The organism is Stenotrophomonas sp. STEN147 (assembly GCF_056757995.1).
In genome coordinates, this window is the sequence record NZ_JBRRCG010000001.1 from 1 (window position 1) to 224,456 (window position 224,456).

Consider the following 224,456-nt stretch of genomic DNA (forward strand, 5'->3'; position numbering starts at 1 on the left):
GTTGCGGGAGTGTCCGCGGCATGGATGCCGCGGCCAAGCCCCCAGGGACGGGTTTACGGCGTCTCCCGCAACCGGACCCACCCCGTCTTGCCTCGGCAAGCCCGCTTCGGCTGTGGCTGTGGCTGCTGCTGATACCGTGTTCCCGCTCGTAACGGGTGCAGGGCGCAGCCCTGCCGCACACCTACCCCCCGGCCATTGCCCGCCACCACTGCGACAGCAGCTCCGGCCTGCGCAGGCGCTCGCGCCACCAGCGCAATGCCGCGCCATCCTCACCGGTCCGCCAGGCCAACCAGAAGGTCTCCTCCGGCTTGTGTTCCTCGACCTCACGGATCACCAGTTCGCCTCGCGCCACGGCCGCGCGCGCGCACGGCTCGGGCAGAAAGCCGAAGCCCACGCCCTCGCATTGCAGTTTCAGCTTGCTGGCCATGTCGGGCACTGTCAGCATCTCCTGCCCCATCAGCAGGCCAACCGTCCGCGGCAGCAGTCGCCGCGCCGAATCGGACACCGCGATCGCACAGTGCTCGACCAGCTGCTCACGTCCCAGCACGCCCGGCACTGCCGCCAAGGGATGATCCGGGGCAACCGCGAACACGAACTCGACCGTACCCAACGGCTCGACCACGTAGCCACCGCCGCTCGGCCCCTCGCCCGGCGCGCCCACCAGCAGATCGGCACGCCGGTCCAGCAGCGCCTCCCAGGTGCCGGACAGCGCCTCGCCGATCAAGCGCAGGCGGGTCGGCGCGTCAGCGCCGCGAAATGCGGCGATGTCCGGGCCCAGCAGCCAGGTGGGAAACACCGAATCCACTGCCAGGGTCAGTTCGGTTTCCCAGCCGGAGGCCACCCGGCGCACCCGCAGTTCCAGTTCGCGGGCCGCACGGAGCAGATGCCGGCCCTCATCCAGCAGCGCGCGACCGGCCTCGGTCGGCTCCGCACGCGGGCCCACCCGGTCGAACAGCTGCACGCCAAGATCCTCTTCCAGCTTGGCCACGGTGTAGGAAATGGTGGACGGCACCTTGTGCAGGGCCTTGCCGGCGCCCGCAAAGGAACCGCGGCGATCGATGGCGTCCAGGATCTGCAGGGCTTCGAGGCTGAGCTTGAGCATTCGAATTTTTCGATGATGGCTTTCAAAACTATCCGTTTTTCAAAGCAGCGGCGCAAGCGGATACTTCTCTCCAACAGGGAAACACGGCAATCAAAGCCCTGCCCCGCCCGATCGAAAACATCGAACAAGGAGATATCCCATGCTGCAGATCCGCAAGAGTGCTACCCGTGGCCTGGCCGAACATGGCTGGCTGTCCTCGCGCCACACCTTCTCGTTCGCCAACTACTACGATCCCCGCTACGTCAGCTTCGGTCCGCTGCGGGTGATCAACGAGGACAAGGTGATCGGCGGCCAGGGCTTCGGCACCCACAGCCACAGCAACATGGAGATCGTCTCCTACGTGCTGGGCGGCGCACTGGAACACAAGGACTCGATGGGCACCGGTTCGGTACTGCGCTACGGCGATGTGCAGCGCATGAGCGCCGGCAGCGGCGTCAGCCACAGTGAGTTCAACCACTCGGCCACCGAACCCGTGCATTTCCTGCAGATCTGGATCTTCCCGGACACGGAGAACATCACCCCGTCGTATGAGGAAACCCACTTCACGCCGGACAGCAAGCGCAACCAGCTGCGCCTGATCGCCTCGCCCGACGGTGCCGATGGTTCCCTGCGCATCCACCAGGATGCCCGCATCTTCGCCACCGTGCTCGACGGCAGCCACAAGCTGCACCACGCCCTGGGCAGCGGACGCGGTGCCTATGTGCAGGTCGCCCGTGGCCAGCTGCAGGTCAACGGCATCACCCTGGAAGCCGGTGATGCGCTGCAGATCAGCGACGAAGCGCAGCTGACGCTGGAGAACGGCAACGACGCCGAAGTGCTGGTGTTCGACCTGCCGCTGTGAAGTCACGCCCGCGGTGCCGACCGGTACCGCGGGCGACCTCTGGCCTCAACCGCCGACGGCGGCGCAGGCCTCCAGAATCAACGCAGTCACCTCGGCCGGTTTCGACGCCAGCGAGGCATGGCTCGCATCCAGTTGCAGAAGACGCCGGGGCTGGATCCGATCGGCCATCATCTACGGGTTCTGAACAGAAGCTCTCGTGGGGTCTGTTCATACGCGGCCACAGATCACCGTCGCGGTGCGGGGCAGGGTTCGATGCCGCCTCGTCCTTGGCGCGCTGCAATCGTATGCATGTCGGCCCCTCTCCAGTGGCACTTGCCGAATGCCCATGAAATCGCTTCCATGACGGTTCACTGGAGCTTCCTACCGCGCATGACGCCTTCTTCCCCGCGTGCCCAGCAGCACGCCACCCGCGCCGCCTTCTTCATTCCCGGCTTCGCCACCGCCGCGTGGGCACCGATGGTGCCCTTCGCCAAGGCCCAGGCAGGACTGTCCGACGCCGGTCTGGGCGCCGTACTGCTGTGCCTGGGACTGGGCTCGCTGCTGGCCATGCCGCTGGCCGGTGCGCTGACCGGTCGCTTCGGCTGCCGTCGGCTGCTGGTGGTCACCTGTGCACTCGTGCTGCTGGCACTGCCACTGCTGGCGGTGCCGCCTTCGCCCGTAGTGCTCGGTGCGGCCCTGTTCGTGTTCGGCGCCGGCGTGGGTGCGATGGACTGCACGATGAATATGCAGGCAGTGGCCGTCGAACGCGAAGCCGGCCGGGTGATGATGTCCGGCTTCCACGCCTTCTACAGCATCGGGGGCTTTGTCGGCGCCGGCTGCATGACCGGTCTGCTGATCCTGGGCACACCGCTCTGGTTGGCCGCACTGCTCGCGGCGGTGGCACTGCTGCTGGTAGCCGTGCTGTCGGCACCGCACTGGCGTCCGCAGCGGATCCTGCACGAAGGCCCCTTGCTGGCCCTGCCGCATGGGGTGGTGCTGTTCATCGGCGTGCTGGCATTCGTGGTGTTTCTCGCCGAAGGCTCGATGCTGGACTGGAGCGCCGTGTTCCTGGCCGAGGTACGGCAGGTACCTCGCGACCAGGCCGGCGCGGGCTTCGCGGTGTTCACTCTGGCGATGACAGCCATGCGCCTGTTCGGCGATGGCATCGTCGAGCGTCTCGGCCGCACCCGCACCCTTGTCATCGGCGGCATCACCGCCGCGGCCGGCTTTGCCGTGGCCACCCTGGTGCCATCGTTGCCGGTTGCCCTTGCGGGCCATGCGCTGGTCGGCCTGGGCTGCGCCAACATCGTGCCGGCACTGTTCTCGATGGCTGGACAGCAGCGCGCGATGCCCGAGAACATCGCCATCACGGCTGTCACCACACTCGGCTATGCCGGCATTCTCGCCGGCCCGGCCGCGATCGGCGCACTGGCCCATGCCAGCAGCCTGGGCTTCGCGTTCCTCTGCGTGGCGGCACTGCTGGTCGGTGTCGCGCTGTCGGCGCCCGCACTGGCGCGCCGGCTGTCCTGACGATGCATCAACCGCGTGCCGGCTCCGCTGCCGGCACATCGTGCACCAGCCACTCGGCCTGTGCCGGCAGCTGCGGCGCCGGGCAGGTGGACGGGGGGTGCCGTTCGTCGCGCGCCATCCAGTCGTCCACCACACCGGCCAACAGATCCAGCCGCAGCGGCAGGGTGATATGGTCCTCGCCGCGCATCTCGATGTAGTGCGCCCGCGGGTTGGCCTGCGCGAGTTCGCGCCCCTGGCTCACAGGAATGTGCTGGTCGCCCTGCCCGTGCAGCAGCAGCGCGCAGGCACGCGTGTCGGCCAGCGCGCGGGCCACATCCACATGGTCAAGATCGACATCGATGCGGCGGCTGGCCGCAGCAATCACCTGGTCGATGTCCTGTCCGCCATAGCGCCACCGCGCAAACGAGGCCACGGCCTGTGCCTTCCACCCTTCCGGCTGCAGCGCCATCAGGTGCGGAATCATCGTGCGGATGGCTACGCCGGCATTGGCGAACGACTCCATCGCGACGACGCCGGCAACCTGGTCACCGAGCTTTTCAGCGGTGAACACCGCCGTCGCCGCGCCATAGGACACGCCGAACAGATACAGGGGCCCGGTGACTTCGCCGCGTGCGCGCAGCTCAGCGATCACATCGACCACGTCGTCCGATTCGTAGGTGCCATAGCCGGAGGGTCCAGCCCCGGACTGACCGTGGTTGCGCAGGTCGAGCGTGACCACGCGATAGCCCGATCCGGCCAGCTGCAATGACCACGGCAGCATCGAATCGCCATTCATCATCCAGCCGTGCAGGAGCACCACGGTGCCACGCGGCGCCTGTGCCCGGAACGGCTGCGGCACCGACAGGCTGAGCCCGGTGTCCAGCGGCAGGCCATTCTCATGCCGCTGCGGCAGATAGCGATAGCGGGCGCCGTAGTCGCCCGGATCGAACACGCGCCAGAAGATCGGCACGCCATCACGGCCCGACGCGAAACCATGGCGATTGGGAATCCCGGCAATGGCCGCAGCGATGCGCGGCTGGTCAAGCAGCGTCGACACGCCGCCCGGCGCGACCAGGCGGTCGGCGAGCGAGGTGGATGCGGCATTCATCGAGGAAGAGCATGCAGCCAGCCACAGGCCGGCGCACGCCAGCAACACCAGCAGCGGGCGCTTCATGGGCGATCAAGGAAGAAATGCGACAGCGTGGCAGCCTAGCGGGCACCGCGCCTGCCATCTATCGCGGTTCGATGACGGCTTGATGACAGCGCAGCATCGATTCAGCTTGGTGCAGGGCGCCTCCCGCGCCGCGAGTGCAATGAAGGCTGCATCTGCACGTCACCGTCACGTCACTGCCGCTGCCGACACTCCCGGGCTTCCCTCACTCGTGAAGGTCTGGTTTCGATGCCACCGCATGCGCGTATTCCCCGTATCTCGTTGCTTGCCCTGCTGATCGCGCCCACACTGGACGCCCTCGCCGAAGCACCGCAGGGAGAGGGTGACACGACACGTCGCAGCGACGCCCGCACGCTGGACCAGGTCCAGGTGATCGGCCAGGCAACCAGTTACGCCAAGACTGCGGTGCGCGCGGAAACACTCAATCGGCAGCTGGTGATGAGCAGCGTCAACGACGCGCTCAACGAAGTGCCCGGCGTGGTCGTCAGCGAGGCCGATGCCACCGGTTCGTCGGTGTGGGGCACGCAGATCAGCATGCGCGGGTTCGTCACCAACCGCGATACGCAGCAGATCGGCACCACCATCGATGGCCTGCCCAATGGTGGCTCGGGCTACGGCGGTGGCTCCCTGGCCAATCGCTACATCGACACCCTGGACCTGGAAACGGTGGAGGTCAGCCAGGGCACGGCTGACATCTCCTCGCGCTCGAACGAGGCGCTGGGCGGCACCCTGAACTTCCTCACCGGCGATCCGCTGCAGGACAGCCGGCTGCGCTTCGTCGTCGGTGCCGGTGACAATGAAGCGCGCAAGTACTACGTGCGCTATGACACCGGCGTGCTTGGCGGCCACACCCGTGCCTGGGTCAGTGCATCCTCGGCGCGCGTGCACGATTGGATCGACGGCAGCGGCCGCACCCGCAACGACCATATCGCCGGCAAGTTCGTCACCGAACTGGACCGCTGGACACTCACCGGCTATCTGTCCTACAACGATGCCGACGAACCGGAGTACACCAGCGTCTCGCCTCAGGGCTTCGCCACCAATCCGGACCGCGACAACCTGGTCGGCACCCTGACCGGCATTCCCTATCTGGATCAGAATTTCCGTTCCGGTTCCCGTGCCCTGCGCGAGAACACCTTCGGTTACCTGCGCGCCGCCTTCGACGGTGGCAACGGCTTCAAGGCCTCGATGGCGGCCTACGGTCATCGCATGCAGGGTCGCGGCGACTGGCTGCCGCCGTACCTGGCGCAGGTCAGCGACGATGGCAGCGGTCGCCCCGAGTCGGAGTACACCGGCGGCAGCACCGTGTACGGCGGCAGCAACCGGGGCCAGATCTACTTCGTCAATCCGGATGGCAGCGCCGCCCAGCGTCTGGCCACCTGCACGCCGCGGCTGGGCTTCACGGCCGAGTATGATCCGGGCTGCTACGCCGGAAATGTGCTCGGCGCCCAGTCCTACCGCCACACCCACTACGACAACGACCGCATGGGCGTCACTGCCGACGTCGAGTGGCGGCAGACCTTCGGCAGCATCGACAACACGGTGCGCGGTGGCCTGTGGGTGGAAAAGCTGGACCGCTCCGCACGCCGCGACTGGCACCGGCTGCTCAACGTCGGCCAGGACATCGCCTTCGATCACCAGCCGTACTGGGTCCAGTTCGAAGACCGGTACAAGGTCGATGAGCAGATGTACTACATCGAGGACGTGGCCCGCTTCGGCCCCTTCAGCGCGCGCCTGGGCGTGAAGCAGTTCTTCGTGGACCAGTCCCGCCGGCGTGTGATCGGCGCCGCGGAGAACGTCACGTCCGATTCAAAGTCCGATCCGCTGCTGTCCACCGGCTTCACCTGGGCACCCGGTGTTCAGGGCATGGAACTGTTCGCAGGCTTCTCGCAGAACTTCGCGGCCATCCCCTCAGGCGTCCTGGGCGAGACCGATCCGCAGCGCTTCCGCAACGTCGAGCCGGAGACCGCCGACAACATCGAACTCGGCATGCGCATCAGCCGCTGGCCGTTGACCGCTTCGGTCACCCTGTACAACATCAAGTTCGACAACCGCATCGTCTACCTGCCTGCCGGTTTCGTCAGCGGCATCGACTACCTCGGCGAAACCGACGGCGTCTACGAGAACTTCGGGGGCGTGGAGAGCAATGGCCTGGAAGCGGCGCTCGGATACGGCTGGGACAACGGCTGGCGGATCAACGCGGCCTACACCTACAACCGCTCGAAGTACCTCGGCAGCGGCGATTCCGCGCGTGACGCCCAGCTGGGCATCGTCGATGGTGCCAAGGTGATCGGCCAGCCCGAGCAGATCCTGGTGGTCTCGGCTGACTGGCAGGGCGAGAACTGGAACTTCGGCCTGTCAGGTCGCTACCTGGGAACGCGCTACCTCGATGCCGCCAACGCCAGCAGCCTCCCCTCGGCCACGGTGTTCAATGCCAACATCGGCTTTGATCTGCAGGGCCTGTCGCCACGCCTGAAGGGCATGGGTGCGAACCTGGTGGTGAGCAATCTCACCGACAAGCGGTATCTTGCAGGTGTCGACGGCCGCGACAGCGCCTTCATCGGCGCTCCGCGCACCGTCGGCATCTCCTTCCGCGTGGACCTGTGAGTGAACCCGTGACCGATATCGGCCGTCGCCGACTGTTGCAGGCCGGCCTTGCCGCCGGCCTTTCACCGCTGCTGCCGAGCATCGCCCGGGCCGCCGCGATCGCCCCCGATGCGCGCACCCGCAGCCTGCAGGACCTGCAGCACATCGTGGTGTTCATGCAGGAGAACCGCTCGTTCGATCACTACTTCGGCACCCTGCCGGGCGTGCGCGGATTCGGTGATCGTTTCGTGGCCCCGGCCGCCCCCCTGGCGGGCGGTGGCGCGGCGCGCACCCTGTGGCTGCAACCCGATGCCAGCGGCAGCCGGGCGATCGCACCGTTTCCGCTGGATACCGCCGCGCACTTCGGCTACATGCGCGTCGAAGGCACGCCGCACACCTGGCCCGACGCGCAGCGTGCCTGGGACCATGGGCGCATGGGGCAGTGGCCCAAAGCCAAGCAGAATCACTCCATGGGCTACTTCCAGCGCAGCGACCTGCCCTTCCAGTTCGCACTCGCCGATGCCTTCACCGTCTGCGATGCCTATCACTGCGCGATCCAGGCCGGCACCAACCCGAACCGGGTGTTCCTGTGGACCGGCCACAACGATCCCTTTGCCCGCGCTGGCGGCCCGGTGATCGCCAACTCCCACGACAACTTCCCGGAGCACGGCGGCCATCCGGCGTCCTACCAGTGGACCAGCTACGTCGAGCAGCTGCAGCAGGCAGGGGTGTCCTGGCAGATCTACCAGGACATGGCCGACAACTTCACCGATAACCCGCTGGCCGGATTCGAGACCTTCCGGCAGGCGTACCGCGCTGCGCCGGGCCACGATCCACAGCTCCGCGCCCGCGGGGTCAGCACGCGCGGGCTGGCACAGCTGCGCCAGGATGTGGTCGACGGGCAGTTACCACAGGTCAGCTTCATCATCGCCGACGCTGCCGGCAGCGAACATCCGGGCCCCTCCAGCCCGGCGCAGGGCGCGGCCTACACCGCGCGCGTGCTCGACGCGCTGACCGCCGACCCGGAGGTCTGGAGTCGTACCGCCCTGCTGTTGATGTTCGACGAGAACGACGGCTTCTTCGACCACGTGCCGCCGCCCGCCCCGCCCTCGCCACTGGCGGATGGTTGGGCTGGCGCATCGTCGGTCGGCACCGAAGGCGAATACCATCGGCATCCTGCGCCAGGCGACGAGAAGTACGACGCCGCCGAGCTGCGTGGCCGCCCTTATGGACTGGGCCCGCGCGTACCGTTGTACGTGATCTCGCCCTGGAGCCGGGGCGGCTGGGTCGATTCGCAGGTGTATGACCACACCTCGGTCCTGCGCCTGATCGAACGCCGCTTCGGTGTGCCCGCACCGGGCATCTCGCCGTGGCGGCGCGCGGTCTGTGGCGATCTGACCCACGCGTTCGATTTCGCCCAGCGCGATACCCGCCCCTTCGTGCAGGCGTTGCCTGACGTCGATGCGGTGGCCGCGCGCGCGGCGGCCCTGCCGGGCCGGACCGTGCCTGCACTGCCGGAGGGGTTGCACCCTGCACGCCAGGAAGCCGGGGTAAGACCGGCACGCGCCCTGCCCTATCGTCCGCAGGCCCGGATCACCGCATTGGCCGCCGGAAGCATCGATCTGCAGCTGGGCTGCGAAGGAGCGGCAGCGGTACTGCATGTCTACGACCGGCTGCGCCTGGATGCGATTCCGAGGCGCTACACGCTGGTGCCGGGCTTGCCCGTGCAGGCGCGCTGGCCGCTTGCTGCCGATGGCCGCTTCGACCTGTGGCTGCTGGGCCCCAATGGATTCCATCGCCACTTCCGCGGCGATGCCACCTCTCCGATGTTGCTGGCGGACGTGGAGAGCGCCGATGGCCAGCTTCGCCTGCGTCTGCGTAATCCGGGCGATGAACCCTGCCAGGTCCGCGTGCAGGGAGGCGCCTATGCCGGGCACATGCCCGACCAGACGCTGGACATCGCCGCGCACTCGGAAACATCACTGGCCTGGGATGCAACCCCCACCGCAGGGTGGTACGACCTGCATGTCAGCGCAGGAAGCGGTGCGCTGCGCCTGGCAGGGCGCGTCGAGGATGGCCGCCCCGGCACCAGCGATCCGGCGATGGGCAGTGAACCCTTACGGTTCCAGCACGATTGAGGTCGAGGACGAAGCCCGGCAGGCCGCGTCCTGCCCCATTGAAACCGATGGAATCGGGACTGCGCGTCATTGACCTACGATGCAGCACTCCGCGTACACCTGCATCGCCCGCTCGCGCGCAGCCTCGCGCTGTGCAGGGCTCAACTTCGCCTGCAACTCCTGCAGGCTCCTCGCCGGCATATGTGCCGGATTTACCTTGGCAGCGGCCAAGGCATATGCATAGGCATTCACGCCATCGTAGGCGGTGATTCTTCCGTTGTCGTACGCGCTGGACAGGTGACTGACCGCATCGAGGCTTCCCGTTGCCGCAGCATCATGGAGATGGCGCATCGCACTCTCCCGCCATCTGACCAGGGATTCCGGATTCGCAAGCCACTCCGACGGAGGGCCGATGACAGTCTCGGGATCGGCCGCGTAAAGCAGCTTGGCTTCGATTGAACCCTGCGAGGCGGCCCTGGCAAGCCAGGCTCCATGATAGAAGGCAGGCGCAGCTACCAGGGACGCACACTCGCCCAGACGACGCTCATCATTGACCAACGAGGCAGGATCCGGCGTCATGCCTGCATTACGAAGGAAATCGAATGACGCGACCGGATCATGCTTGATCAGGTTCCTGCACTCGCGCACCGTCAACTCCATCAGATAGCTCGCATCCGCATCACCGGCGTCGGAACGCTGCTTCATCACCCTCATGTACTCAAGCGCATCGCCCGGCGGCCGCCGCTCGCGGTTGCCGGCAATCTCGTATGCCTTCGGACCTACCCGGCGGAAGACCTGGGGATTCGGCGGCTGCGGACCCGTTCGCGCAGCGGCACGATGCTGCTTTGAGGGCACGGGTGCGACGTCAGTGCGGCCTTGCGTGTGAGGCGCGTGCGCCGCAATCGCCTGCGGCATGGAATCCGCGCGGCCCCACAGGACATAACCGCCGGTCAACACGACAACTGCCACGCCGCCCACGATCAGAGCGCGCTTCAAGGAAATCTGCATCCGCACTTCCCGTCCCATCGATCGCCGATCCGTCGGCGTACCGGCTCAGCACATCAGAACCTGCAATCCAAGTCCAGCAATCAGCGCAGACTCGATTCCTGCAGGTGATGGGCAACGTGCTGCACGGGAGAATTCCGGCCACAAAAAAGCCCCTGTCTCCAGGGGCTTTTCTGAGTATCTGGCGGAGTGAGAGGGATTCGAACCCTCGATAGAGCTTTTGACCCTATACTCCCTTAGCAGGGGAGCCCCTTCGGCCACTCGGGCATCACTCCGGGGATTTCACCGCGGGGGTGCGTCGCACCTCAGCGGGGCGTGAATCATAACGTTAATCACGCGCGAAGGTAAAGCCTTATTCCGCAGAATTTTCACCACCGGCGCTGCCGGCTTCGTCACCACGCTGGATGCGCTGGTAGATCTCTTCGCGATGCACAGCGACGTCCTTCGGCGCAGTGATGCCGATACGTACCTGGTTACCCTTGACGCCGAGCACGGTGACGCTCACCGAGTCACCGATCATCAAGGTTTCGCCGACGCGGCGAGTCAGGATCAACATTTTTGTAAGTCTCCATGGAACCGTGTGGAAGGGTATCCCCCACCGGCTTGACGCTTCGTCAAGAAGCGCTACCACGACAAAGGGAAAAGATTCGCAATGGTACCGTCAGCCGTCCCGCTCCTACAAGAAGGGGGACGGCAGGCTTCATCACAGGCGGGGGCTGACCCATTCGACGACGGCAGCCAGTGCAGTGGCAAGGGCGGGCCCGTCCTCGCCACCACCCTGGGCGAGGTCCGGGCGTCCGCCGCCCTTGCCCCCGATCTGACCGGCGATATGCGACAACAGTTCCCCGGCCTTGACCCGGCCCGTTGCACTGCCGTTCACGCCCGCGACCAGGGCGGCCTTGCCGTCCTGGGCACCTGCCAGCACGATCACCGCGTCTCCCAGCTGCTGCTTCAGGCGGTCCACGGCATCGCGCAGCGCCTTGGCGTCGAAGCCCTCCAGGCGGGCCGCCAGCACCTTCACGCCCGCGACCTCGACCGCCTGGCTGGAAAGGTCGGCGGTCGCACCCGCGGCAACCTTGGCCTTCACCGCTTCCAGTTCACGTTCCAGCTGCTTCTGGCGCTGGCCAAGCGCCCGGATCTTCTCGACCACATCGGCAGCACTGCCACCCAGCAGTTCGGCCGCCTCGGCCAACCGGGCCTCTTCGGCATCGACGTGATCCAGCGCGCTCTGACCGGTGACCGCTTCGATGCGACGCACGCCCGCGGAGACACCGCCTTCCGAGGTGATCTTGAACAGGCCGATATCACCGGTGCGCTTGACGTGGGTGCCACCACACAGTTCGGTGGAATAGTCGCCCATTTTCAGTACCCGGACCTGTTCACCGTACTTCTCTCCGAACAGTGCCATGGCGCCGAAATCGAGTGCTTCCTGCATGCCCATGGAGTGCACTTCGGCAACATTGTTGGCACGCACCTGCTGATTGACCTTGCGCTCGATCACGGCCAGTTCTTCGGCACTGATCGGCTGGAAATGCGAGAAATCGAAACGCAGGCGGTCCGGCGCCACCAGCGAGCCCTTCTGCTGCACGTGCGTGCCCAGCACCTCGCGCAGGGCCGCATGCAGCAGGTGGGTGGCCGAGTGGTTGAGGATGGTGGCGCCGCGGCGCTCAGCGTCGACCTCGCCAGCCAGCACATCGCCCACCTTCAGGTCGCCTTCGGTCAGGGTACCGACATGGCCGTGGAACTGGCCCGCGAACTTCTGGGTGTCTTCCACCGCCAGGCGCACGCCGTTGCCGGTCATTACGCCGGTATCGCCGACCTGGCCGCCGGACTCGGCATAGAACGGCGTCTGGTTGGTGATGACGATGACGGCATCGCCGGCACTGGCCGACTGCACCGGACGCCCCTCCTTGAGCAGCGCCAGCACGGTCAGGTCGCCGGCCTGCAGGCGGTCGTAGCCCAGGAACACGGTCGGGGTCAGCGTCGCCACCAGCTCGGCCGGCAGGGTCACGCCGCCGCCGAACTTGCCCGCGGCACGCGCGGTCTCGCGCTGCTGCTCCATCGCCGCATCGAACCCGGCGATATCGACCGTCAGGTCACGCTCGCGGGCAATGTCCTGGGTCAGGTCCAGGGGGAAGCCATAGGTGTCGTAAAGGCGGAAGGCGTCACCTCCCGGGATCACGCCATTGCCGGCCCTTGCCGCAACGTCTTCGAAGATTTTCATGCCGGCGTCGAGCGTCTCGGCGAACCGCTCCTCCTCAGCCTGCAGCGCGCGGGTCACGGTGTCCGCTGCCGCCGGCAGCTCCGGATAGGCCTCGCCCATCTGTGCAACCAGCGTCGGCACCAGCTTGCTGAAGAACGGCTGGCGCACACCCAGCATCCAACCATGGCGCAGGGCGCGGCGGATGATACGGCGCAGCACATAGCCCCGTCCTTCGTTGGAAGGCAGGACGCCATCGACGATCAGGAACGAGCAGGCGCGGATGTGGTCGGCAATCACGCGCAGCGACTTGTTCTCCAGGTCGGAGGTACCGGTCAGCTCGGCGGCCTTGCGGATCAGAGCCTGGAACAGGTCGATCTCGTAATTCGTGTGGACATGCTGCAGGATCGCCGCAAGACGTTCCAGACCCATGCCGGTATCCACGCACGGCGCCGGCAACGGCACCAGAGTGCCGTCCGGCTGGCGGTCGAACTGCATGAACACCAAATTCCAGATCTCGATGAAGCGGTCGCCATCCTCATCCGGCGACCCCGGAGGACCGCCGGCAATGTGGTCGCCGTGGTCGTAGAAAATCTCGGTGCACGGACCACACGGGCCGGTGTCGGCCATCTGCCAGAAGTTGTCCGAAGCGAACGGCGCGCCCTTGTTGTCGCCGATCCGCACGATGCGCTCTTCCGGCACCCCCACCATGTCGCGCCACAGTTCGTAGGCTTCGTCGTCGGTCTGGTAGACGGTCACCAGCAGGCGCTCGGCCGGCAGCTTCCAGACCTGGGTCAGCAGCTCCCACGCCCACGCGATCGCGTCCTTCTTGAAGTAGTCACCAAACGACCAGTTGCCCAGCATTTCAAAGAAGGTGTGATGGCGGGCGGTGTAGCCGACCTGGTCAAGATCGTTGTGCTTGCCACCCGCGCGCAGGCAGCGCTGGACATCGGCCGCGCGCACGTAGCTGCGCTTCTCGGCACCGAGGAACACGTCCTTGAACTGCACCATGCCGGAGTTGGTGAACAGCAGGGTCGGATCGTTGCCAGGCACCAGCGGTGCCGACGGCACGATGGTATGGCCTTTGCCCTTGAAGAATTCAAGGAAATCGCTGCGGATCTGGGAGGTCGTGAATTTGGCGGGTGCGTTCATTGGGGGCTGGCAGTCTGCGGGCCGGCGGACCCGGACCACCGGCCGCGTGGGCCAGGGTCGCGACGGACCGCCGAAAACCTAAAGGGTATCAGGCCCGGCGCCGCCAGTCTCAATCGTCAGGGTCGTAGCGGGTCGCACGGCGGATGCTGTCACCGTCGAAGCCCCGCCGCGCCAGCAGATCCGCCGCTTTGCGGCGCTGCGCCAGGTCCTGTGGGCCGGCCTCCCCAAAGCGGCGGCGGACCAGATCACGGGCGTTCTCCTGCCAGTCGCCCTCGTAGCTGTCCATCGCTGCGGCAATCGCGGCACTGTCCAGCCCGTGGGTCCCCAGTTCGGCACGCACATGGATGGGGCCGTAACCGGTGTTGGCCCGCATGCGTACCAGGTTCTCGGCAAACCGGGTGTCGTCCTGCCACCCCGCCTCGGTCAGCTTGGCGACCGCTGCCTGCGCGGCTTCGTCTTCGATACCCCGCGCAGTCAGTTTGCGGGTCAATTCCTTGCGTGAATGCTCCCGGCGGACCAGCAGGCCCAGCGCCCGCTGCACCGGCGTCTGCTCGCGAGGCCGGCGCTTTCGGCCTGTCGAGGTACGTTCGTCGCTGTCGGACATCAATCCCTCCAGGGGTGGCGCCGTCCCTGGCACCCTGCCCATCCTGGGCGGTTCGAACCTGCGGGGTAGAGCGACGTCACTGACGGCGTCACCCTACCCCACAGCAAGACTTACTCGTCGTCGCCTTCGTCGTCGCCTTCCTCACGGACGGCCTCGGACGGCTGGAATTTCTCGCGCAGCTCGGCTTCAAGCTTGGCGGCGACGGTCGGGTTGTCACGCAGATAACCGCGGGCGTTGTCCTTGCCCTGGCCGATGCGCTCTTCGCCATAGCTGTACCAGGCACCGGCCTTCTCGACCAGCTTGGCATCCACGCCCATGTCGATCAGTTCACCTTCACGGCTGATGCCTTCGCCATACAGGATCTCGGTGATTACCTGCTTGAACGGCGGGGCCAGCTTGTTTTTGACGACCTTGATCTTGGTCTGGTTACCGATGATCTCATCGCCTTTCTTAATCGCACCGATGCGGCGGATGTCCAAGCGGACCGAGGCATAGAACTTCAGCGCATTGCCACCCGTGGTGGTCTCCGGGCTCTGGCCCGGCATCATCACGCCGATCTTCATGCGCAGCTGGTTGATGAAGATCACCAGCGTGTTCGAGCGCTTGATGTTGCCGGTCAGCTTACGCAGCGCCTGGCTCATCAGGCGGGCCTGCAGACCCGGCAACTGGTCGCCCATCTCGCCTTCGATTTCGGCCTTCGGGGTCAATGCCGCGACCGAGTCGATCACCAGGATGTCCACCGAGCCGGAACGGACCAGCATGTCGGCGATTTCCAATGCCTGTTCACCGGTATCGGGCTGCGACAGCAGCAGGTCGTCCACGTTCACGCCAAGCTTGGCGGCATAGATCGGGTCGAGAGCGTGCTCGGCATCGATGAAGGCAGCGGTGCCTCCCATCTTCTGGCACTCGGCGATGGCCTGCAGCGTCAGCGTGGTCTTGCCCGAGGACTCCGGTCCATAGATTTCCACCACGCGGCCCTTCGGCAGACCCCCGATGCCCAATGCGATGTCGAGCATCAGCGAACCGGTCGGGATGGCTTCGACGGGCTCGACCACACGGTCGCCCATGCGCATCACCGAGCCCTTGCCGAACTGCTTTTCGATCTGGCCCAGAGCAGCAGCCAATGCGCGCTTCTTGTTCTCGTCCATCGTATTGGTCCTTGCAGAGGTCATTTCGTTGGGGGTGCTGTCTTTGGGGGTCTTCTTTGCCATGGGTTCACTTTAAGGCGGACGTATCGCACAGGCTGAGATTCTGCCCGGCGCTCTGAAAAGAATTATCGGACATCCGTACCAACCTCGGTGGAACCAGAGAATCGCCACAAAAGACCGCGGGGTAACGCACCTTCGAACGCTTCAACGATTCGGCCGCAACAGGCCGCAGTACAGGCCTTCGATCGAGAAGTCCTGGTCGGGAAGCACTTCGATCGGCTTGTAATCGGGGTTCCGGGGCAACAGTCGGATACGGTCCTTCGCGATCTTCAGCAGCTTGACGGTGATCTCATCATCGATGCGCGCCACCACGATCTGCCCCGAATGGGCGTCTCGGGTGCGGTGCACGCCGATCAGGTCACCATCGAAGATGCCTTCGTCGATCATCGAGTCACCCTGCACCTTCAGCAGGTAATCCGGCGCGGGCGAAAAGAACACCCGGTCCAGCACCACGAAATCGTCCGAGCCGATATCCGCACCGATAGGGAGGCCGGCGGCGACCCGCCCGAGTACCGGCAGCCGCAGCACGCTGTCGGGCAGCCCGGGCTCGGCCAGGGTCTCCACGGGGGGAGCCTGCACCAGGCGGATGCCCCGGGCCTGGCCGGGAATGCGGCGGATCGCTCCCGCCTGCTCCAGCGCCTCCAGGTGGTACTGGGCCGCTCGTACGCCCTTGAAGCCGAACGCACGTGCGATTTCAGTCTGCGACGGCGGCGCGCCTTCGCTCTCGATACGCTCGGCGATCAACTGCAGGATCGCCTGCTGGGTGTCGGTCAGGTCCATGGTTAGTAGTATTACTACTAACTGCGGGAACTGCAAGTGCCGGACACGACAGGGCGAAGCGTGCCGGGCGATGCCGCAGCGAACGACACTCAGTCGTGCCTGCCACTTCTCCAGATGGAGAACAGGATCCAGACGCCGCAGATACCGGCCCCGACGAATCCGGAAACCCCGAGCGCCAGCAGCCAGCGGCTGGAGACCCCACCGACGCTGTGCATGACGATCGATGAGCCGATGATCAGCGCTGCAGTCACGATGCCCATCACCATGCGATTGGCCGCACGGTTCACCTGCTCGCCAAAGCCCTGCAGCGCACTGGTCTCGACCTTCAGCTGCAGGCGCCCGCGGCGCGCCGCCTGCACCAGCTTGCGCAGATCGCGCGGCAGATCGCCGGCGAAGTCGATCATTCCCAACAGGCTGCGCCGGCCGCGTTTGAGCAGTGCCCGCGGGGCATAGCGCTGCAGTACCACCCGCTCCAGGAAGGGGCGTGCGGCACTGGCCATGTCGAAGTCCGGGTCGAGCTGCCGGCCCATGCCTTCCAGGGTGAGGAACGCCTTGATCATCAGTGCGAGGTCGGCCGGCAGGGTCAGGCTGTAGCTGCGCAGCAACTGGGTGATGTCGCCCAGCATCAGGCCGATGCGCAGATCCTTCAGCGGCACGCCACGGTACTGGTCGACGAACTGGCTGATGTCGTGCTGCAGCCGGTTCTCATCCACCTCCACGCCCCCGGCCCAGTCCAGCAGGACGTCGGCCACCCCCTGCGGGTCCTGTTCGACCAGCCCGTGCAGCAGTTGCGCAACCTGGAAGCGACGCACTTCGGACAGTGCCCCGACCATGCCGAAGTCGATCACGCCGATGCGGCCGTCACGCAGATAGATGATGTTGCCCGGGTGTGGATCGGCGTGGAAGCTGCCGTCCTCGAGCACCATCTTCAATACGATGTTGGCACCGCGCCGCGCCAGTTCGCGACGGTCCAGCCCTGCTGCGTCCACGCCGGCAAGATCGCGGCCCGGGATGCCGTCCACGAAGTCCTGCACGTTCAGGCTTTCGCAGGTCCACTGCCAATGCACGCCGGGAACAAGGATGTCGTCGCGACCTTCAAAGTTGCGTGCGATGCGCTCCGCGTTGCGGCATTCGGCCGCGAAATCGAGTTCGCGCCGCAGCGATACGGTGAACTGCTGCACCACCTCTGCCGGCCGGTAACGGCGCAGATCCGGAAGACGCGCCTCGACGATTTCAGCCAGCCGCGCCAGCAGGCGCAGGTCGGCTTCGACCACGTCACGGATGCCGGGACGACGCACCTTCAGCACCACTTCGCGGCCGTCCAGCAGGCGCGCGCGATGGGCCTGCGCCAGCGAAGCCGCCGCCATGGGAGTTTCGTCGAGGAAGGCGAACACCTGCTGCGGAGGCGCGCCCAGATCGGCCTCCAGCTGCGCGCGGATCTGCGCATACGGCAGGGCCGGTACCGCATTCTGGAGTTCGGAAAGCTCGGCGATCCACTCCGGCGGCAGCAGATCGACACGGGTCGCCAGCACCTGTCCGAGTTTGACGAACGTCGGACCGAGGTCCTGCAGGGCGCTGCGCACCCGCACCGGCGCGGTCATCCGCAGCAGATGCTGGCGGTCCTCGTTCCAGTGCAGCAGGCGCCCGGCACGCTCCAGCACCGTGGCCAGGCCGATCCGGCGCACCACGTCGCCGAAGCCATAACGGATCAGGACCGCTGCAATTTCCTGCAGCCTCCCCAGGTCACGGACGGTGCCCAGCGTTTCCCACATCATGCGTGCTCCGGACGATTACCGCAGCAGCATGTCACAGCTGGGCGTCGATACCGTGCAATGCCGCAGCGACGGTTTGCCTGCGGATGGCTTCGCGGTCGCCATCGAACTGGAACAGTTCTGCCCGGGCGTATCCGCCGCGGCGCTTCCAGCCGATCCAGACGCTGCCGACCGGCTTGTCCGGGCTGCCGCCACCAGGACCGGCAATGCCGGTAACCGCCACCGCGATGCCGGCACCGGAGTTGATCAGGGCGCCGGACACCATCTCCAGCACCGTTTCGCGGCTCACCGCACCGAACTGCTCCAGCGTCTGCGCGCGTACCCCCAGCAGGCGCTGCTTGGCTTCGTAGCTGTAGACCACCATGCCGCAGTCGAAGAACGCCGAGGAACCGGCGATGTCGGTCATGGTCTTGGCGATCCAGCCGCCACTGCAGCTTTCAGCCGTCACAAGCTGCAGCGAGGCCTGCTGCAGGCGCTGCCCGAGTGCGGCAGCCTGGGCGTTGAGGTCGGCGTCGGTAGGGATGGACATCGAGATGACAGTGGGGTGAAGAACCCGCCTGTTGTACCGCAGATCGCAGACGCGTGTCGCGTCCCGGCCGGCACGCGCCCGACTGCGCAGCGGCGCGCACCGGGATTGTGCGGCGCTATCTCACCATTCCGGCAGCTTTTCCGGCAGCAGGGCACGGATCGGCCCGCCATCAATACCTGCCGCGAGTTTTTCGGCTTCGGCAATCGGAAGATCGACCTGCAGCAGCCAGCCCTCCTCGTCTGCCTGCTCGCTGCGGATCACTTCCAGCTGATGCAGGCGCGCGCGCAGGCGGCCCGCATCCGGCGGCAGGCGAAGCTCCCCGGTCACATGCTGCAACCCCAGGCGCTTGCCCAGCACCGCCTGCAACAGCTCCAGGCCCTGCCCGTCACGCGCGGAGATCCAGACCCGCTCCCGGCGCGACTCGTCCGGCACGCCATCCTGACCATCGTGGCGCACTTCGGCGCCCTCGATGCGGTCGATCTTGTTGAACACCAGCAGCTGCGGCAGATCACCCGCACCGACCGCAGCCAGCACCTCGTCGACCTGGGCGATGCGCTCCTCGCGGTGCGGATCGGCCGCATCGACCACGTGCAGCAGGAAATCGGCCTCGCGGGCCTCGGACAGGGTCGAGCGGAACGCGGCCACCAGGTCGTGCGGCAGGTCGCGGACGAAGCCGACGGTGTCGGCCAGCACGACGTTGCCACCCGGCACAGCGATGCGGCGCACCGTCGGGTCCAGGGTTGCGAACAGCTGATCGGCCGCATAGGCCTCGGCGCCGGTCATCGCGTTGAACAGGGTCGACTTGCCAGCGTTGGTGTAACCCACCAGGGCCACACGTGGCAGTTCGCTGCGCACGCGCGCACGGCGCATCTGGGTGCGCTGGACTTCGACCTTCTCCAGTCGCTTCTGCAACTGCTCCACCCGCTTCTGCAGCAGACGGCGGTCGGTCTCCAGCTGGGTTTCACCCGGTCCGCGCAGGCCGATCGAACCACCGCGCTGGCGCTCCAGGTGGGTCCAGCCGCGCACCAGCCGCGTCGCAAGGTGACGCAACTGCGCCAGCTCGACCTGCAGCTTGCCTTCGTGGCTGTGAGCGCGCTGCGCGAAGATGTCCAGGATCAAGCCGGTACGGTCGATCACCCGGCGCTCCAGGAAGCGTTCCAGGTTGCGTTCCTGGCCGGGGCTCAGCGCATGGTTGACCAGCACCAGATCGGCGCCGGTGGCGTCAGCCGCTGCCTTGATCTCATCCAGCTTGCCGCTGCCGATCAGGGTCGAGGGATTGGGACGGTCCAGGCGCGCGGTGATCGTGGCAGCGATGCTGGCCCCTGCCGAGCGGGCCAGATCACCGAACTCTTCCAGCACGTCGTCTTCCAGCTTGCCGAAGTGCGGCTGGATCAGCAGGGCATGTTCACCCTTTTTCGAGCGGTCAAACATTCACCGCTCCGGTCTTACTCGTCTGCTTCATCACCTGCCTGACCACCTTCACCCGACTGCACATAACCACCGCCCGGCCCAACCTTCACATTGCGTGCCGGCACCACGGTGGAGATCGCATGCTTGTAGACCATCTGGCTGACCGTATTGCGCAGCAGGACCACGAACTGATCGAACGACTCGATCGTGCCCTGCAGCTTGATGCCGTTGACCAGGTACACCGAAACCGGCACGCGCTCGCGCCGCAGTGCATTCAAGAAAGGATCCTGCAGCGATTGCCCCTTGGACATTGCTCACTCCTGATTATTGTTCTTATTGGGTTGCCGGCGGCCGCCGCGGCCCCCGAGCCGCCCGCCGGACAGTGATGTTACACGGCTGGCGGCGGTTCAGCGTGCGACGAAGGTCGACACCGCGTCGGCCAGCCGCTCGTGGTCGATATGGGGGTCGAACCAGCGCGCGTCAAGCTCACCCCGCAGCCAGGTCAGCTGCCGCTTGGCCAGCTGGCGGGTGGCGAAGATCGCCTTGTCGCGGAAGCCGCCGGCATCGATCCGGCCGTCCAGATGCTCCCAAGCCTGGCGGTATCCGACCGCACGCACCGCCGGCAGGTCCAGCGGTGCCGCGACAGCGGCCATTTCCGGCATCACGCGCAGATCGCGTACTTCGTCGAGGAAGCCCTGGGCCAGCATGGCATCGAAGCGGGCCTCGATCCGCCGGTGCAGGATTGCCCGGTCGTGCGGCGCCAGGACCAGCTTCAGGGTGCGTACCGGCAGCGGCGCCACGCCGGGCCGGCGCTGCCACTCGCTGATCGGCGTTCCCGTCAGCCGATAGACCTCCAGCGCCCGCTGGATCCGCTGTGGGTCTGTCGCATGGATGCGGGCAGCCGCGGCGGGGTCCACCTTCGCCAGTTCGGCATGCAACGCGGCCCAACCGCGCTCGGCGGCCTCGGCTGCCAGCGTGGCGCGCAGGGCCGGGTCGGCCTCCGGCATGGGCGACAGTCCCTGCAGCAGGGCGCGGAAGTACAAGCCGGTGCCCCCGGCCAGGATCGGCATCCGTCCACGCGCAACGATGTCGGCGACGACGCGGCCGGCGTCGGCGGCGAACTCCGCCGCTGAGTAGGTCTGCCACGGATCACGCAGGTCCAGCAGGTGATGCGGCACCTGTGCGCGCTCTAAAGCGTCGGGCTTGGCCGAACCGATATCCAGATGGCGATAGACCAGCGCCGAGTCAACGCTGACGATCTCGCCATCCAGCTGCCGGGCCAGGGCGATCGCGGTGGCCGTCTTGCCACTGGCGGTCGGCCCCATCACGGCAATCGCCAGCGGCCGCCGGTCAACGCCCATCAGTCTTCGTCCGGCCAGCTGATCGTCGGCCGGGTGTCATCGCGTGGCGCCGGCACGGCGTCCACCGCCTGCCAGATCTTCAGTGCATCGACGGTGGCGGCGACGTCATGCACACGCACGATACGCGCACCGCGCTGCACGGCAATCAGGTGCGCGGCCACCGACGCCGCCACCCGCTCGGCCGGCGCGTCACGCCCGGTCAGCTCGCCAAGGCTGCGCTTGCGCGACAGGCCCGCCAGCATCGGCACGCCCAGTTCCAGAAAACGCTCCGAACGCGCCAACAGGGTCATGTTGTGCGCGGTGTTCTTGCCGAAGCCGAAACCCGGATCGATGACCAGATGCTTCTTCGCGATGCCGGCCATCTCGGCGGCGAACAGGCGCTGCACGAGAAACCCGTGGACCTCGGCAACGACGTCGTCGTAGTGCGGATCGGCCTGCATGTTGCCCGGCTCGCCCTGCATGTGCATCAGCACCACCGGCACGTTGGCCGCAGCGGCCGCTTCCAGCGCGCCGTCCTGACGCAGGCCGAAGATGTCGTTGATCATGCCGGCGCCGGCGGCCACCGCCGCGCGCATCACCTCAGGCTTGAAGGTATCGATGCTGATCGGCACGGCGGTACGCGCCGCAAGCTGCTCGATGACCGGAACGATGCGGCGGAGCTCTTCCTCCACCGATACCGGTACAGCGCCGGGACGGGTCGATTCACCCCCGATGTCGAGCAGGTCGGCGCCCTCTTCCACCAGCTTCAGGCCATGCGCGACTGCGGCCTCTGTGGTGTCATGGTGCCCCCCGTCAGAGAACGAATCCGGGGTGACGTTGACGATGCCCATGACCCGGGCACGGTCCAGGCGCAGGATGCGACCGGCGCAGTCGAGCTGGGGCGAGGTATCGAACATGGGCAATCCTGCAGGGACAACGGCGGGTAGTTTAGTTCGGCAGGGCTGCGCCCTGCACCCGCAGAGGCCAGGGCGACAACAACAGCCAGAGCAACAGCTGGTTTGCTGATGAAAGGCGGGGCCGGTCCGGTTGCAGGGGGTCAGCTCTGCCGAAACCCCTCAACGGCGGCGGCGCTTGCGGTCCACGTACAGGGTCCTGGCAATGCTCAGCACGATGCCGACCGCAATACCCACCACGCAGCCCAGCAGCAGATTGTCGGCCCCCAGGCCCACACCCACACCGACCACGGTGGCGATGACCATCTCGACGGTGTGGGAAATCGGTTCGGGCTTCGGGGCGGACATGCGGGCTCCAGCGTCAGATCGGTTCTTCGGGGTGGGCCGAGGGCCCGGAAACGACGAAGCCGGGTTGCCCCGGCCTCGTCTGATGTCACGTGCAGCGGGCCGTCAGTGCGATTCGGCCGGACCGGCGATCGGCGGCAGCGGGCGGGCATCACCGCCCTTGTCGTTGCTGCCACCGTCCTTGTTCGACTTGTTCCAGCCTGCCGGCGGCGGCGGCTCGCGACCTTCCATGATGGCGTCGATCTGCGGCGCGTCGATGGTCTCGTACTGCAGCAGCAGCTGCGACATCGTGTGCAGCTTGTCGATGTTGTCGGTCAGCAGCTGCGTGGTGCGGGCGTAGGCCTTGTCGAGGATGTTGCGCACTTCCTCGTCAATGCGGCGCGCGGTGTCGTTGGACACGCTCTTGTGCTGCGTCACCGAGCGGCCCAGGAAGACTTCGTCGTCCTCCTCGCCATAGGCGATCGGACCGAGTTCTTCGGACAGGCCCCACTTGGTGACCATGTTGCGGGCCATCTTGGTGGCGCGCTCGATGTCGTTGGACGCACCCGTGGTGACCTTGTCGGTGCCGAAGATCAGCTCTTCGGCGACCCGGCCGCCGTACAGCGAGCACAGCTGCGACTGGATCGCCACGCGGTTCATCGAGTACTTGTCGCCCTCAGGCAGGTACATGGTCACACCCAGGGCGCGGCCGCGCGGAATGATCGTGACCTTGTAGACCGGGTCGTGCTCGGGCACCAGGCGGCCGACAATGGCATGGCCGGCTTCGTGGTAGGCGGTGAGGGTCTTCTCCTCCTCGCTCATGGCCATCGAACGGCGCTCGGCACCCATCAGGATCTTGTCACGGGCACGGTCGAAGTGGTCCATGCGGACTTCCTTCTCGTTGCCACGCGCGGCAAACAGGGCTGCCTCGTTGCAGAGGTTGGCCAGGTCCGCGCCGGAGAAGCCCGGGGTACCGCGTGCGATCACCAGCGGCTCGACGTCGTCGGCCAGCGGCAGCTTGCGCATGTGCACCTTCAGGATGTGCTCGCGGCCCTTCACGTCGGGCAGACCGACCACCACCTGGCGATCGAAGCGACCCGGGCGCAGCAGTGCCGGGTCCAGCACGTCCGGGCGGTTGGTCGCGGCGATCACGATCACGCCTTCGCCACCCTCGAAGCCATCCATCTCGACCAGCAGCTGGTTCAGGGTCTGCTCGCGCTCGTCGTGGCCGCCGCCCAGGCCGGCACCACGGTGGCGGCCGACGGCATCGATCTCGTCGATGAAGATGATGCACGGGGCGTGCTTCTTGGCCTGCTCGAACATGTCACGCACGCGGCTGGCGCCGACGCCGACGAACATTTCCACGAAGTCCGAACCGGAGATCGAGAAGAACGGCACCTTCGCCTCACCGGCGATGGCCTTGGCCAGCAGCGTCTTGCCGGTACCCGGCGGGCCGACCATCAGCACGCCACGCGGAATCTTGCCGCCCAGCTTGGTGAACTTGGACGGGTCGCGCAGGAAGTCGACCAGTTCGCCCACTTCCTCCTTGGCCTCGTCGCAGCCGGCGACATCGGCGAAGGTGACCTTGATCTGGTCCTCGCCCTGCAGCTTGGCGCGCGATTTGCCGAAGGACATCGCGCCCTTGGCGCCGCCGCCACCGCCCTGCATCTGGCGCATGATGAACAGCCAGAAGCCGATGATCAGGATGACCGGCAGGAAATTCATCAGGATCGCGCCCAGGGAGATGCCGCTGGAGGGTTCCTCCTGCACGATCTCGACGTTCTTGGTGCGCAGCACGTTGATCAGGTCACGATCGAACGGCGCGGTGATGGTGGACGACTGTCCACCCCGGGTGGTGTAGGTGATCTGGCTGGTGCCGCCGCGCATGTCGCCGCCGAAGGCGACCTTCTGCACGTTGCCGCTGTCCACCTGGTCCAGGAACTGCGAATAGGACGCACCCTGCGCACCGGCCCCGGAGGACTTGGGCGAGAAGCTCTGGAAGACCACCATCAGCACGACGGCGACGACCACCCATAGCAGGAGGTTCTTGGTCAAGTCGTTCATCCTCATTGGCTCCGGTGTTCCTCTCAGTGCGGGCGTTGCGTTGGGGTTGAAACTTACGTTGCGAGCTTACTTCATGTGGGCGCGTTTGCCCTGACCCAAGGCGTACACCTCGGGAGAGCGTTTGCGCGACGCTTCCGGCTTGCGGATGGAGACCTTGTCGTAGCGACGGCGCATTTCACGCACGTAGTCGTCAAAGCCCACACCCTGGAACAGCTTGATCAGGAACGCCCCGCCGGTCTTCAGGTGGTTGTCGGCGAAGTCCAGCGCCAGCTCCGCCAGATGCATCATCCGCGGCTGGTCGACCGCGTCCATGCCACTTTTATTGGGGGCCATGTCCGACAGCACAAGGTCCACCGGCTCGTCCCCGAGCATGGCTTCGAACTGAGATAGGACGGCTTCTTCCCTGAAGTCACCGTGAAGGAACTCCACGCCCGCCAGTGGCGGCATGTCCAGGATGTCCAGCGCCAGCACGCGGCCGGTATCGCCCATCTGTCTCCGAACCTGCTGAGACCATCCCCCAGGCGCGGCACCGAGGTCCACCACGACCATGTTCCGCTTCAGCAGGCGGTCACGTTCAAGCAACTCTTCAAGCTTGTAGGCCGCCCGAGAGCGCATGCCTTCGGCCTGCGCCTTCTTCACGAAGGGGTCGGAGAAGTGTTCCTTGAGCCAGCGCTGGCTGCTTTTGCTGCGGGTTGCCATTGGAAATAGGGGCTGATGGGGCCGTCATGATACCCTGATCCCCCCATTCAACCGTCTTTTCCTGCATGTCCATCGCCCTGACCGCCTCCCAGACCCGTTTCCTGCGCGGCCAAGCCCACGACCTGAAGGCCCTGCTGCAGACCGGCGGCAAGGGAGTGACCCCGGCCTTCATCGCGGAGCTGAACGAAGTGCTGGAGCGCCACGAACTGGTCAAGGTCAAGGTCGCAGCCGAGGACCGCGAGGCCCGGGACGCGATGATCGGCGAGATCGTCGAAGCCACCGACAGTGCGCTGGTGCAGCGCATCGGTCACGTTGCCGTGCTGTATCGCCCGAGCAGGGAACAGCGCCAGATCGTGCTGCCGCGCGGCTGATCGCGCCACCGCCATGCAGCTGAACCACGAGCCGCCCGATTACGCCTTCAGCCTGCGCGCTGCCGATGGCCGCTCAGCCAAGGTCAACGACACGGTGCTGGCCCGCAGCTTTCTGCTGACGCCGGACCAGCTGGTCGAGCATTGGCCTGTCGCCGATGCGGCGGCGCTGACGGTGGCCGACCTGGAACCGGTGCTGGCACTGAATCCTGCATTGATCGTGCTGGGAACCGGCGAGCGGCAGGTGTTTCCGTCGGCTGCGGTGATGGCCGCCTGCCTGTCGCGCGGGATCGGCCTGGAAGTGATGAACAACCCTGCCGCGGCGCGCACCTTCAACATCCTTGCCGGCGAAGGCCGCAAGGTGGCGGCCGCGTTCATCCTGGAAGGTTGAGGACCACCGCCGGGCATGGCCCGGCGCTACCTTGGTGCACGTACGCCGGGCATGGCCCGGCGCTACCGTACCTGCCTGCGCTAGCGCGCTGGCAGGTACTGCTGCGGATCGACCGGCTTGCCGTTGTAGCGGATCTCAAAGTGCAGCATGTCGCGATTCGCGCCGGTGCGCCCCATCTCGGCAATCTGCTCACCCGCCTTCACGCTCTGCCCCTCATTGACCAGGCGCTTGCGGTTGTGGCCGTAGGCCGACAGCCACTGGTCGCTGTGCTTGATGATGATCAGCTCGCCATAACCGACCAGTCCGGCACCCGAGTACACCACCACACCGTTGGCGGTGGCCTTGACGGCCTGCCCGCTGGTACCGGCGATGTCGACGCCCTGCTTGGTTGCGTCGCCGGCCACGTAGCGGCCCACGATCGCGCCATCGGCCGGCCAGCGCCAGGCGATGTTGCTCTTCACCGGACCGGCCGGTGCCGTGGCCGGTGCCGTGCTGCCGCCGCTGCGCGGCGCGGTGACCACGGTGGTCGGTGCGCGGCCGCTGCTGGCCCCCGGCGGATACAGGCGGATGACCTGCCCCGGATAGATCGTCGACGGGTTGTCCAGGCTGTTCCACGCGATCAGATCGGCCGGGGTGATGTCGTGGATGCGGGCCAGCGCGTAGATCGTGTCGCCCTTGCGCACGACCACGGTCTGCCCCGGCTTGGCCACCGAAGTCTTGGGCGTAGTGACCGCCGCCCCGCCACCACTGCCATTGGGCCGCACCACCGTGGCAGTGCCACAGGCAGCCAGGCCGGAAACCAGCAGCACCAGCGCGCCGACGCGCACTCCCTTGCTCAGACGATCAGCACTCATGCGAACTTCGACCTCCATACAAGCCAGGCGATCAGCACCACCACCAACGCGGTGGCGATCCAGCCCAGCGGTTCAATCCAGCGACGCAGCGCCGCTTCGGCGCGCGCTCCACCGATGCGGATCACGGCAGCGAGCACATACACGCGCTTGCCGCGTCCGATCAGCATGCTCAGCAGGTACTGCGGCATCGGTACGCCGACGATACCCGATGCCCACGTGAAGACCTTCATCGGGATCGGCATGAAGCCGCCCAGGACCAGGAACGTGAACACCGCCCACGGCGATTCGGCCATCTTCTCCTGCACGGTGGTGATGCCATGTTCGATTGCCGGCAACATGCCCAGCACTTCGAACAACGGCTTGATCGCCTCGAATGCGAAGTGACCCAGCGCATAGCCGACCACGGCACCGACCATCGAACCGGCCAGGCTGAGGGTCGCGAACCACCAGCCGCGCCGGGGTTGAGCCACGCACATCGGCGCCAGCATCACTTCCGGCATCACCGGAAAGATGATCGCCTCGAAAAAACTCAGCACCGTCAGGTAGGTCGGTGCGCGTTCGTGCGCCGCCCACTTCATCGCCCGCTCGTACAGCGGTCCGAAAATCTTCATGCAACCCTGCTCCGTGGATTCAGTCCAGCATGCCAGACAGCAGCGGCACGAAGGTGACCGGTGCCAGCACGCGCTGTTCGACGCTGCCGTCGGCCCTGCGGTCCAGCTGCACCAGCGACTGTGCACTGGCACCGCCGACCGGCGCCACCAGCCGGCCACCTTCGGCCAGCTGCTCGATCAGTGCGTCGACCAGCGCCGGGGCCGCAGCTGTGACGACGATGGCATCGAACGGGCCGTGCTCGGCCCAGCCGACACGGCCGTCATCGTGCTTGGTGCGGATGTTCATGCCGAGTGCGCGGAACCGCTTGCGGGCCTGCCGCAGCAGGTCGCCGATGCGCTCCACGGTGTAGACCTCCAGGCCCAGTGCACCGAGCACGGCGGCCTGGTAGCCGGACCCCGTCCCCACCTCCAGCACCCGCTTGGGCGCCACCTGCACGACCGCTTCGGTCATCCGCGCCACTACCCAGGGTTGCGAGATGGTCTGGCCGTGGCCGATCGGCAGCGCGGTGTCTTCATAGGCCCGCGAGGCCAGGGCCTCGTCGATGAACAGATGGCGGGGCACCACCCGGATCGCGTTCAGCGTGGATTCGTCGACGATGCCGGCTTCGCGCAGGCGATCGACCAGACGATCGCGGACGCGCTGTGACGTCATGCCGATGCCGACGGCTTCCGGTTGCAGGCGCAGGCGTGGGCTCATGCCGGCTGGTCCAGCGCGGCGCTGAGACCGCCGACCCAGCTGGCCACTTTCTCAAGCGCCTGATAGCGGGTCAGATCCACCTGGATCGGGGTGATCGAGATATGCCCGGTGCGCACCGCGTGGAAGTCGGTGCCGGGGCCGGAGTCCTGCTCGCGGCCAGCCGGGCCGATCCAGTACACCTCGTTGCCGCGTGGATCCTTCTGCGGGATGCAGCCTTCGGCACGATGGCGATTGCCCAGCCGGGTGACTTCAAAACCCTTCACCTCGGCCCACGGCAGGTCGGGCACGTTGACGTTGAGGATGGTGTCCGCCGGCAGCGGATCGGCCTTGAGGCGGGCGACGATTTCCACGGCGGCACGCGCCGCGGTCTCGAAGTGACGGGGATCGTGATTGCGGGTCACCAGGGACACCGCCACCGCGGGCAGGCCGAGGAAGCGCCCCTCCATCGCCGCCGAGACGGTTCCGGAATAGATCACGTCGTCACCCAGGTTGGCGGCGTTGTTGATGCCCGACACGACAATGTCGGGTTCGAACTCCAGCAGGCCGGTCAGCGCCAGATGCACGCAGTCGGTGGGCGTGCCGGCCACCGACACGGTGTAGTGATCGATGCGCTTGAGCCGGATGGGCAGGTCCAGGGTCAGTGAATTGCTGGCGCCTGAGCGATCGCGGTCGGGTGCGACCACCGTCACTTCGTGGCCGGCGTCACGCAGTACCGAGGCAAGCATCCGGATACCTGCGGCGTCGACGCCATCGTCGTTACTGACCAGAATTCGCATCTTCGATTTAACCGCTTGATTTTCCAAGAATTCGATTCCGTCACCGTGCGGTGTTGGCGGGACCGTCGTGCTTCCCTGCGGAAGCCGACGACCCTGCAGGGGCATCGTCTATTGTGCCGCATGCGAGCCGCAGGTCCTACCCTGCCGGCGGTCACGACTGGCCTCGCACTGCGATAGGCAGGCCCGCGTCACCGGTTTACCCTGTGCGCATGTCGCATCCAGAAGACGAAGACCCTGCCGCGCTCTTCCGCGCAGCCATCGGCGAAGTGACGCCGCTGCGCAAAGAGGCCGAACCCGCGCCGGCCGCTGCCCGGCCGAAGCCGCGCGCGCGCATGGCCGAACGCGACGAGGCCGAGGCCGCCGGCGAGTTTGCCAGGCTGTTGCGCGACAGCGCACCACTGGAAGCCGGGGACGTGGCCAGCTATCGGCGCGACGCCCTTCCACCGCGGCTGTTCCAGCGTCTCAAGCGCGGCCAGTACTCGGTGCAGGACGAGCTGGATCTGCATGGCGCGACCGCAGCGCAGGCCGAGGCCATGCTGCGCCAGTTCCTGCTGGAGGCGCACGCACACGAGTATGGCTGCGTGCGCATCATCCACGGCAAGGGACTGCAGTCGGACGGTGGTGCGCCGGTCCTGAAGAATCTGGTCGACCGGCTGCTGCGCCTGCGCAACGATGTGCTTGCCTTCCATTCGGCGCCGACCAGCCAGGGCGGAACCGGCGCCGTGCTGGTGCTGCTGTCCCGGCGCTGATGCAATCCGCTCAGGACTGCGCGGCGTCCTCGACCGGCCCGAGCTCATGCAGGACCGCGGTGGCGTAGCAGCCCGGCGGCAGCGCGAACGACAGCTCAAGCACATCTTCCGCCAGCCACTGGTGCTGCAGCAGCGCAGGACGCAGGCGCAACGCGCGGCGCTCCTGCTTCAGCCGTGCCTCTTCCAGTCCGGCACGCAGCGCCTTCGATTCCTCGTCGTCGAGCGCGCGCAGTTCGAGCTCGCGGGCGGCGCCGGTACTGCGCAGCTCGCCCTCCCCCCACAACGGTGCGCTGGGATGGATATCGAACCCGGCCAGCCGCGCTGCCAGTGCATCGGTATAAGGCTCCGGACCAAACACGCTGCGGCTGCCATCCAGCATCCACACCTCACCGTCCAGCGGCTGGTCCCAGACACCCTGCTCCACGCGTGCGGCAAGCACGCGATTGAACAGTGCCGAACGCGCAGCCGACAGCAGCAGCGAGCGCTGGTCCTTGCGCATGCGGCGGCCACCGAACATCGCCAGCGCTGCCGGAACGTTGCCGCCATCGCGGCCGAAACGCTGCTCGCCGAACCAGTTCGGCAAACCACGCTCGGCAATCTGCTGCAGGCGTTCGCTGATTGCGACCGCATCGCCGTGTACCTGGCGCAGCACCAGCCTGAAACGATTGCCGGCCAGCGCGCCACGCTGCAGCTTGCGGTTGTGCCAGGTTGCATCGAGCACTTCGATATCATCGCCGGCCAGCAGCGCCAGATCCGGCGCGACGCGCTTGGGCAGATGCACACTGAAGCGCTGGGTGGTGACCGCGTGGCGATCCTTCATCCCGGCATAGCTGACCGCCATCTCCGGCAGGCCGGCCCACTTGGCCAGCACCTTGGCCACATGCACGGTGTTGGCACCGCGCTTGCGGACATGCAGCAGCAGATGCTCGCCCTCGCCCGTGGCCTCAAAGGCCGGCAGCTCGTCGACCTGGAAATCCTCCGGCGTGGTGCGGATGCGCGCCTGCAGCAGCGGCGCACCGAACGCGAGCGGCAGCGGAATCATGCCGCCACCAGCAGGACCACAGCCTGTGCCGCGATGCCTTCACCGCGACCGGTGAAGCCAAGCTTCTCCGACGTGGTGGCCTTCACGCTGACCGCATCCAGTGGCAGCTGCAACAGTGCCGCGATGCGTTCACGCATTGCCAGCGCATGCGGCCCGACCTTCGGTCGTTCACAGATCACGGTGACATCGGTGTTGCCGACGCACCAGCCACGCTCGCGCAGGAGAGCGTCGCAGTGGCGGACGAAGTCGCTGCTGTCGGCCCCCTTCCAGCGATCATCGCTGGGCGGAAAGTGCTGGCCGATGTCGCCCAGCGCCAGCGCGCCGAGCATCGCGTCACACAGCGCGTGCAGGATCACGTCGCCATCGCTGTGCGCGAGCACACCGTGGCTGTGCGGCACGCGCACGCCTCCCAGCATGATGTGGTCACCCTCACCAAAGGCGTGGACGTCGTAGCCCTGGCCGATGCGGACGGGCGGGAACGGAGCAGTGCTCATGGATGCAACCCTTGCAGCAGGGCCGCGCGGGCGTTCAGCCGGCGCGGCGGGAAAGTACGAATTCGAAGCGGTCCAGGTCGGCCGGCGTGGTGACCTTGAAGTTGTCCTCGCTGCCTTCAACCAGCAGCGGGCGCTGGCCCTGGCGTTCCATGGCCATGGCTTCGTCGGTGACGTCCACGCCGGACGCAGCGGCGTCGGTCAGCGCGCGGATCAACTGATGGCGGCGGAACAGCTGCGGGGTCAGCGCGCGCCACAGGCGCTCGCGCGGCTCGGTGCCGTCGATGCCACCATCGTCACCGGCCCGCTTCAGGGTGTCGCGTACCGGTGCGGCAAGAATGGCCCCGACCGGATCGGTACGGCCAACCTCCAGCAGGCGGCCCAGGTCGGCCAGCGACAGATTGGGCCGCGCGGCATCGTGCACCAGCACGAACTCGTCGGCGCGGACGCTCTCCGGCAGCGCGAGCAGGCCAGCCAGCACGGAGGCAGCGCGGGTCGCCCCACCCGTGCACGTCAGGACGGGCTTGCCGGCCCATTCGCTCCAGCCCGGCCAATCCGCGTCATTCTCGCCGATCACCACCATCGCGCCGGCAACGGCCGGATGGGCCAGCAGTGCCTGCAAGGTGTGGGCCAACAGCATCTGCCCGCCGGCCTGCAGATACTGCTTGGGCAGTGGCGCACCGAAGCGGGCACCACGACCGGCAGCGGGAACCACCACCCAGATCGCCGCGCTCATGGCACGTCCGCCGGGTGGTCGCCCGCCTGTTCGGGCATCGCCACCGGCGGCTGCGCCGGACGAACCGGCGCGTCGTCGACCACCCGGTAGAACTTCTCGCCGGGCTTGATCATGCCCAGCTCACTGCGTGCGCGCTCTTCGATGGCGGACTGGCCTTCCTTGAGGTCCTTCACTTCGGCAGCCAGCGCATCATTGCGCTGCTGCAGACCTTCGTTGTCCCGTTCCTGGCCGGCAACCTGGGCTTCGAGCATCATTACTTCCCCCGAATTGCCCGGGCCGAACCAGAAACGGTACTGCAGCCATGCCAGCAGCAGGGCCAGCACCAGCAGCAGCCAGCGCCAATCGCGCATGGCCTCAGCGCTTCAGCGAAACGAACGCGTCACGACCGGCGTAACGCGCGCCGGCACCGAGGGCTTCCTCGATGCGCAGCAGCTGGTTGTACTTGGCCACGCGATCGCTGCGGCACAGCGAGCCGGTCTTGATCTGGGTGGCAGTGGTCGCCACGGCGATGTCGGCGATGGTGGTGTCTTCGGTTTCACCCGAACGGTGCGACACCACAGCGGCATAACCGGCACGGTCAGCCATGGCAATCGCTTCCAGGGTTTCACTCAGGGTGCCGATCTGGTTGACCTTGATCAGGATGGCATTGGCAGTACCGGAGTCGATGCCCTCCTGGAAGATCTTCGGATTGGTCACGAACAGGTCATCGCCCACCAGCTGCACCTTCTTGCCGATGCGATCGGTCAGCAGCTTCCAGCCCGCCCAGTCGTTCTCGGCCAGGCCGTCCTCGATGGTGATGATCGGGTACTGCGCGGCCCAGTCGGCAAGGAAGTCGACGAACTGCTCGGAGGTCAGGCGCTTGTTCTCGCCGACCAGGTTGTACTTGCCGTTCTCGAAGAACTCGCTGGAGGCCACGTCCAGACCCAGCAGCACGTCCTCGCCCGCGGTGTAGCCGGCCTTGCCGATCGCTTCGAGAATGGTGTCCAGCGCCTCGACGTTGCTGCGGAAGTCCGGTGCGAAGCCGCCTTCGTCACCGACCGCGGTGCTCAGGCCATGCCCCTTCAGCACCGACTTCAGCGAGTGGAAGATCTCGGTGCCGGCGCGCAGCGCTTCGGAGAACGAGGTGAAGCCGACCGGCAGCACCATGAATTCCTGGAAGTCGACGTTGTTGTCGGCATGCGCGCCGCCGTTGATGATGTTCATCATCGGCACCGGCAGCGACGGGGTCACGCCGGTCCTGCCGGCCAGGTACTGCCACAGCGCCTGCTTGCTGGATGCTGCGGCGGCGTGCGCGGCCGCCATCGAGACACCGAGCAGCGCGTTTGCGCCCAGACGGCCCTTGTTCTCGGTGCCATCAAGGTCGATCAGGCGGCGGTCCAGGCCGGCCTGGTCGGTGGCCTCGAAGCCCTTCAGCGCGGCAGCGATGGTCGTGTTGACGTTGTCGACGGCCTTGCGCACGCCCTTGCCCAGGTAGCGGGTCTTGTCGCCGTCACGCAGCTCGACCGCCTCCTTGGTGCCGGTCGAGGCGCCGGAGGGAACCGCGGCACGACCGAACGAACCGTCCTCCAGGGTGACTTCGGCTTCCAGCGTGGGGTTGCCACGGCTGTCGAGGATTTCACGGGCGTGGATGCTGCGGATCGTACTCATGGTCGGGCCGGTTACCTGTATGGAGAGGGGGCGACAAAACGAATGCCGCGTGATTATCCCCGGCTGCCCGCCCGTTGCCAAATGGCATTGCTGGCCAGCAGCGGATCGCGGACGGATGCCAGCACCGGCAGGCTGATCACCAGCCCCAGCAGAGCGAGCAGCAGCGCCGCCATTGCCGCCATTCCCCGGCCTCGCTGCAGTCGCCAGGCCAGCACCGAAGCCACGCCGCTGCCCAGGCCGGACAGGGCCAGCATGCCGATCGCCAACAACAGCGCAGGCTGTGCCGCACGCAGAGTCTGGTCCCCATCACCAGGGGATCCGGAGGCCGACAGAAACACCAGCAGGCCAACCGCCATCCCGCCCCAGGCAAGCACGGCCAATACCAGCGAGATCGCCCCCAGGGGCCATCGGTGCCAGTGCGGAGGCCTGTTCATCGCAGCACCTTCGAGCACACGTGCCTCGAGTTGCAGCCCGCCTTGGGTCCCGCGCAGCCCGCGCGGGACCCTGCTCCCGCCCAGGTCAGGCGCGCGCTTCCTGCAACAGCTGGCCACCGGCCTTGCGCTCGCGTGCGGCGCGGATGAAGCCGATGAACAGCGGGTGGCCGTCACGCGGCGTGGACAGGAACTCCGGATGCGCCTGGCAGGCCAGGAACCAGGGATGCGCATCGCGCGGCAGCTCGACCACTTCCACCAGGGTGTCATCCATCGACTTGCCGGCGATCACCAGGCCGGCGTCCTCCAGCTGGGTGCGGTAACGGTTGTTGAACTCATACCGGTGGCGGTGGCGCTCGGCCACCACGTCCTTGCCATACAGCTCACGCGCCAGCGTGCCCGGCTTCAGGCGCTGCTCCTGCAGGCCCAGACGCATGGTGCCGCCCAGGTCACTCTTGTCGTCGCGCTTCTCGACGTCACCGGCGGCGGTGCGCCACTCGGTGATCAGGCCGATCACCGGATTCGGCGACTGGCGATCATTCTCGGTGCTGTTTGCACCTTCGAGGCCGACCACGTTGCGCGCGTAATCGACCACGGCCGCCTGCATGCCGTAGCAGATGCCGAAGTACGGCACCTGGTTCTCGCGGGCAAACTTGGACGTCAGCACCTTGCCTTCGAAACCACGGTCACCGAAACCGCCCGGCACCAGGATGCCATCGACATCGGCCAGCGCGGCCATGTCTGTGCCCTCGAGGTCCTGCGCTTCCAGCCACTTCAGATTGACCCGGGTGCGCTGGCGCAGGCCACCGTGCTTGAGTGCTTCGCCGACCGACTTGTACGCATCCTGGTGGTCGACGTACTTGCCGACCACGGCGATGGTCACCTCGTCGAGCGGATGCAGCGTGGCGTCGACCGCGTCCTCCCACACCGACAGATCGACAGGACCGGCCTTGTCGGCCAGCTTCAGCTGGTTGACGACGATCTCATCCAGACCCTGCGCATGCAGTCCCGAAGGGATGCGATACAGCACATCCACGTCCGGCACGCTGATCACGGCGCGTTCGGAAACGTTGGTGAACTGGGCGATCTTGCGACGCTCTGAATCGGGCACGGCCTGCTCCGAACGGCACAACAGCACATCCGGCTGGATGCCGATCGAACGCAGCTCCTTCACCGAGTGCTGGGTCGGCTTGGTCTTCAGTTCGCCGGCCGCGCCGATGTACGGCACCAGGGTGAGGTGCATGAACAGCGCCTTCTCCGGGCCACGCTCGGTACGCACCTGGCGAATCGCCTCCAGGAACGGCAGCGATTCGATGTCGCCGACGGTGCCGCCGATCTCGACCAGGGCGACGTCATAGCCTTCGGTGGCTTCGTCGATGCAACGACGGATCTCGTCGGTAATGTGCGGAATGACCTGCACGGTCGCGCCGAGGTAATCGCCGCGACGCTCCTTGCGGATCACGTTCTCGTAGATGCGACCGGTGGTGACCGAATTCTTGCGGCTCAGGCGCGTCCGCACGAACCGCTCGTAGTGGCCCAGATCGAGATCGGTCTCGGCACCGTCGTCGGTGACATAGACCTCGCCGTGCTGGAACGGGCTCATGGTGCCCGGATCAACGTTGATGTAGGGGTCGAGCTTCATCATCGTGACCTTCAGGCCACGGGCTTCGAGAATGGCGGCCAGCGACGCAGCGGCAATGCCTTTGCCGAGCGAGGACACCACGCCGCCGGTTACGAAAATCAAGGGAGTCATGGCTGCAAGCATCCTGTCTGGAAATGGAAAACGACAGCGCCACGCACGCCCTGGGGGCGGACATGGCGCTTGAAGGGGGTTTTCCGGTTCGCTGGGGCAGCGAGGGAGGTGCCGATCCGTGCGGCGGCTGGCGCCAGACGGTAACCATCGCGCGAGGTCGGGGCAACCGCGCCGGTCACATCGACCGTCACCTGCGACCCGCATCGCTGGAGGCCACGCATGGCCGTGCCAGCCCATTCGCAAATGGTGGACACGCACTACTCCCGGAAAGCCATAGTTTACAGATAGATGGCCGCCAACCCAAGAGGCTTGTGCAGGCCGACCGAACGAAAAACGCCCCCTTGCGGGGGCGTGGCGTCGCCAGAAGTCCTCTTCTACAGGGCTTCCGTGGGAAAGGGAGGGCGCGTGCGCTCAGCGCTTCTTGCGCGCCTCTTCTTCTTCTTCCTGCTGCGGAACCGGCTGGCCCTTGGCCTTCAGCTCCGCATTGGCCTGCGCGCGGCGCTTGGCCTTGGCGTCGGCTTCGGCCTGTGCCTTGTCGGCCTGGTCACCCTGCTGCGGGGCCGACTGGCCGGCGTTCTGCGCCATCACCAGCGGCACCGCAACGGCGGCAGCGGCCAGGATCGCAATGGTCAGCAACTTCTTCATGGAGTCCTCCTCGCGGTATGGCTGGGACATGGGGACGCTGGCGTCCGGATTCCAGCGGCTGCCATTTTACCCCCTCCCGGGTGGCGAGGCTGAACCGCAGGCGTGCAAATTCGCCGCCCAGACCGCACACTTGCGCGTCGCTCCGCGCTTTAGAACATAGATGAACGCCCGCTATAACGCCGCCGATATTGAAGTCCTGTCCGGCCTTGACCCGGTCAAGCGCCGTCCCGGCATGTATACCGACACCGCGCGCCCCAACCACCTGGCGCAGGAAGTGATCGACAACTCGGTGGACGAGGCCCTCGCCGGCCACGCCCGCTCGATCGAGATCACCCTGTACAAGGACGGCAGCGTGGAGGTCAGCGATGACGGCCGTGGCATGCCGGTGGACATCCATCCGGAAGAGAAGATCCCGGGTGTCGAGCTGATCCTGACCCGCCTGCACGCGGGCGGCAAGTTCAGCAACAACAACTACACCTTCTCCGGCGGCCTGCACGGCGTCGGCGTCAGCGTGGTCAACGCGCTGTCGACCCTGGTGGAGGTGCACATCAAGCGTGAAGGTGCCGAACACCGCATCACCTTCCGTAACGGTGACCGCGCCACGCCGCTGGAAGTGGTGGGCACGGTCGGCAAGAAGAACACGGGCACCCGCGTGCGCTTCTGGCCGGACCCGAAGTACTTCGATACACCGAAGTTCGCGGTGCGCGCGCTCAAGCATCTGCTGCGCGCCAAGGCGGTGTTGTGCCCGGGCCTGACCGTGAAGCTGACCGACGAAGCCACCGGCGAAGTCGACACCTGGTACTACGAGGACGGCCTGCGCGACTACCTGAAGCTGGAGCTGGGCGAGCGCGAAATGCTGCCGGCCGACCTGTTCGTCGGCAACCTGAAGAAGGACACCGAAGTGGTGGACTGGGCCGTGGCCTGGCTGCCGGAAGGCGAGCTGGTCCAGGAAAGCTACGTCAACCTGATCCCGACCGCCCAGCACGGTACCCACGTCAACGGCCTGCGCACCGGCCTGACCGAGGCGCTCCGCGAGTTCTGCGACTTCCGCAACCTGCTGCCGCGTGGCGTGAAGCTGGCGCCGGAAGACGTGTGGGACCGCGTGTCGTTCGTGCTTTCGCTGAAAATGACCGATCCGCAGTTCAGCGGGCAGACCAAGGAACGCCTGTCCTCGCGGCAGGCCGCCGGTTTCGTGGAAGGTGCCGCGCACGATGCATTCAGCCTGCTGCTGAACCAGAACGTGGAACTGGGCGAGAAGATCGCGCAGATCGCCATCGAGCGCGCCAGCGCGCGCCTGAAGACCGAAAAGCTGGTGGTCCGCAAGAAGGTCACCCAGGGCCCTGCCCTGCCGGGCAAGCTGGCCGACTGCATCAGCCAGGACCTGTCGCGTACCGAACTGTTCCTGGTGGAAGGTGATTCGGCAGGCGGCAGCGCCAAGCAGGCACGCGACAAGGATTTCCAGGCGATCATGCCGCTGCGCGGCAAGATCCTGAACACCTGGGAAGTCTCCTCCAACAGCGTGCTGGCCTCGGAAGAAGTGCACAACCTGGCCATCGCCATCGGCTGCGATCCGGGCAAGGATGACATCAGCGGCCTGCGCTACGGCAAGGTGGTGATCCTGGCCGACGCCGACTCGGACGGCCTGCACATCGCCACCCTGTTGACGGCGCTGTTCCTGAAGCACTTCCCGGCGCTGGTCGACGCTGGCCACGTGTTCGTGGCAATGCCGCCACTGTTCCGCATCGACGTGGGCAAGCAGGTCTTCTACGCACTGGACGAGGAAGAAAAGCGCTCCATGCTGGACAAGATCGAGCGCGAGAAGATCAAGGGCGCGGTCAACGTGACCCGGTTCAAGGGCCTGGGCGAAATGAACCCGTCGCAGCTGCGTGAGTCCACCATCCACCCGGACACCCGTCGCCTGGTGCAGCTGACCGTGGACGATCGCGAGCAGACCCGTTCGCTGATGGACATGCTGCTGGCCAAGAAGCGGGCGTCTGACCGCAAGGGCTGGCTGGAGACCAAGGGCGATCTGGCGTCGCTGGAAGTCTGATCCCAGCGCGGGCCGGGGCCGTTTCCTGTCGGGAAACGGCTCTGCCTGCATTGCCTGGCAGTACCGGTTCAGGCCGCCCACCGGGGCATTACACCCCCATCGGCAAACCCTGCGGGTCCATAATGCGCGCTCATCCGCGTGGACCACCGCATTGCCCAGCCACTCGCTGCTGTTCCCCGGCCTGCCGCTGCACAGCACGCGGCTGGTCCTGAGCCCGATCCGTCGTGATGACGCTGCTGCGTTGTTCACGCTGCAATCCAACCCGGCGGTGATGCGCTGGTGGAACCATCCTGCCTGGACACGGCCGGGCGAAGCCCGCGAACAGATCGACGACGACCTCGCCGCACACGCCATCGGCACCCAGCTCAAGCTGGCCGTGCGCGAATCGCTGGAAGGCCCATTGCTGGGCATCTGCGTGGTGTTTGCCGTCGATCGCGCTGCTGCGCGTGCCGAGATCGGCTACCTGCTGGCACCTGAGGTCCAGGGCCGGGGCTACATGCATGAGGCGTTGCAGCAGGTGCTGGCCTACCTGTTCCGGACGCTGCGCCTGCATCGCGTCGAAGCCGAGATCGATCCGCGCAATGCGGCCTCCGCGCACGTGCTTGAACGCCTCGGCTTCCATCGCGAGGGCCTCCTGCGCCAGCGCTGGCGCATCCAGGGCGAGTTGGCCGACTCGGCTGTATACGGGCTGCTGGCCGATGATGAAGCCGCGACCGCCCTGCCCACTTGACCCAATCTGGCCGCAACCGACGACAACGCCCGGCCATGGCTTTGGACACATACGGCGCGGCACCTTGGAGGCCTAGCATCGGAACCCCCTTCCGCTGCCGATCCGGTGCCATGAAGTCCCTGCTGCACACTGCCGCGCTCTGCGTCGGCCTGCTCATTGCTCCTGCCAGCGTGCTGGCCGCGCCCGCCGCCGAATCCAAGCCCGATGCCGCGGACGACAGGACCGAAGCACCTGCGCTGCCGGCCGACGCCTCCACCCGCCAGAGCATCCGCCTGGCAGGCCGCACGCTCGACTACACCGCCACCGTGGGGACGCTGCCGGTACGTGACGAGAAGGGCAAGGTGATCGCCGATGTGGTGTTCACCGCCTACACGATGCCCGGCAAGGACCGGCCGGTGACCTTCGCGCTCAACGGCGGGCCCGGCGCGTCCTCGGTGTATCTCAATCTGGGCGCCATCGGCCCGAAGGTCGTGACCTTCGGCTCGGAGGGCGACAGCGCGTCGGCGCCGGCCACGCTGCACGACAATCCGGGAACGTGGCTGGACTTCACCGATCTGGTCTTCATCGACCCGGTCGGCACCGGCTTCAGCCGTGCCCGCATCGGCGATGACGAAGCGAAGAAGGCGCTGTACAACCCCAGCGCCGACATCGAGTACCTGTCGCGATCGATCTACGACTGGTTGCTGCGCAACCAGCGCATGGCGTCGCGCAAGTACCTCACCGGTGAGAGCTACGGCGGCTACCGCGGCCCACGCATCACCCACTACCTGCAGACACGGCTGGGCGTCGCGATGAACGGCCTGGTGCTGGTCTCGCCGTACCTGAGCCCGACCCTGGAAGACAACGCCGACGTCTCGCCGATGGCGTGGATGCAGACGCTGCCGTCGATCGCAGCGGCGCACCTGGAGCGCCAGGGCCGCCTGACCGACGCGGCGATGCGTGAGGTGGTCGAGTACACCCGCGGCGATTACGCCACCGCCCTGATGAAGGGCCGCAGCGATCCGCAGGCCACCGAGGCGATGCTGCGCCGGGTCACCGAGCTGACCGGGCTGGACCCGCAGTTCGTGCGTCGTGCCGGCGGCCGCCTGGAAACCCAGGCCTACCTGCGCGAAGTGTTCCGCGACAAGGGCACGCTGGGCAGCCGCTACGACTCGAACGTGACGGCGTTTGACCCGTTCCCGAACGATCCGGAACAGCGCGCCAACGATCCCCTGCTCGACAGCATCATCGCGCCGACCACCACCGCGATGGTCGACTTCGTCACCCGCGTGGTGGGCTGGAAGGTCGATGCGCGCTACCAGGCATTGAACTATGAGGTGAACCGGCTGTGGGACCGCAACGGCGATCTGCGCCAGGGCGCGGTGACCCAGCTGCGCCAGGCGGTGGCGATCGATCCGAATCTGCAGGTGCTGATCGCGCACGGCTGGAATGATCTGTCGTGCCCGTTCATGGGCTCGATCCTGACCGTGGACCAGATGCCGGCGATGGGCAGCAACCCGGACCGCGTGCAGGTGCGCAGCTACCCGGGCGGGCACATGTTCTACAGCCGTTCGGACAGCCAGGCGGCATTCCGCAAGGATGTGCAGGCACTGTTCCAGCGCAACTGAGGGGTTCGGCCGGGCTTTCGGCCCGGCGCCCGCTGACGGCAACGGCAACGGCAACGGCAACGGCAACGGCAAAAGCCGGGTTTCCGTGGGCTGGCGAGGTTCCTGCTGCTGTTGGTGGGTGTCGACCTTGGTCGAGACGCTGGATACGGAAAAACGATCTGCCCATGAAAAAAGCCCGCCGGAATCCGGCGGGCTTTTTCATTTCCGGGGGCAGATCCCTATCTGCAGGGAAAGGGCTCTGACCCCAGGGTTGCTGGCATCAGGTCCAGCCGAACAGCTCGAACAGCTTCAGGATCAGGTACGCGCAGCCGCCTGCCGCCGGGATGGTCAGGATCCAGGCCCAGACGATGCGCTCGATCACGCCGAACTTCAGCGAACGCGGATTCTTGGCAAAGCCCACGCCCATGATCGCGGTGGAGATGCTGTGCGTGGTCGAGACCGGCATGCCGAAATGCGCAGCCAGGGTCAGGATGGTGGCCGAGCTGGTCTCCGCGGCGAAGCCGTGGATCGGATGCAGCTTGACCATCTTGTGGCCCAGCGTCTTGATGATCTTCCAGCCACCCGAAGCCGTACCGGCGGCCATCACCACCGCACAGGTCAGCACGATCCACATCGCGATGCCGTCACCGGCCTGCGCATCCGGATGCATGAAGGCCAGCCAGGACGGCAGGTTGTCCAGTGCACCGGTGGCTTCGGCACCGATCAGGGTCATGGCGATGATGCCCATGGTCTTCTGTGCGTCGTTGTGCCCGTGGGCGAAGCCCATGTAGGCGGCCGAGACGATCTGTGCCTTGCCGAAGAAGGCATTGACCCAGCGCGGACGGGCCAGGCGACCAATCGCACCGCCGATCCTGGCCAGACCGGCAATCAGGCCCCACAGCAGCACCATCACCACGATGCCCAGCAGGAAGCCGGCAATCGGCGAGGTGATCATCGGCACGAACACCTTCCACAGCAGGCCCTTGTTCTGCGCCCAGCTGCCGAGCCGTTCGGACCAGATCAGCGCATCCCAGTTGTTGTGGGCGGCCGCCAGCCCGGCGCCGCACAGGCCACCGATCAGCGCGTGCGAGGACGAGGACGGCAGCCCCTTCCACCAGGTGATCAGGTTCCAGATGATGCCGCCCAGAAGGGCGCACAGGATCACCTGCGGAGTGACATCGACCACGTTGGTGTTGAGCAGGCCCGACGCAATGGTCAGCGCGACCGCGGTACCGGTCAGCGCACCGATCAGGTTCATGAAGGCGGCGAGCATCACCGCCCAGCCGGGCGAGAGCACCTTGGTCGCCACCACCGTGGCGATGGAGTTGGCGGTGTCGTGGAAGCCGTTGATGAACTCGAAGACGAGCGCAGCCAGGATCACCACCAGGACGAGGGTCAACATGCGGCGGCGTCCGTCAGCTGTTCTTCAGCACGATCTGGTACGCCACCACGCCGGCCTCGCGGCAGCGATCGATGGCTTTTTCCAGGATCTCGAAGAATTCCTTGAGCAGGAACATCTGCAGGTTGTCCAGGCGCCCGGAATAGATATCGCGGTACAGCTCCAGCATGAGCCGGTCGGCCTCGTTCTCCAGCGAGCGCAGCTTCTCGTTGAGGGCGGTCATCCGGTCCAGGTTCATGTGGCGCAGGTCGGCCACCATCTCCACCACCACGCCGGCGGCCTGCTCCAGCATCGCCGCGCGCGGCGCGAAGTCGATGTGCTCCAGGTGGGTCGTGGCCAGCGAATAGCGATCGGCGAACTTCTCGATCTGCTTGGGGATCTTGTACAGCGCCGACCCCAGCGCTTCGATGTCTTCACGCTCGATCGGCGTCATGAAGCTGTCCACCAGCGCCTGGCTGATCTTGTCCGACGCCGCGCGCTCGCGCAGGCGGGCCAGCTTGAAGGCGTCCAGCGCGGGCTGGCGGTCGGCCTCGCGCAGCATGGAATGCAGCGCCTTGGCGGCGTCGGAGGCCGCGACGGCAGCCTCATCGAGCAGGGTGTAGAACTGTTTGCCGGAACCGAAAATGGTCTGCAGAGAGAACATTGAGAAACCTGTCAGCCGTCGCGGGAAGGACGGCACCGGACGGAATTATGACGGCTAGATGACCATCTCGGGTATCCCCGCCGCCTTTCCGGGGGTGGAACCCGCCAACCTGAACAGGCAGTTGCCACCTTGCCACGGCCCTTTGCTAAGATGCCAGCGCGCCCTCGGGCGCACCTTATGGACGACGACCCTTATCCCCCAGCGCCGCGCCGGACTCTGCTCCTGAGCGCCTGCCGCCATCGCAAGCACCCGCCCTCCCTGCCACCAACCGGGGACGACGCCCGTGTTTGAAATGATCCTGATTGTCTTCGCGCTGGTTCTGTTGAATGGCTTCTTCGCCATGTCCGAAATGTCGGTCATGACCTCGCGCAAGAGCCGTCTCAAGCAGATGGCCGGCAGCTCCAAGCGCGCCGCAAAGGCCCTGGAGCTGTCCGAAAAGCCCGAGAGCTTCCTGTCCACGGTCCAGATCGGCATCACCGTCATCGGCGTGCTGACCGGCTACCTGGGGGGTGACGCCATCGGCGACGCCATTGCCGGCTGGCTGCAGGGCCTGATGCCCGGCTTCGCCTACGCCTCCCAGGTCGGCACCACGCTGGCCGTGACCCTCATCACCTTCGTCACCCTGATCTTTGGCGAGCTGGTGCCCAAGCGGCTGGCCCTGACCCGCTCCGAGGCCATTGCCAGCCTGGTGGCCATGCCGATGAGCTGGCTGGCCAAACTGGCCCTGCCCTTCGTCTGGCTGCTGTCCAGGACGACCCAGCTGGTGCTGAAGGCACTTGGCCTGGGCAAGGACGAAGCCGCCTCGGTGACCGAAGAGGAGATCCGCATGCTGGTGGCCGAAAGCCACGAGGCAGGTGTGATCGACACCCATGAGCGCGACATGATGAACCGCGTCATGCGGCTGGGCGATCGCACCGCCGACAGCCTGATGACGCCGCGCAACCGGATCGCCTGGCTGGACACGCAGGCCGGCCTGGACCGCAACCTGGAGATCATGGCCGAGCATGAGTTCTCGCGCTATCCGGTCTATCGCGACAACGACATGGATGTGGTCGGTGTGCTTGAACTGAAATCGCTGGCGACCCGCATGGCACGCGGCGACAACGCGCTGTTCCAGACCCTGCGCGAGCCGTTGTACGTTTCCGAGTCCACCCATGCAATGAAGCTGCTGGAGATCTTCCGGGAAGAACAGCAGTCGATGGCGCTGGTTGTCGACGAATACGGCGAGATCCAGGGACTGGTCACCATCAGCGACCTGATGGGCGCAGTGGTCGGCCGGCTGCAGGCGGTGGAGAATGCCGACGAGGACGCACTGGTGGTGACCCGTGAGGACGGCTCGCTGCTGGTGGACGGCTCGCTGCCGGTGGACGACCTCCGCGAGCTGATCGGCAGCAACGAGCTTCCCGACGCCGAAGAGGGCGATTACTACACCCTGGCCGGCATGTGCATCCACTACTTCGGCCGCATCCCGCACGCGGGCGAGTACTTCGACTGGGCCGGCTGGCGCTTCGAGATCGTCGACCTGGACGGTGCACGTGTGGACAAGCTGCTGCTGCGCACGCTGTCGGACGAGCAGGCCGATGAGCTCACCGCCTGAGTCCGGCCCGCGCGAGGCAGCCCCTGCCTATCGCAATGAAGGCATCCGCACGCTGCTGGAAATGTTCGCCTGGGGTGACCCGGCCCAGCACATGAAGCTGGGCCAGATCCTGCAGGATCTGCAGCAGAGCGCCTTCGGCGTTTTCCTGTTCGTGGCGATCCTGCCATCGTTCATCCCGATTCCGGGGCTGGGCGGTGCGGTCAGTGGCCCCCTGGTGATCCTGATCGGTCTGCAGATGCTGTGCTGCATGCGGCGCCCTTGGCTGCCGGGCTTCATTGCCCGCCGCGGGCCGAAGCGCGGCACCATGCACCGGTTCCTGGACCGCATCGACCGCCCGCTGCGGCGCCTGGACCGCATGCTCAAGCCACGCCTGCCGCAGCTGCTCAAGCCGCTGCCGGCTCACGCGTTCACCGGCGCACTGCTGGTCCTGCTGGGCATCCTGCTGTCGCTGCCGATCCCGTTCACCAACTATCTGTTCGGCTTCCAGCTGCTGTTGTTCTCGCTGGCCCTGCTCGAGCGCGACGGCGCGCTGATGCTGGTCAACTGGATCGGAGCATTGGCGGCAATCGCGTTCTTTGGTTTCAGTTCCGGCCAACTGGTGAGCTACACCGTCGAACTGTTCCAGCGCTGGTTCTGAACCGGGCCCATCAGCGCAGGTCGACGAAACCGTTGTCGGCAAGCTGGCCTGGCTCATCCTGTACCGCAGACAGCACGAACGTCAGCGCCCTGCCCAGCAGCGTGCCCGGTCCATCCCAGTACTCGGCCGATTCGGCCTGCACGTGGATGAGCCGAAGGTTCGGATCGTCCTTGCCGCCGGGGAAGAACAGCTTCATCGCTGGCGACCACAGCGCTTCCACCTTGGCCCGATCGTCGACGATGCGCGCATTGCCCGCCACCGACACATAGGTGTTCTTCGACGTCGAGGCGTAGGCTACGTTGACCCGCGGATTGAGCGCGATTTCCGCCACTTTCGGGCTGTCGGCTGCGGTAGCGAACCAGAGGTCACCATCGAAGGCGACCTGCTGGGTGCCGAGCGGACGGCTGTACAGGCGACCATCCACACCGACCGTGGTGAACATCGCCACCTCCACATCCTTGATCAGTTCGGCCAGCTGGGCGATGTGTTCTGCGCGGGAATCCGACATGGGGAGCTCCAGGGGTAGGGAGCCCCCATCAGACGCGGAAGGTCTGCAATGCGCCGTGATGCAATCGTTCAGCGCGCGTGGCGATCGTGCCACGCCCGCATGGTCAGCTCGAACGAGCGCAGCCTCGCGCGATGGTCATACAGATTGGCGGTGAGCATCAGTTCGTCAGGGCGATGGCGATCGACGAACGCGGCGATACCCTCGGCCACCTGCTGCGGATCACCCAGCACGGTGCACGCCAATGCCCGCTCGACACCCAGTTTCTCGTGTGGCTCCCAGAACGATTCGATGTCGTCGATCGGTGCCGGGATCTTGCCGGGGCGCCCCCGGCGCAGATTGACGAAGCTCTGCTGCTGGCTGGTGAACAGGCGGCGCGATTCGGCTTCGCTGTCGCTGGCCACCACGTTCAATGCCAGCATCGCGTGCGGTTGCTTCAACGTGGCCGAAGGACGGAATTCGCGGCGGTAGACTGCCAGCGCCTCATCCATCGCGTCCGGGGCGAAGTGCGAGGCGAAGGCGTACGGCAGCCCCATCGATGCCGCCATGCGCGCACCGAACAGGCTGGAACCCAGGATCCACGTCGGCACCCGCAGGCCGCCGCCAGGCACGGCCTGCACCGCCTGACCGGGCTGGACCGGTTCGAAGTAATGCAGCAGCTCACGCACGTCCTGCGGGAACTGGTCGGCGCTGTCGAAATAGCGCCGCAGCGCGCGGGCGGTCGGCTGGTCGGTGCCGGGCGCCCGCCCCAGCCCCAGATCGATGCGGTCCGGATAGAGCGAGGCCAGCGTGCCGAACTGCTCGGCCACCTGCAGCGGCGCATGGTTGGGCAGCATGATGCCGCCTGCACCGACACGGATGCGCTGCGTGCCACCGGCAACGTGCCCGATCAGCACGGCGGTGGCCGCGCTGGCGATACCGGGCATGTTGTGGTGTTCGGCCAGCCAGTAGCGGCGGTAGCCCAGCGCATCGGCATGCTGGGCCAGTTCCAGCATGTTGGAGAAGGCGGCGGTGGTATCGCTGCCCTCGCAGACCGGGGCCAGGTCGAGGATCGACAACGGGATCATCAGGCGGTTTCCGTCAAAAGATCCCCTCTGCATGGGGTCGGCCCGGCACGGCGGCCAGTGCCGGTGGCGGGACGCTGATTCCTGCCGGGCGGGTCAGCTCCCCAGGTGGACCAGACCGCTGTGCACGACCGGCGCCCGGGACAGCCGCTCAGAAGGCGCTGGGACGTGGTTCCGGCAGCGGCTCATCCACCAGCGGCCTGAGCTCCGCATCCAGCGCCACCCGTTCGTCGAACACGAAACAGCGCCCGTCGTAGCCCTCGCCGCCCACCTCTTCGAAGTAGCCGAGAATGCCGCCGTCGAGCTGCAGCACGTTGTCCATGCCGTCATTGAGCATCCACAGTGCGGCCTTCTCGCAGCGGATGCCCCCCGTGCAGAAGCTGACCACGGTGCTGTCCTTCAATGCGTCGCGATGCGGCGCCAGGGCCTCCGGCAGATCGGTGAACTTGTGGATCGGCAGCACCAGCGCGTCCTTGAACGTGCCGTACTCCACCTCCTGCAGATTGCGGGTATCGAGCATCACCACCGGCTTTCCCGCATCGTCGTGGCCCTGCCGCAGCCAACGCTGCACGGTGGCCGGATCGACCGCCGGCGCGCGTGGATAGGCCAGCGGCTGGCCGTCATCGCGGCGGAAACTGATGATCTCCGGCTTCACTCTGGCCTTGAGCCGTGCGAAGGGCTGGTGCTCGCTGAAACTGGTCTTGACCCGCATTCCGGCCAGACGCGGATCCTCACGCAGCGCCGCGTAGAAGCCCTCGATGGCGGCCGGGGCGCCCGCCAGGAACAGATTCAGGCCCTCGCCCGCCACCAGGATCGTGCCGCGCAGCCCAGCCGCTTCGGCACGCGCCAGCAGTTGGTCGCACAGAACCTCGGGGGCATCGATGGCGGTGAAATGATAGGCGGCGGTATTGGCGATCATTCGCCCATTTTAGCGCCTGGCCGCCACCGGGTCAGGACCCGGCGTCGATGATCGGCGGCTGGAGCGCCCTACCCCCGCAGCAGCATGAACGGCAGCAGCACCAGGGCAGCAGCGCCCAGCATCGCCAGCAGTACCAGCACGACATACAGCGGCCGGCGCCGCAGCAGGCTGCCGAAGGTCTCGGCCGTGCCATCGCGCAGGGCCTGCTCACGCTCGGCACGGATGCGTGGCGCGCGCTCGGCCTGGTACTCGGCCATCAATGCCTTGGCGCGCGCATGATCACCATCCTCGCGCAGCCACAACCCGCCATTGGAAATGCCCCAGGGACTGGGTTCGGTGCGGTACCAGGCGATGCCGTGGCGATCCAGGAGCGTGCAGACGTCGGCGTATTCGTCATCGCCGACATTGCGCAGATTGAGCAGGAGTTTGGCCATGGCGCCATGATACCCGGCGCCGATGCGCTACCCTTGCCGCCCTCGCCCTGCGCCCGACGGAGATGCCCGATGCGCCGACTGCTGCTTCCCCTGTTGCTGTCCCTTGCTGCTGCCGGCTGCTCGATGGAGCCGTCCGGCCCACCGCCGGGAGGCACGCTGACCACCTTCGAGCGCATCGACACCCAGCCCGGTACCGGGGCCGAAGCGGTGGCGGGCCGGAAGGTCACCGTGCACTACACCGGCTGGATCTACGACGACCGCACCGAGAGCAAGCATGGCAAGACATTCGACAGCTCGGTCGGACGCGGCCAGCCGTTCACCTTCGTGCTCGGTGCCGGGCAGGTCATCCGCGGCTGGGATGAAGGCGTGGCCGGCATGAAGGTCGGCGGCAAGCGCACCCTGATGATCCCCCCGGACCTAGGCTACGGCAGCCGTCGCGCCGGCCCGATCCCGCCGGGTTCCTCGCTGGTGTTCGATGTCGAGCTGCTCGATGTCCAACCCTGATCCACATGCACCGCGCCGCGTGGCCGTCGTCGGTGGCGGCCCGGCGGGGCTGTTCGCTGCCGAACGCCTGCGCGCCGCCGGCCTGGAGGTGGATCTCTATGAAGCCAAGGGTTCCCCCGGTCGCAAGTTCCTGATCGCCGGCAAGGGCGGGCTCAACCTGACCCACTCCGATGAGCGCCCGCTGTTCGACAGCCGCTACCGCGAGCAGGCCGGTGAAGTCGGCCGCTGGCTGGACGGGTTCGACGCGCAGGCACTGCGCGACTGGGCCGCCGATCTCGGCGTAGAGACCTATGTCGGCAGTTCCGGCCGCGTGTTCCCGGTCGATCGCAAGGCTGCGCCCCTGCTGCGCGGCTGGGTGCGCCGCTTGAAGGAGCAGGGCGTACGCCTGCACGTGAATCACCGCTGGTGCGGATGGACCAGCGACGGCACGCTGCGCTTCAACACCGAAGACGGCGACCTCGAGGTGCGCGCTGACGCCACCGTGCTGGCGCTGGGCGGCGGCAGTTGGCCGCATCTCGGCAGCGACGGTGCCTGGGTGGCACCGCTGCAGGCGCGCGGCGTGGACATCGCGCCGTTACAGGCCGCCAACTGCGGGTTCGACGTCGACTGGACGCCCCTGTTCGCCCAGCGCAATGCCGGTGCCCCTTTGAAACCAGTGGTAGCGCATTGGATCGACCTGACAGGCCAACCACGGTCACTGCAGGGCGAATGCGTCGCCAGCGACTATGGCATCGAAGGCAGCCTGATCTACGCGCTGTCGGCCGACCTGCGCGAAACCATCAACCGCGAGGGTTGTGCGCCATTGTGGCTGGACCTGGCACCTGGCCGCGATGAAGCACGCCTGCTGGCCGATCTGTCGCGTCCACGCAAGGGCCGCAGCTTCGGTGAACACCTGCGCCGCCAGGCCGGGGTGGACGCAGTGAAAGCGGCACTCGTGTTCGAGCACCTCGGCAAGGATGCGGGCCACGATCTTGCTGCGGTCGCAGCGACGCTAAAGCGCCTGCCGCTGAAACTGCTGCGCCCGCGGCCGATGGCCGAGGTGATCAGCACGGCCGGAGGGGTAAGGCTGGACGCGCTCGACGCAGGGCTGATGCTGCGTGCCCTGCCCGGCGTGTTCTGCGCCGGTGAAATGCTGGACTGGGAAGCGCCGACCGGCGGCTACCTGCTGACGGCCTGCTATGCCAGTGGCCTGCGCGCTGCCGAAGGCGTGATCCAGTGGTTGGCCACACGCTGAATCGACTGCGGTAGCACCGGGCGTGCGGCTCGGCGCTACCGGAAACAGCGTTTCACCACGGCCTTCGCATGCGTACCGAGGCGAGTGGTACCCCGCTTGGATGGGGATAGATTTCCTCGCGTTCGCGGATGAAACCCTGCCGCTGATAGAAGGACACGGCATTGAGCGAGGCCGACAGCACCACCTCGCGCCCCGGATCGGCCAGCGCCAGCAGACGCTGCATCAGCGCCTGGCCGATACCCTGTCCGCCACGATCCGGATCGACGAACAGCGCATCCACCTCATTGCCATCGATATCCAGCACGCCAAAGCCGAGCAGCTCGCCCTGCCCGCCTTCGGCCACCACGCAGCCGCCCTGCGACAGCAGCCGCGGATACTGCGCCGGCGGCGGCGACGCCGCCCAGGGGGCGATCACCTCCGGCGGATAGTGACTGCTGCAGGTCTCGCGCACGCACCGCGTGCGCAGGGCCCACAGCGGCGTGACATCGTCGATCGTCCCGGTCCTGAACTGCATGCAACCTCCGTGTGGAACGCCATCACCGCGACTTGCTGGCTCTCAGCGCCTGGATCCGCGCCGGCGGCTGGAATGAATCACTGCGCGCATCTGCCCAGAACGCATGGAATACCGCGTGATCCGGCACCCGCCGCAGCAGTTCTCCCGGCTCCAGATAGCGGTACAGCGTCGCCAGCGAGCGGATCTCCACCGGCGACACGCGGCGCAGGATGTGCTCCGGCCCCAGTTCGGCCGGATCGTTCAGGCCTGCGGCGCACAACAGCTCCTTCAGGGCATGCAGCGTGTGCTCGTGGTAGCTGTGCACGCGCGTGGCCTTGTCAGGCGCGTCGAGGTGCTTCCAACGCGCCGGGTCCTGGGTGGCGATGCCGGTCGGGCACTTGTCGGTGTGGCAGCTCAACGACTGGATGCACCCCAGTGCGAACATGAAGCCACGACCGGCATTGCACCAGTCCGCGCCGAGCGCGATGGTCCGGGCAATGTCGAATGCGCTGGTGATCTTGCCGGCCGCACCGATGCGGATGCGCTCGCGCAGGTCCAGCCCGACCAGGGTGTTGTGGACCAGCAGCAGCGCCTCGTGCATCGGCACGCCGACATGATCGACAAACTCGGCCGGTGCCGCGCCCGTGCCGCCCTCGGCGCCATCGACAACGATGAAGTCCGGCAACAGGCCGGTCTCCTGCATCGCCTTGGCGATACCGAACCACTCCCAGGGATGGCCGATGGCCAGCTTGAAGCCGACCGGTTTGCCACCGGACAGTTCACGCAGGCGGGCGACGAACTGCAGCAGTTCGACCGGCGTGGAAAACGCCGAGTGCCGCGACGGAGATACACAGTCCACCCCCATCGGCACGCCCCGGGTCACGGAGATCTCGGCCGTCACCTTCGGCGCGGGCAATACGCCGCCATGACCGGGCTTGGCCCCCTGGGACAGCTTGATCTCAATCATCTTCACCTGGTCATGGGTGGCGTTGGCGACGAACCGCTCTTCGCTGAAACCGCCCTTCTCGTCGCGGCAACCGAAGTAGCCCGAACCGATTTCCCAGACCAGATCGCCGCCCATCTCACGGTGGTAGGGCGAGATCGAGCCTTCGCCCGTATCGTGATAGAAGCCGCCACGCCGTGCGCCTTCGTTGAGCGCGCGGATCGCGTTGGCCGACAGCGAGCCGAAGCTCATCGCCGAGATGTTGAACACACTGGCCGAATAGGGCTTGGCGCAGCCTGCGCCGATCAGCACACGGAAATCGTGCCGGGCGATGGTGGTCGGTGCCAGCGAATGGTTGATCCATTCGTAGTCCACCGCATATGCACTACGCAGCGTGCCGAACGGCACCGTATCCATCTCGTTCTTGGCACGCTGGTAGATCAGTGCGCGCTGCTGACGCGAGAAGGGCACGTCTTCCAGATCACTCTGCACGAAATACTGGCGGATCTCCGGGCCGATCGATTCCAGCCCGTATCTGAAGTGCGCCATGACCGGATAGTTGCGGCGCAGGGTGCTGCGCTTCTGCAGCAGATCCCAGGTCCCCAGCGCCACCATCGCGGCGGTCAGACCGACGCCCCAGTACCAGGCAGGCCATATCGTGGCCAGCCACAGGCAGACGGGGAACATCAGGATGGCGAGCAGGTAGACGATATACCGGTGCATGGCGTTCCTTGGTTGCAACTGCAGCCGAGTCTACCGCGCCCGCCATCATCGACGCCTACAGGCGATCGTCGACCACGCTGCGCGGCCAGGACGATTTCACGTCATACACCAGGCCGCCGGGCGCCAGCAGGCCGCGGATGCGGGCTTCATCCATCGCCTTGAAACTGGCATGCGCCACTGCCAGTACGACCGCGTCGTAACAGCCGGCCTTCGGCTCGGCCAGCCACCGCACACCGGCATCGGCCAAGGCCGCCGGGCCCACCCATGGATCGCTGACATCGACCTGGGCGCCTGCGCCTGCCAGGCGCTGCGCCAGCTCCAGCGCACGACTGTTGCGCAGATCGGGGCAGTCTTCCTTGAAGGTGACGCCCAGCACCAGCACGCGCGCCTGGGCCGCGGTCCGCCCGCGCTCGGCCAACATGGCCAGGACGCGCGTGGCCACGTGCTCGCCGACGCGATTGTTGACCTGCCGCGCGGTGTGGATGAGGTCCGGGTGGTAACCCACGCTTTCCGACTTGTGCAGCAGGTAGTAGGGATCCACGCCGATGCAGTGGCCACCGACCAGACCGGGACGGAACGGCAGGAAATTCCACTTGCTGCCCGCGGCGTCCAGCACGTCCTGGGTGTCGATGCCGAGACGGTCGAAAATCAGCGCCAGCTCGTTGACCAGAGCGATGTTGACGTCGCGCTGGATGTTCTCGACCACCTTGGCCGCTTCGGCCACGCGCATCGATGGCGCCGGGAAGGTGCCTGCGTCGATGATGCGGCGGTACAGCGCATCGACCACCGACGCCACCTCCGGTGTCGAACCCGAGGTGATCTTGCGGATGTCCGCCAGACGGCGCTGGCGGTCCCCCGGGCTGACCCGCTCGGGACTGTAGCCGCAGTAGAAATCTTCATTGAATCGCAGGCCCGAACCCTGCTCCAGCAAGGGCACGCAGACTTCCTCGGTCGTGCCGGGATAGACCGTGGACTCGTAGATCACCAGATCGCCGGCGCGCAGATGGCTGGCGATCAACCGCGTCGCCGAGCGCAGGGGTTCCAGATCGGGCTGCTCGTAGGCATCGATGGGCGTCGGCACGGTGACGATGTACACGTTGCACTCGTCCAGCCGCGCAGGGTCGCTGCTGTACTCCAGCTGGCGTGCAGCGGCGAGTTCGCCGGCCTCCACCTCCAGCGTGTGGTCCTGGCCCGCGCGCAGCTCGGCGATGCGTGCGGGGTCGATGTCGAAGCCGAGCGTCGGCTGTTCACGGCCGAATGCCACGGCCAGTGGCAGGCCCACGTAACCCAGACCGATCACCGCGAACCGGGGCGCTTCCGCCGCCGACACCGGCACGCTCATCAATGTACCCGCCATGCCGGCAGCGGCGGATCGCCCACTGCCGCCGCTTCGGCCATCACGCTCATTCGCTGCCCACTCCGGGAAGTCTTCGCAAGAGTGCTACAGCGTAACGGTGTCAGGACCTTGTCGCCAAGGTCAGGAGCCCAGTGCGACCGCGGCAGGCTCCAGCTCGCCATCGGCCCCTGTCCAGGCCTGCAGCAGGTGCTCGAACCCCACGCTGCCCAGCGTCAACCCCGGCCACGCCTCACCGACGATCTGTGCCAGCAGCTCCGCCTCGATGCGTCGCGTCCCCATGTTCCAGCGGGGGAACGCCCGCTGCGGCACGGGCGCCCGGCACAGCACCTTCAGCTGGGTATGGCTGCGGGCATTGAGGATGCGCGGGAACACCGAATCGATACCATCCTGCGGACCTTCGAGATACTGCAGGAAGCGTGCACCGTCGAACATCAGCACCCCGGTGACGCCAGCCACGCGATTGAACCCCGTGGCATCGGCCAGCAGGCGGTCAAGATCGGATGTCCGCAGATCGGCGCGGGCATCGCTGACGTAGGCGATCGCGTAGAGCGACATCAGGTGGCTCCCCCCCTGGGAACGATGGTCGGGACTATGGCATGAATAGGCGATACAGTTAAGCACGCCGTGCAACGCGCGGCCGCCGATGCTGGGGCTCCCGCTGGGCTACAATCGGCGCCGCACTGCAGGCCCGGATGGCGAAACTGGTAGACGCATCGGACTTAAAATCCGCCGACCGAAAGGTCATGCCGGTTCGATTCCGGCTCCGGGCACCAGGGCATTCGGGCAAAATGCGACACGCATTGCCGTGAACCTCCCGACCGCTCAGATCGCGCGCGAATAGCGCGGCTGCTCGTGCGCTGCACGCAGATGGGGGTCGAAGCACATCGCCAGCAGGCGCAGCAGCGGCCGGCCCCGTTCGCTGGCACGGACCACGCCATCGCGATACTCGACCAGGCCATCGTCCTGCAGCCGTTGTACGGCGCACAGGTCCTCGGCGAAGTAGTCGTCGAACACGATGCCGTGGCGATCGCCGAGCGCGCGTCCATCGACCTCTCCCTGGCACATCAGCTGCTGGATCAGGTCTGCGCGCAGCTGATCGTCGGCGCTGAGCGCCACGCCACGCCAGACCGGCAGCTGGCCCTGATCGACCGCACTCTCCCAGGACGGCAGGTCGCGTGGGTTCTGGCTGTAGGTCGCGCCGATATGACTGATCGCGCTGACGCCGAGGCCCAGCAGGTCGGTATCGGCATGGGTGGTGTAGCCCATGAAGTTGCGATGCAGCTGGCCAGCGCGCTGGGCGCGCGAAAGATCCTCTTCCGGCAGCGCGAAATGATCCATGCCGATGTACTGATAGCCCGCTGCCGACAGCTGCTGCACGGCAAGTCCCAGCAGCGCAAGCTTGTCCTCCGGGGAAGGCAGCGCGCGCTCGTCGATCTGCCGCTGCGCGCGGAACAGATGCGGAAGGTGCGCGTAGCCATACACCGCCAATCGGTCCGGCCGCAGCGCCAGCACCTGCTCGAGGGTGCGGCCGAATCCTTCCTGGCTTTGTCCCGGCAGCCCGTAGATGAGATCCACGTTGACCGAGCGCATGCCGCTGTCACGACAGGCACGCAGGATGTCCAGGGTCTGCTGCACGCCCTGCACGCGGTTGATCGACGCCTGGACCGAGGGATCGAAGTCCTGCACGCCCAGGCTGGCGCGATTGAAGCCCAGCCGTGCCAGCATCGCCACGTCACGCGTTTCGATGAAGCGTGGATCAAGCTCGATCGAGAAATCGCGCTCGGCCGAGCAGCTGAAGTCAAAACGCCGGCGAAGGCCGTCGATCAGCGTGGTCATTGCCTCGGCATCCAGGAAATTCGGTGTTCCGCCCCCCAGGTGCAGCTGGATCACCTCACGGCCCTTCTGGAACTGCGGCGCCAGCAGATCGGCCTCGGCCAGGACCCGTGAGACATAGCTGTGGCCACGGCTTCGATCACGGGTGATCACCCGGTTGCAGCCGCAGTAGAAGCACGGGCTGGAGCAGAACGGGACATGCACGTACAGCGACAGCGCGCGTGCCAGCACGTCGCTGTCCGCGATCGCCTGGCGCAGTGCGGGCGCGCCGAAACCATCGTGGAAGTGCGGAGCGGTCGGATACGAGGTGTAGCGCGGTCCGGGCCGGTCATGCCGGCGCAGCAGATCGGGGTCGAAGGTCCAGGCCAGGCCGCCGGCAGCGGGAGAGAACGTGTCCATGCCGCCAGCATCGCGCCGGACAGTCAGTGCCGCCTTGACCCAGATCAATCCCGCGCAGGAACGCCCAGCACCGGCAGCGCCACCTGCGGCCAGCGCAGCATCTGGTACCGGCGCCAGAACGTTTCCGCAATGCGCGCGGCCACATCATCGGCCAGCGCCTGCATCGGTGGATTGCCGCATTCGGCGGTGGTGCGCCGGAACAGCGCGAGCCAGCGGTCGAACAGGTCCTTGTCCAGGGCGATGGCCATGTGCTTGGACATGGGCGATCCCTTGAAGCGACGCGTTCCCCTGAGCATCGCGGACCAGAAATCCACCAGTTGCGCCAGATGCCCGGGCCAATCGTGCACATGCGCGTCGAACACGGGGCCCAGACGCTCCTCCTCACGCACGCGTGCATAGAAGTCGTGGACCAGACGGGTCACGTCCTCTTCGGTACACAGCGCGGGCGAGGCGACAGGCGGGACGAGCGATGGCGTTGCGTTCATCAGAGGCACCAGGCGATTGCCGGCAGAGTGCGCCAACCGGCCGGCACCGCCGTTGATCCAGATCAATGTCGGCGCGCGTGGGCGCGCCTAGGCTGACATGCCTGCAGGAAACATGCCCTGCGGATGCTGCGCCAGCCATGGCGGAGTATACGCGCCGCCCCCTTCCCGACCCGCGACCGCATGAATACACCCACTTCGTCCCCGCGTCAGCGCCTGATCCAGCATTGGGGCGCCATCCTCTGGCCCAGTTTCATCGCCGCCGGGCTGGCCAGCGTGGTGTTCTTCGCTTTCGTCGACCCGTTGCGCCTTCAGGCCATCAGTTTTCCGGGCACGGCGATCAGTCGCGAACTCGGCTACACGGTCGGCTTCTTCATGTTCTGGGCGGTGACGGCGCTGTCCAGCGCGATCACCGGATATCTGCTGCGGCCGATGCCGGCAGACGCAGATGATGAGCTGCCTCTGGGATGAACGCACTACGGCCCCCTTCCCCACCGTGGCGATGGCGTGGCGCACTGCGGCTCGGTGTGCTGGTTGGCTTCCTTGGGCTGCCCTGGTTGCGCTGGGACGGCCGCCAGGCGCTGCTGCTGGACCTGGACGCACGTCGCTTCGACCTGTTCGGCTGGACCCTGTGGCCCGACGACGTTGGCCTGCTGCTGGGCCTGCTGCTGGCGCTGGCGATGGCACTGGCGCTGTTGACCCACCTCGCCGGCCGCATCTGGTGTGGCCATGCCTGCCCGCAGACAGTGTGGAGCTACGCGTTCAGCCTGATCGACAGCTTTCTTGCCCAACGCCTGCCACGCGCCCTGGCGCGTCCTGCCACGCAGGCCGCATGGTTACTGCTGTCGCTATGGACCGGCATCACCTTCGTGGGATTGTTCACCCCGATCACCGGCCTCGTCACCGCCAGTGTCCAGGGCGGCTGGAGTGGCTGGGAAACCTTCTGGGTGCTGTTCTACGCGGCAGCCACATGGGGCAACGCCGGTTTCCTGCGGGAGCAGGTCTGCCGTTCGCTGTGCCCCTTCGCGCGCGCACAGCCGTTGCTGGTCGACCCCCAGACCCCCCGGATGCTGTATGACGCGCGCCGCGGCGAACCCCGCGGGCCCCGGCCCGCTGGCCTTGGCGGGGTGATCGGCCGCGGTCGCGGCCTGCTCGATCCGACCTCCGCGCAGGACTACGTGTTCCGCGCCGCGCACCCATGGCTGGCCGGCCCCATGCCCACCTTCAGCGCCGACCGCCTCGGCGACTGCACCGATTGCGCGGCCTGCCTCCACGCCTGCCCGATGCAGCTCGACATCCGCCAGGGCCCGCAGGCCGACTGCCTGGCCTGCGGCGCCTGCCTGGATGCCTGCGAACGGCAGCAGTCCCGGGCCGGCTTCGGCCCGGGACTGATCCGCTACTGCAGCCCGCAGACCATGGCAGGGCAGCCGCGGCGCGGGTGGCGACCGCGAACCGTGGTCCTGGCATCGTTGCTGCTGGTGCTGCTGAGCGCTGGCGCCTGGCACCTGCTCTGAATCAGCGCGACCCGTTGGCGTGCGGAGGCACCAGCTGGGCACGCCGTACGATTCCGAGCTGCTCGATGATCAGCGCCATTTCATTGGTCACTTCCGTGCGCTCGGTCCCCTGCGGGACCAGGCGGTCCAGCACCTGCTGGTACGTGTCCCAGAAGGCAGGGCCGCATCCGTGTTTGTGATAGCTGGCTTCCAGTTCGCGGCGTACCCGTTCAGCCAAGCCATGCATGCCGTATTCCATACGACCTCCGTTGGACTTGTCCTGCATCGTTGACGGTCTACCGACTCACTTGCGTGCTGAAAGACTCCCGGGCTTCACGACCGGTTGACCTCAATTAGTCACAGATTTCACGACAGGTCAATTACATGCGGCGACTTTTTCGATTGAAATTATTAATCGTTCACATAACGGTCTGTGATCGGCACAGGCAAAAGAAGGGGCCGATCCCGACGCCGTGGTGCCTCCGTCGCCAAGGCAGCTTCGTGGCGCGATCAATCGCAACGCGGGTTTCGATCAATTTTCCCTATATTGATAAGCATGCTTAACACATACCGCAAAGCGTGCTAAATACGACATTTGCAGACGCAACCTAGCTTGATTCGTCTTCAGAGGCCTCAGCCCAAGGGAACAGGTCGGGATGGCGCTGGTGGAGGATGAACTGTCGCAATGGAGGAATGGGCGCTTCCTGGGGCCATTGCGACACGGCGGATCGCGTTATGCCAAAGAGCTGCGCCAGCTCGGCGTCGGTCTGGAATCCCAGGCGCGTGCGCACCTGCCGTTTGCTCCAGAAGTCGGTCATGGTCGGTCCTGTCGTTAACCAGACTTATTCTTGCGGCAAGGATTCTTTCGCTTCCACGCGTTAAGCTGGCTTGCATAGATGAATACTCTCGGCCAACGACTCGCCATTGCCATGAAGAAAGCCGGGCACCCACGCCCGGCCGATCTGGCCCGCGCCGCCGCTTCAACGACGGCGACCATCAGCAACTGGCTCAACGACCACGTCAGCCCCTCACATGTGAAGGCCGAACAGCTGTTCCGGATCGCCGACGCAGCCAAGCTGGATGCACGCGAACTGCTGTACGGCATCCATGGGCGGGGCGTCGGCGAACGCACCAGCTATTACATGCCCAGCGAAGCGCACCTGGATGTCTGGCAGGATGCCTATGAACTGGTGAGCGTGCTGGTCGCCGAGAAGGGCCTGGAGATCGACCACCGGCGCCACGCGGCACTGGATCTGCTGGCATTCGAACTGTTGATGGATGGCGTCAGCCGCAGCAGGGTGGCCCGCGTGGTGATGACCTCCCTGCCCTGACCGGGTCGGCGCTGGTAGCATGGTGACCGATGGGGATGGGGCTCCCCCGATAACCGCCAGGCATGGCTGATGGCTCCTGCTGTGACGAACCGGGCGTTCGTCGATGGCAGGCCGTGCCCGCCATCGCGTTCGCCTCCGCATCTGCGAACACGTACTCGAGGCCCGCCATGCAAGCACTGAACAACTACGTCCTGGTCTTCGTGGGAGGCGGCGCCGGCGCCTGCCTGCGCCATGCCTGCAACCTGATCGGCACGCGGGTCGCCGTCGGCAGTCCATGGCCCTGGTCCACCTTCCTGGTCAACATCAGCGGCGCCCTGCTGATGGGGGCGGTCGTCGAGGCCTTCGCCCTGCGCAACGGCGCATCGCCGCAGCTGCGGCTGCTGCTGACCACGGGCATCCTGGGCGGCTACACCACCTTCTCCACCTATTCGCTGGAGATCGGCCTGCTGCTGCAACGGGGGCAGCACGGACTGGCCGCGCTGTATGCAGGGGGATCGATCGCACTGGGACTGGCCGGCCTGTTCGTGGGCATGAAGCTGGCCCGCCTGGCGCTGGGCTGAACGCTCAGGCTGCCGAGGTCCGCACCTGCCCCCGCCACTGCCGGGGCGATTGCCCGGTGTGCGCCTTGAACGCACGCGAAAGCGCCGCTTCACTGCCGTAGCCCACCTCGTCGGCAATCCGTTTCAGCGGTCGGCCCTGTCGCAGGGCCTGCTGCGCCAGGCCTACGCGCCAGCCCTGCAGGTACTGGCCGGGGGTGGTGCCCATCGCCTCACGGAAGCTCGCCGCGAATACGCTGCGCGACATTCCTGCGACGTCGGCGAGGTCTTCCAGCGTCCATGCCTGCGACGGCGCCTCGTGCATCGCGACCAATGCCAGACGCAGGCGCGGATGACCGAGGCCAGCAAACAGACCGCCGCGCATCTCACCGCCTTCCATCAGCTGCCGCAGCACCTGGATCATCACCACCTCGAACAGACGATTGACCATTGCCGCACGGCCACAACGCTGCTCGAACGCCTCCTCGAACAGCATTTCCAGCACCGCATCGCTGCCGTGCAGGTCCGCCAGTGGCAGGCAGATGAAATCAGGCAATGCGGCACTGATCGGATTGAGCCGGCCGCCTTCGAAATGCAGGTTGGCGCAGGCCATGTCGGCGCCGAGGTGCGGGTCGGTCTGGAAACGGTGGGGCATCGGCCTCGGATACAGCAGCAAGCTGGGCACCTCGACCTGCACGGTCTGTTGTCCATGGCTGACCTGCACCGGTCCACGCCGTACCAGATGCAGCTGGCCGGCTTCGTCCTCCCCTTCCAGGCTGTTGATGCCGCACAGTGCACCGGCGTGGAAGACCGACGCAGTGACCGCGAAACGCTCAAGCAGGACGGCGAGGCGATCCACCATGTCGGACTCCAGGGCAAGCAGAAGGGGGAGGAACCTGCAGATCGTATCGAATTCGGCGTCATTGTGTGCGGCGCTGGCCGCCGGCGCTGCGCGGCGCTATACAGGGGCCACCGTCCCGCGCATGGAGCCCACGATGTCGAACCGGATCGCCCGCGCCGTGCTGCCTCTGCTGCTTTTCGCCGCCCATGCGCACGCCGCTGCAACCGCAGACATTGAACAGCTCGGCTGGCTCTCCGGCTGCTGGCAGCTGGACGGGCAGCCACCTGGAGCCGGTGAGCAGTGGTCCACCGTGGCCGGCGGAACGATGTTCGGCAGCAGCCGCAGCCTGCGCGACGGGCGCACCGTGGGTTTCGAGTTCATGCAGCTGCGCCAGCACGACGATGGGCGGCTGGTGTTCACGGCGCTGCCCTCCGGGCGCAACGCTACTGATTTCAGTGCCGTCCGGGTGGAGGCCGATGAGGTCGTCTTCGAGAATCCGGCCAATGACTTCCCGCAACGGATCACCTATCGCCGCATCACTGGGCAGCGCCTGCACGCACGTATCGAGATCGCACAGGACGATCCGGCACAGGCCATGGATTTTCCGATGCACCGCGTCGCCTGCGGCGGGCCGGTGATGCCCCCCTGACCTGACGCATTGCAGCGGGCACGGCACCGCGGCCGGTTCTATGCTCGGCGTATCACCTGCCCGGATGAACACGATGCGTGCCCTTCTCCGACTGACCCTGGCACTGGCCCTGGCGTTGCCTTCCGTTCCGCTGCTGGCGGCGCCGCCCGCCCCGCCACGCATGCTCAATGGCGAGCTGCAGGGTGCGCCGTGGCGCCTGGACATCCCTGCGGACTGGAACGGCGATCTGGTGATGCTGGCGCACGGTTACGAGCCGGTGGGCACGCCACGCGAATCGCCGATGGCCGCCAACGAGGCAACCGCACCTCTGCTGGCGGCCGGCTACGCGGTCGCACAGAGCGCCTACGCGAGCCAGGGGTGGGCGGTGGCCGATGCCATCAACGATGTGGAACGCCTGCGTCAGCACACGCTGGCCGGTTTGAAGGGCGTGCGCAATACCTGGCTGCTCGGTTTTTCGATGGGCGGTGCGGTGACCGTAGCCAGTCTCGAACGGCATCCGGCCCACTACGCCGGTGGTGTTTCGCTATGCGGCGCCAACCTGTCAGGCGAGCAGCTGGCCGGCGACCTGCTCACCACCGTGGTCGCGTTCGACTACTTCTTCCCGCATGCCGAAGGACTGCCTGCTGCTGGCCTGGCATCCAGCGAAGCCGCTTCGGTACCACAGGGCGAGCTGTACCAAGGCATCGCCAACGCCCTGCAACGCGCGCCGCACTCCGCTGCGCTGCTGGCCACACAGTTGCAGGTCGCGTCCGATGCGCTGCCCGGAACGATCAGCCTGCACGCCCTGGTCCTGCACGAACTGGCCACGCGCAGCGGCGGCATGCCAGTCGGCAACATCGGCGTCGTCTATCGTGGATTCGGCGATGACGTCGCGTTCAATGCAGGGGTGCAGCGCATCGCCGCCGTTCCCGCAGCACAGGCGCGTGTGCGCGAAACACTCGGATTGACCGGCGCGCTGAAGCGGCCGTTGGTGATTCAGTTCAACAATGACGATCCCACCATCGCACCGCGCATGCAGGAACGCTATCCGCAACTGGCCGCGCACGCGGGTGCGACGCCGTTGCCGCGCGTACTGCCCGCAGCAGGCACGGGCCACTGTGGCTTCTCCGGAGAACAGGTGGTCACGGCCCTGAAGGCTGCCGCGATGCGCTAGCCGCCCAGCGTGCCCATGGTGAAGGTGTAGCCGCTGCTCATCAGGAACTCACGCATGCGCATCTCGGCACGACGCGGCGATGCCAGGTTGGCAGGCCCGTACAGCGCGTAGACCACACCTGCCCCCTCGATGGCCTCGCGCCGGACCCCGCAGTGGCGGGTTTCCGAAGCAGTGCTCCAGCCGTCGCGCAGGCGCTCCGGGCCGATCGATTGTCCGTTCATCAGCCGGAATGTCAGCCAGCGTACTTCCGTTGCGGGTTTGCTCATCGCCGATCCGCCGCCTGTCTGCCACTCGCCATAGTGTCGCTGCCTGCCATTGCCGCTCCCGAAGGCCTCTGCACTGACCATACCCCCTTCGCATGTCGTAGGCCGCTGAGACTGGATGTCAGGCACGCTTGGCGGCGCGCGGTGACGGCGCAAAAAAAGCCCTGACCGGCACCGGTCATTTGACGAAATCAGCAATTCCCGCGAATTTCAGGGTCCAGCCTGACTCGCCCCTGGCGTTCGCGCCCCCGGGTCGAGCTGCCATCGGTCCCGGATCCGGCAACACCAGATATCCACCTACCCCGTTCGGCGACATCGGGCGGTCTCACGCGATGGGGTTGGCCAGTACCTGCGCGTCCAGTGTGTGCCGCAGAACGGGCACTGCTTCGCAGATGGGGGCTGCGGCAGGGCGGCGCCCGGACCAAGAGGTTCGGCGCGGAGTCGCTTAAGAAATGAACAAATATTGAACCAACCCTTGAATGGCCGGGGGTGATAGACCCACTGCACCGTTCTTGCTTGAGTGCTGCAGATCAGACTAGCCCTCCGCCTCGCCGAATCATCGCCCACACGTTGATCCTGTCGCTTTCGTTAGAAGGAGCTACCCATGTCAAAGGACGGAATCCGCCCCCTGTCGTCAGAAGAACTGGCTTTGATCTCGGGCGGTGCGCAGGTAGACACGACCGATCTGCCACCGATTGATGTCCGGCCACCTGGAGACGACGGTTGGCCGGACATCGGTCCACCAGACTTTACAGATCCTTACGACCCCTTCCCCAATCCCGGCGATAGAGATGGCGGAGGCGGCGGTTCGTCGCTGACCCCATATGAGGAAATTGACGGGGCGGTCGATACGGTGGCTCGAAGCGTGGAAGCGTTGATCAAGGCCGATCCCGGCTATCTGAACCAAGAGATTGGCGCCGTGCTTTATCGAGATCCGGCGACGGGTGAGATCAAGGCGACGGCTTTGACATATGGAGCGGTTAATGCACCGGATCAGTTGAGCCTCCCGCTGGGAGATGCGGGAATCAAGGCCAGCGACGTGGTTGGCATCATCCACTCACATCCGGCAAACGCATTCGACCCCGAGGAACTCGAGGTCAACAAATATCCTTCCGACAACCGGGTTGTCGACGGCGTACCATACGGTGGCGGGGACTGGGCCGCGGCCGACCTGTTGCGCGACAATGGCATGAATCCAGAGACTTTCCGTCACTACATCATCGGCCCAGACGGGGTAACACGCGAGTACGACTTCAATGATCGTGACGCGGAGACGTTGGGGAGCAATCTATGAGAGCCAAGGCGCCATGGACCATTCTGATTTTTGCGATGGGTAGCGCGGCAGGTTGGGCTCACGCTGCAGCGCAGGGACCTGACCTTAGAGAGATCCGGCTCGAGGACGGGGGTTCGGCCTCCAGCTATACATCTCAACATCGCCTGAAATGCGGAACTTCAACTTTTGAGTTGACGATTGAATCACCTCGGCCAGCTCGCCTCACCGAGTTGAAGATCGACGGAAAGTCCGTTTCCTCGGTTCAGCTCAACGCCGTCAACGCGTTGATACCTGAGCTTTCTTCGTTCAATAGGATTACGTCTTCCTGCACATCAACGGCGCAGTTCCTGACTCTTCGGATTTCAACACCTTCTGGCGAACTGAAAATTCCGCTGTCATTCGAGCAAGGAGTTCTGAAACCTGTTGCGGGTGAGCTTCCTACAAAAACTCCCTAGCTCACGGAGGTCGGATCGCCTGCATCAGTAAACGTCGTGATGTTCAACCGCAAGGACCTGCTCCAGCCGATTGCTTGATGCCTACAGCAGGGTACATCTTGCTACCGAAGACGAGCTTCTGCAGGTAATGAATGCGCACCGCGCGCCGAATGTCGGTCGAGGTGGTGACCCACTCGGTCGCCCAGGCGGAGGTCAGCTGCGGCAAGCAGTCGGTTATCTGGCTGCGCAGATCCCACGCCGCCTTGGTGGCACCACCAAACATCAGACAAAAAAAAACCCTGACCGGAGTCAGGGCTTTTCAATTGGAGGCCTCAAGCGGAATCGAACCGCTGTAAACGGATTTGCAATCCTACAACACCATAATTCTATCAATAGCTTACGGAATTCGACACCCAAGCCGCCACCCGCTCAACTCTGTACAGGCGGTGCGACAAGCTGGATCGACTCGTCCTCCAATCGACGAATGGCAGCGCCGATGACATTGTGGGCCTCTTGGGCCATCGGGATGATGCCCTCCCAATAAGCAACGCTCTCCGTCGGATGGGGCTGTTGAACCGCCTGCAGTCCGCCGAGTGTAAGCCTACCTAACAGCACTGCAATCTCACGATCGTGCAGCCTCGCACGTATGGACATCATGGCGGCTGACTGAAGACGCATCGCCTCGCGCTGGTCTTCAAACTCGGCGCCAACTAAATCGCCCTGATCCGTTACATGTCTCGGCGCACGTGAGCAGTACGCTCCAGCCAACATGAAATCAGTAACCATTGGCTGTAGTGCCAAAAGGTTCGCCCGTTCGGCCTCTATGCGCCGGCTGCGCAATGCGTCAAATCGTTGCTCGCGTCTAGCCTCTGCCGCTTCTCGCCGACGCCGATGCTCCATGAACACATCGGTGGCCGTCTTCAGGATCCAGCCAATTACGATGCCGAGTAGCGCACCCCACGCCACCCCCCCCGGTGGGACTGCCGCGCCTCCAGGACTTCCTGCCGTCCCTATGAGCATCACCCAGTCCATTGATCGCCCCTAGTCCATACCATGATCGACAGATGCTACACCTCGCGCGGCAAGGCGCGCCCTGCCCTTACCAACGCCTTCGTCTCGTCTTTGCCCTTGGCTTGGTCACAGCTGGTGGCTTGCGTGGCTCCAGCGCCTCCTTGACCCGCTCCAGCTCCTTCACCTCCGCCTCAGCCAACCGCCGGGCCTGCTGGAGCTGTTCTGGCGTCGGCGGCAGGCCGGGCAGCGGCGGCTCGGGCTGGATCGGGGTGCTGTCGGTCAGCCGGGCAACCGCCTGGCGCAGGGGCAGATCGGGATAGAGCCTGGCCGCACACCAGCGCTCGGCGTACCGCTAACTTTTTCCCTCTCCCCTGCCCGCCCCCGATGGACCCCCATACGCGGCAAGCTTAGCCAGCAGTACCGAAGTCATGGGTACCTGACGCTTGCTACCGTTCTTGGTCTTGTCCAGGAAGATCGTGCGCCGCGCCACATCGAGCTGGCTGCGTTCTAGCGTGTAGATCTCGCGCATGCGCATGGCCGTTTCAAGCGCCATGTCGAACATCAGTATCAGCGCCTCCCGCTGCGGCAGGTCGAGCGGCCGCTGCCGCCCGGGCGGCTTTGCGCCGGCAAGGATCTCGCGGATGCGTTCTTCCTCACCAGGCTCTAGACGGCGATCACGCTCCTGGTCGGTCTTCGCGTGCCCTTCGATTTTCGCCACGGCCACCTTGTCGTCAGGCGTGTACGTCGAATAGCCACGCGGCAGAAGACGCAGGGGATTCATGGGCAGCGCACCGTGAGCAGCCAGCCAATCGAGAGCCCGCGACAACGCCCCGACGTAATGCCGGATGGTGGAAGGCGCGAGGTTCTGCTCGCGCTTCATCGTGGTGACCCATTCGGTCGCCCAGGTAAAGGTGAGCTGCGGAAGCGTGATGCCGATGGGCAGTCGAGACAGCAGCACCGGCAGCAGCTGCTCATCATCCACAGAGATGTGCTGCGCGCCCCGATACTCACTCACCTGGCTACGAAGATCCTTTGCCGCCGCCTTGGTGTTGGTTAACTCTTCCGGCACGATGCCACGGTCGAGAATCGCCTCCAGGCGTCTGACGTATTCGTCGCCCTCTGCCTCCGAGGAGAAGCTCAGATACACAGGCTGAGGCAGCAGGCCCGCACGCTTGATCGTGTACTGCCAGGAGAGGCCCCGTTGTCTCTTAGTTGCCATTCGTACCCAAAACCCCCTAATCCCACATTTCAGTATTGAAAGAATTTCAACCTACTTTCAGCACACTCTTCAATTCAAGCCATCGACAGATGGGCAACGGCGACAGACGTCGACTTTTAATGCTCTTTTAGAACACCACAGTATGGATCGCCCAGATGATGGCGATGGGTGACTCTCAACGGCGAACCACCTATGGCGGGACTAATTCTTTTTGCGACGCAGTTGCTTCCCAAGAGATCTGACGAGTGCGGCATACTTCTCGGCCTCCGCTCGATTTTTCCTTTCATAGTAGTCCTTGGATGCGGGTGCGCGCAGAGAAATATTTATGAATCCAGCGGCTTCATCCAGCAGAGCTAATGAATGAGGATTAGTTGAATCACTGCGTACAAAATGATATCTAGCTATAGCTTTACGCAACAGACATAGATTGACTGACTTTCCGTACTTGTGCGCGTTTTCTATCGCTTGATCGCCTTCGTTTAAATCACCAAGCTTGTAACGCACTAGCGCCAATGTAAGCCAGGCATCATTACTCTCGGGGGCGAGTTGCGTTGCCTTGATCGCCGGCTCCAATGCTAAGCTCGCCTTTCCCAGGCTTCGAAGCAGAAACGAGGCATATCGTTCATGCAACGCTGCGTTCAGGGGCTCATCAAGCAGGGCGAGCTCGAAGGAATCGTTCGCAGCGTTATAGTCCCGCCTCATAAAGGCAACCTTCGCCGCCTTTGCATAATCACTCTGAAATGCATCTACAACTCGATCTTGCCGATAATTCTTCTCTATCTCAAACCTCTCATTGGCCGCTTTATCGACCTTAAAGGCGATCCCCTCTAGACGACTCGAGGTTTCGCTAGAAATATCCATCTTCTTTTTAAGGAAAAACTTTTTGGCCAGCTCTACGATCTCAAGATCGTAAGTATCACCATGGTCAACGATTCCGGCAAAATAAGTCTGCTCCAAACTCACAAGAAACTCAGAATGAAGCACCTCCGTTTCGCGGCACACATCGCTCACGGACTTGCTATCTAGCGGCGTCGCCAGGAGAACGAGAACCATGAAAGCATTCTTGGATCCCGAATCCATTCTTTCCCAAGCATCCTCATACAGAAACTCTAACAACTGATCGCTTGTCCGCCCTAGAATATGATTCAGACCGTCATCGATACCTGAGCCGGACCTTGCGATATACCTAACCAGCGTGTCGATTAACAAAGGCTTATGCATCATTTGCACACAAGCCTGACGAAGACGCGGCTCTCCAGCCTGGATGATCGCGCGTGCCCCCAACTCACTTCCAAGCTGACGAATCAACAGAAGCGAATCAGCATCCGAGAGTTGACTGACCTGAATCGGCACAGCGGCCATTAGCTCTCGGCGTCGTGAGGTAATTACGACCCTTCCGACAGTCTTTGCAACGCTCGCAAGAAAATCGGCAAGATCCTGCGCCTCGCTCGCAGATGTAGCAAGCGTTTCAGTATTATCAATGATTAAAACAACATCATCTCGAGCGAAAGTCTGGGCTCTAAGCTCTGTGGTTACCCTATTTATGAGCGGTTGCCCAGAGAGCGTGAACCAGTCGCGAGTTAGAGCCGAGTGAAAGGCGTACATAAGCTCACGCAACCCATCCTCCATCGCAGAAGATATTCCGCGAAAATGGACAAGTCCCTCTTCAGTCCACTTCGTCCTTTTGGCCGTGTAGAAACTAATCAAACTAGGGAGCGCCGCATCCTCCGCAGCGTTCCCGTCCAATAGTCCATTGAAGAATTCGAGCGCAAGCGTCGTCTTACCGAACCCACCGTCGCCATAAATCAAACAAGTATTCCACTGCCCAGTCTCACGAATCCATTCTGAGAGCTTATCCAACTCCTTTTGCCGCCCCACAAAATTTGCAGTCTGCCGAACAGGGATGTTATTGAGGACGAGCTTGTTACCATCTCGCCGCCGAACCTCCTTCCATTTAAACCGCTCAGCAATGCGATCTTCCTGGGCGAAAATCGTAGACGGCGGCAAATCAACGACCGATTCTCTTGCCAGTAACCAAGAAAGCAATTGTAACTTAAGGCGCCAGATGCCCTTACGCGCTACTACTCCACGCACAACCACGGCATGACCATCTATCAGCAGCGGAGTGGTTACCGGAAAAATACTGTCTCCAACATTTACGACTAATCCGGAGGCGCTTGTAGCCGGGAGAGACTGCTCAGCGCAGTCGATTAGGCGTTCAATAAGAGTCGCGGTTCTTTCTGCCCAGTCGGATGTCATGGATGCATCGAGAACGCCATGCCCGGGCCTACCGTTACGAAACTCAACCCATTCTCGCAGTGAGTTGACAAGGGGAGCTTCATTTGCACCATTCCGCTCGAACCAGCCACTCATAAAAGTCCGAGAGACGCCGGCTCGAATGATTGGTACAACGTAATCAAGGACCTCTACCGGCAGTCCATCAGACGGGTTCGCGAACCTATCCACAAACCGTTTGATATCTAGCTCGCCGTTGACAACTGGGGTGGCCTGACGGGAGACCTCAAGCGCACTGATTGCGATCACCTGCAACAAAGATCGCAGAATTGATGTCAAATAATTCAACGACTCTGCGTCAGATGCGAGACCCCTAGCCACAGCAAGTTCATTTCTATAGATCTCTTCCATCACTGCCCCCCCCTCCTTTTTCGCAGAGTGTAGCGAATTTCGAGAACCGGCTATCCCATACGCATGGAAAGCCTGCTCAGGGGTGCAGGACCCTACACAGCCCACCACTCGACACGAGGAGTGGACGCCCGTGGCGCTGGTCGCAAAGATTCGCGAGGTTCGTAAGGCGGGATGGTGTTGCGACTGTCGCGCATTCAAGCCCCCCTTCCCCTTCGCCTAGCTTGATCCTGCGATCCAACTGCCATCAGGAGCTAAGCGACCACTCCAGCAACATCTCGTGTAAACGCACTACACACATGTTAACGCGAGTTTGCCACCCGAAAACCGGTGGCAGAGCGATGATTTCAGGCCCAAATCAGGGGATTTCGCAGCCCCTCGCCAAACGCGAGGCAAAGAAAAACCCCTGACGAATCAGGGGCTTATTTGGAGGCCTCAAGCGGAATCGAACCGCTGTAAACGGATTTGCAATCCGGTGCATAGCCACTCTGCCATGAGGCCAACGTACTGCGCGCCAGGAATGGAGCCCCTGACATGACAAAACCCCGCGATGGGGCCTGTCGGAACATGGAGCGGGAAACGAGACTCGAACTCGCGACCTCAACCTTGGCAAGGTTGCGCTCTACCAACTGAGCTATTCCCGCGTATGCTGTCATGATACCGGAAGCCCGGAACTCACACCAGCGATTTCACACTTGATTTCACTTTTCTGACTGCGCGAGAAGCCTTGTGGCTCAACGGGCCCCGCCTTGCCAAGTGCGGGAGAAAAACAAGGCCCCAACCGGGGCCCTGTAGAATCTGGAGCGGGAAACGAGACTCGAACTCGCGACCTCAACCTTGGCAAGGTTGCGCTCTACCAACTGAGCTATTCCCGCAGATTCTTCGACCTGCGTCGAAGGAGCGCTATTGTGTCGAAGTTCCTTCACGCCGTCAACCGTCTTCCGATGGCGTGCGACGCGCGGCTGGATCGGCCGGGGCCCGCTGCCAGATTGCATACAGCGTCCCGACGATCTCCATTCCCTGCTCGAATGCCGAGAATCTGGCCTGCACCTTGCGGGGCCGGCGGCGCAGGTCGTTGTTGGCCATCAGCTCGCCAGACCGGTCTGCAGGTGCCGCCTGGGCCTTCTGCAGGTACTGCTTCTCGAGGTACTTCTCGATCCCGGGAAGGTTCGACAACAGATGGGCCCCGTTGTGCCAGGGCATCAGTACCGCAACCAGGTCGTTGCGTTCTGCGATCTGGATGGCGATGTCCAGGAAGGACTCCACGATGGACCGGAGACAATGCGTCGCAAGCATGTCTTCCATGGGATTGATCGCGCGGATGATGAGGCAGCTGCCGGAAGCGTGCAGGGACGGCACGACCTCGATGTTCACCATGGCCATGCCCGCCAATCGTCGCTGCCTCGGATCGAACACGACCAGGTGGGCGTGACGCGCCTCCTGCCACATCGCAGCGCGATCGCGTGAGCATAGATTGGCGGCATGCTTGGCGAAGTACGCCGCCGGGTGCTTGGTCAACATCGCCTGCAGATGCGTGCACGATCCGGATGGGTCCGGGCGGCCATACCTGCCCTTCTCGCGCTTCACCCAGCGCAGGCAGACATCCAGAACGTGCTTGCGCATCTGCGCGAAGGCCTGATCCAGTGACATGACCGGTACCGCAGTGTGAGCGGACGGCGATGGCGGCAGCAGCCGCTGCAGCAGCCGCGCGGCGTCATCGGGAGCGAGGCTATGCAGAAAACGCTGCGCATGTTCGTCGAGGGCATCCGGCAATGCGCTGTTGAACAACCGATCCAGCTGCTCCAGGTACTCGCTGGTCTGCGCACCGTCCTCCGGCATGCTGGCGACTTCGCTGAAGGCGCTGCGCCGCCACTGGAGGATCTCTGGATCATTGCCTGCGGCAGCCAGCAGCAGGCCGAGATGGGCGGAGACCGACCACGGATCCCGCGCGGGATCCCGCAGCCGTTTTGATCGCAGGTCACGGAACGTTCGCGGCCCCTCATCCGCGCCGTGCTGGAACCGCGTTGCATGTTCGCTGGCACGTTTCAGCGCCAGCAGGCTGCTGCGCTCCAGCACGCCTGTGCGTTTTCTGATCGAGCGTTGCCAGGCCATCGGATGGAACGGCTCCAGCCTCCATCCATCCAGGTGCGACTGGAATCCGCGTGCCGCCGCCCAACTGCCACGGACAACATCCACGGACGTGCGGTAGACCATCGAAATGAGCTCCGCATCCACCTCGTCCAGCTCGACTGACGTTGTTCCCTGCCCGGCCAGCAACTGATCGACCGCGGGCTGCAACTGGCCCAGCCTGTCCTGCAGTGCTGTCGTCGAGATTGCGCCTGCGCGAAGGACCGATGCGAGCAGAAGTCCGCCGGTTCCCTCCAGCATCGCGGGCAACTGCGGCAGGAGGCGCGCCATCTCTTCGCGACGCTGCGTGGCCAGCGCATCGTAGTAGCGCGCCATGGCATCTGTGTCGACGGTTCTCTGCGGGCGCGGAATCACCTGGTGCGCCCGTCGTTCGACCACCTCCAGGACGCATCGATGGTTCTGCATCATGAAGCCGAAGTTGTGGCGCTGGAAGGCGTCATCCGCCAGCAGCCGACACAGTTCGGGATCGCTGCCGCCCCACCAGGTCACCCCGTGCAGGCCCCGGGTAGCGAAGTACCAGTCGCGCAGCGCTTTTACCGAATCCAGGCCTTTGTCTTCAACCAGGTAACGCAGCAGTCCCGGACCGAGGGACGCCAGCACTTCCAGCTTCCGCAGCTCTGCAAAATCAGCAGGCGCAATGGCCGAATGCAGGTACTGGAATGCGTCCAGGCTCCCCTGTGCAAGCATTCGACCCACCCATTCGACCAGGACATCGACGTCCATGCCCGCTGTGCGCCCCGCAATGAGGGTCAACCACGCGTCCAGGCGATCGGCGTCACCGACGCGATAGCAGGCCTGGAACGCAACAACGTGGCCCGCTGCACCGAGATCATGGCGAAGCAGCACCTGCAGGAATCGATCCAGCCGGTCGGGCCGTCGCAGATACTGGCCGCAGGCGCCCAACTGCGTGAAGTCGAGGCAATGAGGTGCTGCCAGGAGAAGGTCGATGGCGGCCTCCACATCTTCGGCCGGGGCATCATCGCTCAGCTCGGCCAGCAACCGACAGCAAGTGGCAAGTGCATCAAGGCCTGCACCACGTGCGATCAGATGATGGGCGATCCAGTCAGGGGGTGGAGCATGAAACCCCAGGTAGCCGCGCAGCGTGTGGATATCTGCCGGTGTGCATGCGCCGGCTGCCCCCAGTACCCAGGCCCACGTCTTCGTCGGCGTGCGCCACAACAGATCACGTGCAGAATCGAATACCTCGTGCACCGGCGCAATGCCGGCACCGGCCAGCAGTGTCAGATTCGCGGCCAGACGCGCCGCATCAGATTCTTCCAGGTCGACATCATGAAGGCGCGCCAGGTGCGGCCGCGCAACGCCCGCAAGCATCAGCTGGCGCACAACGGAACGCACCGGCTCGCGCTGCGTTCGCCGCGGCCGCCAGCCGACGCTCCATGCCCTGTGCGCGGTGTGCGCGGACTGCAGCCACTGCAGCTCTTCCTTGTGCTGGATGATGCCTTCATCCACCATCCACCGCGCAAACCATCCAGGCGCTTCAGACCGTCCAGCACACCGGTCGAGGTCCGTCAGCCGACGGAGGCCCAGGCGATGGGCAGCGATGAGCCAGCCGGCATCCCGCAGCTGCAGCGCCCGCAGTTCTTCCCACGACGTGGCTTCGAAGCGGCGCAGGGCGATGTCCAGGCTGCGGCTGTACATGCGTGCTTCCGCATGCAGGAACAGCCGTGCGTGGAACTGGCAGTACACGTACTGGCGGCCCTCGAACGTCCGGATCCGCGACAGCGCGTGTCGCACGTACCTGAGCACCCACGGGAACGGCATGAACACCTGCACCAGAAGCGGCCACCCGCGGCCCTTGCCAGGATGCAGCGCGATGTCCGCCGGAATGCCCAGCGCACGGCGCGCCATGTCTTCCTCGGTGACCACAGTCGGGTCCTGCCCGCGCAGCGCATCGGCCACTGCGATGCGGAAGCCACGGATGCGGTTGCGCGGTGCTTCGGGCCGGTCATCCGTCCGCTCATCGTCGATGTCGTCGTGGAACGCACCCGCGGATCGTCCCCGGCAACGCTCCAGCATCCGATCACGGTACGCCCGGTAGGCGGTCTGCCCACCGTGCTGCCTGGTTTCGTGCACAGCCTCCATCTGCCAGCCCTTGCCCCGCTCCCTGCGTCACCCCGACGACTACAGCGGATGATATCCATTCGGCCCGGTCCGCAATGGCGGGCAGGAGCGTCCGGCCTGACCCGAAACGAAAAACGCCCCCTTGCGGGAGCGTTCTTTCTTGAATCTGGAGCGGGAAACGAGACTCGAACTCGCGACCTCAACCTTGGCAAGGTTGCGCTCTACCAACTGAGCTATTCCCGCAGATTCCGTTCGACCTGCGTCGAAGGAGCGCTATTGTGTCGAGATTGCAGCAATGCGTCAACAGAAATCTTGTCGGCGATTCCCGTTTTCCGTTCAGGTTCGGATGAGCGGAAAGCCTGGCAATCCAGGGCCGGCACGACATAAAAAAAGAGAGGCCAGAGGCCTCTCTTTCAGAATCTGGAGCGGGAAACGAGACTCGAACTCGCGACCTCAACCTTGGCAAGGTTGCGCTCTACCAACTGAGCTATTCCCGCTTGGGAGGCGAAATTCTACCCATTCTGGAAGGGGCGTCAAGGCCTTTTTTCAACCGCGCGCATCCAGCAACCAGCGCGCTTCGCACCCGGATGGGCATCCGGTCTGCCGCGGGTCAACCGTTGCCCAGCTTCTTCTGTCGTGAGCGCTCGCGTGCGGCACGCTCGTCCTCGCGCAGGCTCGGCCAGGCCGCGTGCAGATACTGCAGGCCGGACCACAGCGTCAGCACCGCCGCGATGGCCAGCGTCCAGTCACCGATGTGGAAGATCGGCCAGCCCATCCAGATGTCCTCGACCGCCACGCTGGGCGCCACGGAGTACAGCAGGCACAGCAGCGCGACCATCTGCGCCGTTGTCTTCACCTTGCCGATCATCGCCACCCGCACTTTGGCACGCTGGCCAAGCTCGGCCATCCATTCGCGCAATGCCGAGACCGCGATTTCGCGGCCAACGATGACGGCGGCCCAGAACGCCATCCACGGCGTCGGATGCCCCTGCACGATCAGGAACAGCGCCACCGCCACCATCAACTTGTCCGCCACCGGGTCGAGAAAGGCGCCGAACGCCGATTCCAGCTGATAGCGGCGGGCGATCCAGCCATCGAGCCAATCGGTGATCGCGGCCAAGCCGAAGATCGCCGCCGAAGCGAAGTTGGTCCAGGTGTAGGGCAGGTAGAACACCAGCACCAGCACCGGGATCATCACGATCCGCAACAGCGTCAGCCAGGTGGGCAGGGTCAACTTCATGCTTGCGCGCTTCTCTCTCTAATCGGCCGCATCGGGCGTGGCCAACCCGTGCAGGTTAGCGTAGATACGGGCCGCGAGGGCATCATTGATGCCTTCCACCTTGGCGATCTCCGCTTCACCGGCTGCCTTCAGGCCGACCAGCCCACCGAAATGCTTCAGCAGGCTGGCGCGACGACGCGGGCCGATGCCCGGAATGTCTTCCAGCCGGCTGGTCATGCGCGCCTTCTGCCGGCGGCCGCGGTGACCGGTGATGGCGAAGCGGTGCGCCTCGTCGCGCACCTGCTGGATGAACTGCAGAGCGGGGTTGGCGGCACCGGGGCGCAGCTCGCGGCCGTCGGGCATGACCAGCGCCTCATGACCGGCGCGGCGCTCCACGCCCTTGGCCACGCCCACCAGCAATACGCCCTCCACGCCCAGGTCGGCCAGCGCAGCCTGCGCCTGCGCCAGCTGGCCGGCGCCACCGTCGATCAGCAGCACGTCGGGCAGTACGCCCTGCTCTTCCACGGCACGGCGGAAGCGGCGATCGATGGCCTGACGCATGGCGGCATAGTCGTCGCCCGGCTCGATGCCGCTGATGTTGTAGCGGCGATATTGGGCACGCACCGGACCGGCCGCATCGAAAACCACGCAGGACGCCACGGTCGCCTCACCCAGCGTGTGGCTGATGTCGAAGCACTCCACGCGCTTGACCGGCTCGGCCAGGCCCAGCATCTCGCGCAGGGCTTCGCTGCGCACGTGCTGCGCGTTGCGGCTGTTGAGCTCGGTGGCCAGCGTCAGCTGCGCGTTGCGGCTGGCCAGCTCCACATAACCGGCGCGCTCGCCACGCACGCTCCACTTCAGCTGCACCTTGCGCTCGGCCGAAGCAGACAGCGCGGCCATCAGCAGATCGGCATCCGGAATCTCGCGATCCAGCAGGATCTCGCGCGGTGGCTCGAACTCGATGTAGTACTGGGAGACGAACGCCGCCAGCACTTCCTGCGGGCTGTCCTCGCCATTGGTGCGGGGGAAGAACGGGCGGGTGCCCAGGTTGCGCCCATCGCGGAATGCCAGCAGCAGCACGCAGGCCTGCGATCCCTGCATGGCCACGGCCAGCACGTCCAGGTCGGCGGCGCGGCCATCGACGTACTGGCGGGTCTGCATGCTGCGCAGCGACGAAATCAGATCACGCAGGCGCGCGGCCTGCTCGAACTCCAGTGCTTCACTGGCAGCCTGCATCTGCTCACCCAGTTCCCGGGTCAGCTCATCGCTCTTGCCTTCCAGGAACAGCGCCGCGCGGCGCACCGACTCGGCATACTCGCCTGCCGGTACCAGCTCGACGCAGGGGGCACTGCAGCGGCCGATCTGGTACTGCAGGCACGGCCGTGAGCGGTTGCGGAACACGCTGTCCTCGCAGCTGCGCAGCTTGAACAGCTTGTGCATCAGGTTCAGCGTCTCGCGCACCGCGGTGACACCCGGATACGGCCCGAAATAGCGGCCGGGGATCGCACGCGGCCCCCGGTGCAGGGCGATGCGTGGCCATTCCTCGCGGGTCAGCAGCACGTGCGGGTAGGTCTTGTCGTCACGCAGGGAGACGTTGTAACGCGGTGCCAGCGACTTGATCAGCTGGTTTTCCAGCAGCAGCGCCTCGGCCTCCGAGCGCGTGACAGTCACATCCATCCGCGTGATCTGCGAGATCATCGACATGATCCGCGCGTTCTTCGGGCTGCCATTGAAATAGCTGCCCACCCGGTTGCGAAGCGCGCGTGCCTTGCCGACGTACAGCAGGGTGTCGTCGGCGGCGTACATGCGGTACACCCCGGGGGCGGTACTGAGTTGGGCCGCGAAGGCCTTGCCGTCGAAGGCCGGGACGGGAACGTCGGTCATTCGCTGATCGGTACTTCGCTGAGTACGCCACTGTCAGGGTCGAAACGCAGCACGGCGTGCGCGTCGGTCTCGGCGATCCACACCGCGCCCGCGCCCACGGCCAGGCCGGCCGGGCCATGCAGGCGCCGTGGCAACGGTTGTGTGGTCAGTTCGCCGCCGCCCAGGCGCAGCGTGCGCAGGCGACCGTTGCCGGTATCGGCAATCCACAGCAGCGGTGCGCCCGGACTCAGCGCAATCGCCTGCGGGAACTGCAGGCTGGCGTGGGCACGCGGGCCGTCGGCTTCACCGAAGCGCCATGTGCCCTGCCCGAGCAGCGTCTGCACCAGATCCCCACGCAGCTGCAGCGCGCGGATCGAAGACCCCAGCGCATCGGCCACGTACAGGACCTGCTGTACGACGGCAAGCGCGGTGGGTTGCGCGAAGGCAGCCAGATGCCCACTGCCGTCGCGCTCGTCGATCGCGCCACTGCCTGCGCGCCAGTGCAGGCTGCGCTGGCCGAGGTGGTAGCTCCAGATACGGTTGTCACCCGCCATGGCGATATGCAGCTGGTTGTCGGCGATGGCGAGGCCGACCGGATGATCCAGCGGCACCTGCCGCGGCTGGGCGACAGGCCCTTCCACCGGCGCGCCCGGGCGCCCGTTGCCGCACAGGGTGTCGACCAGACCGGTCAACAGGTTGATCCGGCGGATGGCGTGGTTGCCGGTGTCGGCGACGTACAGGGCGTCGCGCTCGAGCACCAGTGCCTGCGGCCTGTGGAAGGCGGCCTCGGCCAGATTGCCATCCATGAAGTCCGCGGTCCCCAGCCCGAACTGGCGAAGCACGCGGCCGCCATGGCTGCATTCGAGAATGCGGTGATGGCCGCTGTCAGCGATGTACAGGCGCTCGGTGCTGACCGCCAGGCCCAGCGGAAAGCGCAACGCATGCCGCGGCTCGGGGTGCAGCTCGTTGCCACCGCGCGGCGGGGCCGAGGGTGCACCCTCGCACAGTGCGTTCAGCGCGCGCTCGAGCTCGCCCGCAGCGCCCTGCCCGACCAGCCGCTGCCGCTCGCGCCCCTGCGCATCGAGAAGGATCAGGGTCGGCCACGCGGTGACGCCGAAACGGCGCCAGCCGTCCCAATCCGCATCCAGCAGTACCGGGGCGGTCAGGCCCTGGCGGCGCAGCAGTTTCAACGCGGCATCGGCGTCGCGCTCGAAGTCGAAGCGCGGCACCTGCAATACCAGCGGCTGCAGCTTGCCCGGATGGCGCGACAGCCATTGGCCGAACTCGGCCAGGCGTTGTGCGCTCCAGGCAGAGGCAGCGTTGACGAACAGCAGCGCGACCGGCCGGCCGCGCAGTTCCGCCAGGGTGCAGGGGGTGGCATTGAGCCAGGTGGCGAACTCGGGCAGGTCCGGGACAGGCTGGGCGTTCATGCCCTGATTATGCCGGAGTCGACGTCATGCAACAGTCGTGCCACCGCACGTTCTGCCGCTTGGTCAACCAGGGTCCAGACCTGCTCGAAATGATCGCTGCCACCGGTATACGGATCCGGAATGGCGGCCGCGCCCTGCCCGCCTGACCATGGCAGGTACAGGGCCAGGCGCTGGCGCTCCTGCGCGGTGGCCAAGCGCCCGGCATCGCGCAGGTTGGCCTCATCGGCGCAGAGAATCCAGTCGAAGCGCTGGAAATCATCGGCGCGCAGCTGGCGGGCACGCAGCCCGCTGATGTCAACGCCATGGCCGGCTGCGCAGGCGATCGCCCGCCGGTCCGGCGGCTCGCCCACGTGCCAGTCGCCGGTGCCGGCCGAATCAACCTGCACACGGCCAGCCAACGGGGATGCCTCCAGGCGCGCGCGCAATGCCCCCTCGGCCATCGGCGAGCGGCAGATGTTGCCCAGGCAGACGACCAGCAGCTTCATTGCGGGGTCATGGCCCGCAGCACCGCCTCGGCCCGCTCCAGGTCCTCCGGGGTGTCGATGCCAGGCGGAAACGCTTCAGGCGAGATGGCGACGCTGATCGGGAAGCCGGCTTCCAGCACACGCAGCTGCTCCAGCGCTTCGATCTGCTCCAGCCGGCCCGGCGGCATCGCCGCGACCTGCTGCAGGAAGCCGGCGCGGTAACCGTAGATGCCGATGTGACGAAGCCACTGGTGGCCTTCGGGCAGGGCCTCGCGGCTGCGCGCGAAACCGTCCCGGTGCCAGGCGATCGGGGCGCGGCTGAAGTACAGCGCCTCGTTGCGCACATTGCGCACCAGCTTGACCACGTTCGGATCGAACAAGGTCTCGGCGTCCTCGACCGTCGTAGCCAGGGTCGACATCGGCGCCGCGCCATCGACCAGCGCCTCGGCCACGGCGCGGATGCCGGCCGCCGGCGCGAACGGCTCATCGCCCTGCAGGTTCACCACCACGGTGTCGTCGTCCCAGCCGGCGATGCGCGCGCACTCGGCCAGGCGATCCGTGCCGGATGCATGCGATGCGGCGGTCATCGCCACCTTCACTTCGCCCAGGTCCGCCAGTGCGTCGGTGATCCGCTGATCGTCGGTGGCCACCCATACCTCGCGCGCGCCAGCCAGCAACGCACGGCGCGCCACGTGCAGCACCAGCGGATCGCCGCCGAGCAGGCGCAGCGGCTTGCCCGGCAGCCGCGAGGCGGCATAGCGGGCGGGGATGGCAACGACGAATTCAGTCATGCGGGCGGTACTCGGCAGGCTCGTTACAACGGGAATGTGGCCAGCGGCGCCTGATTGCAAGCGTCGCCCGGCCGCTCAGTTCGGTCGCAGCTTGTCCAGGCGATCGGTCAGCGCCACCCAGAACGCGGCAGGCAGTTCAGCGCGCAACGGCACAGCGTAATGCCAGTCGTTGCCGAACGCGCGGCACTTCACGGCGTCCTTCTCGGTCATCAACACCGGCAGCTGGCTGCCAAAGGACAGTTCCTGCGGCTGGTAGGCATGGTGATCGGCGAAGGCATGCGGCACCACGCCGATGCCACGCGCACGCAGCATGTCGAAGAAGCGCTGTGGATGGGCGATGCCCGCCACGGCATGCACGCGCTGGCCCTTGAAGTAGCCCAGCGGGCGCGCACGCCCCCCCGCGAGAGGCTGTGCGGTGTCGATATGCAGGGCCATCGGCCATTGACCGAATCCGCAGGCCTGCGCCGCGCCGTCCTCATCCGTCTGGCCCAGGTTGACCACGCGGAAATCGCACTCGGCAGCGCGGCTGACCGGCTCGCGCAACGGGCCGGCCGGGATCATCCGGCCGTTGCCGTAGCGGCGCTGCGCATCCACCACTTCGATTTCGATGTCACGCGCCAGCCGGTAGTGCTGCAGGCCGTCGTCGCAGACGATCACATCGCAACCGGCCTCGATCAGCGCACGGCCCGCCGCCACCCGGTCGCGATCGACGCGCACTGGTACGCCGGTCTTCCAGGCAATCAGCACCGGCTCATCGCCGCCGGTTGCAACCGGCGTATCGGCCTTTACCCACTGCGCCTTGTCGGCGTTCTCGCGGCCATAACCACGGCTCGCCACGCCCGGCGTCCAGCCGGCCGCGCGCAGCCGCTCGACCAGGGCGATGGTTAACGGCGTTTTGCCGGTGCCGCCAGCGGTGATGTTGCCGACCACGATGACTGGCACCGGCAACGTGTAGCGCTTGCGCCAGCCGCGGTGGTACAGGCGCCGTCGCAGCGCGGTGACGCCGGCATACAGCGGGGCCAGCAGGCGCATGGGCCATGGAACCGAACTGCCGTCATACCAGTACGGCGGGGTCTGGGTACCCTTGCCTGCCATCAGTCCTGCCTTTCGCGGAACTGCATGCTGTGCAGGTGCTGGTACAGGCCACCCATGGCAAGCAGCTCATGATGGGTGCCACGTTCGACGATGCGGCCGTGATCCATCACCAGCACCTGGTCGGCGTGCTCGATGGTGGACAGGCGGTGGGCGATCACCAGCGTGGTGCGCTCGGGCATCAGTCGCTGCAGCGCGTCCTGCACCAGCCGTTCGGATTCATTGTCCAGTGCCGCAGTGGCTTCATCCAGGATCAGGATCGGCGCATCACGCAGGATCGCGCGGGCGATCGCCAGGCGCTGGCGCTGGCCACCGGACAGCAGCGCACCGTTCTCGCCCACCGGCGTCTGCAGCTGCTGTGGCATGCGTGCGATGAATTCCCAGGCATTGGCCGCTTCGGCCGCGGCACGGATCTGCTCGTCGGTCGCATCCATGCCATAGGCGATGTTGGCAGCGATGGTGTCGTCGAACAGCATGACCTTCTGCCCGACGATCGCCACCTGCCGGCGCAGGTCAGCCAGCGGATAGTCATCCAGGGGTACGCCATCCAGCCGGATGACGCCGCCATTGGGTTCGTAGAACCGTGGCACCAGCCGGATCAGGCTGGTCTTGCCGCTGCCGGAGCGACCGACGATGGCGGTGACCGTTCCGGGCCTGGCAACGAAACTGATGTCATCCAGGGCGATGCCGCTGTCTTCGCGATAACGCAGCATGACGTGCTCGAACGACAGTTCACCGCGTACGCGCTGCACGACATGCGTGCCGTCGTCGCGCTCGACCGGCATGTCGATGATGCCGAACAGGCGCTCGGCGGCCGCGACGCCACGCGAGATCGAGGTCTGCACGCTGGTCAGGCGCCGCAGCGAAGGGATGATCGCCATCATCGAGGTCATCAGGCCCATGAACTGGCCCGCATTGAGCTTGCCGGCCAGCGCTTCGCGGGTGGATACCCAGACGATCACCGCCAGGGCCAGCGCAGCGAGGAACTGGACCACGCTGGACGCGGCGGCACGCGTCACTTCGACTTTCATGTTCAACGCCAGCATGCGGTTGGCCAGGCGCGAGTAACGGGCGATCTCATGCGCCTGCGTACCATGCACCTTCACTTCCTGCTGCGCGGCGAGCGACTGTTCCGCCGTCTGCGCCATCGTGCCCATGCCGTCCTGGATGCCGCGGCTGATGCGGCGGTAGCGCTTGCCGACATAGGACACGATGCCGCCGATCAGCGGCACCACCAGCAGCATCGCCAGGGTCACCTTCACGCTCATCTGCAGCATCACCACCAGCATGGCGATGATGGTCAGGGTGTCGGCGACCACCGTCTTCAGTGCGTCGGCGCTGGCCTGGGTGACCTGCTCGGTGTCGAAGTTGAGGCGGCTGACCATCACCGGCGTCGCCTCGTTGTCGAAGTGCGAAGACGGCAGGTGCAGGTACTTCTGCAGAACCTGCTCGCGCAGGTCGCGGACCACGCTGCGCCCGGTCTTGGCCAGCGTGTAGTCGCTGACCCAGGTGGCCAGGCTGCGCATCAGGAACAGGCCCAGGATGGTCAGCGGAAGGATCACCGCCATGCGCGGCTCCGGGTTGACGAAGCCCCGGTTGACCAGCGGCTCCATCAGCTTGGTGAAGTGATAGCCGGCCAGTGCTTCGACCACCATCGCGATGACCGCGGCCACCATGAACACCCAATAGGCCCGGGTATAGCCCAGCAGGCGTTTGTAGATCGGCCACACCGGCGCGTGTTTGGAACTCATGGACGCACCTCTGGCGCAGTGGCGATTGCAATACGGCGGAAACCGAGCTGACCAAGCGCATCCTGCGCGGTCACGACGGCCTGGTAGGGAGTGCGCGCGTCGGCACGCAGCAGCACGGTCTGTTCGCGATCACTGCCCGCCACAGCGGCAATGGTCTGCTTGACCGACTCGACGTCGCTGCGCAGCACTTCCTGGTCATTGATGAAATAGCGGCCATCGGCATTGATCAGCACGCTCAACGAACGCGGTGGTTCATCGGTGTGCTGCTGGCTGGCCGTGGGCAGCTGCACCTGCAGCGTCGAACGCGCATCGAAGGTGGTAGTGACCACGAAGAAGATGATCAGCACCAGGATGACATCGATCAGCGGTACCAGATCGATATGCGGCTCATCCTGGGATCGGTCGTTGCCGATACGCATCGATCAGGCCTTCGCCGGGGCGGGCGCAGCGGCACGTGCAGCCGATGCCGGTGCGGGCGCCATCACGCCGGGACGGCCATCGAGCGTATCCAGCAACGCGCTGGCTTCCTGTTCCATCTCCACCACGTAGCCGTGGATCCGGCCCTTGAAATAGCGATGGAACATCAGCGCAGGAATTGCCACGATCATGCCGGTGGCGGTGCAGACCAGGGCCTTGCCGATGCCACCGGCCAACTGGTTCACATCGCCCACGCCGTGGTCGAGGATGCCCAGGAACATCTGGATCATGCCGATCACCGTGCCGAGCAGGCCCAGCAGCGGGCCGGCCGAGGCAATGGTGCCGAGCGCGTTGAGGAACCGCTCCATGCGGTGTACCAGGTGGCGGCCGGTGTCCTCGATGCGCTCGCGGATCTGGTCGCGCGGACGATTGCGTGCTTCCAGCGCGGCGGCCAGCAGCGCTCCCAGTGGCGAGTTGGCACGCAGCGTCTGCAGATGGGCAGGGTCGAGCTTGCCGCGCGCAGCCCAGTTGCGCACTTCCTGGCCCAGCCCCGGTGGCAGCACTTCAGCGCGCCGCAGGGACCAGAAGCGCTCCAGGACGATTGCCAAAGCCAGTACGCCCAACAGCAGCAGCGGCACCATCGGCCAGCCACCGGCCTTGACCAGTTCCCACACGTTTCAACCCTCCGGCCCAGCGGCCGCCTGTTCGATCGGCGATAGGATAGCAGCCGACCGCGCCCGCCCAGCGGCATCCCACCACCGGGCCGCGTGGATGCGCTGTTCACGCAGCTGCAGGCCTTGTGCGCCAAGCCATATGCGGATCGCGCCGGATTCGGCCGTAGCCAGCACTTCGGCGCCCACGGCGCGCCAGCGCTGCACCACGTCACGTTTCGGGTGGCCAAAACGGTTCTGGTGCCCGGCCGAGACCACGGCCAGCCGGGGAGCCACCGCTGCCACCCAGGCCGGATCCGAACTGCCCCCGCTGCCATGATGCGGCACCAGGACCACGTCCGCGCGCAGCTCGCCGGGCGCCCGCTCCACCAGGCGCCGTTCGGTCGCCGCGCCGATGTCGCCGGCCAGCAGGATCACGCCATGTGCGCTGGCGATGCGCAGCACGCAGCTGTCCTCGTTGCCGGCCGTCGGCACGTCGGGCCCGGGATGCAGCACCTCGAAGTCCACCCCGTCCCACCGCCAGCGAACGCCGCGATGGCAGCTGCCGGCACCGTCGAGGCTGCTGCCGGGGGGTGCCAGCAGCTCCAGGTGAGGCAGCTGCCGGCGCAGCCGCGGCAGTGCGCCGGTGTGATCCAGATGGTCATGACTGAGCACCACGCGACCGAGCGGCACCTGACCCAGCGCACGTACGGCCGGCAGCAGGACCCGTTCGTCGCCATCGCCACCGATCGCAGGGCCGACGTCGTACCACAACGCATGCCGTGCCGTGCGCACCAGCACCGCCGTGCCCTGCCCGACGTCATGCACCAGCAGCTGCACCTCCCCGGCAGCCGGTATGTCACGTGACGGCCATGACAGCGGCAGGCACAGCAGCGCACCGGCCAGCACGCCGCCGGCCCCGCGCGGCAGCAACCACCAGAACAGGCCCGCCAGCGCCGCTGGCACGGTCCACGCCGGAGCCTCGGCCAGCCACCACATCGCCTGCGGGTGGTCTGCCAGCGGCTGCAGGGCCTGCCAGCTGAGGTCGAACAGCCAGGACGCTGCGCGCCAGGGCCATCGTCCCGCCCCGCTGTACAGGGCATCCAGGGCGGTGCCAAGCAGTGCCAGAGGGACCACCAGCAGGCTCCACCACGGGATGACCGGCAGATTGACCAGAGGCCCCAGGCGCGCGGCGCCTCCGAACAGGGCCACGCACAGCGGCAGGAGGCCGAGACTGGCCACCCCCTGGGCCGCGAAGAAGGCCTGCAGGCGGCTCCCCACACTGTCGGCGCTTGCCGTCGGCAGGCACCACAGCAGCCAGAGCACGCCACCGAAGCTGAGCCAGAAGCCGGCCGACAGCACGGACAGCGGTGCTGGCAACAGCAGCACCAGGGCCGCCAGTGACACGGCCTGGACCACGTCGGGAGGTCGCCGCCCCCCGCGTGCCAGGGCGATCAGCCCGATCATCAACGCCGTGCGTACGGTCGGCAGTTCCGCGCCGGCCACCAGAGCATAGCCGGCCGCTGCCAGCGCGGCGGCACACGCGGCGGCCTGCGGACGCGGCCAATGACGGGCCAGCGACGGCAACAGCCACCACACCGCGGTGCACAGCAGTGCCGCGCAGCCGCCCACCAGGCCCACGTGGAAACCCGAGATGGCGATCAGGTGGGTCAGCCCAAGCGCGCGCAACTGCCTCCAGTCGGTGTCGGACAGCCATCGGGTATCGCCCAGCGCGAGCGCGCGGATGAAGCGCGAGGCCGGGCCGGGAACCTGTACTGCAATCGCATCGCTGCTGCGCTCGCGCCAGGCCAGCAGCCCGTCCGGCGCCTGCAGTTCACGCGCACCGCCCGCTGCACGCACCGTGCCGTGACCGGCAATGCCGGCCAGCACGGCATGACGTTCGGCGTCGAAGCCGCCAGGATTGATCCGCGAGCGTGGCGCCCGAAGCCGCAACGGCAACCGCCACTGCGCCCCCCCCGCACGGACCTGATGACGGCCCCCACCCTCAACGCGCGTGCGGGTTCCGGGCCATGGGTCGCTCCAGGTGATCTGCAGGCGCTTGCCCGCCAGTGCGGGATGCCCCGGTGCATGGCCGACCTCCAGGACGAAACGGGTATGGCCGCCCGCCGTTACCGGCAGATCGACGACGCGCCCGCTGACCACGGCATCGCGGACCGGCATGGCCGGCGGCAGTTGCTGCTGCAGCGTCCATTGACCATGCAGGGCCGCCCACGCTGCACCGAACAGCAGCGCGGCAACCGCGCGGCCGCGCCACGGCAGCGCCCACCCCAGGCCGGCCACGGTGCTGGCCAGCGCGCAGCTCCAGAGCGGTGGCAACGCGGGCAGCAGCACGCACGCCAGAGCGCCGCTGACGAACGCGGCAGTGCAGACCCCGCCAACGGGAGCGGGCAACGGAGTATCGGCGGCCATCGCATCAGCCTGCCGCGTGCTGCCCCTGTCCTCCTATCAGGCAACGACCCGCACAGCGGTCAGCGCCGCACGCTGCCGCGATGGAAATTGACCCGGAAGCTGGCGCCGCCGCCGACGGCTTCCCCCACACTGACCGAGCCACCGTGATGCTGGACGATCTCCTTGACCAGGTGCAGGCCCAACCCGCTGCCACTGCCCGCCGCACGCAGTCGATGGAAGGGCTCGAAGATCGCCTCGCGGTCGCCGACCGGCACGCCCGCGCCCTGGTCGCTGACTTCCAGCAGACCGGTCCGGTCAAGACGTACGCAGATCGTGCCACGCCCGCCGCCATGGACGATGGCGTTGTGCACCAGATTGGCGATGACCCGCCCCAGCGCCAGGCTGTCGCCGTGGATCCACACCGGCGTCTCTGGTGCGTCCACCTCGAATCCGTAGCCGGCGCCCACCACCAACGGCGCCAGTTCGGCCGCCGCTTCGCGCACCACCAGGGCCAGATCCAACCGTTGCATCGCACTGGTGTTGCGATCCAGCCGCTGCAGATCCAGCAGGTGCTCGGCCACGTTGCCCAGGCGAGCAATGTCGGTCAGCAACTGCGATTTCAACTCCCCCTGCGGCAGCTGCGACAGGCGCGCCTGCACCACGGCAATCGGCACGCGCAGCTCATGCGCGGCATCAGCAAGAAACTTGTCACGCGCCGCATAGCCCTGCTGCACCTTGTCGATGGCATCGTTGAACGCCTCCACCAGCGGTGCGACCTCGGTCGAGACCAGCTGCGCGTCCAGCCGCGCGCCCGGCTGGCCGATGTCCAGTTCCTTGGCCTGCTGCGCGGAGCGTCGGACACCACGCATCGCGCGGTGGATCACGGTCGGCATCACCAGCAGGGTGACCACGATCAGCGGCAGGAAGAACCACAGGCCAATCAGGCGCAGCACCATCAGCGCGCCATCCAGCAGTCCGCCCTTCGGTGCGCCCCCCACCATCACCGTGATGCGCCGCCCGTCCTCGTTGCGGATCATCACCCGCGCCACGTCCAGATAGGGCGGCACCAGTGAACCCAGTTCGGTGGCGCCCAGCGTCGGCAGCCGCGCCAGCAGCGGCGCGTGGATCGTCGGTACCTTGCCACGCTCGAGCCAGGCTCCCCGGTCATCGACGGCGGCGAACCAGAGGTTGCCACCGGCGCGCGCATCCAGCTTCTGCCAACGCGCCTCGTCCAGCGCCAGGCCCCCATCCTGGCTGTGCACGGCCTTGGCCACCGCCTCGGCGGTGAACATGTCCATGCCCCAGGAGTCCTTGTCACCCCAGGTGAGGATCAGTGCGACCACGGCGAACAGCACGGTGAACGCCTGCGCCAGGAACAACCGCCAGGCCAGGCCGAGGGTGATCGATCGGATCGGTCGCGCCATGTCAGGCCTCCGCCAGCAGGTAGCCAACGCCGCGGATGACATGGATCTCCACGCCAGCGCCCGCCTGCTGCAGCGCCTTGCGCAGTTTGGAGATGTGCGCATCCAGCGCGTTGGACTGGATCTCGTCATCGAAACCGTAGACCGCCGCCTCCAATGCGCTGCGCGTGACCGTGCGCCCTTGCCGCATCGCCAGCGCCTGCAGCACCAGCACCTGGCGGCGCGGCAGTGCCAGCGTCTGGCCCTGCACCTGCGCCTGCAGCGATTCGAAGTCGAATTCCAGCTGCCCGAGCCGCAGGCTGGGGGTGACCATCGCCGATGGCCGACGCGATACCGCGCGGATGCGTGCCATCAGTTCTTCGATCGCCACCGGCTTGACCAGATAGTCATCGGCACCGACATCCAGGCCCTCGACCTTGTCCGACAGCGTGCCCTTGGCGGTCAGCATGATCACCGCCAGATTCGGCCGCAACGTGCGTGCGGTGGCGACGAAGGTGGCACCATCGCCGTCCGGCAGCTGGCGGTCGAGCAGCATCAGCTGGTGCACCGGTTCGCGCAGCGCGAGGGCGGCTTCGGCGAGGCTGCCGACCACGTCGGCGACCACACCCTGCCGCTCCAGCCCGGACTGCAGGGCCCGCGAGAGGTCGGGATCATCTTCGACCAGAAGAATGCGCATGGAGGTCTCTGCTGCGGGAAACGGTTCGGATCATTGTGCCAGCCAGGGCCCCGTCGCGCTCCGCCTGCATCGACGCAATGTTGCGACAATGTTGACACCGCAGCATGCAGCCTCATCCCCTGCAAAGCTGTCGATCGATGCCCTTGTCGCCCTCTGCCCTGCTGCGCCCGATGTTGTTCTCCGCCGTGCTTTCGATGCCGCTGCTGGCCCAGGCGGCGGAACAGACACCCGGAGTGAAGGCCGGGATCACGGTCGGCGCGACATCGGGCGCCTACGCGCACTACGACGTCAAGCCATTGGTCGTGCCCGCCCTCTCCTGGCAGGGCGAGCGCTTCTTCGCCAGCCCCGGCTCGCTGGGCATGTACCTGTACAAGGGCCAGGGCCTGCGCCTGTCGGCAGCGCTCACGCCCTACACGCTGCGCTTCAAGACCGATGACGTGAACGATCCACAGCTGCGCCGCCTGCACAGCCGGCAGATGTCGGCGATGGGAGGCATCAATGCCGAATACAGCGCCGACTGGGGCATCGTCGAAGCCAGTGTGATGCGCGAGATCAGCGGCCATGGTGGCGGCCTGGAATCAAGCCTGTACTACAGCTATCCGCTGCAGGCCGGTCGTTTCACCTGGGTGCCGAGGGCCGGAGTGGTGCATTCCAGTGCGCGCCTGCTCGATTACTACTACGGCATCAGCGACGAGGAAGCACTGCGTTCGGGCCTGGCCGCCTACAGCCCCGGCAGCGCCACCTCGCCGAGCGTGCAGATCGCGGTCAGCACGCCACTGGGCAGCAGATGGCGCGCAACCGGCGTGGTGGCCAACCAATGGTTCGGCGATGCGGTCAAGGACAGCCCGATGGCGCGCCGTGGCAGCCAGACATCCGCCTTCATTTCCCTGATGCGTTCGTTCTGACCGAGCGCTCCCCGGAAGAGGAATCCCCATGGCCTCCCCCAGCCCCGCAACCGATGCGCACGCGATCCTGCGCGCCCCCGATCTGGACAGCGCCGAACGCGCGTATCTCGGCCTTCTGCCGGACCTGGACCACGTCGATGCGCTGACCCGTCGTACAGTGGGCCTGTCGAAGGTAGCCGACGCGGCACGCGGCTACGCCCTGTCGATGACCCTGATCGGCCTTCGCCTGCAGGAACTGGAGATGGGTGAGCCCTGCGCGACGGAGCACCGCCAGGCAACACTGCGCAGCCTGCGCCAGGCCTTCAGCGCCTGACCTCCACCCAGAACGGAACCCGTACGCAACCGATGCGGGCCACTCGTGTTCCAGTGCGCGGCACGCCGGCACGCAGGTGCGCCATCAGCGGCAGGTCGTCCAGGCCAGCACGGCACACAGGATGGCCACCCAGACCACGGCCTTGAACGTGCCCGCCAGCATGTTGCCGCCGAACAACAGTTCGAGCAGCGGGTTGGGCCTGGAAACGGGAACGTGATCGCTCATCGCAGCTGCTCCTTGTGATGGCCGCGATTGCGCGGTCGCCGCAATTCTACGCCTGCCCGGTGCGGATTCATCGGCGCCTGGCTGCGTTTGGCGGCTCGATCCTGGTGTTCGTCGCAGGCCGGCTGTGGTCCCGGCGGCGAAGTGCCAGTCTGCCTGCACTTTCCCGCTGGAGCACCGTGCCATGCCGATGCTTGCCCTGTTGCTGCTGTGCGCTGGCGCGTTCGGTCACGCCACCAGTGCCGACGAGCCCGTGCTGGTCGATCTGCCCCTGCCGTCCGGATCATCGACGAGGGAGGCGCAGCCCGCCACGCAGCGCGAACTGGAGCCTGCCAGCCTGCGGCTCTTCCACCTGCGGCAGGATCGACTGCTGCGGGTGGGACAACAGTGCCTGTCGCAGGAACAGGCCGATGGCCATCGCGAAATCGTCGGCAAGGCACGCATCATCCAGCTCTGGGAGCGTATCGATGGGCAGTGGCGGATACGGCGGACGCTCGTCGTTGACCACCGGGCCACGCGGACGTGACATCACGCGGCCATTGCGTGCGCCCAAGAAAAAAGCCGGCGATGGCCGGCTTTTCGTATTACCACCGCTGCACCGGCAGGGCCGGGAGCCAGGTGGTGGGCGGTACAGGGTTCGAACCTGTGACCCCTACCATGTCAAGGTAGTGCTCTACCGCTGAGCTAACCGCCCATCGTGTTACTGCGGCCCGCCAGCGGGCCTCTTTACGTAAAAACCCGGCGCCAGGGCCGGGCTTTCAATTCACGACCGCCCTCTTTCGAGAACGTCGTGGTGGGCGGTACAGGGTTCGAACCTGTGACCCCTACCATGTCAAGGTAGTGCTCTACCGCTGAGCTAACCGCCCGTTTGGGGTCTGAACGTCCGCGAATGCGTCGGTGCAGGCCGCGTATATTACGGATGCCGGCCCGGAAGCGCAACACTTTTGTGAAGACGTGCGGCACTGTCGCGTTCAGCCCAGGCTGGCCTCCTTCAGCTGTCGGATCTGGTCGCGGACGCGGGCCGCGTCCTCGAATTCCAGGTCCTTGGCGTGCTGGTACATCTGCTGCTCCAGAGCCTTGAGACGCGCCGCCAGCTGCGCCGGCCCGAGCGCGCGGTAGTCGGCCACATCCTCGGCCACTCCAGGCTTGCCCTTGCCTTTTCCTTTGCGCGACTCCTTCTCGGCCGCTTCGGATCGGGCACCTTCCAGTACGTCGGTGATAGGACGCGCCACCGAGCGCGGAATGATGCCGTGCTCTTCGTTGTACTCGACCTGCTTGGCGCGTCGGCGGTCGGTCTCGTCGATCGCGGCCTGCATCGAACGAGTCACCTTGTCGGCATACAGGATGGCCTTGCCGCGCACATTACGGGCCGCACGGCCGATGGTCTGGATCAGCGAACCGGTGGAGCGCAGGAATCCCTCCTTGTCCGCGTCCAGGATCGCCACCAGCGACACCTCGGGCATGTCCAAGCCCTCGCGCAGCAGGTTGATGCCGACCAGCACGTCGAACTTGCCCAGGCGCAGGTCACGGATGATCTCCACGCGCTCGACGGTGTCCACGTCCGAATGCAGGTAGCGCACGCGGATGCCATGCTCGGTGAGGTACTCGGTCAGGTTCTCGGCCATGCGCTTGGTCAGCGTGGTGACCAGCACGCGGTCACCGGCCTTGATGCGCTCGTTGGCCTCGCTCATCAGATCGTCGACCTGGGTGGCGACCGGGCGGATCTCCACCATCGGGTCGATCAGGCCGGTCGGCCGCACCACCAGCTCGGTCACTTCGTCGCCCGATTCACGCATTTCATACGGGCCCGGCGTGGCCGACACGTAGATGCTGCGCGGCGAGCGCGCTTCCCACTCCTCGAAACGCAGCGGGCGGTTGTCCAGCGCCGAGGGCAGGCGGAAGCCGAATTCGACCAGGGTTTCCTTGCGCGACCGGTCACCCTTGAACATCGCGCCGATCTGCGGAATGGTCACGTGCGATTCGTCGATCACCAGCAGCGCGTCGGCCGGCAGGTAATCGAACAGGGTCGGCGGTGGCTCGCCCGGGCCCTTGCCGGTGAGATGCCGCGAGTAGTTCTCGATGCCGTTGCAGTAGCCGACCTCGGCCATCATCTCCAGGTCGAACTGGGTGCGCTGGGCAAGACGCTGCGCCTCGACCAGCTTGTTCTGTGCGTAGAGCTGCTCAAGCCGCTCCTTCAGTTCCACCTTGATGGTCTCGATCGCCGCGAGCACGCGTTCGCGGGTCGTCGCATAGTGGGTCTTCGGGTAGACGGTGAAGCGCATCAGGTTGCGCAGGGTCTCGCCGGTGAGCGGATCGAACATCGTGATCTTCTCGACCTCGCCATCGAACAGCTCGATGCGCAGCGCCTCGCTGTCCGACTCCGCCGGGAACACATCGATCACTTCGCCGCGCACGCGGAAGGTGCCGCGCTGCAGTTCGTATTCGTTGCGGGTGTACTGCAGCTGCGTCAGATGATTGATCAAGTCGCGCTGGTCGATGCGCTCGCCCTTGGACAGGATCAGGCGCAGTGACAGGTAATCCTCAGGCGCGCCCAGGCCGTAGATCGCCGACACGGTGGCCACCACGATCGCATCGGGCCTCGACAGCAGCGTCTTGGTCGCCGCCAGCCGCATCTGCTCGATGTGCTCGTTGATCGAACTGTCCTTCTCGATGAAGGTGTCCGACGACGGCACATAGGCCTCCGGCTGGTAGTAGTCGTAGTAGCTGACGAAATACTCCACCGCGTTGTGCGGGAAGAACGCCTTGAATTCACCGTACAGCTGTGCGGCCAGCGTCTTGTTCGGCGCCATGATCAGCGTCGGCTTCTGGATCTGCTGGATGACATTGGCGATGGTGTAGGTCTTGCCCGAGCCGGTCACACCCAGCAGCGTCTGCTTGGCGATGCCGGACTCGAAATTGCTGGTCAGCTTCGCGATGGCGTTCGGCTGGTCGCCCGCCGGTGAATACGGCGAGACGAGTTCAAAACTGTCGCTCATGATGTTGCCAGATCCCGGGAACGGCCAGTATACGGGGCATCCGGTGACGGCCGGCTGAGGGGAAGCAGGACACCCCGACGCGCCAACCTCCAATGGAGACCGGCCGGCGGGGCCGGCAGGCTGGGGGCATGCTCCAGACCCTCTGCAAACACCCCGCGCGCAAGGCCCGGGGGCTCCACCTGCCTGAAATGCTGGTGGTCCTGATGATCCTGTGCGTACTGCTGGCTGTGGCCTGGCGCCCCTGGCAGCGCGCGGTGCGCCAACTGCAGGCCGAATCCCTGCGTGCCCAGCTGGTCGGCAGCCTGTCGCTGGCACGCAGCACCGCCATCACCGAGGGACGCCCGGTCACCGTGTGCGGCTCCGGCAAAGGCAGCCGCTGCGACAACCGCTGGAGCCAGGGCTGGCGCGTTCAGGTTGAGCCGCGGGTGGCCAGCGGGGGAATGACCACGCTGCTGCACACCCTGGAGAACCGCCATCGCCATGTGGAACTGCGGGCGAGCGACCATCGCGCCCACATCCGATTCCGCGCTGACGGGCGCAACGCCGGCACCAACCAGTCCATCGTGCTGTGCGTGCAGGGCCTGGAACACAGCCGCGTGATCATCAACATCCCCGGACGGATCCGCAGCCTGCGCCCACGCGTGCCGACGCCCTGCTGATCCGGCGCGGCCTGCCCCAACGAAAAAAGCCGCGATTGCTCGCGGCTTTCTCGAAACTGGCGCCCGAAGTTGGACTCGAACCAACGACCCCCTGATTAACAGTCAAGTGCTCTAACCGGCTGAGCTATTCGGGCGGGGTGCGCATTCTAGCCAATTCCAGAAGTGGGGTGCAAGCCCCTTCCACAATCGCCGCTGCCGTCTACCAGCACTCCGGGTTGGTCTTGCTGTCCGGCGTCTTGCGGCCCGCCTGATCGAGTTTCAGCGTGCCGCACGCGTCCTTGTCCTGGCCGGTTTCCGGAACCGCCTGCAGGGTATAGGTCCCGGCGGTCGCCTTGCCGTCGAACGATATGGCGTAGCGGGCCGAGCCCTGCCGCGGCGACTGGCTGAACGGCAGCGAGAATCCGTCGTAGCTGTTCTGCACGGTGTGATGCCGCTCGAGCAGCTGCGCGATCTCGACCAGGTCAGCCTTGGCCATCGCGCGGTGCGTCTTCAGCACATGTCGCTGGTAGGAAGGCAACGCCACAGCCGCAAGTACCGCGATGACAGCAACGGTGATCATCAGTTCGATCAGGGTGAAGCCCGTTACCTGCTGTTGTCTGCTGGATGTGCGCATGGCAGCTCCCGTATTCCTGGTAGTCATCGGATCTGGCGCCACGACTGGCGACCACAGGCACGCTGGCCATACGCAGTATCCGCGCCCGGCGTGTTCAGGGCCACGATGCAGCGGTCCAGCGATCCATCGACCGTGCACTTCGGATCGCTGGGATCGCAGCCCTTCAAGGTGGTGCTGTTGACATTGGTGGACAGCACGGGGGCACCGGTTGCGATGTCTCCGCCGCGGGTCAGCGCACCGGCACCGCAGTTGGCGCCGCACAGCGCGTTTCCGCCGACCTCGTCGGTCAAGCCGCTCATCGCCGGCTGGCCGGTCAGCATGTTCAGGCGATAGCGCCAGTTGGTGCCGCCGCCGGTGCCGCAGACCGCCTGCCCGGGCACATAGGTGGTGAACATCACCGCGCCGCCCTGCAGCGTCGGATAGCCGAAGAAGCGCTCACCCTCCACGTCGGAACCCACGATCAGGTCGACGTACCAGCCGCGCTTGCTCGCGTAGTCCACGCCGTTGCCCGACACGTCACGGAAGCCGGCGCCGTTGGCACTGACGGTCTGCCCCACCAGCGAATCACGGCTGGAAATGGCAGTGGAGAGGTTGTCCCAGAGACCATACAGGGTCTGCACCGGCGAATTACGGGTCACGGCATTGTCGTCAGCGGTGAAGTAGCGACCGGTACCGAAGAACAGGCTGACGCCACCGCCCGGCCCTGCCGAGACTTCGATCGCACCGGTGATCGGCTGGGCGACAGCGCTGCGCACTGCGGTGAACAGCGGCGTGCCGTTGAGGGCCACATTCCAGGCGCTGGGATCACCGCCACGCAGGTCGAATCGCCACATGTTGCCCTGCATGTCGCCGCCATAGACGGTGTCGGCCAGGCCACTGCTGTTGTGCAGCGCTACCGCGGTGACATGGTTGAGGCCATTGGCGACTGCGTACTTGCCCGCCGTGGGGTACACGCGCTTGAGGATCTCGCCGGTGCGGATGTCGACCACATAGAGTACCGGTCGGCCGGTGCTGGAATTGACGCCATTGCCGAACAGGGCGACGAACCGGGGCGGACTGTCCGCATTAGGGCCGGCGACGGGCACCACGACCGGCTTGCCCATGACGAAGCCCAGGTCCGATTCGGTCTTGCCGGAAATCTCCCACAGCACGTTGCTGGCGGTGAATCCGGTCGGATTGCTGATATCCAGTGCGAACACCGAACCGTTGCCCACTGCCGTGGCCGACGGCCCGCGCGACGCGCCGCCGCCGCCGGTCGAACCGACCAGTACCGTGCGCCAGGCATCGCCGTAGTAGACGTCCGACGAGGTCAGTCCGCCGTCCACGTAGTAGCGATGTCCATAGGTGGGGTTGGCCAGCTCCGCCATGTGCTGCAGCGAAGCCGATGGAATGAAGGCGAACTGCTCGCTGCCCGCCGAGGTGCCGGTGCTGGCATTGAAGCCATGCAGCATGCCGTCGTTCGCACCGACGTAGACCATCGACGGTGGGCCACCGCTTGCCACCTTGGTCGCCAGGTAAGCCCGATAGCTCAAACCGAGCGTGGTCTTCCAGCTCACTCCCCCCTGCGCCTGCCACGAGGTGAAGCCGTAGTCGTCCTTGTTGGACACAATCTCCACGCTGGAATTGACGATATCGCCGAGCAGTGAGCTGCGCGGGCGGAAACCGCTCACCGGTGAGCCGCGCAGGTAACTGACCAGATCCGCCACGGTGTGCGAACCGAACCAGTTCGGCACCGTGTTGAGCCCCATGTTGCCGAGCTTTTCGGCGCGATCCCGCCCGGGAACGTTGTCGGCGGTGAAATCAGCCGCTGCCACCGGCACCAGCTGGTTGGACGTGTTCACATAGGTGGGGGCGGTCGACATCACGATGGTCCGCCCGGAGGCGCTCATCTTGGTCGACGCACGCCACAGTTCAGCGCCCGCGCCTCCGGTGCTCGTGGTCTGGCTGGCAATGACATCACCGGTCCAGTCGTTCGAGCCCGACGGCACCGTGTAGTGCGCGGACACGGTGAAGGAGCCGGCGTTGACACGGGCCCCGGTGCCGCTGCCACCCACCGGGGCCTCGCCAGCCGCAGCACTGTCGAAGATCGATTCCAGCGCGGACTTCAGCTTGGCCGGATTGCGTGCCAGGAAGTAGTTGTCCGGTACACCGGGCACCTTGCTGTCCCACTTCTTGCCTTCCGGCACGCCATACTTGGCGGCGTACCACAGCGGGCTTTCCAGCTGCCCGGCCTGACCGCTGCCCAGCTTGTAGCGCGTCACGACCGCACCGGTCCAGCTGCTCGGAGGATCGGCGGTGGTGCTCAGTACCGAGCCATTGCGATTGCCGGGGCGCAACACCAGCCGCTGCACGTTGTCAGCGGCATTGGAGCCCACGATCGTGTAGCCGGTCAGCATCGCGTTGCCCGCATACGCAGACAGATTCTCGATGCGCACCAGAACCTCATCCGCGCCCACCTTGTTGCGCACCGCATTGTTGCGGCACTCGGCGCTGGTCGAGCGCCAGCAGATGTTGCGGAACGGTGTTGCGCTGCCTTCGTCGCAGGTGTCGCCTACGCAGTAGCTGAGCATGGAGACCACGTCGTTGTCGTGGTCGTTGCCCCACAGCGAATCTTCCCAGACCAGCGAGAAACTGCCGGCCTTGCCGTCTGCGCGATAGTTACGGCCATACACGTACTTGGGGTCAACGGACGAGGCCTTGGTGCCGACGCCGACCGAGCCGAGGAAACAGCTGCGCCAGCCGCTGCTGTTGATGCCCGCAGCTTCGGTGTTGTTGGCCTGGCACAGGGGGGCCAGGGTGATCTTGCCATTGCCCACCGGAATCTCGAACTTCGGCAGGCTCTCGGCCATGGCCACTGTGTAGGTGGTGGCGGTCAGCTTGTAGGTGTTGGGTTTGCTCTGCACACCCGGACGCAGATCGGTCTCGGCAGCGGCCTTGGCCAGCCCCGAGATCAGGTAGCTGCCTTCCGTGGACGGCACGTCCGGGCAGATGCCGCGCACGAGCGAAAGGCCTGTCACCTTGACCGCACGGCAGATGTCCTCATGGGTGTTGATCGAGGCATAGCGATTGGTCAGGCCAACACGGCCTGCCATGTAGTTGCCACCGGTGATGTTCTCCTGGTTGCCGATCACATCGGTCGCCGCGGCTGCCGTGGTCAGTCCAGTGACCGTACCGATGTTGTCGCTGTCGAAGGACGGCAGGCCCGAGGACATCACCAGGATGTTGCAGGTAGCGCAGTAGGAGTTGCCGCCGTCGTTCGGCGACCGGTACGGATCCTTCCAGGCCACCGAATTGGGCAGGCCGCTGAGATCACCGCTGGCGCTGTAGATTCCCTTCGTTTCTCCCTTGATGTAGCGCAGCGCTTCGGCATACATCTCCGCCAGCGGATTGCCCCAGGCGCTGCACTTCTTGGACGCGTTGCCCGGGTCGGTCAGGTTGCCCCGGCCGTCGAAGCCCTGGCGATTCAGGATGCTGTAGTCGTCACAGTCAGTCCATTTGTCCTTCCAGTTCCACTGGTCGATGCGGAAGTTGGAGATCGTATTGATGATGCCCTCGGCCCCGCCCGCCAGCGTGTTGCAGAACTGGCCATTGGACAGGTTGATCTCGTCGCCGGCTGCGCAGAACGTCGTGCCATTGCCTGCGATCTTGCCGATGTTGCGACGGACCACGCCACCATCGCGAGGATTGACATAGGTGCCGGTGACCAGACCAAACCGCAGACGGCCACTTTCACCATAGGACTGCAGCAGGCCCGCCGGTTTCAGGTAGTCCCGGGTACCGTCGTTGTACTTGCGGCAGAACGCTTCCTGGAAGGTTCCAGAACCGGTGGCGCAGACTTCAACCCGGACATTCAGGTCGGCCGCGACCGATCGGGGGGAGTCATCCTTGCCCTCGTCACTGCGCCCCACGATGCACTGGTAACCGGCAGTCGAGGCCCATTCCCCGAAGCTGCCGGTCGCCACGCGCATCAACGGCGCACCGGTCGCGCTGATGGTCGCGTTGCAGAACGACATGGTCGTCTTGTACGGGGTGAAGTTGTTGATGTCCGTACCGCTGTAGACCTTGACCCATGCATGCAGGTCGTTGGGAATCTGCGCCCGCTCCAGCACCGTCTTGCTGGCGGTATCGGTGATGCGATGGCCGCCGTACAGCACGTAGCGCATCACATCCAGGCGGCTCATGGTCGCCCAGTTGAGGAAGTTGCCCGACCAGGTACCCGAGCAGGTGTGCCTCTGCGTGCCGGTCGCCTGGGCCGTGGCCTTGAACTGGCTGCTGCTGTACGTGTAGCAGAGATTGGAGTCGAAGTACCCGGAGTAGTCGAATTTGTCCTGGTAAGTGGTGTCGAGCGTGCCGTCCTCATCCAGATCGCTGTAGTCGCTGTAGGCCTTGTTGAACAGCTGCTCGTCGCGCGACATCACCATCATCATCAGCGGCGGCTGGGTCTTCTTGCTGTAGAGCGGCTCCTGCGCGATGTCATAGTCGCCAAGCGCGGCGAACAGCGGATAGACCAGTGCGCCCACGCCCACCAGCACGGCAGCGGCGGTGCCTGCACGCAGCCACGGGGAGGAGACAAGGCGGGAGAATCGGCGCGGAGTATTCATGGAATGAAGATCGTGTCGATGACGGCGCTGGAAGAAGGATTGGCCGGATCGTCACTGGCCAACACGGTGATCTGGTAGATGTTCTCGGTCTCTTCGTTCTTGCGCCGCCCCAGGCCCAGTGGCCCGACCGGCACGCATTTGTCCAGGCGGCGGGTATTGATCGCCGTTGCCGTGGTCTTGCCATCGGCCCAGGTTGCCGGGTCGAACACCGGGCTGCACTCTTCCTGGTTGGCCTCGAAGATCTTGCCGCTGTCGATGACTGCCTGGATCGCCGCCTCCTGCGAACGCACGTCGGCCTCGGCGTTCTGGAACGCCTGGTTCGAGCGCAGGTAGTTGGCGGCCATGCGTTCCTGCATGCCGGTCACCTGCATGCCGGCGATGCCGATCAGGGCCAACAGGATCAACATGATCAGAGCGACATACAGCACCGCGCCGCGCTGCTGGCGGTGCGATGCGAAGGAGGGGGTGCGCGGGCGCGGATGCATGGTGGCCTCAGTTGCCGAAGAGGCGATTGCGGAGGGCAATGGTGGTCTGGTAGACGGCGCGCATGCGGCCGTCCTCGGGCGCGGTGAACGTCACACCCATCGAGGTCAGGACCGCACTCTGGTCGGCCTGAGGGGCTGCCGAGGGATCGGGACTGGCCATCACCAGGCCCATCTGCACAGCGCCCACGCGCCGCCAGGCATTGATGTTGGGATTGGCCGATGCCTGCACGGTAGCGGCGGTACCCTGGCGATCAATGAAGCCGGTCGGGTAGGCACTGGTCAGGCGACGATCCTGGCCGTACAGCAGCTGCATGTTCTCCACACCCTCCACCAGGGCCTCCGGCGCGCCGGCGACCAGCGCACCGTTGGGCGTGGCGTTGAAACGCACACGGTACAGTGAGGAACGTGCACTGGCAGCGTCGTAGCCCACGTAGTACACAGCGCTTTCCGCACGGTGCAGCATCGCCTGGCCTGCGGTCACCGGACGGATGAAGTTGCTCGCATTGTTCGGTGCATCGCCGAAGGTGATCGTGCCCCCTGCCTTGTCGATGCTGCGCGCCTGGAAAACGGTGGCGCTGGCGCAGTCGGCAGCGCCGTACAGCCCGGAATCGGCAACGCCACTCTGCAGCACGGCGAGTCGAGCCTTGTCGAAACTGAAGACCGGCTGCGCGACGGTACCACCGGAAGCCGTGACCGGCACGCCGTCCGGCATCAGGTATCGCAGGGCGACGATGTCGCTGCCGTTGACGCGGTTGGGCAGCGCCGCAGCGAATTCATCGGGCAATGCGGGCGTGTACGCGGTGCCGCCCGTCGCCGGAGTGGCCGGCAGCGTCACCGCATCGCCGGGTGCCGTATCGGTCGCCTCGTAGCCCTGGATGGATCGCTGGAAGTCCAGCGCCGGATGAGGCGTGGCCGCGAACGTCGTAAACAGCGAGACGCCATCCGGCGACTGCCGGGCCTGATCGTTGACGCAGCCGAAATGACCTGCCATGCGCAGTTCGCGCTGCAGGGTATCCATGGCGAAGCGACTGTTCTCCTGCACGCGCGCCAGGCCATCGGACAGCTGATAGGCAGCACGCGAGGCCGCGAACACCTGGACGACACCAAGCATGACGATCACGCCGATGGTCAGCGCGATCATCAGTTCGACCATGGACAGGCCGGCCATGCGACGGGCCGGGGAATACACACGCATCACAGGCGGCTCCCGGCACTGAAGGTGGTATCGCTGGCGTCCGCGTTCCATCGCTCGTCACCCCACGTCACGCTGACCGTGTACTGGGTACCGGCACGTGCGACCTTGGCCGTGGCCCCGTCCCCCAGCGCCTTGCCGAGACGACAGGTCCAGTCCAGGGTGAACGCGTCCTTGCCGATGTCGTTGCCGACCGGTGGCAGGCAGTTCTTGGCCGCGGTGGTCGCGGTGTAGTCGCCCACGTAGGACGGTGCCATCGAGCGGTTCATCCGCAGCTGATCAAGCATTTCGTAGGTCAGGTTGGTCGCCTGGGTGCGATAGTTGGCGCTCTGCACGAAGCGCACGTTCATCGTCTGCAGCAGTGCGAAACCCAGCAAACCGACCCCCAGCACCAGGATCGCGATCAATACCTCGATCAGGCTGAAGCCGCCCTGTGCGTTGCGCGGCGAACGGAAACGGGGCGTTCTCACTTGCAGTCCTCCTTCAACAGACGCACCTGCCCGGTCGGGGACAGGCGCAGCGTGCGCTGCAGCGGCTGCTTGCCGCAGTTGTCCGGGCGCAGCGTCAGGTCGAGCGTGGCATTGGCGCGATTGCGGCCCCGCGGGTCGAAACTCACCGACAGGTCGGGCGTACCGACGGCGACCAGCGCCGAACGTCCGGGGCTGTAGCGCAGGACGGTTTCGCCGGCGCTGAGCGCGCCATCGCCGTTGCTGTCGGCCCAGACCAGCCAGCCATCGGTCCAGCTGTCGCCATCACAGGACGTGCCTCCGGCAGAGGCACACACGCCCCCGCCCCCGCGGTTCTTGACCGCTTCACTGCGGGCCAGCGCCATCGACGCGATGAGGTCATTGCTGGTGGTGGCGATGCGGTTGGAGCGGATGGTGCTCTGGAAGCTCGGAAACGCGATCGTCGCCAGCACGCCCAGCACGACCACCGCGATCATCAACTCAACCAGCGTGAAGCCGTTCTGCCGGCGCAAAGACATGTGGACGCTCCCCAGCGTATTGATCGCCACCATGGGCCATCGCCCTGCCGCCAGCAAGCGGCGGCAGGATGAACGGTCAATCCGGGGCGACGGGCGTCAAACGCTTGACGAACCGCCCTTCCCCACCTCTGCCGGCGCGATCCCCATCCCGCCGGCACGGTCTCAGGCCAGCACCTGGTAACAGGGCTGGTACTCGCCGGAGATCTTCATCCGGCGCTGCTCGACGAAGGCGCGCAGCAGCGCGTCCAGGGCCTGCATCATGTCCGGGTCACCGTGGATCTGGAACGGCCCGAACTGCTCGATGCGGCGCATGCCATCCTCCTTCACATTGCCGGCAACGATGCCGGAGAAGGCGCGACGCAGGTCCGCCGCGAGGGCGTGTGGCGCACGCCCATGGTGCAGATCCAGTGCCGCCATGGCCTCATGGGTCGGCACGAAGGGCTGCTGGTACTCCCACGGAATCTCGATGGACCAGTTGAAGAAGAACGAATCCTTCTGCGCCAGGCGATGCTCGCGCACGCGCTTGATGCCGGCGGACATCTTCCTGGCCACGGCAACCGGGTCGCCGATGATGATCTCGTAACGCTCGGCGGCGGCATCGCCCAGAGTCAGCCGGATGAAGCGGTCGATCTGTTCGAAATACGGCGCAGCTACGGTCGGGCCGGTCAGGATCAGCGGGAACGGCAGGTCCTTGTTCTCGTCGCGCAGCAGGATACCGAGCAGGTACAGGATCTCCTCGGCGGTGCCGACACCACCGGCAAACACGATGATGCCGTGACCGATGCGGACGAACGCCTCCAGGCGCTTCTCGATGTCCGGCATGATCACCAGGTGGTTGACGATCGGGTTGGGCGATTCCGCGGCGATGATGCCCGGCTCGGTCAGGCCGATGTAGCGCGTCACCGTCTTGCGCTGCTTGGCGTGGGCGATCGTGGCCCCCTTCATCGGGCCCTTCATCGCACCCGGTCCGCAGCCGGTGCAGATGTCCAGGCCGCGCAGGCCCAGCTCGTAGCCCACCTGCTTGGTGTACAGGTATTCATCGCGCGAGATCGAGTGACCGCCCCAGCAGACCACCAGGTTCGGGTCGCCGGGGTTGAGGATGCGCGCGTTGCGCAGCAGGCCGAACACCGCGTTGGTGATGCCTTCGGAGGACTCCAGTTCGGCCGCGTAGGCCGGGCCCATTTCGATGGCCATGTAGGCGAGGTCGCGGACCACGGCAAACAGCAGCTCGGCCACGCCGCGGATGATTTCGCCATCGACGAAGGCCATCGCCGGCGCATTGACCAGGTCGATGCGCACACCGCGATCCTGCTGCGCGACCTGGATGTCGAAGTCGGGATAGAGATCGCGCGCCGCGCGCGGATCATCCGATGCGCTGCCGCTGGTCAGCACGGCCAGCGCGCAGCGGCGCAGCAGCTCGTGCATGCCGCCGCCGGAGGCGTCGCGCAGGCGCGCCACTTCTGCCCGCGACAGCACATCCAGCCCACCGCGCGGGTAGATCCGCGCGTCCTGTACCGGCAGCGCACGGGCTGCCTTTTCGTTCGTGGTCATATCCAACGTTTCGCTTCCTTCAAGGTTTCCGACTGTACTGCCGCCCCCTTAAAAAGCAAAACGGCCGGGAATCCCGACCGTTGGATGTGTGCTGACCGCGTTCGCCATTCCGGGACCGCATCTGCGGCATCGGCGCCGCGCACGAAACCGGATGCTACGCCGATGTCGTGACCACTGCAAGAACTTTCACCCGAACGGGAAACGGCCGGGTTGCCCCGGCCGTTTCCGTCTACTACGTGATGTTCCGACGGATCAGAACTTGTACTTCAGGGTCAGCTGCATCGACCAGCGCGACACGGCAGTGTTGCCCTTGTCGTTGTTGTTTTCCTGGATCGCCGGGTTGTCGGTGGAACCGGTGAACGAGTACACGTACTTGCCGGTCGCCGGGTCGATACCCGCGTAGTTGGCGACGCGACGGGTAGCGTAGAAGCCGTAGTCGTCGATCAGGCCCCACTTCTTGTTCAGCAGGTTGCCGACATTCATGATGTCCAGCGCGATCTCACCCTTGTGGCTCTTCACGAAGCCCGGGAACTCCTGGCTGATGCGGACGTCGAAGGTGTTGATCCACTTGGCACGGTGCGAGTTGGCCGGGACCACGCTGCCACGGTAGGCATCGAGCTCCGGATTCTGCGCCAGCCAGTTGAAGAAGTCCTGCTCCATCTGCGCGCTCTGCACGAAGCGACCGCCGACCACCGTACCGAACAGCACGTCGCCCGGGCCGCTCGGCACATAGAACAGGTCGTTGGTGGTAGCACCGTCGCCGTTGGCATCGTTGTAGAAGATGTAGCTGTACGGACGGCCCGAACGACCTTCGTAGAACAGGCCGACGCGGGTGGCGTTGTCACCGAAGAAGTTGTGCTTCCACTCCAGGGTGCCGGTGATGCGGTCCTTGATCGCATAACGCGAGTCGTAGGCCACGTCTTCGTTGGCATTGAAGATCAGCGTGTTGTTCCAGTTCGAGGTGTTCTGCGAGCTGGTCAGCGGGCTGACTTCCTTGGACTTGGTATAGGTGTAACCCAGCGACCAGCCCCAGTTCTCGGTCAGCGGCTTGGCCAGCGAGAAGGTGGCCTGCGTACCACGACCCTTGTCGGTGTTGCGCATGACCAGCACGTCGCCGATGTCGCTCGGACGGTTGGCACGGTCGGTGGCACGGTTGGTGCCGGTGGTCATGCCGAAGTTGGTGCCACCCGACATGCGGCTGTTCGCCGGATTACGGCCATTCGCATCCCAGTAGATCGCACGACCGTCCTGGCCGTAAGCGGTCGGCGCCGAAACGTCGAGACGGTCGAAGTAGATACCGTCCTTGACCTTGGTCATCAGCACTTCGGCCGACGCCACGATGCCGTACCACGGCAGCTCATGGTCGAACGCCAGGTTGGCCTTCCACACCGACGGCAGGCGGGTGCCCGGGGCGATGATGTCGACGTTCTGGCGCGCAGCTGCGGGGCCACCAGCCGGAATGTAGGGATTGTTGCCGTCCGGGGTGAAGCCGCTGGTCAGGTTGCGTTCGTCGTACTCGATGTAGTTCAGGCCGGTGTTCTGGTAGGCACCCGCCAGCCACACGTTCGGGGCAGCGCCACCGAACAGGCCCACGCCACCACGCAGCTGGGTCGGGCGCTCGCTGTCGAAGGTGTAGTTGAAGCCGACGCGCGGCTGCACCAGGTTCTTGTCGACCAGCTGGGTGTTGTTGAAGCCGTACAGCTGCTCGATGCGCGGGTTGTACAGGCGCTGGCTGCTGAAGTCAGGCATGTCGACGCGGACACCGAACATCAGGCTCAGGTTGTAGTTGATCGCCCAGGTATCCTGGACGAACACACCGGTGTTCTTCAGGGTGAAGTCTGCCGGGATATCACTGCGGCTGCCGCCGGCGCGCGGGGCACGCAGCTGGTAGCGCGCGATGCGGCCGTTCAGGAAGTCCTCGACGCTGTTGAACTCGTAGACGCCGTTGAGGTTGCGGCCGTAGAAGTTCATCAGGTCGTTCTTCGAGTAGTCGAAGCCGAACTTGACGGTGTGATCGCCGATGTACCAGGTACCGGCACCGAAGGCGCTCAGTTCCTTCGATTCCACGATGTTGACGTGCGTGTTCTGCTCGGTACCGACGTACAGCGAGTCGTTACCCGAACGGATGCGGATCTGCGGCATGTCGACCAGCGGAACGCGGTTGGCCGAGTAATCCTTGTGCGAGACCTTGAACTCGGTCGAGAAGTTCTCGGACCAGTCGCTGAACAGTTCGCCCATCCAGGTTTCGTATTCGGTCGGCTGCTGGTACCAGAAGTTGCTCAGCGAGATCGCACTGGTGCTGACCTGCGGGAAGCGGACGACGTTCTGCTCCATCTTGTTGTAGCGCAGGGCCGCACGGTGGTTTTCATTGATGTTCCAGTCCAGCTTGACCGCGTACTCTTCGATCTCGGTCTTGCTGTTCGGTGCGCTCAGGCTGCCCGGGTCATAGCCGAGTCCACCCAGGAAATTCTGGACGTCGGTGATCTGCTGCTGGGTGATGGTGCCCTTGCCGATCGGGGTGTCGCTCAGGCTGATGCCAGCGGCCGAACGCTCGTACTTCTCGTAGTTGCTGAAGAAGAACAGCTTGTCCTTGACGATCGGGCCGCCGAAGGTCATGCCGTAGGTCTTCTCGTCCTCGAAGCCGTTGAACTTCTCGCCACGCAGTTCCTCGCGGACCATGTCCTTGTCACGGTAGGAACCGTAGACAGTGCCGTGGAACTCGTTGGTACCCGACTTGGTCACGGCATTGATCACCGCACCGGTACCACCGGCGATGGTGGTGTCGTAGTTCGCGAGGTCGATGTTGATTTCCTGGATGGCATCCATCGACACCGGCTGACGCTCGGTCGGCAGGTTGTTGGAGCCCAGGCCGAACGGATCGGAGGCACTGATGCCATCGATACGGATCGCGTTGTAGCGGGTGTTCTGACCGCCAGCCGAGATCGCGCCGTCAGCCTTGCTGACCTGCGAGATGCGCGGGTCCAGGCGGATGTAGTCCTGGATGTTGCGGTTGGCCGACGGCAGCGCGTCCATCGTTTCGCGGGTCACGTTCGAGCCGGTACCCATCTTGGTGGCGCTGAAGATGTCCAGGCCGCCCGCGGTGGCGACAACGTTCACGGCGTCCAGGTTGGTGGCCGCCACGTCGCCGGTCAGGTTGGCATTGACGGTGTTGACCTGGTTCAGGTTCAGGTAGACACCCTCTTCGGTCTTGGTGCCTTCACCCGGCTTGGTGATGGTGATGGTGTACGGACCACCCACGCGCAGGCCGCGCGCGTTGTAACGACCCGACGCATCGGTCGTGGCGCGCGAAACGGTGCCCGACTCGGTGTGGGTGATGGTGACTTCAGCACCGGCGACAGGCTGGCCAGCGGCGGACACGACCTGGCCGCCGACACCTGCAGAGGTGCTCTGGGCGAAGGCGGGAGCGGCAGCAAGTGCGGCCACGAGACCAAGGGTGAGCTTGGACATCCGGAGTGGGTGGGTCATCTAGGGTAGCCTCGATACGAGTTGGCGATGGCGGAAAAAAAAGGCGCATCCAAGCGGCCTTGCGGGTGGCCGACTGGACAGTGATCTGGGGTTCCCGACCGTGTTGGCTGAAGGCAGCCATAACGGTTAACACTAGATTAACACGCTACGCCATCAATGTGACGGTTGTGCGACAAACGGCACCGGATCGCAACGCAATCATGACGGGATCTTCATCCCGCCTTACATCGCCCTTCACCCTGCCGGGCGTGCGCTGCCTGCATCCAGGATCTGCCCCCGCCAGGCCGAGCCGGCGCTGGACAGCAGGGTCACGGCCGCGGCGGCGGCGGCCTCCGGCCCCTGCGCAGCCGGGTCCTGGTCGATCGAGTAGGCACGGGCGCGCAGGGCCGTGCGCAGGGGCCCCGGGTACAGGCCGCTGACCCGGACCGGACTGCGGCCCAGCTCATCATGCAGGCTGGCGATCAGGCCGCGCAGGCCATGCTGGGCGGCACCATAGCCCCCCCAGTAGGCCTGCCCCACCCGTTCCGGGGCATCGACCGTGAACACCAGCGCCGCATCCTCGCGCTCGCGCAGCAGCGGCAGGCAGGCCTGCGCCAGCCAGGCGGGTGCGGTCAGGGTGACGTGGACGGCGCGGGCGAAACTCGCCGGGTCGGCCAGTTCGAACGGGGTCAAGCCCGGGAAATGGGCGGCGCAGACAAGTAGCCCGTCCAGTCGCCCCAGCTCCGTCTGCAGCGCCTGGGCAAGGTCGGCGTAGTCATCTGGACCGGCCCCTTCCAGATCCAGCGGATACAGCAGGGGCTCGGGACCGGCTGCCTGCACCTGGGCATAGACCCGGTCCAACCGGCGCGGCTTCCGCCCCAGCAGGACCACGGTCGCGCCTGCGCTGGCGGCGGCCACCGCGGCGGCACTTCCGAGGCCACCACCGGCACCGGCCACCAGCACCACGCGGTCCTGCAACGGGCGGCCATCGAGCGCCCCGCTGGTCGGTGACGTCGATGGCTGCGCACTCATCCCAGGGTCGCCTCTTCGACGATGCGCTTGAGCTCGCCGGATTCGAACAGCTCCATGATGATGTCGCAGCCGCCGATCAGCTCCCCGTTGATGAACAGCTGCGGAAACGTCGGCAGGTTGGAAAAACGCGGCAGGTTCGCGCGGATTTCCGGCTCCTCCAGCACGTTGACGGTGCGCAGGGAGACGGCGCCGGCAGCCATCAGCGCCTGTACGGCGCGGCTGGAGAAGCCGCACGTCGGGTATTGCGGGGTGCCCTTCATGAACAGCACGAGCGGGTAACGATCGACCTCGGCCTGGATTTGCTGCATTACCGCCACAACCACACTCCTTGCTTCGCCGGACAAACCGACCGCGATGGTCGGCTAGACTGCCCAAGGTAGCCGCCATTGTAAGCGGATGGAACCGGCTGCCGCCGCCCCTCTGGCCACGAACCTGTCCATGCCCGTCGAACTGCCTGCCCTGCCCTACCTGTCCGGCTCCCTGCAGCCCCATCTTTCCGCGCAGACCGTGGAACTGCATCACGGCGGGCACCACCGTGCCTACGTCGATACGGTCAATGCAGGCATCCTTGGTACCGAATGGGAAGAGGCCTCGCTGGAGGAGATCGTCCGCCATGCCCAGGGCGCTCTGTTCGACGCCGCGGCCCAGGCCTGGAACCACGGGTTCTATTGGCAGTGCCTGCGCCCGCGCGGCGGCGGTGAGCCGCAGGGACGGCTGGGCGAGCTGGTCAAGCGCCAGTTTGGCGACGTGCAGCGCCTGCGCGAGGAGTTCAACCGCACCGCGCTGGGCCTGTTCGGCTCCGGCTGGGTGTGGCTGGTGCAGCATCCGGGCGGCCAGCTTGGCATCCAGGCCACCCGCAACGCCGGCACCCCGCTGACCGGCGACAGCACGCCGCTGCTGTGCTGCGACGTGTGGGAACACGCGTACTACACCGACTACCAGAACGACCGTGCACGCTACCTGGAGGCATTCTGGCAGCTGGCCAACTGGGAATTCGCCGAGAGCCGGCTGCGCTGAGAGCATCCGCCGGGCGTGGCCCGGCAGCACCGGGCCATGCCTGGCGACACGGCGGGCATCAGGCGCTCTCGTGCGCCGCCACCGCATCCATGACCCGGGCCGAGTACACCAGTGCCGCTCCCGCGTTGAGCGAAACCGCCACCCCGAGCGCCTCGGCGATCTCCTCGCGGCTGGCGCCCTGCTTGAGCGCGGCATCGACGTGCACCGTGATGCAGCCATCGCAACGGGTGGTCACGGCGACCGCCAGCGCGATCAGCTCGCGGGTTTTTGCATCGAGATGGTGGGTCTGGGCACCGGCATTGGCCAGCGTGGCGTAGCCCTTGATGGTATCCGGCGAGAGCTTGCCGATCTCGCCGATACGGCCCTTCAGTTCCTTGCGGTATGCGTTCCAGTCGAGCATGACGATGACTCCGGGGAAAGGAGCCTCACGCTATCACCCTGGATGATGCGCCGATGCGTGCATCGGCGCGCCACAGCGTTGCGCTTCCGCGTCGCGGTCAACCGCGCAGCGACCGCACGGCCGGTTCGACCTGCAGCTGGCGCCCCAGTGCCTCGCCCACCTGTTCCAGCGCCGTGGCCAGTGCGCCGGCCTGGTCGTCACGCAGCGTGGCGTGACCCACCTTGCGGCCGTCGCGGGGCTGCTTTCCATAGTCGTGCCAGTGGCCGCCGGCCTGGGCCAGCACTGGCGCCGGGTCCGGCATCTCGCCCAGCCAGTTGAGCATGCAGGCGTGGCCGAGCATGCGGGTACTGCCCAGCGGCAGGCCCAGCACGGCGCGAAGATGATTCTCGAACTGCGAGGTCTCGCTGCCTTCGATGGTCCAATGGCCGGAGTTGTGCACGCGCGGCGCCATCTCGTTGGCCAGCAGTTCGCCGTCGCGGCAGAACAGCTCCAGGGCGAACACGCCCACGTACTGCAGATGCTCGGCAAGGCGACGGGCATAGCCGATGGCGGCATCCTGTTCGGCAGCCGACAGCACGGCAGGCGCCACACTGGCCGAAAGCACGCCATCCACATGCCAGTTGCCGGTCACCGGCCAGGCCTGGAAACCGCCGTCACGACCGCGCACGGCCACCACGCTGACCTCGCGCTGGAAAGCCACGAAGCCCTCCAGGATCAGGCCGGTATGCTCGACCTGGGCGCCCAGGGCTTGCCAGGCAGCGTCGATGTCGGCTTCGCTGCGCAACCGGAACTGGCCCTTGCCGTCATAGCCGAGGCGACGGGTCTTGAGGATGCACGGCAGGCCGAACGCGGCCGTCTTCGCGGCGAGCTCCTCGCGGCTGCGGATATCGGCGAACGGCGGCAGCGGAATGCCCAGCTGCTGGAACAGCGTCTTCTCGCTCAGGCGGTCCTGCGCTACAGCCAGCGCTGCGGGCGGCGGATACACCGGCACCCGCTCGGCCAGCCACTGCGCACTGTCCGCGGGCACATTCTCGAAGTCGAACGTCACTACATCGACCTTGGCGGCGAAGTCCGCCAGCGCCTGGCGGTCATCGAAGGCACCGACGGTGAGCGGTGCCAGCGGCCCGCTGCAGGCGTCCGCCGCCGGATCGTACAGTTCGAAGCGCAGTCCCAGCGGCGCACCGGCCAGGACCATCATGCGGGCCAGCTGGCCGCCGCCGAGGATGCCGACAGTCAGGTTCATTGGCGCGGGTCGTCGTGGGCCATCACATCTTCGGTCTGGCGCGTGCGGAAGGCATCCAGCGCCTGGCCGATGGCCGGCTGGTCGCTGGCCAGCATCGCGGCGGCGAACAGCGCGGCGTTGGAGGCACCCGCATTGCCGATGGCGAAGGTAGCCACCGGAATGCCGGCCGGCATCTGCACGATCGACAGCAGCGAGTCCATGCCATTGAGCGCCTTGGACTGCACCGGCACACCCAGAACCGGAACCGCGGTCTTGGCCGCGATCATGCCCGGCAGATGCGCGGCACCGCCGGCGCCGGCGATGATCGCGCGCAGGCCACGTCCGCCCGCCTGTTCGGCATAGCTGAACAACACATCCGGCGTCCGATGGGCGGACACCACCTTCACTTCAAACGGAACACCCAGGGCCTCAAGCTTCTGGGCGGCGTGCTGCATGGTTTCCCAGTCGGAGCGGGAACCCATGACGATGCCGACGAGCGGCGCGTTCGGATTGGGGGTCATTGGCCGTCACCTGCCTTAAAGACGTATTCTAGCCGTCTTCCACGCAAGACGAAGAACCATGGATCGCAAGCTGCTCGACCTGCTGGTGTCGCCGGACACCCGCCAGCCCTTGTCCCTGCTGGATGGCAAGGGCCTGGAAGCCCTCAACAAGGCGATTTCCGCCGGCGCGGTGAACAAGGCCGACGGCAACCCGCTGGCACAGCCGCTGCGCGAGGCCCTGGTCACCCGTGACCGCAAGCAGGTGTTCCGGGTCGACGACGGCATCCCGGTGCTGCTGGCCGAGGAGGCCATTCCAACCGCGCAGATCGCTGACTTCCCGGCCGCATGAGCATGCTGCCGACGCCGGATGCGGCCGTCGTCGCCGCCGATGTCGCCCGCGCACTGGCGGAGGATCTGGGCAGCGGCGACGTCACCGCCGCCCTGCTGCCCGACCAGACTGACAGCGCCTACCTGCTGTGCAAACAGGATGCGGTGATTGCCGGCCGGCCGTGGTTCGATGCCACCCACCGCGCGCTCGACCCGGACGTGCGCATCGAATGGCGCATCGCCGAAGGCGAGTCCGTCACTGCCGGTACGGTACTTGCGCTGCTGCACGGCCGCAGCCGCAGCCTGGTCAGCGCCGAGCGCACGTCGCTGAACTTCCTGCAGACCCTGTCCGGCACCGCTACCACCACGGCGCGCTACGTGGCCGCCGTGGCCGGCACCGGCACGCGCATTCTCGACACCCGCAAGACCCTGCCCGGCCTGCGCCTTGCACAGAAATACGCAGTGCGCTGCGGAGGCGGGGAAAACCATCGTTTCGGCCTGTACGACATGGTGATGCTGAAAGAAAACCATATCCGTGCCGCCGGTTCGCTGGCCGCTGCGGTGGCGGCCGCGCGTCGGCAATGGCCACGGTTGCCGCTGGTGGTCGAGGTCGAAGACCTGACCCAGCTGCGCCAGGCGCTGGAGTGCGGCTGCGAGCGCATCCTGCTGGATGATTTCAGCCCCGACCTGCGCCGTGAAGCCGTACGCATCACCGCCGGCCGCATTCCGCTGGAGGTGTCCGGCAGCGTCGGCCTTGGCGGCCTGCGCTCGATCGCGGAGGACGGCGTGGACTGCATCTCCATCGGCGGCCTGACCAAGCATGTACAGGCCATCGATCTGTCACTGAAGCTGGGCCCACCGCCGGGTTGAGGCCCGGTAACGCCTGACGCAACCGCGTTGCCCGCCGGGCGTGGCCCGGCGCTACCGGAGGCGTCATGCACTGGGGAGCGCCGGGCCATGCCCGGCCGACATTGACGGATCCACCCGGCGTTCACGACGGCGCTGCGACGCTGCGCGCATCCCCCACTGGAGCCGCGCATGCGCCGGATGCTGTTGCCTGCCTGTCTGCTGCTCGCGTCAATGCCCTTGTCCGCCGCAGCGGCCGAGGCCTGCGATGTCCCGCCGCGCTTCGGCCTGAGCCCCTTGGCCATTGCCATCCGCAACGCGGCGTGCAACGAGCATCGGCTGTGGTTCCGCCCCTTCATCGACCGCGATGGCCGCGCCGCCAGCCTCAGCGTCACGGAAGCCGAGAACGAGCATCTGGCCGACAACGGCCTGATTGCTTGGCAGCGTGTCTCCCACTACTGGCGTGACAGCGGCACGCTCAACGCCATGGGCAGCATCGCCGGTGCCAGCAGTTGTGCCGCGCCACTGGGCTCGCGCTATACCGACAGCGACTGCCGTGCCTTCCTGATCGACAATCCCTGGTCGGCTGCCTTCATTTCCTGGGTGATGGTGCGTGCCGGTGTCCCCGGCTTCAACACCTCGCCGCGCCACATCGACTACATCCGTGCTGCCTATCAGGGTGGCCCTTCCGGCGTGCCTTACCGGCTGGCCGATCCAGCCGCGGCAAAGCCGGCCCCCGGTGATCTTCTGTGCTTCCTGCGCGACCGCAGCACCACGCTCAGCTACAGCGGACTGGTTCAGGCGCTTGGCAACGGCTCGGTCGGCCATTGGAAGTCGCACTGCGAAGTGGTGGTTGCGGCCAATCTCGGCGGTGACCAGACCCTGTACCTGGTAGGCGGCAACGTCATGAACACCGTGGCGATGCGGCTGCTGCCGCTGGATCGGACCGGACTGATCCAGTTGCCTGCGGCCCGCGAACGCGACAGCACCGGTATCGAGCCCAGCTGCACGCCGGGGCGCGAGGACGAATGCAGTTTCAACCGCCAGGATTGGGCCGCACTGCTGCAGCTGACCGCGACCGCGCCGTTGATCGCACCGGCACCGGCAACGCCACCGATGACCACAGCGCCTGCAGTGCAGCCGGCTTCCGGTGATCCGCAGCGGATGAACTGAATCTTCTGCTTGATCCAGCAGGCATTCGCCGCCATCTTTGCCGCATCGACACCTGACGCCCTGGAACCATGCCCACCCTGCTGCTGTTGCTGATTGCCGGCGCCATCGTCTACTTCTTCTGGAACGCTGCCCGCTCCGCCGCCGAGCGTGCGGTCGAGCTGGGACGCAACGCCTGCCGCGCCGCCAATGTGCAGTGGCTGGACCAGGCGGTGCATGCCACCGGCCTGCGCCTGTCGCGCGGCGAGGATGGCCGGCTCGGTTTCGAGCGCACCTTCAAGTTCGAGTATTCCTACGATGGCATCGATCGCCATGTGGGCCGGATGGTGCTGCGCGGCGATCAGCTGGTGTCGTTCACCGGCCCGGGCGCGGCGCGGATCAGCCAGATCCGGCCGGATGTGGACGATGCCGAGGATGTCTGATCCCGGACATCCACGCGTGGCGTGGATCCTCCTGATCCGGGATCGGTAGCGCCGGGCCATGCCCGGCGACCAGGTCTGTAGAACGGCAAGGCGCAAAGCTGCGCTGGACGCTCCTGTTACTTGACCACGCGCAGGTTCGGCCGACCCTTCGGCGGCGGTCCTGCCGGCGGCGTATCCTCCGGCGGCGTGTCGTCGTCATGCAGCACTTCGTCGCCGGCCGACGCCGGTTCACTGCCCGGAATGTCATCCGGCAGTGCCATGCCCTGCCCGGTCTCGCGGGCGTAGACGGCCAGCACGGCGCTGATCGGCACCTGCACCGGGTAGCTGGTACCGGAGAAGCGCGCCGAGAAGCTCACCATCTCGTTGTCGATCATCAAGCGCACTACCGCGCGTTCGGCGATGTTGAGCACCACTCTGCCATCCTTGACCGCCGAAGGCGGCACCTGTACGCCGGGGACGCCGGCGTCGACCAGGATGTGCGGGGTCAGCTGGTTGTCATTGATCCATTCCACCAGTGCCCGCAGCAGGTACGGGCGGTGGCTGGTCATGTGGAAGAAGTCTTCGGTCATGCGTGAAGTGTACGCGCCCGACGCCCCGACCGGGGCGGATCGCCTGCACGCCGGTCGGCGTGCAGACGGGAAAGCAGTGGTCTGCTCAGACGGGCAGGTCGCGCAGCTTCTTTTCCTGCTCGGTCAGGCTGCGCACGAACCCCGGGTGGCGGAAGATGCGGTTGCCGTAATCCTCGATGGCCTTGCCGTCCTTCGGCAGCGGCACATCCAATGACTGCAGGCGCCAGATGATCGGCGCCATCGCGCAGTCGGCCAGGCTCATTTCCGGGTTCAGGAAGAACTTGCTGGCCTTGAACAGCGGCAGCGACGCGGTCAGCAACTCCTTCAAGCGCTTGCGCCCGGCCTCGGCCTGGGTCTTGTTGCCCAGCTGGATGGCCTGCACCTGCGGCACCCAGTCGTGCTCGATGCGCAGCATCGCCAGGCGGATGCGTGCACGTGACAGCGGATCGACCGGCATCAGCGGCGGATGCGGATAGCGCTCGTCAAGGTACTCGCTCACCACCGAAGCGGCGTACAGCACCAGTTCGCGCTCGACCAGGGTCGGCACCGAATGGTACGGATTGAGGTCGATCAGGTCTTCGGGCGGATTCTGCGGATCGACCGCAACGAAATCGAACGTCACACCCTTGGCCGCAAGGACCAGGCGCACACGGTGGCACAGTACATCGTCGTTTGAGGAAAACAGCGTCAGTGTATTGCGCATGCGTACGCTCGCCGCCATCAAAGGCTCTCCTACGACAGGAGACCGCCTGCCGCATCGGCGCCGCCAGCACCGTGCCGGCGGTCGACTTCTCCCCGAGTGTGCAACCGACCATCACAAAAGCCAATAGGCCCAGCCAACGGCCGGCGGCAGAATCAGTGAACGTCCTTCCAGTATTCCTTCTTCAGCAGGTACACCAAGAAGGTCAACAGGGCCAGGAACAGGATCACCCACACGCCCAGCTGCTGCCGCTTGAGCGCGGCCGGTTCGCCGGCGTATTCGAGGAAGTTGGTGATGTCCCGCACGGCCTGGTCGTACTGGCTGGCATCAACCGAGCCGGGACTGTCGATGCGCAGCCCGGTCACCGGGGGGTCCATGCCTGGCCCTTCGGCCTTGCCGTGCACGGCATGCTGCAGGCCCTGCATTTCCCAGAGCGGGTTGGGCATGGAGGCGTTGGCGAACAACGCGTTGTTCCAGCCCAGCGGGCGGCTGCTGTCGAGATAGAACGACTTGAGGTAGGTGTAGACCCAGTCGCTGCCCCGCACACGCGAGATCAGGCTCAGGTCCGGCGGCATCTTGCCGAACCACTTCTCGGCCTGCTCCTTGGGCATCGCCACCGGCACCGGATCGCCGATTGCCGCACCGGTGAAGTTGAGGTTGTTCATCACCTCTTCCTCGGTCAGCCCCAGGTCCTGCGCCATCCGCGAGTAGCGCAGGTACTTCAGCGCGTGGCAGCTGGAGCAGTAGTTCATGTACAGCTGCGAGCCGCGCTGCAGCGATGCGCGGTCACCTAGGTCGTTGCCGGCCTGCAGCAGCTTGGTGCCGCCTTCGGCAGCGGTGGCCAGGAAACTGCCCAGCATCAGGGCGGCCGCGAGGGCCAGCCGGACCATCCAGCGCTCAGTCATGCGTGGTCACCCTCTCCGGTACCGGCTTGGTCTTGTCCAGCCTTGTCCATAGCGGCATGGTGATGAAGAACGCGAAGTACAGGAAGGTCAGCACCCGCCCGATGTAGGTCTCGTGCACGTCGGTACCCGGACCGGAGCCGATCACGCCCAGCCACACGAAGCACACGGCCAGCATGCCCAGCATCACCTTCGAGATCCAGCCGCGGTAGCGCACCGACTTCACCCGCGCCTTGTCCAGCCAGGGCACCAGGAACAGGATGGCGATCGCCGAGAACATCACCAGCACGCCACCGAGCTTGTTCGGCACCACGCGCAGCATCGCGTAGTACGGGGTGTAGTACCACACCGGTTTGATGTGTTCCGGGGTCACCAGCCGGTTGGCCTCGGTGAAGTTGTCGTGCTCCAGGAACAGGCCACCAAAGCCGGGGGCGAAGAAGATGATGAAGGCGGCGATGATCAGCAGGAAGCCGGCGCCGACGCCATCCTTGAGCGTGTAGTAAGGATGGAAGGGAATGCCATCGGCCGGTGCATTGGGCGACCAGCGGTTGCCCTTGGGCCCCTTCTTGATCTCCACACCATCCGGGTTGTTGGACCCCACTTCATGCAGCGCGCCCAGGTGCAGCACCACCAGCAGCAGCAGCACCAGAGGCAGTGCGATCACGTGCAGCGCGAAGAAGCGGTTGAGCGTGGCATCGCTGGGCAGGTAATCGCCCATGATCCACTCGGTCAGGCCATTGCCGATCACCGGAATCGCGCCGAACAGCGAGATGATCACCTTGGCGCCCCAGAACGACATCTGGCCCCACGGCAGCACGTAGCCCATGAAGGCCTCGGCCATCAGCACCAGGTAGATCAGCATGCCCAGGATCCACACCAGCTCGCGCGGTTTCTGGTAACTGCCATACAGCAGCCCACGGAACATGTGCAGGTAGACCACGATGAAGAACAGCGATGCACCGGTGGAGTGCATGTAACGGATCAGCCAGCCCCACTCGACATCACGCATGATGTATTCGATGGAGCCGAAGGCCTCCGCCGCGCTGGTCTTGTAGTGCATCGTCAGGAAGATGCCGGTGACGATCTGGTTGACCAGCACCAGCAGCGCCAGTGAACCGAAGTAGTACCAGATGTTGAAGTTCTTCGGCGCGTAGTACTCGCTGACGTGCTTGCGGTAGATCGGCATCAGCCCCGGCGCGCGGGCGTTGACCCAGTCGGCGACGCCTGTCGCGGTACGGCTCAGGATATTGGCCATCAGGCTGCCCCCTCCGGATCGACACCGATGATGAGCGTGTTGTCGTCCTGGTAGTGGTGCGGTGGCACCAGCAGGTTGATCGGCGCCGGCACGTCCTTGAAGACGCGGCCGGACATGTCGAAGCGCGACTTGTGGCAGGGGCAGAAGTAGCCGCCCTTCCACTGCGGGTCATACGGTTCGGGGCGGATCTCGGCCACCATCTCCGGCGAGCAGCCCAGATGCGTGCACAGGCCGACCAGCACCGACACATCGGGCTTGATCGAGCGCAGCTCGGGATTCTGCTTGAGCACGTAGGCGGGCTGCTGGTCCTTCTCGCCGGACTCCGGGTCCTTGAGGCGGTCGTCGAGCCCATGCAGCGCGTCGAGGATCGCCTTGGACCGTTTGACGATCCAGATCGGCTGGCCACGCCATTCCACGATCAGGCGCTGGCCTTCCTGCAGGGCACTGATATCGGCCACCACCGGTGCTCCCGCGAGCTTCGCGCGGGCACTGGGGTTCCACGATTTGATGAAAGGAACTGCGGTGAATCCGACGCCGACGGCGCCAACCACGGCTGTGGTGGCAGTAAGAAAACGCCGACGTCCGGTATTGACTGGATCGTGTACCCCATCGTTGGCCATCCGGCACTCCGATATTGATTAGGTAGCTTTAAGGCTGCCAGCGGTCTGGTGGGGGCCAGAGCCGCATTGAATCATGGGCGAGTGTAGCGGAACCGTTACGCGCCACACAACGCATTGCAACAACTCTTTGCAACGTGTGCCGACCGGCAGCCGGCGATGGGCCGTCAGTCGGCACCGGCACCGGCCGGACTACTGGTGACTCAAGGCACTGCGGTAACGCTCGGCCAGCTGGCCCACCCGACGCACGTAGTACTGGGTTTCGCTGTAAGGGGGCACGCCACCGTGGCGGTCGACCGCACCTTCCCCGGCGTTGTAACCGGCGGCGGCCAGGGTGAGGTTGCCGTTGAATCGCTTCAGCAGCCACGACAGGTACTGCACCCCGCCACGGATGTTCTGGCCCGCATCGTAGGAATCACTGACCCCGAAGCGCGCGGCAGTCGGTGGCATCAACTGCATCAGGCCCTGCGCACCGGCGCGGCTGAGCGCAGTCGGATTGTAGGCCGACTCGGCATGGATGATCGCCCGGACCACCGCCTCCTCCACGCCGAACTCGCGCGCGGCCGAAGCGATCTCGGTCTGGAAGGCCGTCGTGTTCAGACGCACGGTGCCGAAGTCCACGCGCGGGTTGGCCCCACAGGCGTAGCAGCGCTCCATGAAGCTGTAGCGGATGGTGCGCACCGGCCCCAGGTGGGCAACCTGGCTGGGCCGCGCACTGGTGTAGTGGCGCACCCCATCCTTCATATAGGAATAGACCTGGCCACTGACCATGCGCCCGGTGCGGGACGTGCCGGCAGCAACCGCCGGAGTCGAAGCAGGCGCCGGTGCAGCCGGCACGGGCACGGCGGCACTGGCGGCCACCGCCACCGGATTACGCTCGATGCTGGCCACGGTGGCCGGCACCGGCCTGGCAACAGTTGCTGCCGGGCGGGCCGGGCGGGCGGCCTCCCGGCTGTAGCTGATGGTGCTGCATTGGGCACCGGCCACACGCTTGCTCACATAGCTGGTGACCCCGTCTGCCCCCTGGCACTTGTACAGGGTGCCGGCGCTGGCCGGCGCAGCGGTCAGCGCAGCGATGATGATCGCCGTTGTCCCCAGTCTCCCCTTCATGGCCGCGAGTGTCCCAGCTTCGCCCCGCGTTGCCAAGCCGTGCGGCTCAGCCTGTGACGTCAGGCACAGCCAGCAGCTGCGCCAGCCCGCCCAGGCGCTGCGCCAGTTCCTGGCGCAGCGCAGGCGGCGTGGTCCACAGCTCCAGCGGCACCCGGTCGAGGCTGAGAATCTGCGCCAGCATCATGCCGCGGCTTTCCGCGCCCATGCGCAGCAGGCAGTGATCGGCACCATCGGCTTCGAGCACGCCACACCAGGGGGGAATGCGACCTTCCAGCTCGGTGTGGCTGCCGGCCAGGCGCAGCACCGCCTGCAGTGCGAACGGCGCCTGGCTGACCGCCTGCCGCACCATCACATCGGGCGGTGCGGGCGTGCGCCGATGCAGGCCGGGCTCGGCCAGCGCGCGCACCGCGCCCATCCGGTCCACCCGCAACGTGCGCCAGTCCTGGCGGCCCAGATCCCAGGCCAGCAGGTACCAGCGACGTCCGTAGTTGACCAGATGCTGGGCCTCGACCTCGCGCTGGGTCACCGCGTCCTGCGCGCTGCGGTACTCGAAGGCCAGCCGGGTTGCCTGGCGGCAATGCTGGGCCAGGCGCCCCAGCAGACGTGCATCGGTGGAAGGCAGATCCGACAGCGTCGCGGTGGCGGCGTGCACCTCGCCAGCCTGCTGGCGGCGGCGGGTCGGCACCAGTGGGTCGAGCTTGGACAGCAGACCGCGCGCGGTTTCGTCGATGCCGGCCACCGTGGCCGAGGCCGCGCGCAGGGCGATGGCCAGGGTCGTCGCCTCCTCTTCGTCCAGCAGCATCGGGAGTACGGGCGCGCCCGCTCCCAGCTGATAGCCGCCCCCTACCCCGGCCGACGCCCTGACCGGATAGCCCAGCTCGCGAAGGCGCTCGATGTCGCGGCGGATGCTGCGCCGATCCACCCCCATGCGCTCGGCCAATTCAGCCCCCGACCACTGTCGGCGGGCCTGCAGCAGGGCGATCAGGCGGAGCAGGCGATGGGCGGTGTGGCGCATGAGGGATCGAGGACAGAAGTCGTCCGCAATAGTGCCCCAGCATGGGCCCCAGTTCACCCCTCTGCTGCAAGGAGCACTGCCATGACGTCCCGCCAGATCACCCTCTATCACGCTGCCCGTTCACGCTCGAGCGGCGCCGTGGCCCTGCTTGAAGCCCTGGGTGCCGACTACCGCCTGCATGTGCTGGACCTGAAAGCCGGCGCCAACCTGGCCCCGGCCTACCTGGCCATCAACCCGATGGGCAAAGTGCCGGCGATCATCCATGAGGGCGCACTGGTGACCGAGCAGGTGGCGATCTACCTGTACCTGGCCGATCTCTACCCCGAAGCCGGCCTGGCGCCGCCGATCGGCTCGCCGCTGCGCGGCCCCTACCTGCGCTGGATGGCCTTCTACGGCGCCTGCTTCGAGCCGGCGATGATCGACCGCGCGATGCGCCGCGACCCGCCTCCGCAGTCGATGTCGCCCTACAACGACGCGGAAACCGTCCTGCAGGTGATCGAGGCGCAGCTGGCGCAGGGACCTTACCTGCTGGGTGAGGAGATGAGCGCCGCCGACGTGCTGTGGGGCAATGCCCTGAAATGGACCACCGACTTCGGGCTGGTGCAACCCGCCCCCGCCACGGCGGACTACATCGCCCGGATGGGCGCATTGACGGCCTTCGACCGCTCGCGGCAGATCGACGCGGAGCTGATCGCGGCGTAAGGGCGCCCGCCGGGCACGGCGGGAGGCGGTCGCGCGGGGCCATGCCCCGCGAGCGCTTAGTGCTCAGCGCGGCAGGCGGCAGGCGGCGGGCGGCGGGCGGCGGGCGGCACAGGATGCGGGTAGAATTGCCCGCTTTCCCGCCACCCGAATGGATTAAGCGCCATGACCGGGACGCCAGACGTCTTTCCGCCCGCCACGCCGGGCGGCACCCCGCTCGTTGCCCTGCCCTCCGCTCCGCGCACGCCGGAGCAGATCAAGGGCAAGCTGTACATCAAGACCCACGGTTGCCAGATGAACGAGTACGACTCGGCCAAGATGGCCGACGTGCTCGCCGCCAGCGACGGCCTGGTGCTGACCGACACCCCGGAGGATGCCGACGTCATCCTGGTCAACACCTGTTCCATCCGCGAGAAGGCGCAGGAGAAGGTGTTCAGCCAGCTCGGCGTCTGGAAGGGGCTGAAGAACCAGGGCCGCGAGGTCATCATCGGCGTCGGTGGCTGCGTCGCTTCGCAGGAGGGCGAGGCCATCATCAAGCGCGCGCCGTTCGTGGACCTGGTGTTCGGCCCGCAGACCCTGCACCGGTTGCCGGAGCTGATCCGTGCGCGTCGCGAGCAGAAGCGACCGCAGGTGGACATCAGCTTTCCGGAAATCGAGAAGTTCGACCGCCTGCCGGAACCGCGCGCTGAAGGCGCGTCGGCGTTCGTGTCGATCATGGAAGGCTGCTCGAAGTACTGCTCGTTCTGCGTGGTGCCCTACACCCGCGGCACCGAAGTCAGCCGTCCATTCGAGGACGTGGTGGTGGAAGTGGCACAGCTGGCCGCGCAGGGCGTACGCGAGATCAACCTGCTCGGCCAGAACGTCAATGCCTACCGTGGCCCGTATGGCGATGGCGAGTTCGCCGATCTGGGCCTGTTGATCCGCACCATCGCCGAGATCGATGGCGTCGGCCGCATCCGCTTCACCACCTCTCACCCGCTGGAGTTCAGCGACTCGCTGGTGGACGCGTTCCGCGATGTGCCGCAGCTGGCCAACTTCCTGCATCTGCCGGTGCAGGCCGGCAGCGACCGCGTCCTGTCGGCGATGAAGCGCGGCTACACCGCGCTGGAGTTCAAGTCGAAGATCCGCAAGCTGCGCGCGGTGCGCCCGGACATCTCGATCAGTTCGGACTTCATCGTCGGCTTCCCTGGCGAGACCGAGGCGGACTTCGAGAAGACCATGAAGCTGATCGAGGACATCGGCTTCGACCACAGCTTCTCCTTCATCTATTCGCGACGCCCGGGCACTCCGGCCGCCGACCTGGAAGACACGCTCAGCGATGCCGAGAAGCACGCGCGGCTGTCGCGCCTGCAGGAGCGCATCAACGCGCACGCCGCCGGCATTTCCGCAAAGATGGTCGGCACCGTGCAGACGGTGCTGGTGGAAGGCCCGTCGCGGAAGAACCCGAACGAGCTGACCGGCAAGACCGAGAACATGCGCTCGGTGAACTTCCCGGCGCCGGCACGCCTGATCGGTCAGTTCGTGGATGTGGTGATCACCGAGGCATTGACCAATTCGCTGCGCGGGCGGGTGGTAACGGAAGGCTGATCGCCGGGGTGGGGGAAGCCATGTATGGCTTGCCCCCACGCAGCAGGCGTGGTGATTTTCTCACCACGCCACGCAGACCCTCTGTGCAGAAGGCTCTGCGTCACCTATCCACAGGTTGATTGCGCGTCGTTCCACAGTGATTGTGGAAAAGCGGTGGGTCTCAGGGGCGAGCCCGCCGGGCCTCGTTGCTGGCCGCAACCTCCGCTTAGCGGGTCTGCTCTGAGCCTCAGAAGGACGCACCGCGCTACTCGCTCAGGAATCCCAGCTTCGTCGTCCCGAATCCGTACCGGGTCTCCATCAGCTTCTTCGCCGGTCCCATACCCTCTACGATTACCTTGCCATCAGGCGTGCCACAGCGGGCTGCCAGCTGTGTCCTGCCGTATTGCAGTTCGGCTTCACGACTGCGCTTGGGACGGGGATCGGGCTCCCACCAGGGGAAATGGGCATACGGCTTGTTGGTCGAGACTTCATGGCGCCAGCACACGAACGAGAGCGTCTCGTTGCCTGCTGCGTCATAGTCGTAGACGCGGTAGGAGCTGTAGCCGCTGGTCAGCGGCGTGAGCTTCAACACACCCTTCTCTACGTATGCGCGCAGGTTCTCGGTGTAGCCACCATCATCGGGAGCCGGGCCGAACAGGATCACCCGCGTGAGCCTGCCGTTTGCGTCGTAGTTCTCCTGGCGGTTCAGATCCAGCGTGCGCCACTGGCGTTCGTGGGGCTGCTTGGCACCCGGTCCGAATACCTCGAAGATCCGTTGATGCGAGCGATGGTAGTACTCCCGGACGCGGGTGTAGTCGGTGATGCCCTCGAACAACCCCTTGGCGATTTCTGCTGGCACAGGTTCGCCGGGGAACCTGTATTTCAGCTTATTGGTGTGCTCTTTGCTACGTTGTGCGAAGACAGCCGTGGCGTCCGATGGCGCTATGGAGAAGGAAGCACTTTCAACGCCACGAAGCCCACGCTTTTCACTGCCATGGAAGCGAATACCCACGACCCGCTTCAACTCAGCATCGTCGACATTGATGAAGCCACTCACAGTCCATGCACCATCGGCGGCCTCGGTTCCAAAGCCGGTGTCCTCGCGATTGGGATCCTCACCTGGCTTACGCGTGGCTTCCTTGACTACGTCGGAAGCTCGCGATCCATCCGGTCGATAAGTGAAGTATCGAGTTGAAGTGCGGGATGGCATATCGCGGAGCTGCGCACACTGAAAATCTGGCTTATCCGAGACAATCAACCCAGAGCTCTCATTCGCTACTTCTATGCGACCATCACCATCATAGAGCGCACAGAAGGTTGTTGCCCTATGCCCTTTCGCGTCAGTTGCATGAATCGACGTCAATTGACCTGACCCGTCATAGTCAAGCTCCTGCGTCTTGTAAAGCTCGAAATATGGATACACGGGCCTCACCGCAGGATGCAGGCCCTCAGGAGGTGCTTCGCCAATCAACTTGGATTCTCGCCTTTTCCACTCTTCAACGCGGCATATTCGCTGCCCTTGCGCGTCCTTTTCCAAGTAGTAGACCGCACCACCATTCAAGTCGAATGGCTCATTGTGCAGCTCAGCAAGTTTAGGATAGAGATTGATCCGCACATAGGGCGCAACTTCGTTCGCACGACTAAGACTTGCGCTCAGCACTCCTTTGGGGCTTGGTCTGAACTTGATCACCAGCCCCCCCTGAGAAGTATGCGACTTCCCGATTGGTGAACTGCAGCCTGCCAACGCAGTGTGCGCAGTGAAAAAGGCACCCAACGCCATCAACCATCTCAAAACAATATGCTCTTTCATGCCTGTTCTCCGGATTCCCCTGGAGTACCTCCATTCGAATATCCAAATTCGATTGACCTACTCCTTTCGACAGGCACGGCAGCGATAATCTCGTTCGGCATCATGGCAGCAGGGTCGTCCATGCCGCTCCCCCACAGAAGTGGCATCGTCACCCAGAACCCCTGAACACCGTAGTCCCCCAATGCCGTGTCTCGAAGGAAGTCCGTCGCCTTACGCACATCGTGCCGACCCACCGCACCGGTCACGTAGTTGCTTACAACGCTTGGCTCCAGCATGAACTCTGGTTGCAGGTCCGCCGGCTGCGCGTACAGGATGCGTTTGACGTGCCCTTTGTCACTCAGACCTTCGGCGGGGAATCCATGCAGCACGGAGTCGTAGCGAGGGAACGAGTCACGGGGGACATTGGTGAATACACGTTCATAAGCGGCGGAATTTGAATCGGCAAGATTTCTGATGCTTCTCCACGTCTCGGCACTTGCTGGCCTGTCCACCGTCAAGGTTGGCACGCTCTTGTTGAACCACGGGTAGTAGCCCTCGGTCAACTCAGAGAACACGAAGTGCTGATTCCCCTTCTCCGGCAGCTCTTGAATCTCCTGCCCCAGAAACTTCTTCCATAACTTCAACCGCAGCTCCCGCGCAAACGTTCGGGTTATTACCTGCACGCCATTGCCCAGATCCATCCGCTTCGCCTCGCCATCAACGATCACCGCGGCGATCTCGGTATCTCCCGTCCCCAGCAGGCTGCGGTCATTGCAGTTCGCGCTGCCGATGATCGCCACCGCGTCATCAACGATCAGCAGCTTGGAATGCACATAGCACTGCTCGGTCACCACATACAGGGAGGGGCCATGCTCGGAGCCGATCGTGTGCGGCGGCAGATGATCTTTTCTGCGCGTTTCGGCCAGCACGCCGTAGCTGCGCAGATTCATCACCGACAGGTATTCCTTCCAGCGCCCGGCCTTCACCTCCGCCTGCAGGTCGGCCTCTTCCACGCTGGCCTCGCGGATGTCCTTGTCGCGTGCAATCAATGATCGGCAGATGCGCCGGATCAGGCTGTCGTCACCACGCAGCAGGGTCTGCTGCACCCAGTACTGCTGCTTCACCACGGCTCCGTCCGCCAGGCTGCCCTCCGGGTGCACCGGCAGGGTGATGTACACATGGAAGCCTTGCCGGGCCAGGATCGCGCGGCGGATGCGCGCGGCGATGGCGGCCACCAGCGGGTTGCTGGCCGCCGACTTCACTCCCTGCCTGCGTTCCACCACATCCTGCACGATGCCGGCCCTGCCGACCGGGCCGCTCATCCCCACGCCGCGCCCCACGTGACCAAGCTTCGCCTTTTCGGCATCCGTCGCATCCCGCCGCTCCCCGCCCTTCACTGCGGTTTCCACCACGCTGCCCGGATCCGCGTCGGACCAGCCGCAGTCGGAAATGAGGAACTGCGTTTCCAGATAGATGTAGGCGCGGGCCGATGCGATGCAGTTGACCATTGCGTCGAGAATGGAGTGCATCGGCTGTTCACGCTCCCAGTACGGCTGCAGGCAGCTGGCGTCGTCCAGGTTCAGGCCGAGTTCCCTGCACCCCTTCTTCTCCAGCGCATGCAGGGCGGTGCCCGAGGAACGCACGATCTGCACGCTGACCTTGCCCGCCGTGCCCGGCACCGTCAGATCACCGAACACCGCCTGCATGCCGCCCATGGACTGCAGCCACTGATCGCTCAATGGCGTCAGTTCCATGCCACGCGCCAGGGTGGTCTGCTCGGGCAGCGCTGTGTCGAGCCATTCATTGGTCTTGCGAAGGCCCGTGTTCATCCCCTTGCGCAGCAGCGAGCCGACGGTCCGGTCACCGCGCTGGTTCTGCCAGACCATGGCATTCCAGCGATGCATGAAGTTGCTGCAGATATCGAATACGGCCGGGCCCGCGATCTGCGCGTGCACGTCCTGCCAGGGCATGCGTGGCTGGCGGCCACTGTCGAGCAGCCGCTGGGTGCGATCAACCGGCGTATTGATCCACTGCACCAGCGATTCCCAGTCTTTCTTCGCCTTGTCGATCTTTGCTTCTATTTCGCTGAGTCGGCCTTCGATGTCCGCGCGCAGGCTGCGCGGATCGAGCAGGTAGCCCGCCGCTTTCTCTGCAGTCTGGAAGGGCCGCAGCGCTGCCGCCCGGATGTCGTTCTTCTGCTGGTCGAGCCAGCTGCCGAACTTCTTCGCCTGGATGGCGCTGAAGCCTGCCACCGCACGCCCTGCTGCGGCAGCCGCCTGGACCGGATTCAGTTTGATGGCTTCGTCGGCGGCACGGTTCGACGCGGCAATGACATCTGCATATTCCTTGCCGATCTCCTCCAGCGTCGTCTGGATGGCCAGGAACGTGCGCGCGACGGTGCGCTTGACCGCCATCCCCTCTTCCATGCCGGGGATGATCCACTCGGCGATCTTCCTGAGGCCTTCGCGCTCAAGCGCGTCGGGTACGCCCAGCTTGTCTGCATAGTCCTGCAGCTCCGCCAACGCGGCACCGGCATCCCACTGCGACTTCATCTGGTCCAGTGCGATGGCCATGCCGGGCACATACGCCTGTGCGAAGCCGGGACGAACGCGGCCTGCCGCATCCGGGCTGGTATCGGGCTTGTCCAGCGTGAGCTTCGTCTCATCCTCCGTCATGCTCCGATACTTGCTCAGGCAGTTGTTGTAATGGTCATTGATCACGTGCAGCGTCGGGTCGCAGACCACGTCGAAGTTGCCGTCGTCCCAACGGCCATGGGCGACGTCCAGGCCGCCGATGAAGCCGATGTTTCCGTCCACCACCAGGATCTTCTGGTGGTGCGAGAAGGCGATGTTGAAGGCATCGGTGCGGCCGGTCGCCGGGTTGTGCAGGCCCACCTGCACCTGCCCGGGCGTCTTGTCATCCTGCATCTTGTACAGCGCCGTGCGTACCTCGTTCTCGTGGGTGTAGGCGGCCGCCTCCACGCTGTCGTAGAGCAGTACCCGCACATCCACGCCGCGCTGGTTGATCGCGTCGAACAGCAGCTCGCTCAGCCGCGCGGAGTGCGCGTCACCGCGCGCGTCCATCTCGGTATCGAAGTTCATCTGCCAGTCGGCGATGAAGATGAACTTCTGCGCGCCGCGGATGGCATCGGCCATCGCCTTCATCGCCGAGCGACCGTCGGTGAACGCGTCGACGCGGTTCCCATGCCGCACCGGCGCGAACTGACGGTCCGGTGGTGCGTAGTAGTCGCCGCTGGTCGTGCCCTTCTGGCCATCCCTGCAGATGAGGGAGGCGCGTTCGACCCTGCCCCATGCGTTGGCGTCTGCCATGATCAGATCTCCTTGCGCCGGGCCGGACTGGCGTCGATGTGGGACTGGAACTCGTACTCGGCGCGCTGCCGGTAGGCATGCAGCGCGGCATCGTCGGGCAGATCGGCCAGGCTCTTGCCATAGTTGATCGCCTCCAGCGTATCCAGGGTTGCCCGCACCCCCGGGGAGCTGCTGTATGGCCGGGGCCGCTGCAGCGGGATCACGTCGATGCCGTGTACCAGGAACAGGCAGCCGGGATGGCGGCCTACGTCACTCCAGATCCTTGCGCACAGCGCATCGTCCAGGCTGACATCGCCCTGTGCGTCGGCCTCACCTTCGGCCAGGGTCTCGGCCCAACGTTCCGGCAGCAGGGCGCTGTCACGCTGCTCATCGTCCAGGGCGCGGTGCGTGCGCACGATCCTCCAGGGCTGCCCGCCCAGCGGCGCACCCTGTGGGCCCGGGATGTCCTGCAGCCTGAAAGCAAGCTTCGGAACCTGCCCGTCCGGCGCGCTGGACGGCATGTCCGGCAGGGGACGGGTCAGCTGCGTCGGGCCGACGAAGGTGCGCTGCCCGGCCTGCACGGTCACCGTGCCGGGGCAGACCAGCACCAGGTTGCCATCTTCCAGCGTAACGCTGGCGCCACCGGCGGTGGCGATGTGCAGGGTGCGCGGTGCGGCAAGCTCCACAGCCCCCTGCCCGCTCGCTGCACGCACGGTGCTGCGCGCCTGCAGGTGGATCGTTTCGGACTGGGCACGAATGTCCAGTGCCTCCTGCCCGGCGACGATGGTCAATGCCGCATCACCGGCAAAGCTGCGGCCACTGGCCGCCAGCATGCCCACCGCCTGCGCCGCGTGCAGGCGCGCACCGCCGGCCACGTTGGCATCGGTGTGCCCGCCACTGGACAGTGCCACATTCCGGGCACCGCCCCAGTGCAGTGCCTGCCCGGCCACCATCATCAGACCGGCCTGCCCATGCAGGCCCAGCGTTGGCTGGCCGGTATGCGGAACATCGCCGGGCGCGGGGCGGCCCTCCTCATCGGCGCTGGCCTGCGCATAGGAAAGTCCGGTCACACTGGCCCGGGCAACCCGTTGCAGACCTGCCAGGCCGGTACTGTCCTCCCGTACTGCGTGGCTGTCCAAGCCAGCCGTGCCGTGCATCGTGGCCACGCCATGGCTGGACGCGGCCAGAAGGGCGGCCTGCTGCAGCAGCGCGCCGGCCGCAGCCACCTCGCCTGCGGGTGACAGCGCAGCGTGGCCACGCGCGGTCAACCAGACGCCCCGTTCGGCACGCAGCGCGCCCCACGCGTCAGTGCGCAGTTCCGCGCCTTCTCCGCGCAGGGAACCACGATGGTTGTCAGCCATGTGCAGCAGATGGCCAAGATTCAGCTCGCTGCTGGCGTGGCTGCTGGCCAGCTGCACGCGCAGCTGTGCGTCGGAATCATCGAAGGCCAGCCGGTTGTAACCCGTTCCGGCCCATTCCCGTGACTGGATGCCCCATACCGCCCCGGCATGCCGGTGCTGGTCCTGCCCCGGTGCCATCGCGTGCCAGACAGGCGCATGGCCGCCGGCCGCATTGCCCTGTGCGCTCGGGCGGGAATCGGTGGCATGCCCGAACAGGCCGCCGCTTTCGTCTGCGGCCGCTGCTCCGGCCGGGGTGCGCGCAACGCCCGCCTCGCCACGACCGTTGTACAGCGCGCCCAGCACCAGGGGTTGGTCAATGTTCCCGTCCAGAAAGCCGATCACCACCTCCTGACCGACACGCGGCAGGAACTGTGCACCGACGCCCGGCCCAGCGTAGCGCTGCGCGACCCGCAGCCAACAGGTCGTACCGGCATCTGTGGCGTCCTGAAGATGCAGACGTACCCGTACCCGGCCCAGGTGATCGGCGTACAGAGCGGCATCATCACGGCCATCGCCAGCGATCACCGTAGCGGTCTGATGGCCTGGCGCGAGCGGCCGCGGGTGGATGCGTTCGCCGGTGCCATCGGCCAGCACGGGCCGCCACGGTCGATTCCGATCGACGGCGCGGAAGCGATTGGTATAACCCAGGGGCGCGTTTGTCTCCAGCGCCACGCCGGGCATGGCTGAACCGGCCTCAAGCCAGCCGGCCGGTGCCGCAGCGCGTGGTTGCTCCGCCCCCTGTGTGATCGGCGGCGGATTGCACCCGTAATGCAGCAGTTCGGTCGGCAGCAGGCTCGGCGTCGAACCAGCGCCCGCGGCCAGAACGCGGATGAAGCGACCGACCTGCAGGCTGCGTACGCTGCCTGCCGCCAGCCAGCCTGCACTGCCGGCCTCGTGCGCTTCAGCTGCTCGCCGCGCGCGACGATACCCCTCATCGGCGCCAGCCAGGGCGTGGGTGCCCACCGGCTCATAGACCTCGCGCGGGCTGTGCCCGGCGTCCTGCAGTGGCATCTGCACATGTCGGACGGTGGCCGCAGGGCCATCGTCGGTGACGAGCGAGAGCCGGCTGCTGCCCAGCCGACGCCACCTGCCCAGCTGCTGCAGGGCATCTGCGCGCTCGGTGGCGTCGTCACGGTGGAAACGGATACCGCCGTCTCGGGCCGATTGCGGATTCTCAGGTTGCACGCTGCTGTCGGCGAACAGCACGAGCGTCAATCCGCCGCTGCTGTCGCTCTCGAACGTGCCCGCAATGCCTTCATCGGCCAACAGCCGCTGCACGAACTCAAGGTCCGGCTCCCGATACTGGATGCAGCAGTCGCGCACGGGTGCGGCGGCCAGAGCGGCCAGGGCGTCGTCGCTCCAGCGCCAGCGGGCCAGGGCGCTGTGCGTGCCGAACACGTCCTCGACGATGTCCCGCACGGTCCGCTGCTGATGGACACGGCTGCGCCGCGCATGCCGCAGGAACCACGTCCATGGCACGAGATGCAGCCGGTAGCGCGCCAGACCGCCGTCTGCGCCAAGGAGGTGAGCGGCGGCGATGTAGCCGCAGCGATGGTGGTCCTGGCCATCATCGAGGCAGGTGACCAGCGCGGCGCTCAGTCCCGGCCAGTCAGCGCACGCCAGGCCTGCATCCGGGTGCACGGCATCTACCCAGTAATCGAAACCGTTGACCAGGCTTTCGTGGCCCCACCACTGTTCGACGAACAAGGGAGGCAGGCCCTCAGCCTGCAGCCGATGCAGTTGCCGGTTCGACCCGAGCCCCGCCAGCGGCGCGTGCGCGACTGCCGTATGTGAAACATCCATGACCTCTCCCTGGCCGGGCGCTCCGCCCCGACGCTCAATGCCTGTGAACCTTCCCGTGGCCACCGCTGCTTCCCGGTTTCCGTTCCCCACCCGGTCGTGACGCTTTTTTCACCACCGGCGCAGGAAGCTTGTGGCACAAGCATTGCGAACGTCTATCCACAGGTTCCCGCAGGCCCGATCCACACCCCGTGTGGAAAACCGCGTAGCAGCCCCCGTACTGGCCGTGTGCGCCCCCGCGCGCTACCCTTGTTTCCCCTTGAAGACACTGTGGTGGAAGGCTTCCGCCCCACCTCCAGCAATGAAAAACATCGAGCATCGAGACTTCACCCTGTCGCCGGAAGACAACGCGCGCCTGGCCAACCTGTGCGGCCCGTTCGACGGCCATTTGCGACAGATCGAACTGAAACTCGGCGTGGAGATCGCCAATCGCGGCTTCGTGTTCCGCATCAGTGGACCGAAGGAAGCCAGCGTGGAAGCGCAGAAGCTGATCGAGGCCCTGTACGCCGAAGCCGGCGAGACCACCTTCGACAACCACGCCATCCACCTGCGCCTGGCCCAGGCCAACGTGGAGCAGATCGCCGAACGCTCGTACGAAGCACAGGACGTGGCGATCCGGGTCAAGCGTGGCACCGTGCGCGGTCGCGGCGCCAACCAGGGCCGCTACCTGCACCAGATCGCCACCCATGACATCAACTTCGGCATCGGCCCGGCCGGTACCGGCAAGACCTTCCTGGCCGTGGCCAGCGCGGTGGAAGCGCTGAACGAGTCGCGCGTGCAGCGCCTGATCCTGGTGCGGCCTGCGGTCGAGGCCGGCGAGAAGCTCGGCTTCCTGCCCGGCGACCTGACCCAGAAGGTCGACCCCTACCTGCGGCCGCTGTACGACGCCTTGTACGAAATGATGGGCGTGGAGAAGGTGGTCAAGCTGCTGGAGAAGAACGTCATCGAGATCGCACCGCTGGCGTACATGCGTGGCCGCACGCTCAACGACGCGTTCGTGATCCTGGACGAGGCGCAGAACACCACCATCGAGCAGATGAAGATGTTCCTGACCCGGCTGGGCTTCGGCTCCACCGCCGTGGTCACCGGCGACCTGACCCAGACCGACCTGCCCAAGCACCTGAAATCGGGCCTGCGCGATGCCATCGACGTGCTGCGCGATGTCGAGGGCGTGAGCTTCACCTTCTTCGAATCGCGCGACGTCGTCCGCCATCCGCTGGTGGCCCGCATCGTCAGTGCCTACGACCGCCGCGACCTGCATCAGATCCAACCCGGAGCGACATCATGACCCGTGGTCCCGTACGGCTGGACGTCGCCGTCAGTTACGCCCTGCCCCGCGCCGGACTGCCGGCCGCGGTGAGCTTCCGCAGGTGGGTTGCTGCGGCCCTGAAGGGGCGGATCCGCGAAGCCGACCTGGCGATCCGCGTGGTCGATGCCAAGGAAGGGCAGTCGCTGAACCGCCACTACCGCGGCAAGGACTACGCCACCAACGTGCTCAGCTTCCCGGCCGAAGTGCCCGAAGGCCTGCCCAAGGGCGTGAAGTTCCCGCTGCTGGGCGACCTGGTGATCTGTGCCCCGGTGGTCGAGCGCGAGGCCGGCGAGCAGGGCAAGGCGCTCAACGCCCACTATGCGCACCTCACCGTGCACGGCGTGCTGCACCTGCTCGGCTGGGACCACGAAGACGACAAGGAAGCCGAGGCGATGGAGCAGCTGGAACGCGAGATCCTGGCCGAGCTCGGCATCGCCGACCCCTACGCCGGCGAGCGCTGAGCCCGCCCCCCCCCTGACCGGAAGGCAGCCGAGCCCAGGCTCGGCGCCACCACGGAGTGCCGCTGTGTTCCTGCCCCTGCTGCTTGCTACCTCTGCGTCCGCCGCTCCGCTGGACCTGCCGGCACTGATCGAATGCCGCCAGGACGTGGCCGCCCATGCCGCGCTGGCACCGCTGCTGGCCGACCCGCTGAAAGCGGTCGCCAGCGGCCTGCAACCCCTGCCGCAGGGCAACCGGTTCCTGAGCGAGTACCGTCTGGCGCAGCCCATCACGGTGTTCGGCACCCGCACGGACCGGGTCGCGATGGCCGGTGCCAGCATCATGGCGATCCTCGATGAGGCCGACCCCCGGCCGCTGGCCAGGCGGCTCGGGCTGGAGACCGGATACGACCAGGACGGCAAGTTCATGGCGGGGCGCGAACTGGTCAGCCGTGACGTGACCGACCCGACCACCGGCGAGGCCCAGATCGAGTCGATCATCCTCAGTGTCTCAACGGTGGCCTCCCACCCGGGCCGGACGCTGGCCGGCTGCACCTACAGCCTGGACCTGCCCGAAGCACCGGCGTCCCGGCCTGAACTGGCGCCGCCCCCGATCACCGGCCCCGGCAGCGGGGGGCGCTGACAGGCCGCTACATCCTGCTAGACTGGCGCCAACGCCCGGCATGCCGGGTGCCCTTTTTCCAGAGATGTCTGAAGACGACAGTAGTAGCTCCCTGCAGGAGCACAGTGAAAAGAAGCGCGGCTGGCTGGAACGCCTGACGTCCGCGTTCTCCGGCGAACCCCATACCCGCGACGAGCTGGTCGCTGTCCTGCACACCGCGCAGGAAGAGGGTCTGATCGCCGCCGATACCCTGAAGATGATGGAAGGCGCCATTTCGGTGGCCGAGCTGACCGTGGGCGACGTGATGATCTCGCGTTCGCAGATGGTCTCGCTGCCGGTCGAAGCGCCCTTCCTGGAACTGATGAAGCAGGTGGTCGAGTCCGGCCATTCGCGCTTCCCGGTGCATGGCGAGAACAAGGACGACATCCTCGGCATCCTGCTGGCCAAGGACCTGCTGCGCGGCGTGGTTGCCGACCACGGCCCGGCCAACGTGCGCGAACTGCTGCGCCCGGCGGTGCTGATTCCTGAAGCGAAGAAGCTCAACGTGCTGCTGAAGGAGTTCCGCCTGTCGCGCAACCACATGGCCATCGTGGTCGACGAGTACGGCGGCGTCGCCGGCCTGGTCACCATCGAGGACGTGCTGGAACAGATCGTCGGCGACATCGATGACGAGCACGACGAAGCCGAGGATCCGTCGGCACAGATCGCGATCCAGGCCGACGGCCAGTACGTGGTCGATGCCCTGACCCCGATCGGGGATTTCAACGAGCGCTTCGGTGCCGCGTTCTCCGACGAGGACTACGACACCATCGGCGGCCTGGTCACGGAAGCGGTCGGTCACCTTCCGGAGATCGGAGACGAACTGGCGCTGGACCGCTTCATGTTCCGCGTCGCGCGTGCCGATGCGCGCCGGGTACAGGCCTTCCACGTGACGGTGCTGCCACCGGACGCGCAGGACGACGCTTGAAGCGGCGCGGGCTGATCCTCACCCTGTGGCTGGCACTGTGCATGCTGGCCACGGCCGTGCCTGCCATCGCCTTCGCGCAGGCCACGGCTGCGGTCGCCGGGCCCCCGGCGCCGCGCATCGGCGTGGTGACGATGCAGCCCGGCACGGTGTTCTTCGAGCGTTTCGGCCACGACGCCATCGTGGTGCTCGATCCGGCCAGTGGTGAGGCAACGTCGTACAATTTCGGCTACTTCGATCCGTCCGAGGATGACTTCATCGGTCGTTTCGTGCGTGGCGACATGATGTATTACCTGGTGGCGCTGCCCCTTCAGCAGGACCTGTCGTACTACGACGAGACCGGCCGCGGAGCGAGCGTGCAGTGGCTGGATCTGCGCCCGGACCAGGCGCGCGCGCTGGCCGCCGACCTGGCCGAGCGGGCCAGGCCGGAGAACGCGCGCTACCACTACGACTACTACACCGCCAACTGCGCGACGATGGTGCGTGACACGCTGGACAAGGCGCTGGGTGGCGGGCTGCATGCTCAGCTGTCCGGACGCTCGCGCGGCAATACCTACCGCAGCGAATCGGTCCGCCTGGCCTCGCCCGCGCCGTGGATGTGGCTGGGCTTCGACGTGGGCCTGGGCCCGTTCGCCGATCAGCCGCTGTCACGCTGGCAGGAAGCGTTCGTGCCGATGCGCCTGGCCGATGCCCTGCGCCAGGCGCGCAACAGCGACGGTCGTCCGCTGGTGCAGTCCGAGCAGGAACTGCTGCCGCACCGCATCGATCCGGAGCCCAAGGAATTCCCGCGCCGCTGGTGGCCGTGGCTGCTGTGCGGCCTGGCCATCGCTGCCGGCGTGCTGGCATTGCGCAACCGGCCGCGCCTGCTGGCCGGACTGGGACTGCCGTTATGGCTGCTGTGTGCCGTCGCAGGTGGCCTGCTGGTGTTCCTCTGGGGTTTCAGCACCCATTACGCCGCCTGGGCCAACCGCAACCTGCTGCTGCTTTCGCCATTGTGCGTGCTGCTGCTGCCGGGCGCGGTCCGGCTGCTGCGCCGTCGCCCGCCTGGCCGCATGTTCACGGTCGTGCTGTGGCTGGTGGCACTGCAGGCCCTGGCAGCGCTCGTCCTGCACTGGCTGAGCCTGCAGCCGCAGTACAACGTGCAATGGATCGTGCTGCTGCTGCCGATCCATGCGGCCCTGGCCTGGGTGCTGGGGCGCGATCGTCACTTGTCGGATACGCGGCACTGACGCACGATGGCGGGCATGTCATTGCCCGCCTCCGCTGCCGCACCTGCTTCGGCCAATCCCGCCTGCGTCATCAACTGTGTCCACTACGATGAGCAGGGCGTCCGCCATGACATCAGCCTGGACGCCATCAGCGACGTCATCGCCAGCGGCAACGGCTTCGTCTGGGTCGGCCTGTTCGACCCCAATGAAGACGTGCTGCTGAAGCTGCAGGAGGAGTTCTGCCTGCACGACCTGGCGATCGAGGACGCGCGCAATGCGCACCAGCGGCCGAAGGTGGAAGCCTACGGCAACTCGCTGTTCGTGGTGATGACCACCGCGCAGATGGTCGATGAGCGCATCCAGTACGGTGAAACCCACGCCTTCCTCGGGCCGCGTTTCCTGGTGACCGTGCGCCACGGCGCTTCGCTGTCGTATGCGCCAGTGCGTGCCCGGGTGGAACGCGAGCCGCAGCTGCTGAAGATGGGTCCGTCGTATTGCCTGTACGCCGTCACCGACTTCGTGGTCGACAACTACCTGCCGATCACCAACCGCTTCCGCGACACGCTGGAGCTGCTGGAGAAGGACATCTTCGCCGAGAGCTACAAGCGCAGCACCGTGGTGCGCCTGTACGAGCTCAAGCGCGAGTTGAACAAGATGCGGATGGCCGTGGCCCCCTTGCAGGACGTGCTGGCGCAGCTGCGCCGCTACCAGGGCGAATTGATTCCGGACGAAGTGAAGCTCTACGTCCGCGACGTGCATGACCATGCGGTGCGCATCAGCGACGTGATCGATACCCTGCGCGAGATGCTGGGTACCGCACTGAGCGTGAACCTCTCGCTGGTGACGCTGGCGCAGGGCGAAACCGTGAAGCGGCTGGGTGCGTGGGCGGCCCTGCTGGCGGCGCCGACACTGATCACCAGCTGGTACGGCATGAACTTCAGTCACATGCCGGAGTTGAGCCAGCCGTGGGCGTACCCGCTGATGATCGTCGGCGTGGGCGGTGTCTGCGTGGGCCTGTACCGGTTGTTCAAGCGCGCGCGGTGGTTGTAGAGCCGAGCCCAGGCTCGGGCTCGGCTGCTTCTTTACCGTGGCACACGGAATGCACCATCAGGCCACGTAGACAGTCTTGATGTTCATGAACTCATGGATGCCATGGTCCGCCAGTTCGCGGCCGAAGCCTGACTGTTTGCTGCCGCCGAACGGCAGCCGCGCGTCGCTCTTGACGATGGCGTTGACGAAGGCCGCACCGCATTCCATGCGCTGGGCGAAGGACTCGCCACGCACCGGGTCACCGGTCCAGACACTACCGCCCAGCCCGAAGCGGGTGTCGTTGGCCACGCGCAGCGCTTCCTCTTCATCCTTGACCCGGATCACCGCCGCCACCGGCCCAAACAGTTCCTCGTCGTAGGCGGGCATGCCCGGCCCGACCTGGTCCAGCACGGTGGCCGGATAGCCGGCATGCGTGCCCGCGATCGGCTCGCCGCCCAGCAGCACCCGCGCCCCCTTGGCCACACTCGCCTGCACCTGTTTGTGCAGCTCGTCGCGCAGGTCCGCGCGGGCCATCGGTGCCAGCGTGGTCTCGCGCTCGCTGGGGTCGCCATACCGGCGCTGACCGGCCGCCTCGACGAAGCGACGGGTGAACTCATCGGCCACGCGCTCCACCACGATGAAGCGCTTGGCAGCAATACAGGTCTGCCCACTGTTGTCGAAGCGTGACTTCACTGCAGCCGCCACGGTCTTGTCGAGGTCGGCATCATCCAGCACCACGAAGGCGTCGCTGCCCCCCAGCTCCATCACCGACTTCTTCAGCTGGCTGCCCGCATTGGACGCGATCGAACGCCCGGCGCGTTCGCTGCCGGTCAGCGTCACCGCCTTCACCCGCGCATCGCGCAGCACCTCGGCCGCCTGGTCGTTGTCGATGTGCAGAACGTCGAACACACCGGCCGGCAGGCCACCGTCGCGGCACACCGCCAGGATCAGGTCCGCACACTGGGGCACGTTGCTGGCGTGCTTGAGCAGCGCCACGTTGCCGGCCATGAAGGCAGGGGCAAGGAAGCGGAACACCTGCCAGACCGGGAAGTTCCATGGCATCACCGCGAACACGCAGCCGATCGGCTCGTAGCGCACGTAGCTGCGCTGTGCCTCGGTGTCGATCAGCTGGGGCTTGAGGTAGTCGGCGGCGTGATCGGCGTAGTACTCGCAGGCCGCCGCGCATTTGTCGACCTCGGCCAATGCCTCGGCCTTCAGCTTGCCCATCTCGTGCGTCATCGCCTGCTGCAGCTCGTCACGCCGCGTGCGCAGCTGCGCGGCGATCCCTCGCAGGATGGCACCCCGCTCCTGCAGCGAACGTGCGGCCCAGCCCGGGAATGCGTCGGCCGCGGCCTGCAGACGCTGCTCGACGTCGGCAGCGCCCATCAGTTCATGGCGGTAGGTCACCTGGCCGGTGGTGGGATCGATGATCTCGACAGTCATGGGGGATCTCCTTCAGGCAGATCCCCAGTGTGCGCCCTTGCCCGTGAGCCGCGCGTTGCCGGATCAGCCGTTGTCCTGCCGGGCCAGCTGCAGGTCGCGCTGGCGCCGCTTCTCGGCGCGCGCGTTGATGTACCAGCCGATCACCGCCGCGATCGACACTGCCGATACCAGCAGCGTGGCCAGCGCATTGATCTTCGGGCTGATGCCCATGCGGACCGAGGCGAAGACCTTCATCGGCAGTGTTGTCGAGCCCGGCGTGGCGACGAAGCTGGCCACCACCACGTCATCCAGCGACAGCGTGAAGGCCAGCAGCCAGCCCGCCACCAGTGCCGGTGCGATGATCGGCAGCGTGATGCGGGTGAACACGGTCAGCCGGCTGGCCCCCAGGTCCATCGCCGCTTCTTCCAGCGACAGGTCCATTTCCTGCAGGCGCGAAGACACCACTACGGTGACGAAGCACAGGGTGAAGGTGACGTGGGCGATCCAGATCGTCGCCAGTCCACGCGCCGGGAAGCCCGGAATGGCACCCATCGAGGCCAGCAGCGCCATCAGCGAGAAACCCAGGATCACGTCCGGCATCACCAGCGGCGCGGTGACCAGCGCGCCGAACAGCGGCTTGCCGCGGAAACGCTTGAATCGGGTCATCACCATGGCCGCCAGCGTACCGAGCACCGTGGCGGTGCAGGCGGTCCAGAACGCCACCACCAAGCTGGTCCACATCGCGTCCATCAGTGCACGATCGGCGAACAGATCGCTGTAGGCGCGGGTGGAGAAGCCCGCCCACACCATCGCCAGCCGCGAACTGTTGAACGAATAGAACATCAACAGCAGGATCGGCAGGTACAGGAAGGCGAAGCCGAGCAGCAGCACGCCCAGACCCAGGCCCTTGGCGGTACGCGGGCTCATGCCTGCTTCCCTTCCAGCAGGCGCTGCTGGGAACGGTTGAACAGCAGGATCGGCACCAGCAGCAGCAAGATCATCGCCACCGCCATCGCCGAGGCGCCCGGCCAGTTGCGGTTGTTGAAGAACTCGTTCCACAGCTGCCGGCCAACCATCAACGTCTCCGATCCGCCGAGCATCTCAGGGATGACGAACTCGCCGACCGCCGGAATCATCACCAGCATGCAGCCGGCGATGATGCCGGCCCTGGACAGCGGCAGGGTGATGCGCAGGAAGGCCTGCCACGGCTTCGCACCGAGATCGTAGGCCGCCTCCAGCAGGCGGTGGTCATGCTTGACCAGGTTGGCGTACAGCGGCAGCACCATGAATGGCAGATAGCAGTAGACGATACCGATATAGGCCGCGGTCGGCGTATCGATCAGCTGCAGCCTGGGCAGCCCCAGGCCGGTCATCAGCGTCTGCAGACCGGTGAACTGCAGGAACTGGTCGAGCAGGCCGTTGCGGTCCAGGATCGCCTTCCACGCGTACACGCGGATCAGGAACGAGGTCCACGACGGCAACACCACCAGCATCATCGCCACGTTGCGCGCCGCCGGCGACAGCCGGGCGATGGCATAGGCCATCGGGTAGCCGATCAGCAGGGTCAGGAAGGTGGAGATCGCTGCGATCTTGATGGAACTCAGGAACGCCTGGGCGTAGATCGAATCGCGGAACAGCGCCAGATAGTTCTCGAGGTTGAGCTTGAGCGAGAACCCGCCGTCCACGTACTGCAGCAGCCAGGTGTACGGCGGCGAGCCGACACGGCTGTGCGAGAAGCTGATCATCAACACGATCAGGAAGGGCACTGCGAAGAACAGCAGCAGCCACAGATACGGGACACCGATCACCGTGGCACGCAGTCCCGGCAGCCAGCGCTTCAGCCCGGCGACGCTCATGAGGTCAGCACCACGCCGTCGTTGTCGCGCCAGTGCACCCACACGCTGTCACCCCAGGTCAGGCCATCGCTGGCCCAGCGCTGCGAATTGGCGAAGTTGGCCAGCACCTTGGCTCCACTGGGAAGGCGCACGTGGTAGACCGAGTGACTGCCGAAGTAGGCGATGTCCTCGATCACACCCTGTGCCTTGTTGGTGTGCCCTTCCGGCTCGTCCTTGCCGATCATCACCTTCTCCGGGCGCAGCGCGAATGCGACCGGCTGCCCTTCATAGCCAGTGATGCCATGGGCGATGTAGATCGGCGCCGGGAACAGCGGCGATCGTACGGTCACATACTCCGGCAGGTCCTCGTCGATCACGCCGTCGAACAGGTTCACCGAGCCGATGAACTCGGCGACGAACCGGTTGGCCGGCTGCTCGTACACTTCGTCCGGCTTGCCGACCTGCTGGATCCAGCCCGCATCCATCACCGCGATGCGGGTGGCCATGGTCATCGCTTCTTCCTGGTCGTGGGTGACCATCACGCAGGTCACGCCCGACGATTCGATGATGCTGACCAGTTCCAGCTGCATCTGCGAGCGCAGCTTCTTGTCCAGCGCACCCATCGGCTCATCCAGCAGCAGCAGCTTGGGGCCCTTGGCCAGCGAGCGTGCCAGCGCCACGCGCTGCTGCTGGCCGCCGGACAGCTGATGCGGCTTGCGCTTGCCGAGGTGGCCCATCTGCACCAGCTCCAGCATTTCGCCGACGCGCCTGCCGATCGCGTCCTTGCCCAGCCCGTCCTGCTTGAGGCCGAATGCGATGTTCTGCTCGACCGTCATGTGCGGGAACAGCGCGTAGGACTGGAACATCATGTTGACCGGCCGCTGATAGGGCGGCAACGCGTCCAGACGCTGGCCATCGAGGGTGATGCTGCCCTTGGTGGGTGTCTCGAAGCCGCCCAGGCAGCGCAGCAGGGTCGATTTGCCACTGCCGGAGCCGCCCAGCAGGGCAAAGATCTCGCCCTTGCGCACGTCCAGATTGACGTCGTCGACGGCGACGAAACCGTCGAATTCCTTGCGCAGGTCGCGAATGGAGAGATAGCCGGGCGCACTCACCGTATCAACGGCGGCGGCTTCCGGCTGGGCTTCAACGGGCATGGGGGCTCCGGGAGCGGGCGGTGGACAGCGGGCGCCATTCTACCGGCCAGGGGGCGATGACGGTATGACGGGGTATGGCGGGCGGCCGTTGCCCGCCGGGCATGGCCCGGCGCTACCCGCATTGCCTGGCTCCGGTAGCGCCCGGCCATACCCAGGCATTGCCTGGCTCCGGTAGCGCCGGGCCATGCCCGGCGGAGAAGATCAGCGAACTGCCACCGGCGGCGCCTCCTGCCAGCCCAGCCCCAGGCTCTTCTGCAGCGCCACGTACCGCACCAGCAACTGCAGCCGCGCCTGGGCGGCGGCATCCTGCGCCTGCAGCCGCTGGCGCTGTACGTCCAGCAGATCGATCTGCGAGGTGGCACCCGCCTGTCGACGCTGGCTCATCAACGCCAGCGAACGGTCCGCCGAAGCCTCGGCGCGGACACTGGCCTGCAGTTGCTGCCGGGCCGCACCGAAGCGCGCCAACGCGGTGTTGGCATCCTGCAGTGCAGCCAGCACCGTGCCCTCGTAGGCCGCCAACCGGGCCTCATTGCCGGCCCGAGCCTGGGCCACGCGGGCCTTGTTCACGCCGAAGTCGAACAGCGACCAGCGCAGGAACGGGGCGATGATGGTGGCGGCTGAATCCCGCCCCAGGTCGGAAACCGAGGTGGCGCCCGCGCCGATGCTGCCCAGCAGGGTCACCTGCGGAAAATACGCCGAGATCGCCTGGCCGATCTGCGCCGAGGATGCCGCCAGCTCGCGCTCGGCCTTGCGCACATCCGGCCGGCGCTGGATCAACGCGCCCGCATCGTCCACCGGCACGCTGTCCGGCAGCACCGGCAACGGCTGGTCTACCGCCAACCGCGCATCCAGCGCCCCCGGCTCGCGGCCGACCATCAGGGCCAGCACATCGCGGGCTTCGTCGGCCTGTGCCTGTAGCGGCGGCAGCGCAGCCTGCTGCTGTTGCAGCTGGGCCTGCGCGCGCTCCACCTGCAGGTCCGAATCCGCACCGCGTTGGCGACGCTGACGGGTCAGCTGCAGGCTTTCATCCGCGGCGCGCAGGTTGAGCTCGGCCAGGGCGATACGCTCGCGGCTGCTGCGGTAGCCGAGGTAGACCTGGGTCAGTTCCGCGGCAAGCTGCACCTGCGCATCGGCCAGTGCTGCGGCGTTGGCCTCGGCTTCGGCGGCGGCCTGCTCGGCCGCGCGGCGTCGGCGGCCGAACAGGTCCAGTTCCCAACTGGCGTCGAAGGCGGCCACGTACAGCTCGGTGTCCAGATCGATATCGGCGAACTGCTGGCGCAGCTGCGCCGCCTCCTGCGGACGGCCGTTGGCCTCGGCCACGCCGGCGATGTTCTCGCCCAGACCGCGCACGCTGGCTTCCAACGAATCCGGTGCCTTGATGTTGGCGTAGCCCGCCGCCGCGCCCACGCTGGGCAGCTGCTCGGCGCGGCGCTGGCGCTGCAGCGCGCGCGAGGCCAGCAGCTTGGCCTGGGCGGCGCGCAGGTTGGGGCTGTTGCGCAGCGCCTCGTCCACCAGCTGGTCCAGCAGCGGATCGTTGAGCGCGCGCCACCACTGGCTGGGCGGGCTGGCGGGCTGCACGCCGGCCTGCGCCGCGCGTGGGAGCTGTGCCTGCGCGGTAGCGACCGTGGCCACGTCCGGTTTCACGTAATCCGGCCCCACCATGCAGCCCGCCAGCAGCAGCGGCAGGATGGCCGGGCACAGCCGGCGCAGGCGGGGGGAAACGGGCAAGGTCGTCGAAGTCATCAGTGCATCGCCAATGGAACGCCCTTGGGCAGGGGCTTGAGCAGGAAGACCAGCGGCAGGGTCGCCACCACGATCAGGCCGAAGATCCAGAACAGGTCGTTGTAGGCCATCACCATCGCCTGCATCTGCACCGTCTGCGCCAGCACGGCGATCGCCTGGGTGGCATCGCCCAGCTGCTGGCCGTAGGTATGCAGCGCGTCCTGGGCGATGGTCGAGTTTGCGGTAACGCTGCTGCCGATCGCATCGATGTGCAGGGTGGTGCGGCGTTCCTGGAAAGTGGAAATGATGGCCAGCCCGATCGAGCCGCCGAGATTGCGCGCGGCGTTGAACAGGCCGGATGCATCGCTGGTGTACTCGCGTGGCACCGAGGTGATGGCCGCCTGGTTCAGCGCCATCATCGCCAGCGCCAGCCCACAGCCCTGCAGCAGCTGGCCTATGACGAAGTGCGGGCCGATGCTGTCCGGAGTCAGCCCCAGATTGACGAAGCAGGCAGCGGCGAAGCACAGCATGCCGCCGAACACCATGATGCGTACGTCGACCGTTTCCAGCATCTTCGGCATCAACGGCATCAGCAGGATGGTCGGCAGGCCGGCCAGCAGCAGCACATAGCCGGCCTGCTCGGTGTTGTAGCCGGCGATGATCGCCAGGAACTGCGGGATCATGTACATGACCCCGAACAGGATCATGCCCACCGCCATCACCATCACGAACACCGCGCCGAAACTGCGCTGGAACAGGATGTTGAGGCGGATGACCGGCGCCTTGCTGGTGAACTGCGAAAGCGCGAGCAGCGCGAAGCCCAGCACCGAGACCATGCTGAGAACCACGATCATCGTCGATTCGAACCAGCGCTCGCGCTGGCCGTCTTCCAGTACCACGGTAAGCGCGGACAGGCCGGCGGTCATGCCGACGATGCCCAGCCAGTCCGCGCGCAGCAGCCCACCCCAATCAGACGTTTCATGCGGAAGGCCGAGCAGCAGCAGGGCAACCAGGCCGGCGCAGATCGGCACGTTGATGAAGAACGCGTAGTGCCAGCTGACGTTCTCGGTCAACCAGCCGCCCAGCAAGGGGCCGATCACCGGGCCGAGGATGACGGTCATGCCGAACAGCGCCGTACCCAGCGGCTGCTGCTTCGGCGGCAGCCGCGTGCCGACGATGGTCAGCGCGGTCGGGATCAGCGCACCACCGGCAAAACCCTGCCCTACCCGTCCGGCGATCATCATCGGCAAGGAATCGGCCAGGCCGCACATCACCGAGAACGCAGTGAACAGCGTGGCGCAGATCAGCAGGAAAGTGCGCAGGCCCAGCGTGCGCACGAACCAGCCGGTCAGCGGAATCATCACGATTTCCGAGACAAGGAAGGCGGTGGAGATCCAGGTGCCTTCGGTGCCGCTGGCGCCCACTTCGCCCTGGATGGTGGGCAACGCGGCGTTGACGATGGAGATGTCCAGCGTAGCCATGAACGAACCGATGGTGCCGGCCGCCACGGCCAGCCAGGCCGCGGCATCCGCCTTGCCTCCGGCGACAGGTGCTGCATGGGCACGGACGGCGTTCATCGCGCCGGCGCGGCCAAGGCCTCGGCCTCGTCCTGGGTGCGCTCGCGCGCATTCTTTGCATTGCGGGTATCAACGGTCACTTCCACCGACATGCCCGGCACCAGCACCTTGCGTGCTTCGGCACCTGCGTCCACCCGGATGCGCACCGGCACGCGCTGCACGACCTTGGTGAAGTTGCCGGTGGCGTTCTGTGGCGGCAGCAGCGCGAACTGCGAGCCGGTACCCGGCGAAATGCTCTCCACCGTGCCGCGCAATGGGGTGCCTGGCAACGCATCGACCTTGATTTCGGCCGCCTGGCCGGCGCGCATCAGCCCCACCTGGGTTTCCTTGAAGTTGGCAACGAGGTACAGCGAAGCAACCGGCACGATGGTCATGGTGCGGGTACCGGCAGCAACAAACTGGCCGACCTGCACGGTCTTGTTGCCGACACGACCATCGATGCGCGCGCGCAGCTCGGTGTCCTCAAACGCCACTCTGGCCTGCGCAGCGTCGGCCTGCGCCTGCTTCAGTCCAGCCTGCGCCTGCTCGAGCTGGGCCTGGCTGGCTTCGATCTGGCTCTGCGCGCCCTGGATCTGTGCCTTGGCCGCATCGTACTGGGCCTGGGCGCGCTCGACATCGTGGCGCAGGCTTTCGACGTGTTCATGGGTGTCGGCCCCACTGGCCGCCAGCGGGGTGAAGCGCGCCAGCTCTGACCGGCCGAAACGCAGCGAGGCGGCGGCCGCGGTGAGCTGGGTCCGTGCCTGCAGCAGGCTGGACTGCTGGCCCTGCACCCCAGCGGCAGCAGCGGCGATGTCGGCTTCGCGCACGGCGATCACGGCCTCGGCCTGGTCCAGCGTGGCACGGTAGGTGCGCGGGTCGATGCGCAGCAGCGGTTCGCCGGCCTTGACCCACTGGTTGTCCTGCACCAGCACTTCGGTGACGTAACCGTTGATGCGCGGAGCGACCGCGACAGCGTCGGCCTGCAGATAGGCGTTGTTGGTGTCCTGCAGGTAGCGGCCGACCAGCAGGTGGTAGATCAGCCAGGCAACCAGGGCGATGACCACGACGACGCCGATGATGGCCAGCGTCCAGCGGACCTTGGGGTTCTTCAGCGGCGAGGGCTTGTCCTCGTGGGTGGAGGGGGCTTCGTCGGCGGAGGCATCGGTGCGCGAGGGCTGGTCGGTCATTGTCTCGTCGTGGCGGTGGTCGGTGCCATACGGGACGGTAGGGGAGGACGTGCGGACGCGGAGTGAAAGTGCCTCCCGCGCCCTCCCCTGCGCGGATCTTCGCGCGGCGCATGTCGCGATAGTCCTGGCCCAGGACGCTGCACGTCATGCAGCCATGATCGCCAGACCCGCACCACAGCAGCCGTACAGGCATCTGCAACGCTTTTCGGAGTCGCAATCATTGACCGATGCCCACCAGCGCGGCGGAATCGTGGCCATCCGCCAAAGGATCTGCCCTCTCCATGCCCGCACCTGCTGCCCACACTGCTGCATCACCCTTGTGCCCCTTGGACGTCGTCGTCATCGGGGCCGGTCAGGCCGGACTGTCAACAAGCGCGGTCCTGCAGGAGGCCGGCGTCGAGCATCTGGTGCTGGAATCGGAACACGTGGGTGCCAGCTGGCAACGGCGCTGGGACGCCTTCCAGGTCAACACCGCCAACATGACCATGGCGCTGCATGATCACGCTTATGCCGGCGACGATCCGGAGGGCTTCATGACCGCTCCGGAGGTCATCGACATGCTTGCCGGCTACGCACAGGCGCGCGCGTTGCCGGTGAAGGAAGGCTGCACGGTCCAGCGGGTCGCTCCCGCTGCGGGCGGCTATGCGGTCACCACCGACCAGGGCCGCATCCACGCGCGGTCGGTGGTGGTGGCCACCGGGGAGTATCGCCGGGCCCGCATGCCGCGGGTTCCCTTCGCACCCAGCGCAACGCTCACCGTGCTGCACTCGGGCCAGTACCGCAATGCCGGCCAGCTGGCCGACGGCGCGGTGCTGGTGATCGGTGGGGGGCAGTCGGGCGCGCAGATCGCCCAGGACCTGCATGCCAGCGGGCGAACGGTCTACTGGTCACTGGCCGACCGTCCATCACATACGCGCCGCCTGCGTGGCAAGGACTCGATGCTCTGGTGGGACATGGCCGGGCGCATCCATCAGCATGTGAGCGAATCGGCTGGCGTGCTCGCGGGCGAACCCGATGCGCTGCGGAAGGCCAGGACAGCGGAATTTCCGTTGATATCCGGCAAGGGCCAGGGTGGCCGTGGCAGTTCGATCAGCCTGATGAGCATGCACCGCGACGGCATCACGCTGCTCGGGCGCCTGCAGCAGCTGAGCGGTCATGCGTGCAGCTTCGCCGACGTACGGCCGCAGCTGCGACGTGCAATCGACGCCACGCGGGCCGAGTTCGCCTACCTCGATGGGCTGGCCAGTGCGTATTACGCCACGCGACCGGAACCGCGCACGGACGACGCCCGCTACATTCCCGAGGAGGTCTATCTGGACTGGGAGCTGCCGTCGTCGCCCTCCTCCCTGGACCTGCAGAGCGCAGGCATCCGGTCGGTGGTGCTGGCCACCGGCTTCGTCGCCGAATGGCCATGGCTGGCCGTGGACGGCGCGATCGATGCGCATGGCTATCCGCGGGGCGAGTTCGGGGTATCACCCAAGCCAGGACTGTTCTTCATCGGCATGCACAACCTGCAGCGGATGAGTTCGTCGTTCCTGTGCAACGGAGGCCGCGATGCACGCGACCTGTTGCCGGACATCCTGCGGCACCTTGAGCGGTGCCGCAGCGCTGCCTGAGCCGGTTTGCCGGCCAGCGGCCGGTACTACCTGCCGGTCTTCACCTCGGTCCACAGACGGGTGTACAGCTTGTCCGTCTCCGGGGTGTTGATCGAATAGGTGAACATCTTCGCGGCCACATCGGCCGGCGGGTAGATGGTCGGGTCGGTACGGATCGCCTCGTCCACCAGCGGAGTCGCGGTCGGCACCGGGTTGGCGTAGTGGATGAAGTTGGTATTGGCCGCAGCGACCTTCGGCTCCAGCAGGTAATTGATGAACCTGTAAGCGGCTTCCGGATGCTTGGCGTCCTTCGGGATCGCCAGCATGTCGAACCACTGCGGTGCGCCTTCCTTCGGAATCGAATAGGCGACATGCACGCCGTTGCTGGCCTCCTCGGCGCGGTCGCGGGCCTGGATGATGTCACCCGACCAGCCGACCACCAGGCAGGTGCCGCCGTTGGCCAGCGAGCCGACGTACTGCGAGGAGTGGAAGTTCTGCACGTACGGGCGGATCGACTTCAACAGGTCGGCCGCCTTCTGCAGCTCGGCCGGATCGCCGCTGTGCGGGTCCAGGCCCAGATAGTGCAGTGCGATCGGGATCATGTCGGCCGGCGTGTCCAGGATGGTCACGCCGCAGTCCTTCATCTTGCTGATGTTCTCCGGCTTGAACACCAGGTCCCAGCTGTTGGCGATGTCGGCGCTGCCGCCGAAACGCTCCTTCAGCATGTCCACGTTGTAGCCGATGCCGGTGGTGCCCACCATGTACGGCACGCCGTAGCGGTTGTCCGGATCCTGGGTGGCGATGCGCTTCATCACCGCCGGGTCCAGATTGGCCAGGTTCGGGATCTTGCTCTTGTCCAGCGGCAGGAACACGCCCGCCTGGATCTGCCGGCCGAAGAAGTTCAGCGTCGGCACCACCACGTCGTAGCCGCTGTTGCCGGCCAGCAGCTTGGTCTCGACCATCTCATCGCTGTCGAACACGTCGTAGGTCACCTTGATCCCGGTTTCCTTCTCGAAGGTCGGGATGGTGTCCTCGGCAATGTAATCGCTGTAGTTGTAGACGTTCAGGACCTGGCTGTCCTGACTGCCACCGTTGCCACCGCCACAGGCGGCGAGCATGGCGGAGGCCAGGCCGAGCGTGAGGATACGCAGCTTCATCGGGTGCTCCAGAATGCGGGGAGGGGGGCCGGCTCGGGCCGGCGACGGATGCCAGCCTACCCCCCGGCGGCGGATTTTTCTATTCCACGCTTTCACACGTTCAGCAGCAGGAACTCGCGCTCCCACGAGCTGATGACACGGAAGAAGGTCTCGTACTCCTTGCGCTTGACCGAGATGTAGGCCCGGCAGAAGCGCTCGCCCAGCAGCGCCTGCAGTTCGCCGCAGCGCTCAAGCCCGTCCAGCGCTTCGCCCAGCGAGCGCGGCAGGTCGTAGCCCAGCTCCTTGGCGCTGCCGGTGACCGGCGCATCCGGCGCCAGCCGCTCGCGGATGCCGAGCAGGCCACAGGCCAGGGTGGCGGCCATCGCCAGGTAGGGATTGGCGTCGGAGCCCGCGAATCGGCTCTCCACCCGCATGTTCTCCGGTGTATCCAGCGGCACGCGCAGGCCGCAGGTGCGGTTGTCGAAGCCCCAGTGCACGTTGCTCGGCGACACCTCGCCGAACACCAGCCGGCGATAGGAATTGACGTTCGGCGCGAAGAACGCCATCGCCTGCGGCGCGTACTTCTGCAGCCCCCCAAGATAATGGCCGAACACCGGGCTGAACTCGCCTTCGGCATCGGTCTCACCGGCGAACACGTTGCTGCCATCGCTCACCCGCACCAGGCTCTGGTGGATGTGCATGGCGCTGCCCGGTTCGTTCTCCATCGGCTTGGCCAGGAAAGTGGCGTACACGCCGTGGCGCATCGCCGCCTCGCGCATGGTGCGCTTGAACAGGAAAACCTGGTCGGCCAGATCCATCGCATCGGCGTGGGTGAAGTTGACTTCCAGCTGTGCCGCGCCGGATTCGTGGATCAGTGTGTCCACGTCCAGCTTCATGGCATCGGCGTAGTCGTACATCAGGTCGAGGATGGGGTCGAACTCGTTGACCGCATCGATCGAATACGACTGCCGCGCTGTTTCCGGGCGACCGGAGCGGCCGGCAGGCGGCAACAGCGGGAAATCCGGGTCGGTGTTCTTCTGCACCAGGAAGAACTCCAGTTCCGGCGCCACCACCGGGCGCAGGCCCAGCTCGGCGTAGGCCGCCAGCACGCGCCGCAGCACATTGCGCGGCGCCAGCTCATGCGGCTCGCCATTCTTGGTGTAGCAGTCATGGATGATCTGCGCGGTGGCATCGGCGGCCCACGGCACCATGCGCACGGTGTCCGGATCCGGGCGCAGCATCATGTCCGAGTCCGACGGCGAGGTCAGTTCGTAGTAGTCATCCGGAAACTCGCCGGTGACGGTCGTGGCGAAGATGCCCTCGGGCAGGCGGGTACCGTAGTCGTGCGAGAACTTGTCGGCGGGAATGATCTTGCCGCGCGCGTTGCCGGTGATGTCGGGCACCAGGCATTCGACTTCGGTGATACGCCGCTCCTTCAGCCAGCGCAGCAGGCTGCTCTCCTGCGGTGCGGGGGGCGTTGCCGTCTTGCGCGGGCGCGTTCGGGAACTCATCGGGAATCCAGTTGGTTCTGTTGATGCTGCCGGCAAGCTTGGCCGAACGCACGGAAAATAGCGTGATAGAACGGCGCCTGCATGACGCGCCACTCCGGGTGCCACTGTACGCCGAGCACGAAGCGGTGGCGCGGGCTGCGTGCCGCCTCGACCAGCCCGTCATCGGCGCGGGCCTCGACCTGCAGGCCGCTGGCCAGGCGGGCAATGCCCTGGCCGTGCACCGAATTGACCTGCACCCTCCCCTCGCCGTGCCAGCCCGCCAGCCACCCATCCGCCACCAGTGTGACCGCGTGGGACGGCCCATACTGCACGTCCACGGGCGCCTGCGGATCTTCGCGATGATCGGCCAGCCCGGGTACCCGATGGACCTCTGGATGCAGGCTGCCTCCCAGGGCGACGTTCAATTCCTGGAAGCCACGGCAGATCGCCAGCACCGGCAGGTCCATCGCCAGCGCCTCGTCCAGCAGTGCGAAGGCATTGGCATCGCGCGCAGGATCATGCGCATTGCCGGACCAGCTGCGGCCACCGTCGTAGTGCTGCGGCTCGATGTTGCTGACCGCACCGGTCAGCAGCAGACCGTCGAGACGCTGCAGCCAATCGCGCGCCGGCAGCGGCGGCTGCAGGCTGGGCAGCACCAGCGGCGTGACCTCCGCCGCCTCGGCCAGGGCGCGGACATACTTCTCGCCGGCCACCGTGAAGCGATGATGGCCAAGCACCGTACTGTCGGTGGGCAGGCCCACCCAGGGCAGGCGACGCATGGGGAAACTCCTTGGCGTGCAGACACGTTACCCGCAGGTCCGCGAGTGCGGCAAGTCGTCGCCATCACGCGCGAGGTGCCAAGTATCGGCGAAACTGGGGGCGTGAACGCCGATCAACCTCCTCCGCCCCGTCTTCCCACCCTGCGCCCGCGAGGCCCGCAGTGACGTCCGCCTTTCCAGCCAGCTGGTATGCCGCCAGCCTGCCGGAGCCGGCCGCCCTGCCTCCGTTGCAGGGCGATGTGCAGGCCGATGTCGCGGTGCTCGGTGCAGGCTACACGGGCCTGACGGCGGCGCTGGAACTGGCCTCACGCGGCCAGCGCGTGGTCCTGCTGGACGCCCAGCGGATCGGCTGGGGCGCGTCCGGTCGCAACGGTGGCCAGGCGCTGGTGGGCTATGGCTGCGAGGTGGACGAACTGGAACGGCAGCTGGGCCGGGACGATGCCCGCCATCTGTTCGACTGGTCACGTGACGCCGTGCAGGCCATGCGCACCCGCATCGACCGCTACGGTATCGACTGCCATTGGCGTGAGGGCCACGCCAGCGTCGCCATCCGTGCCCGCCACGAGCGCGAGCTGCGTGCCCACTGCGAGCACCTGCAACAGCATTACGATTACCCGATGCAGTGGTGGGACCGGCAGACACTGCGTGGGCAGCTGGACAGCCCGCGCTATCGCGCGGCCATGTTCGATCCACTCAGCGCGCACCTGCACCCCCTGGCGTATGCGCGCGGCCTGGCCGATGCAGCGCGCGCGGCCGGGGTGGTCATCCATGAGAACTCTGCGGTTACCCGCGTGCAGCGCGGGCCTCGCCCGGCCCTGCACACCGCGCACGGCAGCGTCAGCGCCGCGCATCTGGTGATCGCCGGCAATGCCTGGCTGCAGGGCCTGCTGCCAGCGCTGGAGCACCGCATCATGCCGGTAGGCACCTATATCGGTGCCAGTGCGTGCCTCGGCCCCGAACGGGCCCGCGCGCTGATCCGTAATGACATGGCAGTAGCAGACACCGCGTGGGCGCTGGACTATTTCCGCCTGAGCCACGACCACCGTCTGCTGTTCGGGGGCCGCGCCAGCTACTCGGCGCTACCGCCGCCCGGGCTGCGCGGAGTGATGCAGCGACGCATGCACGCGGTTTTCCCGCAGCTGACCGACGTCGCTCTCGATCAGGTCTGGGGCGGCTATGTCGACATCACCCGCAACCGTGCCCCCCATTGGGGACGGCTGGACGGCAATCTGTACTTCGCGCAGGGATTCTCCGGCCACGGCGTGGCGGCAGCCGGACTGGCGGGTGACGTGATCGCCGCGGCAATCGCCGGCCAGAGCGAGCGCTTGGACGTGTTCCAGCGCCTGAAGCACGCGCCATTCCCGGGCGGGCGCCTGCTGCGCATGCCGCTGCTGGTGGCTGCGATGTCGTGGTATAGGCTGCGGGATGCGCTGTGGTAGCGGGCCAATTGCGCCAGTTAGTGACGTGTCATCCATTGGATCTGCGATAGATCACATATTGAGCACCGAAATCGTGATATCTCCTTCACGCAAGGTGGGGACTTCGATATCAATTGCATAATCGAGCGCATGCCGATACCGTCGTTTTGACCGGGTCCCGCGACGAATGGATGCTGACAGGGAACGTACTGAGGGGAAGTGCGATTGAACTGGTGGAATGAAGGTCTGCAACTGAAAATGCGTATCCGCCCAGCGGGGCTTGCGCTTGCCCTTCTGTATGGGCTCACCTGCTGGGCGACGCGGCAGCTTTCGCTCGACCAGTTCTATCTTCCCGCGGGAGTACGCGTAGCTGCGGTTCTGCTCTGTCCACCACGGCTCTGGCCTTATCTGCTGCTCGGGGAATATTCCTACTTCGCGCAGATGCGATATCCGATGGTGGATAAGTACGGTATGGCTTGGGCCATCCTCGCATCAGCGCTGCTCATGCCTGCGGTGATGTTGATCACCCATGTCTGCCGGAGGCTGATGACAAGCTCGGCAAATGCCCGCTTGTTGATGATCGCCCTGTTGTCCTCCATCGTGGTCACACTGCTCAATGTCGGTTTCTCGCAGTTGCTCTGGCCCACGCCGCCTGCTGATTCGGCAATCGCGTTCCTCACTCGTGCGGTGCGTTTCAGCGTTGGTGACTTCATTGCCATTCTTACCGTAGCGCCCCTTGCACTTCTATGGGCCAGGCGCAAGGCCGGAATGAGCTGGAAGACCGGCACTTTCGGGCCGACAGCGGTTGCGCTGTCGGTCATGATCTTGCTCGGTGTCACTGCCGCACTGATCCCGCCGGATGCAGGCGCGCTCAGGACATCACTGCAGCTGCTGATGGGCCTGCCGGCCATTGCGCTTACCTGCCTGCACGGCTGGCGCGGTGCCGCCATCGGCGTACCGGCATTGAACCTGATCATCGGGCTGACAACCCCGAAGCCTTATGCAGCTGCTTTTGACGCGTCGACCTTCACAACGCAACAAGTGATGGCAATCACCGGCGTCGCCCTGCTTCTGCTCGGCTCCCGCATCAGCCACTACCATCGAAGCTATCGGCTTCGCGAAGTAGGCGAAAAGAACGCCATCAGTCTGGCACGCAGCTCGCATATGGCGAGCGAGTCGGATCTTCGTGAACGTGCAATCCGTCTGCGAAAGCTTGGCGACGGCATCGATCTTTCGCTTTCCGAGGTCATCAACTGGCTGAACACGCAGGGCCATTCAGCGATCGCCAGCAGCCTGACCCACACCGCGAACGTGCATTCCCGCCTGTTCCGTGAACAGGCCAGCATGGTCTATCCCGCAGCTCTGGAACAATTGGGGCTGTACGTAGCACTGCAAGCAGGCGGTGTTCGCTCGGCTTGGGCCGACACCCATCGTGTAGCCGACCTCCAGCTTGCAGGCGACCCGTGCCAGCTCAGCCTGGATCTGCAGCTGGCAGCGTATCGGACGCTCATAGATGCTGTATCGCTGCTTCTGAAATGTGAGCCCGGTCAGCTCGTCGTGCGTGCACGCTGTTTCCGGAAGCACGAGCAGCGAGGGATTGTCATGATAGTGTCGCTGCTCGACCGGCACAGCGCGCTATCCGCCGCAACCTCAGCGCTGGCCAATGACAGATTGGCAGGGCGGACGCTGGCTTTTGGCGGATCATTCCATTGCAGGAACAACCGCCTGATCATGATACTGATGGAATCGGCAGCAACCACCAGGCGCGAATCCGCTGATGACGTCTCGATGGAATCGGGCCACTCGCCTGCTGTCTGGGACGGACGACAAGCGCAGGCCTGACCATTGGTTAAGCAGCCGGGTGATGAAAGGTCACAGCAAGGACAACGATCAGCAGGCGACGCCGGCCCCCCGCTGATCGATGCTTAACGGCCCTCGATGGCCCAGAGCGCACTCGATCCGGCGTTGTAGCGCACCAGCACGAAATTGCTGCCGCGATAGACCACTGACCGCACTGCCTTGGCCGGAACCGGGGACGGCTGACCGGGGAGCGAAACCGGGACCTGCGTTTCTCCGGCCGGGAGAATCCAGAAAGTGCCATCTGCATTGCCAACGATGAGTTGCACGCGACCGGCAAGGTCGTTCACCTGGAAATAGCTGATGCCGTCACGCTGGAAGCCATAGACCAGCCAGTTGGGATCCTGACTCAGGTTGACCGTCGCCGGATACGCCTGCCCCAATCCTGCCTGGCTCATATGGGTGCCATGATCATCCGACTGTGCCAAGGCTGGCATTGGCAGGTACGCCGCCACGACCATGCCCACCGTTACCGCGATAACTGCGATTCTCACTATTGCCTCCTCGATTAATGAAGTATTGAGCACGCCGAAATCCGTCGAGATATGTCGGAGACGTCGGTTGTGAACAGATCTCCCGTGACAAAGCTCATGGTTCGGGCATGCAGCATGCACTATATGTCCCCTGGCTCCGATGATGCATCCGTCACGCTCTGGATAATGGTGTCCGCCCGAACCGCTGGCACGAAGGCCGCATCAATCGGTGGGTACTCGCAGTACGCGTGCCACAGCGCGCCGCTGTCAGCGGCCGGAACAAGGGGCATGCAGCGATTCAGGACCGTCCACCCCTAAAGTTACGGCCGAAACCGCCGCTACCCGTGCCAAGACTTCCCTGACGTGAGCCTCCGCATCATGCCCGTCCTGCCGCAGGCCGCCGTCGATGGCGACCTCGCCGATCCGCTTCCGCAGCGGATCCTGCTGGTCGAAAACTCCCGTGCCTTCACCGGCATGCTGCGCGAGGCGATCGAACAGCGCCTGGAGCTCCCCGTCGTGGTCGCCTCCACCCTCGCCGAGGCCGACCGCCTGCTCAATGAGGGCGGCGGCTGGTTCCTGGTCCTGACCGGCCTGGTTCTGGCCGATGGCGACAGGGACGCGGTGGTCGAATTCTTCCTGAAACGCGATCTGCCCACCGTGGTGGTCAGTGGCGTGTATGACGAGGATCTGCGCAAGCGCGTGCTGCAGCAGCAGATCATCGACTACGTCCTGAAGAACACGCCCGGCAGCATCGACTATCTGGTGTGGCTGGTGCAGCGCCTGGAACGCAACCGTCGCATCGCCGCGCTGGTGGTGGACGATTCGCCCTCGGCACGCGGCTATGCGGCCGCGCTGCTGCGCATGTACGGCCACGAAGTGTACGAGGCTGCCGATGGCAATGAAGGCCTGGCGGCGATCGAGGCCCATCCTGCGATCCGGCTGGCGGTGGTCGACCAGGAGATGCCCGGCATGCAGGGCGTGGAATTCACCCGCCGCCTGCGCACCCTGCGCTCGCGCGACAAGGTGGCGGTGATCGGCATTTCCGGCAATACCGACGCATCACTGATTCCGCGCTTCCTGAAGAACGGCGCCAACGACTTCCTGCGCAAGCCCTTCTCGCGCGAGGAATTCTTCTGCCGCGTGTCGCAGAACGTGGACCAGCTGGAGCTGATCGGCACCCTGCAGGATCTGGCCACCCGGGACTTCCTGACCGGCCTGCCCAACCGCCGCTGCTTCCTGGAACAGAGCCAGCGCCAGCTGCCCCAGCTGCAGACCCATGGCCAGAGCGTGGCGGTGGCGATGATCGACATCGATCACTTCAAGCACATCAACGATACGCACGGCCATGAGGCCGGCGATGACGCCCTGCGTGCCGTGGCCGGGGCGGTGGCCGTGCATGCGCGCAGCCAGGACTTGATCGCGCGCTTCGGCGGCGAGGAGTTCTGCCTGCTGGTGCCGGACATGGAGCAGGACGAGGCAATGCTCTACTTCGAGGAACTCCGCCAGCGCATCGCGGCGCTGGAAGTGGATATCGGCACCGCCACACTGCGCATGACCGTCAGCATCGGCCTGTGCTGCCTCCGCCCGCAGCGCGATGCGCTGCATCGCCTGATTTCCGAGGCCGACCGTCAGCTGTACCTGGCCAAGGCCGGTGGCCGCAACCGGGTCAGCTGCACCACCATGGGCAGCCCGCTGCGTCCGCGCGAGCCCGCCCTGCCCTGATCGATCCGCTTTGATCCAGATCAACGCTGCCTGCCGGCAGCAGCCCTACAGTCGGCCCCGACATCACGCATGAAGGGGAGCCGGGGATGGCACTACTGGTCTGGCAGGACGATCTGAACATCGGCATCGATGTGATCGACCAACAACACCGCCGCATCATCGAGATGCTCAATCACCTGCATGTGGCCCAGGCCAGCATGCAGCGTGCCGCTGTCGGCGAAGTGATCGACGAGGTGGTTGATTACACCATGTCGCACTTCGCGTTCGAAGAAGAGCTGATGGAGGAAGCCGGCTATCCGTTCTGCGCTGCCCACAAGCGCGTGCATGAGGTCTTCATCAAGCGCGTGGCCGAGTACCGGCTGCGGTTCCAGGCCGGCGAGGACATCAGCGACGAGCTGCGCACGATGCTCTCGCGCTGGCTGTTCAACCACATCCGCGGCGACGACCAGGCCTACGCCGAACAGGTCAAGTCACATCTGAACCAGTTCACCCGTGAACACCAGGGCGGGGGTTGGCTGGGCCGCACGCTCAAGCGGATCTTCGGCTGATCAGCGCACGCGACGCTGCAGTGCCACCAGTGCGGCCAACGTCGCAATCGCGGTCAGGCACAGGTAGTAGCCGACCGCGACCAGGCCGAAGCGCTCGGCCAGCCAGGTCGCCAGGTACGGCGCAGGCGCCGCGCCGAGGATGCCGGCCAGATTGAACGACAGCGATGCGCCGGTATAGCGCACCTCCACCGGATAGATCTCGGCCAGGAATGTGCCGCAGGGGCCATAGGTCAAGCCCATCAGGAACAGGCCCAGGCTCAGGAAGCCCAGCACCAGCCACGGGCTGCCGGGCTGGAACAACGGCGCAAACAGCAGGCCGAAGCCCAGGATCAGCACGCTGGCCACGATCATCGTCCGGCGGGTGCCCCAACGGTCGCCATAGCGCGCCGACAGCGGGATGCCCAGCGCGAAGAACAGCATGGCGGCCATCTGCATCAGCAGGAACTGCTCGCGGCTGTAACCGAGTACCGCCGTGCCATGGCCCAGGCTGAATACCGTCATCAGATAGAACAGCACGAAGGTGGCGAATGCGCCCAGCGTGCCCAGCAGCATCGGCACGGGATGGTCGCGCAGCACCGTCCACATCGGCAGCCGCACCGGCGCTCTGCGTTCCAGTGCCTTCTGGAAGTCCGGCGTCTCATGGATGTTCAGGCGCACCCACAGGCCCAGCCCGACCAGCAATGCGCTGGCCACGAACGGAATACGCCAGCCCCACTGCAGGAAGTCGTCCTGCCCCATGCTTCGGCCCAGCACCAGGAAGATGCCTGCCGACAGCAGGAAACCGAGCGGCGCGCCCAGCTGCGGGAACATGCCGTACCACGCGCGCTTGCCCGGTGGTGCGTTCTCGGTTGCCAGCAGCACCGCCCCGCCCCACTCGCCGCCCAGCCCCAGCCCCTGGCCGAACCGGCACAGCGCCAGCAGCGCCGGAGCCCACAGCCCGATCTGCGCATGGGTCGGCAGCAGGCCGATTGCGACAGTCGACAGTCCCATGGTGAGCAATGCCGCGACCAGGGTGGCCTTGCGGCCGATGCGGTCACCGAAGTGGCCGAATACCGCCGAACCCACCGGCCGCGCGATGAACGCCACGGCGAACGTGGCCAGGGATTGCAGCAGCGCGGCCTGGTCACTGCTTTCCGGGAAGAACAGATGCGGGAACACCAGCACCGCGGCGGTGGCGTAGATGTAGAAGTCGAAGAACTCGATGGTCGTGCCGATCAGGCTGGCCAGCAGTACACGGCGAGGGGAATTCACGGGTGACGCGGCAGCGGTGATCGTCGACATCGGCAAGGCAGGCAATCCGGATCATCCGATTCTGCCACGCATGACCCGGCAGGCGTGACGATGGTTTCAGCCGACACGGATGCAGCCACACGCGATGCGATGTGTTCAGGGCGGTGGTGCCACCGCTCCCCTCGGGGCGCGGCCCGCTGCTACAGCTGGATCCAGGTGGCCTTGATCTCGCTGTACTTGTCGAAGGCATGCAGTGATTTGTCGCGCCCATTGCCGGACTGCTTGTAGCCCCCGAAGGGGGCGGTCATGTCACCGCCGTCCCAGCCGTTGACCCAGACGCTGCCCGTGCGCAGCTGCCGCGCGACCCGGTGCGCCCGGCCCAGATCCCGTGTCCACACGCCCGCCGCCAGGCCGTAGCGGCTGTCGTTGGCCAGGCGCACCGCTTCGGCCTCGTCGTCGAAACCCAGCACCGCCAGCACCGGACCGAACACCTCCTCGCGCGCCAGCGCCTGTTCCGGCCGGACCTGGTCGAATACGGTCGGCTGCACGTAGCAGCCGCCTGCTTCCACCTCGGCGCGGCGTCCCCCCAGCAGCAGGCGCGCTCCGTCAGCTTCGGCCATGGCGATGTCCGCCAGTACCTTGTCCACGTGCGCGGCATCGACGAGGGCACCCATCGGTGCGTCGGCCTCCAACGGGTGACGCGGCTGCATGCGCTGGCCATGGGCGATCACCCGATGCACGAACTCCTCGCGGATCGAACGCTGCACCAGCAGCCGCGAGCCGGCGGTGCAGACTTCTCCCTGGTTGAAGAAGATGCCCTGCGCCACCCCCTTGGCCGCCCGCTCCAGGTCGGGCGCATCGGCAAACACGATATGCGGGCTCTTGCCGCCGCACTCCAACCACACCCGCTTCAGATTGGAGCGCCCGGCATGCTCGAGCAGCTTGGCGCCGGTGGCGGTAGAGCCGGTGAAGGCCAGCACGTCGACGTCCCTGTGCAGCGCCAGCGGCTCGCCCACGCGGGCACCATCGCCCGGCAGAACGTTGAGCACGCCATCGGGCAGACCGGCCTCGCTGGCCAGCGCTGCCAGCCGCAAGGCCGTCAGCGGCGAGCGTTCGGAGGGCTTGAGGATCACCGAATTGCCCATGGCCAGCGCCGGCGCGATCTTCCAGCAGGCCATCAGCAACGGGAAGTTCCACGGCACGATGGCGCCGACCACACCCGCAGGCTCACGCGTGACCAGGCCCAGCTCCTGCGGTCCGGTCGGTGCGATCTCTCCGTACAGCTTGTCCACCGCCTCTGCGGTCCAGGCCAGGCAACGCACCACGCCAGGCAGGTCGATGCGCCGTGCATCGCGCACCGGCTTGCCCATGTCCAGCGTTTCCAGCAGGGCCAGTTCGTCGGCATGCGCTTCCACCAGCGCCGCCAATGCCAGCAGCACGCGCTTGCGTTGCGCAGGGCTCACCTGCGACCAGTGGCCGGCCTCGAAGGCGCGCCGTGCCGCCTGCACGGCACGCTCCACGTCCTGCGCGTCGCAGTCGGCGACGGCGCCAAGCACACGGCCATCGATCGGGCTGACGCAGTCGAAGCGGGCACCGCTGGCGGCATCCACGTAGCGGCCCGCGATGAAGGCCTGGCCGGGAATGGAGAGCTGGCCGGCCAGTGCCTGCCAGTGGCTGCGGTCGGGGAAATCGGCCATGACAGGATCCTGCAGTGCGTGTCGTTCCGGTTATACCGGTGCCGCCGCGACCTCGCCGTGACAGGCCATGCCTCGTGTGCACGGCGGGCATGGTCCGGGCGATGACGGCTGCGCTACAGTCCCTGCATCGGACCCGACGGAACCGGCATGAAGAACCCCGCGAGCGACGTGCACGAGCTGGCCATCCAGCGGCCCGACTCCCTGGAGGCGTACTGGATGCCCTTCACCGCCAACCGCCAGTTCAAGGGCGCGCCACGCATGCTGGTACGGGCCGAAGGCATGCATTACGAAGACGTGGACGGGCGCCCGGTTCTCGATGGCACCGCCGGCCTGTGGTGCTGCAATGCCGGCCACGCCCGCCCGCGCATCGTCGAGGCGATTGTCGAACAGGCACGCACCCTGGATTACTCCCCCGCCTTCCAGATGGGTTCGCCACCGGCATTCGCGCTGGCGCAGCGTCTGGCCGCGCTGGCTCCGGCCGGGCTCAACCACGTGTTCTTCACCAACTCGGGCTCCGAGGCGGTGGATACCGCGATGAAGATCGTGCTGGCCTATCACCGCCAGCGCGGCGAAGGCCAGCGTACCCGTTTCATCAGCCGCGAGAAGGCTTATCACGGCGTGGGCTTCGGCGGCATGGCGCTCGGCGGCCTGCCCAACAACCGCCGCCAGTTCGGCCTGCAGCTGGCGGGCGTGGACTATCTGCGGCATACCCTGGATCTGCAGCGCAACGCGTTCAGCAAGGGCCTGCCGCGCCAGGGCGCGGAACTGGCCGACGATCTGGAGCGCCTGATCGGCCTGCACGACGCGTCCACCATCGCGGCCGTGTTCGTCGAGCCCATCGCCGGTTCTGCGGGAGTGATCCTGCCTGCGCCCGGCTATCTGCAACGGCTGCGGGAGATCTGCGACCAGCACGGCATCCTGCTGGTGTTCGACGAGGTCATCACCGGTTTCGGCCGGGTCGGCATGCCGTTCGCCGCACAGCGTTTCGGGGTCACGCCGGACCTGCTGACCTTTGCAAAGGGAGTCAGCAACGGCGCGGTTCCGCTGGGTGGCGTGCTGGCCAGCGATGCGGTGCACGCCGGCCTGATGCAGGGCCCGGCACAGGCCATCGAGCTGTTCCATGGCTATACCTATTCCGGGCACCCGCTGGCCTGCGCGGCAGCCCTGGCCACACTCGACGTCTACGCAGAGGAGCGCCTGTTCGAGCGCGCCATCGAACTGGGCGAGTACTGGCAGGAGCGGCTGCACGCCCTTCAGGGGCTTCCCAACGTGATCGACATCCGCAACTTCGGACTGGTCGGTGCGGTCGAGCTGGCCCCGCGCAAGGACGCACCGGGCAGCCGTGGTCACGAGGTCTACCGACGCTGTTTCCACGACGGCAGACTGCTGGTGCGCTGTACGGGCGACATCATCGCGCTGTCGCCGCCACTGATCGTGGACAAGCCCCAGATCGACCAGATCACCAGCACTCTGGGCGAGATGATCCGGGCCACCGCGTAAGCCCGGGCCGGCGACAGCAAGCAGGTACAATGGTCGGTTCCGTTCCTGCCCGTTGCCGTGCCCATGGACATCGTCGTCAAAGAAGAACTCAAGGCCTACATCGACCCGCTCACGCCCGACGAACATGAGGCGCTGGAGCGCAGCATCCTCGCCGAGGGCTGCCGCGATGCACTGGTACTGTGGGGCGATGTCCTGGTGGATGGCCACAACCGCTACGGCATCTGCCAGAAGCATGGCCTGCCGTTCAACACGGTGCAGAACAGCCGCTTCCAGAGCATGGAGGACGTGCACCTGTGGATGATCGAACAGCACCTGGGCCGCCGCAGCGTGTCCGATTTCCAGCGCGGCGTGCTGGCCCTGCGCAAGCGCGACATCCTGTCGGCACGCAAGCAGATCGAGCAGGCCCAGCTGCAACGCGAAAGTGATGGCACCGCAGCATCGGCCGACGATGCCGGTGAAGACAGCCCACCGTGGGAACCCGCGCCGAAACTCAGCCGTGCGGAACTGGCCCGCGAAGCGAAGCTGAGCACCAGCCAGGTCGGGATGATCGAACGCATTCACGCACAGGCCGCCGCCGAAGTCGTGGAAGCGGTCAAGGCCGGCGTGATCTCGATCAGCGCGGCCGCGGCCGTGGCCGACCTGCCCGAGGAAGAGCAGCGCGCGGCAGCCGCAGGCGGCAAGGACGAACTGAAGCAGGCCGCCAAGCGCGTACGCGAGTCCAAGCGCAAGCCGCGCGCGGCGAAGCCAGAACCGGCGGAAATGGCGTTCGATGAGCCCAGCGAGGACGAGATCGCCCTGCGCGATGCGGAAGTGCTGTCCGCGCTGGAGCAGCTGGGTGAGGATGCGCCGGCGCTGCGCCGACGCGTCGTCGCGCTCACCCGCGAGAACGATGCCCTGCGCACGCAGCTGGCGGCATTGCGCAGGCAGCTGGAAGCGCTGTAACAAATGGGTAGCGCTGGGCCATGCCCGGCGAGCGCAGCGGGCCCTGAAAAGCCGCCGGGCGTGGCCCGGCACTACCGATGCGCCGGCATCATCCGGTGGCGGTTAGACTGCCGCCATGACGTCCGCAATCGATCCGCGCCGCGCCCAGCTGCGACGCCTGAAAGCCATTGCCCTGGGTCTGCTGGTGCTGATGTTGGCCGGTTTCGCGGTCAGCCACTGGCAGGGCGAGCGCGGCGCCTGGGCCTGGGTATCCGCCTTCTGCGAGGCGGCAGCGGTGGGCGCGCTGGCAGACTGGTTCGCGGTGGTCGCCCTGTTCCGCAGGCCGATGGGCCTGCCGATTCCCCATACAGCCATCATTCCGCGCAGCAAGGAGCGCATCGGCGACAGCCTGGCGCTGTTCGTGCGCGATCAGTTCCTGGAGCCACAGGTGCTGCTGGCCAAGCTGAAGGTGTTCGATCCGGCTGGCCGTCTCGGCAGCTGGCTGGCCGAACCGGCACGCGCACGCATGCTGGCCGACATGGCACGCGGCTGGGCGTTGCAGGCACTGGACTTCTTCGATGAACGCGCCGTGCGTCGGCAGCTGCACGCGTTCGTGGTGCAGCAGTTGCGACAGTGGAACGCGGCATCCACCGCCGGCGAGCTGCTTGCCCTGCTGACCGCCGACGGGCGCCACCAGCGCGTGCTGGACGAGGGCCTGCAGAGACTGGGACGCTGGCTGGAGCAGCCGGAAGTGAAGGAGCGCGCGTCGCAGCTGATCGTGCGCTACATCCAGCGCGAATGGCCGACGCTCTCAAGCACGGTGAACTGGGTGAAACCCATCGACGAGATCGGTGACAGCCTGGCCGAGCGACTGGCACGCGCCGTGCTGGAGGAGCTGCAGCAGGTACTGGCCGAACCGCAGCATCCGCTGCGGCAGGATTACGAGGCGTGGCTGGGCAACTACGTCCAGCGCCTGCGCGAAGACCCGGCGCTGGCCGAGCGCATCGAACAGCTCAAGCAGGAGATGATCGACCATCCTGCCCTGCAGGAGTACGTGCAGGGGCTCTGGGCACGCATCCACGCCAGTCTGCGCGCCGACCTGCAGCGCGAGGATTCGGCGCTGGTCGGCCACCTGCAGCGCAGCCTCGCCTCGCTGGGAAGCACCCTGCAGTCCGACCCGGCACTGCGCGATGCACTGAACCAGCATCTGCTGGAAGGCGCACAGCGCCTGACCGGGCGACTGCGCGAGGGGGTCACCACGCACATCGCACAGACGGTCAGAGGCTGGGACGAGCGCCATCTGGTCGAGCAGCTGGAATTGAGCGTTGGGCGCGACCTGCAGTTCATCCGCTTCAACGGCACCCTGGTCGGCGGCCTGATCGGCCTGCTGCTGCATGCGGCAACGGTGGTGTTCCGCTTCTGAGCGGCAGGTCCGCTGACCTGCTGCGTGGGCGCGGAACGACCCCTCTTTCGTCACGCAGTCTTGATTAACAGAATGCGAATGCCTATCATTTACTGATCGGTTGTGCGATTGGCCGCACGGGCAAGGAAGACCTGTCCGGTGCCCATGTACGGCCCTGACCTCCGGCTGCCCGTCTGCGCGGGCAGCGCTGCATTGATGGGACACGCTGGGCGACGTGCGCGGGGCGCAAGGGGGCCGCAGGCGCGTTCGATCCCCTCCCCGACCGACAGGACCACCGTGGACCGCTCGCCCGCAACCGCCAGCTCCCGTGTTTTCTTCCGCAACCCGCGCTGGGGCGTGCTGTCGCGCTCACTGGCCGCGATCTTCGGTGGCTATGCGCTGGCCTCCATGACCGGCGTGTTCTGTGCCGTCGTCCTGCCGGGCGCGCGGGGCCAGACCGTGCTGACCGGCATGCTGCTGGCCATCCTGGTTGCCGCCTGTGCCGCGCTGTGGGCATTCGCCACCCGCAGTGCCCTGCGTGCGTGGATCGGCATCCTCGCCCCTGCCCTGCTGATGGCCGGCATTGCGGGGCTGATGGGAGCCTGGGCATGAAGAACGGATTCCGCCAGTCGATGGCCTGGCTGCACACCTGGACCGGCCTGCTGGTCGGCTGGCTGCTGCTGCTGATCTTCATGGCCGGTACCGCAAGCTACTACCGTGAAGAGATCAGCCGCTGGATGCGCCCGGAACTGCCGGCCAGCACCGTCAGCATCGATGTGGCCGCGCAACGCAGCGTGGACTACCTGCAGGCCCATGCGGGGCAGGCCCAGACCTGGTTCGTGACCCTGCCACAGCCGCGCAACCCGGCCATGCAGCTGTTCTGGCGCCTGCCACCCGAGCTGGCCGATCCAAGCCGTGGCCGACGCGGTGCCTTCGGCGATGCCACGCTCGACCCGAACACCGGCGACGAACTGAACGCCCGCCAGACGCGCGGCGGAGATTTCTTCTACCGCCTGCATTTCGACCTGCACTACATCCCCGTGCTGTGGGCCCGTTACCTGGTCGGCTTCTGCGCCATGTTCATGCTGGTGGCCATCATCACCGGGGTGATCACCCACAAGAAGATCTTCAAGGACTTCTTCACTTTCCGCAAAGACAAGGGCCTGCGCTCCTGGCTGGATTTCCACAATGTCAGCGCGGTGATGGCGCTGCCCTACCACGCGATGATCACCTACACGGGCATCGTCACCCTGATGATCATGTACCTGCCCTGGGGCGTGAAAGTGGCCTACCCGCAGGATGAGGACAAATTCTTCAGCGAAGCCTTCGGTGGCCTGCCTGAAGTAACCGCGCCGGCCGAAGGCCGCGCCGCGCCACTGCCGATCGCCCGCCTGCTGGACGATGCGCGCACCCACTGGCATGGCGCCGAAGTGGCCGGCTTCACGGTATCCAATCCGGGCGCGCGCAACGCGGTGATCGACATCCGCCAGCGTGACGGCAAGCGTCTTTCCATCGACACGCCTTCGCTGCGTTACGACATGGTGGACGGCAGGCTGCTGGAACAGACCCCGGCCTCCGGTGGTGCCACCGCCACCCGTGGCGTGCTGTACGGCCTGCACCTGGCGCGCTTCGCCGACTGGGGGCTGCGTGCGCTGTTCTTCCTGTCCGGCCTGGTCGGCTGCCTGATGGTGGCCAGTGGCGTGGTGCTGTGGGCGGTGAAGGAACGACCGAAGCACGCCAAGAGCGGGCGCACCGGCTTCGGCCTGCGCCTGGTCGATGCGTTGAACATCGGTACCGTGGCCGGCCTGCCGATCGCCTTTGCCGCCTACTTCTGGGGCAATCGGCTGCTGCCGCTGGATCTGGCCGATCGCTCAAATGCCGAAGCCAACGTGTTCTTCTATGCGTGGGGCGGCGCCCTGCTGGCCGCGTTCGTCTGGCCGAAACGGATGATGTGGACGTGGCAGCTGTACCTGGGCGCGGCCGCATTCGCGCTGGTTCCGGTGGTCAACGCGCTGACCACCCACGCCCATCTGGGCATCACCCTGCGCAGCGGCGACTGGGTGCTGGCGGGCTTCGACCTGTCGATGATCGCCTCCGGTGCGATGCTGGCGCTGTGCGGCTGGCGCATGCAGCGCTGGACGCCACCGTTGTCTGCGGCCGAGAAGAAAAAACGTGCCGCGGCAACCGTTGCGCCCAGGGCACCGACCGAAGCCACCGAAGTGGAGGCCAGCGCATGATGCTGCTGGCGCTGGCGCTTTCCTTCTCCGCATTCACCGCATTGTCGCTGGCGATGGAAAGGCACCAGCACGACCTGCACGGCAAGGCTGCCGCCGTTCCGGCACGGCGCACCCAGTGGCGGGTGCTGGGCTGGTTGCTGCTGGCGGTCACCTTCGCCCTGTGCGTTGCCGACCATGGCTGGGCCATGGGCCCGGTGCAGTGGCTCGGCGTGATGACGGTGGGCGGCGTGACGCTGTCGTTCGGGCTGTATCCCTACCGGCCGCGGTGGATCGTGCCGCTGGCGATCACCCTGCCGTTGCTGGGCCTGGTGGTGGCGCTGGCATAGCCGGTAGCGCCGGGCCATGCCCGGCGAACCTTCACCCCAAACGCTTCAACTCCCACGCACGGTGGATGCGTGCGTTGCGCTCGAAGTCCGGACCGATGGTACGCGCAGTGATCTCACGGCACTGGGCGAACTCGGCGATCGCGTTCTCTTCCAGCTTGAAACGGCGGAAGTTGTTGGAGAAGTACAGAACGCCTGCCGGTGCCAGCCGTGCCACCGCTGCACGCAGCAGCCGCAGCTGCTCGCGCTGCACATCGAAATCATCGGCGCGGGCGGAGTTGGAGAACGTCGGCGGATCGCAGAAGATCACATCGTACTGGCCACGGTCGGCTTCCAGCCAGGCCATCGCATCGGCCTGCACCAGAAGATGCTGGTTGCCGCCTTGACCATTCAGGGCCAGGTTGTCGTAGCACCATTGCAGGTAGGTAGCGGACAGGTCGACGCTGGTGGTGCTGGCCGCGCCGGCCACGGCTGCCTGCACGCTGGCCACGCCGGTGTAGCAGAACAGGTTGAGGAAGCGCTTGCCACGCACCTGCTCGGCCATCATCCGGCGCAGCGGGCGATGGTCCAGGAACAGGCCGGTATCTAGATAGTCGAACAGGTTCACCTGCAGCAGCGCATGATTCTCGCGCACCACCACGAACTCGTCGCGCTGCTCGAAACGGCCGTACTTGCTGCCGCCCTTGCCACGCTCGCGTGACTTCATCGATACCTGTTCGGGCGGCACGCCGAATACCTCACGCGCGGCGGCCAGCAGTTCGTTGCGGCGGCGGCGCACGTCGTTCTCGGGAATCGCGGCCGGTGCAGCGTATTCCTGCACGTGCAGGAAGGTGCGGCGCTGGCCACCGTCCTCTTCGTAGACATCGATGGCCGCCGCGTATTCCGGCAGGTCCGCATCGTAGGCGCGGAAGCAGGTGATGTCCTCGCGCGCGCGCCAGCTCTTGAACTTCTTCAGGTTCTTGCGCAGGCGGTTGGCCACCATCTGCGCACCTTCGCTCAGCTCTCGCGGCTGTGCGGGATCACGCCCCGGCACCGCGATCGGGTCGCAGACGATCAGCGCGCATTCCAGCGCGCCATTGAACATCTGGTACTTCTTGGCCGCACGAAGACCCGTGGCGAAGGCCAGCTCGTCGTTGCCGCACAGCAGGCTGGCGCGCCACTGCGGCACCGCCTTCTGCAGCGCGTTGCCCAGGGCGCGGTACAGCGCCGGATCGGCGGCCAGGCGCTCGTCGTAGGGCGGGTTGCAGACCACCGCACCGATCTCCTGCTCCGGCGAGGTCAGCTCGGACACGTCGGCGCGGGTGAAGCGGATGGCGTGGGCCACGCCCGCCACTTCGGCATTCTCGCGTGCCGCTTCGATCGCCGTCGGATCGATGTCGCTGCCGTGGATCACCGGCTTCAGCGCGGCCAGGCCGGTGGCCTCGCGCTCGCGCGCCTCGCTCTGGATCGCCTTCCAGGCCACCTTGTCGAAGCCCAGCCAGCGGCTCGGCGGCAGGCTGCCGTGGCGCATCAGTCCCGGTGCAACATCGGCCGCCATCAGCGCGCCTTCGATCAACAACGTGCCGCTGCCGCACATCGGGTCCAGCAGGCCACCACCGGCGGCATGCAGGCGCGGCCACTGCGCCCGCAGCAGCAACGCGGCCGCCAGGTTCTCCTTCAGCGGTGCTTCGTGCGCGGCACCCCGCCAGCCACGGCGGTGCAGCGGGCCGCCGCCGAGGTCGATCGACAGCGAGGCACGGCCCTTGCGCAGCGACAGGTTGACGCGCACATCCGGCAGATCGGTGTTGACCGACGGCCGCTCCAGGCCTTCATCGCGCATGCGGTCGACGATGGCGTCCTTGATCCGCTGCGCGGCAAAGCGGGCGTGGGTGATCTTGTCGCCGGACACATGCGCATCCACCGCCAGGGTCATCTCCGGCTTGATGTGCTCATGCCACGGCAGCGCACGCACGCCGTCATACAGCGCCTGCTCGTCGGGGCATTCGAACTCGTCGATCGGCCACAGCACGCGGCTGGCCAGGCGTGACCACATCACGATCCGCAGCGCCTGCTCCAGCTCGCCCTCGGCATTGACGCCGGCAATGGTGGCAGTGGCCTTGTCCAGGCCCAGGGCCGACAGTTCATCGGCAAGCAGGTATTCCAGGCCCTTGGCGCAGGAGACGAAGAATTTCACGGGATCGGTTCGCAGGTGGTCGGGCGCGGCAGGGGTGCCGTGCCAGTCGAAAAGGAGGGCCGCAGGAACGGCCGGCAGGCCCGCGCCGGGGGCGGCGGGGCTGCCATTGTAGTCAATGCGGGCCGGCGCGCCGTGCGCCCCGGCTTCACAGTTGGCGCAGCAGGCGCTCGAAGGCGTGTGCGGATGCCTCCACGTGCCGCTCGAGGCGGTGCCCATCGTCCACCAGCAGCAGCTGTGCCGAGCGCGCCTGCGCCCAGGCGATCACCCCGGCGGCGGGCACGACATCATCGTGCCAGGCCTGGACCACGGTGGTGGGGACCGCTGCGGCGTCCAGCGCCGGCATGGGCCCCATGGTGGTCGGCGGGACCATCAGGAACAGGCCCGCCACCGGCACCTGCAACGAGGCGATCGCAGAGATGTAGGCGCCCAGGCTGGAACCGGCCAGTACCAGCGGTCCTTGTGCCGCCGCATGTGCAGCGCGTTCCAGCAGGCGCTGCAGACGCCCCGGCACGTCACCGACGCGGCTCACTTCGCTCATCGCGTCCAGATCGGTGTAGTCCGGCCGCTCATGGGTCCAGCCCAGGCGCTGGGCGACCTCGGCCAGTGCCGTGACCTTGGTGGCCTCCGGCCCGCTCTCGAAGCCATGGGAGAGGATGCAGTGACCGCGGCTCATGCGCACGCTCCGCAGGCGCGCGCCGACAACGAAAGAGAATGCAGGTTCATTGCGCAATGCTAGCATCGCCGCATGCCCAACCCGCTCCTGCCCGGCCTGCTGCTGCAGCCCCTGCCCTATCACGACCTTCTGCCGCTGCGCGCGCCGGACACGCTGGAGATGGTGGTGATCCACTGCACCGAGCTGCCCGACCTGGCCACGGCCCGTGCCTATGGCGAGCGGGTGCTGTACGACAGCGGGGCCGGCAACAGCGGCCATTTCTACATCGACCGCGACGGCAGCGTCGTGCAGTACGTGGCCCCTGAGCGCGTGGCCCACCACGTCCGCGGCATGAACGCACGGACGCTGGGCATCGAGCTGGTCAACAGCGGGCGCTACCCCGACTGGTTCGACAGCCGTCACCAGGCGATGGACGAGCCGTACACCGAGCCGCAGCTGCAGGCCCTGGAACAGCTGCTGCTGGCCCTGGTGGCGCGCTACCCGTCACTGCAGCGGATCGCCGGCCATGACCAGCTGGACCGGGAACAGGTGCCGGCCAGTGACGATCCGACGTTGAGCGTGGCCCGCAAGCGCGATCCGGGGCCGTTGTTCCCATGGGCACGGGTGCTGGCGAAGGTGCCCCTGCAATCGATCGGGTAACCGGCAGGACTGCCGCCTGAAGGGGGCAGATCCGTTCTGCGCAGGACAACGGATCTGACCCCGGTTCTGTCTCAGGTACCGCTGGCGACCGGTCGGCTGCTGTCGCTCACCCAGCCGCTCCAGGAATCGGCATAGATGCGTGCCCCGGACAGGCCCGCCGCTTCCATCGCCAGCAGCAGATGGCACGCCGTCACGCCGGAACCGCACATCAGTACGACCTGCTCCGGATCGCGATTGCCGATGATGCCCTGCAGCTCGGCACGCAACTCCTGCGAATCACGCATGCGGCCATCGAGCACATTGGATGCGAACGGGCGGTTGACCGCGCCGGGCACGTGGCCGGCCACCGGATCCAGCGGTTCGACCTCGCCGCGGAAGCGCTCTCCCGCGCGGGCGTCCAGCAACCAGCCCGGCGCATGCTTGAGCCGTGCAGTGATCTCGTCGGCATTGGCGATCTGCGTGGTGTCAAAGCGCCCCGGATAGGCCGGCCGGGCCGGAACCTCGCCCGCACCGGTCGCCAGCGGCAGCCCCGCTGCCTGCCAGGCGGCAATGCCTCCATCGAGCACCGCCACCCGCGCGTGGCCCATCAGGCGCAGCAGCCACCACAGGCGCGCGGCGGCCATGCTGCCATCGCTGCCGTCGTAGACCACGACCTGGGTCTCCGGGGCGATACCCCAGCGACCCAGCCGTGCGGCGAACGCGTCGCTGTCCGGCAGCGGGTGGCGACCGTGGCCGGCACGGGTGAGGTCGGACAGATCACGGTTGAGGTCGGCGTACACCGCACCGGGGACATGACCGGCCAGGTACTGGCCCTCGCCCGCCTGCGGATCGCCCAGCGACGCGCGCGCATCGACCACACGCACGGCGGTGCTCGCCGTTGCACGGGCGTCGACCACGCGCACGTCCTCGCCCAGTGCAGCGGCGAGGGTGGCGACATCGACCAGGGTGGTCCACGGCGGATCGATCGGCTTCATTGCACTTGCTCCAGGCGGCGACGCAGGTTGTAGAGAATGGCCGCCGTCGCCCCCCAGATCCGCTGGCCAGGCCAGCCGTACTCGAGCACATGACGGATGCGGCCACGATGGTTGATTTCGACCTGGCGCAGGTTGTCGGCCGCCATCAGGTAATCCAGTGGCACCTCGAACACCTCGGCCACTTCACTGGGCTGCGGCACGGGCACGAAATCCGGATCGACCACCGCCACCACCGGGGTGACACGGTAACCGGTGATGGTCACGAACGGATCGAGGTAGCCCAGCGGCTGCACCTGCGCAGGCGCCAGCGCGATTTCTTCCTGGCTTTCGCGCAGCGCTGCGGCCAGCGCATCGCGATCATCCGGCTCGGTACGGCCGCCGGGAAAGCCGACCTGGCCGCCGTGCTGTCGCAGGGTTTCAGTGCGACGGGTCAGGATCACCTGCGCACCGCTGGCACGCGGCACGATGCCGGCCAACACCGCCGCTTCCACCGGCGGACCCGGCGGCAGCAGGTCGATCAGTTCACTGCGGTTCCAACCGTCACCGGCGGGCGGGGCGGCCAGCGGATGCAATGCGCGCAACAGGCGATCATGGTCGGCCAGCGAGCCGTGCAGCGATTGCTGCAGCTGCTCGCGCAGCGGCAGCACGCGATGCAGGATGTGGCTGCGTTCGCTGTCGCTCATCGACGACCACCGTGTGATCTCGTCGATGTGCCGCCGGCAACCGCGGCACAGCCGGTTGCCATCCAGCTTGCACGTTCCGATGCAGGGGCTTGCGACAACACGCGCCGGGTCTTCCGTAGTTTGCACGTTGCAACAGTAGCGCGATTGCGCTGAATTTGCGCGGGCTGAAGATGCGGCATGCGGTCCTTCACCGCGCGCCTTCGCCGAGCATGGCCCGATGCTGCCGGCCGCGCGCGGCGCAAACAAAAACGCGCCGGTGGGATCACCGGCGCGTTGATGTTGATGCGGAGGCTTACTTGACGCTGACCAGCTTGATCTCGAACTGCACGGCCACGTTCGGCGGGAACGGGGTGCGCGGGTCGGCACCGTACGCCTGGTCCGGCGGCAGGGTGACTTCCCACTTCGAACCCGCCGGCATCTGCAGCAGGGTCTCACGCATGGCCTTCATTTCGACTTCGCTGACCTTGATCGACGGAATCTGCTGGGCCGGGCGGGCCTCGGTCGGGCGCTGGCCGTACGGGAACGGACCGGCAACTTCCAGCTGCACGGTGCTGGCCTGGGTCGGCTTGGCACCCTTGCCGGCTTCGATCACGCGGTACTGGACGCCGCTCGGCAGGGACTGCACGCCGGCCTTGGCCTTGTTCGCCGCGATGAACTGATCGCTCTTGGTCTTGTTTTCGGCAGCGGCCTTTTCGTACTCGGCCTTGGCGGCCTGGGCACGACCCTGCTCGCGCTTCTGGAACGCTTCAACGGCCGGCTTCAGCTGCTCGGCGGTGATCGCCGGCTGCTTCTTGGCGTAGGCGTCCTGCAGACCCTTCACCACCGAGTTGATGTCCAGCTGCTCACCACGACCGGTCAGCTCCGCCAGGTTGTTGCCGTAGTCGTAACCGAAGTAGTAGCTCAGCTTGCCCTTTTCGGACGAGACGTCCTGGGCGAAGGCATTGCCCGTCAGGGCCAGGGCCGCGACGGCGACCGCGATAGAACGCAACTTCATCAAACAGTTCTCCAGGGGTGGTAACTCAGGGACGTTCTGCGCCGCCCTGAGGCGACGGGTTAGGATAACGGCCACAACGTGTAACCGCTACTCACCACGCAGGCTATGACCTGTCTGCGCGGGCAGAGTTCAAAATCACTCTTTTTTAACGTTCCAGGAGTTTCACCGTGGCCGATGACCTGATCGCTGTCACCGACGATGGCGCCATCCGCACCGTGACCGTCCAGCGCCCGGACAAGCTCAATGCCCTCAATGCCGCGACCCTGCAGGGTCTGGCCGATGCGTTCAGGGACGCCGCGGCCGACCCCGAGGTGCGTGTGGTGGTGCTGACCGGTGCCGGCCAGAAGGCCTTCGTCGCCGGCGCCGACATCGCCGAGATGAACACACTCAGTGCGGTTCAGGGACGTGATTTCTCCCTGCTCGGCCAAGGACTGATGCGTCAGATCGAACGCATGCCCAAGCCGGTCATCGCCCGCGTCAACGGTTTTGCCCTGGGCGGCGGCCTGGAACTGGCGCTGGCCTGCCATCTGCGCGTTGCCGCTGACTCGGCCAAGCTCGGCCAGCCGGAGATCAATCTCGGCCTGATCCCCGGCTTCGGCGGCAGCCAGCGCCTGCTGCGCCTCTGCGGCCGGGCCGCCACCCTGGAACTGTGCCTGCTGGGTGCGCCCATCGATGCCGCCCGTGCGCTCGCGCTGGGCATCGTCAACGAGGTGGTGCCGGCGGCCGATCTGGACACCCGCGTGCAGGACATCGCCCGCCAGCTGGCACGCTCGGCGCCCCTGGCGCTGCGCGCCCTGCTTGATGCGGTCCACATCGGCGGCGAGTGCAGCCTGGAAGCGGGACTGGAGTACGAAAGCGCGCAGTTCGGCCTGCTGTTCGCCACCGAGGACATGCGCGAAGGCACCGGTGCCTTCCTGCAACGCCGTCCCCCCGCCTTCCAGAACCGTTGACCCCATGGCATCCCGACCCAACCCCGCGCTGCTGTTCGCCCGGGTCCAGGCAGACGATCTTGATGGTGCCCTGCAGGCTGGCCTGATGGACTATGTCGCCAACGAAGGCGACACACACGAGGTTCCCGGGCACCCGGAACTGCCGGAGGTGCTCAGCCAGGCGCGGCAGCAGCTGCAGCGCGCGTGGGCCGCACGTGACCGTTACCGCGCCCGCGCGGTGCGCCTGGCCCGCCGCGACGCCGAACGCGATGCGCGTCGCACGCCGCGCCCGGCGCCGGACGTGAAACCTGCGCTGCCGGCCGCCGCTGCCGCCATCCTCGCCCGTGCCAAGGCACGCGCCACCGGCAAGGAGCGCTGATGGCCACCGCGAAGAAGGCCGCCCGCGCGCCGGCGCGGCGTGGCAGCAGCATGCCGCGCGCCGACGTGGTGGAAATGTTCACGCGCCTGCGCGAACTCAACCCGCATCCAAAGACCGAGCTGGAATACAGCTCGCCGTTCGAACTGCTGGTGGCGGTGGCCTTGTCGGCGCAGGCCACCGATGTCGGCGTCAACAAAGCCACGCGCCGCCTGTTCCCCGTTGCCAACACGCCCGCGCAGATCCTGGCGCTGGGCGAGGACGGGCTGAAGAAATACATCGCCACCATCGGCCTGTTCAACGCCAAGGCGAAAAACGTGATCGCCACCTGCGCGATCCTGCTGGAGAAACATGGCGGTGAAGTGCCACGCGATCGCGAGGCACTGGAAGCCTTGCCGGGTGTCGGCCGCAAGACCGCCAACGTCGTGCTCAACACGGCCTTCGGCGAACCCGTGATGGCGGTGGATACGCACATCTTCCGCGTTGCGAACCGCACGGGACTGGCGCCGGGAAAGAACGTGCGCGAAGTGGAAGACAGGCTGGTCAAGGCGATTCCTGATGAATTCCTGCTTGACGCACATCACTGGTTGATTCTGCACGGACGCTACGTCTGCAAGGCACGCAAGCCGGACTGCCCGGGATGCGTGATCGCCGATCTGTGCCGCTTCAAGGACAAGACACCGGCCCCCTGAAGCATCCCCGCAGCGCCTGCGGATAAATGCCATCACAGCGCAATCCCCACGTCATATCGGCCCGGCATCAATGCCGGGCCCAGTCGTGGCAAGGGTCGCGGCGGACGGACTGCGCGCGGAAACTGTCACATTTACGCAATCTTTACCTTCTAGCCTGCGCGCATCTTCCCACCTGCCTGCAAGGCTCCTCTCCATGAAACTGCATCACCAACTCCTGACGGTGGCCGTGGCCGCTGCGCTCTATGTGCCGGCTGCCCACGCTGAAGTCGCCATCGACGTGATCGGCGGTTCGGAAATCACCTTCGAAGGCCTGGTCCAGGCCGACGGCAACTGGTTCCACAACGACGTCGTGGACCTCAATGGTGGCGATGCCGGCAACGGCAAGGACAGCGAGTTCGAGCTGCGCCGCGCCGAGCTGGTGCTCAAGGGCAAGGGCCCGGGCAACGTGGAGTGGGTGCTCGGCTACGACGCCAAGGCGGACAAGTTCCTCGACACCAACGTGAAGTACAAGCTGCTGGGCAATGCCAACCATTTCATCCAGGTCGGCCAGTTCAAGCAGCCCAACAGCCTGGAAGAGCTGTCCAGCACCAAGAACAACGACTTCATCTCCAAGGCCGCGGTCACCAATACCTACGCGATCGCCCGCCGCCTGGGTGGCGCCTACAGCTACGGCCAGGACAACTGGTCGGTCACCGCCAGCGCCTTCGGCCGCGAGCTGACCCGCAACCTGGCCCATGGCAGCGGCTATGGCGCGCGTGGCACCTGGGCTCCGATCAACGAGAAGGGCCAGGTCCTGCACTTCGGCCTGAGCTACGTGGACTACGACGCCGACGCTGACACCCTGCGCGTGCGTGCGCGTCCGAACGCCGACCTGGCCACCGCCCGCCTGATCGACAGCGGCAACCTGACCGACACCGACCGAATCAGCACCGTCGGCGCCGAAGCCATGTACTTCCAGGGCCCGTTCAAGGCCCAGGCCGAGTACTACACCAGCAAGGCCAAGCGCTACGACCACGACAACTACACCAGCGACGGCTACTACATCAGCGGCCTGTGGAATGTCACCGGCGAGACCTGGAGCTACAAGGGCGGCACGCCTGGCACCGGCCTGCCGAACAACCCGGCCAGCGGCCAGTGGCAGCTGGGCGTGCGCTACGACCACATGGACCTCAACGACGGCAACCTGGCCGCGAACCCGGTCGCCGGTCGCCCGCCGATCGTCGATGGCGTGCTCGGCGGCAAGATGGATGTGTGGACCGTCGGCGCCAACTGGTACTGGCGCTCGAACTTCAAGCTGATGCTGAACTACGTGAAGGTCGACAGCAAGAAGTACAGCTCCAGCGCCCGCGGCTTCGTCAACGACGATCCGAACATCCTGGAAGCCCGCGCGCAGTTCTTCTGGTAAGACCCCGCGTCATCGCATCACGCACCGGCAAGGGCACGACTGCGGTCGTGCCCTTGCCACGTGCGGTAGCGCCTGTACCGCTGCGCGATCCCCTCATCCGATGTCACACCGGCGTCATATGACAGACCTTTCCGTGTCACGGAATCGTTATGGAATGTGCACCGATACGTTGGGCAACCGCCCTTCGACCACCCCAGGAGTCTCTCCCGTGATCCACGCCTTCAAGTCGCGCGCCGCTGTCGCCATCCTGGCCGCGTCGTCCGTGTTCGCCGCCAATGCTGCCGATGTCACCGGCGCGGGCGCCTCCTTCATCTACCCGGTGATGTCCAAGTGGTCGGCGGACTACAGCACCGCCACCGGCAAGAAGGTCAACTACCAGTCGATCGGTTCCGGCGGCGGTATTGCCCAGATCAAGGCAGCGACCGTCGATTTTGGTTCCTCCGACGCGCCGCTGAAGCCGGAAGAACTGGCTGCCGCCGGCCTGGCCCAGTTCCCGTCGGTGATCGGCGGCGTGGTGCCGGTGATCAACGTCGCCGGCGTCGCGCCGGGCGCGCTGAAGCTCGATGGCCCGACCCTGGCCAACATCTTCCTGGGCAAGATCACCACCTGGAACGATCCGGCCATCGCTGCACTGAACCCGGGCCTGACCCTGCCCAGCGGCAAGATCACCATCGTGCACCGCTCCGACGGTTCGGGCACCACCTTCAACTTCGTCAACTACCTGTCCAAGGTCAGCCCGGAGTGGAAGAGCAAGGTCGGTGAAGGCACCTCGGTGCAGTGGCCGGCGGGCATCGGTGGCAAGGGCAACGAAGGCGTGGCCGCCTACGTCAAGCAGATCAAGGGTGGCATCGGCTACGTCGAGCTGTCCTATGCGCTGCAGAACAAGATGTCGTACGCGGCAATGAAGAACGCCGCGGGCAAGATCGTGCAGCCGTCGGACGCCTCGTTCTCGGCCGCCGCCGCCAGCGCCGACTGGGCCAATGCCCGTGACTTCTACCTGGTGATGACCAATGCCCCGGGTGCCGATGCGTGGCCGATCACCGCCACCAACTTCATCCTGGTCCGCAAGCAGCCGAAGAACGTCGCCGGTGCCAAGGCCACGCAGGAGTTCTTCCGCTGGATCTACAGGAACGGCGACCAGCAGGCCAAGCAGCTTGATTACGTGCCGCTGCCGGACACCCTGGTCCGCCAGATCGAGACCTACTGGACCCAGAACCTGAAGTACTGAGCAAGACCTCCCCCGCAGGAGCGGGGCCGGCGGGTCCTCTCTCCCCCGCCGGCCCCACCGGGCGCGAGATCCTCGGGATCTCGCGCTCTTCTCGTTTGCGGGGTCCGGCCTGCCGTCGCAGCGGGGCGCGGGGCGCGATCCTGCACCGGCCCGGCAACCCTGCCGGTGCGCAGATCGGGCGGCCGCGGCGGTCTCCGGGGGTGTCCGCAGTGGGCGACGACCCTGTGAAACCCTTGTCGGAACGTGATCCAGGACACCTCTGTCATGGACGTCATACGGCTGTAACAAAAACATCATTTCATAGCCGCATCCGCCGACGCCGTCGGCTCTTCCCCGCTATGGAGTGACCATGAAACTGCACTCGGCCGGCCTCGCCGCCCTTTCCCTGGCCATCGCCCTGGGCCTGTCGGCCTGCGGTGGCGACAAGCAGGCCGCGCAGCAGCCGGCCGCCGACGGTGCCGCTGCCCCGGCTGCCGCCGGTGCGAAGGTGACCGCCGAAGTCTCCGGCGCCGGCGCGTCCTTCATCTTCCCGCTGGTGTCGAAGTGGTCGGCCGACTACAACGCCAGCACCGGCGCCAAGATCAACTACCAGTCCATCGGTTCCGGCGGCGGCATCGCCCAGATCAAGGCCGGCACGGTCGACTTCGGCTCGTCCGACAAGCCGCTGAGCAGCGAGGAGCTGGCGCAGGCCGGCCTGGCCCAGTTCCCGTCGGCCATCGGCGGCGTGGTGCCGGTCGTCAACATCGAAGGTCTGGAAGCTGGCAAGCTGCGCCTGAGCGGCGCCCTGCTGGCCGACATCTTCCTCGGCAAGGTCAAGACCTGGAACGACCCGGCGATTGTCGCTGCCAACCCTGGCGTGACCCTGCCGGACGGCAAGATCACCATCGTCCACCGTTCGGACGGCTCGGGCACCACCTTCAACTTCTCCAACTACCTGTCCAAGGTCAGCCCGGAGTGGAAGAGCAAGGTCGGCGAAGGCACCTCGGTGCAGTGGCCGGACGGTGTGGGCGGCAAGGGCAACGAAGGCGTCGCCTCGTACGTCAAGCAGATCAAGGGCTCGATCGGCTACGTCGAACTGGCCTACGCGCTGCAGAACGCCATGCCGTACACCTCGCTGCAGAATGCCGCCGGCACCTGGGTGCAGCCGAGCGCGGAGACCTTCGCCGCTGCGGCCGCCAGCGCCGACTGGGCCAGCGCCAAGGACTTCAATCTGGTCATCACCAACGCTCCGGGTGAACAGGCGTGGCCGATCACCGCCACCAACTTCATGCTGATGCAGAAACAGCCGAAGGATGCCAAGCGCAACCAGGACACCCTGGCCTTCTTCAAGTGGGCCTTCGAGAACGGCCAGGCCCAGGCCAACGAGCTGCACTATGTGCCGCTGCCGGCCGAACTGGTCACGCAGATCGAGGCCTACTGGGCGACCGAACTGAAGTGATGGACCCGACGGTGCCCGCCGCGTGCGGGCACCGTGTCTTCCACGCCGTGCCGCCCCGCCCCTTCCTGGCCCTGCCGTCCCCATGAATGCCATCGCCCAGCCTGTAGCCGCCCCGTCCACGCGTGACGCGCGTGATGCCCGCAACGACAAACTGTTCCGATGGGTGCTGGTCGGCACCGTCATCTTCGTCCTGATCGCCCTGGCCTGCGCGGCTCTGTCGATGCTGTGGGGCGGCCGTCATGCCCTGCAGATGCAGGGCCTGAGCTTCTTCTTCTCTTCCGACTGGAATCCGGTCGAAAACAAGTTCGGTGCGCTCGCCCCGATCTACGGCACCCTGGTCACCGCGCTGATCGCGATGGTCATCGCCGTGCCGGTCAGCTTCGGCATCGCCTTCTTCCTGACCGAAGTGGCGCCACGCTGGCTGCGGGGGCCGGTCGGCACCGCCATCGAACTGCTCGCAGGCATTCCCTCCATCATCTACGGCATGTGGGGCCTGTTCGTGCTGGTACCGGTGATGACCGAGTACGTCACCCCGTTCCTCAACGAAACGCTGGGCGAATGGCCCGTCATCGGCCCGATCTTCCAGGGCCCGCCGCTGGGCATCGGCATGCTGACCGCCGGCTTCGTGCTGGCCATCATGGTCATCCCGTTCATCTCTTCGGTCATGCGCGAGGTGTTCCTGACCGTACCGACCCGCCTGAAGGAATCGGCCTATGCGCTGGGGTCGACCAAGTGGGAAGTGAGCTGGGACATCGTGCTGCCCTACACCCGTTCGGCGGTGATCGGCGGCGTCTTCCTCGGCCTTGGCCGGGCACTGGGCGAGACCATGGCCGTGGCCTTCGTGATCGGCAACAGCGTGCGCCTGTCGCCGTCGCTGCTGGAGCCGGGCACCACCATCGCCGCCCTGATCGCCAACGACTTCGGCGAGGCCACTGAAACCTACCGCTCGGCGCTGCTGCTGCTTGGCTTCGTCCTGTTCATCGTCACCTTCGTGGTGCTCGCCATCGCCCGCCTGATGCTGATGCGCCTGGCCCGCAAGGAGGGCAACTGATGTCCACCACCGCTGACTCGCTGTACCTGCGCCGCCGCATCGGCAATGTCGTCGCCATCGCGCTGTCCTGCGCCACCGCGCTGTTCGGTCTGTTCTTCCTGGGCTGGATCCTGTTCACCCTGGCCGCGAAGGGCCTGGCCGGCATCAACCTGGACCTGTTCACCAAGATGACACCGCCGCCCATGCAGGAAGGCGGCCTGGCCAACGCCTTCTTCGGCAGCGCGGTGATGTGTGCGCTGGCGATCGGCATCGGCACCCCGCTGGGTGTCCTGGCCGGCACCTGGCTGGCCGAGTACGGCAATGCCCGCAAGGCCGGCACCGTGGTCCGCTTCGTCAACGACATCCTGCTGTCGGCCCCGTCGATCGTGCTGGGCCTGTTCGTCTACACCCTGTACGTGATGCAGACCGGCGGCCAGTTCTCCGCCTTCGCCGGCGCGCTGTCGCTGGCCTTCATCGTGCTGCCGGTGGTGGTGCGTACCACCGACGAAATGCTGCGCCTGGTGCCCTCGCAGATGCGCGAAGCGGCGCTGTCGCTGGGCATCCCGCAATGGAAGGTGATCGTGCAGGTGCTCTACCGCAGCGCCTCGGCCGGCATCATCACCGGCATCCTGCTGGCGCTGGCCCGCATCTCCGGTGAGACCGCACCGCTGCTGTTCACTGCCTTCGGCAACCAGTACTGGAACAGCAACGTGTTCCAGCCGATGGCCTCGGTGCCGGTGGTGATGAACCAGTTCGCCGGCAGCCCGTACGAATCCTGGCAGGTGCTGGCCTGGGCCGGTGCCCTGGTGCTGACCGTCTTCGTGTTGCTGGTCAGCCTCGCCGCCCGCGGCCTCCTGCTGCGCAACCGCATCTCCCATGACTGACCTTTCCGTGGAAACCACCATGAACGATCTTTCCAATGCCGTGCCGATGCAGCGCATCGCCGTGCCGGCCTCGCACGAGAACCTGCATACCCCGGCTCCGGTCAAGCTCGCTGCGCGTGGCCTGGACTTCTACTACGACAAGTTCCACGCCCTGAAGGGCATCAACCTGGAGATCCCGGAAAAGCGCGTCACCGCGCTGATCGGCCCCTCCGGTTGCGGCAAGTCGACCCTGCTTCGCATCTTCAACCGCATCTACGCGCTGTACCCGAAGCTGGAAGCACGCGGCGAAGTGCTGCTGGACGGCGAGAACATCCTGTCGCCGAAGTTCCCGATGAACCGGCTGCGCAGCAAAGTGGGCATGGTGTTCCAGAAGCCGGTGCCGTTCCCGATGACGATCTTCGAGAACGTGGCCTACGGCATCCGCCACCACGAGAAGCTGTCCAAGGGTGAGATGAGCGACCGCGTCGAGCAGGCACTGCGCCAGGGCGCGCTGTGGGACGAGGTGAAGGACAAGCTCAACCAGAGCGCGCTGGGTCTTTCCGGTGGCCAGCAGCAGCGCCTGTGCATCGCCCGCGCCGTCGCCCTGCGCCCCGACGTGCTGCTGCTGGACGAACCGACTTCGGCACTGGACCCGATCTCCACCAGCCGCATCGAGCAGCTGGTGGAAGAGCTCAAGAACGATTACACCATCGTCATCGTCACCCACAACATGCAGCAGGCCGCCCGCGTATCGGACTACACCGCCTTCATGTACCTGGGCGACCTGATCGAACATGACCGCACCGAAGTGATCTTCTCGCAGCCGTCCAAGCAGCAGACCGAGGACTACATCACCGGTCGCTTCGGCTGACCGGACCGCGGCTTCTTCACAGACAACGCCAGCCGGGCGTGGCCCGGCTCTACATGACGGAACAACCATGAATCTTCCCAACGACCACATCGTCAAGAGCTACGACGAAGAGCAGCAGCGCCTGGTGGCCGAAATCGTGCGCATGGGCGAGATGGCCGTCGCCCAGCTCGAAGCATCGATGGACGTGATCGAGAAGCGCGATGAGAACGCCGCCCATCGCATCATCGCCAACGATGAGGCGATCGATGCACTGGAGCAGCAGATCAGCCACGACGTGATGCGCCTTGCGCTGCGCGGCCCGATGGCGCGCGACCTGCGCGAAATCCTTGCGGGCCTGCGCATCCCCGCCGACATCGAGCGGATCGGCGACTACGCGGCCAACGTGGCCAAGCGTTCGATCGCACTGGGCAAGGTGCCGCCGCTGCCGCAGATCCAGGGCCTGCGCGCCCTGGGCCGGCTGGCCGCACAGCAGGTGCGCCGCGCCATCGCGGCCTACCGCGACAATGATGCCGAGGCGGCGCTGGCCCTGCGCGAGGATGACGCGCGCCTGGATGCGCAGTACACCGCGCTGTTCCGCGAACTGCTGACCTACATGATGGAAGATCCGCGCAACATCACGCCGTGCACCCACCTGCTGTTCATGGCCAAGAATCTGGAACGCGTGGGCGACCACGCCACCAACATCGCCGAGAACGTCTGGTTCCTCGTGCATGGCGAGCAGCCGCTGCCGCCGCGCGAGAAGCGCGACGAAACCTCCAGCACCGGTCAGCCCTGACGCTGCACTGCAACACCGGAGTCGACTCCAGAGTGGCCGCTGTCCGCGCGACAGCGGCCTTTCTTTTTGGGCCTTCCAGCATTTCCAAAGGCGCCGCGCCTGCCCGGCAAGGCCCCGCCCCCTGACTGCGCGGAAAATCTCACGAAAATTTGAGTTCTCTGCGAGGATTCGTTGAGTAGGATCGGCGCACGATCGCTTCCACCGGCACCCCTGCCGGCCACCCGGGCACCTGCCCACACCACCCAGGAGCACAACCGATGAGCAGTACCAACAAGACCCTGTCCCTGCTGACCGCTACCGCCCTTGTCGCCGGCCTGGGCATGACGGCCAGCGCCTCGGCTCTGAGCATGAGCGATCTGGCGCAGGGCTATCTGGTGGCCGGCCAGGCCGCCAAGGCCACCGATGCCAAGGCCGCCGACGCGCGTACCGGCGACGCCGCCAAGCACGCCGAAGGCAAGTGCGGCGCCGATGGCAAGAGCGCCGAAGGCAAGTGTGGTGGCGACAAGGGCAAGGCCGCCGCCGGCACCGATGCCAAGGCCAAGAGCACCGGCGACAAGAAGGCGGCCGAAGGCAAGTGCGGCGAAGGCAAGTGCGGTGGCAAGCACTGACGTCCGCGCCAGCGCTGTCCACCGGCGGTCGCCGCTTCCCGCGGCGGCCGCCGGGTTGGGCCTGCGCCGCGCGCTGCTGCAGGCGCTGCGCGAGGCGCCGGCCGGCGACTTCGACTTCCTCGAATGTGCGCCGGAAAACTGGATCCACGTAGGCGGCCCGGCAGGCGATGCACTGGCTGAACTGGCGACGCGGCATCCGCTGAGCTGCCACGGCCTGTCGCTGTCGCTGGGCGGCAGTGCACCGCTGGACACGCAGCTGCTGGCACAGGTTGGCCGGTTCCTGGACGAGCACCGCGTGCCGCTCTACAGCGAGCACCTGAGCTACTGCAGCGACGACGGCCATCTGTACGACCTGCTGCCGATTCCGTTCACCGATGAAGCTGTACGCCATACCGCCGCGCGCATTGCCCGTGTGCAGGACCTGCTCGGCCGGCGCATCGCGGTGGAGAACGTGTCCTACTACCTGGCACCGGAACCGTCCATGGACGAACTGTCCTTCACCAACGCGGTGCTTGCCGAAGCGGACTGCGACCTGCTGCTGGACGTCAACAACGTCTACGTCAACGCCTGCAACCATGGCTACGACGCCGACACGTTCATCGCCGGCCTGCCGGCACAGCGCATCGTCTGCCTGCACGTGGCCGGGCACCTGGATGAAGCGCCGGACCTGAAGATCGACACCCATGGCAGCGCCGTGATCGATCCGGTCTGGGAGCTGCTTGCACGTACCTATGCGCGCATCGGCCCCCGCCCCACCCTGCTCGAACGCGACTTCAACTTCCCCCCATACGCCGAGCTCCAGAGCGAGCTGCAGACCATCCGCCGCCTGCAGGCCGACCCAGCCGGAGGCAGCACGCATGGCTGACGCGCCGGAGCGGCTGCGTGCGCAGCAGCACGCGTTCACCGCCCATCTGCGCGACCCGGACACCGTGGCCGCGCCGGCCGGCATGGAGCCGCGACGCGTAGCGGTGTACCAGCGCCTGCTGTTCAACAACCTGCTGGGTCTGTTGAGCAACGGGTTCCCGGTCTGCGTGCGCCTGCTCGGTGAACCGGGCTGGAATGCCCTGGTGCGCAGCTACTTCGCGACGCATCGCTGCCGCAGTCCCTTGTTCACCGAACTGGCTGCCGAGTTCGTGCAGTGGCTGCAGGCACAGCCGCAGCTTCCGCATCCGGCGCTGGCCGAGCTGGCCCACTACGAGTGGGTGGAAACGGCGTTGTACCAGCTGCAGGCCGAGCCGCTGCCGGTGGCCGGCGCGATCGATCCGCGGGTGGTCGCGCTGCAGCGTTCGCCGCTGGCCTGGCCCTTGCTGTATCAATGGCCGGTCCACCGGCTTGGCGCGGACGATGCGCCGCGCACGGCTCCGGCCGAGCCGACCGGCCTACTGGTCCGGCGCGATGCCGACGGTGAGGTGCGTTTCGCCAGCCTCAGCCCACTGGCGGTGCATCTGCTGGCCCGCATCGGCGAGCAGCCCGGCGCCGATGGCAACACCTACCTGCGGCAGCTGGCACTGGCGCACGGGCTGGAGGAGCACGCGTTGGACGAGGCCGGTGCCGCCCTGCTGCAACAGTTCCTGCAAGCCGGCGTGATCGGCCCAATCACGCCGCCTCCCTGACGCCCACTCCCGGAGATTCCCGATGAACTACCCGATCCTGGCCACCGCGCGCGGCCAGCTGGACCGTCTCGCCCCCTGGTTGGCCCCGCTGGGCCTGCGCGTACTGCTGGCCTGGGAGTACTTCGAATCCGGCCTCGAGAAACTGCACGGCCAGAACTGGTTTGCCGACCTGCAGGAGGCCTTTCCGTTTCCATTCGACCACTTGCCGGCCGCGCTGAACTGGCAACTGGCCACCTGGTTCGAACTGCTGGGTGCCGCCTGCCTGCTGGTCGGTTTCGGCACCCGCTTTGCCGCTGCCAGCCTGCTGGTGCTGACCGTGGTGGCGACCCATGCGGTGCACTGGCCGATGGAATGGCACTCGCTGGGCGACCTCGCCATGGGGTATGCAATCAGCGACCAGGGCTTCGGCAACTTCAAACTGCCCGTGCTGTTCATGGCGATGCTGCTGCCGTTGCTGTTCGCTGGCGCCGGCAGGCTGAGCGTCGATGCACTGCTGGCCCGGCATGGCGCTGGCGGGGGCACCTGGGCGGGAGCCGGTCCGCGACGCCGCTGATTGGCGCGCCGCCCGCAACGCCCCATCCGGCTGCGCGCACCGGGCGCTCAGGAACGCTCTGCTAGAATCCACGCATGACCGACCCCACCCCCGCACCTGACGTCGCCCCCGTTTCCGCAGTACCGCAGGCGCAGCGTGCGATGTCACAACGCTTCCGTGGCTTCCTGCCGGTGGTGGTGGACGTGGAGACCGGCGGCTTCGACGCCCAGCGCAACGCGCTGCTGGAGATCGCGGCGGTGCCGATCGAGATGGACGAGAACGGCCTGCTCTTCCCCGGGCAGACCGCCAGCGCGCATGTCGTGCCGGCCGAAGGGCTGGAAATCGATCCGAAGTCGCTGGAAGTCACCGGCATCATCCTGGATCACCCGTTCCGGCTGGCCAAGGAAGAGCGCGCCGCGCTGGACCATATCTTCACCCCGGTTCGCGCCGCGATGAAGAAGTACGGCTGTCAGCGCGCAATCCTGGTCGGCCACAACGCGCATTTCGACCTCGGTTTCGTCAACGCCGCCGTCGCCCGTACCGGGCACAAGCGCAATCCGTTCCACCCCTTCAGCGTGTTCGACACGGTGACGCTGGCCGGCATCGCGTACGGGCAGACGGTGCTGGCACGTGCTGCCAATGCGGCGGGACTGGGCTGGGATGCCAACGAAGCGCATAGCGCGGTGTACGACACCGAGCAGACGGCACGGCTGTTCTGCACGATCGCCAACGCCTGGCCGCGGTAACCGTCAGCGCCCCTCTCGCCGCGCAGGCGTGGGTGCCGACCGTGGGCCGGCACCGCCGGCGCGTCAACCGATGCTCGTGCGATCCCGCCCGTCACTCTTGGCACGGTAGAGCGCGCGGTCGGCGCGCTGGTACAGCAGCGCCGGGGTCCGGTCTTCAGCCTCCAGTTCGACCAGTCCCGCACTGAAGGTCACCCTCAGCCCGTCCACGCCCGCCCAGTCCGGGTGGTCATGGAACAGCCCCCGCAACCGCGCGCACAGCTGCGCGGCTTCCTCCAGCCGGGTGTCGTTGAGCAGCAGCGCGAATTCTTCGCCGCCCGTGCGCGCAGGCAGGTCCGAGTCACGACAGGCCGTGGCGATCACCCGCGCCACCTCGACCAGTACCGCATCACCGGTACTGTGGCTGTAGCGATCGTTGACAGCCTTGAAGTGATCGATATCCAGCACCACCAGGCATAGCGGGTGGCCGCTGCGCTGCGATCGTGCGAAGTCACGCGCCAGGGTTTCATCGAAGCCGCGGCGGTTGGCCAATCCGGTCAGCGCATCCTCCCGCGCCTGGCGCTCGAACGCCTCGGCCTGCCGTGCGAGGCGTTCGGCCAGCTCGGTCTTCTCCTGGTTCACCGCCTGCAGATGGACGGTCTGGGCCTGCAGGTCGAAGGTGGCCTCGTCCACGCGGCGAGCCAGACGCAGGTTGCTGGCCTTCAGCTGCTGCAGCAGGAAGCGGTACAGCGCCACCAGCCCGGCCAGCAGCAGGATGCCGCCCAGCGCCTGCACGCTGCGCCGTTGCCACCAGAACGGCTCCACGCTGAAGCTCCATACGGCTTCCTGCTGGCCCCAGGCGCCACTCGGGTGCGCGGCGGCCACGTGCAGCGTGTAATCGCCCGGTGGCAGGCCAACGAACTCCACGCTGCGCTGTGGACCGCGCTCGACCCAGCCGCTGTCCAGTCCATCCAGGCGCGTGCGGTAGCGGATCCGGTCCGACATCAGGTAGCTCAGGCCGACATAGCTCACCGCGAGGCGACGACCACCGGGAATCAGATTGCGTTCGGCGCCCTCCCAGTGCACCGGCGCGCCGTCCACCTGTACGTTCTCGATCGCCGCTGGCGGTGCCCGCCGTTCGCGGAAGCGCTGCAGGCGCTGCGGATCGACCGTACTCAGGCCGCCCGCGGTGACCACCCAGAAGGTGCCATCCTGGCGCAGGATCGCCGAGGGGCCGGAGCTGCCGTTGGCCTGTGCATTGGCCATGCCGTCGATCTCGTTGTAGCGCTCCACGCTCACCCGCGGCGCGCGGCCGTCGGCCACGGCATTGAGAGTCGCCATGTCGGTGCGCAGCACGCCACGGTTGCTGCTGATCCATACGTTGCCCAGCCGGTCGGGCACCAGCTGGAACACCGCGTCGACCGGCATGCCCTGCTCCAGGCCGACGCGGGCCAGCCGCCCGCCCTGCCAGCGGTACAGGCCACGATCACTGCTGATCCACATCGCGTCACCCAGCTGGTGGAAGCCGAACACACTGCGTCCGCCCCCCAGCGGCGCCAGATCGATCGCCTGCACACGGTTGCCGCGCAGCACGCGGATGCCCTCGATCGTGCCGATCCACAGGTTGCCCTGGTGATCGTGTTCCAGCGCTGTGATCAGCCCGGTCGGCATGCCCGCCACCGGCGACACCTGCACACGGTCGCCGTCGATGCGCACCACTCCCTTCTGCGTTCCGGCCCAGACCGCCCCGCTCGAATCCACGCTGATCGCGCGGATGTTGCCACCCGGCATGCCATCGTCGGCGGCGTAGTTGTGGCGCAGGCGGCCGTCCCGGGACAGGCGGTAGACGCCGTCACCGAAGGTTCCCACCCAGAGATCGCCGTCCGGCCCCTGCGCCAGGCTCAGCACCGACGGCGCCTTGCCACCGCGGTTGTGCAGCGGCATGGCCTGGAAACGGCCATCGGCATTCTGTCGATCCAGGCCACTGGCACTGCCCACCCACAGCTGGCGGTCACGATCTTCCAGCACGGTGCGCACGTAATCGCCGCTGAGCCCATCGCGCTCGGTGTAGCTGCTGAACAGGGTCTCGCGCAGGCGGTACAGGCCGCCGTTGGCCCCCACCCAGATGCTGCCCTCGTCATCCTCGCGCAGGCTCACCACGCGCCCGCCCGGCAGGCTCAGGCCCGCAGGCAGCCGCTCCAGTCCATGCGAGGAAATCCGCAGCAGCCCCTGGTTCTCGGTGCCCAGCCAGAGATCACCGTGGCGGTCCTGCAGCATCGAAGTCAGGTGCAGCTGGCCCGGCAGCCGGTGCACCAGCACCAGCCGGTCATCCTCGACCCGGTACAGGCGCTCGCCCGCCACGATCCACAGCGCACCGTCCGGCGCCCGGTACGGCCAGGACAGGCCACTGCCCGCGCCCAGCCCCCAGGCGGCGGGCGCGCGCTTCAGCACGCCATCGTTGTCACGCAGTACCAGGCCATCGAGCGTGCCGACCCAGACCCGATCCTGCGCATCCACCACCAGTTTGGTGAAGCTCATCGCCATCGGCAGATCGGCAGCCGGCGCCTGGTAGACAAAGCCTCTGTCCGGCGCGAGATAACCCAGGCCCTTGCCTTCGTAGAGCAGCCACAGGCGCCCCTGGCTGTCCATCTGCATCGACTGGATCAGTACCTGCGGGGTATCGGGCTGGTGCTCCCACACACGCCACTGGCCATCACTGCCACGCCGGCTGACATTGCCGCGCGAGTCGCTGATCCACAGCCCGCCCTGACGGTCGACGAACAACGCGCCGATACCATTGTCGCGCAGCCCGGGCCGCGTGCTGCGGTCGAACACGGTGAAATCCAGGCCGTTGTAGCGCACCAGGCCTTCCCAGGTGGCAAACCAGAGATGGCCTTCCGGCGTCTGCGCGATGTCGCGCAGCGAGTTGTGCGGCAGGCCGTTGCGCGAGGTCCACACATCGATGGCGTAGTCGCGCAGCGGCGGTGCACCGCTCTGTGCATGCAACGGCAATGCAGCAGCCAGCAGCAGCCACAGGAGGCTGTGTCGCAGCACCGCCCTCCAGTCCCACGCGTGACGCTCCACCCAGCGCCCGTCGTCCCCCTGCCCGCCCATCACCGCAGCAGTGGCGGCCGGGTACTGCGGCCAGGCAGGGCGGCAGGTGGATATGCCCTGGCAGCGCGGGGCGGCGTGCCGACGGGAACAGGCTGGCTCATCGGGGGGCGTCTGGGGAGATGCGCGAATGATAGGGCAAACGCCAGCCCGCCGCGCCTGCCCAGCCGTGCCCCCCTCTCCGGGCAGCAACGGCGGGCTTTCTGATCCAGCCGTGCAGGCGGTACGGATTTCTGGCGGAAGGGCGTGGTCCAGTACACCTTCCCGAGCCCAGGCGGTGACCACAGGCAGGACCAGAAGACCCCACGCCTGGCGCCTCTGCGGAGGGACAGCTACGTCCTGTCGCCAGCACGACGCCTGTAATAAGCCACCAGATCGGCCGGGTAGTACTCGTGGTCACGGAAGCTCGCATCGTCGATGTCGAACAGCATCACGACCAGCGCGGCCTCGAAGGCCCAGTAGCCCATGTAGCCGCTGTCGTCGTCATGGTGATTCTCGTGCCAGTACACGTTGCGGCAGCCTGCATACCAGCCGTCCAGGAATTTCTTTACGAGCCCGGGCCGGTCCGAGGGTGAGGCGATTGCCATGAGCGGGCTGTACTGGCGATACAGCACCTGCCTCCCCAGCACTCTTTCGTCTTCAACCAGCAGTATCGCGATTTCGTCAAAGAGTCGATCCTTTCCCGCATTCCCAATCAGCGTGAGGGCCTTCGCAAGGTAGGCCGACCCCATACCGGCGCTGACCGCGATCGCCAGCCACCAGAGGTGATCGACGTAGTGATCTTCACGAAGATCCTCGAACTGTGCGCGATAGTTCTGGTCCTCCAAAGGCAATTGATCACACTGATGCAGAAGCTGCCCACGCGAAACAAGCAGCCGGTTAAGGTCATCACGAAGCGAAACAATAGCGTCGCCCCTTGAGAATCGCATGACCAACCGACGAAGGATGCGACCGGACACATCCGACGCGCCGAGAACACATCCCTTCGGTGGATAGGCTCGATTCGCGATTGAATGATCAATACGCGCCACCTCCACGGAGTCATAATCGATCCAATCCGTGAAGTACGGCTCCAGCATCCGGGTGTCACGCTGCGCACTCATGCGCCATCGTCCCACGGGCCGATCAAGGAACCGGTGTCGCCGATTTTTCTCATCACTAATGTTCCATCTTCCGCCGATCGGACAAGAACCTCCTCTACACGTCCTTGCCTCATCGCACCGCCTCCGCCGTCAACCACGTACACCAGCGACTGAGTGCCTCCGAGCAGCCTGCAGCCACAGGCCAGCGAATCGCCTTCGCGCGCGATCGGCTTGCCGTCGAGGATCAGCGTCGGGTCACCGGTGACGATCTCGAACGCGCCGCCATGCTTCGGGCACGTTGCCTTGTCGCCCACGCAGGCGACGGCCTTGCCTTCGATATCCGTATTCGACGATCCGGTCAGCACCCGCCCGCCGCCCGTGGTGGCGTCGCCCACCACGATCCACATCCGTGCCATCTGCCATCCGCAAGGAACTTCGATGGCTTCAGGTGACCGGCCGCACGCAGCGCAGGCAATTCAACGCTGACGCAATTGCCTCGACTGCCTGTAAAACGCCTTGCAGCGCAGGCAATTACCGTGGGTGACGCATTCGCCCTATCGTGCTGCAGGCAGGGCTATCGCGTCAGTTTTGGGTGGGGCCTGCCGGAACGCAGCCCCCACCGCGTCAGCTCAGCCTGCCCGGCCCGGCGCCACCACCTGTGCACTGGCCGGCCACTGCACCACGGCTTCCAGTCCGCCCTCGGCACGGTTGCGCAGCCACAGCCGCGCGCCGTCCTTCTCGGCCAGCGCGCGCGCAATGGTCAGGCCCAGCCCGGCCCCGCCGGTTTCGCGCGAGCGCGAGGTCTCCACGCGCACGAACGGGTCGAACACGGCTTCCAGCTGGTCGTCGGCCAGGCCGGGGCCATCATCGGCCACCACCACGGTGATGCTGCCGCCGCCCCGCTCGATGCGCACCCGCACGCGCTGGCCGTACATCACCGCGTTGTCCACCAGGTTCGAGAACAGGCGGTGCATCGCCAGTGGCCGCAGCATCAGCACCGCATCGCTCCTGCCCTCGAAGACGACATCGGCCCCACCTTCTGCGGTGTCCTCGACGATGCTCTCCAGCAGCGAATCCAGGTCCAGTGCAGCGCGCTGCTCGGCACTCTCGGCACTTCGGGCCAGTTCCAGGCCTTCGCGGACCAGTGCCTGCATCGCAGCCAGATCGCCGATCAGGCGCTCGCGCAGCGCCTCATCGGTCACGTTCTCCAGCCGCAGGCGCAGGCGGGTCAGCGGTGTCTGCAGATCGTGGGTGATCGCCGCCAGCATCTGCGTACGCTCGGCCAGGTGGCGCTGCAGGCGGTGCTGCATGGCATTGAAGGCCTCGGCGGCGCGCTGTACTTCACGCGGGCCACGCAGCGGCAGCGGATCGCGCTGCAGGTCGTCGCCAAGATCCTCGGCGGCGGCGGCCAGCTCCTGCAACGGTGCGCTGGCCATGCGGGCCACGATGTAGGCCAGTACCGCGATGGCCAACACGAGCAGGGTCAGGAACAGCGGGTCCACGGCCAGGATGCCGTTGTGGGCCACCGCGGGGGAATCCAGTGCCAGCTTCAGCAATGTACCGTCGTTGAGGGTGACGTCCACCGCGCGGCATTTGGGCGGGATGAACGCCGGATCGCGCTCGCGCGGATGCTTGCGGTGGCCGGGCGGCGGCGGTGGCAGCAGTTCCTGCAGCCTGGGAATGCAGGAGCGGAACGAAGTGAAGTGCACCTGCGCCCGCGCGACCGGCCCCGGGCGGTCCTCCAGCACTTCCATCAGCGCAGCATCGGCACGTCCCAGGCGCGCACCGGGCTGCAGCGCGCGAACGCTCGGCCCGCCCACTTCCAGCAGGCGCTCGCGCAGCTCGGGATTGCCGTCGAGCAGGTTGACGTAGCCCTGCAGGCGATCGGCGATGCGGTTGAGGTTCTGCCGCTCGAACTCCTGCTGCCGTTTGGAGGTGGCCAGCATGGTCGCGCCGATCGCCGCCACCGACATGCCCAGCAGCAGGATCACGAACAGCCGCCCGACCATCGAGGACAGAAAGTGGCGCAGGCGATTCATCGCGGCTTATTCCAGGTTGACGGCCGAGGCGAGGACATAGCCTTCGTTGCGCACGGTCTTGATCAGCCCGTCGGGACCGCCATCGTCACCCAGCTTGTTGCGCAGGCGGCTGACCTGCAGGTCGATCGCGCGATCCTGCGCCTCATAGTTGCGGCCGCTGCTGAGCGCGACCAGCTGCTCGCGCGACAGGACCTTGTTGGCATGGGCGATGAACACCCGCAGCAGGCGGAACTCCGCGCCGGACAGCACCACCACGCGCCCATCCGGATCGACCAGGTGGCGGTGCTCCAGATCGAACACCCAGCGCGAGAATCGTGCACGGCGCACCGCCAGTGGCTCCAGATTGGCCGGCAGGGCTTCGGTACGGCGCAGCACGTTGCGGATGCGCGCCAGCAGCTCGCGCGGCTCGAACGGCTTGGCCAGATAGTCATCGGCGCCCATTTCCAGGCCCAGCACCCGATCGATCGGTTCCGCGCGGGCGGTCAGCATGATCACCGGCGTGTTCGAGCGTGCGCGCAGGTCACGGCACAGGGTCAGGCCATCCTCGCGCGGCAGGTTGAGGTCGAGCACGATCAGGTCCACGTGCTCGCGCTCCAGCAGCTGGCGCATGCTGGTGCCGTCGGCCGCCGTGCTGACCTGGTAGCCGGCGCGGCCGAGCTGCTCGGCCAGCAGGGTGCGGATGTCGTTGTCGTCGTCGACGATCAGCAGTCGATGCATCGGGTTTTCAGTCTCCATGTCGCGGATCATCCCGTGTCGGGAGCTGAACCGCATCCTGGCCAATGCGTACCACTGTATCCACCCGCGGGCCGGATACCTGTCGATACGCGCTTTCGCCGACAGTGTTACACACAGACACAACCTGAGGATTGAGCGGTTGATCGCCCGGTCTTCACAATGCCCACCATCGCCGCCATCGCGGCACCGAGAGTGAAGCCACCACGTGATCCGCCGCCTGTTGCCCGCAACCCGCCGGGGCCGCCTGATGCTGGCCGCCCTGCTCGTCCTGATCGCTGCCGTGGCCGCCTGGTGGCTGCTGCGCAAGCCGGCCGCTCCGGCCCTGGCCACCACCCCCGTAGGCCGTGGCGACATCGAACAGACCGTCGAGGCGACCGGCGTGATCGACGCCTACAAGCTGGTCAGCGTAGGTGCGCAGGCCTCCGGCCAGATCAAATCGCTGAAGGTGCAGCTGGGCGATACGGTGAAGGAAGGCGACCTGATCGCCGAGATCGACGCCACCACCCAGCAGAACCAGGTGCTCAACGCACAGGCCTCGCTGGACCAGGTGATCGCGCAGCGGGCGGTGCAGCAGGCGACACTGCGCCAGGCCGAGCTGGAATTCGCACGCCAGCAGCAGATGCTGGCCGCCGAGGCCACCTCCCGCCAGGAGTACGATGCCGCCGAAGCACAGCTGAAAACCGCACGCGCCCAGCTGCAGTCCTACGAGGCACAGATCAAGGGTCGCGAAACCGAGCTGGGCACCGCCCGGGCCAACCTGGCCTACACCCGGATCACCGCGCCGATGGACGGCACCGTGGTCGCCGTGGTGGCCGAGGAGGGCCGCACGGTGAACGCCAACCAGACCGCGCCGACCATCGTCATGCTGGCGCGCCTGGACGTGGTGACGGTCAATGCCGAGGTGTCCGAGGCGGACGTTGTGAAGATCAAGGCCGGCATGCCGGTGTACTTCACCACGCTGGGCGACCCGGACCGGAAGTATCACGCCACGCTGCGGCAGATCAATCCGGCACCGGCATCGATCGCCAATGAAAGCTCGTCCAGCTCCAGCAGTTCTTCCAGTTCCAGCTCCAGCAGCGCGGTGTACTACAACGCCCTGTTCGACGTGGAGAACCCGGACGGCACCCTGCGCATCGACATGACCGCGCAGGTCTCGGTCCTGCTCAAGCAGGCCAAGGGCGTGCTGATGGTACCGGCGGTGGCACTGGGGCCGAAGACCCGCGATGGCGAGCGCGTGGTACGGGTGGTGGATGATCGGGGCCAGCCGCAACCGCGCAAGGTCAAGGTCGGCATCAACAACGGTGCATCGGCTGAAATCCTCTCAGGCCTGCAGGAGGGCGAACGCGTGGTGGTCGGCGAGGCCAGCGCCGCAGCGGCGTCTGCGGGCAGCGGCAACCGGGGTGGCATGCAGATGCGCGTCGGCGGCCCGGGCATGGGCCCGCGCCGATGAGCACGACGGCGCCGCTGCTGCGCCTGCGTGACCTGCGACGCGAGTTCCCGGCCGGCGACGACGTCATTGCCGTGCTGCGCGACGTCAATCTGGACATCCACGCCGGCGAAATGGTCGCCATCGTCGGCCAGTCCGGTTCGGGCAAGTCCACCCTGATGAACATCCTCGGCTGCCTGGATCGCCCCACCCGGGGCAGCTACCAGGTAGCCGGCCGCGAAACCGGCCGGATGCAGCCGGACGAGCTGGCCGAACTGCGGCGCGGGCATTTCGGCTTCATCTTCCAGCGCTACCACCTGCTCGGTGACCTGGATGCACGCGGCAACGTGGAAGTGCCGGCGGTATACGCGGGCAGCCCCGGCCCGGTACGCAACGCGCGGGCCGAGCAGCTGCTGCAACGGCTCGGCCTGGGCGACCGCATGCATCACAAGCCGGGCCAGCTGTCCGGTGGCCAGCAGCAGCGCGTGTCGATCGCGCGTGCACTGATGAACGGCGGGGAGGTGATCCTGGCCGATGAGCCCACCGGTGCCCTGGATACGAAATCCGGCGAGGAGGTGATGGCGATCCTGGGCGAGCTGCATGCCGAGGGACATACCATCATCATCGTCACCCACGACATGAGCGTGGCCGAGCATGCCCAGCGCATCATCGAGATCCGCGATGGCGAGATCATCGCCGACCGCGCCAATCCTGATGCGCCGTCCTACCGCGCGCGACGCCAGGCCAGCACCGGTGTTGCCCACGGCAACAGCTGGCGCGCAGCGCGCGACCGCTTCACCGAAGCGTTCCGCATGGCCCTGCTGGCGATGAACGCGCATCGCCTGCGCACGTTCCTGACCATGCTCGGCATCATCATCGGCATTGCTTCGGTGGTCTCGGTGGTCGCGCTTGGCAACGGCTCGCAGCAGCAGATCCTGCAGAACATCAGCGCGCTGGGCACCAACACCATCGATGTGTATCCCGGCCGCGGTTTCGGCGACATGCGCTCTGCACGTGTGCAGACGCTCAAGGCCAGCGATGCCGATGCGCTCTCACGGCAGAGCTACGTGGACAGCGCCACGCCCAGCGTGTCGACCTCGGTCACCGCGCGTTACCGCAACCAATCCTCCACCGCCCAGGTCAGCGGCGTTGGCGAGCAGTTCTTCCGGGTCAAGGGCGTGACCCTGCTCAGTGGCAGCTTCTTCGATGCCGATGCGGTGCGAGGGCTGGCCCAGGTCGCGATCATCGACGAGAACACGCAGACCCAGTTCTTCCCCGGCGTCGATCCAGTCGGCCAGGTCATCCTGCTCGGCAACGTGCCGGTGCGGGTGGTCGGTGTCGCCAAGCGGCAGAGCTTCGGTTTTGGTGGCAGCACCAGTCTCAGCGTCTGGGTGCCGTACACGACCGTGATGTCACGCATGCTGGGCCAGAGTCACGTCTCCAGCATCACCGTGCGCGTGGATGACGCCACGCCGATGGACGCCGCGCAGGAGGCAATCACCCGCCTGCTGACGATGCGCCATGGTACCGAGGATTTCTTCCTCAGCAACAGCGCCGAAATCCGCGAGACCATCGAGCAGACCACGCGCACGATGACCCTGCTGATCGGCGCGATCGCCGCCATCGCACTGCTGGTCGGTGGCATCGGCGTGATGAACATCATGCTGGTCTCGGTCACCGAGCGGACCCGCGAGATCGGTGTGCGCATGGCCGTGGGTGCGCGGCAGAGTGACATCCGCCAGCAGTTCCTGATCGAGGCGGTGCTGGTCTGCCTGCTCGGCGGCCTGCTCGGCGTCGGCCTGGCGCTGCTGCTGGGCTCGATGATCGGACGCTTCGCCAGCGACTTCCAGGTGCTGTTCTCCACCGCTTCGATCATCGCCGCATTTGCCTGCTCCACCCTGATCGGCGTGGGCTTCGGCTTCCTTCCCGCGCGCAATGCCGCGCAGCTTGACCCGGTGGAGGCCCTGGCCCGCGAATGAAGACGATGCCCATGCTCCCCTTTCCTGCTCCCTCGCGCCTGCTGCTGGCCGGCGCCGTACTGATTGCCCTGTCCGGCTGTGCCTCGGTCGGCCGTTATCCGGTTGCCGATCCCGACGTGGCTGCTACCTATGGGCGTGGCGATGCCGCACGCAACGCACCGGTGGACGCTCCGCGCAGCAGCCTGGATACGCCTGCCCGTGACATCCGCGAGGATGTCTGGTGGAGCGGTTTCGGCGATGAACGTCTGGACCGGCTGGTAGCCCGGGCGCTGGCCGCCAACAGTGACCTTGCCGCCGCCGGCCTGGCCGTGCAGCGTTCCCGCCTGCAGGCCGGGCTGGCCAGCAACGCGCTTTGGCCACAGCCGTCCTCGTCGGGCGTCAGTGGCAGCGGCAGCCGTGCCACCGACCAGGCCGACGACTGGCGCCGCAGCTATTCCACCGGCGTTTCGCTGGCCTGGGAAGTCGATCTGTGGGGCCGGCTGAGGACCCAGCGCGACATCGCACGCTGGGAGGCTGAAGCCACCGAGGAAGATCGACAGAACACCGCCCTGCTGGTGATCGGCGATGCCGTCAGCCAGTACTGGGCGTTGGCGTACCTCAACCAGTCGATCAGCACCGGCCAGGCCAACCTGGAGCGGCTGGAACGCACCCGCGAACTGGTCCAGGCCCGTTTCGACGCCGGTGCGGTTTCGCGCCTGGAAGTACGCCAGGCCCTGCAGAACCTGCAGTCGCAGCGCGCTGCGCAGAGCGCGCTGGAACAGCAGCGCGTGGAAGTGCGCAATGCGCTGACCGTGCTGCTCGACGGCACCCCGTGGCCCCAACAGGACGAGCCGCAGAACCTGCTGCAGGCACGCAGCCCTGCCATCGCTGAAGGCCTGCCGGCGGACCTGCTCGCTCGCCGTCCCGACCTGCGCGCGGCCGAGCTGCGGCTGCGCAACAGCCTGAAGACGATCAGGGTCACCGCCACCCAGTACTACCCGGCGTTGAGCCTGACCGGCAGCCTCGGTTCCAGCGCGACCTCGCTGGGCGATGTCCTGCGCAATCCGGTGGCCACGCTCGGTGCCGGCCTGTCCCTGCCCTTCCTCAACCTGCAGCGCGCACAGCTGGATACCGACGTGGCCGGTACCGACTACCAGATCGCCGCGACCGGTTTCCGCAAAACGCTGTACACCGCCCTGTCGGAAGTGGACAACGCGCTGTCGGCACGCGAGCAGCTGGCGCGCCAGGTGGCGGCGTCGCAGGCCTCGTATGACGAGGCGGTGGAAGTGGAACGCATGCAGGAAGTGCGCTACCGCGTGGGTGCCACCGACCTGCGGACCTGGCTGGAAGCCCAGCAGACCCGGCGCGATGCGGAGTTGTCACTGGCCCGCGTCCGGCAGAGCCAGTTGACCAACGATGTGACGCTGTTCAAGGCGCTGGGCGGCAGCGCGGGGTAGCGCCGGGCCATGCCCGGCGGCGTGGAGCGCGGCACGCCATGAGCGTGGTCGGACCGGATCCGCCGGGCATGGCCCGGCGCTACCACGGGACGATCAGCCGCGCTGGCGCACGGCCTCGAACAGGCTGACGCCCGCGGCGACCGATACGTTCAGGCTCTCGATCTCGCCCGGCATCGGGATCTTGACCAGTCCATCGCAGTTCTCGCGGGTCAGGCGGCGCAGGCCGTCGGCTTCACCGCCCAGCACCAGGGCGATGTTGCCCTTCAGGTCCAGATCGTACAGCGACGCGGTCGCTTCACCGGCCAGGCCGTAGATCCACACGCCCTGCTTCTGCAGATCCTTCAGGCAGCGCGACAGGTTGGTCACGGCCACCACCGGGATACGGTCGGCGGCGCCGGCCGAGGTCTTGCGCACGGTGGCATTCACCGTCGCCGACTTGTCCTTGGGAATGATCACCGCAGTGGCACCGGCCGCCGCGGCCGAACGCAGGCAGGCCCCCAGGTTGTGCGGGTCCTGCACCTCATCCAGCACCAGCAGCAGCGCCCTGCCTTCAGCGGCAGTGACCAGGCCTTCCAGTTCATTCTCGCTGTAGGTGCGTGCGGCGGCATAGCGCGCGGCCACGCCCTGGTGGCGGACCGCACCGCCAACGCCGTCCAGCGCCTGCGCGGTGACCCGGCGGACATCGATGCCCTTGCGGCGCGCGTTCTCTTCGATTTCGGTCAGGCGTGGATTCTTCGCACCGGCCTCGACCAGCACTTCGCGGACGTTCTCGGCGTCGTTCTCGATGGAGGAGGCGACGGCGTTGACGCCGACGATCCACTGGCTGTTCTTGCTCATGCGGGCGGGACCGGAAAGGGGGTGGCTATGGTAGAGCATCGGCGACGGCCGCGCTTCGCGCTCGCCGGGCAGGGCCCGGCGCTCCCCCGCCGTTCACCCTTCGGCTGAACGGCTGCGCGGCGGCCAGTGTGGCGTGTCGTGGTCGGGATGCTGGTGGGAAACGATCGCAGCCAGGAAGTCCAGCGCCGCCACGTCCTCCTCCGTCCGCCGTGCCGGCAGGCTGCCCAGGGCATCGACGAAGGGCAGCTTGCGCTCGACACCGTACTGGATCGTCGGCGGCAACCGTTCCGGCTGGTCAAAGGCGCCCGCCGCCACGGCCATGCCGTCGGGGGCTCCATAGGTCAGCGGCGTGCCGCATTCGCCGCAGAAACCGCGCCGGACCACATTGGAGGACTGGAAATAGCGCGGCTGGCCGCGGGTCCAACTGAACTGCACGCCGCGCACCGAGACCAAAGGCGCGTAATACGCGCCAAAGGCCTTCTGGCACATCCGGCAGTGGCAGATCGAACTGTCGGACAGCTCACCGCGCACCTGGAAGCGGATGGCACCGCACTGGCAGCCGCCGCTGTACTCGGGTTGGCCCTGCATGCTGCTTTCCTCCGGAACGGGCTCTACGGGTCAGTACTTCTCTTTCCTGCGCTTGGCCGGTTTGCCGCGCTCGGGCAGCGGCGACAGTCCTGTCTCTTCTTCCTCGCCCTTGTGTTCGACCAGCCGGAAGTCGATCTTGCGCTCTTCCATGCTGGCCTTCAGTACGAGGATGCGCACGCGGTCACCCAGCCGGTAGCTGCTGCCACGACGTTCACCGGTCAGTGTCTTGCGGGTCGCATCGAACTTGTAATAGTCCTGCGGCAGCTGGGTGACATGGACCAGGCCCTGCACCTTGGAATCGTCCAGTTCCACGAACAGGCCGAAGCTGGTCACGCCACTGATCACGCCATCGAACTGGCCGCCGACATGCTTCTCCATCCACGCGGCCCGGTAACGCTCGTCGACCTCGCGTTCGGCCTCGTCAGCGCGGCGCTCGCGCTCGGAGCACTGCAGTGCCAGCGCTGCCATCTCGCGTGCGGTGTAGGTGAACTTGTCCAGCGGCTTGCCCGACAACGCATGCTTGATCGCGCGGTGCACCAGCAGATCGGGATAGCGGCGGATCGGCGAAGTGAAGTGCGCGTACGCCTCCAGCGCCAGCCCGAAGTGACCGTGGTTGTCCGGACTGTAGACGGCCAGGCTCTGGCTGCGCAGCAGCACCGACTCCAGCAGGGTGGCATCGGGACGGTCGCGGATCTTCTTCAACAGCTTGGTGTAGTCACCGGGGCGCACCTTCGACCACGGCGGCAGACTCAGCTTGAACTCCTTGAGGAATTCCAGCAGGTCGGCGTACTTGGTCTCCGGCGGCTTCTCGTGGACGCGGTACGGCGCCGGCACATGGCGCGACAGCAGGTACTTGGCCGCCTCCACGTTGGCGGCGATCATGCATTCCTCGATCAGCTTGTGCGCGTCGTTGCGCACCAGCATGCCGGCCTGGGTGACTTCGCCACGGTTATCCAGCACGAAGCGCACTTCGCTGCTCTCGAACTCGATGGCCCCGCGCTTGGCACGGGCCTTGGCCAGCACCTTGTACAGCTGGTGCAGGCGCTGCACCTGGGGCAGCAGATCGCCGATGACGGCCTTCGCGCCGGCATCGTCCTCGCCCACGGCCTGCCACACCTGGGTGTAGGTCAGGCGTGCGTGCGAATTCATCACCGCTTCGTAGAAGCGCGAGTGGACGACCTGGCCATCGCGGTCGATCTGCATGTCGCAGACGAAGCACATGCGGTCGACCTTGGGCATCAGCGAGCAGATGCCGTTGGACAGGGTCTCCGGCAGCATCGGTACGACGAAGCCCGGGAAGTACACCGAGGTAGCGCGTTTCTGCGCCTCCTCATCCAGCGGCGTGCCCGGACGCACATAGTTGGAGACATCGGCGATGGCCACCACCAGGCGGAATCCCTCCGCGTTCGGCTCGCAATACACCGCATCGTCGAAGTCCTTGGCATCCTCGCCATCGATGGTCACCAGCGGCGTGCGACGCAGGTCGACGCGGTCGCCGATCATCGCCGGCTCGACCACCAGCGGCACCGCGGCGGCCTCGTCCAGCACCTCCTGCGGAAACTCGAACGGCAGCTCGTGGCCGTGGATGGCGGTCTCCACCACCAGCGAGGCGGTCAGCTTGTCACCCAGTACCGCGATGATGCGGCCGATCGGCGGACGGCGGCTGTCCGGCACCTGTGTCAGTTCGCAGACCACCAGCTGGCCATCACGCGCACCTCCGGTCTGATCAGGCGGCACCTGCACGTTGCGCTGCACGCGCTTGTCATCAGGCACCACGTAGTTGATGCCCATCTCGATGCTGAAGCGACCGATCAGGCGGGTCATGCCGCGCTCGAGCACGCGGGCGATGCTGCCTTCGCGGCGGCCGCGATGATCGATGCCGGTGACACGCGCCAGCACCTTGTCGCCGTGCATCACCTTGCGCATTTCATAGGGCGGCAGGAAGAGGTCGTCGCCGCCCTCGACCGGGCGCAGGAACCCGAATCCTTCCGGATTGGCGATCACCACACCGGTGACCAGGCTCAGCGCCTGCACCGGCGCGAAACCTCCACGGCGGTTCTGCACCAGCTGGCCATCGCGCACCATCGCACCCAGCCGGCGCGACAGCGCTTCGGCCCGGTCCGGCGCGGTCAGGCCCAGGCGGGCACCCAGTTCCTCGGCAGTCTGCGGCCCTTCGCAGCGCTCCAGCAGGGCCAGAATGGCCTCGCGGCTGGCGATGGGCTGTTCGTATTTCTCGGCTTCGCGGGACGCGTAGGGATCCTCGATCACCTTGCCGGCCGGCGGCAGCTTGCGGCCCGGCGCCGGTCCGGGGGCGTCACCGCCACGGCCCGGGCGACCGCGCGGCGGGGCGCCGCCTCCCCCCAGTTCCGGGAACCAGCCCGGCAGTGGCTTGCCCGGCTGGGAGGTGCGGGCTGCACCCGTCTTGGCGCCCTTCTTCGGGGCCTGGCTGCGGGACTTGCTCCCGCCCTTGCTTGGTTTTTTGGTAGTCATCGCCCTCCATGGTAGCCGCTGACGGCGTGCAGAACCGGTCAGCGACCCGCTTGCAGGAGCCACGTGAAAAAACTCCGCGAAGTCGTTGACAGCCTGCGGATTCATCTTCACAATTGCGCCTCTGGAACGCCCAGGTGGCGGAATTGGTAGACGCACTAGTTTCAGGTACTAGCGGGTAAAACCGTGGAGGTTCGAGTCCTCTCCTGGGCACCATTACAAAAACCCCTGAGAAATCAGGGGTTTTCCGTTTGTGGGGCACGCCAAATGCCCACCACCACTGCGCGCGCCCAATCAGCACCCTGGGCACGATGGCCGTACGAGTTGATCGCGATCCAACCAGCAGGGCATGTGGGCGGGCAGGATTGACGCGGAGGTCGAGCGCATTACGCGCTCAAACCACTTTGAGTGCGGGCCTCTTACCTGCGACGTCCTTGACCTTGTCACCATAGAGCCCTCCCACCAGAGCTTCAATCTCATCGGCTGGGAATGACAGCTCCTTCGCAAGTGCTGTCCGGTCCATGCGGTCGTTCCAAAGAAGCTGAAACACCTTCTTCCAAAGCACAGATTCCTCACGCGGCATGGGACTTGGCTCCTGCGTACGGTAGCCCTTGCAACTCATGTGCTTGCACAGGTCGCGATAGTGCCACTCTGAGACACGGCCAACTTCGTACGCATTTCGTGCGAGCGCAGCGACGGATACGCCCCATCGCCGCTTCGCCTCGATGAGCTTGGGCAAGGACACAGCGGCGGGAAGGTAGGTCAGCAAATCCTCGCGAGGCATCAGAAAGGCAGATGCGAACTGATCGGCATCCCTCTCCACGTCACGCCCCGCCGTGGCACCGTGGATATGCAGCACCAGGTGGCCAAGTTCATGAGCGGCGTCGAACCTGCTGCGCTCCGCAGACTTGAAAGTGTTCAGGAAAACGTATGGCGTCGCCCCTCTCCAGAACGAGAAGGCGTCGACGTTCTTGTTGCTCTCCGACAAGCTGAAAACCCGGACACCCCTCGCTTCTAGCAACCGCGTCATATGCGGGATGGGCTTGTTCCCCAACCCCCAAGCGTTGCGCAGCGCCTGAGCAGCCGCGACCGGGCTTTCATCTCTAAGGTCCAACAAATCCGCAGACGGCAAGTTGTAGCGGGCAGTCACATAGTCGTCAAACGCAATGCCAATCGCACCGCTCGCCAGCGCGGCGTTTTGTTGTTTGGCAGTCATGGCCGCCAGACTTCGGAAGCTCACTGCCTCCTGCTGCGGCTCCTCCAAGTCATCCAAGAAGAAGAACGTCTGCGGGTAGCGCAGCACACCGGCCAATGCAGCAACCGTCTCTTCGCTTGGCTCTGGCGTCTGACCAGTCTCGATTCTCGTGAGCGTCAACTGGGACAAACCCGCTCGTTCCGCCAACTCCTTCTTCGTGAGCTGGCGTCGCTTTCTCGCTATCGCGAGGCGCTTCGGATTGAACATCGTCTACTTCTTGGTGACGGGCACATCTGGCAGATCACTACCGCCGACATCGTCGTCCGAGCCCCAATCGACAGGGCCGTCGAACTCATCATCGATCACAAACAGGCGCCGGCTGAAGCCCTCGAACTGATTTCCTTCAAACGACTCTGGGCACGAGACCTCTGCACGCAGCGAGGTCTCGTCGGCGCTGACGCAGATCAACCACACGGTCGGGGCCGCACCATGCTGGAAGCCGGCCTCCGACCTACCAAACAACACGCCCTGTCCCTTATTGACCAAGCTGCGCGCTCCGGCGCCTTTCCCCGAAATTGCCTCCGGATCCTGAGGAGCGCAGGCACGGTTGACGTTCTGAAACACCACTTGCACGTTCAGCTCATCGTTCACCGTCGCCTCGACGTTCCCATCGCGGGCCACACGCCACCCCTTCGACAGGAGACCCATACGGATCGCTCGGGTGCCGTAGCGGTACGAATCCCAGCCAGCGCTGCCGACGGGATCAATCGGTAGTGCTTCCATCCGCGCTGCCGAGGCCTGTTGGGCCACCTGCACGACGAACTCCCGAGACATACCCAAAGCTTCGAGCTGGGCATCGACGTCCTCCGGCACATCAACGATCTTTAGGGGTTGGGCGACCACGGGCGGCTCCAATGTTGATTAATTTCGCCTCCAATGTAGCAGGAAAAAATCAACATTCAAGCCCTATTCTCACCGTGCTTAGTGTTACGAGCGGACGGATCGCCCCCCCCTCCACCGCCCCTGCCAACTGTGGCCGTGCGCTGTCTAGCCCGCCGCCCTCCACCTCCTTGAAGGCCTGAACCAGGCTTCCACCTCACCCCACAACGTGCTGCTGGATGGCGCCCTCTTGAGCCGACAGCCCCAAACCGGACTGACCTTGCCGAGCGGTCGAGACCTGCACTTAGCTAACGAACTTGATCTGCGCAACCCCGCAACGCTCGTTGCGCCATTTGGTACATTTGCGCAAATCTGAATGTAAGCTGTTATAAGTCATAACACGCGCTCTTCACGCTTGCGTTATACTGTGACAGGCGGTATAAGTGCGATGCCCGTTCAGAGTAGTGAGCGGGGGCGTACTTAGCACGTCTGGACGGCATCCGCAGCATGCTGCGACCGCAGAACCGACGAGGTGAGCGACGAGGCTGGACAACAGTTCGACCACAAGCGTACCCATAAGTTCCTCCAACACGGGGCTGTACGACGATCTTCGATCATGCGGTTAAGACCGGCTATCGGCCGGTTGGGTAGGGCGTTTAGATGACGTCCGGCTGTATCAACCAGGGGGGGCAAAGGTCGCCGCAGCCTGCCCCACCCTGTAGAAGCCAAGGTGGCGTCGATGGGTAAGGAATCCCTAAAGATTGCGAAGCAACTCCCAACCTCTGCACTTGCCGCGGCTCAGCTTCCGCGCGGCTACGTCCATTTCGACACACCGCTGACGAAGTTCTCATGCGAGAAGTTGGTGACCTGCCCCGATGCGGTCCGCAAGCATTCGTTCTTCCCCTTCATCAGGGTTGACTTTATACGGACGAAGTTTCGGCGAGTGGCCCCTGGAGAGATCGAGCGCAGCATGAAGCTTCGTGACATCCGGTACGCCGCGCATGCGGACTCAGCCATCTACGCCTACTACAACTTCGTCCTTGCGGAGCACTACGAGCATCAACTGGAGGTGCTTGGTCTCTGCGAGACGGTCACGGCATTCCGAGCACTGGGAAAATCGAATATCGAGTTCGCTCAGGAGGCGTTCGACTGGATCGACAATCATCGTCCCTGCGTCGCCCTTGGCTTCGACGTCAAGGACTTCTTTGGCTCACTGCACCATGCGACGCTGAAGAAGAGCTGGGCGGCGCTTGTGGGCGCAGGCGCGCTACCCGACGACCACTATGCGGTCTTCAAGTCATTGACGAAGCACGCATCGGTTGAACTCGTTCCTGCTCTGAAGGCTCTGTCCCTTACGCGCTCAAGCCTCAAGCGACTACATCGGCTATGCAACTCTACTGAGTTCCGAAAGCTGATTCGCGGCGGCAACCTCATACAAGTCAACCCCAACGATCACGGCATTCCCCAAGGCTCTCCGATAAGCGCTTCCCTGTCGAACATCTACATGCTGCCATTCGACACCAAGTTGAGAGCATTCGCTGAGTCATGCGGTGGTCTCTACCGCCGCTACTGTGATGACATCCTCCTCGTCGTTCCAGAGAACGATGTGAAACCGGCCTCGCAGTTCGTGGAGTCCGCGCTGATCGAGCTGAAGCTCAAGATGCAGCATGCGAAGACGCTCAAGTGCCACTTCGGACCGGGCAAAGCGGATCGGCCGCTCCAATACCTCGGCTTGGTTTACGACGGCGAACAGGTCACCTTGCGAGCCGCTGGCGTGTCTCGGTTTTACGTAAAGATGCGTAGAGGTGTGAAGCAATACAAGTCTGCGAGACGAACAGACGGCGGCAAGCCTCTCCTAGTCCAACGGCGGAAAGATTTATTGAATCGCTATTCATCCCACGCGGGGAGAGAGGACCGAACCTACTTCAACTACGTCAAGCGAGCGGCGTGTAAGACGAAGTCAGCTGCGATCCAGTCGCAACTCAAGAGACACCGCACTCGGCTCAAGCACCTCATGGAGACCTGATCTAGATCGGACTTGATCGAGTCTTAAGCAGTCGATGAACACCAAGAAGGAACCGATTGTTCCCTAAGGGTTTCAATAAGTTGGCGAGAGCGGCATCCACGTCCTCTCCTGGGCACCAACGAAAAATCTCCTCGCCTCGGCGGGGTTTTTTTTTGCCCGCGTTTCCTGCCGTCATTCCGCAGCGTGGCCGGGCGTTCACAAGGGTGTTGACACCCCCGTCACGGCACCCCATAATCTCGCTCCTCGACGCCCAGGTGGCGGAATTGGTAGACGCACTAGTTTCAGGTACTAGCGGGTAAAACCGTGGAGGTTCGAGTCCTCTCCTGGGCACCACGTCGAGACTGAGAAAAACCCGCGAAAGCGGGTTTTTTCATGTCCGGGCGCCAGCCAGCTGGATCAGAACAAGGGGCGCAGCACCAGCTCCAGGCCCAGCAGCAGCAGGAAGCCCAGGAAGCACACGCGGAACACCCGCGCACTGATCCGCTGCCGGATCACCTGCCCCAGCCACATGCCCGCCAGCGCCGGCAACACCGCCAGCGCGCTCAGTCCCAGCTGCTGCACACCGAATGCGCCGTGCAGCACCAGCCCACCCGTCAACGAGAGGGTCGACACCGTGAACGCCAGGCCCAGCGCCTGCACCAGCTCTTCGCGCTGCAGCCCCAGCGACTGCAGGTACGGCACCGCCGGCATCACGAACACACCGGTCGCCCCGGTCACCACGCCGGACAACGCCCCCACCAGCGGCCCCAGCCAGCGCTCACGCCGCTGCGGCACACGGAACACCGGCGCAACCAAGGCATACAGCGCATACACCACCAGCGCCACGCCCAGCGCCACCCGCGACCAGGTGCGGTCGACCCGTACCAGCAACGTCGCCGCGCCCAGGGTCACCACCACCACGGCCAGCATCATCGGCCACAGGCGGCGCATGATCGGCCTCAGTGATGGCCCGGCCAGCAGTTGCCAGGCGTTGGTGACGAAGGTCGGAATGAACAGCATCGACGCCGCCGCCACCGGCGACAGCGCCCCTCCCAGCAGGCCCATCGCCACGGTCGGCAGGCCCATGCCGGTCACGCCCTTGACCACCCCCGCCAGCATGAACACGGCGACCAGCAGACCATAGAAGAATGTCGTCTCACTCATGCCGTCATTGGAACCAGCGCGCCTTCCGCGCACAATGCGGCTTATGCGCCCCACCCTTCGGCTGGCCCGAAGGCAGGCGGCACGCAACGAGGGCCGTGACATGCGGATGGACATCGCCGACCTGCGCCTGTTCCTGGCCGTGGCCGACGCCGGCAGCATCACCGCAGGCGCCGCGCAGGCGAACCTGGCGCTGGGCTCTGCCAGCGAACGCCTGCGCGCGATCGAGAACGACGCCGGCACCGCGCTGCTGGTGCGTCACCCGCGCGGCGTGAGCCTGACCGAAGCCGGGGCCGCCCTCGCCCACCACGCGCGCCAGATCCTGCATCAACAGGCACAGCTGCGGGGCGAACTGCAGGCCTTCGCGAAGGGCGCGCGCGGCACCCTGCACCTGTATGCCAACACCGCCGCACTGACCAGCTACCTGCCTTCCCGGTTGGCTCCCTGGCTGGCCGAACGCCCACGCCTGCACGTCGAACTGCACGAACGCACCAGCCCTGAAGTGGTCCGCGCCCTGACCGCTGGCCAGGCCGAAGCGGGAATCATCAGTGATGCGGTCGAGGCAACCGGCCTGCAACGCCATGTCGTTGCCGAGGATCCCCTGGTGATGCTGCTGCCCGCAGGCCATCGTTTCGCGGCCCGTCGCACGCTGGCCTTCGCCGATGTGGCCAGCGAAACCTTCGTCGCGCTGGCCGATGGCAATGCGCTGCAGACCTACATCGAAACGCAGGCACGCGACATCGGCCATCGGTTGGACGTGCGCATCCGCATGAAGACCTTCGAAGGCGTGTGCATCATGGTGGGTCACGGCATCGGCGTGGGTATCGTGCCGCGCACCATCGCCCGCCAGCACCGCCGCGCGACACAGGCGCTGGCAGTGCCCCTCGCGGATGCGTGGGCACAGCGCCGCCTGTGTGCCTGCTTCGCCGACTGGACACGGCTGTCGACAGCGATGCGCAGCCTGCTGCTGCACCTCGGCGTGGAAGCGGAGAAAAAAGCATGAAATGGTGTTGACACATCCGATGCCGTACCGCAGAATTCCCCTCCTGAGTCGCCCAGGTGGCGGAATTGGTAGACGCACTAGTTTCAGGTACTAGCGGGTAAAACCGTGGAGGTTCGAGTCCTCTCCTGGGCACCACGACTCATGATGATGAAACCCGCGAAAGCGGGTTTTTTCGTTTCCGGAATCCGCAACGTCAACGCAAGGGCGACGCCTTCCGCGCGTTGCGCGAACGCCGCCCGGCGGAACTCACCGCAGACAAAAACCCCGCCTTGCGGCGGGGTCGATATACAGCACCGTGTTTCCGGGCAGTTTCAGTGCCCGCCACCGGCCGCTGCACCGGCACCGGCACCGAACGGCGGCTTGGCCAGCCACAGGAAGGTGATGATGGCCAGGAAGATCCAGCCCAGCAGGAAGAAGATGTCGTTGAAGCCCATCTGCGATGCCTGGTGGTTGATCATGGTGTTGAGCACCGCAGCACCATGCTGCAGGTCACCCTGCCCCATCGCCGCAACCTGGTCCTGCATGCCCGGCTGATAGGCCGAAATGTGTTCGGTCAGATCGGCGTGGTGCACCTGCGTGCGACGTGCCCACAGCCAGGTGGTCAGCGATGCTGCGAAACTGCCGCCCAGCGTGCGCAGGAACGTGGCCAGGCCCGAACCCGCAGCGATTTCGCGACCATCCAGATCCGACAGCAGGATCTGCAGCACCGGCATGAAGAACAGCGCCACGCCGATGCCCATGATCAGCTGCACGCCGGCCACGTGCTGGAAGTCCACCTGCAGATTGAAGCCCGAGCGCAGGAAGCTGGTCATCGACAGGAACACGAAGGCGATGGTCGCCAGCATGCGCATGTCGAAGCGCGAGGCATACTTGCCCACGAACGGCGTCATGATCACCGGCAGCACACCGATGGGCGCCGTCGCCAGGCCTGCCCAGATCGCCGTGTAGCCCATGTCGCGCTGCAGCCACTGCGGAATCAGCAGGGCCACGCTGAAGAACGCGGCATAGGCCACCACCATCGCCAGCGTGCCGGCGCGGAAGTTGCGGTGGCGGAAGAGTTTCAGATCGACGATCGGGTCCTTGTCGGTCAGTTCCCAGATCAGGAACACGGTCAGCGCCACGACCGCCACGCAGGCCAGCACCACGATCCGGGTGGAGGAGAACCAGTCCTCGTCGTTGCCCAGGTCGAGCACCAGCTGCAGTGCGCCGACGCCGATCACCAGCGTGATCAGGCCGACGTAGTCCATCTTCGGCTTCTCCACGTGTTCCGGACGGCCCTTCAGCTGGTTGCCCACCACCAGCGCGGCGAAGATGCCCAGGGGCACGTTGATCAGGAAGATCCATTCCCAGCTGTAGTTGTCCGTGATCCAGCCCCCGAGGATGGGCCCGCAGATCGGCGCGACCACGGTGATCATCGCCAGCAGCGCCAACGCCTGCCCGCGCTTCTCGCGTGGATAGATCGAGACCAGCAACGACTGCGTGATCGGGTACATCGGGCCGGCCACGAAGCCCTGCAGGGCGCGCGACACCACCAGCATGCCCATGCTCTGCGCCAGGCCACACAGCAGCGAGGTGATGACGAAGGCCAGCGTGGCCCAGACGAACAGCTTGCGCTCGCCGAAACGGCGGCTCAGCCAGCCGGTCAGCGGCAGTGCGATGGCCGTGCTGACCGCGAACGAAGTGATGACCCACGTCGCCTGCTGCGAACTTGCGCCGAGATTGCCGGCGATGGTCGGCAGCGAGACGTTGGCGATGGTGGTGTCGAGCACCTGCATGAACGAGGCCATCGCCAGGCCTACGGTGCACAGGGCCACGCTCGGCGGCAGGAACCCGGCGGCCGCACCCGGCGCCGCCGGTGCGCCCGGGCTTCCGGGCGCGGCTGGAGCTTGGGCGGACATGGCGACCTCAGCCCACCTTCGACTGCTGCGGCACGTTGCCCTGGATGATCGAGTGGATCACCTCGTCGGCATCATGCAGCTGCTTGGCATAGACGTCGGTGTCGAACACCGTGCCCTTGGCCGGGGCGCTCGGCAGCACCTCGCCCTTCTGGTCGCGCAGGCTCACCTCGGCCTTCATCGACAGCCCGATACGCAACGGATGTTCGGCAAGCTGCTTGGCATCGATGGCGATGCGCACCGGAACGCGCTGCACGATCTTGATCCAGTTGCCGCTGGCGTTCTGCGCCGGCAGCAGCGAGAACGCCGAGCCGGTCCCCAGGCCCAGGCTCTGCACGCGGCCCTTGTACTTCACATCGCCGGCGTACAGGTCAGACTTCAGCTCCACTTCCTGGCCCAGGCGCATGTGGCGCAGCTGGGTTTCCTTGAAGTTGGCCTCGACCCACATCTGCTCGGTCGGCACCACGGCCATCAGTGCGGCCCCCGGCTGCACGCGCTGGCCCACCTGCACCGAGCGACGGGCCACATAACCGGTGACCGGCGCGACGATGCCGGCGCGGGCGTTGTTGAGGTAGGCCTGGCGCAGCTGCGCGGCGGCCGCCTGCACGTCGGGCTGGGTGGCGATCACCGTATCGTCGACCAGCGCGCGGTTGCGCTCGACGGTCTCGCGCGAACCGGCCACCGCGGCTTCCGCCGCCGCCAGCTCATCGCGGGCATGGGCGAGTTCTTCGTTGGAGATGGCACCGGTGGCGGCCAGATCCCTGCGGCGGGCGAAGTCCTCGCGCACACGCTTCAGGGTCACCTGACGGGCATTCAGGTCTGCCTGCGCGCCTTCCACGCTGCGATACAGGCCACGGGTCTGGCGAACGGTCTTGGCCAGGTTGGCTTCGGCCTGCTGCAGGGCCACGGACGTATCGGCCGGGTCCAGCTGCACCAGCAGCTGGCCACGCTCCACGCGCATGCCGTCATCGGCATTGATGGCGACCACGGTACCGGCCACCAGCGGGGTGATCTGTACGAGGTTGCCCTGCACGTAGGCATCGTCGGTTTCTTCGAACCAACGGCCGAACATGAAATACCACAGCGCCAGTGCGGCGAGCAGCAGCACGACGATGACGAACAGGCCCCGCAGCAGGTTGCTGCGGCGGTTGGAGGCGGCCGGGGCCGCAGTGTCTTGGGTCTGGCTCATGGCGGGGATCTTCAGGAATGCGAGGAATCGGAATGGGAGGCAAGCGGCGCGCGATCGGCATCACTGGGCTGGAAGCCGCCGCCCAGCGCTTTGCTCAGGCGCACCGAGGTCTGCACCTGCTGCGACTGCAGGCTGGCCAGCTGCTGTTGTGACTGCAGCAGGGTGGACTGTGCGGACAGCACATCCAGGTAGCTGCCGATGCCGGCGCGGTAACGCTGCCCGGCCAGGTCGAACGCTGCACGCGCCGTGTCCACGGCCTGCTGCTGCGACTGCGCCTGCTGCGCCAGCGAGCGCACCGCATTGACCTGGTCGGCCACGTCGCGCAGTGCGTCAAGCACCGCCTGGTTGTAATTGGCCACCGCCAGGTCGTACTGCGCATCGGTGTCGGCCAGGTTGGCGCGCAGCTTGCCGCCTTCGAAGATCGGCAGGCTCAGCGCCGGGCCGATGTAGGCGAAGGTGGAACTGCTCTGCAGCAGATCGCCGACATTCGGCGCAACCACGCCGGCCAGTGCGGTCAGGTTGAGGCTCGGGTAGAACTTCGTCCTGGCGACCTTGATCTGCTTGTTGGCCGCTTCCACGCGCCAGCGCGCGGCGACGATGTCAGGACGACGGCCGAGCAGCTCGCTGGGCAGCACGCCTGGCAGCTGCAGGGCCGTCGGATTCAACGGCTGCGGACGCTCGATCGTCAGGCCACGGTCGGGGCCCTTGCCGACCAGCGCGGCCAATGCGGTGCGGGCGGCGTCGATGCGTTGCTGCGCGGCCTGCACCTGCTGTTGCGCGGCGGGCACGCGGGCTTCGGCCTGGCGCACCTGCAGATCGCTGTCGATGCCGGCACGGCGACGCTGACGGGTCAGTTCCAGCGACTTCTGCGACCGCGTCAGTTCTTCCTCGGCGACATCGTCGAGCTGCCACGCGTAAGCAAGGTCCGCATAGGCCTGGGCGATGCCGGTGGACAGGTTCAGGCGCGCGGCCTGGGCCTCCACGGTGGCGGCATGCGCGCCATCCACGGCCGCTTCCCAGGCGGCGCGCTTGCCGCCCCACAGGTCGATGCCGTAGCTGAAGTCGAAAGCGATCTGGCTGCTGCCTGCGTAGTGGCCACCGATCTCGTCGCCGGCCATCGACTCGGGCAGGCGAAGCCCGGTATAGCCGCCGGAAACGGAGAGGCTGGGCAGGCGGTCGGCACGTGCGGTGCCGACCTTGGCCTGCGCCTGGCGCAGGCGTGCGTCGGCCGCGTCCAGGCTCGGATGACCGGCCAGGCCTTCGGCGATCAGCGCGTCCAGCTGCGCATCGCCCAATGCCTTCCACCAGTCCTGTGCGGGGAAGCCGGTGGCGCTGAGGTCGGTGTCGGCCAGGGTGCGCTCGCTGTGCAGGCTGTCCACATCGAGCAGGCGGGCCTGCGGTTCGAGGCCGCGGCTGCTGGCACAGGCGGCCAGCGCCAGCGCCAGCGCCGACAGCAGCAGCGCGCGCCCGGACCGGCGGAATGAGGAATGCGGGATCGGGTTCATGGGGTCGTCAGGGAATCGCGGATTCGGGTCAGGAGGGACAACAGCAGCGTGCGCTCGTCGGCGGACAGATCGCGCAGGGCGTAATCCATCACCGCGTCGCCGCGCAGCTTCAAGCGCGCCCACAGTGCGCGGCCTTCATCGGTCAGCACGATCTGCAGCGCACGGCGGTCCTGCGCATGTGCCTCACGGCGAACGCAGCCCAGGGCTTCGAGCTTGTCCAGCAGGCGGGTGACAGCACTGGGTACCTGGTCGATGGCCTGGGCCAGTTCGTTGGCGGTGCAGGGGGCCATGTTCGAGAGCACCTTCAACCCGATGTAGTGGGTGAAGCCGATGCCCAGGTCTTCTTCGGCCATGGACGCGTCAAGCTGGCGGACCAGGCCGTCGCGCACCTGGCGCAGCAGCAGGCCGAAGCTGGGGGGAGTGGTTGCAGGACAGATCATGGGAGTGCATTCTCTTCCAAAAAAAATATTTCTCAATGGAAATATTCGATCTGGCATCGAATGCTGTGTTGCAGCAGCGGGCTGGATCAGTGAAGGCGCCTACCTTAATGGCGCCCCAGGATGGCCCGGTAGTACAATCAAGCCAATGAATGACACATTCCAGCCAGCGGACAGGATGAACAAGGAGGACATCGCCCCGGCCCGGCAGCTGCTGCGCAACGAGGCGCTGGACTGGTTCGAGCGCAACGATGGCCCGCCGGTCGTCGGCTTCCGCTTCGACAGCCCACAGGGGCTCGCCCGCGAAGTCGACTGGCACCATCATCAGCGCGCGCAGCTGATCTGTGTCGAGCGCGGCCTGCTGACCACCCGCACCTCGCACGGCACATGGTCGCTGGCGCCCGGTTCGGCCGGCTGGATGCCGCCCCTGGAACCGCACACGGTCGCTCTGGACGGCCCGCTGCGCGGTTGGGGCATGGCGCTGGCCGGGCCGGCCTGCACCCCCCTTCCCGCCGCCCCCTGCGTGCTGGGCCTGTCCAGGCTGGCGCAGGCGCTGGCGGACCGGATCTGCGGCTGGTCGCTCGACCAGGTCGTCACGCCCGAGCACCAGCACATCATCGAGGTTCTGCTGGATGAGATCCGCACCGCACCGCGGCAGCGCATGCACCTGCCGATGCCGCACGATCGGCGCCTGCTGAAGATCGCCTCGCAGCTGCTGGCCGATCCCTCAGACGAGCGCAGCCTGGCCGAATGGGCGCATTGGGCCGGGCTTTCGCCGCGCAGCCTGACCCGCCACTTCCGCGACGAGACCACGCTGAGCTTCGCGCAGTGGCGCCAGCAGGCCCGCCTGTCCGAAGCGCTGCGGCAGCTGACCGACGGCCGCAGCGTGGCCGATATCGCCCATGCGCTGGGCTTCAGCAGCGCCAGCGCCTTCGTCACCGTGTTCCGCCGCCATTTCGGCCTGCCGCCCGGGCGCTACCTGGCGCGGGCCGGGAATGGGCTCGAAACCGGCCTGGACCCTGCGCGCGGCTTGGCATCCCCGGCCGCATCCGGATAATCACAGGATTGCGAGCGGCGACCGCCGTCGCCGCCTCCCACACAGGTAACAACGCCGCATGACCGAACTTGCCCGCCCCGTGTTCCACGGATTCGAACAACTGCCGTTGCGCGAGTACGCCGAACGCGCCTACCTCGACTACTCGATGTACGTGGTCCTGGACCGCGCCCTGCCGTTCGTCGGCGACGGCCTGAAGCCGGTGCAGCGCCGCATCATCTATTCGATGAGCGAACTGGGGCTGAATGCCGCGTCCAAGCCGAAGAAGTCCGCACGTACCGTCGGTGACGTCATCGGTAAATACCACCCGCACGGCGACAGCGCGTGCTACGAGGCGCTGGTGCTGATGGCCCAGCCGTTCTCCTACCGCTATCCGCTGATCGAGGGCCAGGGCAACTTCGGCTCCAGCGACGACCCGAAGTCGTTCGCGGCGATGCGCTACACCGAATCCAAGCTGACCCCCATCGCCGAAGTGCTGCTGGGCGAGCTGGGCCAGGGCACCACCGACTGGGCGCCCAACTTCGATGGCACGCTGCAGGAGCCGACGTGGATGCCGGCCCGCCTGCCGCACCTGCTGCTCAACGGCACCACGGGCATCGCCGTGGGCATGGCCACCGATGTGCCGCCGCACAACCTCAACGAGATCGTCAGCGCGCTGCTGCACCTGCTGGACGATCCGGACGCCACCGTGCGCGACCTGTGCGAGCACGTGAAAGGCCCGGACTACCCCTCCAGCGCCGAGATCATCACGGCCGCCAACGATCTGCGCACCCTGTACGAGACCGGCAACGGCAGCGTGCGTGCGCGCGCGACGTTCAGCCGTGAAGCCGGCAACATCGTGGTCACCGCACTGCCGTTCCAGGTATCGCCCTCGAAGGTGATCGAGCAGATCGCCGCGCAGATGCGCGCCAAGAAGCTGCCGTGGCTGGAAGACATCCGCGATGAATCCGACCACGCCAACCCGGTGCGGGTGGTGCTGGTGCCGCGCTCGAACCGCGTCGATGCCGAGCAGCTGATGGGCCACCTGTTCGCCACCACCGACCTGGAGCGCAGCTACCGCGTCAACCTCAACGTGATCGGGCTGGACGGCCGTCCGCAGGTGAAGAACCTGAAGATGCTGCTCAGCGAATGGCTGACGTTCCGCAGCAACACCGTCACCCGCCGCCTGCAGCATCGCCTGCAGAAGGTCGAACGCCGCCTGCACCTGCTGGAAGGTCTGCTGGTGGCCTTCCTCAACCTGGACGAGGTGATCCATATCATCCGTACCGAGGACGAACCGAAGGCCGCACTGATCGCGCGCTTCGGCCTGTCCGAAGAACAGGCCGAGTACATCCTGGAGACCAAGCTGAAGCAGCTGGCCCGCCTGGAGGAAATGAAGATCCGCGGCGAGCAGGACGAGCTGGCCAAGGAACGCGAGAAGATCATCGGCATCCTCGACAGCAAAGCCAAGCTGAAGAAGCTGATCCGCGATGAGCTGCAGGCCGATGCGAAGAAGTTCGGCGACGAGCGCCGCTCGCCGCTGGTCCAGCGCCAGGCGGCGCAGGCCATCGACGAGACCGAGCTGGTGCCGAGCGAGCCGATGACGGTGGTGCTGTCGCAGAAGGGCTGGATCCGCGCCGCCAAGGGGCATGACGTGGACGCGTCGGCCCTGTCCTATCGCGATGGCGATGCGCTGCAGGGCGCCGTGCGCGCGCGCAGCACCCAGCAGGTCGCATTCCTGGACAGCGACGGCCGCGCCTATTCAACGGCGGTGCACACCCTGCCTTCTGCGCGGGGCAACGGCGAGCCGCTGACCGGCCGTTTCTCGCCGGCACCCGGCACCAGCTTCGTCACCCTGGCCAGCGCAGAGCCGGACGCACGCTTTGTGCTCGCGTCCAGCCATGGCTACGGCTTCGTCACCCGCTTCGAGAACCTGATCGGCCGCAACAAGGCCGGCAAGGCGATGCTGAACCTGTCCGCCGGCTCGTCGGTGCTGCCGCCAGCGGTGGTTGCCAATGTCGACAGCGACCGCATCGTGGCGGTGACCAGCTCGGGCAACCTGCTGGCGATTCCGGCCAGCGATCTGCCCGAACTGGACAAGGGCAAGGGCAACAAGATCATCGAGATCCCCAAGGCCAAGCTGGCCACGGAACGCGTGGTCGCCATCGTGGCGATCGGGCCGGGGCAGACCCTGCAGGTGCGCGCCGGCCAGCGCACGATGGGCCTGAAGTTCAACGAGCTCGATGCCTACCTCGGCGCGCGGGCGACCCGCGGCCACCTGCTGCCGCGTGGCTGGCAGAAGGTCGAAGGCCTGTCAGTGGAATGACGCAGCGGGGTCGGATCCCTTTCCAACGGAAAGGGCTATGACCCCAGCTCTGCCCGCGGGGCATGGCCCGGCGCTACCGGAACGCAGCACCAGACACGAAAAAGCCGGGGCATTCCCCGGCTTTTTCGTTGTCGGCTGGCGGGCGGTGGAGCGGCTGGCGGGCGAAGGCTGGCGAGCGGTGCTCCGGTGCTGGCGGGCGACGGTACTCGCTCAGTGCGCCGGGGCGCCGCTGCCGTCGATCTTGCTCAGCTGGTACAGCTCCAGGCCGATGCGCTTGATCAGGCCCAGCTGCTGCTCCAGCCACCAGGCGTGGTCCTCTTCGGTGTCCTTCAGCTGCGCCAGCAGGATGTCGCGGCTCACGTAGTCGCCCTTCTCTTCGCACAGCTTCATGCCGGCGGCGAGGTTGTTGCGCACGGTGTACTCGGTGTCCAGATCCTTCTGCAGCATCTCCTCCACCGTCGTACCCGGCTCGGTCAGGTGCGGGCGCATGTCAGGATCACCGCCAAGGAACAGGATGCGGCGCAGCAGCGCGTCGGCATGCTGGGTCTCTTCCTCCATCTCATGGTTCAGGCGCTCGTACAGCGCGAACAGGCCCTGGTCCTCGTAACGGCGGGAGTGGATGAAGTACTGGTCACGCGCGGCAAGCTCGCCGCGCAGCAGTTCCTTCAGGCAGGCGATGACGTCCGGGTTGCCTTTCATGGGGGGGCTCCTGTGAATCGATGCGGCATAGGGTGCCCCATTTCGGGATACGGTGATCTAATCGGAATCAGTCGCAGTTGCGCCTGCGGCTACAATCGGCCCCGGCGTTCGGAAAGGACCTGCAATGCGACGTACATGGCGTTGGCTGCTCGGCGTGCTGATCGCCACCCTGCTGGTGGTGGCCCTGGCCGCGTGGCTGCTGCTGCGCGGCAGCCTGGCCGATCTGGAAGGTGAACATGCCCTGCCCGGCCTAAGCGCAGCAGTCACTGTCGAGCGCGACGCGCTGGGCGTGGTCACCATTACCGCGGGCAGCCAGGCCGACGCCATGCGTGCGCTCGGCCGTGTCCACGCACAGGAGCGCTACTTCGAGATGGACCTGATGCGGCGCAGCGCGGCCGGCGAACTGGCGGCGCTGTTCGGCCCGAAGGCCATCGAGGTGGACAAGCGCATGCGGGTCCATCGCCTGCGCGCGCGGACCGACGCCCATCTGGAGGCTGCCCTGGGCAGCAACGCCGCGGCGGTGAACGCGTATGTCGATGGGGTCAACCAGGGCCTGGCCGATCTCTCCGTGCGCCCGTGGGCCTACCTGCTGCTGCGGCAGGCGCCGCAGCCGTGGACCGCCAGCGACAGCGTGCTGGCCGGGCTGGCCATGTATGCCGATCTGCAGGATCCGGGCAACCGGACCGAGCTGGCGCTCAGCCGCATCCAGGCGGTGGTGCCACCGGCGCTGCATGCGCTGATCGCGCACCAGGGCAGCGAATGGGATGCACCCCTGTTCGGCGAGCCGCGCGGTAATGCCCTGCTGCCCGATGCAGGGCAACTGGATCTGCGCACGCTGGCCGCCCCGCCCGCCCCCGTGCCGGTGGAAACCGGCGCAGTGGGCAGCAACAACTTCGCCGTGGCCGGCGCACTCACTGCCGATGGCCGTGCCATCGTTGCCGACGACATGCACCTGGGCTTGCGCGCACCCGGCCTCTGGTTCCGTGTGCGTCTGCGCTATCCCGATCCGCAGGCGGCCGGTGGCCAGATCGACATCAGTGGCTTCTCGCTGCCCGGTCTGCCGGCCGTCATCGTCGGCAGCAACGGGCACATCGCCTGGGGATTCACCAACAGCTACATCGACACCGCGGATTTCCGCAACGAACCGGCCACTGCCCCGGTGACGGTCCACGAAGAGCGCATCGCCGTGGCCGGCCAGAACGACGTGGTGTTCCCGGTGCACGAGACCGCCTGGGGGCCGATCCTGCACACCCACGCCGATGGCAGCGGCGACGCACTGCGCTGGGTCGCACATCTGCCCGGCGCGGTGCGCCTGGATTTCGCCGACATGGCCCGCGCGGGCGACCTGGACCAGGCCCTGCGCGTGGCCGACCGCGCCGGCATTCCTGCACAGAACCTGGTGATCGGCGACCGCAGCGGGCGCATCGCCTGGCGCCTGATCGGCGCGCGCCCGGACCGTGGCCCCGGATGTGCAGCGGCCGGTTACGCGCCAGCCCGCAATGACGCCTGCGCACCCTGGTCGCTGCGCAGCGACGCTGCTCCCGCACTGATCGATCCCGCCGACCACCGTCTGTGGACGGCCAACGGCCGCGTGCTGGACGGCGCAGCCCTGGCAGTGGCCGGCAATGGCGGCTACGACCTTGGCGCCCGCGCGCGGCAGATCCGCGACCTGCTGGCGGTCCAGGACCGTTTCGATGAGCACGACCTGCTGGCGATCCAGCTCGATGACCGCGCGGTGATGCTGCAACGCTGGTGGGCGCTGCTGCAGCAGATCACCGCACACAGCAGCGACCCTGCACTGCAGCGCCTGCATGCAGCCAATGCGCACTGGGAAGGACGGGCATCGGTGGACTCGGTGAGCTATCGCATCACCCGAGGCTTCCGTGGCAAGGTGCTCGATGCGGTGGAAGGCGCGCTGCTCGCGCCTGCCCGTGCACAGCTGGGCGCCGACTACCTGCCGCCGCGGCTGCCCGAGCTGGAAGGCGTGGTCTGGCCGATGCTGGAACAGCGCCCGGCACATCTGCTGCCACCCGGTATCGACAGCTGGGATGCGTTGCTGGCGAAGGCCGCGCGTGAGCTGGAAGCAGATCTTGCCAGCCAGGGACCGCTGGCCCAGCGCCGCTGGGGAGAGCGCAACACCGCGTCGATCTGCCACCCGGTCAGTCGCGCCCTGCCCGCCTTCGCACGCCGCGCGTTGTGCATGCCGGCCGAGCCGTTGCCCGGCGACCGCGACATGCCCCGGGTGCAGGCCCCGGATTTCGGTGCTTCGCAACGGATGGTGGTCTCCCCCGGTCACGAGGTCGACGGCATCGTGCACATGCCCGGTGGCCAGAGTGGCCATCCGCTGTCCCCCTACTGGGGCGCGGGCCACGAAGACTGGGTGCACGGCCGTCCCTCGCCGTTCCTGCCGGGCAAGGCCGAGCACGTGATGACGCTGGTGCCGGCGAGATAGAGCGGTAGCGCCGGGCCATGCCCGGCGAGCGCGCAGCGCGGACGGACAGCAAAGCCGCCGGGCATGGCCCGGCGCCACCGGCTCAGGTGCGGCGGCGCTCGATCAGGTTCAACAACGGCCCGGTCATCGCAGTGGTCACCAGCGCCATGATCACCAGTACCGCGAACAGGCGATCCCCGAGCAGGCCCAGTTCATAGCCCAGGTTGAGCACGATCAGTTCCATCAGGCCGCGCGTGTTCATCAGCGCTCCCAGCCGCCATGCCTCGCGGGCCGGCAGACCGGTGCTGCGGGCGGCACTGAATGTGCCCAGCAGCTTGCCGGCCGTGGCCACCGCGATCACCACCAGGCACAGCACGATGTCGCCGGCGTGCAGTGCGTCGGCGCGCATGCGCAGGCCGGTCATGGCGAAGAACAGGGGCAGCAGCAGGGTCACCGCGAAGGGCTCGACGCGGGCCATCAGCAGTGCGCGCAGGGGCGCATTGGATGACACCGCCACGCCCGCAGCGAATGCACCGAACAACGCATGGATGCCCAGCATCTCGGTCACCAGCGCACTGGCCAGCGACAACAGCAGGATGCCCAGCAGCCACCGTCCTTCGCGTCCTGCCACCACCTGCTGGCGGGCAAACCACGGTCTCACCAGGCCAAGCATCAGCACCACGAAAGCCACCACGCCCAGCAGGTTGAGGCTTGCCGGCAGCCAGCCACCGGCCTGTGCAGCCGCCACGATCAGCGCCAGCAGGCACCAGGCCGTGGCGTCGCCGAGTGCCGCGCAGGCGATGGCGGTCTGCCCCAGCGGCGTATGGGTGATGCCGCGATCGGCGAGGATCCGCAGCAGCACCGGGAATGCCGTGATGCTCATCGATATCCCGACGAACAGCGCGAAGGACGTGAAGCCCACGCCCTGCGGACCGTGCTGCGGGTACAGCCAGATGGCCAGGGCCACGCCCAGCACGAACGGCACGGCGATACCGGCATGGCTGACGGTGAACGCGAACCGCCGTCGTCCGCGCAGTGCGGCCAGGTCGAGTTCGGCACCGGCCACCAGCAGGAACATCAGCACACCCAGCTGGCTGAGCAGGCCCAACGGCGCCAGAGACGCCGCCGGGAACAGCGCGCCATGCAACTGCGGCAACAGGCTGCCCAGCACCAGCGGGCCCATCATCAGGCCTGCCGCCATTTCGCCGATCACCGCCGGCTGGCCGACGCGCTTGAGCAGCGCTCCCGCGCCCTTGGCCACCAGCAGCAGTACCAGCAGCTGCAGCAGGAACAGGCCCAGCGGCGAAGACAGATGCCGGGCCCAGCTGCCTTCGTCGGCAACCGTGGCGCGTGCGACCGCTTCGGGCGCCGCCGGCCCGGCATACCGCGCCAGCAGCAGGCCGGCCAGCAACGGCAGTCCGGCCCAGGCCACGTAGCGCCACCCCCACTTCATCGGCGGCGCCCGGCCCTCGCTCTGTACGTCCATGAACATTCCCCAATGTGCAGGGGGGCGATGATACGTCCTTGCCTGCGCCGACGCTGCGCGGCGGCCGGGCGCTGCCGGTTACGCCAGCGCCTGCTCGTGCACCCCGGCGATCGCCCGGCCGGACGGATCGGCCGCTGCGGCGAAACTCGCGTCCCAGGCAATCGCGGCCGGCGAGGAACAGGCGATCGATTTTCCACCCGGAACCGTTTCGGCCGCGGCCCGGCTCGGGAAGAACTGTTCGAACAGGTGGCGATAGTAGTACGCCTCCTTGGTCTGCGGCGGGTTGTGCGGGAAGCGCTTGTCGGCGGCGGCCAGCACCCGGTCGCTGACCTGCGCCTCGGCGTGCGCCTTCAATCCATCGATCCAGCCGTAGCCGACGCCATCGCTGAACTGCTCCTTCTGGCGCCACAGGATGCTGTCCGGCAGATAGCCATCGAACGCTTCACGCAACACCGCCTTCTCGATACGGCGACCGCCGAAGCCGCTGCCGACCATCTTGTGCGCGGCGTCGATGCGCATCGCCACATCGAGGAAGTCGCGGTCCAGGAACGGCACGCGAGGCTCCACGCCCCAGGCCATCATCGACTTGTTGGCACGCAGGCAATCGTAGTTGTGCAGGGCATCGAGCTTGCGCACCAGCTCCTGGTGGAATTCGCGCGCGTCCGGTGCCTTGTGGAAGTACAGGTAGCCGCCGAAGATCTCGTCGCTGCCTTCGCCGGACAACACCATCTTCACCCCCATCGCCTTGATCCGCCGGGCCAGCAGGAACATCGGCGTGGACGCGCGGATGGTGGTGACATCGTAGGTTTCGATATGGCGGATCACCTCGGGGAGCACGTCGAGGCCTTCCTCGAAGGTGTACTCGAAACCGTGGTGCACGGTGCCCAGCGCTTCGGCGGCGACGGCGGCGGCGGCCAGATCGGGCGATCCCTTCAGCCCGATCGCGAACGAATGCAGGCGCGGCCACCAGGCTTCGCTCTGGCCGCCATCCTCGATGCGGCGGCGGGCATAGCGGGCGGCGACGGCGGCCACCAGCGAAGAATCCAGACCGCCCGAAAGCAGTACGCCGTAGGGCACGTCGCTCATCAGCTGGCGCTCCACGGCATGCTCGAATGCTTCGCGCAGCTCGGCCAAGTCGGCCTGGCGCCCTTCAACGTCCGCATACTCGCGCCAGGGCTGCTGGTAGTAGCGCACCAGTTCGCCGCTGGCACTGTCGTAGTAATGACCCGGCGGGAACTGGGCAACGTCGGCACAGGTATCCACCAGCGCTTTCATCTCCGAGGCCACACGCAGGCGCCCCTGCGCGTCGTGCCCCCAGTAAAGCGGCACCACGCCGACCGGATCGCGCGCCACCAGTACGCGACCGGCATCGCGGTCCCACAGCGCGAAGGCGAAGATGCCGTTGAGCTGCTCCAGCCAGCGGGACGGCGAGCCTCCCTGCCGGTAAAGCGCGTTGATCACCTCACAGTCCGAGCCGGTCTGGAAGTCGTAGGGGTGCGCCAGCGCGGCCTTGAGCAGCTGATGGTTGTAGATTTCGCCGTTGACCGCCAGCGCCAGCTGACCGTCCGCCGACAACAGCGGCTGCGAGCCACCTGCCGGATCGACGATGGCCAGGCGCTCGTGCACCAGCAGTGCACCTTCATCAAGGTACACACCGCTCCAGTCAGGTCCACGATGGCGCTGGCGCTGGGACAGCCCGAGCGCGTGACGACGCAGGGCGGGTAGATCGTCACCGGCCTGCAGGCCGAAGATTGCGAAGATCGAACACATGGGGGAACTCCTGTTGGGGTATTTCACGGGTAGGAAGGTGTTCGACCGGCCAACCAGGCCCGGGTAGCGCTGCGCCCGGGCACAAAAAAACCCGCATCGGCCGATGCGGGTTTTCTGGTGTCCGGGCGTGTGTTGCTGTCTATCTACCCAGGGCGCAGTCCCGCATCGGCCGCGCACGATTATTCGCGCGCAGATTATTGCGGTTGTTGTTGACGGCGGTGGCCAGGCGGATCGACATGACCCGACCCTAACCCGGTTTCCAGCCCGGTGCAACCGTTGCGTCAGCAACCACCCGCAGAGGCTTACACTGGCGCGCCCTGAACCCTATAACGGAAATGCGACACCGCACTGGACGCACCGGGGCACTGGCCGCCCTGCTCTGCCTGGGCCTGGCTGCCTGTCAGACCCTGCCCTCCCCTTCCACGCTGCCCCTGGAACAGCAGCGGGCACTGGAGCAACGCGGAACCGACGGCAGCTTCGAGGGTGCGTGGGAAACCGCGCAGACCTTCGAACGCTTCAACGACGTGCGTGCCATTGCCTACTATGAGCGCGCCGCAGCGACTACCCCCTGGACCTTCCGGAACGCCATGGCGGAAGAGGCGCTGGGTCGGATCTGGATGTCCGGCGTGCTCCGACATGCCGATGGCCCTCACGTCAACTCCGCACCCGTGCTGCGTGCGTCCTGGCGACGCGGCGAGCGCGCGGCTCTGGCTGCCGCCAACCATGGCAACCCCTATGCGTTTTCCGATCTGGCCAGTGCGTACCGCGATCGCGGCGACGCGCAGCAGGCACTGCGCTGGGATCTGCGCACCACCGTCTACAGGCGTCATGCGCCCTCGTCCTCCAGGCTGCACGATGCGTTGGCCGCGCAGGGTGATACGGTCCACCCGCTCGTCGCCAACCTCCAGCGTGACGCAGCGCGTGGCAATGCCGACGCGCAGGTGGACCTGGGGGCATTGCATGAACATGGCGTAGGCGTAGCGCGCGATCCGGCACGGGCCCTTCAGCTCTACCAGCGCGCCGGCGATCAGGGCAACGTGTTCGGCCAGTACTTCGCAGGGCTGCTGCTGGCCCGGAGCGCGCCCGGCGTGCAGAAGGACACCGGGGCCGCAGCGCGCTGGTTCACCAGGGCTGAAGCGCAGCGCTTCTACCTGGCCGCGCCCAGCTATTGGCAGAAGGCGGTCGAGCCGCCGTTCTTCAATTTTTCGGAATGATGCCAACGGCAGCCGGGCATGGCCCGGCTGCCATCTTCGCTGCACTCACACCAGCAGGCGCTCGACCAGCCGCAGGTACAGGCCCGGCAGGGCCTCAAGCTCGTCCACGCGCACGTTCTCGTCCACCTGGTGAATGCTGGCGTTGACCGGTCCCACTTCGATGCACTGCGCGCCCAAGGGCGCGATGAAGCGGGCGTCCGACGTTCCGCCACCGGTACTTTCTTCCGGCGCACCGCCGATGTGGTCGGCCAGCACGCCGCGCGCGGCGGCACGCAGCGTGCCTTCGGGCGTGTAGAACGGCTCGCCGCTGCGGTGCCACTTCAGCGTGTACTGCAGGCCGTGACGGTCCAGCAGCGCGGTGATCTCCGCTTCCAGCTTCGGCGCATCCCAATGCGGGTTGTAGCGGACGTTGAAATCCACTTCCAGCTCGCCCGGAATCACGTTGTTGGCACCGGTGCCGGCATGGATGTTGGAGATCTGCAGGCTGGTCGGCGGAAAGCTCTCGTAACCCTCGTCCCAGCGCCGCGCACTCAGTTCGGCCAACGCCGGCGCCGCCTGATGGATCGGATTGCGCGCCTTCTCCGGGTAGGCCACATGGCCCTGCACGCCCTGCACGCGCAGCTTCGCCGACAGGCTGCCACGGCGGCCGACGCGGAGCAGATCGCCCAGCGTTGCAGTCGACGAGGGTTCGCCGGTGATGCACCAGTCGATGCGCTGGCCGCGCTCTGCGAACAGGCGCGCGACATGGCGCACGCCGTTGATCGCATCGCCCTCCTCGTCACTGGTCAGCAGCACCGCCAGCGTTCCCGCATGATGCGGGTGGGCTGCGGCGAACTGCTCGGCCGCGATCACGAACGCGGCCACGCTGCCTTTCATGTCGGCCGCGCCACGGCCGTACAGCACGCCATCGCGGATCTGCGGGACGAACGGATCGCTCTGCCAGGCCTCGCGCGGTCCCGGTGGCACCACGTCGGTGTGGCCCAGCAGGACCAGCACCGGCGCACCGCTGCCATGGGTCGCCCACAGGTTGTCGACGTCGCCCAGGCGCAGGTGCTCGCAGTCGAACCCCGCACGCTGCAGCCGCTCCGCAAGCAGCGCCTGGCAGCCGGCATCGTCCGGCGTGACCGATGGCCGTGCGATCAGCTCGCTGGCCAGGTCCAGCACCGCGCTCACGCGCCGCCCACGCCGAAGCGCGCCTTGAACCCGTTGTCGCTGAATCCCTGGCTGACCTTGCCGTCGGACGTCACCACCAGCGGGCGCTTGATCAACTGCGGGTACTCGCGCAGCAGCAGCTTCCACTCGGCATCGGAGGCGGCCGCCTTGCGGTTGTCCGGCAGCTGCCGCCAGGTGGTCGATGACCGGTTGACCATCGCGGACAGGCCGCCCAGCTGCGCAGCCCACTCGACCAGCGTTTCCGGGCCGGGCTTGGTCTCGCGGTAGTCGACGAAGGTGTATGGCACGCCGAAGCGGTCCAGCCACTTGGTCGCCTTCTTGCAGGTATCGCAGTTCTTCAATCCGTAGACAGTGGTGCTCATGGCCATCGGCAATGCTGGAAAACGGAGGGTCAGAATCTCACAACAGACGCTCGGACACGACCCGGAACGGCACGCGTGGCAGGTGGAAGGCCAGCCCGTCGGGCAGCGCAACGCCCATCGCCTGCAGGCGTGGACACTGCAGCGCACCCTGCAGGTGCAGCGGCCGCAGATGGGTCAGCTCCACCGGCAGGTCGATGCGGGTGCTGGCCCAGTGCCCGTCACAGGTACGGGCGATGGCCTCGTCCTGGCAGGTCAGGAAACGCAGCAGGGCGTGATGGCCGCCAAAGGCCGCCGACCACGTGGCATCGTCCCAGCCTGCGGCAACCTGCCACTGCAGTCGAAGCGCCGGCGCGCTGCCGTGCCCACCTTCGATCAGGGTATGGCCGCCGCCATCGGCCTCAAGCACATGTGCGAAGCGCACGGAGAGATGAGGTTGCATGGCATCGCTGAAGGCACGCGCACCGGCGACGAAGGCCAGCTGATCCATCACGTTGCGGTCGAACAGCACGACCGGGGCGCCGCCCGGATCGTCGTCGCGGCGCAGGTACCAGCGCCAGTTGCTCTGCTGCGGCGATGGCATCAGCGCCCGCAGAGGGCCGGCCAGGGCCGGCCCGAAGTGACCGTGCCGATAGCTGAGGATGGTGTAAGGCGTACGACCGGCATGGACCACGTAGTGATGGCCAGGCGGCGGTGACGGCGCATGGCGCACATCGACCCACCAGCTGGCGTAGACCACATCGCGCACATCGCTGGCCAGCGCCGGCATCGGCCAGCGCCGCGACAGCGCGCGGCGCAGCCGGGTCCAGCGCGGCGCGTGCAGCAGGCGCGGCAGCATCCGCGCGAACACGTTGTCGAACGGATGCCGGTAGATCGCGGACTGCGCCAGGTCGTCCGGCGCAGCCATCGTCAGTCCGCCAGGCCGCGCAGAAGATCGTTGACGCTGGTCTTGCTGCGGGTGCGGGCATCGACCTGCTTGACGATCACCGCGCAGTACAGCGAGTGGGTACCGTCCTTGCTCGGCAGCGAGCCCGACACGACCACGCTGTACGGCGGGATGTAGCCGTAGGTGATCTCGCCGGTGGCGCGGTTGTAGATGCGGGTGCTCTGGCTGAGGAACACGCCCATGCCGATCACGCTGTGGTGGCCGACCACTACGCCCTCCACCACTTCCGAACGCGCGCCGATGAAGCAATGGTCTTCGATGATGGTCGGGCTGGCCTGCAGCGGTTCGAGCACGCCGCCGATGCCGGCGCCACCGGACAGGTGGCAATGCTGGCCGATCTGCGCACAGGAACCGACGGTGGCCCAGGTATCGACCATCGTGCCCTCGCCGACATGGGCGCCGATGTTGGTGAAGCTCGGCATCAGCACCACATCCTTGCCGAAGTAGGTACCCCGGCGCGCGATCGCGCCCGGCACCACGCGTACCCCGGCACGACGGAACTTCGCTTCATCGTATCCGGCAAAGCGCGATTCGACCTTGTCCCAGAACGGGGCCGGACGGGCATCGACCACCGCCATGTCATTGACACGGAAGTACAGCAGCACCGCCTTCTTCAGCCATTCGTTGACTTTCCAGCCCCCCTGCCCGTCCGGCTCGGCGACACGGAACTCGCCGCTTTCCAGGCCGTCGATCACGCGGTTGACCAGCACCCGGGTCGAGCCCTCCAGTTCATGCAGGGTCAGCGTCGCGCGGCGCTCGAAGGCGCTTTCGATACCGAACTTCAGTTCTTCCACGCCCGGCGCGGCCGGCCTGCGCAGCGACTTGCGGGCGATGGTCTCGGCGCGCGCGGCTTCGGCGCTCTTGGCCGGGGCCTTCTTCGGCGCCGGCTTCTTCGCGGCAGCCACCTTCTTCACCGGGGCAACGGTCTTCTTTGCGGCCGTCGCGGCAGTGGTCTTTCGGGCCGCTGCGCTCTTGGCGGTCGCGGCGGTCTTCTTTGCAGGCTTGGTGGCCATCAGGTGGGGTCTCCGGCGTTTCGATCAGGGTCCAGGCAGGCCAGCATCGCGTCATGCAGCTGCTGCCGGGCGGGTTCGGTCAGGG

Annotated in this window: 204 protein-coding genes, 13 tRNA genes, 1 pseudogene and 1 riboswitch (1 of these 219 running past the window's edge); of the genes and pseudogenes, 81 read left to right on the forward strand and 137 right to left on the reverse strand. The window is 66.3% G+C overall.

The genetic code is table 11. The annotated features are described in order from the left end of the window. Nucleotides 1-181: 181 nt before the first annotated feature. The gene (locus ACVOKU_RS00005) at nt 182-1,102 is read right to left on the reverse strand and encodes a LysR family transcriptional regulator (protein ID WP_481558720.1); all 921 of its coding nucleotides are present in this window, start codon (nt 1,100-1,102) and stop codon (nt 182-184) included. 139 nt (nt 1,103-1,241) lie between these two features. On the opposite strand from ACVOKU_RS00005, the gene ACVOKU_RS00010 reads away from it, so the two are divergent. Next, nucleotides 1,242-1,943, forward strand: coding sequence for a pirin family protein (locus ACVOKU_RS00010; RefSeq protein ID WP_481558721.1), 702 nt, complete (start codon nt 1,242-1,244; stop codon nt 1,941-1,943). 45 nt (nt 1,944-1,988) lie between these two features. Here the strand turns inward: ACVOKU_RS00010 and ACVOKU_RS00015 are convergent, their stop codons facing one another. Continuing rightward, a complete protein-coding gene (locus ACVOKU_RS00015; RefSeq protein ID WP_262917636.1) occupies nt 1,989-2,111 on the reverse strand; it encodes a hypothetical protein in 123 nt (40 codons plus the stop codon). Nucleotides 2,112-2,312: 201 nt separating this feature from the next. On the opposite strand from ACVOKU_RS00015, the gene ACVOKU_RS00020 reads away from it, so the two are divergent. Then, complete coding sequence (locus tag ACVOKU_RS00020) at nt 2,313-3,452, forward strand: MFS transporter (protein ID WP_481558722.1); 1,140 nt, start codon at nt 2,313-2,315, stop codon at nt 3,450-3,452. Nucleotides 3,453-3,459: 7 nt separating this feature from the next. Here ACVOKU_RS00020 and ACVOKU_RS00025 read toward each other — a convergent pair whose 3' ends face one another. Then, nucleotides 3,460-4,605 (reverse strand): alpha/beta fold hydrolase, encoded by a 1,146-nt coding sequence (locus tag ACVOKU_RS00025; RefSeq protein WP_481558723.1) that lies wholly within the window; start codon nt 4,603-4,605, stop codon nt 3,460-3,462. A gap of 225 nt (nt 4,606-4,830) precedes the next feature. Here ACVOKU_RS00025 and ACVOKU_RS00030 point away from each other — a divergent pair, with 225 nt between their 5' ends. Next, on the forward strand, nt 4,831-7,209 hold the full coding sequence (locus ACVOKU_RS00030) for a TonB-dependent receptor (RefSeq protein ID WP_481558724.1): 2,379 nt from the start codon (nt 4,831-4,833) through the stop codon (nt 7,207-7,209). 8 nt (nt 7,210-7,217) lie between these two features. After that, nucleotides 7,218-9,326 carry a phosphocholine-specific phospholipase C gene (locus tag ACVOKU_RS00035; protein WP_481558725.1) on the forward strand — a complete coding sequence of 703 codons (2,109 nt, stop codon included), beginning with the start codon at nt 7,218-7,220 and terminating at the stop codon, nt 9,324-9,326. Between the two features lie 66 nt (nt 9,327-9,392). On the opposite strand, the gene ACVOKU_RS00040 is transcribed toward ACVOKU_RS00035, so the two are convergent. From ACVOKU_RS00040 to rlmE, 16 genes are all read right to left on the reverse strand, one after another. Then, the gene (locus ACVOKU_RS00040; protein WP_481558726.1) at nt 9,393-10,313 is read right to left on the reverse strand and encodes a hypothetical protein; all 921 of its coding nucleotides are present in this window, start codon (nt 10,311-10,313) and stop codon (nt 9,393-9,395) included. 179 nt (nt 10,314-10,492) lie between these two features. Then, nucleotides 10,493-10,585: transfer RNA gene (locus ACVOKU_RS00045), tRNA-Ser, on the reverse strand. A gap of 77 nt (nt 10,586-10,662) precedes the next feature. Continuing rightward, a complete protein-coding gene (gene csrA, locus ACVOKU_RS00050; protein ID WP_053520007.1) occupies nt 10,663-10,866 on the reverse strand; it encodes a carbon storage regulator CsrA in 204 nt (67 codons plus the stop codon). Between the two features lie 147 nt (nt 10,867-11,013). Further along, nucleotides 11,014-13,662, reverse strand: coding sequence for an alanine--tRNA ligase (gene alaS / locus ACVOKU_RS00055; RefSeq protein WP_481558727.1), 2,649 nt, complete (start codon nt 13,660-13,662; stop codon nt 11,014-11,016). A gap of 109 nt (nt 13,663-13,771) precedes the next feature. Next, a complete protein-coding gene (gene recX, locus ACVOKU_RS00060; protein ID WP_481558728.1) occupies nt 13,772-14,266 on the reverse strand; it encodes a recombination regulator RecX in 495 nt (164 codons plus the stop codon). A gap of 110 nt (nt 14,267-14,376) precedes the next feature. After that, a complete protein-coding gene (recA, locus tag ACVOKU_RS00065; RefSeq protein WP_053520004.1) occupies nt 14,377-15,414 on the reverse strand; it encodes a recombinase RecA in 1,038 nt (345 codons plus the stop codon). Nucleotides 15,415-15,618: 204 nt separating this feature from the next. After that, a complete protein-coding gene (gene lexA / locus ACVOKU_RS00070) occupies nt 15,619-16,254 on the reverse strand; it encodes a transcriptional repressor LexA (RefSeq protein WP_074901220.1) in 636 nt (211 codons plus the stop codon). Nucleotides 16,255-16,343: 89 nt separating this feature from the next. After that, nucleotides 16,344-18,026 (reverse strand): 2-polyprenylphenol 6-hydroxylase, encoded by a 1,683-nt coding sequence (gene ubiB, locus ACVOKU_RS00075; RefSeq protein ID WP_065181390.1) that lies wholly within the window; start codon nt 18,024-18,026, stop codon nt 16,344-16,346. Nucleotides 18,027-18,060: 34 nt separating this feature from the next. Further along, entirely contained in the window at nt 18,061-18,555 is a 495-nt protein-coding gene (locus ACVOKU_RS00080; protein WP_053520002.1) for a CinA family protein, read from the reverse strand. Nucleotides 18,556-18,675: 120 nt separating this feature from the next. After that, the gene (gene hflX / locus ACVOKU_RS00085; protein ID WP_065174932.1) at nt 18,676-19,986 is read right to left on the reverse strand and encodes a ribosome rescue GTPase HflX; all 1,311 of its coding nucleotides are present in this window, start codon (nt 19,984-19,986) and stop codon (nt 18,676-18,678) included. A 14-nt stretch (nt 19,987-20,000) separates the two neighbouring features. After that, the gene (gene hfq, locus ACVOKU_RS00090) at nt 20,001-20,276 is read right to left on the reverse strand and encodes an RNA chaperone Hfq (RefSeq protein WP_004152891.1); all 276 of its coding nucleotides are present in this window, start codon (nt 20,274-20,276) and stop codon (nt 20,001-20,003) included. Between the two features lie 96 nt (nt 20,277-20,372). After that, entirely contained in the window at nt 20,373-21,326 is a 954-nt protein-coding gene (miaA, locus tag ACVOKU_RS00095; RefSeq protein ID WP_481558729.1) for a tRNA (adenosine(37)-N6)-dimethylallyltransferase MiaA, read from the reverse strand. Next, nucleotides 21,326-22,222, reverse strand: coding sequence for a dihydropteroate synthase (folP, locus tag ACVOKU_RS00100; RefSeq protein ID WP_481558730.1), 897 nt, complete (start codon nt 22,220-22,222; stop codon nt 21,326-21,328). The genes miaA and folP overlap by 1 nt, the downstream gene beginning before the upstream one ends. A gap of 159 nt (nt 22,223-22,381) precedes the next feature. After that, nucleotides 22,382-22,567, reverse strand: coding sequence for a hypothetical protein (locus tag ACVOKU_RS00105; protein ID WP_065179301.1), 186 nt, complete (start codon nt 22,565-22,567; stop codon nt 22,382-22,384). Between the two features lie 102 nt (nt 22,568-22,669). Beyond that, the gene (gene ftsH / locus ACVOKU_RS00110; protein ID WP_053519737.1) at nt 22,670-24,607 is read right to left on the reverse strand and encodes an ATP-dependent zinc metalloprotease FtsH; all 1,938 of its coding nucleotides are present in this window, start codon (nt 24,605-24,607) and stop codon (nt 22,670-22,672) included. 66 nt (nt 24,608-24,673) lie between these two features. Then, a complete protein-coding gene (gene rlmE, locus ACVOKU_RS00115; protein ID WP_053519736.1) occupies nt 24,674-25,306 on the reverse strand; it encodes a 23S rRNA (uridine(2552)-2'-O)-methyltransferase RlmE in 633 nt (210 codons plus the stop codon). Nucleotides 25,307-25,371: 65 nt separating this feature from the next. Between rlmE and yhbY the strand changes: the two genes are divergently transcribed. Together yhbY and ACVOKU_RS00125 are read left to right on the forward strand one after the other, a co-directional pair. After that, complete coding sequence (gene yhbY, locus ACVOKU_RS00120) at nt 25,372-25,677, forward strand: ribosome assembly RNA-binding protein YhbY (protein WP_053519735.1); 306 nt, start codon at nt 25,372-25,374, stop codon at nt 25,675-25,677. A 13-nt stretch (nt 25,678-25,690) separates the two neighbouring features. Further along, complete coding sequence (locus tag ACVOKU_RS00125; RefSeq protein WP_481558731.1) at nt 25,691-26,065, forward strand: Mth938-like domain-containing protein; 375 nt, start codon at nt 25,691-25,693, stop codon at nt 26,063-26,065. Between the two features lie 80 nt (nt 26,066-26,145). On the opposite strand, the gene ACVOKU_RS00130 is transcribed toward ACVOKU_RS00125, so the two are convergent. Genes ACVOKU_RS00130 through surE form a run of 4 tightly spaced genes read right to left on the reverse strand, consistent with a single transcriptional unit; the run spans nt 26,146 to nt 29,003 of the window. Further along, a complete protein-coding gene (locus ACVOKU_RS00130) occupies nt 26,146-26,919 on the reverse strand; it encodes a peptidoglycan DD-metalloendopeptidase family protein (protein ID WP_053519733.1) in 774 nt (257 codons plus the stop codon). Then, nucleotides 26,916-27,530, reverse strand: a complete 615-nt coding sequence (locus ACVOKU_RS00135; RefSeq protein ID WP_481558732.1) for a YqaA family protein — start codon at nt 27,528-27,530, stop codon at nt 26,916-26,918. The genes ACVOKU_RS00130 and ACVOKU_RS00135 overlap by 4 nt, the downstream gene beginning before the upstream one ends. Before the next feature lie 19 nt (nt 27,531-27,549). Next, nucleotides 27,550-28,227, reverse strand: a complete 678-nt coding sequence (locus tag ACVOKU_RS00140; protein WP_053519731.1) for a protein-L-isoaspartate(D-aspartate) O-methyltransferase — start codon at nt 28,225-28,227, stop codon at nt 27,550-27,552. Beyond that, nucleotides 28,224-29,003, reverse strand: coding sequence for a 5'/3'-nucleotidase SurE (surE, locus tag ACVOKU_RS00145; RefSeq protein WP_481558733.1), 780 nt, complete (start codon nt 29,001-29,003; stop codon nt 28,224-28,226). The genes ACVOKU_RS00140 and surE overlap by 4 nt, the downstream gene beginning before the upstream one ends. A gap of 209 nt (nt 29,004-29,212) precedes the next feature. Here surE and ACVOKU_RS00150 point away from each other — a divergent pair, with 209 nt between their 5' ends. Then, on the forward strand, nt 29,213-29,752 hold the full coding sequence (locus ACVOKU_RS00150; RefSeq protein ID WP_065181254.1) for a Smr/MutS family protein: 540 nt from the start codon (nt 29,213-29,215) through the stop codon (nt 29,750-29,752). A 10-nt stretch (nt 29,753-29,762) separates the two neighbouring features. On the opposite strand, the gene truD is transcribed toward ACVOKU_RS00150, so the two are convergent. The 8 genes from truD to ACVOKU_RS00190 all read right to left on the reverse strand — a co-directional run bounded on the left by truD (nt 29,763) and on the right by ACVOKU_RS00190 (nt 36,497). After that, nucleotides 29,763-30,794, reverse strand: a complete 1,032-nt coding sequence (gene truD, locus ACVOKU_RS00155; RefSeq protein ID WP_481558734.1) for a tRNA pseudouridine(13) synthase TruD — start codon at nt 30,792-30,794, stop codon at nt 29,763-29,765. Next, complete coding sequence (ispF, locus tag ACVOKU_RS00160; RefSeq protein WP_481558735.1) at nt 30,791-31,288, reverse strand: 2-C-methyl-D-erythritol 2,4-cyclodiphosphate synthase; 498 nt, start codon at nt 31,286-31,288, stop codon at nt 30,791-30,793. The genes truD and ispF overlap by 4 nt, the downstream gene beginning before the upstream one ends. Before the next feature lie 34 nt (nt 31,289-31,322). Beyond that, complete coding sequence (gene ispD / locus ACVOKU_RS00165) at nt 31,323-32,021, reverse strand: 2-C-methyl-D-erythritol 4-phosphate cytidylyltransferase (protein ID WP_074901198.1); 699 nt, start codon at nt 32,019-32,021, stop codon at nt 31,323-31,325. Further along, the gene (ftsB, locus tag ACVOKU_RS00170; RefSeq protein ID WP_128989041.1) at nt 32,018-32,371 is read right to left on the reverse strand and encodes a cell division protein FtsB; all 354 of its coding nucleotides are present in this window, start codon (nt 32,369-32,371) and stop codon (nt 32,018-32,020) included. The genes ispD and ftsB overlap by 4 nt, the downstream gene beginning before the upstream one ends. Before the next feature lie 4 nt (nt 32,372-32,375). After that, nucleotides 32,376-33,668 carry a phosphopyruvate hydratase gene (eno, locus tag ACVOKU_RS00175; protein ID WP_074901196.1) on the reverse strand — a complete coding sequence of 431 codons (1,293 nt, stop codon included), beginning with the start codon at nt 33,666-33,668 and terminating at the stop codon, nt 32,376-32,378. 53 nt (nt 33,669-33,721) lie between these two features. After that, entirely contained in the window at nt 33,722-34,102 is a 381-nt protein-coding gene (locus ACVOKU_RS00180) for a hypothetical protein (protein ID WP_481558736.1), read from the reverse strand. Nucleotides 34,103-34,187: 85 nt separating this feature from the next. After that, on the reverse strand, nt 34,188-35,852 hold the full coding sequence (locus ACVOKU_RS00185) for a CTP synthase (protein WP_065174923.1): 1,665 nt from the start codon (nt 35,850-35,852) through the stop codon (nt 34,188-34,190). Nucleotides 35,853-36,263: 411 nt separating this feature from the next. Beyond that, on the reverse strand, nt 36,264-36,497 hold the full coding sequence (locus tag ACVOKU_RS00190; RefSeq protein ID WP_481558737.1) for a hypothetical protein: 234 nt from the start codon (nt 36,495-36,497) through the stop codon (nt 36,264-36,266). 160 nt (nt 36,498-36,657) lie between these two features. On the opposite strand from ACVOKU_RS00190, the gene parE reads away from it, so the two are divergent. The 3 genes from parE to ACVOKU_RS00205 all read left to right on the forward strand — a co-directional run bounded on the left by parE (nt 36,658) and on the right by ACVOKU_RS00205 (nt 40,884). Next, entirely contained in the window at nt 36,658-38,547 is a 1,890-nt protein-coding gene (gene parE / locus ACVOKU_RS00195; RefSeq protein WP_053519719.1) for a DNA topoisomerase IV subunit B, read from the forward strand. Between the two features lie 151 nt (nt 38,548-38,698). After that, entirely contained in the window at nt 38,699-39,277 is a 579-nt protein-coding gene (locus ACVOKU_RS00200; protein ID WP_481558738.1) for a GNAT family N-acetyltransferase, read from the forward strand. Between the two features lie 110 nt (nt 39,278-39,387). Next, nucleotides 39,388-40,884, forward strand: a complete 1,497-nt coding sequence (locus ACVOKU_RS00205) for a S10 family peptidase (RefSeq protein WP_481558739.1) — start codon at nt 39,388-39,390, stop codon at nt 40,882-40,884. Nucleotides 40,885-41,143: 259 nt separating this feature from the next. On the opposite strand, the gene ACVOKU_RS00210 is transcribed toward ACVOKU_RS00205, so the two are convergent. Together ACVOKU_RS00210 and ACVOKU_RS00215 are read right to left on the reverse strand one after the other, a co-directional pair. Next, nucleotides 41,144-42,265, reverse strand: coding sequence for an inorganic phosphate transporter (locus tag ACVOKU_RS00210; protein WP_053519810.1), 1,122 nt, complete (start codon nt 42,263-42,265; stop codon nt 41,144-41,146). Nucleotides 42,266-42,278: 13 nt separating this feature from the next. Next, a complete protein-coding gene (locus tag ACVOKU_RS00215) occupies nt 42,279-42,905 on the reverse strand; it encodes a DUF47 domain-containing protein (protein WP_004152833.1) in 627 nt (208 codons plus the stop codon). A 292-nt stretch (nt 42,906-43,197) separates the two neighbouring features. Here ACVOKU_RS00215 and ACVOKU_RS00220 point away from each other — a divergent pair, with 292 nt between their 5' ends. Both ACVOKU_RS00220 and ACVOKU_RS00225 read left to right on the forward strand, forming a co-directional pair. Next, nucleotides 43,198-44,502, forward strand: coding sequence for a hemolysin family protein (locus ACVOKU_RS00220; RefSeq protein WP_053519809.1), 1,305 nt, complete (start codon nt 43,198-43,200; stop codon nt 44,500-44,502). Continuing rightward, nucleotides 44,486-45,139, forward strand: a complete 654-nt coding sequence (locus ACVOKU_RS00225) for an exopolysaccharide biosynthesis protein (protein WP_481558740.1) — start codon at nt 44,486-44,488, stop codon at nt 45,137-45,139. Before ACVOKU_RS00220 ends, ACVOKU_RS00225 begins: the two co-directional genes overlap by 17 nt. A gap of 10 nt (nt 45,140-45,149) precedes the next feature. On the opposite strand, the gene ACVOKU_RS00230 is transcribed toward ACVOKU_RS00225, so the two are convergent. The 4 genes from ACVOKU_RS00230 to ACVOKU_RS00245 all read right to left on the reverse strand — a co-directional run bounded on the left by ACVOKU_RS00230 (nt 45,150) and on the right by ACVOKU_RS00245 (nt 48,061). Continuing rightward, nucleotides 45,150-45,647, reverse strand: a complete 498-nt coding sequence (locus ACVOKU_RS00230) for a pyridoxamine 5'-phosphate oxidase family protein (RefSeq protein ID WP_053519807.1) — start codon at nt 45,645-45,647, stop codon at nt 45,150-45,152. Nucleotides 45,648-45,715: 68 nt separating this feature from the next. Then, nucleotides 45,716-46,711 carry an LLM class flavin-dependent oxidoreductase gene (locus ACVOKU_RS00235; RefSeq protein WP_481558741.1) on the reverse strand — a complete coding sequence of 332 codons (996 nt, stop codon included), beginning with the start codon at nt 46,709-46,711 and terminating at the stop codon, nt 45,716-45,718. A gap of 148 nt (nt 46,712-46,859) precedes the next feature. After that, on the reverse strand, nt 46,860-47,627 hold the full coding sequence (locus tag ACVOKU_RS00240) for a sulfurtransferase (protein WP_053519805.1): 768 nt from the start codon (nt 47,625-47,627) through the stop codon (nt 46,860-46,862). A 68-nt stretch (nt 47,628-47,695) separates the two neighbouring features. Next, a complete protein-coding gene (locus tag ACVOKU_RS00245; protein ID WP_053519804.1) occupies nt 47,696-48,061 on the reverse strand; it encodes a DUF6164 family protein in 366 nt (121 codons plus the stop codon). Between the two features lie 69 nt (nt 48,062-48,130). Between ACVOKU_RS00245 and ACVOKU_RS00250 the strand changes: the two genes are divergently transcribed. Then, on the forward strand, nt 48,131-48,565 hold the full coding sequence (locus ACVOKU_RS00250) for an FKBP-type peptidyl-prolyl cis-trans isomerase (RefSeq protein ID WP_481558742.1): 435 nt from the start codon (nt 48,131-48,133) through the stop codon (nt 48,563-48,565). Continuing rightward, the gene (locus ACVOKU_RS00255; protein ID WP_481558743.1) at nt 48,552-49,799 is read left to right on the forward strand and encodes a TIGR03862 family flavoprotein; all 1,248 of its coding nucleotides are present in this window, start codon (nt 48,552-48,554) and stop codon (nt 49,797-49,799) included. The genes ACVOKU_RS00250 and ACVOKU_RS00255 overlap by 14 nt, the downstream gene beginning before the upstream one ends. A gap of 52 nt (nt 49,800-49,851) precedes the next feature. Here the strand turns inward: ACVOKU_RS00255 and ACVOKU_RS00260 are convergent, their stop codons facing one another. From ACVOKU_RS00260 to ACVOKU_RS00275, 4 genes are all read right to left on the reverse strand, one after another. Then, nucleotides 49,852-50,313 carry a GNAT family N-acetyltransferase gene (locus ACVOKU_RS00260; RefSeq protein ID WP_065174915.1) on the reverse strand — a complete coding sequence of 154 codons (462 nt, stop codon included), beginning with the start codon at nt 50,311-50,313 and terminating at the stop codon, nt 49,852-49,854. Nucleotides 50,314-50,335: 22 nt separating this feature from the next. Beyond that, entirely contained in the window at nt 50,336-51,958 is a 1,623-nt protein-coding gene (locus tag ACVOKU_RS00265) for an FMN-binding glutamate synthase family protein (protein WP_053519800.1), read from the reverse strand. Between the two features lie 55 nt (nt 51,959-52,013). Further along, the gene (locus ACVOKU_RS00270; protein WP_481558744.1) at nt 52,014-53,300 is read right to left on the reverse strand and encodes a nucleotide sugar dehydrogenase; all 1,287 of its coding nucleotides are present in this window, start codon (nt 53,298-53,300) and stop codon (nt 52,014-52,016) included. Between the two features lie 135 nt (nt 53,301-53,435). Further along, nucleotides 53,436-53,870, reverse strand: coding sequence for a BLUF domain-containing protein (locus tag ACVOKU_RS00275; protein ID WP_481558745.1), 435 nt, complete (start codon nt 53,868-53,870; stop codon nt 53,436-53,438). Between the two features lie 131 nt (nt 53,871-54,001). On the opposite strand from ACVOKU_RS00275, the gene ACVOKU_RS00280 reads away from it, so the two are divergent. After that, nucleotides 54,002-54,088, forward strand: a tRNA-Leu gene (locus ACVOKU_RS00280). A 49-nt stretch (nt 54,089-54,137) separates the two neighbouring features. On the opposite strand, the gene hemN is transcribed toward ACVOKU_RS00280, so the two are convergent. After that, nucleotides 54,138-55,547 carry an oxygen-independent coproporphyrinogen III oxidase gene (gene hemN, locus ACVOKU_RS00285; RefSeq protein ID WP_414488155.1) on the reverse strand — a complete coding sequence of 470 codons (1,410 nt, stop codon included), beginning with the start codon at nt 55,545-55,547 and terminating at the stop codon, nt 54,138-54,140. A 44-nt stretch (nt 55,548-55,591) separates the two neighbouring features. After that, nucleotides 55,592-56,032, reverse strand: coding sequence for a group III truncated hemoglobin (locus tag ACVOKU_RS00290; RefSeq protein WP_065175929.1), 441 nt, complete (start codon nt 56,030-56,032; stop codon nt 55,592-55,594). Between the two features lie 180 nt (nt 56,033-56,212). Between ACVOKU_RS00290 and ACVOKU_RS00295 the strand changes: the two genes are divergently transcribed. Both ACVOKU_RS00295 and ACVOKU_RS00300 read left to right on the forward strand, forming a co-directional pair. Beyond that, nucleotides 56,213-56,500 (forward strand): hypothetical protein, encoded by a 288-nt coding sequence (locus ACVOKU_RS00295; protein ID WP_053520310.1) that lies wholly within the window; start codon nt 56,213-56,215, stop codon nt 56,498-56,500. Continuing rightward, nucleotides 56,497-57,543, forward strand: a complete 1,047-nt coding sequence (locus ACVOKU_RS00300) for a 4Fe-4S dicluster domain-containing protein (RefSeq protein WP_481558746.1) — start codon at nt 56,497-56,499, stop codon at nt 57,541-57,543. The genes ACVOKU_RS00295 and ACVOKU_RS00300 overlap by 4 nt, the downstream gene beginning before the upstream one ends. A 1-nt stretch (nt 57,544) precedes the next feature. On the opposite strand, the gene ACVOKU_RS00305 is transcribed toward ACVOKU_RS00300, so the two are convergent. Next, nucleotides 57,545-57,781, reverse strand: coding sequence for a hypothetical protein (locus tag ACVOKU_RS00305; protein ID WP_019337197.1), 237 nt, complete (start codon nt 57,779-57,781; stop codon nt 57,545-57,547). A gap of 349 nt (nt 57,782-58,130) precedes the next feature. Then, nucleotides 58,131-58,340 carry a helix-turn-helix domain-containing protein gene (locus ACVOKU_RS00310; protein ID WP_312553486.1) on the reverse strand — a complete coding sequence of 70 codons (210 nt, stop codon included), beginning with the start codon at nt 58,338-58,340 and terminating at the stop codon, nt 58,131-58,133. A 111-nt stretch (nt 58,341-58,451) separates the two neighbouring features. Between ACVOKU_RS00310 and ACVOKU_RS00315 the strand changes: the two genes are divergently transcribed. Continuing rightward, nucleotides 58,452-58,853, forward strand: a complete 402-nt coding sequence (locus ACVOKU_RS00315) for a hypothetical protein (protein WP_053520302.1) — start codon at nt 58,452-58,454, stop codon at nt 58,851-58,853. 22 nt (nt 58,854-58,875) lie between these two features. After that, a riboswitch (Fluoride riboswitch) is annotated at nt 58,876-58,939 on the forward strand. Between the two features lie 81 nt (nt 58,940-59,020). After that, the gene (gene crcB / locus ACVOKU_RS00320) at nt 59,021-59,413 is read left to right on the forward strand and encodes a fluoride efflux transporter CrcB (protein WP_481558747.1); all 393 of its coding nucleotides are present in this window, start codon (nt 59,021-59,023) and stop codon (nt 59,411-59,413) included. A gap of 4 nt (nt 59,414-59,417) precedes the next feature. On the opposite strand, the gene ACVOKU_RS00325 is transcribed toward crcB, so the two are convergent. Then, a complete protein-coding gene (locus ACVOKU_RS00325; protein ID WP_065175878.1) occupies nt 59,418-60,251 on the reverse strand; it encodes an AraC family transcriptional regulator in 834 nt (277 codons plus the stop codon). A gap of 133 nt (nt 60,252-60,384) precedes the next feature. On the opposite strand from ACVOKU_RS00325, the gene ACVOKU_RS00330 reads away from it, so the two are divergent. Both ACVOKU_RS00330 and ACVOKU_RS00335 read left to right on the forward strand, forming a co-directional pair. After that, a complete protein-coding gene (locus tag ACVOKU_RS00330) occupies nt 60,385-60,879 on the forward strand; it encodes a DUF6265 family protein (RefSeq protein ID WP_197600445.1) in 495 nt (164 codons plus the stop codon). 73 nt (nt 60,880-60,952) lie between these two features. Beyond that, a complete protein-coding gene (locus ACVOKU_RS00335) occupies nt 60,953-62,032 on the forward strand; it encodes an alpha/beta hydrolase (protein ID WP_481558748.1) in 1,080 nt (359 codons plus the stop codon). Here the strand turns inward: ACVOKU_RS00335 and ACVOKU_RS00340 are convergent. Further along, entirely contained in the window at nt 62,029-62,298 is a 270-nt protein-coding gene (locus ACVOKU_RS00340) for a hypothetical protein (RefSeq protein WP_074901152.1), read from the reverse strand. The two genes, ACVOKU_RS00335 and ACVOKU_RS00340, sit on opposite strands and share 4 nt — an antisense overlap. A 601-nt stretch (nt 62,299-62,899) precedes the next feature. Between ACVOKU_RS00340 and ACVOKU_RS00345 the strand changes: the two genes are divergently transcribed. From ACVOKU_RS00345 to ACVOKU_RS00355, 3 genes are all read left to right on the forward strand, one after another. Continuing rightward, the gene (locus tag ACVOKU_RS00345) at nt 62,900-63,589 is read left to right on the forward strand and encodes a hypothetical protein (RefSeq protein ID WP_481558749.1); all 690 of its coding nucleotides are present in this window, start codon (nt 62,900-62,902) and stop codon (nt 63,587-63,589) included. Next, nucleotides 63,586-64,023, forward strand: coding sequence for a hypothetical protein (locus ACVOKU_RS00350; protein WP_368865203.1), 438 nt, complete (start codon nt 63,586-63,588; stop codon nt 64,021-64,023). The genes ACVOKU_RS00345 and ACVOKU_RS00350 overlap by 4 nt, the downstream gene beginning before the upstream one ends. 131 nt (nt 64,024-64,154) lie before the next feature. After that, complete coding sequence (locus ACVOKU_RS00355; RefSeq protein ID WP_481558750.1) at nt 64,155-64,358, forward strand: hypothetical protein; 204 nt, start codon at nt 64,155-64,157, stop codon at nt 64,356-64,358. 73 nt (nt 64,359-64,431) lie between these two features. On the opposite strand, the gene ACVOKU_RS00360 is transcribed toward ACVOKU_RS00355, so the two are convergent. The 21 genes from ACVOKU_RS00360 to ACVOKU_RS00460 all read right to left on the reverse strand — a co-directional run bounded on the left by ACVOKU_RS00360 (nt 64,432) and on the right by ACVOKU_RS00460 (nt 87,288). Next, the gene (locus tag ACVOKU_RS00360) at nt 64,432-64,788 is read right to left on the reverse strand and encodes a hypothetical protein (RefSeq protein WP_481558751.1); all 357 of its coding nucleotides are present in this window, start codon (nt 64,786-64,788) and stop codon (nt 64,432-64,434) included. A 577-nt stretch (nt 64,789-65,365) separates the two neighbouring features. Beyond that, complete coding sequence (locus ACVOKU_RS00365) at nt 65,366-66,232, reverse strand: tyrosine-type recombinase/integrase (protein WP_481558752.1); 867 nt, start codon at nt 66,230-66,232, stop codon at nt 65,366-65,368. A gap of 201 nt (nt 66,233-66,433) precedes the next feature. Then, nucleotides 66,434-68,878: an nSTAND1 domain-containing NTPase gene (locus ACVOKU_RS00370; protein ID WP_481558753.1), complete on the reverse strand. Its 2,445-nt coding sequence runs from the start codon at nt 68,876-68,878 to the stop codon at nt 66,434-66,436. A gap of 424 nt (nt 68,879-69,302) precedes the next feature. After that, nucleotides 69,303-69,376, reverse strand: a tRNA-Cys gene (locus tag ACVOKU_RS00375). A 67-nt stretch (nt 69,377-69,443) separates the two neighbouring features. Continuing rightward, nucleotides 69,444-69,519, reverse strand: a tRNA-Gly gene (locus tag ACVOKU_RS00380). A gap of 155 nt (nt 69,520-69,674) precedes the next feature. Then, nucleotides 69,675-69,750: transfer RNA gene (locus ACVOKU_RS00385), tRNA-Gly, on the reverse strand. Between the two features lie 55 nt (nt 69,751-69,805). Beyond that, complete coding sequence (locus ACVOKU_RS00390; protein WP_481558754.1) at nt 69,806-73,117, reverse strand: hypothetical protein; 3,312 nt, start codon at nt 73,115-73,117, stop codon at nt 69,806-69,808. Nucleotides 73,118-73,272: 155 nt separating this feature from the next. Further along, nucleotides 73,273-73,348, reverse strand: a tRNA-Gly gene (locus ACVOKU_RS00395). A 178-nt stretch (nt 73,349-73,526) separates the two neighbouring features. After that, nucleotides 73,527-73,602: transfer RNA gene (locus tag ACVOKU_RS00400), tRNA-Gly, on the reverse strand. 113 nt (nt 73,603-73,715) lie between these two features. Next, complete coding sequence (gene pgsA / locus ACVOKU_RS00405) at nt 73,716-74,345, reverse strand: CDP-diacylglycerol--glycerol-3-phosphate 3-phosphatidyltransferase (RefSeq protein WP_053519958.1); 630 nt, start codon at nt 74,343-74,345, stop codon at nt 73,716-73,718. 18 nt (nt 74,346-74,363) lie between these two features. Next, nucleotides 74,364-76,208 (reverse strand): excinuclease ABC subunit UvrC, encoded by a 1,845-nt coding sequence (uvrC, locus tag ACVOKU_RS00410; protein ID WP_128990399.1) that lies wholly within the window; start codon nt 76,206-76,208, stop codon nt 74,364-74,366. Continuing rightward, the gene (locus ACVOKU_RS00415) at nt 76,205-77,617 is read right to left on the reverse strand and encodes a hypothetical protein (RefSeq protein WP_481558755.1); all 1,413 of its coding nucleotides are present in this window, start codon (nt 77,615-77,617) and stop codon (nt 76,205-76,207) included. The genes uvrC and ACVOKU_RS00415 overlap by 4 nt, the downstream gene beginning before the upstream one ends. Next, on the reverse strand, nt 77,614-78,102 hold the full coding sequence (locus ACVOKU_RS00420) for a low molecular weight protein-tyrosine-phosphatase (RefSeq protein WP_065175871.1): 489 nt from the start codon (nt 78,100-78,102) through the stop codon (nt 77,614-77,616). Before ACVOKU_RS00420 ends, ACVOKU_RS00415 begins: the two co-directional genes overlap by 4 nt. Beyond that, nucleotides 78,099-78,872, reverse strand: coding sequence for a 3-deoxy-manno-octulosonate cytidylyltransferase (gene kdsB / locus ACVOKU_RS00425; protein WP_481558756.1), 774 nt, complete (start codon nt 78,870-78,872; stop codon nt 78,099-78,101). Before kdsB ends, ACVOKU_RS00420 begins: the two co-directional genes overlap by 4 nt. Before the next feature lie 75 nt (nt 78,873-78,947). After that, the gene (gene lpxK / locus ACVOKU_RS00430; protein WP_481558757.1) at nt 78,948-79,967 is read right to left on the reverse strand and encodes a tetraacyldisaccharide 4'-kinase; all 1,020 of its coding nucleotides are present in this window, start codon (nt 79,965-79,967) and stop codon (nt 78,948-78,950) included. Beyond that, nucleotides 79,967-81,715 carry a lipid A export permease/ATP-binding protein MsbA gene (gene msbA / locus ACVOKU_RS00435; RefSeq protein ID WP_053519964.1) on the reverse strand — a complete coding sequence of 583 codons (1,749 nt, stop codon included), beginning with the start codon at nt 81,713-81,715 and terminating at the stop codon, nt 79,967-79,969. Before msbA ends, lpxK begins: the two co-directional genes overlap by 1 nt. Then, nucleotides 81,712-82,134 carry an ExbD/TolR family protein gene (locus ACVOKU_RS00440; protein ID WP_065181236.1) on the reverse strand — a complete coding sequence of 141 codons (423 nt, stop codon included), beginning with the start codon at nt 82,132-82,134 and terminating at the stop codon, nt 81,712-81,714. Before ACVOKU_RS00440 ends, msbA begins: the two co-directional genes overlap by 4 nt. A gap of 3 nt (nt 82,135-82,137) precedes the next feature. Continuing rightward, a complete protein-coding gene (locus ACVOKU_RS00445; protein ID WP_053519966.1) occupies nt 82,138-82,806 on the reverse strand; it encodes a MotA/TolQ/ExbB proton channel family protein in 669 nt (222 codons plus the stop codon). 3 nt (nt 82,807-82,809) lie between these two features. Beyond that, nucleotides 82,810-85,212, reverse strand: coding sequence for a DNA internalization-related competence protein ComEC/Rec2 (locus tag ACVOKU_RS00450; protein ID WP_481558758.1), 2,403 nt, complete (start codon nt 85,210-85,212; stop codon nt 82,810-82,812). Nucleotides 85,213-85,271: 59 nt separating this feature from the next. Then, a complete protein-coding gene (locus ACVOKU_RS00455) occupies nt 85,272-86,615 on the reverse strand; it encodes a sensor histidine kinase (RefSeq protein ID WP_481558759.1) in 1,344 nt (447 codons plus the stop codon). A 1-nt stretch (nt 86,616) separates the two neighbouring features. After that, entirely contained in the window at nt 86,617-87,288 is a 672-nt protein-coding gene (locus ACVOKU_RS00460) for a response regulator transcription factor (protein WP_053519969.1), read from the reverse strand. Nucleotides 87,289-87,425: 137 nt separating this feature from the next. Between ACVOKU_RS00460 and ACVOKU_RS00465 the strand changes: the two genes are divergently transcribed. Next, complete coding sequence (locus ACVOKU_RS00465; protein ID WP_279941780.1) at nt 87,426-88,193, forward strand: MipA/OmpV family protein; 768 nt, start codon at nt 87,426-87,428, stop codon at nt 88,191-88,193. A 28-nt stretch (nt 88,194-88,221) separates the two neighbouring features. Continuing rightward, nucleotides 88,222-88,506: a hypothetical protein gene (locus tag ACVOKU_RS00470; protein WP_481558760.1), complete on the forward strand. Its 285-nt coding sequence runs from the start codon at nt 88,222-88,224 to the stop codon at nt 88,504-88,506. 84 nt (nt 88,507-88,590) lie between these two features. Here ACVOKU_RS00470 and ACVOKU_RS00475 read toward each other — a convergent pair whose 3' ends face one another. Then, complete coding sequence (locus ACVOKU_RS00475; protein WP_181452099.1) at nt 88,591-88,731, reverse strand: hypothetical protein; 141 nt, start codon at nt 88,729-88,731, stop codon at nt 88,591-88,593. Between the two features lie 181 nt (nt 88,732-88,912). Between ACVOKU_RS00475 and ACVOKU_RS00480 the strand changes: the two genes are divergently transcribed. Beyond that, nucleotides 88,913-89,254, forward strand: a complete 342-nt coding sequence (locus ACVOKU_RS00480; RefSeq protein WP_481558761.1) for a hypothetical protein — start codon at nt 88,913-88,915, stop codon at nt 89,252-89,254. Between the two features lie 93 nt (nt 89,255-89,347). Here the strand turns inward: ACVOKU_RS00480 and ACVOKU_RS00485 are convergent. The 3 genes from ACVOKU_RS00485 to uvrB all read right to left on the reverse strand — a co-directional run bounded on the left by ACVOKU_RS00485 (nt 89,348) and on the right by uvrB (nt 91,724). Further along, nucleotides 89,348-89,422: transfer RNA gene (locus tag ACVOKU_RS00485), tRNA-Val, on the reverse strand. A gap of 97 nt (nt 89,423-89,519) precedes the next feature. Next, a tRNA-Val gene (locus ACVOKU_RS00490) sits at nt 89,520-89,594 on the reverse strand. Nucleotides 89,595-89,699: 105 nt separating this feature from the next. Then, nucleotides 89,700-91,724: an excinuclease ABC subunit UvrB gene (gene uvrB, locus ACVOKU_RS00495; protein WP_481558762.1), complete on the reverse strand. Its 2,025-nt coding sequence runs from the start codon at nt 91,722-91,724 to the stop codon at nt 89,700-89,702. A gap of 128 nt (nt 91,725-91,852) precedes the next feature. On the opposite strand from uvrB, the gene ACVOKU_RS00500 reads away from it, so the two are divergent. Next, complete coding sequence (locus ACVOKU_RS00500) at nt 91,853-92,383, forward strand: GspH/FimT family pseudopilin (RefSeq protein WP_481558763.1); 531 nt, start codon at nt 91,853-91,855, stop codon at nt 92,381-92,383. Between the two features lie 57 nt (nt 92,384-92,440). Here ACVOKU_RS00500 and ACVOKU_RS00505 read toward each other — a convergent pair. From ACVOKU_RS00505 to grxD, 11 genes are all read right to left on the reverse strand, one after another. Beyond that, nucleotides 92,441-92,517, reverse strand: a tRNA-Asn gene (locus ACVOKU_RS00505). Between the two features lie 65 nt (nt 92,518-92,582). Beyond that, nucleotides 92,583-92,996 (reverse strand): type IV pilin protein, encoded by a 414-nt coding sequence (locus tag ACVOKU_RS00510; protein WP_128989571.1) that lies wholly within the window; start codon nt 92,994-92,996, stop codon nt 92,583-92,585. A 23-nt stretch (nt 92,997-93,019) separates the two neighbouring features. Continuing rightward, on the reverse strand, nt 93,020-97,597 hold the full coding sequence (locus ACVOKU_RS00515) for a pilus assembly protein (RefSeq protein ID WP_481558764.1): 4,578 nt from the start codon (nt 97,595-97,597) through the stop codon (nt 93,020-93,022). Next, nucleotides 97,594-98,082 (reverse strand): pilus assembly PilX family protein, encoded by a 489-nt coding sequence (locus tag ACVOKU_RS00520; protein ID WP_053516616.1) that lies wholly within the window; start codon nt 98,080-98,082, stop codon nt 97,594-97,596. The genes ACVOKU_RS00515 and ACVOKU_RS00520 overlap by 4 nt, the downstream gene beginning before the upstream one ends. A 7-nt stretch (nt 98,083-98,089) precedes the next feature. After that, entirely contained in the window at nt 98,090-99,277 is a 1,188-nt protein-coding gene (locus tag ACVOKU_RS00525; protein WP_481558765.1) for a PilW family protein, read from the reverse strand. Continuing rightward, nucleotides 99,277-99,744, reverse strand: a complete 468-nt coding sequence (gene pilV / locus ACVOKU_RS00530; protein WP_053516615.1) for a type IV pilus modification protein PilV — start codon at nt 99,742-99,744, stop codon at nt 99,277-99,279. The genes ACVOKU_RS00525 and pilV overlap by 1 nt, the downstream gene beginning before the upstream one ends. Further along, the gene (locus tag ACVOKU_RS00535) at nt 99,741-100,259 is read right to left on the reverse strand and encodes a GspH/FimT family pseudopilin (protein WP_481558766.1); all 519 of its coding nucleotides are present in this window, start codon (nt 100,257-100,259) and stop codon (nt 99,741-99,743) included. Before ACVOKU_RS00535 ends, pilV begins: the two co-directional genes overlap by 4 nt. 162 nt (nt 100,260-100,421) lie before the next feature. Next, nucleotides 100,422-101,810 carry a nucleotide 5'-monophosphate nucleosidase PpnN gene (gene ppnN, locus ACVOKU_RS00540; RefSeq protein WP_053516614.1) on the reverse strand — a complete coding sequence of 463 codons (1,389 nt, stop codon included), beginning with the start codon at nt 101,808-101,810 and terminating at the stop codon, nt 100,422-100,424. Between the two features lie 252 nt (nt 101,811-102,062). Next, nucleotides 102,063-105,296: a TonB-dependent receptor gene (locus tag ACVOKU_RS00545; protein WP_481558767.1), complete on the reverse strand. Its 3,234-nt coding sequence runs from the start codon at nt 105,294-105,296 to the stop codon at nt 102,063-102,065. 234 nt (nt 105,297-105,530) lie between these two features. Continuing rightward, entirely contained in the window at nt 105,531-106,307 is a 777-nt protein-coding gene (locus ACVOKU_RS00550) for an SDR family NAD(P)-dependent oxidoreductase (RefSeq protein WP_481558768.1), read from the reverse strand. Further along, nucleotides 106,304-106,624 carry a Grx4 family monothiol glutaredoxin gene (gene grxD, locus ACVOKU_RS00555; protein WP_053516610.1) on the reverse strand — a complete coding sequence of 107 codons (321 nt, stop codon included), beginning with the start codon at nt 106,622-106,624 and terminating at the stop codon, nt 106,304-106,306. Before grxD ends, ACVOKU_RS00550 begins: the two co-directional genes overlap by 4 nt. Before the next feature lie 121 nt (nt 106,625-106,745). Here grxD and ACVOKU_RS00560 point away from each other — a divergent pair, with 121 nt between their 5' ends. Continuing rightward, nucleotides 106,746-107,324 carry a superoxide dismutase gene (locus tag ACVOKU_RS00560; protein ID WP_481558769.1) on the forward strand — a complete coding sequence of 193 codons (579 nt, stop codon included), beginning with the start codon at nt 106,746-106,748 and terminating at the stop codon, nt 107,322-107,324. Between the two features lie 58 nt (nt 107,325-107,382). On the opposite strand, the gene ACVOKU_RS00565 is transcribed toward ACVOKU_RS00560, so the two are convergent. The 3 genes from ACVOKU_RS00565 to purE form a co-directional block, all read right to left on the reverse strand. Further along, on the reverse strand, nt 107,383-107,724 hold the full coding sequence (locus ACVOKU_RS00565; RefSeq protein WP_111186039.1) for a carboxymuconolactone decarboxylase family protein: 342 nt from the start codon (nt 107,722-107,724) through the stop codon (nt 107,383-107,385). A gap of 97 nt (nt 107,725-107,821) precedes the next feature. Further along, the gene (locus tag ACVOKU_RS00570; RefSeq protein ID WP_481558770.1) at nt 107,822-108,967 is read right to left on the reverse strand and encodes a 5-(carboxyamino)imidazole ribonucleotide synthase; all 1,146 of its coding nucleotides are present in this window, start codon (nt 108,965-108,967) and stop codon (nt 107,822-107,824) included. After that, nucleotides 108,964-109,467 (reverse strand): 5-(carboxyamino)imidazole ribonucleotide mutase, encoded by a 504-nt coding sequence (gene purE / locus ACVOKU_RS00575; protein ID WP_053516607.1) that lies wholly within the window; start codon nt 109,465-109,467, stop codon nt 108,964-108,966. The genes ACVOKU_RS00570 and purE overlap by 4 nt, the downstream gene beginning before the upstream one ends. A 58-nt stretch (nt 109,468-109,525) precedes the next feature. On the opposite strand from purE, the gene ACVOKU_RS00580 reads away from it, so the two are divergent. From ACVOKU_RS00580 to ACVOKU_RS00595, 4 genes are all read left to right on the forward strand, one after another. Continuing rightward, nucleotides 109,526-109,795 (forward strand): Trm112 family protein, encoded by a 270-nt coding sequence (locus ACVOKU_RS00580; RefSeq protein WP_005408847.1) that lies wholly within the window; start codon nt 109,526-109,528, stop codon nt 109,793-109,795. After that, nucleotides 109,792-110,643, forward strand: coding sequence for a carboxylating nicotinate-nucleotide diphosphorylase (nadC, locus tag ACVOKU_RS00585; protein ID WP_481558771.1), 852 nt, complete (start codon nt 109,792-109,794; stop codon nt 110,641-110,643). The genes ACVOKU_RS00580 and nadC overlap by 4 nt, the downstream gene beginning before the upstream one ends. Before the next feature lie 168 nt (nt 110,644-110,811). Then, nucleotides 110,812-111,792, forward strand: coding sequence for a DUF2272 domain-containing protein (locus ACVOKU_RS00590; protein WP_481558772.1), 981 nt, complete (start codon nt 110,812-110,814; stop codon nt 111,790-111,792). 68 nt (nt 111,793-111,860) lie between these two features. After that, nucleotides 111,861-112,211, forward strand: coding sequence for a DUF3301 domain-containing protein (locus ACVOKU_RS00595; RefSeq protein ID WP_053516603.1), 351 nt, complete (start codon nt 111,861-111,863; stop codon nt 112,209-112,211). Between the two features lie 116 nt (nt 112,212-112,327). Here the strand turns inward: ACVOKU_RS00595 and ACVOKU_RS00600 are convergent, their stop codons facing one another. From ACVOKU_RS00600 to ACVOKU_RS00630, 7 genes are all read right to left on the reverse strand, one after another. Continuing rightward, on the reverse strand, nt 112,328-112,780 hold the full coding sequence (locus tag ACVOKU_RS00600) for a ClpXP protease specificity-enhancing factor (protein ID WP_279941789.1): 453 nt from the start codon (nt 112,778-112,780) through the stop codon (nt 112,328-112,330). An 85-nt stretch (nt 112,781-112,865) separates the two neighbouring features. Beyond that, the gene (locus ACVOKU_RS00605; protein ID WP_053516601.1) at nt 112,866-113,501 is read right to left on the reverse strand and encodes a glutathione S-transferase N-terminal domain-containing protein; all 636 of its coding nucleotides are present in this window, start codon (nt 113,499-113,501) and stop codon (nt 112,866-112,868) included. A 134-nt stretch (nt 113,502-113,635) separates the two neighbouring features. Further along, nucleotides 113,636-114,385 (reverse strand): cytochrome c1, encoded by a 750-nt coding sequence (locus ACVOKU_RS00610; protein WP_481558773.1) that lies wholly within the window; start codon nt 114,383-114,385, stop codon nt 113,636-113,638. After that, entirely contained in the window at nt 114,378-115,637 is a 1,260-nt protein-coding gene (locus ACVOKU_RS00615) for a cytochrome b (protein ID WP_053516598.1), read from the reverse strand. Before ACVOKU_RS00615 ends, ACVOKU_RS00610 begins: the two co-directional genes overlap by 8 nt. Further along, complete coding sequence (gene petA, locus ACVOKU_RS00620; RefSeq protein WP_053516597.1) at nt 115,637-116,257, reverse strand: ubiquinol-cytochrome c reductase iron-sulfur subunit; 621 nt, start codon at nt 116,255-116,257, stop codon at nt 115,637-115,639. The genes ACVOKU_RS00615 and petA overlap by 1 nt, the downstream gene beginning before the upstream one ends. Nucleotides 116,258-116,446: 189 nt before the next feature. Further along, nucleotides 116,447-117,364 (reverse strand): lytic transglycosylase domain-containing protein, encoded by a 918-nt coding sequence (locus ACVOKU_RS00625; RefSeq protein ID WP_262101167.1) that lies wholly within the window; start codon nt 117,362-117,364, stop codon nt 116,447-116,449. 46 nt (nt 117,365-117,410) lie between these two features. Then, a complete protein-coding gene (locus ACVOKU_RS00630; RefSeq protein ID WP_253161718.1) occupies nt 117,411-118,379 on the reverse strand; it encodes a helix-turn-helix transcriptional regulator in 969 nt (322 codons plus the stop codon). An 81-nt stretch (nt 118,380-118,460) separates the two neighbouring features. Between ACVOKU_RS00630 and ACVOKU_RS00635 the strand changes: the two genes are divergently transcribed. Both ACVOKU_RS00635 and miaB read left to right on the forward strand, forming a co-directional pair. Further along, on the forward strand, nt 118,461-119,081 hold the full coding sequence (locus tag ACVOKU_RS00635; protein ID WP_053516594.1) for a glutathione S-transferase family protein: 621 nt from the start codon (nt 118,461-118,463) through the stop codon (nt 119,079-119,081). A 162-nt stretch (nt 119,082-119,243) separates the two neighbouring features. Beyond that, a complete protein-coding gene (gene miaB / locus ACVOKU_RS00640) occupies nt 119,244-120,665 on the forward strand; it encodes a tRNA (N6-isopentenyl adenosine(37)-C2)-methylthiotransferase MiaB (protein ID WP_065176220.1) in 1,422 nt (473 codons plus the stop codon). A 244-nt stretch (nt 120,666-120,909) separates the two neighbouring features. Here the strand turns inward: miaB and ACVOKU_RS00645 are convergent, their stop codons facing one another. Together ACVOKU_RS00645 and ACVOKU_RS00650 are read right to left on the reverse strand one after the other, a co-directional pair. Then, nucleotides 120,910-122,454, reverse strand: coding sequence for a hypothetical protein (locus tag ACVOKU_RS00645; protein ID WP_481558774.1), 1,545 nt, complete (start codon nt 122,452-122,454; stop codon nt 120,910-120,912). After that, nucleotides 122,451-125,414: a phospholipase D-like domain-containing protein gene (locus tag ACVOKU_RS00650; RefSeq protein WP_481558775.1), complete on the reverse strand. Its 2,964-nt coding sequence runs from the start codon at nt 125,412-125,414 to the stop codon at nt 122,451-122,453. Before ACVOKU_RS00650 ends, ACVOKU_RS00645 begins: the two co-directional genes overlap by 4 nt. Before the next feature lie 40 nt (nt 125,415-125,454). On the opposite strand from ACVOKU_RS00650, the gene ACVOKU_RS00655 reads away from it, so the two are divergent. Next, the gene (locus tag ACVOKU_RS00655) at nt 125,455-125,658 is read left to right on the forward strand and encodes a hypothetical protein (RefSeq protein WP_481558776.1); all 204 of its coding nucleotides are present in this window, start codon (nt 125,455-125,457) and stop codon (nt 125,656-125,658) included. 106 nt (nt 125,659-125,764) lie between these two features. Here the strand turns inward: ACVOKU_RS00655 and ACVOKU_RS00660 are convergent, their stop codons facing one another. Further along, nucleotides 125,765-128,944, reverse strand: a complete 3,180-nt coding sequence (locus ACVOKU_RS00660; RefSeq protein ID WP_481558777.1) for a type VI secretion system Vgr family protein — start codon at nt 128,942-128,944, stop codon at nt 125,765-125,767. 298 nt (nt 128,945-129,242) lie between these two features. On the opposite strand from ACVOKU_RS00660, the gene ACVOKU_RS00665 reads away from it, so the two are divergent. The 6 genes from ACVOKU_RS00665 (at nt 129,243) to ACVOKU_RS00690 (ending at nt 134,531) form a co-directional block, all read left to right on the forward strand. Next, nucleotides 129,243-130,229, forward strand: a complete 987-nt coding sequence (locus ACVOKU_RS00665; protein WP_053516587.1) for a PhoH family protein — start codon at nt 129,243-129,245, stop codon at nt 130,227-130,229. Further along, complete coding sequence (ybeY, locus tag ACVOKU_RS00670) at nt 130,226-130,711, forward strand: rRNA maturation RNase YbeY (RefSeq protein ID WP_053516586.1); 486 nt, start codon at nt 130,226-130,228, stop codon at nt 130,709-130,711. Before ACVOKU_RS00665 ends, ybeY begins: the two co-directional genes overlap by 4 nt. A 64-nt stretch (nt 130,712-130,775) precedes the next feature. Further along, on the forward strand, nt 130,776-131,330 hold the full coding sequence (locus ACVOKU_RS00675) for a hypothetical protein (protein WP_053516584.1): 555 nt from the start codon (nt 130,776-130,778) through the stop codon (nt 131,328-131,330). Nucleotides 131,331-131,394: 64 nt separating this feature from the next. Beyond that, nucleotides 131,395-132,276 carry an HlyC/CorC family transporter gene (locus ACVOKU_RS00680; protein WP_128987872.1) on the forward strand — a complete coding sequence of 294 codons (882 nt, stop codon included), beginning with the start codon at nt 131,395-131,397 and terminating at the stop codon, nt 132,274-132,276. Further along, entirely contained in the window at nt 132,273-133,502 is a 1,230-nt protein-coding gene (locus ACVOKU_RS00685) for a lipoprotein N-acyltransferase Lnb domain-containing protein (RefSeq protein WP_481558778.1), read from the forward strand. The genes ACVOKU_RS00680 and ACVOKU_RS00685 overlap by 4 nt, the downstream gene beginning before the upstream one ends. Before the next feature lie 6 nt (nt 133,503-133,508). After that, nucleotides 133,509-134,531 (forward strand): magnesium and cobalt transport protein CorA, encoded by a 1,023-nt coding sequence (locus ACVOKU_RS00690; RefSeq protein WP_053516581.1) that lies wholly within the window; start codon nt 133,509-133,511, stop codon nt 134,529-134,531. Nucleotides 134,532-134,588: 57 nt separating this feature from the next. On the opposite strand, the gene ACVOKU_RS00695 is transcribed toward ACVOKU_RS00690, so the two are convergent. The 7 genes from ACVOKU_RS00695 to ACVOKU_RS00725 form a co-directional block, all read right to left on the reverse strand. Further along, entirely contained in the window at nt 134,589-135,953 is a 1,365-nt protein-coding gene (locus ACVOKU_RS00695) for an NAD-dependent succinate-semialdehyde dehydrogenase (protein WP_481558779.1), read from the reverse strand. 63 nt (nt 135,954-136,016) lie between these two features. After that, nucleotides 136,017-136,859 carry an ABC transporter permease subunit gene (locus ACVOKU_RS00700; protein WP_005415928.1) on the reverse strand — a complete coding sequence of 281 codons (843 nt, stop codon included), beginning with the start codon at nt 136,857-136,859 and terminating at the stop codon, nt 136,017-136,019. Continuing rightward, a complete protein-coding gene (locus ACVOKU_RS00705) occupies nt 136,856-137,788 on the reverse strand; it encodes an ABC transporter permease subunit (RefSeq protein WP_481558780.1) in 933 nt (310 codons plus the stop codon). Before ACVOKU_RS00705 ends, ACVOKU_RS00700 begins: the two co-directional genes overlap by 4 nt. Beyond that, nucleotides 137,785-138,921 carry an ABC transporter ATP-binding protein gene (locus tag ACVOKU_RS00710; RefSeq protein ID WP_065176213.1) on the reverse strand — a complete coding sequence of 379 codons (1,137 nt, stop codon included), beginning with the start codon at nt 138,919-138,921 and terminating at the stop codon, nt 137,785-137,787. Before ACVOKU_RS00710 ends, ACVOKU_RS00705 begins: the two co-directional genes overlap by 4 nt. Before the next feature lie 201 nt (nt 138,922-139,122). Further along, the gene (locus tag ACVOKU_RS00715; protein ID WP_481558781.1) at nt 139,123-140,664 is read right to left on the reverse strand and encodes an efflux transporter outer membrane subunit; all 1,542 of its coding nucleotides are present in this window, start codon (nt 140,662-140,664) and stop codon (nt 139,123-139,125) included. After that, nucleotides 140,664-142,220 (reverse strand): DHA2 family efflux MFS transporter permease subunit, encoded by a 1,557-nt coding sequence (locus ACVOKU_RS00720; protein WP_481558782.1) that lies wholly within the window; start codon nt 142,218-142,220, stop codon nt 140,664-140,666. The genes ACVOKU_RS00715 and ACVOKU_RS00720 overlap by 1 nt, the downstream gene beginning before the upstream one ends. Continuing rightward, nucleotides 142,217-143,386 carry an HlyD family secretion protein gene (locus tag ACVOKU_RS00725; RefSeq protein ID WP_481558783.1) on the reverse strand — a complete coding sequence of 390 codons (1,170 nt, stop codon included), beginning with the start codon at nt 143,384-143,386 and terminating at the stop codon, nt 142,217-142,219. Before ACVOKU_RS00725 ends, ACVOKU_RS00720 begins: the two co-directional genes overlap by 4 nt. A gap of 326 nt (nt 143,387-143,712) precedes the next feature. Here ACVOKU_RS00725 and ACVOKU_RS00730 point away from each other — a divergent pair, with 326 nt between their 5' ends. After that, complete coding sequence (locus ACVOKU_RS00730) at nt 143,713-145,002, forward strand: flavin-containing monooxygenase (protein WP_481558784.1); 1,290 nt, start codon at nt 143,713-143,715, stop codon at nt 145,000-145,002. A gap of 26 nt (nt 145,003-145,028) precedes the next feature. Here the strand turns inward: ACVOKU_RS00730 and ACVOKU_RS00735 are convergent, their stop codons facing one another. The 3 genes from ACVOKU_RS00735 to ACVOKU_RS00745 form a co-directional block, all read right to left on the reverse strand. After that, complete coding sequence (locus ACVOKU_RS00735) at nt 145,029-146,138, reverse strand: polyamine ABC transporter substrate-binding protein (RefSeq protein WP_481558785.1); 1,110 nt, start codon at nt 146,136-146,138, stop codon at nt 145,029-145,031. Nucleotides 146,139-146,230: 92 nt separating this feature from the next. Then, nucleotides 146,231-147,628 carry a glutamine synthetase family protein gene (locus ACVOKU_RS00740; protein WP_053516570.1) on the reverse strand — a complete coding sequence of 466 codons (1,398 nt, stop codon included), beginning with the start codon at nt 147,626-147,628 and terminating at the stop codon, nt 146,231-146,233. Further along, complete coding sequence (locus tag ACVOKU_RS00745; protein ID WP_481558786.1) at nt 147,625-148,386, reverse strand: gamma-glutamyl-gamma-aminobutyrate hydrolase family protein; 762 nt, start codon at nt 148,384-148,386, stop codon at nt 147,625-147,627. Before ACVOKU_RS00745 ends, ACVOKU_RS00740 begins: the two co-directional genes overlap by 4 nt. Nucleotides 148,387-148,547: 161 nt before the next feature. On the opposite strand from ACVOKU_RS00745, the gene ACVOKU_RS00750 reads away from it, so the two are divergent. Both ACVOKU_RS00750 and ACVOKU_RS00755 read left to right on the forward strand, forming a co-directional pair. Beyond that, the gene (locus tag ACVOKU_RS00750) at nt 148,548-149,825 is read left to right on the forward strand and encodes an NAD(P)/FAD-dependent oxidoreductase (protein ID WP_481558787.1); all 1,278 of its coding nucleotides are present in this window, start codon (nt 148,548-148,550) and stop codon (nt 149,823-149,825) included. A 198-nt stretch (nt 149,826-150,023) separates the two neighbouring features. Beyond that, on the forward strand, nt 150,024-151,646 hold the full coding sequence (locus ACVOKU_RS00755) for an MASE1 domain-containing protein (RefSeq protein ID WP_481558788.1): 1,623 nt from the start codon (nt 150,024-150,026) through the stop codon (nt 151,644-151,646). 83 nt (nt 151,647-151,729) lie between these two features. Here ACVOKU_RS00755 and ACVOKU_RS00760 read toward each other — a convergent pair whose 3' ends face one another. Beyond that, nucleotides 151,730-152,188, reverse strand: coding sequence for a hypothetical protein (locus ACVOKU_RS00760; RefSeq protein ID WP_262101156.1), 459 nt, complete (start codon nt 152,186-152,188; stop codon nt 151,730-151,732). Between the two features lie 324 nt (nt 152,189-152,512). Between ACVOKU_RS00760 and ACVOKU_RS00765 the strand changes: the two genes are divergently transcribed. Beyond that, entirely contained in the window at nt 152,513-153,856 is a 1,344-nt protein-coding gene (locus tag ACVOKU_RS00765) for a diguanylate cyclase (RefSeq protein ID WP_065176205.1), read from the forward strand. A gap of 86 nt (nt 153,857-153,942) precedes the next feature. Then, nucleotides 153,943-154,404 (forward strand): bacteriohemerythrin, encoded by a 462-nt coding sequence (locus ACVOKU_RS00770; RefSeq protein ID WP_053516564.1) that lies wholly within the window; start codon nt 153,943-153,945, stop codon nt 154,402-154,404. Here the strand turns inward: ACVOKU_RS00770 and ACVOKU_RS00775 are convergent, their stop codons facing one another. Together ACVOKU_RS00775 and ACVOKU_RS00780 are read right to left on the reverse strand one after the other, a co-directional pair. After that, on the reverse strand, nt 154,405-155,685 hold the full coding sequence (locus ACVOKU_RS00775; protein WP_481559015.1) for an MFS transporter: 1,281 nt from the start codon (nt 155,683-155,685) through the stop codon (nt 154,405-154,407). 149 nt (nt 155,686-155,834) lie between these two features. Then, the gene (locus ACVOKU_RS00780) at nt 155,835-157,331 is read right to left on the reverse strand and encodes an aldehyde dehydrogenase (protein WP_481558789.1); all 1,497 of its coding nucleotides are present in this window, start codon (nt 157,329-157,331) and stop codon (nt 155,835-155,837) included. 147 nt (nt 157,332-157,478) lie between these two features. Here ACVOKU_RS00780 and aptA point away from each other — a divergent pair, with 147 nt between their 5' ends. The 6 genes from aptA (at nt 157,479) to ACVOKU_RS00810 (ending at nt 163,717) form a co-directional block, all read left to right on the forward strand. After that, nucleotides 157,479-158,831, forward strand: a complete 1,353-nt coding sequence (gene aptA / locus ACVOKU_RS00785) for an omega-aminotransferase AptA (protein WP_481558790.1) — start codon at nt 157,479-157,481, stop codon at nt 158,829-158,831. 63 nt (nt 158,832-158,894) lie between these two features. After that, the gene (locus ACVOKU_RS00790; RefSeq protein ID WP_263177879.1) at nt 158,895-159,773 is read left to right on the forward strand and encodes a ParB N-terminal domain-containing protein; all 879 of its coding nucleotides are present in this window, start codon (nt 158,895-158,897) and stop codon (nt 159,771-159,773) included. Nucleotides 159,774-159,888: 115 nt separating this feature from the next. Continuing rightward, nucleotides 159,889-161,175: a DUF445 domain-containing protein gene (locus ACVOKU_RS00795; protein WP_128987861.1), complete on the forward strand. Its 1,287-nt coding sequence runs from the start codon at nt 159,889-159,891 to the stop codon at nt 161,173-161,175. Between the two features lie 276 nt (nt 161,176-161,451). Next, nucleotides 161,452-161,766, forward strand: a complete 315-nt coding sequence (locus ACVOKU_RS00800) for a DUF3649 domain-containing protein (protein ID WP_481558791.1) — start codon at nt 161,452-161,454, stop codon at nt 161,764-161,766. Further along, a complete protein-coding gene (locus ACVOKU_RS00805) occupies nt 161,763-163,391 on the forward strand; it encodes a PepSY-associated TM helix domain-containing protein (protein WP_481558792.1) in 1,629 nt (542 codons plus the stop codon). The genes ACVOKU_RS00800 and ACVOKU_RS00805 overlap by 4 nt, the downstream gene beginning before the upstream one ends. Beyond that, nucleotides 163,388-163,717: a DUF3325 domain-containing protein gene (locus ACVOKU_RS00810; protein WP_481558793.1), complete on the forward strand. Its 330-nt coding sequence runs from the start codon at nt 163,388-163,390 to the stop codon at nt 163,715-163,717. The genes ACVOKU_RS00805 and ACVOKU_RS00810 overlap by 4 nt, the downstream gene beginning before the upstream one ends. 31 nt (nt 163,718-163,748) lie before the next feature. On the opposite strand, the gene rlmKL is transcribed toward ACVOKU_RS00810, so the two are convergent. After that, nucleotides 163,749-165,887 carry a bifunctional 23S rRNA (guanine(2069)-N(7))-methyltransferase RlmK/23S rRNA (guanine(2445)-N(2))-methyltransferase RlmL gene (gene rlmKL, locus ACVOKU_RS00815; RefSeq protein ID WP_065181385.1) on the reverse strand — a complete coding sequence of 713 codons (2,139 nt, stop codon included), beginning with the start codon at nt 165,885-165,887 and terminating at the stop codon, nt 163,749-163,751. 145 nt (nt 165,888-166,032) lie between these two features. Next, nucleotides 166,033-166,560: an alpha/beta hydrolase gene (locus tag ACVOKU_RS00820; protein WP_053518227.1), complete on the reverse strand. Its 528-nt coding sequence runs from the start codon at nt 166,558-166,560 to the stop codon at nt 166,033-166,035. Nucleotides 166,561-166,632: 72 nt separating this feature from the next. Here ACVOKU_RS00820 and ACVOKU_RS00825 point away from each other — a divergent pair, with 72 nt between their 5' ends. Beyond that, nucleotides 166,633-167,199, forward strand: a complete 567-nt coding sequence (locus ACVOKU_RS00825) for an N-acetylmuramoyl-L-alanine amidase (RefSeq protein WP_262101152.1) — start codon at nt 166,633-166,635, stop codon at nt 167,197-167,199. A 71-nt stretch (nt 167,200-167,270) separates the two neighbouring features. Here ACVOKU_RS00825 and ACVOKU_RS00830 read toward each other — a convergent pair whose 3' ends face one another. The 3 genes from ACVOKU_RS00830 to ACVOKU_RS00840 all read right to left on the reverse strand — a co-directional run bounded on the left by ACVOKU_RS00830 (nt 167,271) and on the right by ACVOKU_RS00840 (nt 169,850). Then, complete coding sequence (locus ACVOKU_RS00830; RefSeq protein WP_481558794.1) at nt 167,271-168,173, reverse strand: sulfurtransferase; 903 nt, start codon at nt 168,171-168,173, stop codon at nt 167,271-167,273. Further along, the gene (locus ACVOKU_RS00835; protein WP_065181204.1) at nt 168,170-168,982 is read right to left on the reverse strand and encodes a CoA pyrophosphatase; all 813 of its coding nucleotides are present in this window, start codon (nt 168,980-168,982) and stop codon (nt 168,170-168,172) included. Before ACVOKU_RS00835 ends, ACVOKU_RS00830 begins: the two co-directional genes overlap by 4 nt. A gap of 166 nt (nt 168,983-169,148) precedes the next feature. Next, on the reverse strand, nt 169,149-169,850 hold the full coding sequence (locus tag ACVOKU_RS00840; protein WP_005408797.1) for an FKBP-type peptidyl-prolyl cis-trans isomerase N-terminal domain-containing protein: 702 nt from the start codon (nt 169,848-169,850) through the stop codon (nt 169,149-169,151). Nucleotides 169,851-170,017: 167 nt separating this feature from the next. Here ACVOKU_RS00840 and ACVOKU_RS00845 point away from each other — a divergent pair, with 167 nt between their 5' ends. The 15 genes from ACVOKU_RS00845 (at nt 170,018) to rnt (ending at nt 182,956) form a co-directional block, all read left to right on the forward strand. After that, complete coding sequence (locus ACVOKU_RS00845) at nt 170,018-170,800, forward strand: enoyl-CoA hydratase/isomerase family protein (protein ID WP_312553710.1); 783 nt, start codon at nt 170,018-170,020, stop codon at nt 170,798-170,800. Nucleotides 170,801-170,804: 4 nt separating this feature from the next. Beyond that, nucleotides 170,805-171,158 (forward strand): hypothetical protein, encoded by a 354-nt coding sequence (locus ACVOKU_RS00850; protein ID WP_053518210.1) that lies wholly within the window; start codon nt 170,805-170,807, stop codon nt 171,156-171,158. Beyond that, nucleotides 171,158-171,847: an endonuclease III gene (gene nth, locus ACVOKU_RS00855; protein ID WP_065174724.1), complete on the forward strand. Its 690-nt coding sequence runs from the start codon at nt 171,158-171,160 to the stop codon at nt 171,845-171,847. Before ACVOKU_RS00850 ends, nth begins: the two co-directional genes overlap by 1 nt. Before the next feature lie 193 nt (nt 171,848-172,040). Then, nucleotides 172,041-173,252: an OprO/OprP family phosphate-selective porin gene (locus tag ACVOKU_RS00860; protein ID WP_065174723.1), complete on the forward strand. Its 1,212-nt coding sequence runs from the start codon at nt 172,041-172,043 to the stop codon at nt 173,250-173,252. 208 nt (nt 173,253-173,460) lie between these two features. Further along, a complete protein-coding gene (pstS, locus tag ACVOKU_RS00865) occupies nt 173,461-174,480 on the forward strand; it encodes a phosphate ABC transporter substrate-binding protein PstS (protein ID WP_053518207.1) in 1,020 nt (339 codons plus the stop codon). Between the two features lie 349 nt (nt 174,481-174,829). Continuing rightward, nucleotides 174,830-175,918: a phosphate ABC transporter substrate-binding protein PstS gene (gene pstS / locus ACVOKU_RS00870; protein WP_053518206.1), complete on the forward strand. Its 1,089-nt coding sequence runs from the start codon at nt 174,830-174,832 to the stop codon at nt 175,916-175,918. Nucleotides 175,919-176,000: 82 nt separating this feature from the next. Further along, nucleotides 176,001-176,969 (forward strand): phosphate ABC transporter permease subunit PstC, encoded by a 969-nt coding sequence (gene pstC / locus ACVOKU_RS00875; RefSeq protein WP_053518204.1) that lies wholly within the window; start codon nt 176,001-176,003, stop codon nt 176,967-176,969. Further along, nucleotides 176,969-177,832, forward strand: a complete 864-nt coding sequence (pstA, locus tag ACVOKU_RS00880) for a phosphate ABC transporter permease PstA (RefSeq protein ID WP_053518203.1) — start codon at nt 176,969-176,971, stop codon at nt 177,830-177,832. Before pstC ends, pstA begins: the two co-directional genes overlap by 1 nt. Before the next feature lie 19 nt (nt 177,833-177,851). Then, entirely contained in the window at nt 177,852-178,682 is an 831-nt protein-coding gene (gene pstB, locus ACVOKU_RS00885; protein ID WP_053518202.1) for a phosphate ABC transporter ATP-binding protein PstB, read from the forward strand. A 67-nt stretch (nt 178,683-178,749) separates the two neighbouring features. Continuing rightward, nucleotides 178,750-179,457, forward strand: a complete 708-nt coding sequence (gene phoU / locus ACVOKU_RS00890; RefSeq protein ID WP_053518201.1) for a phosphate signaling complex protein PhoU — start codon at nt 178,750-178,752, stop codon at nt 179,455-179,457. A gap of 257 nt (nt 179,458-179,714) precedes the next feature. Then, complete coding sequence (locus tag ACVOKU_RS00895) at nt 179,715-180,065, forward strand: HvfA family oxazolone/thioamide-modified RiPP metallophore (RefSeq protein ID WP_053518199.1); 351 nt, start codon at nt 179,715-179,717, stop codon at nt 180,063-180,065. Beyond that, nucleotides 180,052-180,930: an HvfB family MNIO-type RiPP peptide maturase gene (locus ACVOKU_RS00900; protein WP_481558795.1), complete on the forward strand. Its 879-nt coding sequence runs from the start codon at nt 180,052-180,054 to the stop codon at nt 180,928-180,930. Before ACVOKU_RS00895 ends, ACVOKU_RS00900 begins: the two co-directional genes overlap by 14 nt. Then, nucleotides 180,923-181,678: an HvfC family RiPP maturation protein gene (locus ACVOKU_RS00905; protein ID WP_481558796.1), complete on the forward strand. Its 756-nt coding sequence runs from the start codon at nt 180,923-180,925 to the stop codon at nt 181,676-181,678. Before ACVOKU_RS00900 ends, ACVOKU_RS00905 begins: the two co-directional genes overlap by 8 nt. Before the next feature lie 22 nt (nt 181,679-181,700). Further along, a complete protein-coding gene (locus ACVOKU_RS00910; protein ID WP_481558797.1) occupies nt 181,701-182,231 on the forward strand; it encodes an HvfX family Cu-binding RiPP maturation protein in 531 nt (176 codons plus the stop codon). 140 nt (nt 182,232-182,371) lie between these two features. Next, nucleotides 182,372-182,956, forward strand: a complete 585-nt coding sequence (gene rnt, locus ACVOKU_RS00915) for a ribonuclease T (protein ID WP_053518226.1) — start codon at nt 182,372-182,374, stop codon at nt 182,954-182,956. 63 nt (nt 182,957-183,019) lie between these two features. Here rnt and ACVOKU_RS00920 read toward each other — a convergent pair whose 3' ends face one another. From ACVOKU_RS00920 to ACVOKU_RS00940, 5 genes are all read right to left on the reverse strand, one after another. Next, nucleotides 183,020-186,046 carry a two-component regulator propeller domain-containing protein gene (locus ACVOKU_RS00920; protein WP_481558798.1) on the reverse strand — a complete coding sequence of 1,009 codons (3,027 nt, stop codon included), beginning with the start codon at nt 186,044-186,046 and terminating at the stop codon, nt 183,020-183,022. 329 nt (nt 186,047-186,375) lie between these two features. Beyond that, on the reverse strand, nt 186,376-187,146 hold the full coding sequence (locus tag ACVOKU_RS00925) for a PoNe immunity protein domain-containing protein (protein WP_481558799.1): 771 nt from the start codon (nt 187,144-187,146) through the stop codon (nt 186,376-186,378). Beyond that, nucleotides 187,143-187,541 carry a PAAR domain-containing protein gene (locus tag ACVOKU_RS00930; RefSeq protein ID WP_481558800.1) on the reverse strand — a complete coding sequence of 133 codons (399 nt, stop codon included), beginning with the start codon at nt 187,539-187,541 and terminating at the stop codon, nt 187,143-187,145. The genes ACVOKU_RS00925 and ACVOKU_RS00930 overlap by 4 nt, the downstream gene beginning before the upstream one ends. A 213-nt stretch (nt 187,542-187,754) precedes the next feature. Then, entirely contained in the window at nt 187,755-189,164 is a 1,410-nt protein-coding gene (locus ACVOKU_RS00935; protein WP_481558801.1) for an ATP-binding protein, read from the reverse strand. Nucleotides 189,165-189,170: 6 nt separating this feature from the next. Next, a complete protein-coding gene (locus ACVOKU_RS00940; protein WP_053518224.1) occupies nt 189,171-189,899 on the reverse strand; it encodes a response regulator in 729 nt (242 codons plus the stop codon). Nucleotides 189,900-190,104: 205 nt separating this feature from the next. Here ACVOKU_RS00940 and ACVOKU_RS00945 point away from each other — a divergent pair, with 205 nt between their 5' ends. The 3 genes from ACVOKU_RS00945 to ACVOKU_RS00955 are packed head-to-tail and all read left to right on the forward strand — an operon-like array spanning nt 190,105 to nt 194,740. After that, the gene (locus ACVOKU_RS00945; protein WP_481558802.1) at nt 190,105-191,349 is read left to right on the forward strand and encodes an efflux RND transporter periplasmic adaptor subunit; all 1,245 of its coding nucleotides are present in this window, start codon (nt 190,105-190,107) and stop codon (nt 191,347-191,349) included. Continuing rightward, the gene (locus ACVOKU_RS00950; RefSeq protein ID WP_481558803.1) at nt 191,346-193,304 is read left to right on the forward strand and encodes a MacB family efflux pump subunit; all 1,959 of its coding nucleotides are present in this window, start codon (nt 191,346-191,348) and stop codon (nt 193,302-193,304) included. The genes ACVOKU_RS00945 and ACVOKU_RS00950 overlap by 4 nt, the downstream gene beginning before the upstream one ends. Continuing rightward, nucleotides 193,301-194,740, forward strand: coding sequence for an efflux transporter outer membrane subunit (locus ACVOKU_RS00955; RefSeq protein ID WP_481558804.1), 1,440 nt, complete (start codon nt 193,301-193,303; stop codon nt 194,738-194,740). The genes ACVOKU_RS00950 and ACVOKU_RS00955 overlap by 4 nt, the downstream gene beginning before the upstream one ends. Nucleotides 194,741-194,833: 93 nt before the next feature. Here the strand turns inward: ACVOKU_RS00955 and rlmB are convergent, their stop codons facing one another. From rlmB to rnr, 3 genes and pseudogenes are all read right to left on the reverse strand, one after another. Further along, nucleotides 194,834-195,577, reverse strand: a complete 744-nt coding sequence (gene rlmB, locus ACVOKU_RS00960; protein WP_053518184.1) for a 23S rRNA (guanosine(2251)-2'-O)-methyltransferase RlmB — start codon at nt 195,575-195,577, stop codon at nt 194,834-194,836. A gap of 93 nt (nt 195,578-195,670) precedes the next feature. Next, a complete protein-coding gene (locus ACVOKU_RS00965) occupies nt 195,671-196,165 on the reverse strand; it encodes a GFA family protein (RefSeq protein WP_481558805.1) in 495 nt (164 codons plus the stop codon). Nucleotides 196,166-196,195: 30 nt separating this feature from the next. After that, nucleotides 196,196-198,424, reverse strand: a pseudogene (gene rnr, locus ACVOKU_RS00970) (ribonuclease R); the annotation flags it as partial. 359 nt (nt 198,425-198,783) lie between these two features. Here rnr and ACVOKU_RS00975 point away from each other — a divergent pair. Next, nucleotides 198,784-198,868 (forward strand) — tRNA-Leu (locus tag ACVOKU_RS00975). A 178-nt stretch (nt 198,869-199,046) separates the two neighbouring features. Here ACVOKU_RS00975 and ACVOKU_RS00980 read toward each other — a convergent pair. After that, nucleotides 199,047-200,114 (reverse strand): helix-turn-helix domain-containing protein, encoded by a 1,068-nt coding sequence (locus ACVOKU_RS00980; RefSeq protein ID WP_481558806.1) that lies wholly within the window; start codon nt 200,112-200,114, stop codon nt 199,047-199,049. Between the two features lie 3 nt (nt 200,115-200,117). Next, entirely contained in the window at nt 200,118-200,750 is a 633-nt protein-coding gene (locus ACVOKU_RS00985; RefSeq protein WP_481558807.1) for a hypothetical protein, read from the reverse strand. A 715-nt stretch (nt 200,751-201,465) separates the two neighbouring features. Between ACVOKU_RS00985 and drt2 the strand changes: the two genes are divergently transcribed. Both drt2 and ACVOKU_RS00995 read left to right on the forward strand, forming a co-directional pair. Then, nucleotides 201,466-202,752: an antiviral reverse transcriptase Drt2 gene (gene drt2, locus ACVOKU_RS00990; protein WP_481558808.1), complete on the forward strand. Its 1,287-nt coding sequence runs from the start codon at nt 201,466-201,468 to the stop codon at nt 202,750-202,752. A 248-nt stretch (nt 202,753-203,000) separates the two neighbouring features. Continuing rightward, nucleotides 203,001-203,085: transfer RNA gene (locus tag ACVOKU_RS00995), tRNA-Leu, on the forward strand. Between the two features lie 63 nt (nt 203,086-203,148). Here ACVOKU_RS00995 and ACVOKU_RS01000 read toward each other — a convergent pair. After that, complete coding sequence (locus tag ACVOKU_RS01000) at nt 203,149-203,895, reverse strand: sulfite exporter TauE/SafE family protein (protein WP_481558809.1); 747 nt, start codon at nt 203,893-203,895, stop codon at nt 203,149-203,151. Between the two features lie 100 nt (nt 203,896-203,995). Between ACVOKU_RS01000 and ACVOKU_RS01005 the strand changes: the two genes are divergently transcribed. Both ACVOKU_RS01005 and ACVOKU_RS01010 read left to right on the forward strand, forming a co-directional pair. Then, on the forward strand, nt 203,996-204,895 hold the full coding sequence (locus ACVOKU_RS01005) for a LysR family transcriptional regulator (protein WP_279924338.1): 900 nt from the start codon (nt 203,996-203,998) through the stop codon (nt 204,893-204,895). 50 nt (nt 204,896-204,945) lie between these two features. Further along, nucleotides 204,946-205,030, forward strand: a tRNA-Leu gene (locus tag ACVOKU_RS01010). A gap of 176 nt (nt 205,031-205,206) precedes the next feature. On the opposite strand, the gene emrB is transcribed toward ACVOKU_RS01010, so the two are convergent. Genes emrB through emrR form a run of 4 tightly spaced genes read right to left on the reverse strand, consistent with a single transcriptional unit; the run spans nt 205,207 to nt 209,924 of the window. Continuing rightward, a complete protein-coding gene (gene emrB / locus ACVOKU_RS01015) occupies nt 205,207-206,793 on the reverse strand; it encodes a multidrug efflux MFS transporter permease subunit EmrB (RefSeq protein ID WP_053518356.1) in 1,587 nt (528 codons plus the stop codon). 7 nt (nt 206,794-206,800) lie between these two features. Further along, nucleotides 206,801-207,979: a multidrug efflux MFS transporter periplasmic adaptor subunit EmrA gene (gene emrA, locus ACVOKU_RS01020; protein ID WP_053518354.1), complete on the reverse strand. Its 1,179-nt coding sequence runs from the start codon at nt 207,977-207,979 to the stop codon at nt 206,801-206,803. A gap of 11 nt (nt 207,980-207,990) precedes the next feature. Then, complete coding sequence (gene emrC / locus ACVOKU_RS01025; RefSeq protein ID WP_481558810.1) at nt 207,991-209,484, reverse strand: multidrug efflux transporter outer membrane subunit EmrC; 1,494 nt, start codon at nt 209,482-209,484, stop codon at nt 207,991-207,993. Beyond that, nucleotides 209,481-209,924 carry a multidrug efflux system transcriptional regulator EmrR gene (gene emrR / locus ACVOKU_RS01030; protein ID WP_053518351.1) on the reverse strand — a complete coding sequence of 148 codons (444 nt, stop codon included), beginning with the start codon at nt 209,922-209,924 and terminating at the stop codon, nt 209,481-209,483. The genes emrC and emrR overlap by 4 nt, the downstream gene beginning before the upstream one ends. Before the next feature lie 145 nt (nt 209,925-210,069). On the opposite strand from emrR, the gene ACVOKU_RS01035 reads away from it, so the two are divergent. Both ACVOKU_RS01035 and parC read left to right on the forward strand, forming a co-directional pair. Beyond that, nucleotides 210,070-210,978, forward strand: coding sequence for a helix-turn-helix domain-containing protein (locus tag ACVOKU_RS01035; RefSeq protein ID WP_481558811.1), 909 nt, complete (start codon nt 210,070-210,072; stop codon nt 210,976-210,978). A 58-nt stretch (nt 210,979-211,036) separates the two neighbouring features. Beyond that, a complete protein-coding gene (gene parC, locus ACVOKU_RS01040; RefSeq protein ID WP_481558812.1) occupies nt 211,037-213,280 on the forward strand; it encodes a DNA topoisomerase IV subunit A in 2,244 nt (747 codons plus the stop codon). Between the two features lie 210 nt (nt 213,281-213,490). Here parC and bfr read toward each other — a convergent pair whose 3' ends face one another. Beyond that, the gene (gene bfr / locus ACVOKU_RS01045) at nt 213,491-213,979 is read right to left on the reverse strand and encodes a bacterioferritin (protein ID WP_481558813.1); all 489 of its coding nucleotides are present in this window, start codon (nt 213,977-213,979) and stop codon (nt 213,491-213,493) included. Between the two features lie 124 nt (nt 213,980-214,103). Here bfr and ACVOKU_RS01050 point away from each other — a divergent pair, with 124 nt between their 5' ends. Continuing rightward, nucleotides 214,104-216,431, forward strand: a complete 2,328-nt coding sequence (locus ACVOKU_RS01050; RefSeq protein WP_481558814.1) for a penicillin acylase family protein — start codon at nt 214,104-214,106, stop codon at nt 216,429-216,431. A gap of 82 nt (nt 216,432-216,513) precedes the next feature. On the opposite strand, the gene ACVOKU_RS01055 is transcribed toward ACVOKU_RS01050, so the two are convergent. After that, entirely contained in the window at nt 216,514-217,902 is a 1,389-nt protein-coding gene (locus tag ACVOKU_RS01055; RefSeq protein WP_481558815.1) for a cation:proton antiporter domain-containing protein, read from the reverse strand. A gap of 72 nt (nt 217,903-217,974) precedes the next feature. After that, a complete protein-coding gene (gene asnB / locus ACVOKU_RS01060; protein WP_481558816.1) occupies nt 217,975-219,666 on the reverse strand; it encodes an asparagine synthase B in 1,692 nt (563 codons plus the stop codon). A gap of 335 nt (nt 219,667-220,001) precedes the next feature. Between asnB and ACVOKU_RS01065 the strand changes: the two genes are divergently transcribed. Next, nucleotides 220,002-220,880, forward strand: a complete 879-nt coding sequence (locus ACVOKU_RS01065; RefSeq protein ID WP_481558817.1) for a tetratricopeptide repeat protein — start codon at nt 220,002-220,004, stop codon at nt 220,878-220,880. A gap of 45 nt (nt 220,881-220,925) precedes the next feature. On the opposite strand, the gene dapE is transcribed toward ACVOKU_RS01065, so the two are convergent. The 5 genes in view from dapE to ACVOKU_RS01090 are tightly spaced (at most 31 nt apart) and all read right to left on the reverse strand, a layout consistent with a single transcriptional unit that may run on beyond the window. Next, on the reverse strand, nt 220,926-222,053 hold the full coding sequence (dapE, locus tag ACVOKU_RS01070) for a succinyl-diaminopimelate desuccinylase (RefSeq protein WP_481558818.1): 1,128 nt from the start codon (nt 222,051-222,053) through the stop codon (nt 220,926-220,928). Continuing rightward, the gene (locus tag ACVOKU_RS01075; protein WP_180875666.1) at nt 222,050-222,421 is read right to left on the reverse strand and encodes an arsenate reductase; all 372 of its coding nucleotides are present in this window, start codon (nt 222,419-222,421) and stop codon (nt 222,050-222,052) included. The genes dapE and ACVOKU_RS01075 overlap by 4 nt, the downstream gene beginning before the upstream one ends. Before the next feature lie 31 nt (nt 222,422-222,452). Beyond that, on the reverse strand, nt 222,453-223,319 hold the full coding sequence (locus ACVOKU_RS01080; RefSeq protein WP_481558819.1) for a hypothetical protein: 867 nt from the start codon (nt 223,317-223,319) through the stop codon (nt 222,453-222,455). 2 nt (nt 223,320-223,321) lie between these two features. Then, nucleotides 223,322-224,371: a 2,3,4,5-tetrahydropyridine-2,6-dicarboxylate N-succinyltransferase gene (gene dapD, locus ACVOKU_RS01085; RefSeq protein ID WP_053518332.1), complete on the reverse strand. Its 1,050-nt coding sequence runs from the start codon at nt 224,369-224,371 to the stop codon at nt 223,322-223,324. Continuing rightward, on the reverse strand, nt 224,371-224,456 hold the end of the coding sequence (locus ACVOKU_RS01090) for a [protein-PII] uridylyltransferase (RefSeq protein ID WP_414488209.1). The gene runs 2,527 nt beyond the window's last position; only the last 86 of its 2,613 coding nucleotides appear in the window; the start codon falls outside the window, past its right edge; the stop codon is at nt 224,371-224,373. The genes dapD and ACVOKU_RS01090 overlap by 1 nt, the downstream gene beginning before the upstream one ends.

Excerpts from the sequence above, each read along its gene's own strand:
- ACVOKU_RS00840 (WP_005408797.1), bottom strand. The coding sequence starts at position 169,850 with ATGAAGTTGCGTTCTATCGCGGTCGCCGTCGCGGCCCTGGCCCTGACG.
- emrA (WP_053518354.1), bottom strand. The coding sequence starts at position 207,979 with ATGAGCCAGACCCAAGACACTGCGGCCCCGGCCGCCTCCAACCGCCGC.
- ACVOKU_RS00805 (WP_481558792.1), top strand. The coding sequence starts at position 161,763 with ATGAAGAACGGATTCCGCCAGTCGATGGCCTGGCTGCACACCTGGACC.
- yhbY (WP_053519735.1), top strand. The coding sequence starts at position 25,372 with ATGTCCATCGCCCTGACCGCCTCCCAGACCCGTTTCCTGCGCGGCCAA.
- ACVOKU_RS00340 (WP_074901152.1), bottom strand. The coding sequence starts at position 62,298 with ATGAGCAAACCCGCAACGGAAGTACGCTGGCTGACATTCCGGCTGATG.
- emrC (WP_481558810.1), bottom strand. The coding sequence starts at position 209,484 with ATGAACCCGATCCCGCATTCCTCATTCCGCCGGTCCGGGCGCGCGCTG.
- ACVOKU_RS00255 (WP_481558743.1), top strand. The coding sequence starts at position 48,552 with ATGTCCAACCCTGATCCACATGCACCGCGCCGCGTGGCCGTCGTCGGT.
- ACVOKU_RS00955 (WP_481558804.1), top strand. The coding sequence starts at position 193,301 with ATGAAGACGATGCCCATGCTCCCCTTTCCTGCTCCCTCGCGCCTGCTG.
- bfr (WP_481558813.1), bottom strand. The coding sequence starts at position 213,979 with ATGAAAGGCAACCCGGACGTCATCGCCTGCCTGAAGGAACTGCTGCGC.
- ACVOKU_RS00470 (WP_481558760.1), top strand. The coding sequence starts at position 88,222 with ATGGCCTCCCCCAGCCCCGCAACCGATGCGCACGCGATCCTGCGCGCC.
- recA (WP_053520004.1), bottom strand. The coding sequence starts at position 15,414 with ATGGACGAGAACAAGAAGCGCGCATTGGCTGCTGCTCTGGGCCAGATC.
- ACVOKU_RS00040 (WP_481558726.1), bottom strand. The coding sequence starts at position 10,313 with ATGCAGATTTCCTTGAAGCGCGCTCTGATCGTGGGCGGCGTGGCAGTT.
- ybeY (WP_053516586.1), top strand. The coding sequence starts at position 130,226 with ATGACCCGTGGTCCCGTACGGCTGGACGTCGCCGTCAGTTACGCCCTG.
- ACVOKU_RS00740 (WP_053516570.1), bottom strand. The coding sequence starts at position 147,628 with ATGAGTTCCCGAACGCGCCCGCGCAAGACGGCAACGCCCCCCGCACCG.
- hflX (WP_065174932.1), bottom strand. The coding sequence starts at position 19,986 with ATGTTTGACCGCTCGAAAAAGGGTGAACATGCCCTGCTGATCCAGCCG.
- ACVOKU_RS01000 (WP_481558809.1), bottom strand. The coding sequence starts at position 203,895 with ATGAGTGAGACGACATTCTTCTATGGTCTGCTGGTCGCCGTGTTCATG.
- ACVOKU_RS00925 (WP_481558799.1), bottom strand. The coding sequence starts at position 187,146 with ATGAGTGCGCAGCGTGACACCCGGATGCTGGAGCCGTACTTCACGGAT.
- ACVOKU_RS00475 (WP_181452099.1), bottom strand. The coding sequence starts at position 88,731 with ATGAGCGATCACGTTCCCGTTTCCAGGCCCAACCCGCTGCTCGAACTG.
- rlmE (WP_053519736.1), bottom strand. The coding sequence starts at position 25,306 with ATGGCAACCCGCAGCAAAAGCAGCCAGCGCTGGCTCAAGGAACACTTC.
- ACVOKU_RS00630 (WP_253161718.1), bottom strand. The coding sequence starts at position 118,379 with ATGCGCCACACCGCCCATCGCCTGCTCCGCCTGATCGCCCTGCTGCAG.
- ACVOKU_RS00940 (WP_053518224.1), bottom strand. The coding sequence starts at position 189,899 with ATGGAGACTGAAAACCCGATGCATCGACTGCTGATCGTCGACGACGAC.
- ACVOKU_RS00850 (WP_053518210.1), top strand. The coding sequence starts at position 170,805 with ATGGCATCCCGACCCAACCCCGCGCTGCTGTTCGCCCGGGTCCAGGCA.
- msbA (WP_053519964.1), bottom strand. The coding sequence starts at position 81,715 with ATGAGTTCCAAACACGCGCCGGTGTGGCCGATCTACAAACGCCTGCTG.
- ACVOKU_RS00480 (WP_481558761.1), top strand. The coding sequence starts at position 88,913 with ATGCCGATGCTTGCCCTGTTGCTGCTGTGCGCTGGCGCGTTCGGTCAC.
- surE (WP_481558733.1), bottom strand. The coding sequence starts at position 29,003 with ATGCGAATTCTGGTCAGTAACGACGATGGCGTCGACGCCGCAGGTATC.
- ACVOKU_RS00310 (WP_312553486.1), bottom strand. The coding sequence starts at position 58,340 with ATGACCGACTTCTGGAGCAAACGGCAGGTGCGCACGCGCCTGGGATTC.
- folP (WP_481558730.1), bottom strand. The coding sequence starts at position 22,222 with ATGTTCGATACCTCGCCCCAGCTCGACTGCGCCGGTCGCATCCTGCGC.
- ACVOKU_RS00775 (WP_481559015.1), bottom strand. The coding sequence starts at position 155,685 with ATGTCGACGATCACCGCTGCCGCGTCACCCGTGAATTCCCCTCGCCGT.
- ACVOKU_RS00245 (WP_053519804.1), bottom strand. The coding sequence starts at position 48,061 with ATGGCCAAACTCCTGCTCAATCTGCGCAATGTCGGCGATGACGAATAC.
- purE (WP_053516607.1), bottom strand. The coding sequence starts at position 109,467 with ATGACCCCCAATCCGAACGCGCCGCTCGTCGGCATCGTCATGGGTTCC.
- ACVOKU_RS00420 (WP_065175871.1), bottom strand. The coding sequence starts at position 78,102 with ATGAAGCTGCTGGTCGTCTGCCTGGGCAACATCTGCCGCTCGCCGATG.
- ACVOKU_RS00605 (WP_053516601.1), bottom strand. The coding sequence starts at position 113,501 with ATGGCGGCGAGCGTACGCATGCGCAATACACTGACGCTGTTTTCCTCA.
- ACVOKU_RS00600 (WP_279941789.1), bottom strand. The coding sequence starts at position 112,780 with ATGACCGAAGACTTCTTCCACATGACCAGCCACCGCCCGTACCTGCTG.
- ftsB (WP_128989041.1), bottom strand. The coding sequence starts at position 32,371 with ATGCGCGATTGGCGCTGGCTGCTGCTGGTGCTGGCCCTGCTGCTGGCA.
- ACVOKU_RS00460 (WP_053519969.1), bottom strand. The coding sequence starts at position 87,288 with ATGCGCATTCTTCTGGTCGAAGATGATCCCGACCTCTCGCGGGCCCTG.
- ACVOKU_RS00690 (WP_053516581.1), top strand. The coding sequence starts at position 133,509 with ATGGCGGGCATGTCATTGCCCGCCTCCGCTGCCGCACCTGCTTCGGCC.
- ACVOKU_RS00545 (WP_481558767.1), bottom strand. The coding sequence starts at position 105,296 with ATGACCCACCCACTCCGGATGTCCAAGCTCACCCTTGGTCTCGTGGCC.
- asnB (WP_481558816.1), bottom strand. The coding sequence starts at position 219,666 with ATGTGTTCGATCTTCGCAATCTTCGGCCTGCAGGCCGGTGACGATCTA.
- ACVOKU_RS00710 (WP_065176213.1), bottom strand. The coding sequence starts at position 138,921 with ATGCCCGTTGAAGCCCAGCCGGAAGCCGCCGCCGTTGATACGGTGAGT.
- ACVOKU_RS00215 (WP_004152833.1), bottom strand. The coding sequence starts at position 42,905 with ATGTTCTCTCTGCAGACCATTTTCGGTTCCGGCAAACAGTTCTACACC.
- ACVOKU_RS00080 (WP_053520002.1), bottom strand. The coding sequence starts at position 18,555 with ATGTCCATCCCTACCGACGCCGACCTCAACGCCCAGGCTGCCGCACTC.
- ACVOKU_RS00180 (WP_481558736.1), bottom strand. The coding sequence starts at position 34,102 with ATGAACAGGCCTCCGCACTGGCACCGATGGCCCCTGGGGGCGATCTCG.
- parE (WP_053519719.1), top strand. The coding sequence starts at position 36,658 with ATGAACGCCCGCTATAACGCCGCCGATATTGAAGTCCTGTCCGGCCTT.
- rnt (WP_053518226.1), top strand. The coding sequence starts at position 182,372 with ATGTCACAACGCTTCCGTGGCTTCCTGCCGGTGGTGGTGGACGTGGAG.
- ACVOKU_RS00325 (WP_065175878.1), bottom strand. The coding sequence starts at position 60,251 with ATGGTGGATCGCCTCGCCGTCCTGCTTGAGCGTTTCGCGGTCACTGCG.
- phoU (WP_053518201.1), top strand. The coding sequence starts at position 178,750 with ATGAATCTTCCCAACGACCACATCGTCAAGAGCTACGACGAAGAGCAG.
- ACVOKU_RS00695 (WP_481558779.1), bottom strand. The coding sequence starts at position 135,953 with ATGACTGTCGAGATCATCGATCCCACCACCGGCCAGGTGACCTACCGC.
- ACVOKU_RS00920 (WP_481558798.1), bottom strand. The coding sequence starts at position 186,046 with ATGGGCGGGCAGGGGGACGACGGGCGCTGGGTGGAGCGTCACGCGTGG.
- ACVOKU_RS00210 (WP_053519810.1), bottom strand. The coding sequence starts at position 42,265 with ATGTTGACCCTCGTCCTGGTGGTGATCCTGGCTGCGCTCGTCTTCGAG.
- ACVOKU_RS00830 (WP_481558794.1), bottom strand. The coding sequence starts at position 168,173 with ATGAAGCCGATCGATCCGCCGTGGACCACCCTGGTCGATGTCGCCACC.
- ispF (WP_481558735.1), bottom strand. The coding sequence starts at position 31,288 with ATGAGCACTGCTCCGTTCCCGCCCGTCCGCATCGGCCAGGGCTACGAC.
- ACVOKU_RS00220 (WP_053519809.1), top strand. The coding sequence starts at position 43,198 with ATGATCCTGATTGTCTTCGCGCTGGTTCTGTTGAATGGCTTCTTCGCC.
- petA (WP_053516597.1), bottom strand. The coding sequence starts at position 116,257 with ATGGCCAACGATGGGGTACACGATCCAGTCAATACCGGACGTCGGCGT.
- pstA (WP_053518203.1), top strand. The coding sequence starts at position 176,969 with ATGTCCACCACCGCTGACTCGCTGTACCTGCGCCGCCGCATCGGCAAT.
- ACVOKU_RS00665 (WP_053516587.1), top strand. The coding sequence starts at position 129,243 with ATGAAAAACATCGAGCATCGAGACTTCACCCTGTCGCCGGAAGACAAC.
- hemN (WP_414488155.1), bottom strand. The coding sequence starts at position 55,547 with ATGGACACGTTCTCTCCCGCTGCCGGCGGCCTGGCCTGGACCTTCGAC.
- kdsB (WP_481558756.1), bottom strand. The coding sequence starts at position 78,872 with ATGACTGAATTCGTCGTTGCCATCCCCGCCCGCTATGCCGCCTCGCGG.
- ACVOKU_RS01055 (WP_481558815.1), bottom strand. The coding sequence starts at position 217,902 with ATGTTCATGGACGTACAGAGCGAGGGCCGGGCGCCGCCGATGAAGTGG.
- ACVOKU_RS00735 (WP_481558785.1), bottom strand. The coding sequence starts at position 146,138 with ATGAAGCTGCGTATCCTCACGCTCGGCCTGGCCTCCGCCATGCTCGCC.
- ACVOKU_RS00980 (WP_481558806.1), bottom strand. The coding sequence starts at position 200,114 with ATGTTCAATCCGAAGCGCCTCGCGATAGCGAGAAAGCGACGCCAGCTC.
- ACVOKU_RS00330 (WP_197600445.1), top strand. The coding sequence starts at position 60,385 with ATGTCGAACCGGATCGCCCGCGCCGTGCTGCCTCTGCTGCTTTTCGCC.
- ACVOKU_RS00595 (WP_053516603.1), top strand. The coding sequence starts at position 111,861 with ATGCCCACCCTGCTGCTGTTGCTGATTGCCGGCGCCATCGTCTACTTC.
- ACVOKU_RS00780 (WP_481558789.1), bottom strand. The coding sequence starts at position 157,331 with ATGGCCGATTTCCCCGACCGCAGCCACTGGCAGGCACTGGCCGGCCAG.
- ACVOKU_RS00590 (WP_481558772.1), top strand. The coding sequence starts at position 110,812 with ATGCGCCGGATGCTGTTGCCTGCCTGTCTGCTGCTCGCGTCAATGCCC.
- ACVOKU_RS00930 (WP_481558800.1), bottom strand. The coding sequence starts at position 187,541 with ATGGCACGGATGTGGATCGTGGTGGGCGACGCCACCACGGGCGGCGGG.
- ACVOKU_RS00705 (WP_481558780.1), bottom strand. The coding sequence starts at position 137,788 with ATGAGCGTCGCCGGGCTGAAGCGCTGGCTGCCGGGACTGCGTGCCACG.
- dapD (WP_053518332.1), bottom strand. The coding sequence starts at position 224,371 with ATGGCCACCAAGCCTGCAAAGAAGACCGCCGCGACCGCCAAGAGCGCA.
- ACVOKU_RS00625 (WP_262101167.1), bottom strand. The coding sequence starts at position 117,364 with ATGAAGGGGAGACTGGGGACAACGGCGATCATCATCGCTGCGCTGACC.
- ACVOKU_RS00290 (WP_065175929.1), bottom strand. The coding sequence starts at position 56,032 with ATGAACGCAACGCCATCGCTCGTCCCGCCTGTCGCCTCGCCCGCGCTG.
- ACVOKU_RS00185 (WP_065174923.1), bottom strand. The coding sequence starts at position 35,852 with ATGACTCCCTTGATTTTCGTAACCGGCGGCGTGGTGTCCTCGCTCGGC.
- emrR (WP_053518351.1), bottom strand. The coding sequence starts at position 209,924 with ATGATCTGTCCTGCAACCACTCCCCCCAGCTTCGGCCTGCTGCTGCGC.
- ACVOKU_RS00190 (WP_481558737.1), bottom strand. The coding sequence starts at position 36,497 with ATGAAGAAGTTGCTGACCATTGCGATCCTGGCCGCTGCCGCCGTTGCG.
- ACVOKU_RS00895 (WP_053518199.1), top strand. The coding sequence starts at position 179,715 with ATGAGCAGTACCAACAAGACCCTGTCCCTGCTGACCGCTACCGCCCTT.
- ACVOKU_RS00515 (WP_481558764.1), bottom strand. The coding sequence starts at position 97,597 with ATGAATACTCCGCGCCGATTCTCCCGCCTTGTCTCCTCCCCGTGGCTG.
- ACVOKU_RS00795 (WP_128987861.1), top strand. The coding sequence starts at position 159,889 with ATGACGTCCGCAATCGATCCGCGCCGCGCCCAGCTGCGACGCCTGAAA.
- alaS (WP_481558727.1), bottom strand. The coding sequence starts at position 13,662 with ATGAACGCACCCGCCAAATTCACGACCTCCCAGATCCGCAGCGATTTC.
- uvrB (WP_481558762.1), bottom strand. The coding sequence starts at position 91,724 with ATGAGCGACAGTTTTGAACTCGTCTCGCCGTATTCACCGGCGGGCGAC.
- eno (WP_074901196.1), bottom strand. The coding sequence starts at position 33,668 with ATGAGTACGATCCGCAGCATCCACGCCCGTGAAATCCTCGACAGCCGT.
- ACVOKU_RS00825 (WP_262101152.1), top strand. The coding sequence starts at position 166,633 with ATGCCCAACCCGCTCCTGCCCGGCCTGCTGCTGCAGCCCCTGCCCTAT.
- ACVOKU_RS00790 (WP_263177879.1), top strand. The coding sequence starts at position 158,895 with ATGGACATCGTCGTCAAAGAAGAACTCAAGGCCTACATCGACCCGCTC.
- lpxK (WP_481558757.1), bottom strand. The coding sequence starts at position 79,967 with ATGGCAGGCAAGGGTACCCAGACCCCGCCGTACTGGTATGACGGCAGT.
- ACVOKU_RS00810 (WP_481558793.1), top strand. The coding sequence starts at position 163,388 with ATGATGCTGCTGGCGCTGGCGCTTTCCTTCTCCGCATTCACCGCATTG.
- uvrC (WP_128990399.1), bottom strand. The coding sequence starts at position 76,208 with ATGACCGACGTTCCCGTCCCGGCCTTCGACGGCAAGGCCTTCGCGGCC.
- ACVOKU_RS00235 (WP_481558741.1), bottom strand. The coding sequence starts at position 46,711 with ATGATCCCGTTGTCGATCCTCGACCTGGCCCCGGTCTGCGAGGGCAGC.
- ACVOKU_RS00415 (WP_481558755.1), bottom strand. The coding sequence starts at position 77,617 with ATGAACGCCCAGCCTGTCCCGGACCTGCCCGAGTTCGCCACCTGGCTC.
- ACVOKU_RS00715 (WP_481558781.1), bottom strand. The coding sequence starts at position 140,664 with ATGACTTCGACGACCTTGCCCGTTTCCCCCCGCCTGCGCCGGCTGTGC.
- lexA (WP_074901220.1), bottom strand. The coding sequence starts at position 16,254 with ATGGACCTGACCGACACCCAGCAGGCGATCCTGCAGTTGATCGCCGAG.
- ACVOKU_RS00535 (WP_481558766.1), bottom strand. The coding sequence starts at position 100,259 with ATGTCTTTGCGCCGGCAGAACGGCTTCACGCTGGTTGAGTTGATGATC.
- ACVOKU_RS00500 (WP_481558763.1), top strand. The coding sequence starts at position 91,853 with ATGCTCCAGACCCTCTGCAAACACCCCGCGCGCAAGGCCCGGGGGCTC.
- emrB (WP_053518356.1), bottom strand. The coding sequence starts at position 206,793 with ATGTCCGCCCAAGCTCCAGCCGCGCCCGGAAGCCCGGGCGCACCGGCG.
- ACVOKU_RS00565 (WP_111186039.1), bottom strand. The coding sequence starts at position 107,724 with ATGCTCGACTGGAACGCATACCGCAAGGAACTGAAGGGCCGTATCGGC.
- ACVOKU_RS00205 (WP_481558739.1), top strand. The coding sequence starts at position 39,388 with ATGAAGTCCCTGCTGCACACTGCCGCGCTCTGCGTCGGCCTGCTCATT.
- ACVOKU_RS00125 (WP_481558731.1), top strand. The coding sequence starts at position 25,691 with ATGCAGCTGAACCACGAGCCGCCCGATTACGCCTTCAGCCTGCGCGCT.
- nadC (WP_481558771.1), top strand. The coding sequence starts at position 109,792 with ATGAGCATGCTGCCGACGCCGGATGCGGCCGTCGTCGCCGCCGATGTC.
- ACVOKU_RS00820 (WP_053518227.1), bottom strand. The coding sequence starts at position 166,560 with ATGAGCCGCGGTCACTGCATCCTCTCCCATGGCTTCGAGAGCGGGCCG.
- ACVOKU_RS00240 (WP_053519805.1), bottom strand. The coding sequence starts at position 47,627 with ATGATCGCCAATACCGCCGCCTATCATTTCACCGCCATCGATGCCCCC.
- ubiB (WP_065181390.1), bottom strand. The coding sequence starts at position 18,026 with ATGTGGGAAACGCTGGGCACCGTCCGTGACCTGGGGAGGCTGCAGGAA.
- ACVOKU_RS00905 (WP_481558796.1), top strand. The coding sequence starts at position 180,923 with ATGGCTGACGCGCCGGAGCGGCTGCGTGCGCAGCAGCACGCGTTCACC.
- ACVOKU_RS00230 (WP_053519807.1), bottom strand. The coding sequence starts at position 45,647 with ATGTCGGATTCCCGCGCAGAACACATCGCCCAGCTGGCCGAACTGATC.
- ACVOKU_RS01005 (WP_279924338.1), top strand. The coding sequence starts at position 203,996 with ATGCGGATGGACATCGCCGACCTGCGCCTGTTCCTGGCCGTGGCCGAC.
- ppnN (WP_053516614.1), bottom strand. The coding sequence starts at position 101,810 with ATGACCACGAACGAAAAGGCAGCCCGTGCGCTGCCGGTACAGGACGCG.
- ACVOKU_RS01075 (WP_180875666.1), bottom strand. The coding sequence starts at position 222,421 with ATGGCCATGAGCACCACTGTCTACGGATTGAAGAACTGCGATACCTGC.
- ACVOKU_RS01035 (WP_481558811.1), top strand. The coding sequence starts at position 210,070 with ATGAATGACACATTCCAGCCAGCGGACAGGATGAACAAGGAGGACATC.
- ACVOKU_RS00965 (WP_481558805.1), bottom strand. The coding sequence starts at position 196,165 with ATGCAGGGCCAACCCGAGTACAGCGGCGGCTGCCAGTGCGGTGCCATC.
- ACVOKU_RS00345 (WP_481558749.1), top strand. The coding sequence starts at position 62,900 with ATGTCAAAGGACGGAATCCGCCCCCTGTCGTCAGAAGAACTGGCTTTG.
- ACVOKU_RS00300 (WP_481558746.1), top strand. The coding sequence starts at position 56,497 with ATGAACGCACTACGGCCCCCTTCCCCACCGTGGCGATGGCGTGGCGCA.
- miaA (WP_481558729.1), bottom strand. The coding sequence starts at position 21,326 with ATGGGCGTTGACCGGCGGCCGCTGGCGATTGCCGTGATGGGGCCGACC.
- ftsH (WP_053519737.1), bottom strand. The coding sequence starts at position 24,607 with ATGAACGACTTGACCAAGAACCTCCTGCTATGGGTGGTCGTCGCCGTC.
- pstC (WP_053518204.1), top strand. The coding sequence starts at position 176,001 with ATGAATGCCATCGCCCAGCCTGTAGCCGCCCCGTCCACGCGTGACGCG.
- ACVOKU_RS00745 (WP_481558786.1), bottom strand. The coding sequence starts at position 148,386 with ATGCGTCGCCTGCCCTGGGTGGGCCTGCCCACCGACAGTACGGTGCTT.
- ACVOKU_RS00250 (WP_481558742.1), top strand. The coding sequence starts at position 48,131 with ATGCGCCGACTGCTGCTTCCCCTGTTGCTGTCCCTTGCTGCTGCCGGC.
- miaB (WP_065176220.1), top strand. The coding sequence starts at position 119,244 with ATGACCGGGACGCCAGACGTCTTTCCGCCCGCCACGCCGGGCGGCACC.
- crcB (WP_481558747.1), top strand. The coding sequence starts at position 59,021 with ATGCAAGCACTGAACAACTACGTCCTGGTCTTCGTGGGAGGCGGCGCC.
- ACVOKU_RS00370 (WP_481558753.1), bottom strand. The coding sequence starts at position 68,878 with ATGGAAGAGATCTATAGAAATGAACTTGCTGTGGCTAGGGGTCTCGCA.
- ACVOKU_RS00005 (WP_481558720.1), bottom strand. The coding sequence starts at position 1,102 with ATGCTCAAGCTCAGCCTCGAAGCCCTGCAGATCCTGGACGCCATCGAT.
- ACVOKU_RS00025 (WP_481558723.1), bottom strand. The coding sequence starts at position 4,605 with ATGAAGCGCCCGCTGCTGGTGTTGCTGGCGTGCGCCGGCCTGTGGCTG.
- ACVOKU_RS00365 (WP_481558752.1), bottom strand. The coding sequence starts at position 66,232 with ATGGCAACTAAGAGACAACGGGGCCTCTCCTGGCAGTACACGATCAAG.
- ACVOKU_RS00135 (WP_481558732.1), bottom strand. The coding sequence starts at position 27,530 with ATGAAGATTTTCGGACCGCTGTACGAGCGGGCGATGAAGTGGGCGGCG.
- ACVOKU_RS00295 (WP_053520310.1), top strand. The coding sequence starts at position 56,213 with ATGAATACACCCACTTCGTCCCCGCGTCAGCGCCTGATCCAGCATTGG.
- ACVOKU_RS00315 (WP_053520302.1), top strand. The coding sequence starts at position 58,452 with ATGAAGAAAGCCGGGCACCCACGCCCGGCCGATCTGGCCCGCGCCGCC.
- ACVOKU_RS00455 (WP_481558759.1), bottom strand. The coding sequence starts at position 86,615 with ATGGCGCGACCGATCCGATCGATCACCCTCGGCCTGGCCTGGCGGTTG.
- ACVOKU_RS00935 (WP_481558801.1), bottom strand. The coding sequence starts at position 189,164 with ATGAATCGCCTGCGCCACTTTCTGTCCTCGATGGTCGGGCGGCTGTTC.
- ACVOKU_RS00550 (WP_481558768.1), bottom strand. The coding sequence starts at position 106,307 with ATGAGTGCGCAGCCATCGACGTCACCGACCAGCGGGGCGCTCGATGGC.
- ACVOKU_RS00270 (WP_481558744.1), bottom strand. The coding sequence starts at position 53,300 with ATGAGCGTGCCGGTGTCGGCGGCGGAAGCGCCCCGGTTCGCGGTGATC.
- parC (WP_481558812.1), top strand. The coding sequence starts at position 211,037 with ATGACCGAACTTGCCCGCCCCGTGTTCCACGGATTCGAACAACTGCCG.
- ACVOKU_RS00610 (WP_481558773.1), bottom strand. The coding sequence starts at position 114,385 with ATGACTGAGCGCTGGATGGTCCGGCTGGCCCTCGCGGCCGCCCTGATG.
- ACVOKU_RS00225 (WP_481558740.1), top strand. The coding sequence starts at position 44,486 with ATGAGCTCACCGCCTGAGTCCGGCCCGCGCGAGGCAGCCCCTGCCTAT.
- ACVOKU_RS00700 (WP_005415928.1), bottom strand. The coding sequence starts at position 136,859 with ATGAGCCCGCGTACCGCCAAGGGCCTGGGTCTGGGCGTGCTGCTGCTC.
- ACVOKU_RS00770 (WP_053516564.1), top strand. The coding sequence starts at position 153,943 with ATGGCACTACTGGTCTGGCAGGACGATCTGAACATCGGCATCGATGTG.
- ACVOKU_RS01065 (WP_481558817.1), top strand. The coding sequence starts at position 220,002 with ATGCGACACCGCACTGGACGCACCGGGGCACTGGCCGCCCTGCTCTGC.
- drt2 (WP_481558808.1), top strand. The coding sequence starts at position 201,466 with ATGGGTAAGGAATCCCTAAAGATTGCGAAGCAACTCCCAACCTCTGCA.
- ACVOKU_RS00725 (WP_481558783.1), bottom strand. The coding sequence starts at position 143,386 with ATGACCGACCAGCCCTCGCGCACCGATGCCTCCGCCGACGAAGCCCCC.
- ACVOKU_RS00105 (WP_065179301.1), bottom strand. The coding sequence starts at position 22,567 with ATGTCCGCCCCGAAGCCCGAACCGATTTCCCACACCGTCGAGATGGTC.
- ACVOKU_RS00265 (WP_053519800.1), bottom strand. The coding sequence starts at position 51,958 with ATGCACCGGTATATCGTCTACCTGCTCGCCATCCTGATGTTCCCCGTC.
- ACVOKU_RS00360 (WP_481558751.1), bottom strand. The coding sequence starts at position 64,788 with ATGGTTACTGATTTCATGTTGGCTGGAGCGTACTGCTCACGTGCGCCG.
- ACVOKU_RS00720 (WP_481558782.1), bottom strand. The coding sequence starts at position 142,220 with ATGAACGCCGTCCGTGCCCATGCAGCACCTGTCGCCGGAGGCAAGGCG.
- ACVOKU_RS00570 (WP_481558770.1), bottom strand. The coding sequence starts at position 108,967 with ATGAACCTGACTGTCGGCATCCTCGGCGGCGGCCAGCTGGCCCGCATG.
- ACVOKU_RS00645 (WP_481558774.1), bottom strand. The coding sequence starts at position 122,454 with ATGAAAGAGCATATTGTTTTGAGATGGTTGATGGCGTTGGGTGCCTTT.
- ACVOKU_RS00525 (WP_481558765.1), bottom strand. The coding sequence starts at position 99,277 with ATGCGTGTGTATTCCCCGGCCCGTCGCATGGCCGGCCTGTCCATGGTC.
- ACVOKU_RS00030 (WP_481558724.1), top strand. The coding sequence starts at position 4,831 with ATGCCACCGCATGCGCGTATTCCCCGTATCTCGTTGCTTGCCCTGCTG.
- nth (WP_065174724.1), top strand. The coding sequence starts at position 171,158 with ATGGCCACCGCGAAGAAGGCCGCCCGCGCGCCGGCGCGGCGTGGCAGC.
- ACVOKU_RS00560 (WP_481558769.1), top strand. The coding sequence starts at position 106,746 with ATGCCCGTCGAACTGCCTGCCCTGCCCTACCTGTCCGGCTCCCTGCAG.
- ACVOKU_RS00660 (WP_481558777.1), bottom strand. The coding sequence starts at position 128,944 with ATGGATGTTTCACATACGGCAGTCGCGCACGCGCCGCTGGCGGGGCTC.
- ACVOKU_RS00510 (WP_128989571.1), bottom strand. The coding sequence starts at position 92,996 with ATGCGCACATCCAGCAGACAACAGCAGGTAACGGGCTTCACCCTGATC.
- ACVOKU_RS00130 (WP_053519733.1), bottom strand. The coding sequence starts at position 26,919 with ATGAGTGCTGATCGTCTGAGCAAGGGAGTGCGCGTCGGCGCGCTGGTG.
- ACVOKU_RS00520 (WP_053516616.1), bottom strand. The coding sequence starts at position 98,082 with ATGCATCCGCGCCCGCGCACCCCCTCCTTCGCATCGCACCGCCAGCAG.
- ACVOKU_RS00635 (WP_053516594.1), top strand. The coding sequence starts at position 118,461 with ATGACGTCCCGCCAGATCACCCTCTATCACGCTGCCCGTTCACGCTCG.
- recX (WP_481558728.1), bottom strand. The coding sequence starts at position 14,266 with ATGTCCGACAGCGACGAACGTACCTCGACAGGCCGAAAGCGCCGGCCT.
- ACVOKU_RS00910 (WP_481558797.1), top strand. The coding sequence starts at position 181,701 with ATGAACTACCCGATCCTGGCCACCGCGCGCGGCCAGCTGGACCGTCTC.
- ACVOKU_RS00305 (WP_019337197.1), bottom strand. The coding sequence starts at position 57,781 with ATGGAATACGGCATGCATGGCTTGGCTGAACGGGTACGCCGCGAACTG.
- hfq (WP_004152891.1), bottom strand. The coding sequence starts at position 20,276 with ATGTCCAAGGGGCAATCGCTGCAGGATCCTTTCTTGAATGCACTGCGG.
- ACVOKU_RS00010 (WP_481558721.1), top strand. The coding sequence starts at position 1,242 with ATGCTGCAGATCCGCAAGAGTGCTACCCGTGGCCTGGCCGAACATGGC.
- ACVOKU_RS00440 (WP_065181236.1), bottom strand. The coding sequence starts at position 82,134 with ATGCGTATCGGCAACGACCGATCCCAGGATGAGCCGCATATCGATCTG.
- ACVOKU_RS00450 (WP_481558758.1), bottom strand. The coding sequence starts at position 85,212 with ATGGCCGCCGATACTCCGTTGCCCGCTCCCGTTGGCGGGGTCTGCACT.
- ACVOKU_RS00765 (WP_065176205.1), top strand. The coding sequence starts at position 152,513 with ATGCCCGTCCTGCCGCAGGCCGCCGTCGATGGCGACCTCGCCGATCCG.
- ispD (WP_074901198.1), bottom strand. The coding sequence starts at position 32,021 with ATGAGCGCGGCGATCTGGGTGGTGGTTCCCGCTGCCGGTCGTGGTGCC.
- ACVOKU_RS01050 (WP_481558814.1), top strand. The coding sequence starts at position 214,104 with ATGCGACGTACATGGCGTTGGCTGCTCGGCGTGCTGATCGCCACCCTG.
- rlmB (WP_053518184.1), bottom strand. The coding sequence starts at position 195,577 with ATGAGCAAGAACAGCCAGTGGATCGTCGGCGTCAACGCCGTCGCCTCC.
- pstS (WP_053518206.1), top strand. The coding sequence starts at position 174,830 with ATGAAACTGCACTCGGCCGGCCTCGCCGCCCTTTCCCTGGCCATCGCC.
- aptA (WP_481558790.1), top strand. The coding sequence starts at position 157,479 with ATGAAGAACCCCGCGAGCGACGTGCACGAGCTGGCCATCCAGCGGCCC.
- truD (WP_481558734.1), bottom strand. The coding sequence starts at position 30,794 with ATGATTCCGCTGCCGCTCGCGTTCGGTGCGCCGCTGCTGCAGGCGCGC.
- pstB (WP_053518202.1), top strand. The coding sequence starts at position 177,852 with ATGAACGATCTTTCCAATGCCGTGCCGATGCAGCGCATCGCCGTGCCG.
- ACVOKU_RS00015 (WP_262917636.1), bottom strand. The coding sequence starts at position 2,111 with ATGGCCGATCGGATCCAGCCCCGGCGTCTTCTGCAACTGGATGCGAGC.
- ACVOKU_RS00150 (WP_065181254.1), top strand. The coding sequence starts at position 29,213 with ATGTCGCATCCAGAAGACGAAGACCCTGCCGCGCTCTTCCGCGCAGCC.
- ACVOKU_RS01080 (WP_481558819.1), bottom strand. The coding sequence starts at position 223,319 with ATGGCTGCGCCGGACGACCTGGCGCAGTCCGCGATCTACCGGCATCCG.
- ACVOKU_RS00350 (WP_368865203.1), top strand. The coding sequence starts at position 63,586 with ATGAGAGCCAAGGCGCCATGGACCATTCTGATTTTTGCGATGGGTAGC.
- ACVOKU_RS00615 (WP_053516598.1), bottom strand. The coding sequence starts at position 115,637 with ATGGCCAATATCCTGAGCCGTACCGCGACAGGCGTCGCCGACTGGGTC.
- ACVOKU_RS00580 (WP_005408847.1), top strand. The coding sequence starts at position 109,526 with ATGGATCGCAAGCTGCTCGACCTGCTGGTGTCGCCGGACACCCGCCAG.
- ACVOKU_RS00020 (WP_481558722.1), top strand. The coding sequence starts at position 2,313 with ATGACGCCTTCTTCCCCGCGTGCCCAGCAGCACGCCACCCGCGCCGCC.
- pgsA (WP_053519958.1), bottom strand. The coding sequence starts at position 74,345 with ATGAAGTTGACCCTGCCCACCTGGCTGACGCTGTTGCGGATCGTGATG.
- ACVOKU_RS00335 (WP_481558748.1), top strand. The coding sequence starts at position 60,953 with ATGCGTGCCCTTCTCCGACTGACCCTGGCACTGGCCCTGGCGTTGCCT.
- ACVOKU_RS00140 (WP_053519731.1), bottom strand. The coding sequence starts at position 28,227 with ATGAGCCCACGCCTGCGCCTGCAACCGGAAGCCGTCGGCATCGGCATG.
- ACVOKU_RS00680 (WP_128987872.1), top strand. The coding sequence starts at position 131,395 with ATGTCTGAAGACGACAGTAGTAGCTCCCTGCAGGAGCACAGTGAAAAG.
- ACVOKU_RS00355 (WP_481558750.1), top strand. The coding sequence starts at position 64,155 with ATGCGCACCGCGCGCCGAATGTCGGTCGAGGTGGTGACCCACTCGGTC.
- ACVOKU_RS00860 (WP_065174723.1), top strand. The coding sequence starts at position 172,041 with ATGAAACTGCATCACCAACTCCTGACGGTGGCCGTGGCCGCTGCGCTC.
- ACVOKU_RS00260 (WP_065174915.1), bottom strand. The coding sequence starts at position 50,313 with ATGCAGTTCAGGACCGGGACGATCGACGATGTCACGCCGCTGTGGGCC.
- ACVOKU_RS00465 (WP_279941780.1), top strand. The coding sequence starts at position 87,426 with ATGCCCTTGTCGCCCTCTGCCCTGCTGCGCCCGATGTTGTTCTCCGCC.
- ACVOKU_RS00950 (WP_481558803.1), top strand. The coding sequence starts at position 191,346 with ATGAGCACGACGGCGCCGCTGCTGCGCCTGCGTGACCTGCGACGCGAG.
- ACVOKU_RS00275 (WP_481558745.1), bottom strand. The coding sequence starts at position 53,870 with ATGTCGCTCTACGCGATCGCCTACGTCAGCGATGCCCGCGCCGATCTG.
- csrA (WP_053520007.1), bottom strand. The coding sequence starts at position 10,866 with ATGTTGATCCTGACTCGCCGCGTCGGCGAAACCTTGATGATCGGTGAC.